The sequence below is a fragment of the Amycolatopsis sp. NPDC034160 genome (assembly GCF_055575355.1).
The window spans coordinates 56,292-221,554 of the sequence record NZ_JBVISU010000016.1 but is presented as its reverse complement, the minus strand read 5'-3'; the positions used below and the strand labels follow the sequence as shown (position 1 = coordinate 221,554).

Below are 165,263 nucleotides of genomic sequence, written 5' to 3'. Positions count from 1 at the left end.
CCGCGTCCGCACCAGCACCCACCGCGTCACCGCACTAGCCAAAGCCATCCTCACCCTCGAATACAGCCTCAGCTAACCAAGATGGAAAAGGCTCAATGAAAGGTCCTTTCCTTGCGAAATTTGCAAGGAAAGGACCTTTCATAGCGCTCGTCAGGAGGCGGGCAGCGTCGCCAACCGGGCGTTGATGCGCTCGATGTCGGCGACCGCGGTCTCCTTGCGGGCCCGGATCTTGCCGATCACCGGCTCCGGTGCCTTGTCGATGAAGGCCTGGTTGCCGAGCTTGGCTTCAGCCTGCGCCAGTTCCTTCTCCGCCGCGCCGAGGTCTTTCTGCAAACGCTTGCGTTCCGCGGCGACGTCGATCGTGCCGGACAGGTCCAGCTCGACGGTGACGACACCGGTCGACAGCCCGACCTCGATCGACGCGCTCGGCGCGAAGCCGTCCTCCGGCTGGGTGAGCCGGACCAGCGAGCGGATCGGCTCGTCGTGCCCGGTGATCTCGGCGAATCCGTCGCCGGACAGCCGCGCGGCCACCTTCTGGCTGGGCTTGAGGCCCTGGTCCGCGCGGAACCGGCGGACCTCGGTGACCAGCTTCTGCACGTCCGCGATCCGCTTGTCCGCCACGGCGTCGGCGTACGAGGGGTCCGCCACCGGCCACGGGGCGATCACCAGTGACTCGCGGCCGGTCAGCGCCGTCCACAGCTTCTCGGTGATGAACGGGATGAAGGGGTGCAGCAGCTTCAGCACCGTGTCGAACACGTGCCCCAGCACCGCGCGCGTCGCCGTCACGCGGGCCTCGTCACCCTGGAAGACCTGGACCTTCGACAGCTCCAGGTACCAGTCGCACAGCTCGGTCCAGGTGAACTGGTAGAGCGTGTCGGTGGCCTTGGCGAACTGGTAGTCCGCCAGGTAGCCGGTGACGTCCTCGACAACGGTCCCGAGCCTGCCGAGGATCCAGCGGTCGGCCTCGGTGAGTTCGGCCGGGGCGGGCAGCGGGGCGTTCGCGTCCGCGCCGTTCATCATCGCGAACTTGGTGGCGTTCCAGAGCTTCGTGGTGAAGTTCCGGGAGCCCGCGACCCATTCCTCGCCGATCGGCACGTCGGTGCCCGGGTTGGCGCCACGCGTGAGGGTGAACCGCAGCGCGTCGGTGCCGTAGCGGTCCATCCACTCGATGGGGTCGACACCGTTGCCCGCGGTCTTCGACATCTTCTTGCCGAACTGGTCACGGACCATGCCGTGCAGCGCGATGGTCTTGAACGGCGCCTCGCCGGTGGCGTAGAGGCCGAACATCATCATCCGCACGACCCAGAAGAACAGGATGTCGTAGCCGGTGACCAGCACCGACGTCGGATAGAACTTGTTCAGGTCCGGCGTCTTCTCCGGCCAGCCGAGGGTCGAGAAAGGCCACAGGCCCGAGGAGAACCAAGTGTCGAGGACGTCCGGGTCCTGGGTCCAGCCCTCGGCGGTGGGCGGCTCCTCGTCCGGTCCGACGCAGACGACTTCGCCGTCCGGGCCGTACCAGACCGGGATGCGGTGGCCCCACCACAGCTGGCGCGAGATGCACCAGTCGTGCAGGTTGTCGACCCAGTCGAAGTAGCGCTTCTCCAGCTCCGGCGGGTGGACGTTCACCCGGCCGTCGCGCACCGCGTCACCGGCGGCCTTCGCGAGCGGGCCGACCTTGACGAACCACTGCAGCGAAAGGCGCGGCTCGATCGGCTCCTTCGAGCGCTCGGAGTGCCCGACACTGTGCAGGTACGGCCGCTTCTCGGCGACGATGCGGCCCTGCTCGCGCAGCTTCTCCCGCACCGCGACACGGGCCTCGAAGCGGTCCATGCCGTCGAACTCGGTGCCGGTGCCCTCGATCCGGCCCTGCTCGTCCATGATGGTGATCATCGGCAGGTCGTGGCGCTGGCCGATCTCGAAGTCGTTCGGGTCGTGCGCGGGGGTCACCTTGACCGCGCCGGTGCCGAACTCCGGGTCGACGTGCTTGTCCGCGACGATCGGGATCCGGCGCCCGGTCAGCGGCAGTTCGACCTCGGTGCCGATGAGGTGCGTGTAGCGCTCGTCGTCCGGGTGGACCGCGACGGCGGTGTCGCCGAGCATCGTCTCCATCCGGGTGGTGGCCACGACGATCGCGTTCTCGCCGTCGCCGTAGCGCATGGAGACGAGTTCGCCCTCGACCTCCTCGTGCTTCACCTCGGCGTCGGAAAGCACCGACCGCAGCTCCGGTGACCAGTTGACCAGTCGCTCGGCGCGGTAGATGAGGCCGTCGTCGAAGAGCTTCTTGAAGATCGTGTTGACGGCCTTGGACAGGCCGTCGTCCATGGTGAACCGCTCGCGGGTCCAGTCGACTCCCTCGCCGAGTCGCTTCATCTGGGCGAGGATGCGGCCGCCGTGCTCCTGCTTCCACTGCCAGACGCGCTCGACGAAGGCCTCGCGGCCGAGTTCGCGGCGGCTGGTGCCTTCGGCGCGGAGCTGCTTCTCGACCAGGGCGTGGACCGCGATGCTCGCGTGGTCCATTCCCGGCAGGTACAGCGTCTCGTCGCCGAGCATGCGGTGGTAGCGGGTGATGGCGTCGATCAGGGTGTGCTCGAAGGCGTGCCCGATGTGCAGCGAACCGGTCACGTTCGGGGGCGGGATGACTACCGTGAACGGCGGCTTGTCCGACGTGGGGTCGGCCGTGAAGTACCCGGCGTCTACCCAGCGCTGGTAGAGCGAGGCTTCTTCGTCGGCCGGGTTCCAGGCACCCGGTAGGTCGGTCTGCTGCTGCTGGGCGTTCTCGGTCACAGTTGACAAGTCTACGAACCCCGTCCTCCGCGTTCCTCACCGGCCGTGACGGGCGGCGACCCGGGTAAGGTGGCCGGTGGAATTCGGCGACGAATCACGATCACCCGGGGGATCAGAGCCACATGGACGAAGAAGACCGGCGGATCGAGACCCATCCGGACTTGGTCGACCCGAACTGGCAGAAGCACGCGGAGCTGGACGCCTGGCTCGGCGCGAAGAAGGAACTCAAGAAGAAGCGCCGCAAGCAGCGGAAGGCGGGCGCGGCGACGGGCGGTTACCGCGAGCCGGGTTCGAGCCGGTGGCCGGGGATCGCCGCGATCATCGGCCTGATCGTGCTGGTCGTGGCCGCGGTGACGGTGAACGCGGTGCAGGAACGCGGTGTCAACGAGACGCCGTGGTTCCCCTACGACGAATCGCAGATCACCCGGATCGTCACTGACGCCTGACGTTTCAGCGCGTTTCGTCCTCTGAATGCGGTCCTTGCGTGTGCAAGTACCGCATTCAGAGGACGAAACGCGGCGTACCCGGGCCCCTCGGTCGCGCCAGGGAACGCCTAGGCGCACGATGGAGCCATGACCCGCGAAGCACCCGCGAACGACGTTGACGAGACACAGCTCGAAGTCGGGAAACCGAAGGGCTGGGCGGCCGGGATCCCCGGGGTGGCCGTCTCCCTGAAACGCGGCATGGAGCAGATGGGCGCCGCGCGCACGGTGAAGACGCTGCGGCTGCTCAACCAGCGCGAGGGCTTCGACTGTCCGGGCTGTGCCTGGCCGGAGCCGCGCGAGGTCGACGGCGAGCACCGCAAGCTCGCGGAGTTCTGCGAGAACGGTGCGAAGGCGGTCGCCGAGGAGGCGACCAAGCGCCGGGTGGGCCGCGAGTTCTTCGCCGAGCACTCCATCCACGAGCTGGCGGAGAAGACCGACTTCTGGCTCGGCCAGCAGGGCCGGATCACCGAACCGTTCGTGTTGCGCGAGGGCGCGTCGCATTACGAGCCCATCTCCTGGGACGACGCGTTCACCCTGGTCGCGGACGAACTGCGCGCGCTGCGGGACCCGAACGAGGCGATCTTCTACACCTCCGGCCGCACCAGCAACGAGGCCGCGTTCCTCTACCAGCTGCTCGTGCGCTCCTACGGCACCAACAACCTGCCGGACTGCTCCAACATGTGCCACGAGTCCTCCGGTGCGGCGCTGGCGGCCACCACCGGGATCGGCAAGGGCTCGGTGTCGCTCGCCGACATCCACAAGGCGGACCTGATCGTCGTGGTCGGCCAGAATCCGGGCACCAACCACCCGCGCATGCTGTCCGCGCTGGAGGAGGCCAAGGGCAACGGGGCCAAGATCATGGCGGTCAACCCGCTGCCCGAAGCCGGCCTGATGCGGTTCAAGAACCCGCAGAACGTCCGCGGCGTGATCGGCAAGGGCACCCCGCTCGCCGACGAGTTCGCGCAGATCCGGCTCGGGGGCGATCTCGCGCTGTTCCAGGCGATCGGGCACCTTTTACTGCGGTGGGAGCAGGAGACGCCGGGCACGATCGTCGACCGCGCGTTCGTCGAGTCGTCCACCGAGGGCTTCGAGGACTACGCGAAACACCTTCGGGAGATCGACTGGTCCGAGGTCGGCGCCGCGACCGGGTTGCCGCGTGAGCAGATCGAGCGGCTGGCGCGGATGATCGCGACCTCGGAGCGGACCATCTACTGCTGGGCGATGGGTCTGACCCAGCACAAGCACGCCGTGCAGACGATCTCCGAGATCGCCAACCTGGCGCTGGTCCGCGGCATGATCGGCCAACCGGGCGCGGGACTGTGCCCGGTGCGCGGGCACTCCAACGTCCAGGGCGACCGGACGATGGGCATCTGGGAGAAGATGCCGGAGTCGTTCATGGACCGCCTCGACGACGAGTTCGGCATCAAGGTCCCGCGCGAGCACGGCTACGACACCGTGGCCGCGATCCGCGCGATGCGGGACGGCAAGGGCAAGGTCTTCTTCGCCGTCGGCGGCAACTTCGCCTCCGCCACGCCGGACACCGAGCTGACCGAGAAGGCGCTCAAGTCGTGCTCGCTGACCGCGCACGTGTCGACGAAGCTCAACCGCTCGCACGTCGTCCCCGGCAAGACGGCGCTGATCCTGCCCACCCTCGGCCGTACCGAACGCGACACGCAGGCGGGCGGCGACCAGTTCGTCACGGTCGAGGATTCGATGTCGCAGGTGCACACCTCACGCGGTCGGCTGACCCCGGCCAGTGAGCAGCTGCTGTCCGAAGTCGCGATCATCTGCCACCTCGCGGAAGCACTGCTGGGGGCCGGGCACGCCGTGCCGTGGCGGGACTTCCACCGCGACTACGACCTCATCCGCGACCGGATCGCCCGCGTCGTTCCCGGCTGCCACGATTACAACGCCCGCGTTCGCGAGCCCGACGGGTTCGTCCTCCCGCACGCGCCGCGCGATTCCCGGCAGTTCAACGGGACGGCCAACGGCAAGGCGAACTTCACCGTCTCCGGACTCGAATATCCGCGAGTCCCCGAAGGCAGGCTGCTGCTGCAGACGATGCGCAGCCACGACCAGTACAACACCACGATCTACGGCCTTTCCGACCGCTATCGCGGGATCGAGGACGCCCGGCGCGTGGTGCTGGTCAACCCCGGCGACCTGGTCTCGCTCGGGCTGACCGACGGCGCGATGGTCGATCTGGTCTCGGAATGGCGCGACGGTGATCGCCGGGCCCCGCGGTTCCGGGTGGTCTCCTACCCGACCGCGCCCGGCTGCGCCGCGGCGTACTTCCCCGAGGCGAACGCCTTGGTGCCACTGGATTCGGTGGCGGACAAGTCGAACACCCCGGTGTCGAAGGCGATCGTGGTGCGGCTGGAGCCGCCGTCCTGAGCGTCAGTCGATACATCCCGCGGTGTCGGGGGTGATCGGCTGGTCGCCCTGACCGGCCGCTCCCCCGCCACCCGAGGACGAGCCCGGTCCTTTGTAGACCTGCCCGAGCACGACCTCGACATGGCCTGCCGCGACCGAATCGGCCTTTTGGACGTCCAGTCCGCCGAGCAGCTTCGCGATCTCCGCGGCCGGCCCGGACGCGTCGCTGAACCGGACGACGGAAGTCCGGCGCCCGGCCTCGGCCTTGGTGTCCCCCTTGGTGAAACCCTTCTCCCCCACCACGTCCGCGACGCGGGCGGCGAGGCCGTCCTTGCCGCTGGCGTTGACGACGTCGACCGTGGGCCCGGCGGGCGCCTGCGAGGTGGCGGCGGGCGGGGCGCCGATCAGCGAGGCGGCGAAGGCGCGCACCTGGGCGGGATCCACCTGCACGGCGGTCCATGTGGGGTGTTTCGGGTCGTAGCGGTAGTCGGGGTTGACCACCGGGATCGTCTCGAACGCGATGCCACCGCCGGAGACGCCACGCATCTGCCGGACGAAGTCGAGCAGATCCCACGAACCGTCGAGGATGACCGACCGCTTCACCGCGTCGATCAGTTCGGAGACCCGGGCCGGGTTCGCCAGCGTCCCGCCCGACAGCACCTGTTTCGCCAGCCCGGCGAGGAACACCTGCTGACGGCGCATGCGGTCGAGGTCGCTGCGGGGCAGGTTCTTGCGCTGGCGGACGAAGGCGAGCGCGTCGGCGCCCTGGATCGTCTGCCGTCCGGCGGGGAAGTCCGCGCCGGAATCGCGGTCCTTGGTGGCCTTGTTCAGGCACACCTCGACCCCGCCGACGGCCTTGCTGATCTCGTAGAAGCTCAGCAGGTTGACCTCGGCGAAGTGGTCGATCTTGAGCCCGGCGAGCTCCTCGACCGCCTTCAAGGTCGCCTTCCGCGCGGCGGTGATCGCCTGCTTGTCGATCTCGGCCTTGTCGGTTTTGCCCTGCTTGCGCAGTTCGCCGGCCACGGCGAACTTGGTCCGGCCGAAGATCTCGTTGATCTTGCTCTTGTCCTTGCCGCCCGGCTGGACGACCCAGGAGTCACGCGGGATGGAGAACGCCTTCACCGCCTGCTGACCGTTGGGGATGCGCAGCACGATCAGCGTGTCGGTCAGGTCGTCGCCGTTCGCGCCGGTCCGCAGCTCGCGCAGGATCTCCGGCGACAGCGGGTTGCCCTGGGCGTCGGTCCGCGAATCACGGCCGACCAGCAGGATGTCCAGCGAGCCGTCGGCGGGCCGCTCCCCCGGTTCCGGGGAATCGATGAGGTCCTCGCGGGTGACACCGTCCAGCGAGCTCATCGTCGTGTATCCGTACGCGGTCCCACCGAAAACGGCCACCGCGAGCGCGGCGACGAGGACCTTCCCCAGCTTGTGCACATCCCTAGGACGCACGAGGAGCCGCCGATGCTGCACAAGTGATCCACTTCACATCCGCAGATGCGAGGCCCCGTTCAGGTCGAGGATCGCCCCCGAGGCCCAGGTGGCCTCGGGGGAAGCGAGGTAGCGCACCGCGGCCGCGACCTCCTCCGGCGTGCCGACCCGGCCGAACGGGCTCTGCCCGCGCAGGGCCTCGCCGCTCTCGCCTTCGAGACGGCCGGCGACCCGGTCGGTGGCGGTGAACCCGGGCGCGACCGAGGTCACGGCGATCCCGTGCGGGGCGAGGGAGACCGCGAGCGACTGTCCGAGCGAGTGCAGCGCGGCCTTGCTCGCCCCGTACGCCGGGTGGTCGGGCTCACCCTTGAAGGCGCCCCGCGACCCGATGTTGACGACCCGGCCGGGAGCGCCGCGCGCGATCATGTGCCGCGCGACGCAATAGGTCACGTTCGCGGTGCCGAGCAGGTTGACGTCGACCGTTCGCCGCCAGATCCGCTGCCAGTCCGCATAGGACACTTCGGCGACCGGATGGGCCGTCGCGGGCGAGGTCGCGACGGCGGCGTTGTTCACCAGCACGTCGACTCCGTCCACAAGGGACTCAGCCTCGTCCGCGATCCGTTGCGCCACTTCGGGATCCGCGAGGTCGCCCCGCACGAGCCCGTGGCCGTCGCCGGCAAGCCCGCCGAACGTCCGCTCGGCGTCTTCCCGGTTGCCGGCATAGTGGACGACGACACGCTCGCCCTGTTCCGCGAAAGCACGGGCGATCGCCCGGCCGATGCCACGCGACGCCCCGGTCACCAGTACACCCACGGGCCGAACCCTACGCGGGTCAGCCACCGAAGAGCTGGACCACCTTCCGGAACAGTTCGTAGACGCCGTAAGCGAACGGGAGCGCCACCCACAGCCAAGCCAGCACCATCAGGCCGACGCGGCGGCGCTCGGGAGCCTGTTCGGTCATCGGGTCTCACTCCTCACGGCCGCGCCGGTCGAGCCGGGCTCGTGGTACTTCGGGTTCACCGGCCGCACCAGTTCGTTGGCCACGAAGCCGACGACCAGCAGGCCGATCATGATGAACAACGACGTCGTGTAGAGGTCGGGGCCGACCTTGCCCGCCGCCTTCTGACTGTCGGCGATGGCGTTGACGATGAGCGGCCCGAGCACCCCCGCCATCGACCACGCGGTCAGCAGCCTGCCGTGGATCGCCCCGACCTGGTCGGTGCCGAAGAGGTCCTTCAGATACGCCGGGACGGTCGCGAAGCCACCGCCGTAGAAAGACAGGATCAGCATGGCGCACAGGACGAACACGAGTTTCGAGGTGTTGGTGGTCAACGCGATCACGAGGTACAACAGGGCGCCGGCACCGAGGTAGAGCCGATAGATGTTCTTGCGCCCCACCAGGTCCGAAGTGGACGACCAGACGAACCGGCCGAGCATGTTGGTCAGCGAGAGCAGGGCGACGAACCCGGCCGCGGCCGCCGCGCCGACCGGTGTCGAGGTTTCGCGGAAGAAGTCCGCGATCATCGGCGACGCCTTCTCCAGGATGCCGATCCCCGCGGTCACGTTGAAGCACAGGACCACCCAAAGACACCAGAACTGCGGTGTCCTGACGGCGTTGCGCGCCGACACGTTCGCGGTGGTGATCATCGCCTTGCCGTGATCGGTCTTCGGCTCCCAGCCTCGGGGCTTCCAGTCGTCGGCCGGGACCCGGACCAGCAGGATCCCGAGACTCATGAAGACGGCGTAGACCAGGCCGTGCACAAGGAACGCGGTCGCGACCGTCCCGATCGACCACGGCGCCGTGCCCAGCATCTGCGCCGACCACGGGGAGGCGATCAGCGCGCCGCCACCGAAGCCCATGATCGCGATCCCGGTGGCCATTCCCGGGCGGTCCGGGAACCATTTGATCAGCGTCGACACCGGCGAGATGTAGCCGATCCCGAGGCCGATGCCGCCGATCCCGCCCCAGCCGAGGACGACGAGCCAGTACTGCGAAGTCGCCACACCGAGCGCGGAAAGCAGGAAACCCGAGCTGAAGCAGACCATCGAGACGAACATCGCCCAGCGTGGCCCGTTGCGCTCGACCAGCGTCCCGCCGAAGGCCGCCGAGAGCCCGAGCATCACGATGCCGAGCTGGAACGGCAGCGCGCTCTGGCTGCCGGTGAGGCCGAGGGTCTTCTCCAGCGGCGGTTTGAAGACACTCCACGCGTACGCCTGCCCGATGGACAGGTGGACCGCCAGCGCGGCGGGCGGCACCAGCCAGCGGCTCCAGCCGGGTGGCGCGACGATGCGGGAACGGTCCAGGAAGCCGACAGCCATCCAGCGCCTCCGTACTCTGGGGATGTGCAGAGGGAATGTATTACTTAATTCCCGACGTTGCAGTAGTCAGGTGTCAAATGAACCGGTCAGAAGGGTGGACAAGTGGGCAGGGTGACGGTGCGCCGTCCGGTGCGGAAGATCTCCGCGAACCGTGACGTGCGACGGCCCGACGCGCTGGCGGCCGAAGAACCGCTGGAGATCCGCGTCGGCGGCAAGGCACTCGCGGTCACCATGCGGACACCCGGCAACGACGTCGAACTGGCGCACGGGTTCCTGTTGTCCGAGGGCGTGCTCGCCTCCCGCGAGGACGTGGCGGTCGCCCGGTACTGCGACGGCGTCGACGATCAGGGCCGCAACACCTACAACGTGCTGGACGTAGCACTGGCCGAGGGGGTCGCCCCGCCGGAGACCGGGGTCGAGCGCAACTTCTACACGACGTCCTCATGCGGCGTCTGCGGCAAAGCCGCACTCGACGCGGTGAAGCTGCGAAGCCGGTTTTCCCCGGAAAAGTCCGAGTTCGCGGTGAGCACCGACGTCCTGTCGAAGCTCCCGGACACGCTGCGCACCCAGCAGAAGGTCTTCGCCAGCACCGGTGGACTGCACGCGGCCGCCCTGTTCGACGCCGAAGGGAACCTCGCCGTCGTCCGGGAAGACGTCGGCAGGCACAACGCCGTCGACAAGGTGCTCGGCTGGGCGTTGCAGGAGGGCCGGATCCCCGCGGCGGACACCGGTCTGCTGGTGTCCGGCCGTGCCTCGTTCGAGCTGGTGCAGAAGGCCGCCATGGCCGGGATCGGCCTGCTCGCGGCGGTTTCCGCGCCGTCGTCGCTGGCCGCGGAACTGGCCGAGGAGAACGGTATGACGCTCATCGGTTTCCTGCGGGGCGACAGCATGAATCTCTACACCGGTGAGCACCGCGTGCTCGGCCTCGACTGACTTTCAGGCGCCCACCCAGTTTCCATGGAAGCCGTTCGGCACCCGGTCCGGCAGGTGCACGGCGCCGACGGTCTCCAGCGTCCCGGCGTCCAGGATCGTGAGATCGCTCTTCCGCGTCGCGGCGTCGAAGACGAATCCCATCAGTACGCCGTCGTCCTCGGCGGCGTCCACAGAGGACGGTACGAAGACGAACTCCCCCACTTGGGCGCCGTCGCCGAATTCCCGGCGCTGGACCGATCGCTTCCCCAGATCGTGCTTGAGCAGCGCGCCGGAGGAGGCCGATCCGTCCCCTGTGGACACCGAGTAGCCGAACCGGTGCGGACGTCCGACCAGCCGCTCGTCCACGCGCGGGAACTCCTGCCCCTGATCGTCGAGGCGTTCCTCGATCACCTTGCCCACGTTCAGGTCGACGGTCCAGCGGTCCAGGGTCGGCGGCCCCTCGGCGGGCCCGCGCAGTTCGCTGTCGAACATCTTGGGATGCCGGACGACGTCGAGCACGACGCTGTCGCCGTCGTCGTAGGCGTTCATCGGGTGGAACACGTAGCAAGGCTCGACCTCGAACCAGCGGACGTCGCCGTTGCCGCCCTCCCTCGGCATGACCCCGATCCGCGCCGGGTACTTCGGGTTCCACCGGTACGGGAAGTCCGCGTTCCCCTGGATGCGCTGGCGCAGCCTCGCCGTGACGGGATCCGGCACCTTCACCCTGCCCAAGAGCGCGGAGATCACCAGCCGGGCCGGGGTCCGCAGGAACGACGGGACGGACGCGGCGACAGCCTCCTCGACCTCGAAGGTGACCGGCAGGTCGTAGAAGACGACGTACTTCTCGGTCAGGGAGAAGTCGTGCATCATCGGTGAGCCGGTGACCTCGATGTCGACCTTGCGCCGCGCGCGGCCCTCGGCGTCGATCACCGAGTACTGGACCTTGTTGCCCCAGCCGAAGAAGTAGGACACGGCGTGGAGTTCGCCGGTCTCCGGGTCGCGTTTGGGATGGGCGGTGTAGCCGCCGGGCAAGGTGCCGTCGAAGTCGCACGCGCCGACGGTGTCGAGCTCGTCGGTCAGCTCGAAATTCGTCGGCCCGCCTTCGATCAGCGCGAGGGTCTTGCCCGCGTGCCCGATCACGTTGGTGTTGGCGCCGAGGGCGGACATCCCGGCGGTCGACCCGCCCGCCCAGCGCTCGCCGAGCCTCGCGGACAGGCCGGGCGTGCGGACCCAGCGGTTGCGGTACCACTCGGCTCGCCCGTCGCGCAGCCGGACCCCGTGCACCATCCCGTCGCCCGTGAACCAGTGGTAGGTCGCCGGATCCACTTCGGACAGCGGATTCGGGCCGTTCCGCAGGTAGCGGCCGTCGAGGTACTCCGGGATGTGCCCGGTGACCTCCAGCTCGGTGCTCGTGCGCTCTTGCCTGACCGGGGCGAAATTGCCCTGGAGGAACTTGTTGCCCATCACTTGCCCCCTAGCGACGAATATAACGTGGTTATGGATTCATTTATAACAGGGTTATGGAATACTGGCAACCATGTCCCCGAAGCCCGCCGCCATGGAGGTCAAGACCAAGCTGATCGAGGCGGCGATCCGGCTGCTCTCGGACGGCGGCCCCGAGGCACTCCAGGCCCGCAAACTGGCCGCCGAGATCGGCGCGTCGACCATGGCCGTCTACACCCACTTCGGCGGCATGGGCGCCTTGGTGGACGCGGTCGCCCGTGAAGGTTTCCGCCGGCTGTCGGCGAACCTGGCCGAGGTCGCCGAAACCGCCGATCCGGTGGCGGACATCCTCACCCTGGCCCTGGTGTACCGGCGAACAGTGGTGGAAAACCCGCAGCTCTACGCGGTGACCTTCGGCCAGAGCCAGCCCAGCGGGCAGAAGGCGGCGCTCGGCGACCTGACCGACGAGGCGACCCGCCGCAACCTCAGCGACGAGGGCATCGAGGCCTTCGACCACCTCGTCCGCGCCGCGGCACGGACGATCAACGCGGGCCGCTTCCGCCCCGCCCCGGAATTCGCCGTCGCCGCCCAGCTCTGGAGCGCCCTGCACGGGTACATCACGCTGGAGGTCGCCGGTCATTTCGGCACCGACGACCATGGTGTGGACCACATCCTCGTACCACTGGCGGTCACGCTCGGGGTCGGTCTCGGCGACACCCTCGAAGCGGCGACCAGGTCCGCGCAGGTCTCGATCGAGTCATGGCGCGCGAAAGAAGGAAACGACGGCACCTGATCCGGCGATACCCCGGTCACAGGTCGGTGACATGTGCAACCTCCGAGCGGAAGCGCACGTCTGACCTGGTAGAAGATCAACGGGGGAACGGGGACGGGTGAACGACGACGACCAGGGGCAGACCACGCTGCCGGGGGTGCACGGCGCCCGACGGTGGCTGAGCCGTCGTTCCGTTCTGATCGCCGGTGCCTCCGGCCTCGGTGTCGCGGGTCTCGCCGCCGGAACGGCCAGCGGAGCCCTGCCGTTCAGCGAAGCGCTCCAGCGAGCACTCGGCGTCGCTTCGCCGACCCCGGCGACCCAACTGGGCAGCCCCCGTGTCGAACGCGTCTACTCCGAAGCACGCGGACGTGAAGTCGATCTCGTGCTGATGCTGCCGACCAAGGCCCCGCCCAAAGGCCTGCCGATGTCGCTGATGCTGCACGGTCTCCACGGCACCGCCCGGCACGCGGCCCCCACCGGACTGCTCAAGCAACTCGGCAGTGAAGTCGCCCGCAAGGCGGTGCCCCCGTTCGGGTTCGTCGCGGTCGACGGCGGCGACCACTACTGGCACGAGAACCAGCCCGGCGACAACCCGATGGCGATGCTGCTCGAAGAGGTCCCCCGCTGGCTGGCCGCCCGCGGCCTCGGTGGCCGGGACGGCCTGCCGTTCGCCGCCACCGGGCTGTCGATGGGCGGTTTCGGCGCGCTGCTCTACACCCGCCGCCGGCTGGAACGCCGCCGCCCGCCCGCCGCGGTCGCGGCACTCGCGCCGGCGCTGATCACGTCGTGGGCGGAGATGAGCAAACGACGCGCCTTCCGGGACGCCGCCGACTGGAACGCGCTGGACCCGTTGCGCCACATCGACATCACCAAGAAGGTGCCGACCGGGATCTGGTGCGGTACCGAGGACCCGTTCATCGGCGGGGTGCGGAAGTTCATCTCCGAAGCGCGACCCACGGTCGCGCACACCGCGCGGGGTAAGCACGGCGACGCGTTCAACCGCACGGTCGTGCCGAGCTTGATCGCGTTCCTCGGGAAACACGTTCCGAAGAACTCCTGAAACGTCTCGTGAGTGGTAATGACGGTTAGAACCGTCATTACCACTCACGAGACGTGACGGAAGAAGATCCTCGTGACGGTGGAGCCCGGTCTGCGGTACTGCCGGACCAGATCGGCGACCTGGTTCACCAGCACCAGGCCGCGGCCGCCGATCTGCCCCGGGGTGGCGGGCCGCCTGCCGGCCAGCGGGTCGCTCAGCGTGCCTTCGTCGATGACCTCGCAGAGCACGTACTCCCCGTCGTTCCAGATGCGGACGACGCCGTGGCCCGAACCGTGCAGCACGCTGTTGGCGGACAGTTCCGCGACGGCGAGCACGAGATCCTCCACCCGGCCCCGTCCGAGTCCGTTCTCCTCGGCACAGATCTGCGCGAAGTGGCGCACCGCGGAGAGCCTCGCGAGGTCGAAACGGAACGTGTCGGCCCGCCGCGGCTCGGGCAGCGGCAGGTTGTACTTGTCGACGACCGAGTCGGGGGCGTAGTGCTCGCTCGGGCGGTCCCCCTCGGTGCCGGAGAGGATCGGATGGGTCCGTTGGGCGTCGGCCAGGACGTCGTCGTCGAGCCGGTCGCGGTCGTACGGGCACAGGATGCTGAGGTCACGGTCGCCGAAAGCGAAGTTGATCAGCGCTTCGTGCTGGGCGCACGCCGGATACTCGACGGCCGACCGCCCCGCCCAGATCGGCTCGCCGATGATCCGGACCGGCCCCGGCCGGGTGTCGGCGAACGCCAGGAGCACGCCGGGAAGGATGCGGCCCGGATTGCGGCCGGCTTGGGTCATATCGATGAGTTCGACTTCGGCGGCCGCGTCACCCAAGGCCTCTTCGATGAGTGTCAGGTTCGGACCCGGTACGGCCACCGCGACGGGCTCGTCGAGCTTCAGCCCCTCCAGGATGTACGGAACCGTGCCGTCCAAGTACTCGGAGTCACCGGAGTAGAGCAGACCCACGTGCGAGAAGGGTCCCGCGGTGAGTGTCACGGTCTCGTCTTACCCCGCCGGAGCGATTCTGAAACCCTGCCAATGGAGGGAAATCCGAAAACGGGTCGGGCCGATCAGCCGAGCCAGCGTCCCGCCATCGAGATCAACCAGAATCCGGCGAGCGTCGCACCGGCGAACAAGCCCGTCCAGGCGACGAGCGCGCGGTTCGCCCCTGCGGAGCGCGCCGCCTTGACCCGGATGAGGGCGTAACCCGATACGGCGAACATCGGTAGCGGGATCAGCGGCAGCGGCGACAACCGGACGACGCCGGCCACCAGGCAGGTGGCCACCAGCACGCCCAGTGTGATCGTCAGCGCGCGCGGGATCCACGGGTGCCCGCGATAGGCCCCGATGACAATGCGTTCGGTGAGCTCGACGAGTCCCCTGACCTCGCGTGGACTCGCGGCTGCCAGCTCGGGAGCCTCGTTCTCGTCCTTCGTGGAAGTCAGCGGCACCATCGCATCCTATCTCGGTCGGGTCCCCGGCCGGACGCGACCGGAGAAACCGATGCCCCGGCCGGAAGATCCGGCCGGGGCATCGGTGACGACAGCGCGCTGTGCGGAGGCGCCGCCTCAGGCGGACTTCTCGCCGCGCTCGCTGCTGCGACGACGGGACGGCTGACGCGCCACGATCGTCGGGTTCACGTTCTCGCGGACGGTCTGCTCGGTGATGACGACCTTCGCGACGTCGTCGCGGCTGGGGATGTCGTACATGACCGGCTGCAGGACCTCTTCCATGATCGCGCGCAGACCGCGGGCGCCGGTGCCGCGGAGTACGGCCTGGTCGGCGATGGCCTCGAGGGCGTTCTTGGTGAACTCCAGCTCGACGTTGTCCATCTCGAAGAGCTTCTTGTACTGCTTCACGAGCGCGTTGCGCGGCGTGGTCAAGATGCTGACCAGCGACTCCTTGTCCAGGTGGGTCACCGTCGCCACGACCGGGAGCCGGCCGATGAACTCCGGGATCAACCCGAACTTGATCAGGTCCTCCGGCATCGTGTCGGAGAAGATGTCGCTCTCGTCGATCTCGGCCTTGGTGCGAATCTCCGCGCCGAAGCCGAGGCCGCGCTTGCCGACCCGCTCGTTGATGATCTTCTCCAGCCCGGCGAACGCACCGGCCACGATGAACAGCACGTTCGTCGTGTCGATCTGGATGAACTCCTGGTGCGGATGCTTGCGGCCGCCCTGCGGCGGTACCGAGGCAGTGGTGCCTTCGAGGATCTTCAGCAGCGCCTGCTGCACGCCCTCACCGGACACGTCGCGGGTGATCGACGGGTTCTCCGACTTCCGGGCGATCTTGTCGACCTCGTCGATGTAGATGATGCCCGTCTCGGCCCGCTTGACGTCGTAATCCGCCGCCTGGATCAGCTTGAGCAGGATGTTCTCGACGTCCTCGCCCACGTAACCGGCTTCGGTGAGCGCCGTGGCGTCCGCGATCGCGAACGGGACGTTCAGCATCTTCGCCAGTGTCTGGGCCAGGTAGGTCTTGCCGCAGCCTGTCGGCCCGAGCATCAGGATGTTGGACTTCGCCAGTTCGACGGTCTCGTCCTTGGAATCCTTCGGCCCGGCCTTGTCGTCGGACTGCACGCGCTTGTAGTGGTTGTACACCGCCACTGCCAGCGAACGCTTCGCGTCGTCCTGGCCGATGATGTACTGCTCGAGGAACTCGTGGATCTCGGCGGGTTTGGGCAGCTCGTCGAGCTTGACCTCACCGGCCTCCGCCAGTTCTTCCTCGATGATCTCGTTGCAGAGATCGATGCACTCATCGCAGATGTAGACCCCAGGGCCGGCAATGAGCTTTTTCACCTGCTTTTGGCTCTTGCCGCAGAAAGAACATTTCAGCAGGTCGCCGCCGTCACCGATCCGTGCCATGGCCGTTGACCTCGTCCCCTCCGGCGCACTCTATTACGCCTGCACTGCACGCCTGAACTGCAACGCCTGCGCTGGTGCGCCTGCACTGTTGCGCCTGACTCTCGTACCGCCCCGGTCACGGATGACCGCTCGGAGCCTCACTCATCGCCACTGACGGTACCCGCCCGATGCCGTCGGCGGGAGAACCAACGTCACATCTGAGCACGCCAGAAGCTGACCTTAGACCAGGGATCCGGTGCGTGTCGTCTCCCGACACGCACCGGTTCCGTCCGCGATCAGCTGCTCGAAGCCTTCCGGTACTCGAGCACCTCGTCGACGATCCCGTACGCCTTGGCCTCGTCGGCCGTCAGGATCTTGTCGCGCTCGATGTCCTTCTTGATGTCGTCGGCGTCCTTGTTCGTGTGCTTGGCCAGGATGACCTCCATCTGGCGGCGCACCCGCTGGATCTCGTTGGCCTGGATCTCCAGGTCCGACACCTGGCCGTAGGTGCCCTCGGTGGCGGGCTGGTGGATCAGCACGCGCGAGTTCGGCAGCGTGAACCGCTTGCCGGGGGTACCGGCCGCCAGCAGCACCGCGGCGGCCGAAGCGGCCTGTCCGATGCACATGGTGACGATGTCGGGACGGACGTACTGCATCGTGTCGTAGATCGCCATCAGCGCGGTGAACGAGCCACCGGGCGAGTTGATCAGGATCATGATGTCGCGGTCCGGGTCCTCGTGCTCGAGGTGCAGCAGCTGGACCATCACGTCGTTCGCCGACGCGTCGTCGATCTGCACGCCGAGCATGATCTGACGCTCTTCGTAGAGCTTGTTGTACGGGTTCGACTCCTTGATGCCGTAGCTGGTGCGCTCGACGTAGGAGGGCAGGACGTACCGCGACTGCGGCAGCTGGAGCCGCGACTGCGGCCCAGGTCCCTGCGACCCGATCGGAAGCTGGAAGTTGCTCATTGAAATTTCTCCTGTGTGCCAGCGCGGATCAGCGGTTGGGAAGCGGGTTCTCGCGCGTGAGGACCTGGTCGACGAAGCCGTAGTCCTTCGCCTCCTGCGCGGTGAACCAGCGGTCGCGGTCGCCGTCCTTGACGATCTGCTCGACCGTCTGACCGGTCTGCTCGGCCGTGATCTTGGCCAGCTCCTGCTTCCACTTGCCGAACACCTCGGCCTGGATCGCGATGTCGGAGGCGGTACCGCCGACGCCCGCCGAGGGCTGGTGCATGAGGATGCGCGCGTGCTGCAGCGCGTACCGCTTGCCGGGCGTGCCGGAGGACAGCAGGAACTGCCCCATCGACGCGGCCAGGCCCATCGCGTAGGTCGCGACGTCCGGGCGGATCAGCTGCATGGTGTCGTAGATCGCGAAACCCGCGGTGACCGAGCCACCGGGCGAGTTGATGTAGAAGCGGATGTCCGACTCGGAGTCGTCTGCGTCGAGCAGCAACAACTGGGCGGTGATCCGGTTCGCGACCTCGTCGTTGACCTCGGAGCCGAGGACGACGATGCGTTCCTGGAGCAACCGCTCGAAGACTGAGTCGGTGAGGTTGAGCCCTGCGGTACCGGTCCGCGCCTCGGGCGTGTGCTGCGTCACGTCTGCCTGCCTTTTCGCCGACGGCGGCGTGGCCGTGCCTCGCCGCCGCTGTTGTGTCCAGATGCTGCGTGTCGGAGATGCTGTTGCCGTCTCCAGATGCTGAAGATCTCGCAACCGACCCTAACGAACTTGGGCGGTGCAGAATGCCTGACACCGCCCAAGTTCGCTTACAGCTTTACGGTCCTTTTCGCGAGGACCGGGTATTCCCTACTCGGCCGCAGTCTTCGCGGTCTCTTCGGTGACCTGCGTCTCCTGTTCTGCGGGGCCGAAGAGCTCTTCGAGGTCGACCGCGGTGCCGGAGGCGTCGGTCACGGTGGTCTTGCGGACCACCGAGGCCAGCGCCTTGCCGCGGCGGACGTCGGCGTAGATCGCGGTCAGCTGACCGGACTGCTGCGCCCGCTGGACGTACTCGTCCGGGCTGACGCCGAAGCGCTGCGCCTGGTAGATGATGCGTTCGGTGAGCTCGCCGTCGTTGACCGACGTCTGCTCGGCGTCGGCGATGCTGTCCAGCAGGAGCTGGGTGCGGACCGCCTTCTCCGACTCTTCGCGAACCTCGGTGTCGAACTCTTCGAGGGTGCGGCCTTCGGCTTCGAGAGCCTTGGCGAACTGCGCCTCGTCGTGGTCGAACGGGTGGATCGCGTCGTGCTTGCGGTTCTCGATCTCGGCCTCGAGGACCTTCTCCGGGATCGCGACCTCGGTGCGCTCGAGCAGTTCCTCGAGGACCTTGTCCCGCGCCTGGACGCCCTGCTGCATCTTCTTGACGCGGCCGAGACGGTCGCGAAGGTCGGCCTTCAGCTCGTCGATCGTGTCGAACTCGCTCGCCATCTGGGCGAACTCGTCGTCCGCCTCCGGCAGCTCACGCTGCTTGATGGTCTGCACGGTGACGGTGACCTCGGCGTCCTTGCCCGCGTGCTCGCCGGCGACCAGCTTCGTGGTGAAGGTCTTGGTTTCGCCCGCGTTCGCGCCGATGATCGCCTCGTCGATGCCGTCGACGAGCTGGCCGGAGCCGATCTCGTAGGACAGTCCGGTGGTCGAGGCCTCCTCGACCTCCTGGCCGTCGACGGTGGCCGCGAGATCGATCGAGACGAAGTCGCCGTTCTCGGCCGCGCGCTCGACACCGGTCAGGGTGCCGAAGCGGGCGCGCAGCTCGTCGAGCTGCTCGTCGACCTCGGCGTCGGTCAGTTCGACGTCGTCGACGCTGACCGAGAAGCCTTCGAGGTCGGGCAGCGAGATCTCCGGGCGGACGTCGACTTCGGCGGTGAACTCGAGCACCTCACGGTCCTCGAGCTTGATCACCTCGAACTCGGGCTGGCCCAGCGTGCGGACCTCGCCCGCGCGCACGGCTTCCATGTACTTGGCCGGAATGACCTCGTTGACGACCTCGTCGAGCACCGGGGCTCGCCCGATCCGGCTTTCCAGCACGCGAGCCGGCGCCTTGCCCGGGCGGAAGCCGGGGATGCGCACCTGCTGGGCGATCTTGCGGTAGGCGCGGTCGAAGTTCGGCTTGAGCTCGTCGAACGGCACCTCGACATTGATCTTGACTCGCGTCGGGCTGAGCTGCTCGACGGTGCTCTTCAACGTATTCTCCTCGAGCGGTAAACGATGTGATTGAGCATCCGCATGTGGTGCACAGCGGATGTCCCCTGGTCGCCTTGCAGACCGGGCCGTCCGAGTCTAGGCCCCGCGGATCGTCGGCCCGGGTCCGGGGCCGCTCCAGCGCCGCCGGACCCCTCGCCCCGGCCGTTCACAGGTTTCGGCGGGTGTCCGCCGAACCGGCCGTGGACCACCCGATCGGATCAGTTTTCGGTTCTTCTCTGTCACGAACCGGCCCTTTCCTGGACACGGATGCGCGCCACGCTTCACCATCGGGCGCTTCGGCGGGGCGTTGCAGCAGGTCGATGAAGTTTACAAACCAGTACTAATTGTCTACGGTGTGGCAGCTTGTCCCGGTAGCCATCGACCGAGGGGACCGATCGATGACCGTCACCGCTACCCGGTCCGAGGACACCGGGGGACTCCCGGCGAGACCGGCGCGCCGCGGCGTACCCGCGCCGCGGATCCCGCTTCCGATGGTCTCGGTGCCGACCGTCCTGCTCTTCGCCGTCGGGGCCATGGTCTGGGCCGGCGCCACCTGGCTGGTGGTGAACGAGGCCGCGCCGCTGTGGGTGACCATCCCCCTCCACGCGCTGGTCACCTTCACGATGTTCACCGTGCTGCACGAGTCGACGCATCACGCGGCCGGGCAGCTCACCTGGGTCAACGAACTGCTCGGCAGGCTCGCGATGCCGTTCGTGGCGGGGTACGGCTCCTTTCCCCTGGTGCGCTACATCCATCTGGAACACCACCGCAACACCAACGAGGACGCGCACACCGATCCCGACGCGTGGACCGCGCACGGCCCCTGGTGGCAGTTGCCGCTGCGGTGGCTGACGATCGACTTCTGGTACGCCCGCTTCTCCGTGGCGCGGCAACGCACGCGGCCGCCGTCGGAACGCGTCGAAAACGCCGCCGCCGTCGTGCTGAGCCTCGCCGTGTTCGCCTGGCTGACCGCGACCGGTCTCGGCTGGGAACTGCTGGTGATCCACCTGATCCCGCAGCGCGTCGGGCTGGCCGTCCTGGCCTGGTGGTTCGACTGGCTCCCGCATCACGACCTCGGCGCGCGACGGCAGAACCGGTTCGGCGCCACCCGGGTCCGCGTCGGGCTCGAATGGCTGATGACGCCGATCATGCTCTGTCAGAACTACCACCTCGTGCACCATCTCCACCCGGCGATCCCGTTCTACCGGTATCTGCGGACGTGGAAGGACAACCGCGAGGCCTACCTCGCCAGGGACGTCCCGATCGCGACGGCGTGGGGCCGCGGCCTGACGTCGTCGGAGTACCGCGAATGGCGTCAGCTGACCGGCTCGTTCACCGAAGAGCCACCCGCTCCCCAGCCCCGGCAGCCGAGCCGGTTCCACTCGCTGCGGGTCGCCGAAGTGCGGCCGCTGTGCGAAGGCGCCGTCACCGTGACGTTCGACGTGCCCGAACAGCTGCGGGAGACCTTCCGGTTCACTCCCGGCCAGCATCTCGTCATCCGCGCGGAGGTCGACGGTGAAGAGGTCCGGCGCGCGTACTCGATCTGCTCGACGCCGGAATCCGGAGTACTGCGGATCGCGATCAAGCATCAGCTCGGCGGCGCGTTCTCGACGTTCGCCACCACCGAGCTGGAGGCGGGCGACGTTTTGGAAGTGCTGCCCCCGCACGGCACGTTCACGCTAACCCCGGAACAGGGCCGCACCGGCCGGTACGTCGCGCTCGCCGCCGGCAGCGGGATCACGCCCATCCTGTCGATCCTGACCTCGACCCTGTTGACCGAACCGAACAGCAGGGCGACCCTGCTCTACATCAACACCTCCGGCGCCAGCACGATGTTCGCCGCCGAACTCGGCGACCTCGCCGCGCGGTTGGGCGGACGACTGCACGTCGTGCACTACCGCACCGACGAACGGGACCCGGACCTTCGCACGCACCGGATCGAGAAACCGTTCGACGCCGTCGGCGAGGCATTGGCGATTTCGCACGAGCGCTACCAGCGCGGCCGTCTCGACGGCACCCGCCTCCGTGCGCTGCTCCAAGCGCGGCTGCACCCGGCGAAGGTGGACGACTGGTTTTTGTGCGGCCCGCGCGAGCTGGTCGACATGGCCCGCCGGACGCTGGCCGACAAGGACGTCCCCGAGGAAAACGTTCACTTCGAACTGTTCCAGGGCGCGCTTCCCGTCCGGCCCTCGCGGCGGCCGGGTCCGATGCTGACGGTGACCGCGGGCGGGAAGACCGTCGAAATTCCCGCGACCGTGGGCGAAACCGTGCTGAGCGCCGCCCTGCGTCACGGCGTCGACGCGCCGTACGCGTGCGTCGGCGGGGCTTGCGGGACCTGCCGGGCGTCGGTGGTGCACGGCAGCGCGCGGATGGACGTGCACTACGCGCTCGGGGACGACGAGGTCGCGGCGGGACGGATCCTGACCTGCCGCGCGGTGGCGACGTCGCCCGAACTGAGCGTGGACTACGACCGGCCGTGAGGGCCCTTACGCGACTCGACCTTCACACCTTCCCCGGTACATGATGGCCCCCTTCCTTTCGCCAGGCGCAAGGAAGGGGGCCATCATGTACTTCACGACTTAGCCCAGGCACACAGCGGGCTCACAGGTGGGTCACACCGCGCGCATACGACCGCGGCGCACGCTCGGGTCATGGCATCCGGCTCGGTCTCCTCCGCCGGCCCGCGCCGGTGGACCCGGCCCGGACGGCTTTCCCTGCGCACCAAGCTGACCGGCTCGATGGTGCTGCTGCTCACCTTCGTCTGCCTGGTGATCGGCGTCGTCAGCGAGATCGCGCTGCGGTCGTTCCTCATCGGCCAGATCGACGGCCAGCTCTCAGCCGCGTCGGCCCGCGCCCATGACTACGCGAATCAGCCGCCGGACGACCTGCCCGGCCCGGGGCCCGATCCGCTTGACGCGCCGGGTCAGGCGTCGGGGACGCTGAGCGTGCGCTTCACCGGCGACCGGGTCCTCTACGCCGGAGTGCTTTCGGTACAAGGACTTCCGCAGGGTCTCTCGGCCGAACAGGAGGCCGGGCTGCTCTCCGTCCCCGCCGACCGGCCCCCGGCGACCCTGGCGCTCGGCGGCCTCGGTGACTACCGGGTGCAGGCCGTCTCGATTCCCGGCGGGGTCGTCGTCACCGGCCTCCCGCTCGAACCGATGCAGGACACCTTGGCGACGGTCGGGTGGATCCTGTTCGGGGTGGCGGCGGCCGGCGTCGTCGGCGCGGGGTTTCTCGGCGCGGTCGCGGTCCGGCGCACCCTGCGGCCGCTCGACCGGGTCGCGGCGACCGCGGGCCGCGTGTCGGCGATGCGGCTCGACCGCGGTCAGGTCGCGCTTTCCGTGCGGGTGCCCGAAATCGACACCGATCCGCGCACCGAGGTCGGCCAGGTCGGCTCGGCGCTGAACCTCATGCTCGGGCACATCTCCCAGGCGCTGGAAGCCAGGCAGGCCACTGAAACCCGCGTCCGTCGGTTCGTCGCGGACGCGAGCCATGAACTCCGCACCCCGCTCTCGGCGATCCGCGGCTACGCGGAACTCGCCGGCCGCGGGAGTGCGCTGGTGCCGCCGGAGGTGGCGCGTTCGCTGTCCCGCATCCAGTCCGAGGCCGCCCGCATGACGACGCTGGTCGAGGATCTCCTGCTGCTGGCGAGACTCGACGCCGGACGGCCGCTCGAAGCGGGTGTCGCCGATCTCGCCCGGTTGACCGCGGACGCAGTCGGCGACGCGCACGTCGCGGGCCCGGACCACCGCTGGGAACTTCGGCTGCCGGATGGGCCGCTGACCGTCCGCGGCGACGTCCAGCGCCTGCACCAGGTGCTGGCGAACCTGTTGTCCAACGCGCGCACGCACACCCCGCCGGGAACCACGGTGCGCACCGCGCTGAGCCGTTCCCACAACGGGACCGCGGTGCTGACCGTGACCGACGACGGCCCCGGTATCGCGCCGGAACTTCTGTCGAGCGTCTTCGAACGCTTCGCGCGCGGGGACTCCAGCCGTTCGCGCACGGCGGGCAGCACCGGGCTCGGGTTGGCGATCGCGTCGGCGATCGTGGTGGCCCACCACGGCACCATCGAGGTGCACAGCCGTCCGGGGCACACCGAGTTCGCCGTGTCTCTGCCGGTGATCGAATCCCCACAGCGGGTACACAGCTTCGGCACAACCACGCCCCAGGTCGGCACCCGACGCTGAGGTCATGACCCTCCTCGCCTCTCGCGACGCCGCCGACGAAGACACCGAAGACGCCGCGACGGCGGACCAGCCGTCCGATCCACGCTGGGTCCGGCCCTCCGTCGCCGCGCTCCTGCTCGCCACGGCCGTCCTCTATCTCTGGAATCTCGGCGCATCCGGCTGGGCCAACGCCTTCTATTCGGCGGCGGCACAGGCCGGATCGCTGAGCTGGAAGGCGTTGTTCTTCGGCTCGAGCGACGCCGCGAACGCGATCACGGTCGACAAGACACCGGCCGCGCTGTGGGTGATGAGCCTTTCCGCGCGCCTGTTCGGCGTCAACGCCTGGAGCATCCTCGTACCGCAGGCGCTAATGGGTGTCGGTTCGGTGGCGCTGCTGTACGCCACGGTGCGGCGGACGTCCGGCCCCGCCGCGGGCCTGCTGGCGGGCGCCGTCCTCGCGCTCACCCCGGCCGCCGCGCTGATGTTCCGGTTCAACAACCCCGACGCGCTGCTCGTCCTGCTCCTGGTCGCGGGCGCCTACTGCGTCGTGCGCGCGTTGGAGAACGCGAGCCCGCGCTGGCTGGCGCTGGCCGGGGTCGCCGTCGGATTCGGTTTCCTCGCGAAGATGCTGCAGGCTTTCCTGGTACTGCCCGCGTTCGGGCTCGCCTACCTGATCGCCGCGCCGACGTCGGTCGCCCGCCGTCTGCTGCACCTGTCCGGGGCTTTGACCGCGACGGTCGTCGCGTCGGGCTGGTATCTCGCCGTCGTCGCGTGGTGGCCTGCCGCGGACCGGCCGTACGTCGGCGGCTCGCAGCGGAACAGTCTGTGGGAACTCGCCTTCGGCTACAACGGGTTCGGCCGCATCACCGGCGACGAGGTCGGCAGCGTCGGCGGCGGCGGGAACGGCGGCTGGGGCGGCACCGGCTGGGACCGGTTGTTCGGTACCGAGATGGCGGGCGGGATCGCCTGGCTGCTCCCGGCCGCCGTCGTCGCGCTGGCCGCCGGGTTGTGGTTCACCCGCCACGCTCCGCGCACCGACCGCGGGCGGGCGGCGCTGATCCTGTGGGGCGGCTGGTTCGTGGCGACCGCCGCGGTGTTCAGCTACATGAGCGGCATCATCCACGCCTACTACACGATCGCGCTCGCCCCGGCCATCGCGGCACTCGTCGGAATCGCGGGTGCGCAATTGTGGCGTGCGCGAAGCAATCCGACCGCGGCGGGCACCTTGAGCGCCGGGACCGGGTTGACCGCGCTGACCACGTATCTCCTGCTGTCACGGCATTCCACGTGGCTACCGGGACTGGCGATCGCGATCCTCGTGGCCGGGCTCCTGTTCGCGATCGGAGTCTTCGTCGCTTCCCGGTTGCCTGATGCCGTGAGGCGCCTGGTCGCCGTCGGCGCGCTGGTCACCGTTCTCGCGGGCACCGGCGCGTACACGGTCGCCACCGCGGCCACCCCGCATTCCGGCGCGCTGCCCTCGGCGGGCCCGGACACCGGACGCGACATGGGGCCGGGCGGCGGCGGGATCGCCATCGGCGGGCCAGGCGGGGCCGCCAAACGCGGCGGCGGTGGTCTGCTCGGGACGAGCCTGCCCGGCGAGAACCTCGCCGCACTCCTTCGGAAGGACAGCGAGAACTACACCTGGACGGCCGCGACGGTGGGCTCCAACAACGCGGCGGGCTACCAGCTCGGCAGCGGGGCACCCGTGATGGCCGTCGGCGGCTTCAACGGCACGGACCCCGCTCCCACCCTGGAACAGTTCCAAGAGTATGTCCGAAGTGGACAGATCCACTACTTCCTCGGCGACGGCATGATGATGCGCGGCGAGACCGGCAGCGACGCCGCCCAGCGCATCGCCGACTGGGTCGCGGAGACCTACACACCGGCCACTGTGGACGATGTCACCGTCTACGACCTGAGCCGGTGAACCCCGTGACGGAACACAGCGACGGCACAGGCGGGGCACAAGCCTGCCTCAGCGCCATCCCCGAGATTGAAGACATGACAGCCGCGATCCGTTCCGGCGCCGGCACCGGCCGCCGCCCCGCCATCACCTCGACCGGCTCCGCCGTCCTCGACGTCGTCATCCCGGTCTACAACGAGGAAACCGACCTCGAACCGTGCATCCGCCGCCTGCGCGCCCACCTCGTCGAGCAGTTCCCGTATCCGTTCCGGATCACCGTCGCGGACAACGCCAGCACGGACGGCACCCTCCACGTCGCGGAACGGCTGAGCCGGGAGTTCGACGACGTCGAAGTCCAGCACCTGGAGGAAAAAGGCCGAGGCCGCGCGCTTCGCTCCGTTTGGTCCACTTCGGACGCTCCGGTGCTCGCCTACATGGACGTCGACCTCTCGACCGATCTGGCCGCGCTCGGGCCGCTCATCGCACCCCTGCTGTCCGGGCATTCCGACCTCGCCATCGGCAGCAGGCTCGCCCGCGGCGCCCGGGTCGTGCGCGGACCGAAGCGGGAATTCATTTCCCGGTGCTACAACCTGATCCTGCGCGGCACGCTGGCGGCGAAGTTCAGCGACGCGCAATGCGGTTTCAAGGCGATCCGCGCCGACGTCGCCGAGCGGCTGCTCCCCCACGTCCAGGACACCGGCTGGTTCTTCGACACCGAACTGCTCGTGCTGGCACAGAAGGCGGGGCTGCGAATCCACGAGGTCCCGGTCGACTGGGTCGACGACCCGGACTCGTCGGTGCACATCGTCGCCACCGCCACCGCCGACCTCAAGGGCATCGCGCGGCTGACCAAGGCGACGCTGACCGGGCAGGTCCCGATCGGCGGCCTGCGCGAACAGCTCGGCCGCGCGCCGATCCAGGTCCAGGCGCCGGGAGTGGCGCCGAGCCTGGTGCGGCAACTGGTGCGGTTCGCCGCCGTCGGCGTCGCCAGCACCGTCGCGTACCTCGTGCTCTTCCTGCTGCTGCGGACGTTCACCGGCGCGCAGGCGGCGAACCTGGTCGCGCTGCTGGTGACGGCGATCGGCAACACCGCGCTCAACCGGCGGCTGACCTTCGGCATCCGCGGCAGGGAAAGCGCCGGACTGCACCAATTCCAGGGCCTCATCGTGTTCGGCCTCGGCCTCGGGCTCACCAGCGGCGCGCTGGCGCTGCTGCACACGATGACGGCACCGGGGCTGCCGCTCGAGATCACCGCCCTCGTCCTCGCGAACCTCGCGGCCACCGTGCTGCGTTTCCTTCTGCTGCGCGGCTGGGTGTTCCGCTCCCGCCGTCAGCCCGCCACCGAGATGGAGAGCTGAACCCATGACCACCGCACTCGCTTCCCGGGCGGAACCCGGATCCGTCGAGGAAAACGCCGCGAAGCCACCGGGCCGTTGGGTCCGCCCCGCCGTTCTCGGGCTGCTCGCCGCGACCGCGCTGCTGTACTTCTGGAACCTGACCGCCTCCGGCTACGGCAACACGTTCTATGCCGCCGCGGTCCAATCCGGCACCCAGGACTGGAAGGCGTGGCTGTTCGGCTCCCTCGACTCGGGCAACGTGCTGACCGTCGACAAGCCCCCGGCCGCGCTCTGGGTGACGACGGCGTTCGCACGGCTCTTCGGCTTCTCCAGTTTCACCGTGCTGGCCCCGCAGGCGCTGATGGGCGTCGCCTCGGTGGGTCTGCTGTACCTGACGGTGAAGCGGACCTCCGGACCGGTCGCCGGGCTGTTCGCCGGCGCGGCGCTCGCTGTCACCCCGGTCGCGGCGCTCATGTTCAAGTTCAACAACCCCGACGCGCTGCTGACCTTGCTGCTGATCGTCGGCGGGTACTGCACGGTCCGCGCGATCGAGAAGGCGAGCCCACGCTGGCTGGCCTTCGCCGGTGCCGCCGTCGGGTTCGGCTTCCTCACCAAGATGATGCAGGCGTTCCTGGTGCTGCCCGCGTTCGGACTCGCGTACCTGATCGCCGCGCCGGCCTCGCTGGGCAAGCGGGTGCTCCACCTTTTCGGGGCGCTCGTCTCGGTGGTCGTCTCCGCGGGCTGGTTCATCGCGCTGGTCGACCTGTGGCCGGCCGATTCACGGCCCTACATCGGTGGTTCGACCGACGACAGCCTGCTCGAACTCGCCTTGGGCTACAACGGTCTCGGCCGGATCTTCGGTATGGGCGGCGGCGTCATGGTCGGTGGTCCTGAAGGCGTCGTGAGCGGCACCACGGGCGGCGGAAACGTCGGCTTCGGCGGTGAGAGCGGCCTGACCCGGATGTTCGGCGCCAGCTTCGGCGGCGAGGTGTCGTGGCTGCTGCCCGCCGCTTTGATCGGCCTGGTCGCCGGACTGTGGTTCACCCGGCGGGCCGACAGGACCGACAAGACCCGCGCCGCGCTGATCGTGTGGGGCGGCTGGATGCTCGTCACCTCGCTGGTGTTCAGCTACATGAGCGGCATCGCGCACCCTTACTACGCCGTCGCGTTGGCGCCGTCGATCGCCGCCGTGGTGGCGGTCTCCGGAACCTCGCTGTGGCGCGGACGGGCGTATCTCGCGCCGCGGGTGTTCCTGTCGCTGATGATCGCGGCCAGCGCCGTTTGGGCCTGGATCCTGCTGGACCGCAACGCCGACTGGCTGCCCGCGCTGCGCTGGATCATCGCCGGGCTGGGCCTGGTGACCGCGACGATCGTGCTCGTGGGTGTCCCGCCGATGCGCAAACTCGTCGCCGTCGTCGCGACGGTCGCGGTGCTGGCGGTCGGCCTCGGCACCACCGCGTACGCCATCGAAACCGCCTCACAAGCGCATTCCGGTTCGATCCCGCTGTCCGGGCCGGCCACGAGCGATACCCCGGGGATGGGCCGTATGGACAGGGAAGAGGGCTCCTCGGCGGAGATCGGGACCATGCTCGCCGCGACCACGACGAAATGGGCGGCGGCGACGGCGAGTTCGCAGTCGGCGGCGAGCCTGGAACTCGCGAGCGGGAAGGCGGTGATCGGCATCGGCGGCTGGAGTGGCCAGGACCCGGCGCCGACGCTGGCGGAATTCCAGCAGTACGTGGCGAACGGCGAGATCAGTTACTACGTCGAGGGCGGCCGCGGCGGCGGTCCCGGCGGCGGGTCGAACGAGATCTCCGAATGGGTCGCCGCGAACTTCACCGCCACCACGATCGGCGAGCAGACGGTGTACAAGCTGATCTCCTGAAAAGGCGTCGACAGAGGATGGGACGCACGAGAACCTGGACGGCCGTACCGCTGGGATCTCGTGCGCCCCGGTGACGCGGAGCTGTGCTTCGTCGGCCGATCGGCGGACAGCGTGCACGACCTGCTGAGCGGAACGCCGTGGCGGGAACGGATCCACCAGCTGCCGTTGTCGTTCGCCGGAACCTGTCTCACGAAGTCCGATGTGGACAGTCTCCGCCCCTAACTCGCTTCGGCGGACCTCAGCCCGTACGATCTCGCGCGCGGCAGACCGAAGGTGTTCGTCGACCTCCAGGGGTCACCAAGCGCTACTTGAGTCCGGTGACTTCCGAGACGGCCGGGTCCGAGTCGCCGAGAAAGGTTCGGCAGCGGTCGTCTACACCGGACGCACCTTCACCGCTCTCTACCGACTGCTGCGCGACTGGATCGAGGACGAGCGCGAGGCTGGCTGCGGACGCTGATCACGCGGCTGCGATAGGTCACGCGAGCGAGCTTGGCACATCTCGCATTTAGAGGACTAAACGCGGAGTTCCGCACGGTAGTCGGCTCACTATCTCCGAAATTTGACCCTGCTGTGCGGTTTTCATCACCGGCTGATCCACCACGGCGATTGGGAAGTCCACATGGCGGCCGACGGCCTACCCGAGTTCACGCCACCCCAGTACCTGGACCCGTTACGAAGACCCCGGCGCAACACTCTCCACCGCGCCGCCTAACTCCGCATCACCCGAGGGGCCCGCCAGCCACACCGCCGACGGGCCCCTCGGCCTGCCCACGGACCAACACGGGAGGCGAGGCTGTGACGGCACCAACGACCGCCTCCGGTCACCTGACCTGCCGACTGGGAGGTGGTGAACGCGGCGATACGGGCCATACCGGCAGACTGCGCTCGCCCAAGCATGTAGGCCAACCTCTCGAAAGCACAATGCCCGGCAGAGGACCGCACGCCCCTCCTCAAGCCAGCGCCCCACTCCCCCACTCACCAGCCTTTCGACAGCGAACCCTCAGCCGGAACACAGGAAACGAGCGGATTCTGGAAGTGGGAAAGAATCACCCGGCGGTGAGGAGAAGACCATGAGGGAGCTTCCACACTGGCACACGGCGAGCGCGCAGGGGCCGCGCAGGCACAACGCGGACGCCGTCGGGGCGTTCGCGGCCGCGGACGGTACGGGGATCGTGTTCGCGCTGGCCGACGGTGTCGGGGATCACCCGAACGCGGCATACGCGGCGCGGACGGCGGTTTCGGCGGCGACCCGGACCCCGGCCGGGCAGGGCGCGGTCGCGGCTGTTCTGGCTGCTCAGCGCGCTGTGCTCGAGTCCGGCGGGATGGGTGACTGCGTCCTCGTCGTGGCCGTCCGGACCGGCGAGGGGTATGGCATCGCGTGGGTCGGGGACGCGCGGGCGTACGCTTGGGACGGTTACAGCGTGCGGCAGGTGACAAAGGACCATACGCTCGCGCAGTACTTCCGCGACCACGAACAGCCCGTGACACCGCGGATGGAACACGTCGTCACCAGCAGCGTCCGCACCGCCGGTGATCACGAGATCGGCACGGCAACCGTCACCACCGGTGGGCTTCTGCTCACCAGCGACGGCGTGCACAAGACGCTCAGCGGGCCGACCATGCTCGACATCCTCGCGATGCCGGACAGGGCGGCCACAGAGCTGGTGCGGACGGCGATCTCGCTCGGTGGCTCCGACAACGCCACCGCGATCGTGGTGGATCCGCCCGGTGCGGATCTGACCACGGAGAAGTTTCGCGTCGCGGCCTGAACCGGGCGGTCAGGCCGCGACGCGATCCCGTTTGAGCTGGCGGTACTCGCGCAGCACCAGCACGACGATCACGACGTCGAGCGCGGCGAAGAACGGCGGCGACGGGGTAGGCCGGACCAGGCCGAGCCGCAGGGCGCCGCCGAGTCCCTTCAGGGCGATGGCGATCCGGAACAGCTTCTCGGTGGTCATGGCGCTCCTTCCACGATCACCTCACCCTGCCGCACCCGGTCACCGCGCGCAGCCGCCGTCACCGGAACAAGGATCACGACACGAAAGTGATCCTGCCGTTCATCACGGTGGCGGTGACGGGGATGTCGCGGAGTCCGGCGGGTGAGAGCTTCACCGGGTCCACAGCGGTGATGACCAGATCCGCGACGTCCCCGACCGCCACCCCGGTCCGGCCACCGGACGCCGCCGCGAGCGCGGCCGCCAGCGGCATGGCCTGTTCGGGATGCCACGCCGGACGCTCGTCGTCGGTGCGGCTGACCGCGGACGCGATCGCGTCCCACGGATCCAGCGGCGCGACCGGCGCGTCCGAGCCGAACTCCAGGCGCACCCCGGCGCGGTGCAAGGCGCCGTACGGGAAAGCCCGGTCGGTCCAGCCGTGCCAGTGCCGGTCGGCGACGTCGCGGTCGTCCGGCTGATGGGCGGGTTGCACACTCGCGACGACGCCCAGTTCGGCGAAGCGCGCGACGTCCTCGGCGCGCAGCAGTTGCGCGTGCTCGATGCGGCCCGCGCAGCCGATAGTGGCGAAAGCGTCGAGCGCGATCTTGTTGGCGTGGTCGCCGATCGCGTGCACCGCCGGGGAGAGGCCGTGCCCGGACGCCTTGCGCATCAACGGTTCCAGCTCTTCAGGCGGCAGTTCGAGCAGTCCGTGGGACTCGGTTCCGGCGTACTGTCCCACGCAGTACGCGGTGCGCGTGTTCAGCGAACCGTCGACGAACAGCTTGAACGGGCCGACCGTCAGGAGCCCTCCGGTGTCTTCGAGGACGTCGCCGGTGCGGTGGCCGCGTTCGACGGCGGTGTCGAGCAGGTACTTCGCGATCACGCAGGAAACCCGGACCGGTAAGGGTTTCCGGGCCAGCCGTCGCCGCCAGACGGTGACAGTGTCGGTGTACTCGTAGTCGACGATCTTGGTGACGCCGCGCGCGGCCGCCGCGTCGAGCGCGTCGGCGACCCAGCCGTCGATGACGTCGTCGGGGGCGACCGGGAGTTCGGCCGTCGCGCTCATGCAGTCGTTCTCCAGCAGCACCCCGGTCGGATGCTCGCGGCCGAGGAGCTTCAGCGCCGCCGGGCTGAGCCACAGCGTGTGGAGGTCGGCGCTGAACAGGGCGACGGGATGCCCGGGCAGCGCCTTCTGCAGGAGGTCCTTGTGCGGCGCGTCGGGCCAGAGGCCGTCGCGGAAGCCGGCGCCCAGCACGAGATCACCGGGCGGTACGGGATTCGCCAGCAGATGGGCGAGCACGAGCTCGACCGCGTGCGCGGCGGAGGTCGCCTCCCCCAACGGGATCCGGCGGCGCGCGGCGGACCACTGCGCGGTGTGCACGTGCGCGTCGACGAGGCCGGGCAGCAGCGTGCCGCCATGGCCGTCCAGGATTTCCGACGCTTCACCCGCGTGCCCCGGGCCCTCGATGGCCGCGATCCGGCCGCCCTTGATCAGCACGTCCGACAGGGAACCCGCCAGGCCGACCCGGACCCGGCGCAACAGAAGATCGTCCACGCCTTCACCCTGCCAGGCCGCCTCGCGATTCGGCAGGGGTCAGGGGCGGGCGAAGGTGAGCTTTCCGAGCGCGGCGACCAAGGGGGCGAGTTCCGGGAGTTCCTCCGCGGCCGCGAGGGCTTCGGTGAGGACCACGTCGTGCGTCGGCCGTGCGGCCGCGAGCAGTTCCTTCCCCCTCGCCGTGACCTCGGTGTAGATCCCCCGCCGGTCGGTGGGGCACAGGTACCGCTGCAGCAGCCCCCGGTCCTCCAGCCGCGAGACCAGCCGCGTCGTCGCCGACTGGCTGAGCACGACGGCGTTCGACAGCTGGTTCATCCGCAGGTGGAAACCGTCCTGTCGGGCGAGCACGTCCAGCACGGTGTACTCGCTGACGGACAGTTCGTGCTTCTGCGCCAGCGCGCGTTCGAGCGCGTCCTCGATCCGCGCGTGCAGTGCGGCGAGGGTCCGCCAGCCCTGCGCGCGTGCCTCCACGGCGTCGTCGGCCAGTGACACGGTTCACCTCTTCCCCGGTTGCCCGAGCTTCGTTGCGTCATGCATTATCAAGCGTGTGCAATATACGGCGCGTGCAACTATTTCAAGCGCTCGTAGTTGCCCACGCCAGTTACCACTCTACGGGAAGAAGTGAGCCTCCTATGCCTGCCGCTCTGCTCGCCTTGGCGATCAGTGCCTTCGGTATCGGCACCACCGAGTTCGTGATCATGGGCTTGTTGCCCGAGGTCGCGGGCGACTTCGGCGTCTCGATCCCCTCCGCCGGGCTGTTGATCTCCGGCTACGCGCTCGGTGTCGTGGTCGGTGCGCCCGTGCTGACCGCGCTCGCGTCGCGGGTGCCGCGCAAGACGGTGCTGGTCGGCCTGATGGTCCTGTTCATCGCCGGCAACATCGTGTCGGCGCTGGCCCCGTCCTACGGCCTGCTGATGACCGGCCGCGTGGTCGCCGCGCTCGCGCACGGCGCGTTCTTCGGCGTCGGCTCGGTCGTCGCCGCTTCGCTGGTGGCGCCGAACAAACAGGCGGGCGCCATCGCGATGATGTTCACCGGGCTCACCGTCGCGAACGTCCTCGGCGTACCCGCCGGGACCGCGCTCGGGCAGGCGTTCGGCTGGCGGTCGACGTTCTGGGCGGTCAGCGTCCTCGGCGTGCTCGGCCTGATCGGGATCCTCGCCCTGGTCCCGGCGCGGGCGACGACGCGGTCCGCGGGCCTGCGCGGTGAACTCGCCGTGTTCCGGCGCCCGCAGGTGTGGCTCGCGCTGGCGATGACCGCGCTCGGTTTCGCCGGGGTGTTCGCCTCCTTCACCTACATCGCCCCGATGATGACCGAGGTCGCCGGCTTCTCCCCCGGCGCGGTGACCTGGCTGCTCGTGCTGTTCGGCGGCGGCCTGTTCGTCGGCAATCTGCTCGGTGGCAAGGCCGCGGACCGCTCGCTGATGCCCAGCCTGTACGTCATCCTCGCCGCGCTCGCGACCGTGCTGATCGTGTTCGTCTTCACCGCGCACGCGCAGCTTCCCGCCGCGATCACCATCGCGGTCTTCGGCGCCGCCGGTTTCGCGACCGTCGCGCCGCTGCAGGCCCGTGTGATGAACAAGGCCGAAGGCGCTCCCGCGCTGGCGTCGGCCGCCAACATCGCCGCGTTCAACCTCGGCAACGCCGGGGGTGCCTGGCTCGGCGGCAAGGCCATCGACGCCGGTCTCGGCTACACCGCGCCCAACTGGATCGGCGCCGCGCTCGCGCTCGCCGGACTGCTGGTCGCGGTCATCTCAGGCATGCTCGATCACGGGCGGCGGAAGGCTCGTCGCGCCGAACCGGCCCCCGTCGCCTGATCCGTGAAGTACCCATCGAAAGGAAAGCAAGTGACCGACATTCCCACCGTCGAGCTGAACAACGGGGTGGAGATGCCGCGGCTCGGGTTCGGCGTCTTCCAGATACCCGACGAGGAGACCACCGCCGCGGTCAAGACCGCGCTGGACGCCGGGTACCGCAGCATCGACACCGCCGCCGTCTACGGCAACGAAGCCGGGGTCGGCAAGGCTCTCACCGAGTCCGGGATCGCCCGCGACGACCTGTTCGTCACCACCAAGCTGTGGAACGGCGACCAGGGTTACGACTCCACACTGAGGGCGTTCGACGCCAGCATGGCCAAACTGGGCCTGGAGCGGCTCGACCTCTACCTCATCCACTGGCCGACGCCGGAGCGCGATCTCTTCCTCGACACGTGGAAGGCCTTCGAGAAGCTCTACGCCGACGGCCGGGTGCGCGCGATCGGCGTGTCCAACTTCCAGCCCGCCCACCTGGAGCGCGTCCTCGACAGCGGTTCGGTCGTCCCGGCGGTGAACCAGGTCGAGGTGCACCCGTACCTGCAGCAGGCCGAAGTGCGCGAGTTCGACGCGAAGCACGGCATCGCGACCGAGGCGTGGAGCCCGCTGGCCAAGGGCGGCGACCTGCTCGGTGAAGCCGCCGTGAAGGCGCTGGCGGACAAGCACGGCCGCACGCCCGCGCAGATCGTGCTGCGGTGGCACCTGCAGCTGGGCAACGTCGTGATCCCGAAATCCGTGACGCCGTCGCGGGTCAAGGAGAACCTCGATGTCTTCGGGTTCACCCTGTCGGATGAAGACGTCGCGTCGCTGTCCCCGCTGGACCGCGGTGAGCGGACGGGACCGGATCCCGACACCTTCAACGTCGCCTGAGCCCGGTAGCTCTTCGTTTTGGCACGAGCCCTCTGTGTAGCCGGTTACTATTCGGCCGCACAGAGGGCTCTTGTGCGAAAAGAGGTAACCGGACGATGCAGGCCCGAGGACGTGCCGTCCTCGCGACACTTGTGCTCGTGGCGTTCCCAGTGGCGGTCGTCGCGGTGGGTGTCGCCAGTGTGCTGGCCGGCCTGCGGATCCAGGGCAAGATCGGCACCTACGTCATGCTCGCCGGGCTCGCGATGATGATCGCGCTCGGCTTCGGGCTGGTGAGCGCGTTGCGGGCGCGGCGTCCCCCGATCGAGGGACCGCGGCTGGACCGCGACGCCCATCCCGCGTTGTGGCGGATGATCGACGACCTCGCCGCGCAGGTGAAGACGCGGCCCCCGGACGAGATCGTGCTGATCGGCGAGATCAACGCGGCGGTCACCGAGGACGCCCGGTTCCTCGGCCTGCGGCCGGGCCGTCGCACGATGCTGATCGGGCTGCCGTTGCTGGCCGCGATGAGCGTGAGCGAACTGCGGTCGGTGCTCGCGCACGAACTCGGCCACTACAGCGGCGGCCACACCCGGTTGCTCGCGCTCACCTATCGCGGCACCCAGACGCTGGCGTTCACCGTCGACAGGCTCGACGGCGGCCCCGCGAGAGCCTTGCTCTCGGCGTATTCGAAGCTGTACCTGCTCATCGCGCGGTCGGCGAACCGGCGGCAGGAACTGCAGGCCGACGAGGCGTCCGTCCTCGCGGCGGGAAGCCGGACGGCGGCCGCGGCACTGCGGAAGGTCGCGACGCTGGGCCCGCTCTGGGACGACTACTGCGAGCGCTACGTCTCGCTCGGCGCGCGCGCTCGGCGGACCCCCGCGGTACTGCTGGGCTTTCGTTCGTACCTCAACCACCCGGTCCAGCGGGACTGGGTGACCGAGTACGCCGACGACGTCCTCGACGGCGAAGAGCTGTCGAAGTTCGACAGCCACCCGCCCACGAAACGGCGGATCGCCGCCTTGGCCGGGGTGCCGGACAACCCGGTGAAACCGGACGCGCGACCGGGCTGGTCGCTGCTGGGCGCGCCGAAGGTCGACGTCCCCGAGGCGGAACTGGCCGTGCTGGTCCGCGACGTCGGGCCGCGGGCGGATTGGGACGAGGTCGTCAAACGCGCCGGCCGGGCGTCGGTGGCGGAGGGCGCGAAACTGCTGACCGCGGCCGGGATCGAGAGCAGGCTGGCGCCGCGCGGCACGGTCGGCGAGGTCGTGCGGGTGCTGCGCGACGGTGACGCCGACGCGCTCGCCAAACCCCTGCGGGCCCCGTCCCGCGAAGAGGGCCGCCGCCTGCTGACCGAGTTGTTCGCCGACACCGTCACCGCCGCGATGATCGACAACGGCGTGGCCGCGCACCGGCTGAACTGGGGCGGCGGCTGGGAACTGTGCCTCGGCGACGGCGAGCCGTTCGACGTCGCCGAACTGGTCGGCCCGGCCGTGGCGAGCCCGCGCGCGGTCGACGAACTGGTCCACAACCTGCAGCTGCTGAAGGTGCCGGCCGGCTACTTCTGCAAGCAGGAGCCCGAACGGGAACCGGATCCCGCCGAGGCCCGGATGCTCGGGATGTTCACCGCGCTCAAGGCCAAGCGGAAGCTCTACGACCTGATCGTCTGCGACACCGAAGTGATCCTGCTGCCGATGGCGCGTTCGGTGCTGCTCCGCCGCGGCGTCGCCGGACTGATCGGGGCGCGCGGCGTTTCCGACCGCAAGCGGATCCGGAAACTGCAGGAGCGCGGCCTCGACGATCTGCGTGCCGAACCGGGTGCGCGGCGGATCCCGTTCACCGACATCGTCGCGGGCGGCTTCCCCCGCCGGAAGCTCACCGCCTACCTGACGCTGGAGCTGTCCGACGGCGAGACACTGGAACTCGCGATCACCGGCAACACCGACGACTTCGGAACCGCGCACGACGCGCTGAAGGCGTACTTCCGGTCCTTGAAGGCCGACCGCTAGGCCTTGAAGCCGACGCCGCCGAGGCTGAGGTGGTTCAAGTCGCTCAGCGGTGCCAGGCGTGGCCCTTCCGGCCACCATTCGTGCAGGTGGACCACGCCGGGCTCGAGGATCTCCAGCCCGTCGAAGAGCGATTCGATCTCGTCGCGGCGGCGGTGCACCGTGCGGTACCCGGTTTCGGCCATCAGGTCGTCGATCTTCCACGCGAGCGCGGCACGGGGACCGTCGCCGGGGTTGAAGTCGTGGGTGATCAGCACATACGACCCCGGCGCGATGGCGTCGGCGTAGGCGCGGACGATCGCCTGCGCCTCGCCGAGGTCTTCGATGTGGTGCAGCACCGAGTTCAGGATCACCGCGACCGGCCGGTCGAATTCGAGGTGCTCGGCGACCACCGGATCGGTGAGGGTCTGCTCGGGGTCGGTCAGGTCAGCGCCGCTGACGTGGACGAGGTGGTCCTCCAGCAGGGCCAGCCCGTGTGCCTGGACGACCGGGTCGTGGTCGACGTAGACGACCAGCGCGTCGGGGTTGTACCGCTGCGCCGACTGGTGGGTGTTCTCCGCGGTGGGCAGACCCGCTCCCAGGTCGAGGAACTGGTCGATGCCGCGGGCGCCGGCGAGGAACCGGACCACGCGGTTCGCCCAGGACCGGAACTCCTTGGCCATGGCGGCGGAGTCGGGGGCGAGCGCGAGCAGATCCGCGACAGCCTGCCTGTCGACTTCGTAGTGGTCGTGTCCGCCGAGGAGGGCGTCCTTCATCCGGGCGAGATTGGGCTTGCTGTAGTCGAGCGGCAGCGGCCGCCTCGGCACAGACCGGACCTCGTCCGAAGTCATGGACACGTTCCACCCTTCAGCCGCGCATGGGGCGCGCGAGCGCGTCCCACGGCTCCCTCGTCATCGACGGACAGTACTCAGATTACGACATGGCGTGTGGGTTCGTGAACCTCCCTCAGGGCCTTGCCTACCTGCGGTGATCAGTCATGCGGGCAGGGTCGCGTCAAGCGAAGGCGAGTTCACTCCAGGTGACGCCGCCGTCGGTGGTGCGGTAGAGGGCCGATCCACCCTCGGCGTCAGGCAGGCCGTCGACCACCACCCCGACGCGCTCGTCGGGGAAGTCGAGGTCGTTGAGGCACACCCCGCGGCCGCTGAGCACCGCCGTCTTCCAGGTCGCGCCGCCGTCCGTGGTGCTGTGCAGGAAGCCGGTGCCGCCGCCCTCCGCCGCGACGGTCGCCGCCGAGGGTGACGCGGCGCTGAAACTCTGGTTGATCCCGAGCGTGGGCGCTTGCGCCGTCCCGGTGAACGTCCCGCCGAGCTTCGGCGCCCGCCACAACCGCCGGACGGTCGCCCCCGGCTGCGGCCTGCCCGGTCCCCCGCTGCACAACGCCAGCACCTGACCCCGCCGGATTCCGCTCAACGAAGCCGAACTGTCCGGCGGGCACGGCGGCGGCGCGCTCGCGAAGGTGAGGCCGTCGGCGGACGTCCAGTACTTCTGGACGCGGTAATCCGCCCCCATGGAGACCTGCACGCCACCGCTCACGGCGACGTCGCCGTAGGTCGCGGAACCGGTGACGGTGAACCCCGGGACCGGCAAAAGGACCCGGGTACCGGCGAGCCCGGCGTACAACGTCGTCGTCGACGGGCTGCCGAAACCGGTGACCATCGCGAACACGCGCGGCCCCGATTCGGTTATTTTCGAAATATAGAAGGGCTCCTGGACGCCGGCGAGCCGGACGCGGGACCACTTGACGCCGCCGTCGCGACTGGCGAGCAGCCGGGTGCCGTCGGAGAGGAAGAGGTCACGGTCGCCGATCACCGTGAGTTTGACCTGGTTGTGGTTGTCCGGCAACGAGATCGGCGGCGCGCCGACCTGTCGCCACCGCTCCCCGCCGTCGGTGGTCGACAGCAGCGACGCGCACCATCCCGGCTTCCCACAGGGCGAGAACCCGAGGACGAAGCCGAGTCTCGGTCCGGTCCAGCTCGTCGACGCGGGAGCGAAACCCTTGGGCACCAACGAATCGGCGGTGGCTGCCGGGGCGAGGACGGCCAGGGCGGTCAGGGCGGTGGCGGCGAGCGCGGCCCACCGGTTCGGCTTCATGACCACGAGACGTCCGGCCCTCGCCGGGGTTGCCCGCCATTCGAAGTGAACCCATTGTTCACCTCCGGTACGCTCGCAAGCCTTGTTTCGCCCGGCGCCGGACCGGGTATACGTCGTTCGGCCGGTGAGACGGAGGTAGCACCGATGGATGACGCGGGTGCGCGCGCTGGTGGTGAGGAAGACGAAGACCTCGACGCCGGTACCACGCAACGCCGCTTCACCCTGAACGTCCACGACCCGGACCATCTCCCGCACCGCCTCGCGGGCCGGTACGAGGTGGGGGATCTGCTCGGCCGTGGCGCGACAGCGCGGGTGTTCCGCGCCTACGACCTGCGCGAAGGGCGTGAGGTCGCGCTGAAGCTCTTCCACGCCGACACCATGACCCGCGACCAGCGGCGCCGTGAGCAGGAGATCCAGACCCTCAGCGCGGTTCGCCATCCCGGACTCGTCCCGCTGTACGACGCGGGCTCCGACGACGGCTACAGCTATCTCACGATGCGGCTGGTCGACGGGCCGAACCTGGCCCAGCGCCTGCGGTCCGGCCCGCTCTCCCAGGCCGCGGTCGTCGACCTGGCCGCCCGGCTGGCGGACGCGCTCGCGCACGTCCACGCCCACGGCATCACCCACCGCGATCTCAAGCCGGCGAACATCCTGATGGCCGACGACGGCCCGCTGATCGGCGACTTCGGTGTCGCGCACGCCTTCGACGCGACCAGGGTGACCGAGACCGGCGGTGTCGTCGGCACGGCGGCGTACATGGCCCCCGAACAGGTCCGCGGTGAGAAGGTCGGCCCGCCCGCCGACGTCTACGCGCTCGGGCTGGTCCTGCTGGAATGCCTGTCCGGCGAACGCGAGTACACCGGGACGCCGGTCGAGGCCGCGGTCGGACGGCTGCACCGTCAGCCGCGGATCCCCGACGGGCTGTCCACCACGATGACCACCCTGCTGCGCGGGATGACCACACGCAAGCCGGCGCAGCGGCCGACCGCGGCGGCGATCGCGCGGATCCTGCTGGAAGACTCCACCGGCACGGCGGTCGCCCTCCTCGCCCCGGTCGGGCGCAAGCGAGCGGCCGTGGTCGCCGCCATCAGCGCGCCCGCCGCCGCGATCACCATCGGCGTACTGCTGGCGGTCAACCAGAACGAGGCGAAACCCCTTTCGCCGCCCGAAGGGATGATCCCGCCCGCGACGAGCGCGACCTCCGGTCCGGTCGCGGGCGAGAACCCGCCGTCCACGGAGGTCGTCGAGGTGCCCGCACCCGGGACGAAAGCCTCCGGCGGCACCGTCGTGGTGACCGACCAGGTGCCGGTGACCACGAATCCGCCGGCCACCGGCGAAAACGGCGGTGTCACCTCGACGGCGGACCGCCCGTCCTCGGCCAAGCCGGGGCCCAGCTCCCCGGACAGACCGAGCAAGACGAGGACCAAGACGAAGACGACCACCCCGGACCCCGGCTGAGCGCCCGCCCGACCGGGATGTCCACTGTGGACGATGATGGGAGACGGCGATGACCTACCTCAACGACCCGCGTGAGCCGCAGGAGGAGATCGTCGAGCAGACACCTGCCCGAATCCGCGTCGTCCGCGTCGTCAACGCCATCGTCCACGCGGTGTGCTGGATCTTCGCGCTGGTACTGCTCGTGCACATCCTGCTCGTCTTCGGCGAGGCCAATCCCGGCAACGGGTTCGCGCAGCTGATCGACCAGTGGTCGCGCGGGGTCTCGCTCGGGCTGCGCAATCTGTTCACCCCGGACGGCCCCAAACTCCGCACTCTGCTCAACGACGGTCTCGCCGCCTTGCTGTGGCTGATCATCGGCGGCGTGGTGACCGATCTGGTCTCACGGATCGGCCTGCCGGGCCCGAAGCGCGTCTGGTACCGGCGGACCCTCAGCTGAGGGAGCCCGGTCTCCCCTGCGGGACGTCACCGGCCTGGGCCTGCTCGGCCTGGGCATCGGTGACGTTCGCGGCGGTGGAAGTCTCCATCGCCTGCTGGGCGGAGTTCTCCTGGCCGGACCCCGGTTCGGTGTCGAAATGCTCACGGCACCAACGGCCGTAGCGTCTGGCATGCACGGTCATCGCGGCACCTCCTTCTCTGCCACCAAGGGTCCTCCAGCGAAGTCACGGGCGCCAGTCGATTTCGCCGCGCCCGAAGGTCATTTCCCGAATTCCGACACGATCGCGGCGCAGAAGGCGGGCAGGTCGCCGGGGTTCCGGCTGGAGATCAGGCCGTTGTCGTTGACGACCTCCTGGTCGACGACGGTCCCGCCGGCGTTGCGGATGTCGGTGCGCACGCTGGGATAGGACGTGAGCGTGCGGCCGCGGACGACGTCGGCCTCGACCAGCGTCCACGGCCCGTGGCAGATGACCCCGACCGGTTTGCCACTGTTCACGAAATCGCGGACGAATCGGACCGCGTTCTCGTCGGCGCGCAGATTGTCGGGATTCATCGTGCCACCGGGGAGGACGAGCGCGTCGAAGTCGTCGACCGAGACGTCCTTGACGACCCGGTCCACCGTGAACTTGTCGGCCTTGTCGATGTCACCGTTCATGGCCTGGATCTCGCCGGGTTCCAGCGAGACGACTTCGGCCGTGGCCCCCGCGTCGGTGACCGCCTTCCGCGGTTCGACCAGTTCGACCTGTTCCACGCCGTCCGCCGCCAGGATGGCCACGCGGCGTCCGTTCAGCGATGTCGTCATGGGTTTCCCTCCTTGGGTCGTCTTCGCCCCCGGACTACCCCGCGCCGGCCGCGCCGAACCATGGGCATGGATCACGGTCACCCGGGTATTCCCCGCGCATGCGACTTCGGCGAGCGAACCTCGGGTCCCCCGGCATCCAGAGGCGGCGCAGGGGTCGCGGCTTCGGCTATCTGACCACCGACGGCGAGCCGCTGACGGACAAGGACACGATCGAGCGAATCACCGCGCTGGCGATTCCGCCCGCCTGGCGGCGCGTGTGGATCTCCCCGCACGAGAACGACCACATCCAGGCCGTCGGAGTGGACGACGCCGGACGGCGCCAGTACCTCTACCACCCCGAGTGGCGACGAGCCCGGGACGAAGAGAAGCACGAACGCGTCCTCGCCTTGGCGCGGAAACTCCCCCGGCTCCGCGAAGCCGTCCAGGAAGATCTCGACTCCCGGGGCCTCACTCGCGAACGCGTCCTCGCCGGGGCACTGCGGATGATCGACCTCGGCGTGTTCCGGACCGGCGGCGAGAGCTACGCCGACGAGCACGGCACGCACGGGGTGGCGACACTGCTGTGCGAACACGTCGAACTCCGCGGTGAATGCCTTGTCTGCGACTACCCGGCGAAGCACGGGATCCAGCGGAAGGTGCGGTTGCGCGACGACAGTCTCGTGCGGCTGGTCCGCTCGCTCCGGCGGGTCCGCGGCGGTGACATCCGCCTGCTCGCCTATCGCAACGGGGCGGGCTGGCACGAGGTGAAGGCCGACGACATCAACGAACGGCTCAAGGAACTCGCGGGCGAGGACTTCACCGCGAAGGATCTGCGGACCTGGAACGCCACCGTGCTCGCCGCTTCGGCCTTCGCGAACACGGAAAAGCCCGCCAGCGAACGAGGGTTGAAGCGCGTCGAGAAGGCGGTGATGACGGAAGTCGCCGAAGGACTCGGCAATACGCCCGCGGTCGCGAGACGGTCCTATGTGGACCCGAGGGTGATCGAGGCGTACGAAAAGGACCGGACCATCGAACGCGCGGTACGGCGGGCCGCGAAGGTGTCCGATCCGAACGAGGCGCGGACGATCGTCGAACGCGCGGTGGTGCGGCTACTCGGCGGCTCGTGAGACCGGCGCGGTGGCCTCGATGGCGAGGACGGCGATGTCGTCGTGCGTCCCGCTGCCGAGCCACTCCCGCACCGCGGAACGCACCCGGCGGACCACTTCGCGACCGGAGAGGCCCCGGCAGCCGATCAGCAGTTCACGCAGCCGTTCGTCCCCGAACAGGTCCGACGGCCGCTCGTGATGGCGTGCCTCGGTGATGCCGTCGGTGTAGAGCAGGCAGACGTCACCCTCGGCCAGCCGGATGGTCGTCTCGGCGAACCGGGCCTGCGGGGAGATCCCGACCAGGGTGCCGGGCAGGGTGATCTCGTCGACCCCGCCGTGGCGGCGCACCACCAGCGGCGCGGGATGCCCGCCCGAGGCCAGGGTGAGGGCGGGCCCGTCGTCCCCGGCCAGCACCGAACCGAGCACCAGTGTCGCGAACCGGCCACTGCCGCCGCTGATCAGCAGGGCGTTGAGCAGGCTCAGCAGCGTGGTGCCGTCCTGTTCGACGAGGTTGAGCGCGGCGATGGTCTGCCGGACCCGGCCGGTGAGCGCGGCCGCCTCGGCGCCCTTGCCGCAGACGTCGCCGAGCACGAAGGTCGCGCCGCCGTCCTCACGCGGCAGGACGTCGTAGAAGTCGCCGCCGACGTCGAGCAGCCCGCCCGAGGGCTCGTACCAGACGTCGAACTTGACGCCGGGGACCTCCGGCGGCGGCGTCGGGCGCAGCGTGGTCTCCAGGCCGCGGGTGGCCTCTTCCTGGCGGGCGTAGCGGTGCGCGTTCGCCAGGGCCGTCCCGGCCGCGCGAGCGAATTCGACCACCGCGCGCGGGTGGTCCTCGCCGAACGCGGGCGCGCCGCGCCTGCCGAACACGACCGCGCCGGTGACCCCGGCGCCGCCGTCGAGCCCCAGTGAGACCACGGTCACCGACGGATGGACGGAGAGCCGCTCCGCGACGACCGCGGGCAGCGTCGCGACCTCCTCCTCCGGGACGGTCTTGATCTGGGGTTCCTCGGTGGAGGCGAAGGTTCCGGCCAGGACCGGCGCCAGCTGGGCCGGGACACGGCGAATGCGGCCGTGCCCGTGGGTGGAGCGGCGGTCGCAGCTCCACCACTCCCACCGGCCGCGGGTGGTCGGCAGCAGGACGAACACGCAGTCGGCGAGTTCGGCGGCGGCGAGTTCGGCGATCACCTTCGCCGTCCCGTGCCGTCCCCGCGCGGAGGCGAGCCGGGGCGCCGAAGCGGCGAGGAAGCCGTCCACGCGCGGGCCGTCGGCGGCGACCTCGGAGGTCACTGTCCACGCGTGCCAGCCGCCGGGCAGCGTCCGGATCCGCGCCGGGAACCGGCGGCCGGTGTGCTCGACGTGGCCGACCTCGGGGCCTTCCGCGGTCAGCACCGGGCGGCCGCCACCGAACAGCTCACGGGCGGCGGGATTCGACCAGCGCAGCGCGCCGTCGACGTCCTGCACGAGCACGGCGTCACGCACGTCTTCGAGCAGCTCGCGCCAGAACCTCCCGGATTCGGGCAGCGCGCCCTCACTCGCCCCTGCCGACGGCTCCAAGGGGAGCGACGTCGAGGCCGGGGCCGGCCGTGACACCATTCCCGGACCTCCTCCTGCCTGGCGGGTAGCGCAGCGTGAGCGGGCGGACTGGCTCGAAGTGTAGGTCGAATCATGGCACGCTGATGCGACGACCATGGCTTGGCATGCGTGGTGGAGAGGGTCGACACAGATGACACAGCACTCCCAAAGGCACCGGACCCCCGTGGAAGGTGGTGGCGTTCAGGTGGATGAAGCGACCCTGGAACGCCTGCTCGCGGCGGCCCGTGACCTCGGGGACGGCAACTTCCGGCGGCGGTTCGTGGCGCACGGTGACGGGCTCGCGGCCCAGCTCGCGGGCGCTTTCAACGACATCGCCGAACGCAACCAGCGGCTGGTGGCCGAACTCCTGCGCGTCCGCGAGGCGGTCGGCAAGGAAGGCAGGCTGACCGAGCGCGTCGCGGCCGAGATCGGTCCCGGCGGCTGGGCGACCGCGGTCGACGTGGTGAACGGGCTGATCGAGGACGTGAGCAGGCCCACTGCCGAGCTCAACCGGGTCCTCGGCGCGGTGGCCGAGGGTGATCTGTCCGAGACGATGCCGCTGGAAGTCGGCGGGCGGCCGCTGCAAGGTCAGTTCTTCGAGGTCGCCAAAACGCTGAACGGCCTGATCAAGCAGCTGTCACGCTTCGCGACCGAAGTCACCAGAGTGGCCCGTGAGATCGCCACGGAAGGCCGTCTCGGCGGCCAGGCCGAGGTTCCCGGCGTGGCGGGCACCTGGCGTGATCTGACCGACAACGTCAACGTCATGGCCAGCAACCTGACCGACCAGGTCCGCAACATCGCCCAGGTCACCACCGCGGTGGCACGCGGCGACCTGACCCAGAAGATCAACGTCGACGCGCGCGGCGAGATCCTGGAGCTCAAGAACACCGTCAACATCATGGTCGACCAGCTCTCGGCCTTCGCCGACGAAGTCACCCGCGTCTCCCGAGAGGTCGGCAGTGAAGGCCGTCTCGGTGGTCAGGCGCAGGTTCCCGGCGCGGCCGGCACGTGGCGCGACCTCACCGATTCGGTGAACCTGATGGCGGACAACCTGACCGACCAGGTCCGCAACATCGCCCAGGTGGCCACGGCGGTGGCGAAGGGCGACCTGTCGCAGAAGATCAACGTCGACGCCAAGGGCGAGATCCTCGAACTCAAGAACACCCTGAACACCATGGTCGACCAGCTCTCGGCGTTCGCCGACGAGGTCACGCGCGTGGCGCGCGAGGTCGGCAGCGAAGGCCGCCTCGGCGGACAGGCCGAGGTCCCCGGCGTGGCGGGCACGTGGCGCGGGCTCACCGACTCGGTGAACCAGATGGCGGACAACCTCACCCACCAGGTCCGCAACATCGCCCAGGTCACCACCGCCGTCGCGAAGGGCGACCTGACGCAGAAGATCACGGTCGACGCCCGCGGCGAGATCCTCGAACTGAAGACGACCGTCAACACGATGGTCGACCAGCTTTCGGCCTTCGCCGACGAGGTCACGCGCGTGGCGCGCGAAGTCGGCACGGAAGGTCAGCTCGGCGGGCAGGCGCAGGTCCCCGGCGTCGCCGGGACGTGGCGCGACCTCACCGGGTCGGTCAACTTCATGGCGAACAACCTCACCGCGCAGGTCCGCAACATCGCCCAGGTGGCGACCGCGGTGGCGAAGGGCGACCTGTCGCAGAAGATCGCCGTCGACGCGCGCGGCGAGATCCTCGAACTCAAGAACACGCTGAACACCATGGTCGACCAGCTGTCGGCGTTCGCCGACGAGGTCACGCGCGTGGCGCGCGAGGTCGGCAGCGACGGGCGGCTCGGCGGTCAGGCACAGGTGCCCGGTGTCGCCGGTACCTGGAAGGACCTCACCGACAACGTCAACTTCATGGCGAAGAACCTGACCGACCAGGTCCGCAACATCGCCCAGGTCACCACGGCGGTGGCGAAGGGCGACCTGACGCAGAAGATCATCGTCGACGCGCGCGGCGAGATCCTGGAGCTCAAGAACACCGTCAACACGATGGTCGACCAGCTCTCGGCCTTCGCCGACGAAGTCACCCGTGTCTCCCGTGAGGTGGGCACGGAAGGCAAGCTCGGCGGCCAGGCGCAGGTGCGCGGCGTCGCGGGGACCTGGAAGGACCTCACCGACAACGTCAACGTCATGGCCGACAACCTCACCGATCAGGTGCGGAGCATCGCCACGGTGACGACGGCGGTGGCGAACGGCGACCTGTCGAAGAAGATCTCGATCGACGCGCAGGGCGAGGTCGCCGTGCTCGCCGAGACGATCAACAGCATGGTCGAGACGCTGCGCGCGTTCGCCGACGAAGTCACCCGGGTCGCCCGTGAGGTGGGCACCGAAGGCATCCTCGGCGGCCAGGCCCGCGTGCCGAACGTGGCGGGCACGTGGAAGGCGTTGACGGACAACGTGAACGTCATGGCCGACAACCTGACCGGCCAGGTCCGCAGCATCGCGACCGTGACCACCGCGGTGGCGCAGGGCGATCTTTCGAAGAAGATCGACATCGACGCCCGCGGCGAGATCCTCGAACTCAAGACGACCATCAACACGATGGTCGACCAGCTGTCGTCCTTCGCCTCCGAAGTCACCCGGGTCGCGCGCGAAGTCGGCACCGACGGCACGCTCGGCGGCCAGGCGGAGGTGCCCGGCGTCGCCGGCACGTGGTCGCGGCTGACCGAGAGCGTGAACCAGCTGGCCGGGAACCTGACCACACAGGTGCGGGCGATCGCCCAGGTGGCCACCGCGGTGACCGCGGGCGATCTGACCCGCCACATCACCGTCGACGCGTCCGGGGAGGTGGCCGAACTCAAGGACAACATCAACCAGATGATCGCGAACCTGAAGGAGACCACCCGCGCCAACCGCGAACAGGACTGGCTCAAGACCAACCTCGCCCGGCTGTCCGCGCTCATGCAGGGTCACCGCGATCTCGCGTCCGTGGCGTCGCTGATCCTCAGTGAGCTGACGCCGCTCGTGTCCGCGCAGCAGGGCGCGTTCTTCCTCACTCGCGAAGACGAGCAAGAGGAAACCGTCCTGGAGAGCATCGCCACCTACGGGCTGGCGAAGTCACAGGCGGGCCTGCGGTTCGCCCCCGGCGAGTCGCTCATCGGACAGGCCGCGGTCGACCGCCGCACGATCCTGGTCCACGAGGCCCCGCCGGAGTACGCGCTGATCTCTTCCGGCCTGGGTTCGGCCGCCCCGGTCAACGTGATCGTGCTGCCGCTGCTGTTCCAGGGCGAGGTGCTCGGCGTGCTGGAACTGGCGACGATCAACGCCTTCAGCACCGTCCACATCGACCTCCTGGAGCAGCTGAAGGAGACCATCGCGGTCAACGTCAGCACCATCCAGTCCAACTCCCGCACCGAGGCGCTGCTGACCGAATCCCAGCGCCTGGCACAGGAACTGCGCGCGCGGTCCGAGCAGTTGCAGGCGCAGCAACGGGAACTGCGCCGGTCCAACACCGATCTGGCGGAGAAGGCGGCACTGCTGGCCCAGCAGAACCGCGACATCGAGGTCAAGAACAGCGAGATCGAGCAGGCCCGGCAGGAACTCGAAGAGCGCGCCGGGCAGCTGACCATGGCGTCGCAGTACAAGTCCGAGTTCATGGCGAACATGTCGCACGAGCTGCGGACCCCGCTCAACAGCGCGCTGATCCTGGCGAAACTGCTCTCGGAGAACCCGGACGGGAACCTGACGGAGAAACAGGTCCAGTTCGCGCGCACGATCTACTCGGCCGGCAGCGACCTGCAGCAGCTGATCAACGACATCCTCGACATGGCCAAGGTCGAGGCCGGTCACCTGGACCTGCAGATGTCCGACGTGACGCTGCCCGAACTCGTCGAGTACGTCGAATCGATCTGCCGTCCGCTCACCTCGGACAAGGGCCTGGAGTTCGCCGTCCTGATCGACCCGCCGGTGCCGTCGTCGATCCACACCGACGAACACCGCCTGCAGCAGGTGCTGCGGAACCTGCTGTCCAACGCGGCGAAGTTCACCGACGAGGGCGGTGTCCGCCTGCACATCCGGATGGCCGACCCGAGCGAGGTCGAAGCCGACTCGCTCCGCCAAGCCCCCGGCGTCCTCGCGTTCGCCGTCGAAGACACCGGGATCGGCATCGCGCCGGACAAACTCGCGATCATCTTCGACGCGTTCCGCCAGGCCGACGGCACCACCAGCCGCAAGTACGGCGGCACCGGGCTGGGCCTGTCGATCAGCCAGCAGCTGACGGAACTGCTCGGCGGCGAACTCCGCGTCCGCAGCGAGCCGGGTAAGGGCAGCACGTTCACCCTGTACCTGCCGGTGAGCGCGTCGAACCTCGTCGTCCCGACCACGCAGGCGAGCGGGGTCCCGCTGATCATGGCCGTCCCGCCGGTGACCCCGGTGAAGCCGTCGCTGCGGTTCCACGGCGAGAAGATCCTGATCGTCGACGATGACCTGCGCAACGTCTTCGCGCTGGCCGCCGTGCTGGAACGCAACGGGCTGGAGGTCATCTACGCCGAGACCGGCGTCGCGGGCATCCGGGCACTGGAACGGCACGAGGACACCGCGCTCGTCCTGATGGACGTGATGATGCCCGAACTGGACGGCAACGCCACCATCACCGCCATCCGCGCCGAAGCCGCACACGAAGACCTTCCTGTGATCGCCGTCACAGCGAAGGCGACCGCGGAGGACAAGGCCCGGACGCTGGCTTCGGGAGCGGACGACTACGTGACCAAGCCTGTCGACACCGACAAGCTCTTGGACCTGATCGCGGCCCATCTGGAGGCGGACGCGGCCTCCAGCGGCCTCTCACAGGTCGCCGTGGCCGCCGCCGAGGACTCCGGGGACTCCACCGACGGCGACGGCAGCACTGGCACGAGCTGAGGCCGCGGCAGGGCGTCGGTCAGGTCTCGTGAGTGGTAATGACGGTTCTAACCGTCATTACCACTCACGAGCCCAACGCTGGTCCGGACACGAAAGAACCCGCAGGCCAGGGCCTGCGGGTTCGGCTGTGGAGCTGTGGAGCTGTGGAGCTGTGGAGCGGGTGACGGGAATCGAACCCGCGTAGCTAGTTTGGAAGACTAGGGCTCTACCATTGAGCTACACCCGCATGCTCCCGGAGTACCGGGTGCGAAATCAGTTTAGCGTCACCCGCTAGGCTGTGCGCACACCCCCCGGGAGATCCGGCCGCGGGGAGTGTGACCCGGGATGTGGCGCAGCTTGGTAGCGCATCCGCTTTGGGAGCGGAGGGTCGCAGGTTCAAATCCTGTCATCCCGACCAAAGGTCTTCGACCTGTGAGTTTCACCCCTGATCGGGCTCGGCTGGCCCGGTTCGGAAGCCGGCGCGGCGGCCAGCGACCCTCCGCTTTAATGAGGATCATGAAGATCCGCCACGCCCTCGACACCGACGCCCCCGCCGTGACCACGCTGCTGGCCGAGCTGGGTTATCCGGACAACGACGTGGAGGACGTGCGCCGCCGGATCGAGCGCTGGTCGCGTCATCCCGAAGGTGCCGCGTTCGTCGCCGAATCGGACGGCACGGTGGTCGGTGTCGTCGCGGTGGTCGCGATCCCGCTTTTCGAGCGGGAAGGCTCGGCGGGCCGCATCGTGGCCTTGGTGGTGGACGAGACCCAGCGCGGTACCGGGGTCGGACGTGAGCTGGTCGCCGCGGCGGAAGCGGAGGCGCTGCGCTGGGGCTGCGACGCCATAGAGGTCACCAGTTCCCGCCACCGGACCGGCGCGCACGCCTTCTACCGCGCGCGGGGCTACGAGGACCGCTGCGAACGAAGTGCCCGGTTCACGCGACAGCTGGACGCCTGACCTGCTCCCGGATACCGCATTTAGAGGACTAAATGCGGTAAGACTGGCGTCGTGAATGTGGAACGCCAGGTGGAAGCGCTGCTCAGGGAGCTGGCGCCGCAGGTCATCGGTCTGCTGGCGCGGCGGCACGGGCAGTTCGACGCCTGCGAGGACGCCGTCCAGGAGGCCCTGCTTTCGGCCGCGCAGCAATGGCCGGAGCAGGGCATCCCGGACAACCCGAAGTCCTGGCTCGCGACGGTGGCTTCACGGCGGCTGGTGGACGAGTGGCGCAGCGAGAGCGCGCGGCGGCGGCGCGAGGAGAACTCCGCGCTGATGGACCCGGCCGAGCCAGGCGAACCGTGCACTGTGTCCGATTCGGACGACACCCTCACCGTCCTTTTCCTGTGCTGCCACCCTTCCTTGTCCGCGCCGTCGCAACTCGCGCTCACGCTGCGCGCGGTCGGCGGCCTGACCACCGGCGAGATCGCGAGTGCGTTCCTGGTCGGAGAATCGACGCTGGCCCAGCGCGTCAGCCGCGCGAAACAGACCATCAAGAAGGCGGGCGCGGAGTTCGTCCTGCCGCCGCCCGCCGAGCTCGCCGAACGCCTCCGCGTCGTCCTCCACGTGCTGTATCTGATGTTCAACGAGGGCTACACGAGCAGCGGCGGCCCCGAGCTGCACCGCGCCGACCTGACCGCCGAGGCCGTGCGGCTGACCCGCCTCCTGCACCGGTTGATGCCCGACGAGGACGAGGTCACCGGCCTGCTCGCGCTCATGCTGCTGACCGACGCCCGCCGCGCCGCCCGGACCGGCGACGACGGCTCGCTCATCCCTCTCGCCGATCAGGACCGCTCACGGTGGGACGCCGGGATGATCACCGAAGGGGTCTCGCTGGTGAGCGGGGCGCTCGAAGCCGGGCCTGTCGGGCCCTATCAGGTACAGGCCGCGATCGCCGCCGTCCACGACGAAGCGGCCACCGCGGCCGACACCGACTGGTCCCAGATCCTTGCGCTCTATGACGTCCTCGAGAAGGTTTCGCCTGGACCGGTCGTCACGCTCAACCGCGCCGTCGCGGTCGCCGAGGTCCACGGCCCGGAAGCGGGCCTCGAACTGCTCTCCACCCTCGACGACGACAGCCGGATGAGCCAGACTCACCGGCTCGATTCCGTACGAGGACATCTACTGGAACTGGCGGGCGACACCGGCGCCGCGCGGGAGGCCTACCTGCGGGCCGCCGGGAAGACCGCGAGCGAACCCGAAAAGCGATACCTGACGCTTCGGGCGCAGCGGCTCTCCTGAAACTCACATGCGCAGATGCGGCAGCAGGCGGCCGATCACCGCGGTGTAGTCGGATCGGGCTTCGATGGCGCGGGGCACATCGTCGAACGTAGTCACCGAACTCGGACACACCCGGATCCCGGGCAGGACGAAGGTGTCGAGCAGGCGTTTGCTGTCGGCGTCGTAGGCCTTGTAGGTGTACTGGACACCGGTGACCGCGACGGAGAGGGGCGGCTTCCCTTGTCGCTCGTACCCGTCGCAGGTGGCTACTTGCTTGTTGGTCGGTTTCGGGTATTCGCAGACCACCACCTGCACGGCTCCCTGCTGGGACGTGCCCATCGGCAGATGCTGAGCGGCCGTGCTGGTGTGGTCGCTCATGCCCTTGTCGTCGACCTCGAAATAGGCCAGCCGATGCGGGCCGGACGGCGTGCGCGGCTCCGTTTTCCCGTCGAGGCCGGACGGGGAGCGCACGCGATCCGATTCCGCGGTCTCCGGACAGAAAGCCAGGGGTGGCTCCGCTGTCGTCGCCGGTGCCGAAGGCGGCGGGCTGGGTGCCGCCGGAAGCGGTTCTTCCCGGGACCTCACCACGACGGCGGCGACCACGCCCGCGGCCACGACGGCCAAGAGCATGATCACGAGCCGCCGTCGCATGGTCAGCTCTCTTGACGGGCCGTGGCCATCGCGCGTTCGGTCTCCCAGAACGCCCGCATCGACACGATCAGCCCGTCTTCGCGTACCCGGTAGACGAAAACGCCGTCGGTGTCGACGCGATAGCCACCGGGCAGGTACGTCGTGATCGTGCCGACGTTCGCGACCTCGTCACCGGCCGCGTGCGAATCGCGGATGGTGAACTGGAAGCGTTCGACGTTCGCGATCGTCTTGTCCCAGAAGGCACTGATGCCGTCGTGGCCGTGGTGCCCTTTGCCTTCTTCGTCGAACATGGACGGACCGATCGGGTCCTCGACGACGGCGTCCCCGGCGAAGAGTTCCAGCCACGCGGCCTTGTCCCCGGCGGTGACGGCGGTCATCGACCGGAACGCGGCCTGGCGTGCGGGCGGCTGCGTGGCGGCCGGATCCCAGCAGACGTCGACACCCATGGCTCAGTCTCCGATCTTCGCGATGATCTCGTCGCCGAACTTCTTGATGGAATCGAGCTTCGGGCCGACTTCGGCGTCGAAACCGAGGCCGTCGAACACCCACGGCATGGTGATGATGTCGGTGACGCCGATGTCGCCCTGCTCGCGGTAACCGTCGAGGCCGAACTTGTCGATGCAGACGGCCTGGTACTCGAACGGGTCTTCGGCGCGGCCCTGTTCGGCCAGCAATGCACGCAACCGGGCGATGGTGTCGCGGAGGTCGTCGAACTTCATCATCGCCGACGACCAGCCGTCGCCGACGCGCGCGGCCCGGCGCAACGCGACCTCGGTGTGGCCGCCGATGTAGAACGGCACCCGCGACGGTGGCGTCGGGCTCATCCGGAGCTTGTCGAAGTCGAAGAACTCGCCGTGAAACTCGACCATCCCGCCGTCGAGGATCAGGCGCAGCACGTCGATGGCCTCGTCCACGCGCTTGCCGCGCTTCTCATACGGCGCGCCGCACCAACGGAACTCCTCCGGCGACCAGCCGACGCCGAGCCCGAGACCGAAGCGGCCACCGGTCAGCGCCGCGACCGTGTTGACCTGGCGCGCCAGCAGCACCGGGTTGCGGGAACCGAGTTTGAGCACGGAGGTGTAGAAGGTGAGCCGTTCGGTGACCGCGCCCATCGACGCGGCCGCCACCAGCGGATCGGCCCAGGGCGTCTCCTCGGTCCAGAACCGGCTGCCGTCGGGCGTGTACGGATAGTCGGCCGAAACGGTTTCGGAGTAGAACAGGGAATCCGGGAGCGCGATCGAGGAGAATCCGGCCTCTTCGGCGGCGCGGGCGAGCTCGCCCAGCTGATCGAGCGGATTCATCGCGATCGACAGGGTGAACTTCATGAGGTCGAACTATAACGTGTTCTAGTTTCGCCCGCCAGTGGTCGCGGTGACCGGCAGCACTGGCGGGAACCCCCGACACAGGGTCCGCGTTGTCCGTAGCAAAAGGCCGAACGATTCCTGGAGTGAACCCATGGGCACCGCGATCTTCCTGATCGTGCTCCTCGCCGTCGTGGTCGGCGGCGGTATCTACTTCGCGAAATCCCAGGCGGCGGCCAAAAAGCGCCAGCTGGACGACGCGAAGGCGGACGCACGGCGCCTCGTCGAGCGACTCGGCGGTCAGGTCATGAACATCACCGGCACGGACACCGCTTCCCAGCAGGCGATGGCGGACGCGTCCGAACGCTTCACCGCGGCGGGTTCCCAGATGGAACAGGCGCAGACCGTCGAGCAGGCCCGGCTGGTGCGTGAGACCGCCATCGAGGGCCTCTATTACGTCCGCGCGGCCCGGCTCGCGATGGGCATGGATCCCGGTCCGGAACTGCCCGGCAGCGAAGAGCGCGACCGCGCCGGCAAGGTCACCGAGTACCGCTCGGTCGACGTCGAAGGCGAGCACTACGAGGCCTCGCCGGATCCGAGCCAGCGGACGCCGCACTACTACCCCGGCGGGCGAGTGGCAGGCCGTCCGGTGCCGCAGGGCTGGTACAGCGAGCCGTGGTGGAAGCCCGCGCTCGTCGCCGGTGCCTGGGGCCTCGGATCGATGCTGCTGTTCAGCGCGATGTTCTCCGGGATGGCCGGGGTCGCGAGTGCGTCGGCCTGGGAGTCGGGCTACGACGCGGGCCAGGAAGACGCGGCCGCGGACGCGGGTGGCGACGCCGGGGGCGACATGGGCGCGGACGCCGGTGGCTTCGATGGCGGCGGTTTTGACGGTGGCGGCTTCGACGGAGGCGGGTTCGACTTTTAGCCCGCTTAGGTCTTTTCAAGCGCTATGAAAGGTCCTTTCCTTGCAAATTTTGCAAGGAAAGGACCTTTCATAGCATTCGGGACCAGTGGCACGGACGAGACAGAAGCGCGTCAAGCGGGCTGGCAGGTCGGGCACCAGAAGAGGTTCCGCGCGGCCAGGTCGCTGCGCAGCACCGCCGTCCCGCAGACCAGGCACGGCAGCCCTTCGCGGCGATAGACGTAGACCTCGCCCCCGTGCCGGTCCTGCCGCGGCGCGCGGCCGGTGACCCCGGGCAGGTGTTCCGGCGCGACCGTGTCGATCCGTCCCACCCGGACACCGTGCCGCATGAGCGTCACGAGATCCGCCCAAATGTCGTCCCACAGCCCGCGGTCGAGCGCGCGGCCGGGCAGGAGCGGGGCGACACCGTGCCGGAACAACACTTCGGCGCGGTACACGTTGCCGACCCCGGACAGCACCGACTGGTCCATCAGCAACGCCGCGATTGAGGTCTTGGACCGCGAGATCCGCTCCCACGCCTTGTCCGGCTTCGCGTCACGGCGCAGCGGATCCGGGCCCAGCCGGGCCTTGATCGCGTCGACCTGGGGCGCGTCGAGCAGTTCGCACCGGGTCGGGCCGCGCAGGTCGGCGGAATGCGTCGGGCCGACCAGCCGCATCCGCACCTGTCCCACCGGATCCGAAACCGGCAAGGCGTCGTCGGAGAAGGTGCCGTAGAGGCCGAGGTGGACGTGCACCGTCCCGTGTGGACCGTAGTCGTGGAACAGGTGCTTCCCGTACGCCTCCGCCTTCACCAACACGCGGCCGTCCAAACGGGACGCTTCGGCGGCGAACCGTCCCTGCGGGCTGCTCACTTCGACCGGGTGACCGGCGAAACGGCGCTTGTGCAGACGGGCGAGGCGATGGAGCGTGTGCCCCTCGGGCATGTCAGTGCTCGGGCAGCGGCGGCGGCCAGCCGGTGTTCTCGTAGTCGACGATCTGCTGGACCCGGCGGCCGTGGCGCTCGTCCGGGCTCGGCGGGGTCGCGAGGAACGCCTCGACGATCTCGGTCGCCTCTTCGGCGGTGTGCATCCGCGCGCCGACGCCGATCAGCTGGGCGTGGTTGTGCTCGCGGGTGAGCTTCGCGGTCTCGACGCTCCACGCGAGGCCGGCGCGAGCGCCCTTCACCTTGTTGGCCGCGATCTGCTCGCCGTTGCCGGAACCGCCGACGACGATGCCGAGGCTGCCCTCGTCCGCGACGACCCGGCGGGCCGCCTCGATGCAGAAGGCCGGGTAGTCGTCCGCCGCGTCGTAGACGAAGGGACCGACGTCCTCGACGTCGTGACCCTGCTCTTTGAGGTGGGCCACGAGGTGGTTCTTCAGTTCGAAACCGGCATGGTCAGAGCCAAGGTAAACACGCACGGTGCGGAGTCTGCCATCACGTTCGCCGGCGAGCATGCTGTGGGGGTGGACATCAGACTCGAATGGGGAACGGAAGGAGTCGGCGCGCTGGGCGCGGACTGCGCCGTTCTCGTCATCGTCGACGTACTTTCCTTCTGCACCACAACGGATCTCGTCCTCGGCAACGGCGGAAGGGTGCTGCCCGTCCGCTGGCGCGATCGGCGTGGCGCGGACGCCGCGAAGGAGCGAGGCGCCGTCCTCGCGGGTGAACGCGAGTGGAGTCTGCGCCCTTCGTCTGTGACGGAAATCCCTTCCGGCACCCTCCTCGCGCTCCCCTCCCCCAACGGCGCCACGCTCTGCGACGCCGCCGCCACGACCGGTGCCGTCGTGCTGGCGGATTGCCTGCGCAACGCGAGAGCCGTCGCCGCGCATGCGGCGGAACTGGCGGACGGACGTCCGATCGGGGTCATCCCGGCCGGGGAACGCTGGGGCATCGACCTCCACACCGAAGCCAAGACGTTCGAGCCGCTGCGGCCGTGTGTCGAGGATCAGCTCGGCGCGGGAGCGATCGTCGCCGCGCTGGACGGCTACGGCCGCATGTCCGCCGAAGCCCGCCTCGCGGCCGTCGCCGCCGAAGCGACCGACATCCCCCGAGCACTGGCAGAGTGCTTTTCGGGGCGAGAACTCGCCGCGGCCGGGCACGGGAACGACGTGACCCTGGCCGCGCGACTCGATACGAGCAGCACGGCTCCGGTGCTGCGCAACGGAATTCTGGAGGACCTGTGACTTGGCTCGAACTCGCGGACGGCGTCTACGCCCGTCGCTACGAGGAGCTGGACCTGACCGTCGGGCTGGTCGTCGGAAGGGAACGCTGCCTGGTCGTCGACGTCCGAGGTGACGTCGACCAGGGCGCCGAACTCGCCGCGGCGGTGCGGGAGATCACTCCGCTGCCGTGGTCGGTCGTCTACACCCACGCGCATTTCGACCACGCCTTCGGCACGACGGCTTTCCTGCCGTGCGAGGTCTGGGCGCACGAAGCGTGCCTGACCGAGCTGACCACGTACGGCGAAAGCTCCCGCCAGAAGTGGATGGAGCACTACCTCGAGGAAAACCGGCCCGAAATGGCGAAGGCGCTGGAACGCACCGATCTCACCATGCCGGACAGGCTGGTCACCGACACCGCCGAGATCGACCTGGGCGGTCGCGAGGTCGTGCTGCGGTTCCTCGGCCACGCCCACACCGACCACGATTTGTTCGTGCACGTGCCCGACGCCGGCGTCCTCTACGCGGGCGACGCCGTCGAGAACGCCGAAGCAGGCTTCAGCGCGTTCTCCTTCAACGACGGCAGCTCACTGACCGGATGGCAGGACGTGATGGACGCGATCCTCGCGCTGGAACCGAGGATCGTCGTCGCCGGGCACGGAGACCCGGTCGACACCGCGTTCGTCGCGAAGCACCGCGATGGGCTGCGCGAACTCGTCGCGCTCAAAACGCGGCTCAAGGCAGGAGACCTCACGACGGACGAAGCCGTCGCGAAGTCCCCCTACCCCGACGATGTCACCAGGGCCGCGCTGGAGACCCCCTAGCTTTCGACGACTCAGTCGAAGTTCAGGTCCCCGCTCCGGGTGCGCTTAAGTTCGAAGAAGTCCGGGTAGCTCGCGAGCGCGCGGGCGCCGTCGAAGATCTTGACGGCGTCCTCGCCACGCGGGATCGAGCTGAGCACCGGGCCGAAGAAGGCGACGCCGTCGATGTGGATGGTCGGGGTGCCGACGTCCATTCCGACGGGATTCATACCTTCGTAGTGACTCTTTTTCAGCGCCTCGTCGTACTCGGTCGACTCCGCAGCCGCGGCCAGTTCGGCCGGGGCGCCGATGGCTTCGAGGGTCTCCTTGATGACCTTCGGGATGTCCTTGTCGCCCTGGTTGTGGTGGCGCGTGCCGAACTCGGTGTAGAAGTCGCGCAGGGCCTCCTCGCCGTTCTTCTGCGCCAGCGCGGTCGCGACGCGGACCGGGCCCCAGCCCTGGCTCAACAGGTCCTTGTACTGCTCAGGCAGGTCCTCGCGACCGCTGTTGAGCTCGGACAGGCTCATGATCCGGAAGCGCAGATCGAGCGAGCGGTGCTTTTCCACTTCGAGGATCCAGCGCGAGCTGATCCAGGCGAAGGGACAGATCGGGTCGAAGTAGAAGTCGACCTTGGTCATCTCGGACGGGGCGGTCATCAAGTTCTCCCAATGCCATCGTCTGGTGGAGCGGTGCCTACAGAGTGCTACACAGCGAGCCAACATCGCGGCCGTCGGTGTTGTTCCCGTCGTCAGCACCACCCTCGACATGATTGGATGCCTGTAGTTGGAAACCAAAACCGATACCGATGACCAGAGGTGCCAGTGCCCGCCCCCAATCTGACCCGAGACCAAGCCAAGCTGCGCGCGGATCTGCTCGACGTCGAGTCCTACGACATCGAGCTGGATCTGACCGACGGCCGCGGCGGTCCCGGTGAGAAGACCTTCACGTCGAAGACGACGATCAAGTTCGCGAGCGCCAGAAGCGGCGAAGCGTCGTGGGTCGACATCGTCGCCGAGGGGATCGAGTCGGCCGTCCTCAACGGGACGGAGCTCGACGTCAGCGGGTACGTCGAGGACAAGGGCGTCGACCTGCCGTCGCTCGCCGAGTCCAACGAACTCGTCGTGGACGCGGTCTGCCGGTACATGAACACCGGCGAGGGCCTGCACCGGTTCGTCGACCCGGTCGACGACGGCGTCTACCTCTACACGCAGTTCGAGACCGCCGACGCGAAGCGCATGTTCGCCTGCTTCGACCAGCCCGACCTCAAGTCGGTCTACCGGCTCACCGTGCTCGCGCCAAAGGACTGGAAGGTCATTTCGAACGCGCTGATCGAGTCGGCCGAGGAGACCCCGGAAGGGGCCGTCCGCACCGTGTTCAAGGTGTCCGAGCGGATCTCGACCTATCTGGTCGCGTTGATCGCCGGCCCGTACAGCGAGTGGCGCGACGAGTACTCCGACGCCCACCGCACGATCCCGCTCGGCATCTACTGCCGCGCTTCGCTCGCCGAGCACATGGACGCGGACAGGCTGTTCACCGAGACGAAGCAGGGTTTCGCCTTCTATCACGAGAAGTTCGCCACCCCGTATCCGTTCTCCAAGTACGACCAGCTGTTCGTGCCGGAGTTCAACGCGGGCGCGATGGAGAACGCGGGCGCCGTGACCTTCCTGGAGGACTACGTCTTCCGCAGCCGTGTCACGCGCTACGCCTACGAGCGCCGCGCCGAGACGCTGCTGCACGAGATGGCGCACATGTGGTTCGGCGACCTGGTCACCATGCGCTGGTGGGACGACCTGTGGCTGAACGAGTCGTTCGCGACCTTCGCGAGCGTGCTCGCGCAGGCCGAGGCGACCGAGTACAAGAACGCGTGGACCAGCTTCGCGAACATCGAGAAGTCGTGGGCGTACCGGCAGGACCAGCTGCCCTCGACGCATCCGATCGCCGCGGACATCGTCGACCTGCACGCGGTCGAGGTGAACTTCGACGGCATCACCTACGCCAAGGGCGCGAGCGTGCTCAAGCAGCTCGTCGCCTACGTCGGGCTCGACCACTTCCTCGAAGGCCTGAAGGTCTACTTCGGCAAGCACGCCTGGGGCAACGCGACCCTGGCGGATCTGCTGGGCGCGCTGGAAGAGGCCTCGGGCCGCGACCTGTCGTGGTGGAGCGCGCAGTGGCTGGAGACCACCGGTCTCAACTCGCTGAGCCCGCGCTACGAGGTCGGCGCGGACGGCGCGTACACCTCGTTCGCGGTCACGCAGACCGGCGCCAAGCCGGGTGCCGGTGAGCTGCGGACGCACCGCGTCGCGGTCGGCGTCTACGACGAGGACGAGAACGGCAAGATCGTCCGCAAGCACCGCGTCGAACTCGACGTCGACGGCGAACGCACCGACGTGCCGGAGCTGGTCGGTCTCCCAGCGGGCAAGCTCGTGCTGGTCAACGACGACGACCTGACTTACTGCACGATGCGGCTCGACCCGGCGTCGCTGACCACGCTGATCGACCGCATCGCCGACATCACCGACCCGCTGCCCCGCACCCTGTGCTGGTCGGCGGCCTGGGAGATGACGCGGGAGGCCGAGCTCAAGGCCCGCGACTTCGTCACGCTGGTCCAGCGCGGCGTGCACACCGAGACCGAGGTCGGCGTGGTGCAGCGGCTGCTGCTGCAGGCGCAGACGGCGCTGAACTCGTACGCGAACAAGGCGTGGGCGGCGGACAAGGGCTGGCCGGAGTTCTCCGGACGGCTGCTGGAGCTGGCGCAGGGCGCCGAGGCCGGTTCGGACCACCAGCTCGCGTTCGTGAACTCGCTCGCCGGATGCGTGCTCGACGAGAAGACGCTGGCGATCATCGCGGGCTGGCTCGACGGCACGGCCCCCCTGGAGGGCCTGACCGTCGACACCGACCTGCGCTGGCGGCTGCTGCAGGCGCTGGTCGCGCACGGCAAGGCGGAGAACGCCGAGATCGACGCGGAACTCGCCAAGGACGACACCGCCGCCGGACGGCGTCAGGCGGAGCGCTCGCGGGCGCTCCGGCCGACCAGCGAGGCGAAGGCCGACGCGTGGCAGCGGGCGGTGTACGACGACGAGCTGCCCAACGCGGTCAGCGACTCGCTGATCACCGGGTTCTCCCACCCCGGTCAGAAGCATCTGCTCGGCGACTACGTGACGCGCTACTTCGACGTCGTCGACGAGGTGTGGCAGCGGCGCTCCAGCGAGCGGGCGCAGCCGACCGTGGTCGGGCTGTACCCGTCGTGGGCGGTCGAGCCGTCGACCGTCGAGGCGTCGGACGCGTGGCTGGCCGGGGAGCACCCGGCGGCATTGCGCCGTCTCGTTTCGGAAGGCCGGGCCGGGATCGTGCGCGCGCTGGCGGCCCGTGAGTTCGACTCGCAGGCCGATGCTTAGTCCGGTGACGCTCTTGGTCCCGTAACGCAATGAAGGGGCCTTTCCTCGCAAATTTTGCGAGGAAAGGCCCCTTCATTGCACTTGGAAGCGCTTGAAGCGAGCGTCAGTGCCGAGGCGAGCCGGCCTGGTCACTGAGCATGCGCAGGGCGTTCACGAGGCCGCCGATGAGGTCGCCTTCCTTGAAGGAGGCCACCATGCTGGCCACGGCGAGCTTCGCGCCGCGGTCGGGCAGGCGGTAGCGGGCCTGCGAGCCCGTCACGATCTCGATGACGCGCTGACCGGGCGACACGGCGACGACCACGGCGTCGGCCGGGTTGTCGGTCGAGGCCAGCAGGCCTTCGGCGGCCACGCGGGTGTCGTCGCCGAGCTCACCGAGGTACACACTGAAGTCGAGGCCGGTCTCGCGGCTGGCCAGCGTGAGTGCCTCGTCCAGCCGGGCAAGCTGCTGGGTCGAGAATGGGCTGATCGGCCCAACCGGTTCGTACATCTTGGCGGCGGAAATCCGGCCGCTGGAGGTAACAGCGGCGCCGTAACCGGGCTCTTCGTCGACAGCTGCGGACGCGTGGGTCAGTTCACCAGTTGCCACGAGCGCCTCCCGTCACCGAAGTTCCGTCCGTCGCACCGACGGCGGTCGCACCGCCCACGTTCGCGTGCGAATGCCTGGCGCCGACACCCTCGGGGTTGGCGCTCCACCACATGGCCGGGTACTCCCACGGCTGCCCCGGCCGGTACCGGGCGTTGCCCGCGCCCTTCGACCGCAGCGTGGCCACTCCGCAAAGCGCGTAGATGACCAAGGGGATCACCGCGAAGACCAGGATCGTCTCGACAAGGTTCACGCGCGTGAGCGTATCCGACCCGGGGACGGAACGCCGTGCCGCATCCGGTCCTGTGACGTGGTCCGCGCCACCGACCGCTCGCCCGCCGGAGGTGGCCGTCCGCCGCTTGCCGCGAAAGCGCTCCCACGTTGAGCCGAAGCCCCCAAGGCCGAAAGGTTGCAACTCAACGTACGGGCGGCCGCACCCGGCGCTGTCGTCTTGTCGTGGCCTTGAAATCCTCGTAGCTTTTTCACCTGTACGGGCCTTGCGCCCAGCTCCCCCACCCCAGCAGGTAACGCACCGGTCGCAGGAGGATATGTCATGCAGAGCACCCAGACACCCGGCCAGGCGATCAACGACGACGTTTCGTCACTCTTCGAAATTGAATTCTTCACCGGCACGCGTGTGACGGCGGGCACACGGGTTACGCGCGGTACTCGTGTCACTCGCGGTACCCGGGTCACCGCCGGTACCCGTGGCACCCGTGGCACCCGGGTGACCCGGGGCACTCGCGTCACCGCCGGCACGCGCGTCACCCGTGGCACGCGCGTCACTCGCGGCACCCGCGTCACCTGCGGAACCCGGGTCACTCGCGGCACGCGCGTCACCCGTGGCACCCGCGTCACCTGCCAGAACGACTTCGCGCTGGCCGCCTGAGGCCGAGCACGACCGGCCGGACGGCGAGACGCGGCAGTAGGGGATTGCGTACTTGTAGCGGTACCGAGCAGCACAACGGCATCATCGGCCCGCCCCGGCAGCCGGAAGGCAGCCGGGGCGCCGACGTCTTTTCAGAACCAGCGTCAGAACTGAGATCAGGCCGCGGTGCCCAGGTACGGCCGCCACAACGGGTCGGCCTCCTTGGAATGGGCGAGCAGCCGCCAGTGCGGCCCGTGCGGGGCCCTCGGCACGACACGCAGCCGCCAGCCGATCTCGGACAGCAGCTTGTCCGCCTTCCGATGGTTGCACTTGGCGCAGCAGGCCACGCAGTTCGTCCAGCTGTGGGGGCCGCCACGACTGCGCGGGACGACGTGGTCGATCGTCTCGGCCCGCCCCCCGCAGTAGGCGCAGCGGTACCGGTCGCGGTGCATCAGCCCGGCCCGGGTCAGCGGCACCTGCGCGCGGTAGGGCACGCGCACGTAGGTGCTCAGCCGGATCACCGAAGGCACGGGCAGCGAGACCTTGGCGGCGTGCAGTTCGTGCCCTCCCGGGTCTCCGTGCACCACCTCGGCCTTGCCGCACATCACCAGGACCACCGCGCGCCGCAACGGCAGCGCCGTGAGCGGCTCGAACGTGGCATTCAACAGCAATACCCGTCTGCGGCCCCACGAAGTCGTCGTGGGTGCCGCCGTAGTCGACGGATCCCGCCCTCTACGCTGTCCGGGCGGGCGGGCAACACCCCCTGGCCGGGTTCCCGGCCCGCCCGGTGGGGCCCCGTGCGAGGGGGCACCTCCCGGATGAGCGCGCAACACGACCTCCGGCGCCTGTCCGGCCAAGGCTTGGCTCGGGACGCCGAGGGGGATGGGTTGTCGGTCTGGCACTCGACCACCTCCACCGGTGCAGGCATAGTCGACCACAGATCAGCCCCAAAGTGCACGTGTGTTACACGACGTGTCACATGCGCGCGACCCCGCGTCCACATGAAGTTGGGTGTTTCGAATACGCGGGGGTTCCTGCCGCGCCCAGCAGCGCGAACGGTCCCCGCCGAGCTGGAAAGGACATTTCTTCTCCGTGAACCTGCTGCCCACCGAACCTCCGGCCTGCGTCAAGGACGCCAGCACCTTCTGCGGCCAGGTGTTCCAGGTCACAAACAACGAATGGCTCTCCGCGTCGGCCGGCTGGCTGCTGACGAAGCCGATCAAGATCCTGCTGATCATGGCCGTGGCCTTCCTGCTGCGCTACCTGGTCCGGCGCCTGATCAACCGCGTCACGCGGATGCCGAGCGGCTCCAAAAAACTGCCGGCCCTGTTGAGACCGCTGCGGGAGAAGGCTCCCGAAGTGCTCGGGTCGGCGGTCATGGAACGACGCCGTCAGCGCGCCGCCACGATCGGCTCGGTGCTCAAGTCGATGGCGACGTTCTTCGTCTACGGTCTCGCGTTCATCCTCGTACTGGGTGAGCTGGGCATCGACCTGGCACCGATCATCGCCTCCGCGGGCATCGTCGGTGTGGCACTCGGTTTCGGCGCGCAGAACCTGGTCAAGGACTTCCTCTCCGGCATCTTCATGATGATCGAGGACCAGTACGGCGTCGGTGACGTCGTCGACGTCGGTGAGGCGTCCGGCACCGTCGAGGCCGTCGGCCTCCGGATCACCACCCTGCGTGACATCAACGGCACCGTCTGGTATGTCCGCAACGGCGAGGTGCTGCGCGTGGGCAACTCGAGCCAGGGCTTCGCCGTGGCCGTCGTCGACGTTCCGCTGAGCTACTCCGCCGACGTCGAGAAGGCCATCGAACTGATGGCCCAGAGGTCGACCGCGCTGCTGGAGAGCGAGGCGCTGGCGCCCAACGTGCTGGAGCCGCCCGAGATGCTCGGTGTGGAGACCGTCACGCCCGAAGGCATCAAGGTCCGCATGACGGTGAAGGTCCGCCCCGGCAAGCAGTGGGCCGTGCAGCGCGCGCTGCGGGCGCACCTGCTCGCCGCGCTCGACGAAGCGGGCTTCGAACCACCTCTGGGGCGCTTTATGTCGACCGGCCCCGCCGCCCAGTAGGACAAGGGCAGAATGGAAGTGTGTCCGTGAGCGAACCAGACCCCACGACCTTGTACGAGGCGATCGGCGGTGAACCGGTCTTCACCCGGATCGTCGCGCGGTTCTACGCCGAGGTGGCTGTCGACGAAGTCCTTCGCCCGCTGTACCCCGAGGAGGACCTCGGTCCGGCGGAGGAACGCTTCCGGCTGTTCCTCATGCAGTACTGGGGCGGCCCGCACACCTACTCGGATCAGCGCGGCCACCCTCGGCTGCGGATGCGGCACGCGCCGTTCAAGATCGGCCCGATCGAACGCGACGCCTGGCTTCGCTGCATCAAGATCGCCGTCGACGAGGAGCACATCGAGGAGCCGTACCGCAGTCAGCTGTGGGCGTACCTGGAGATGGCCGCCAACAGCATGATGAACAGTTTCGTGTGATGAAGCGCGACGTGGCTTGGTGGGACCAGGCGGTCTTCTACCAGGTCTACGTGCGCTCGTTCGCCGATTCCGACGGGGACGGCGTCGGTGACCTCGAAGGCATCCGCAGCAAGCTCGGATACCTGGAGCTGCTCGGGGTCGACGCGCTGTGGCTGACGCCGTTCTACCGCTCGCCCATGGCCGACCACGGGTACGACATCGCCGATCCGCGCGATGTCGACCCGATGTTCGGCACTCTCGGCGATTTCGACGTCCTGCTGACCGAGGCGCACAAACGCGGCATCAAGGTCACCATCGACGTCGTCCCCAATCACACCAGCAACACCCACGCCTGGTTCAAATCGGCGATGGCGGCGGCGCCGGGCAGCCCGGAACGCGACCGCTACATCTTCCGTGACGGGCTCGGCCCGCTCGGTGACCAGCCGCCGAACAACTGGGTCAGCTCGTTCGGCGGCCCGGCGTGGACCCGGGTCCCGGACGGCCAGTGGTACCTGCACCTGTTCTCGCCGCAGCAGCCGGATCTGAACTGGACCAACCACGAGGTCGCCGCCGATCTGGAGCGGACCCTGCGGTTCTGGCTGGACCACGGGGTGGACGGCTTCCGCGTCGACGTCGCGCACGGCATGGCGAAACCACCGGGCCTGCCGGACATGGACCCGCGGGTGAACCCGCTCGGGCCGAGCGAGTTCTACGACCCGCGCTTCGACAACGACCGGGTCCACGAGATCCACCAGATGATCCGCAAGGTCCTCGACGAGTACCCGGACGCGATGGCCGTCGGCGAGATCTGGGTGACCGACGAGGAACGCCTCGCGCGTTATCTGCGGCCGGACGAACTGCATCTGGCGTTCAACTTCCGGCTCGTGCTCACGCACTTCGACGCCGACGCCCTGCGGACGGCCATCGAGCGGTCCCTGGCGGTGCCGAAGTCCGCCGGGGCGTCGGCCACCTGGACGCTGAGCAACCACGACGTCTGGCGGCAGGTCAGCCGGTACGGCGGGGGTGAGCGGGGCGTGCGGCGGGCGCGGGCGATGGCGCTGGTCGAACTCGCGCTGCCCGGGACGATCTACCTGTACAACGGCGAAGAACTGGGCCTCGGCAACGTCGACCTGCCCCCCGAGGCACTCGCCGACCCGCGCGCCAAGACCTCCGGCGCCGAATTCGGCCGTGACGCGGCGCGAGTGCCGCTGCCGTGGGAAGGCGACCGTCCGCCGTTCGGTTTCTCGCGCAATCCGCGCACCTGGCTGCCGATGCCCGCTTCCTGGGCCTCGGTGACCGTGGAGGCGCAGCTGGAGGATCCCGCGTCGACGCTGTCGCTGTACCGGCGGGCGATCGAGCTCCGCAAGTCACACCGGGCTTTCCGCGGCGACGACCTCGAGTGGTACGGCGCCCCGGCCGGCTGTTTCGCGTTCCGGCGGCGAGGTGGCGGGCTGATCTGCGCGCTGAACACCTCCGCGAGCCCGATCGCGTTGCCGCCGGGCGAGGTGCTGCTCTCCAGCGTGGGGCTGGTGGACGGGAAACTGCCACCGGACGCGGCCGCCTGGCTCGTCTGAGCGCCCCCGGGAATGCAAGGAAAGGCCCCTTCATCGCAAATTTTGCGATGAAGGGGCCTTTCAGCTCACGCTAGGAGCTCAGTTCATGCCCGGGTGCAGCTTGTACTGCGTCTGGGCGTTGAACTGGTTCTGCCGGACGAACTTCGCCGGGAAGGTCCGCCAGTCGTTCAGCTCCAGGACGTCCAGGCCCTTCACGAGGTCGGACGAGAAGATGTAGCCGTTGTACCAGTACGCCGACCACGTGCCACCGCCGACGAGCTTCTCGTTCGACAGCGGGCCACGCTCCCAGTACGCGATCTCCTTCGGCTTCTTGGAGTCGGTGAAGTCCCACACCGAGACGCCGCCCTGGTACCAGGACTGGACCATGATGTCCTTGCCCGGCACCGGGATCAGCGAGCCGTTGTGCGCCACGCAGTTCTCGGTCTCGGACTGGAGCCGCGGGATCTTGTAGTAGCTGCGGAACTCCAGCTTGCGGTCGTCGCCGCGGCCAGTGATCTCGTAGATGCCGTTGGCACCGCGGCTGGGGCCGAACTTCTCCAGGCAGGTCGCCATGCCACCGCCGCCGAGCTCGTCGGTGAAGACGACCTTGTTGGCGTCGTTGTTGAAGGTGGCGCTGTGCCAGAACGCGAAGTTCACGTTGTCCTGGACCCGGTCGATGACCCGCGGCTTGAGCCGGTCGGCGATGTCGATCAGGACGCCGTCACCCATGCAGGCACCGGCCATCAGGTCCTTCTCCGGCAGCGCCGTCAAGTCGTGGCAACCGGTGGTCGGCGAGCGGCGGGTGCCGTCGGGGTTGTCGCCGCCGGCATTGCCGCCGTCCGGGAACAGCACCGGGGTCGCGACGAGCGCGGCCTTCGCCGGGTCCTTCACCGGAACCTTGATGATCGACAGCTTGTCGTGCGGCGGCTGGCAGTCGGGCAGGTTGGCCGACGGCGCGTACGACGAGACGTAGATGTAGACGTCCTTGCCGCGCTTGTCCGGCACCAGGGTGTTGGTGTGCGAACCGCAGTCGGTCTCGATCGCCGCGACGTACTTCGGCGCCGCGAGGTTCGAGATGTCGAAGATCTTGATGCCTTCCCACGCCGTCTTGTCCGACGCGGGCTTCGAGACGCTGTTGCACGAATTGTCGCTACGCGAGGAGTCCGTCGACAGGAAGAGCAGGTCACCGGAGACCGACACGTCGTTCTGCCCGCCAGGGCAGAGGACCTGGCTGACGATCTTCGGGCGGTGAGGGTTGCGGACGTCGAAGACGTTGAAGCCGTCGTACGTGCCGGTGATCGCGTGTCCCTTGGTGAACGCGATGTCCGTTCCGGTCGAGTCCTTGGTGAACGGTCCCTGTTGCGGGACGTTCGCGATGGACCGGAGGTTCGGGCTGTGGACGATCTCGTCCACTCCCGGGATCGTGGTCGCCGACGGTTCGGCGATGACGGCCGGCGCGACGAGCGCGCTCGACGCGCCCAGGGCGGCGACTGCGGCCGCCGACACGAAGATCCTGGTCAAGCGGCGTTTCAGCCCAGGCTGCAGCACGTTATGGCTCTCCTTCCACCCAGCTTTACGCGCACCTTATTCCTTATTTAGGCTCAGCAGATACCGACCAATGGAGGATCTCCCGGGATGAAAAAGAGTTTGACATCGGCGCTCTTCGTCGCCGCGTTTCTCGTCTCGGGCTGCACCGGCGACGACACCCCCGCCGCACCGGCGTCCAGCGCCCCGGTGATCGTCCCCGGAAAGCCGGGTGAGCAGGCGGGCACCGTCGCTCCCGGCCCGGTGAACCGCGAACAGCCCAACCAGGCCGACGTCGACTACATCACCATGATGATCCCCCACCACCAGCAGGCGAAGGTGATGACCGACCTGGTGCCGGGCAAGACGGCGAACGAGCGGATCCGGGCGATCGCGGGCCGGATCTCGGTCGCCCAGGACGGGGAGATCACGATGATGAAGACGTGGCTCGCCGACCGCGGCAAGCCGGTGCCCGGCGAGGGTCACGACGGACACGGCGGTCACCACGATCACGCGCTCATGCCCGGGATGGCGACGGAGGCGCAGCTGGCCGATCTGCGCGCGGCCTCCGGCACGGCCTTCGAGAAGCTGTTCCTCGACCTGATGATCGCGCATCACCAGGGCGCGCTGACCATGGCCGAAGCCCAGCTCGGCAAGGGAGTGGAGATCAAGGCGCAGGAGATGGCGCAGGAGGTCATCACCGGCCAGTCCGCCGAGATCGAACGCATGAAGGCGATGCGGGCGACGCTCTAGCCACCCACGCGTTTCGTCCTCTGAATGCGGTAGTTCGTGTCGCCGACTACCGCATTCAGAGGACGAAACGCGGGAGGTCAGGCGTCGCCGGAGGAGCCCATGTCGCCGGAGCCGGAGTCCGAGCCGGAGTCGTCGAGGGTGCCGGAGACGATCCAGGTCGCCAGCGCGGCGGCCTGGACATAAGGTGCGGCCTTAGCCGCGGCCCGGCCGGCCGATTTGGCTCGGCCCCATTTCTCCGGGCGTTCGGCGCGGTCCGGCGCCTCCTCACCCGGCGGCCGCTCGGTCCGCCACGGGGTCTCCTCCGGCCGGACCTCGGCGAGGAAGTCCGCGGTCGGATCCTCCCCGTCCTTACCGGCGTCACCAGGGTCCCTGTCACTCATGAGGACAGCCTGACACCGCGGGCGGCCGGAAGCCACCCGCGGCGCCAAGCGGTAAGAAGCCCGTCAGAAGAGCAGGGGCAGAAGCGCGTGGCGGCGCTTGAGGACGGCGCCGTAACGCGCGTCGATGCGCATCCACGAATCCGTCGCGGTCACGCGGACGACGTCGCCGTCGATCGACGAGTCCACGAAACCCATCCCGGACAACGCGAACAGGCACCGCATCTGGACCTTGATCTCCAGCTCACCGCCGGTGACGGTGAGCACCGCCTGGTCCATCAGCGACGCGGGCGGGTTGCCGTGCGGGCCGACGTTGTCGCGGGCGAGGGCCACCCCGCGATCGGCCAGCTCCGAGATCACCGTCGCCGGCAGTTCGTCCACCAGTTGCCAGCGCCCCGGAGCGGGCAGCTCCGAATGCCACATCAGGTCCCTGGCCGGGCCCGGATCCATCCGCTCGCCACCCGCCACGGTCAGCGCGGCGAGCAGCTCGTTGCCGGACACCGTGACGTCCGACGGTGTGATGTCGCCGGCGACGGCCCTGGTCGCGAGAACCTCGAACGGGGTCGCGCTCCACGCCTCGACGACGCCGTCGCCGCGCTGGCGCAAGCGCACCAGCGTGTTCTGGTCGAGCCGGACCGCCCTGGCCACGAACGCGCCGAGCGTTTCGCGGTCACCCGCGTCCGGGATGACGAGCTCAGGCATCCGCGAACCCCTTCTGCAGGAAGGCGCGTTCGTCCTCGGTCAGCCGCCGCGGCCGCTCCGTCACCGTGTCGTACGGCGCGAGCACCGTCTCCGCGGTGACCGCGACCTTGTCGACCTCGGCGGGCCCGGCGTGCACCCGATAGCCGAGAGTGAAGCTGGCGTGCTTCAAGTCCTTCAACGAGATCTCCACCCGGATGTCCTGATCGGACACCACGATCGGCGAACGGTAATGGACGGCCAGCTTCACCACCACGATGCCCTTGGGCAGTTCGGTGAGCCCGGCTCGGACGGCGTCCCCGAACAGCAGGGGGATCCGCGCCTCCTCGAGCAGGGTCACCAGATTCGCGTGGTTGACGTGCCCGTATACGTCCATATCCGACCAGCGCGGCCGGATCAGGGAAATGTAGCCCACTACCTCACCGTGCTCCGGATCTGCCTCGCGGCCACCGACAACGTCGCCAGGTCGAGCTTGCCGGACTTGCCGATCTCGTCCAGCGCCACCCTGGCGCGCTGCAGCCGCGACGCGTTGGTCTTCTCCCAGTGCGCGATCTTCTCATCCGGGTCGGTACCCGAATCGCTGTGCCGCAACGCGTCCAGCGTGATCGCCCGCAGCGAGCCGTACACGTCGTCCCGCAGCGCCAGCCGCGCGAGCGCGTGCCAGCGGTTGCCGCGTTCGAGACCGCTGATCGAGGTCAGCATCTTGTCGACGCTGAGGTGATCGGACAGCGCGTAGTACAGCGCGGCGGTCTCCGCCGGGCTGTGCACCGCGTCGATCCCGACCTGCTGCTCGGCCATCTCCGCCACGTCGGTGACGTCGAGCAGGCCGAAGGTGTGCAGCAGGAGCGCCACGCGCTGGGCCAGTTCGGCCGGGACACCCTGCTCGACCAGCCGCTCGGCGTTGTCGTCGACGGACGCGCATTCGACACCGCGGAGCAGTTCGTGCGCCCGCGGGGCCAGTTCGCCGACGACCCGGCCGAACCGGTTGATCTCGGCGAGCGGGGCCAGTGGCTGCGGCCGGTTGGTGAGGAACCAGCGGGCCGCCCGGTCGAGCAGCCTGCGGGTCTCCAGCATCATCTCGTCCGCGACCTCGGTCGGCACGACGTTGTCGAGCGCGTCGATCTGCGCCCACAGCGAGGGCAGGTCGTAGACGTGGGCGACCACGGCGTACGCGCGGACGGCGTCGGTCGCGGTCGCGTTCATCTCCTCCATCAGGCGGAAGACGTAGGAGATCCCGGCACCGTCGACGACCTCGTTGGCCACCATCGTGGTGATGATCTCGCGCTTCAGCGGGTGCTGGAAGATCGCGTCGCCGAACTGTTCGCGCAGCGGCTTCGGGAAGTACTCCGGCAGACGCCGCGAGAACACTTCCGAATCCGGGAGTTCGCTCGCCAGCAGCTCGTCCTTGAGGTCGAGCTTGACGTGCGCCATGAGCGTCGCCAGCTCCGGCGAGGTGAGGCCCTCGTTCGCCTTCTCCAGCGCGCGGAACTCCGCCGAACTCGGCAGCGCTTCGAGCTTGCGGTCGAAGGCGCCCTTCGCGACCAGCGCCGCGACGAGCCGCTGGTGCACCGAGACCATCGGCCCGGCGTGCGCCCGGCTGACCCCGAGCACGGCGTTCTGCCGGTAGTTGTCGGCCAGCACCAGCTCGCCGACCTCGTCGGTCATCCGCTCCAGCAGTTCGTTGCGCTGCTCGGCGCCCAGCGATCCGGTCGAGACCAGGTGATCCAGCAGGATCTTGATGTTGACCTCGTGGTCGGAACAGTCCACGCCGGCGGAGTTGTCGAGCGCGTCGGTGTTGATCTTGCCGCCCGCGCGGGCGAACTCGATCCGGCCGAGCTGGGTCAGGCCCAGGTTCCCGCCCTCGCCGACGACCTTGACGCGGAGCTGGTTCCCGTTGACGCGCACGGCGTCGTTGGCCTTGTCGCCCGCGTCGGCGTGGGTCTCGTTCTCGGCCTTGACGTAGGTGCCGATGCCGCCGTTCCACAGCAGCTCGACCGGGGCCAGCAGGATCGCCTGCATGAGGTCGTTCGGCGCCAGCTTCGTGACGTCCTCGCCGAGCCCGAGCGCCTCGCGGACCTGTGGAGTGATCGGAATCGTCTTCGCCGAACGCGAGTAGATGCCGCCGCCCTCGCTGATCAGCGAACGGTCGTAGTCCTCCCACGACGAACGCGGCAGGTCGAACAGCCGCCGCCGCTCGGCGAACGACGTCGCCGAGTCCGGGTTCGGGTCGAGGAAGATGTGCAGGTGGTTGAAGGCGGCCACGAGCCGGATGTGCTCCGAGAGCAGCATTCCGTTCCCGAAAACGTCACCCATCATGTCGCCGATGCCGACGACGGTGAAGTCCTCGGTCTGGGTGTCCTTGCCCAGCTCACGGAAGTGGCGCTTGACGCTCTCCCAGGCACCCTTCGCGGTGATGCCCATGGCCTTGTGGTCGTAGCCGACGGAACCACCGGAGGCGAAGGCGTCCCCGAGCCAGAACCCGTAGTCCGCCGAAACCTCGTTCGCGATGTCGGAGAACTTCGCGGTGCCCTTGTCGGCCGCGACCACGAGGTAGCTGTCGTCGCCGTCGTGGCGGACCACGTTCGGCGCCGGGACGGTCTTGCCCTCGACGCGGTTGTCGGTCACGTCCAGCAGTCCGGAGATGAACATCCGGTAGCAGGCGATGCCCTCGTTCAGCTGGGCGTCACGGTCCAGCCCCGGGTCACCGGTGGCCGTCGGCGGGCGCTTCACGACGAACCCGCCCTTCGCGCCGACAGGCACGATGACCGCGTTCTTGACCGCCTGCGCCTTGACCAGGCCGAGGATCTCCGTGCGGAAGTCCTCCCGGCGGTCGGACCACCGCAAGCCACCGCGCGCGACGTCACCGAAGCGCAGGTGCACACCCTCGATCCGGGGCGAGTACACGAAGATCTCGTACTTCGGCCGCGGCTCGGGCAGCTCGGGCACCGCGCTCGGGTCGAGTTTGAGCGCCAGGTACTGCCGGGGATTCCCGTCCGCGTCGGTGACGTGGTAATTCGTGCGCAGCGTGGCGAGGATGACCGCCATCAGACGCCGCAGGATCCGGTCCTCGTCGAGGCTGGTCACCTCGTCGACCAGCTTGCCGATCTCGGCGGTGAGCTGATCGGCCTGCGACGCGCGGGCCTCGGCGCTGATCGAGAGGTCGAAACGCGTCTCGAACAACCGCACCAGCGCGGTGGCGATGTCGGTGTGCGCGAGGACGGTGTTCTCGATGTACTCCTGCGAGAACGGGATCTTCGTCTGGCGCAGGTACCGCGAGTAGGCCCGCAGGATGGCCGCCTGACGCCAGGTGAGCCCGGCGCACAGAACGAGCCCGTTGAAGCCGTCGACCTCGCAGTCGCCGCGCCAGGCGGCGAGGAACGCGTCCTGGAAGCGGACTCGCAGATCGGTGTCCGCGTGGTCGAGCACCTGCGGATCGATCCGCAGGCCGAAGTCGTAGATCCACGACCTGCCACCGTCTTCGCGGCGCAGTTCGTAGGGCCGCTCGTCGACGACCTCCACGCCCATCCGCTGCAGGACCGGGAGAACCTGCGAGAGGGTGACCCCCTCGCCGCGCAAGTACAGCTTGAAGCGCCGCTCCCCCGCCTCGGCGTCGGCGGGCAGGTAGAACGACATCGACAGGTCGCCCTCGTCGGTCAACGACTCCAAGGCACGGAGGTCGGCGAGCGCCTCGAGCGCGCTGAAGTCCTCCTTGTAGCCCTCCGGGAACACCGCGGCGAACCGCTGCCCCTGTTCACCCGCGGACTCCTCGCCCAGCAGGCCGATCGCGACACCGCTGTCCCCCGCGCGCTCGCGACGTTCGGCGAGGATCGCCTCGACCATCCGGTCGTCCCAGCTGCGGACGGCTTCGTTGAGCCGCTCCTGGATGCGCAGGGTGTCCGGTTCCGACCGCTGCGAGGGGTCGGTGTGCACGATGAAGTGCACCTGCGCGAGCACGGTCTCCCCGATGCGCGCGCTGTACTCCAGTTGCGTGCCTTCGAGTTCTTCGAGCAGGACCTCCTGCATCGCGAGCCGCGAACGGGTCGTGTAGCGGTCGCGCGGGAGGTACACGAGGCAGGAGTAGAAGCGCCCGTACGGGTCGCGACGCAGGAACAGCCGCAACCGCCGTCGATCCGACAACGTGATCGCGCCGGTCGTCGTGGAGTACAGCGAATCGGTGTCGGCCGAGAACAGGTCGGCCCGCGGCCAGTTCTGCAGCACCTCGAGCATCCGCTGGCCGGAGAAGGACTCCATCGGGAAGCCCGCGCGGTGGATGACCTCGCGGACCCGGTTGCACACCACGGGGATGTCCAGCACGTTCTCGTGCAGGGCGGTGGTGGTGAACATGCCGAGGAAGCGGTGTTCGCCGGTGACCTTTCCCTTGTCGTCGAACGTTTTCACGCCGACGTAGTACGGGTAGACCGGGCGGTGCACGGTGGACGGCGCGCTCGCCTGGGTCAGCACCAGCAGCGTCGGCGCGAGCGCGGACACCGCCGTGTCGGGACCGGCGGTGAGGCTGCGCGCGGCCAGGCTGTCCTGGCGCAGCACGCCCAGCCCGGTCGCGAGCACCGCGCGCAAGACGGGCTCGTCGTTGTCGGGATGCGGGTTGTCGATCAGCTCGTAGCGGCGGTAGCCGAGGAAGGTGAAGTGCCCGTCGGCGAGCCAGCGCAACAGCCGGGCGCCTTCGGCGACCTCGCCGGTGGGCAGCGTCGGCGGGTTCTCGTCCAGTTCGTCGGCGAGACGGCGCGCCTGTTCCGCCATCTTGTCGGTGTCCTCGACGACCTCGCGCACGTCGCCCAGCACCGACGAGAGCCGGTTGTCCAGCTCACGGGCGCGGTGCGGGTCCGTCACCAGGTCGATCTCGATGTACATCCACGATTCGGCCGCCGAATTCGCCGGCGGCTCGGCCGGGTCGGCGTCCGGGTGGACCGCCAGCAGCTCACCGGTGAGATCCCGGCTGACCACGACGATCGGGTGCACGATGCGCTGCACCTGCACGCCGTCGCGGGCGAACTCGGCCGCGACGGAATCCACGAGATAGGGCATGTCGTCCGTGACGACCTGCACGACGGTGGCCTCACGCGTCCAGCCGTCTTCGGGGCCGGTCGGGTTCAGCAGGCGCACCGCGGGACGGCCGGGCATCCGGTCCTTGGCCAGCTGCAGATGCGAGCGGACGGCGCCGACGAGGTCGACCGGGTCGTCACCGAGAATCTCTTCGGCGGGGATGTGCCGGTAGTACAGGCGGATCAGGTCGCCGATCTCCGGGGCGTACGCCGCGGCGGCGTCGATCAGGTCGTCCCGGATCTGCTCCGGGTTCACCGACCGGCGCCGGGCGCCGTCTTCGGTGCCGACATCTGTTCCGGGCGGGGACGAGACTCCCGTCGAGCTCATTTGAGACAACTCTCCACTGTGCGAGATTGACACCGCGACCGGCACGACTCTGTACCGGCCCAGACCCCAACCTACAGCTCCGGACTGACGGCTCCACAAGGCCGGGTCCTTCGCGTCCGTCGAAGATTTCCCTGCTCAGATAGCGGAATCGCCGTGATCGGTTCAGCTACTGGCCGGTCACATAGGCGGTCTGTCCGGCCCTTCGCGCACCCCGCCGCACCGGGGGTGACCAGCACCCATTCCGGTTCACCGGACCGGCGCAAGGCCTCACCCGGTCGGCTGAATCGTTCCAGCTCGGCACTGCTCCGACCGAGGTGGAGCAAGGGACCTTTGCTATCGCCGGGGTCAGTCGCTCCCGTTGGCGCGGTGCCGGTCGCGACCGTTGACCGGACGCTTTCCCGAGTCCTGGGAACCGAGCTGTTTCACGAGCGCGGCGGCGCTCGCGGTGCCGGCCTGATGCTCGGCGAGCGCACGGGCGAGCAGATCGGCGAGACCGGCGTCCGGCGGCGGCTCGTCTTCCGCGATGGCGCGGGCGTAGCTCTCGGGGAACGGCGTGATCGGCCGCCAGGATCCGGTGTCGGTCAACGGGTCCAGCGCCGGTGGCATCCGCAGCCGCGGCAGCCACGGATCCACGACCTCTTCCTTGGCGCTTCGCGAGGCGCTTTCCCGGGTGCTCTCCTGGACATTTTCTGGAGTATCGCCGGGGAACGACGGCGCCGGGTCTTCCCGGGGCGGCGGCGCGAGCGGGACGGCGGGTTCGGCGTACTCCACCGGCGCCTGCTCCCGGCGGGCGTGTCCGGTTTCGGCGCGTTCCTCGCGGGCAGGGCCCGGCTGCGCGTCCGCGGTGTTGTCCGCACGACGGCGGCCACCACCCTGTCCGCCGGTGCTGGAGATCCCGAGGCGGTCCAGCACCGATTTCGCCGCCACGGAACCGTGTTCGGCGTCGTGCCTGGTCGTCCGCGGGACGGGCGCGGTGGACCGGCGGGCGCGTTCTTCGGCCGCCCATTCGTCGCTCTCCCACAACGGGGCGGCGGTCCCCGGGGGACGCGGTGGTTCGGCTTCCGCCGCGATCCGCGGCCGGGGTTCGGCGGCGGGTTCTGGCGCCAGGAGCAGTTCCGGCACCGGTTCCTCGTACCGGACGGGGGTCTCTTGCCGTCGCCGCGCGGCCGGGATCGGGGCCTCCGACCGGGTGGCTGTGGGGTCGGGTGTCGAAGAGGCGACCTGCTCACGAGCGGGAGGAGCTTCCGGACGACTGCGTCGCCCGGGCTCGGGCTCCGGCTCTGGTCGCGGTGTGGGTTTCGGCGGCGGCTTCAGTGTCGGTGCGACAGGTTCGGCCTTGGGCTCGAACCTGATCGAAGGCTTGGGTTCCTGGGGTTTCTTCGGTACCCGGCGGCGCCAGTCGCTGGCGGACGCCGCGGCTTCGCGAGCCGGCTCCGGACGGGACGGCGGCTTCAACACCGGCGCTTCGGTCTTTTCCGCGGCGGGTGGCTCCTCCGGCCGTGGAGGATCGACAGGACGCGGCGGGTCGACGGGACGCGAAGGCTCGACGGAACGCGGGGGCTCGACCGGCGCGTTCCGCGGGGGCTCGGGCGCCGCGTGGCTGTTCTGCCGCACGGGCCGCGGCGGTTCACGGCGAACCGGTGGCTCGGCGGCCGCCCGCTTCCGGGGCGCCACGTCGATCGGCGCCATCACCGAGGTCACCTCGGCCGGGGCGGGCTCGGGTGCCGCGCCGGCGGACGGGCGCGCGGCGACGGCCCGCAGGACCTCGTCGAGGTCGACCGCGGCGTTCTCGGCCGCGCCGAACTCGCCGACCAGGACATTGCACGCCTGCCTGCGCGCGCGGGCGTGCAGGTGTTCGGCGGCACGCGAACGGTGGAAGCAGCCGATGGCCTCCTCGGGACGGCCGAGCCGTTCCTCGATCTGCGCGAGTTCCAGCCACAACCGTGCCGTGACAGCGTGCAGGCCGTGACCCCCGGTCCCGGCGACCGCTTCACGCACGAGCATGCCCGCGGCTTCCCCGGATCCCGCGGGCAGCAGGACGCGGGTGGCCACCGCCAGCCGCAACCACGCGGCCGGTGAGATCCCGGCGGCCCGGACGGGCGCGTCGAGGACCGGCTGCGCGACCTCCAGCGCCATCGCCGTGTCGCCCCGGTCAAGTAACGTGCAGACGAGTTGCAGGATCAGCCTGATCCGGACGAGACCGCCGTCGTCGTCGGGGTTCACGAGCTTTTCGAGCATGCCCAGCCCGGTCCGCGCGGCGTCCGCCGCCGCCGTCAGATCGCCGTGGCGACGACGGTGCGCCGACACCCCGACCCGCAGCATCGCGCGGATCAGCAGCTGCGAATCCGCCGCCATCGAGCGGTCGCCGAGCACGAGCTTGTCCGCTTCGGCGAGCACCCGGTCCAGTTCCGTCTTACGGCCGAACTGAGCGAGGCAGCCGACGAGATGGCACAACGCCTCGGCCCGGTGCACCGGCGAAACCGCCGGATCCGCCAGCAGCGGACGCAGCGCGGCCAGCCCGGTCAGCGGGATGCCGACACTGCGCGCACAGACCGCGAGGTCGATCCGCAACCGGGCCGCGATGTCGCCGTAGCCCGCGTGTTCGGCGGCGCGCAGGGCGGCCACCGCCCGGCCGACCGTCCGGGGACGGCCACCGAGCCGCACCCGAGCGGTCACCACGAGGCTCTCCGCGCGGATCCACTGCTCGTCGGCACCGGCCGCCTCGGCGAGCGCGGCCGCGCGCTCCCCGAGGACCAGTGCGAGTTCGGGTGCCCTCAAATGCAGGGCGTCCGCTCGTTCGATCAGCCTGCCGACAGCGGACAAGGTTCCCCCGGTGGCAGCCGTCCGCCCACCCACCATGGTGGTGGGCGAGCCCGGCCGTTGGCGCTTGCTGGCTTCCACGGGGAACCCCCGGCCCTCAGTCGCGGGTCAGCTTGCGATGGGTGACGCGGTGCGGACGAGCGGCCTCGGCACCGAGACGCTCGACCTTGTTCTTCTCGTAGCCCTCGAAGTTACCTTCGAACCAGAACCATTGCGAGGGGTTCTCGTCGGTGCCTTCCCAGGCGAGGATGTGCGTCGCGACCCGGTCGAGGAACCACCGGTCGTGCGAGATGACCACGGCACAGCCGGGGAACTGTTCGAGAGCGTTCTCCAGCGAACCCAGGGTCTCGACGTCCAGGTCGTTCGTCGGCTCGTCGAGCAGGATCAGGTTCCCGCCCTGTTTGAGGGTCAGCGCCAGGTTCAGCCGGTTGCGCTCACCACCGGAGAGCACGCCCGCCGGCTTCTGCTGGTCCGGACCCTTGAAACCGAACGCGCTGACGTAGGCACGCGAGGGCATCTCGGTCTGCCCGACGTGGATGTAGTCCAGCTTGTCCGAAACCACCTCCCATACCGTCTTCTTCGGGTCGATCCCGCCGCGGTTCTGGTCCACATAGGACAGTTTGACCGTCTCGCCGATCTTGACCTGCCCGGCGTCCGGCTCTTCGAGCCCGACGATCGTCTTGAACAGGGTCGTCTTGCCGACACCGTTCGGCCCGATCACCCCGACGATGCCGTTGCGCGGCAGGTCGAACGACAACCCGTCGATCAGCACGCGGTCGTCGAAACCCTTGCGCAGCTTCTCGACCTCGACGACCACGCTGCCCAGCCGGGGCCCCGGCGGGATCTGGATCTCTTCGAAGTCGAGCTTGCGGTGCTTGTCCGCCTCCGCGGCCATCTCCTCGTAGCGGTCGAGCCGGGACCGCGACTTGGTCTGGCGTGCTTTGGCGTTGGACCGGACCCAGTCGAGTTCGGACTTCAGCCGCTTGGCGAGCTTGGCGTCCTTCTTGCCCTGGACCTCGAGCCGCTCGCGCTTCTTTTCCAGGTACGTCGAGTAGTTGCCCTCGTAGCCGACGACGCGGCCACGGTCGAGCTCCATGATCCACTCGGCCACGTTGTCCAGGAAGTACCGGTCGTGGGTGACGGCGAGAACGGCGCCGGCGTAGTTCGCGAGGAACTGTTCCAGCCACAGCACGCTTTCGGCGTCCAGGTGGTTGGTGGGCTCGTCGAGGAGCAGCAGGTCGGGCGCGGACAGGAGGAGCTTGCACAGCGCTACCCGGCGGCGCTCACCACCGGAGAGGTGGGTGACCGGCTCTTCCGGCGGCGGACAGCGCAAGGCGTCCATCGCCTGCTCCACCGCGGAGTCGATCTCCCACGCGTCGGCGTGGTCGAGGTCCTCCTGGAGCTTGCCCATCTCCTCCATCAGCTCGTCGCTGTAGTCGGTCGCCATGAGCTCGGCGACCTCGTTGAAGCGGTTGAGCTTGACCTTGATGTCGCCCAACCCCTCCTCGACGTTCTCGCGGACGGTCTTTTCCTCGTTGAGCTCCGGCTCCTGCATGAGGATGCCGACGCTGGCGCCAGGCTGGAGGAAGGCTTCGCCGTTGCTGGCCTGCTCGATCCCCGCCATGATCTTCAGAACGGTGGACTTACCCGCGCCGTTGGGCCCCACCACGCCGATCTTGGCGCCGGGGTAGAACGCGGTGCTGACGTCGTCGAGGATGACCTTGTCCCCGACGGTCTTGCGCACCTTCTTCATGGTGTAGATGAACTCGGCCATACAAGCGATCGTAGAGCGAGCCGATCGCGGCCTTGACGGCGGTCACCACCGAACTACCGACAGTCAGCCCGATATCACTGAATGAGCATCGGCCCCCTCATCCCACGGGTGCCTCCTCCAGCGCGGTGACCATGGGATTCCCCGGGGGCGGCGACGGCATCGGGATCGCCCTTGGCCGGTCACGCCCGATCCGCCGAATCTCGGCCGAACAGCGCGCGAGGTTGGGGCCGATGGAGAAGGCCTCAAGCTCAGGTAGACCGAGAGGTGCCGGGATCTCCTCCGCGGTCTCGGCACCGCGCAGCCGCCCGGCCACGATCACCGGATCACCCTTGCTGAGGCACGAGAAAGCCGCCATCGCCAGCTTTCGCCAGCAGGTGACCCTGACCGCCAGTTGCCGCCCGTCGCCCCACTCCCCTTTTTCCTTGTCATAGCGGCGTTCGACACTTCGTAAACCGAACGACACGACGTCGTGCCCGTGCACCCGCTCCGGATGGTGGACCGGTTCACTGGTCAGGTTGCCGATCATGGTCACCCAGGTCTCGCCCATCGCCATCACATCCGCCTTTCGCCTCGATCCGGGCCGCTCCCGGTGTTTCCCTTGAGCCCGGTGTTTCCCTGACCACAGCCTGCCTCGGATCGAGGGGCGAAAACGGGCGCGAACCGAGTCTGTGGACAACTCCGGGCGAGACGGGCTCCCTGTGGACAACTCGGGCCGAAAGACGAGGAGCCCGACGGAGATGTGGTAGTGGGTGTCCGCTTTATACCGCTGTGTACGTTTCTGCGCGGAGTCGTGAGTGATGAGTCGTGAGTGATAATGAGGGTTAGAACGACCCAAATCACTCACGACCCCCTCGCGAAACCGTGCGAGTCACCCAACCGGGCACGTCTGTCCAGAGATGTGTCCCTTATGGACAGTCAAGAGCCGGGTGAGGCCCCTTGTGTGAGCCCGCTCCCGCCGGGTCCACCACGACATGTTCGCCTTGTCCCGCTACAGCGGTGGAGCCGACCAGCGGTTGTGCGGCTTCGCAGGAACCCGAATCGCCACTCACGGCGAACCCGGCCCCCGGCCCTGATCCGCCAGTTTCTTCAGCATCGCGTTGTACGCGTTCAGATCCTCGTCACCCGAGGCGTCCTCGCGGCGATCTCGCCGCCGGGCCTCCCGCTCGTCCTGCCGCGCCCACTGCACCAGCAGCGCGATCAGCACCAGCAGCACCGGCAGTTCACCGGACGCCCACGCGATCCCGCCGCCGAGCCGCTGATCGGTCAGCAGGTCGGTGACCCACGGTAGCTTCAGCGACCGGTAGAAGTCCTGGCCGAGCACGGTCTGCATGCTCATCAGCGCGATCCCGAAGAACGCGTGGAACGGCATGGCGGCGAACATCATCCCCAGCCGTCCCAGATGCGGGATCCGGCGCGGTGCCGGGTCGACGCCGATCACGGGCCAGTAGAAGACGTATCCGGCGAGCAGGAAGTGCGCGTTCATCGCCAGATGCGCCCAGTGGTAGTTCAGCGCGGCATCGAACAGGCCCGAGAAGTACAGCCCGTAGAAGGAACCGACGAACAACAGCAGTGCCACGATCGGATGCGTCAGAAACCGCGAAATCGGCGAATGCACGAAGGCGAGCAGCCATTCACGCGGTCCGGGTGGGGCCTCCTTCCCCGCCGGGGGCAGGGCGCGCAGCGCGAGCGTCACGGGTCCGCCGAGGACGAACAACACCGGCGCCACCATGGACAGCAGCATGTGGTTGCCCATGTGCACGCTGAACATCGCGGGCGCGTACCGCCCGATGCCGGACGACGTCGCGATCAGCAGCACGAAGCAGCCCGCGAGCCACGCGACGATCCGGCCGGTGGCCCAGGTGTCGCCGCGGCGCCGCAGCCGACGGACGCCGGCGAGGTACAGTCCGGCGAGAACGATCGCGAGGGTGCCGTAGACGAGGTCGAACCGCCAGTCCGTGAGCAGCCGGAAGACGGTCGGCGGACCGGAAAGGTCGTAGCCGATCAGCAGTTCCGTCGTGGACGGCTGGGTGAACGATTCCTGCGGCGGCGGGGTCTTCGCGAGCCCGGTGGCGATGCCGATGGTGACGAACATGATCAGCACTTCCACCGCGGCGAGCCGCAGCAACTGTCCGCCGCCTGCGCCGTTCACCAGCCCGGCGACGCCCTTTTGCCGCTGCTGATGACCGAAGACGCCGAGCAGCAGCAACGCGACGATTTTCGCGAGCACGAGCAGGCCGTAGTCGGTGGTGAACAGGTCGGCGATCCTGATCCGCACCAGCGCGTTGACGAGGCCGGAGAGTGCCATCACGATCCAGCAGACCAGCGCCAGCTTGGAAAACCGCGTCGCCGCGAGGGTGAGGTTCTCGCCACGACGCCAGCCGAGCGCGAGCAACGCCACCAGGCCGCCGACCCACAGCGCGGCGGCGACCAGGTGGTAGAGCAGGCTGTTGGTCGCCAGGTCGTGCGAGCCGCCGCTCGCGGAATGGCCGGTGACCGCGACCGGGATCAGCCCGCCGACGGACAGGAAGAAGACCACCGCCGTCCAGCCCCAGGTCAGCGCGAGACGGCAGCCGAGCGCGACGAGCAGCGCGATCAACGCGGTGAACAGCCAGGCCTTGGGCTGCTCGATGGCGTCCACGAGGTCGATCAGGACCTGCGGCGAGAGCACCTCGGTGAACGGGCGGCCCGCGCCGTCCGCGGCGGAGAAGAAGATCGACGCGGCGGCGGCGAAGAACCAGACCCAAGCGGCGGCGCCCGCGACGCGGATGGCCGCGTAGCCGTCCGCCGCGAGCGTGCCGGACTTCTGCGGCGGGACGAGGAACGCGGCGAGCAGCAGCGAACCGACGCACAGCACCGAGGACGCCTCGGCCAGCACCCTGACGACGGTGATGCCGTAGCGCGTCACCAGGCCGGGATCCGGCAGGCCCGCGATGACGTAACCGGCGCCACCGGTCAGTGCGACCAGTCCGACGGCCACCACCGCGGCCAGAAGCACCCCGATCGACACCAGCGGCAGGACACCGGCCTTCCGCGCGGACGGGGCCGGTTTCGTCTCGGGATCTGAAGGCACGTCACGAGGGTATGCCGGGCGCACAAGGGGCAAGATGGCGGCGTGCGGATCATCCTGCTGAGGCACGCCGAGTCGCTCGGCAACGTCGACGAGCTCGCCTACACCCGGATTCCCGACCACGCCCTCCCGCTCACCGAGGCGGGCCGTGAGCAGGCACGGCTGGCCGGCCCGGAGATCAAGGCACTTCTCGGCGGGGAGCGCCCCGCGGTGTACGTCAGCCCGTACCTGAGGACGCGGGAAACCTTGCGGCTACTGGACATCCGCGACAGCTACGAGCGGATCGTGCCGGAGCCCAGGCTGCGGGAACAGGACTGGGGCAACCTCCAGGATCCGCTGGAGCAGGAGGTGCAGAAGCAACGCCGTCACGAGTTCGGGCACTTCTTCTACCGCCTCCCGTTCGGTGAATCCGGGGCGGACGTCGACGACCGGGTGGCGGCGTTCCTCAGCGAACTGGCGGCCTGCGGCGAAAATCACCCCGAGACCGTGCTGGTCGTCTCACACGGTCTGACCATCCGGTTGCTGTGCCGGCGGCTCTTCGGCTGGAGCATCGAGCTGTTCGAGTCGCTGTCCAATCCGGCGACCTGCGAATACCGTGTCCTCGAGCGCGACGGCGACAAGTGGACGCTGGACCGCCCGTTCCGTCAATGGCGGGACTCACCCGACGGGGAGACTCAAGACTGAAGGTGCGAGAAGCACCACCCGCGTCCCCAGACCTGGGCTGGACTCGATGCGGGCGAAGCCACCGATCTCCGCCATCCGCGCGATGATCGAGTTCTCGAGGCCGAATCCTCGCCGTCTGTCGCCGACGTCGAATCCGGCGCCGTGATCGCGCACGGTCAGGGAAACGCCACCGTCGATCTCTTCGACGCTGACGACGGCCCGCCTGGTCCCGGAGTGCTTGAGGGTGTTGCGCAAGGCCTCCCGCGCCGCGTCGTGCAGCGCGACGGCCGCCTCCTCCGGGAGGTCCGGACCACAGTCGTCCTGGATGACGACTTCGGCCCGCAGACCTTCCGCGGCCATCTCGGCGGCGAGCAGCCGGAGCCGCTGGTGCAGCCCGAGCGGCCCCGTCTGCTCGTGTTCGAGGCTGATCCGGATGCGCATCGCCTGCGCGCGGGCGGTGCGGCGGACCCGGTCGAGGCTGGCCGCCGGATCGAGTTCGTCGGCGGGGGCGGGGATCGCGAACGACTCCATCACCTGCAGGACGGTGTCGTGGACGTCGCGGCGGTGCCGTTCGCGTTCCGCCGCCCTGCCTTGCTGCTCCCCGAAGCCGAGCGCGAACCGCATCGAGGCGCCGACCAGTCCGACGATCGCGAGTGACACCACCAGCGCAGTTCCGAGAGTGAGGAAGAGACCGAGCGGGGAGCCCGGGTACACGGTGGAATGCAGCACCACCGCGCCCGCGACGACCAGCGCCCCCGCGAGTGCGCCGCGCAGCAGGGTCCAGACCATGACCGTGCCCATCAGCTGGGTCCAGACGATCGACATGATCGCGGTGTCCGAGCCGATCAGCGCGGCCCCCAGGGTGAGTACCAGGGCGGACGCGGCGTCGGCCGCGGGAACCAGCCGGGTGTCCGCAGGATCGCGGAACACCCAAGCGGCCACGGCGACGTTCGGCACCAGGTGCAGCGCCGCGACCGTCCACAGCATCGACGAGCCGCCGTCACCCGCCGCCCACAGCGCCTGCACCAGCATCGCCAGCCGGAACACCACCGGGAGCAGCACGAGCCGGGGCAAGGTGGTCCGTACCAGCCGCGGCGGGATTCCGCCTCCGAGCATCAGCACCCTCACGCCGCTCCTCCCCGGATCAGCCGTCCTGAAACAGCGAGCGAGTCGCATTCATTTCAGTTTACGAGCAATCAGCTTGCCCGCGACGCGGCGAGGATGTCAACGGGCGACCGGTTCCGTGACCTCCTCCCGTTTCCCCGCCCGTGCCGCGGCCAACGCGGACGGGACGATGAGGGCGGCGGTCAGGCCGACGAACAGGAACGACACCGAAAGTGACGTCACCTGCGCGATTCCGCCGATCAGGGGTGGTCCGGCGAGGAAGCCGGTGTAGGCGATCGCGGTGACGAAGGCCAGTTCCCGCTCCCCTCCGGTGCCGTCGGCGCGTTTACCCGATGCCCCCGCGAGGCTCAACGCGATCGGGAAGGCGGCGGCCAGCCCGGCGCCCGCCAGCGCGAAGCCGACGAACCCGAACACCGGCACGCTGGCCAGCGCGGCGAGCACAAGTCCGGCCGCGGCGATCCCGGCACCCACCGCCAGCGCGCGAGTCGCGCCGAAGCGGTTCTGGAGCCAGGCACCCGCGAGTCTGGCGAGCGCCATGGCCAGGGCGAACCCGGAGTAGGCGAACGCCGCGGCGCCGTCGCCGACGCCGTGCGCGGAGGTCATCAGCAGCGCGGACCAGTCCGAACTCGCGCCTTCCGCGATCGCCGAGAACAGCGCGATGGCGGCGAGCAACCAGAGCACGGGACGCTTGATCGGCGCCACCCGCGGCTTTTCGACGGGTTCGGTGCGCACGGGCCGGGCGCCGGGCACGGCGCCGATGACGAGGGCGAGCACGACCAAGGCCGCCACCGCGGCGAAGGTGAGATGCCTGCCCGGCGACCACTGATGGGACGCGGCGAAACCGGCGGCGACCGAACCCGCCAGCGCGCCGAAACTGAATCCGGCGTGCAGGACCGGCATGATGGCTCGCCCGGTCCGCCGCTCGACCTCCACGCCGGCGACGTTCATCGCGACATCCAGCGCTCCGACGCTCGCACCGAGGACGAACAACGCCCCGGCGAGCAGGGGCACCGACGTCGAGAAGCCGATCATCGGCAGTGCCGCGCAGGCGATGACCGTGCTGCCCGCGACGACCGCGCGGCCACCGTGCCGCTCGATCAGCCGCCCGGACACCGACGCGGCGATCAGCATGCCGACGCTGGCCCCCAGCAGCGCGAGGCCGAAAACACCCGGCGAGGCGTGCACTCTTTCCGACAGCGCCGGCGTCCGCGGCGCCCAGGAGCCGAGCGCGGCCCCGTTGAGCGCGAACACCACGAAAACGGCCGTACGGTCACGCATAGACCCCAGTCTCCTTCCGATTACCGTTACCCCAGAATGACTTAAGCGCTTCAGAAAGTCCACCTCCCCCGCCCGGGACTAGACTGCGGCCGTGACCAGCACGCGACGGCGAAGGCCGACGTTGGACGATGTCGCCGACGCCGTCGGGGTGTCGCGGGCGACCGTTTCCAACGCGTACAACCGGCCCGATCAGCTGTCCGCCCAGCTGCGGGACGAGGTGCTGCGCGCGGCCAAGAAGATCGGGTACGCGGGGCCGAACCCGACCGCGCGCAGCCTCGCCACCAGCCGTACCGGCGCGATCGCGGTCATGCTGGACACGAACCTCTCGCTCGCGTTCTCGGACCCCGCCCTTTCCGTGACCCTCGACGCGCTCGCTTCCGTCGTCGACCCCGGAGGGCACGCCCTCCTGCTGTTGCCGGGCGACGGCGAGAGCGGTGGCCCGCGCGCGGAACGCGTCTTGACCGCGCAGGCCGACATCGCGGTGGCGTGCTCCCTGGCGGACGGCGCGCCGGCGCTGGACGCGGTCCGCGACCGGAGAATGCCGCTGGTGGTGATCGACCAGCCGCACGTGCGCGGGTCGGCGAGGATCGGCGTGGAGGACAGAGCGGGAGCGGCCGCGGCGGCCCGGCATCTGCTCGAACTCGGGCACCGGCGGATCGGGATCTTCTCGGCGCAATGCCTGTCCTCGCCGCGCGGTGGCGAGATGACCCCGGAACACGCCGCGGACACCCGTTTCCACGACACGCGCGAACGGCTGGCCGGGTATCTGGACACGCTGGCCGAGGCCGGTATCCCGGCGGCGGACGTGCCGATCTGGGAGGCGTCCGGGATTTCCGTGGAGGGTGCCGTCCCGAGCGCCTTCGGCCTGCTCGACCGGGATCCGCGGCCGACGGCGCTGCTGTGCATGTCGGACCAGCTCGCACTGGCCGCGATCTCGGCGGCGGGGCATCTGGGCCTGTCCGTACCCGCGGATCTCTCGGTCGTCGGCTTCGACGACGTCCCACCGGCCCGATGGTCCGAACCTCCGCTGACGACGGTGCGGCAAGACCTCTCGGCCAAGGGGCGGATCGCCGGAGAGCTGGTGCTCGGCCTGCTTCGCGGCGACAAGACGCCCGCCCCCGCCCAGCTCCCGGTCGAACTGGTCGTGCGCGGCTCTACCGCGCGCGCTTAACACTTGCTTCCGGACCGCACAACGCGGTCGGGCGATCTGTGGACAACTCTCCCCGATCGAGCGGCGCACGACTACTTATCCACAGAAGTAGAAATGCGGACTGACAAAGCTTTTCCGGCGGATCATCGTGGAAGCACACATCCACGACGGCGATCGAGCCGCCGATTCACGGGGGAGAACCCAGCCATGACACGACGTTTGACGAACCTGCGCGCCCGCCTCCCGCACGTGCTCCTGCTGGCCGCCTTCGGCCTGCTGACCAGCACCGGAGTCGCGAGCGCCACCACCGCGCCGCCCGAACCCGCCTGCCAGAAGGGCGAGTTCTGCGTATGGGGCGAAGAATCGTTCGGCGGCACCGTGCACAAATTCGACCTGCGTACCTCGAATCCCGAGGAATGCATTCCGCTGCCCGAAGACTTCGCCGGGCATTCGTTCGTCAACCGACTGAGCCGGGATGTGACGATTTACCAGAGCGAAGAGTGCACGACCGAAGGAGATTTCATCACCTATCCGGGTGGCGGCACCTACGTACCCCAAGGACCGTTCGTGATCCGTGCCCTCAAGATCTGGGACTGACCACCCCGGCGGTTCGCGCGCGTCGCTTGCAGAGGAGTCGACTCGCGACCTGTGCGAACCCTGGGGCCGCTCCCCCGAAGCGGCCCCGGCCCGTGAGCGCGTCACCCCGCGTCGCGACGCGCTCACGGGCGTTCCAAAAAACGGTGGGCTCGACCTGAAACGATCTGGCGGTGTCGAACGATCGACAGGTTGGCGACGGCTAAGCTGCCGATGCTGGGCGACACCCAACGTCGCCGACGTTGGCCCTCGTAGCTCAGCTGGATAGAGCAAGAGCCTTCTAATCTCTAGGTCGCAGGTTCAAGTCCTGCCGGGGGCACGTCGCAACAGGGAAACCCCTGGTCACGCAAGTGACCAGGGGTTTCCGAGGATCTGACATTGGGACCACGGGAGGCCAGATGGTCCACAAATGGTCCACATTCACGCCGTGGGCCGACTGGCTACACTGGGGTCCCCTCTTCGCGGAGGAACGCCCCCGGGTAGCTCCCGGGGGCTCTGCGAAGAGTTCCTCCGCGAACTGAGGTAGCACGATGGCCGAGACCTTCGGCGACGCGCTCCGCCGCCTACGCAAGGCGGCCCAGCTGTCGCAGCATGCTCTGGCACCTCGCGTGCCCGTTCACCAGTCAGCACTGTCCCGGTACGAAGCGGGCCTCATGCACCCCGACGAGGCCATCGCTGCCCGCCTCGACGACGAACTCGACGCCGGCGGCGAACTCCTCGAACTCTGGACGTCGGGTCCGACCGCCCTGCATCCTGCCGAACGGGACCAGCTATCCGCTGTCGCTGGCCGTCCGCGATCTGTCGATGGCGCGGCTCTCGACTCTCTCGCTGGTGTCCTCGCTGCCGTTCGTCGGCTGGAAGACGAGACCAGCGCGGCGCACGTCATCCCCATGGTCGACGCACAACGGCAGATGGCCGAGACCTTCGCGGCCGAGGCACGTTCTGCTGTGCGTCCTGCCGCCGTCGGACTCCTGTCTGAACTGGAGCAGTATCGTGGGTGGCTCGCCATCCCCGGTCAGCGTTGGGAGCAGGCGCGGCGACACCTCGACCGTGCCGCAGTGCTCGCGATGGAGGCCGACGACCCGCTGAGGCTGTCGACCGCGCTGTCCTTCGCGGCCTACAACGCAATCCGCCAGGGAAACCTCCGGAAGGCTGATGCGCTATCTGAGGCTGCTCGGCGTGACACGCGCGTGCATATCGGTCTCCGTACCTATGAGACGTTTCAGCGAGCCGAGGTTCTTGCGCGCAACGACGAGCGTCACGACGCGCTCAGGCTGCTTACCGAGGCGGACGGCATGGTCGAACAGCTGCCGTCGGCTGACGAGTTCCCGCCGTCTGGCTACTGGTACACCCCGTCGTTCTTCCTGGGTCAGCGGGCGTTCGTGCTTCGCGCACTCGGCGACAAGACCGCCGCGCGCCAGGCGGCACGCGACTGCCTGGCGGAGATGCCGCCCGAGTGGGCCGAGTCGGAGTGGGCCGCACGCCGCCGGGAGCTCGCGGACGCAAGCTGATGCGGTGATGCGCATCATCACGCGCATCACTCATCCCCTTCACGTACCGTAGTTACAGGCCGATCCTCGGAGCATGGCTGAGGACATGCGAGGAGTGTGGGCGATCCCGACGGTCACCACAGACGGAGACCCGGTTCATGTCTACGTCGGACAGGTCGAGCACAAGAGCAGACTTGAGACCGCCGTTCGGATCGACAACGGCCCTACCGCACTGATCCCCCTCGACAAGGTCGTCGGCAGGCTTCTGGAGGCACTCCGGACGACGTCACTGGAGACGTACGAGAAGAACGTGCGCGGTGAGCAGCCGTGACCGCCGTCGTGCAGAACCGGAAACCACGTGTCGTCCGATCCACGATCCCTCCTGGCCTCGCCAAACGGAAGGCAACCGACGACGAGCAGGCAACGTGGACCGAAGAACAGCGCGAGGTGTACTCCTGCATGCACTGCCACACGCCCTACCGAGCTGGGAGCGGCGGCGCCTGGGTGTGCGAACACTGGCACGAGGGCCTGTGATGTTCCGCAACAGCGGCCCCGACGACGACCCCCTCTACATTCCTGGTGCGCGACGGCCCCCGCAACGGCGCCACCAGGAACCAGACCCGCGCGCGGCGGGTGAAGAGGCAGCGGACCAGGGGCCCCTCGACCGGTCCGCTGCCTCCACCGCCGACCTTGAGAATGCGCGATGAGCAAGACCCTACGGCGCATCGGTCGAATCACATGGCTCACTTTCTGCGTTCTCGTGCTCATCGCGGTCATCTTCGGCGTCCCGCTCCTCCTCGGCGGACACTGGTGACATAACAGTCCGGTCACGTAGGCAACGGATGTCTTGATCCACACGACCAGGTAGGTAACCACCGCCGCGGAGGGACCGTCGTGAAGTACGTCATCCAAGCTCACCCTGACTACCAACCCAAACCGAAGCGGTGGCCATACATCGCGGTGGCAATCGTCGGCGGCTTCGTACTCCTCACCATCACTCTGGTGTTCGCGTTGTCTGCCATCCCCGAACGCACCCCGGCCGCACCGGCTCCCACGTTGAACGCCGGCACCTACGAGGTCGGCGCCGCCGTGCCGGCCGGGACGTACAAGGTAACCTGTGGACCGGGCAACGAGTGGGGCCACTACTTCCTGCGGGGTTCAAGCAACCCCAGCGATGTCGTCGAGACAGCCATGGTGTTCCGGGAGACTCTGTTCGCCGCGAAGGTGGGTCAGTACGTCCAGGTCACTGGCGAGCAGTGCACGTTCACCCGCGTGCGTGACTGACCCCAGGCACGACGAAAGCGGCCCCCCACGTGAAGTGGGGGGCCGCTTTCATGTTCAGGCTGGGCGTCCGAGAGAAACAGGTTGGGTGTCGCGGGGCCATCCGAAGGTGACGACTCCGCCGCCGTGAGGCCGCCCGAACCGTAGACGGTGCCCTGTCGTTGGTTCTGGGGTACTGGAACTTCCTGTGCCGGTCAAGGTTGCCGCGGGGGCGGCGGCTGCACCGGTCCCTTCGATCACTGCCAGCAGCCCGCCTGTGCCAGACGTGACCGCGGGGGGTGCGACGAGTGCGGCGGTGGCCACGACGGGGACGCTGCCAGCCCCGGTCGTGACCGGTGAGGATGAGACGACAGCACCCGCGCTTGCGGCAGGGACGGTTCCTGTCGCGACTGAGGTTGCGCTAGGAGCGGTGAGGCCGCCGGAGCCGTAGCTCAAAGGGGTGAGGTCGCCGGTTCCCGTCGCGGTTGCGGTTGGCGTGGTTGCTGCACCGCTGCCGGCGGCGTAGGCCGTGGTCGTGCCGCTGGCGATACTTGTCGGCGTCGTGGCTGCGCCTGCTCCTGTGACCGTGGTCGTGGCGGTTCCTGCGGTGGATGCAGAGGGGGCTATTGCGGTTCCCGTGCCAGCGGCGAGGACAGTACCGGCGCCGGACGAGGTGGCGGCAGGTGCGGTGAGTGCGCCGGAGCCGGTGACAGCAGTCGAAAGTGTGGGATCGGTGTCGGAGCTGAGTGCGGTCGACCCGGCGGTGAGGTTTCGGCTGTTGCCGGATCCGTCCGTGAGCGCGGCGGCGGCGAATGACCAACTGCCCCACAGCCCGGACGTGCGGACGGCGGCGATGGACTGGCTTTCGGCGATGATTTCGGCGTCGGACAGTACCGCGGTCCACATTCGCAGGCCCGCGAGTGAGCCGTCCAGCCATTCGGATCCGTCGGCGGCGGACCGGCCGAACACGCCGAACTGGGTTGGGGTGTTCGCGGCGGCGACAGTGCCGGTGACTTTGGTCAGGCTGCCGGGTGTAGTGCCGGTGTGGATCGCGGCAGCGGTGCCACTGAGGGTTGCGGCGACGAATACCCAGGTGCCGAGCGCGACTTCAGCGCCAGAGATCCCGGTGGCGTTCCCGGGGCTGTAGATGGCGGGGGTACGGCCGTTGGTTCCTTTGAAACCGACGATCCATGCACTGCTGTCCCCAGCGTCGGAGAACCGGGTGATCGGATGAAACAGGGGGGACGCCGAGTTGACGACCTTCGCCCACACGCAGACGGTGAAGGTCGCCAGCGAGGGGGCCGTGTTCCTGCTGACGCGGTCGGTGGCCGCGTCCGACCGCGCCGCCATCTCTACGTCCCGGGCTGGGTGTAGGTCAGGCTGGTGATGTTCACCGTTTGCCCGACCGCGATCGAGGTGTTGTCGAGGGTGATGTCACCGCCGCCGCCGGTCGCGGTGACCGACCCGCCGAAGACTTTCGCCCCGCCGCCGGATTCGACGACGAAACACCCTGCGGTGCCCGCAGCCGCGCCGGTGCCACTGCGTGGGGTGGAGGCGAGCGCGGCTTGGCCGGACGCGTTAGCCGACCCGAACGCGGTCGCGGCGAGCGCGATGGTGACGAGGAGCGTGCCCGCCGGTGTGGTGTCGGCGTCGGCCGGTTGACTACCGCTGTAGATCTTGAGGTTTCCGGCGCCGCCAGCGTCGATGCGGTCGACAACCGCATCGGCTGCGGCCTGCTGTGAGGCGTCTGCGAGTCGAGTGGCCATGGTCAGCTCTCTTCCTGGCGTGTGACAGCAGGGATGACCTTGACGCTGTCGATGGGGTAGCGGGCGACGTTGCCGTCGGGGTCGGTCATCTCGATGTCGAACACTCCGTCGACCCACTGCCATGGGAGGGAGTCGGCTGGGTGGGTGAGGAGGGTGACGCCTTCAGCGTCGAGGATGAGGGTTCCGGCGGTGGTGGACCATTCGTGGAGTACCTCTTCGGAGGTGGGGGTGGCGCGGATTTGCGCCACCCCCGTCCATCCGTCCCACGCCGTGACGGGTGTTCCTGTGGCGGGGTTGGTGGCTGGCCAGGTCCGGCGGTGGGTGGCGCCCTGGGGGATGCGAAGCGTCATAGGTACCTCCGGACCTTGTAGGTCAGTCGTCGTTCTTTCGGCGGGTTCGGGAGGACTACTCCTGAGCGGGGAGGCTGGTGATCTGATACGTGCCGTCCGGGCCCGGGACGACCGGGGTGACGCGACGGCGGGCGAGGATCGTGGTCACGATGGATCCCAGGAGCCCGGCACCGGATACCAGCAGTGCGATCGTCGAGTCGGGGATGACGATCCATCCGGCGGCGACCACGGCGACGAGGACACCACGAATCGCCTCTGCGACCGCGAGCGGCTCAGCCTGAGTGAAGGAGAGCTCGCCGATCGGGTCCCCGTGCTGGCCGGTCACTGGCCCGCCGCCTGTGCCTTGAGCAGCGCCAGGACCTCGTCCAGCTTCGCCGCCTGCGCGGCGTTCGCCTTCTCCAGGGCTTCAACCTTCCGGCCCTGGTTGATGACGTTCTCGTCGATGCCGAGGACGAAGTCCATGAGTTCGCCCTGAACATGCTTGTACACCTTGGACGTGTACTTTCCGCCGACGCGCGCGAGGGTGCCCGCGAGTACGTTGTTGACGCTGGTCTTGCTCTTGTCGAACAAGGTGACATTGTCGTCCAGTTGCATATCGTCCTCCGGTTGTTCTCCGTTGGCGCCGAGGTTCCACGCCCTGCCCTGGTCTCCGAGAGCGCCTGCGTGCACGCTCAGGTGCAGGTGCTTGTCGTGCGGGTTCGACCCGGTGTAGGCCTTCCAGCCGACGCCGGGTGTCCAGATGCGGTAGTTCCAGATGATGTACTTGATCCGGTTGTCCCCGGACGCGGTGAGCATGCGAGCGAGCCAGTGGCAGTCCAGGCCGCCCGCCGCGTCGTGTGTGAAGTCGCGGGCACACACCTGCCCAGTGCTGGTGGGGTTGTGATCGGAGGTGCGCGCGCTGTGCGCGGCATCGCCGATACTGCCGTCGCTGACCTTGGAGCGGCGGGGAGCGAGCGAGTTCAGTTGCCCCCGCAACGTTTCGAGGGAATTCGCGACGTACCAGGCCATGTGGCCTCCTCAGGTTGTGGGGATCGGGGGCGGTGGGTCTTCGTCAGCGACACACACCCACCACGTTTCGGTGCCCTGCCGACGGTCCTGCGCCGTGTAGCCATCCGGGCACGTCGGGCCCGGCGGACCGGCTTCACCCTGCGGACCGGTCACGCCCGGTTCACCCTGCGGACCTGGCTCACCCTGTGGCCCGGGAGGACCAGCCGGCCCCGCAGGACCAGGTTCACCGGCCTCCCCCGCGGTTCCAGCTGGCCCCGGGTCGCCGGGCTGCCCGTTCGCTCCTCGGCACTGGTTCGGCTCCGAATAGCAAGCGGGGGTGAAACCCGCTGGTCCCGCAGGCCCAGGCGGACCAGGCACACCAGGGGCCCCTGGCTGCCCCGCAGCTCCTGGTTGCGCGGGTTCGACCACGGGAGTTCCGCCGAGTCGCACTACCTGATCCCGCAGAGCCTGTCCGTCGGCGGCGTTCTTGTCCGCCTGCGCGACAAGCTCCCCGATGCGCGCATCCTGAGCTTGTGACCGATCGTCCACTGCGGCCAACCGTGGACCGAACCAGAGCGCGGCGACGACGATCGATGCGAGCAACACCACGAACGCGATCCACGTTGTACGTCGCGCCCGCACATCCCTCACGGCATGAGTCGTAGCCTTGTCGACGATGTCGCGCGCCTGCTCATTCGTCATGGCTCCTCCCGGCGGAGCGACTTCTTGATCTCGTCGATTTCGTCAGGTGTGATCTCGCCGTCGGCCACCGCTTCGAGGAGTTGCTCAGCGGTTTCGGTTGCCGCTTTTCGGGCGACCTTCTCGTTGTTGCCCTTGCGTGGACCCACAACGGTGTTCCAAATGAGAACGAACGCGGCGGACAACGAACCCACGAGTGTCGCGAGTCCGACAAGCAGGTCTTTAACGTCACTCACCGACACCGCCTCTCTGAGTGTCCACAGTGGTCAAGCTCCGGTCCCCCAGGTGCAGAACAGACTCAGTTCTCTTCTGAAATTGTGGCGTGCGTGTCAGAGATCCCCCCGCCATTGTGCTCCGACATCAAAAAGTACGTGTGAAACCCAGGGTCATATGTCCACGCGTCTGGCTGCCGATTCGACTGCCATACCTGCTGGCCCGGCACCACGTCATCCCTTTCCTCCCACTGGCCCGCGTCACTGGTGAGCGGACTTAAGGGGTTGAACTTGAGCAGCGCCTGAACCTTCTCCAAGATCCCGGGGATGTCCTCTTCGTCGAATTCGGCGAACGTCCCCACAATCGTTACGATCCGCGCACGCTCCGGATCAACGATTCCCTGGTAGTCGAGTTCGGCGGCGGCGTGGTCTCCGAGGGCGGTCATGGTTCTCCTAACCGGAATGGCGCACGAACGCCACGTGAGTAAGCCGAGGAATCGGAGAACCAGCCCCTTGAATATCAAGGCTCGTGCCACCGTTGAAGAAGTTCACCGACACGAAGGCGGTCCCGTCGCTCTCGACCACTGAGGCAACCGAGAAGTTCTGCGAGTTCGACCCGCCAGCAGTGAGCGTGTCACCAAGTGTCCATGTACCGCTGCTGTTCGCGGCGATCGCGAGCCTGCTTCCACTCGCCGGAACCACGCTGCATCGAACACCAGCGACGACGGTCCACGCACCTGCGGCCAGCTTGAAGGCCGTGAAGCCACCGTTCGGCACGACCAGGGCGTGGGTTCGCGTGGCGACAGGAAAGGAGATCTGTACGTCCGCATTGCCTGGCGCGGTTTGCACCGCGGCAGTCGTGTTTTTCTCGTAACGGGCGGTGACTCTCTCCGGGCCGGACTGCCGCATCATCGTCTCGAACTTGTCGCTGAGGATCTTGACTGCCTGTTCGATAGACTGCGCGTCCCGGATGTCTGGCACAAGATCCTCCTAGGACAACGGCGTGGGGGTGATCTTCAGATTTACCGTCCCCGATGTCTGCCCGCTCGACATTCCGACAATTCGCCTACGGTAGCTCCCGTCAGGGATCACGGGGTGCTTCGTCACACGGAAAAGGGGCGCATCTCCCTCGGTCCATGAACCCAGCGCGGGAGAAACCTGTTTGCCGTCCTTGTTCTTCCCGTCGATACGGACCTCAGCACTCCAGGTCTCCACCGCCACAGACCGGTCAGCGAGTACAGCCACAGCGTAAGAATCCAACTTCGCCTTGTCGCTGATGTCCGTGTGGGACGTGTCGACGTAGTCCGAGTACACCACATTCGCGACCTGCAGAGGAGCCGTGTTGTCCGCATACCCCATCGGGGTCACCGTTCCATCGCCTGAGCCCTTGACCCACGCCCGATGCGGAATCGGCACCGCCATGTTGTAGTCGACGTCGATATTTCCGTAGGCAGCACCGAGTTCCCAAGCCGCGGCCAACGTCTGGTTACCCAAGAGAGGGGTCCCGATCGCGTACTTCCAGTTCACGTACGGAACTCCGGACTGTATCGCCAGGAACGGACGCATGATGAACTCTGGTCCGCCATTGTCGGTGGTCTCGTCGTTCATGGCCTTGAGAACCGAGGAGAGTTCCGCGGCGACGTAGGTCCGGTTCTCCGACCCGGTCTCCGTTTCACCATCGGTGAGGTCGAACGGCAGTCCCGCGCCGCTGGCAGTATCGCTCACGGAGCGGGCCACCAACTCGCGGAGGATGCGGCGACGGGACACCCCGGCGAGGGTGTAGTTGTTGTTCGACGACGCGATCGTCGCCGGTGTCCCACCCACTGCCCGAACGACACGGTTATCGAACACCGCCAAAATCCCCGGGCCGGACACGGAAAGCTTTTGGGATCCCTGATCGAACCCGCCGTCAGCGGGCATGCCTCCCTGGATGGGGGACTCGTTGTAGCAGACCACCCACGAATATCGGCCGGTGGTCATGTAGGACATGACGTTGTCCTTCGGGTTTTCTTTCCCGAGGACCAACTCCACCCCCCACGACCCCTTCTGGCCGATCTCCGTCTCCCATGAAGGGTCAGCGGACAACTTCAGCTCGTCGACGACAAGCCCTGTACGGGCTTCCGTGATCAGGCACCGCCAGGTCACAGCCACACCCTGATCGGGTCGATGTTCGCGGGCCTCACCATCACCTGAAGCGTGTGCCAGCCGACCTGCGCGGTGTCCCACTGCACCGTCGCGGTCGGGCTCCCACCAGCGATGTTCAACCAGAAACTCACAGTCTGCGCAGTCGTGAACGGACCCAACGTGAAGTCGGGCACCGCGGTCGCGTTGTTCAGCGAACCGGACTGCCCCCACGTGTTGAGCGTGGTCATGTTGCAGATGGTGCCGCCGATACGGGTCTGAGACTCCAAGATCATGTTCGGATCAAGGATCGGCCTCCACCGCGCGCGAGGCGTCAGCGTCACCGGAATCCCGTAGGCGGGGACCACGAGATTCTGGATCTCGACCACCGACCCACCACCGAACTGGGTACGCACCCCAATGTTAGGAGCGGTGGCGGTGAACACCAGCTCCCCGCCGTCACCCCGCCAACCGGCAGTACCGGCGTCGGAAGAGACGTAGTACGTCTGGGACGGGAACGGGTGCCCCACCACATACCGGCGGTCTCCTGCGTAGGCACCAGCTTCGGCGAACGCCGTGGACGTGATCTTGGCGTCGTTGCCGAACAGGATCTTCGGGCCACCACGTGCGGTCAAACCGGGGCCGCGCATGTCGGTGATGGTCATGGTGGCGCCATTGGCTTCAATTTGAACTGCCGCCAACGCGATCCACCCGTTCGCCGGCAAGGTCGTGGTGGGAACTACGGGAGTGCCGGACGTGTTGTCACCGGTAACGGCTTGGACCACGAAGCGCCGGTCATTCGCGGTGGAGTTAATCGCGGAGTTGCGGTCGTCATAGACCCTCGCGACGATCAGGTCAATACGGCGTTGCGTTGAACTGGGGGCAGCGAGTCCCACCGTCTTCTGTGAATCCAGAGCGCACAGGTAGGGACCCTGCCCGGGGGTGTCGATGAGACAGTTCCCCACGTTCACCAGCACCGTCGGTGAGGAACCGGTAGCGCCTTGAGTGACACGCATCCCGCCGTGGTTCGCGTCTCCCAGGGTGGTGCCGGAGACTGCACCGGCCGCGAACACCCCCGACTTGTAGGACATGACGGTGCCGGGGACGGGGTTGGCGTAGCCAGCGAGGGCGTAGCGGGCGTCGGCTTCGTTGATGCGCTGGTGCAGCCACGCCGGGTCGATGGTGGATTGGATGGTGGTTCCGATGGCCGCCATTGGGGGCTCCCCTACCAGTAGGCGGCCCGGAATCGAGCCGTGACCGTTCCTAGGTCTGTGGACGGCCCCGAATGGGAGAGGCCGATGGACAACGAACCCCCGGGGGGAACGACGAACGCGTCCCAGTTGGCGGGGTTCGCCAGATAGTTCCGGGACGCCGTCCCGTTGAGAAGAACGGAGGGGTCTTCGGGGGTGATGACGACGTATTCACCGACTGCGAGAGTGGCGTTGTACTTGATGCTGCCGTTCGCGACCGTCAGCACCGGGGTGGTGAGGGGGCCGGTGAGGGTGAGGATCGGCGCGGTAGGTGCGGTGCCGTTGTTCGTCAACGCGATCGTGCCTGCGGTCGCCGCCGGACCGAAATCCAACCCGGTACCCGAACCGACGAAATCAAGGCCGGTACCGGAAAAGTCGAGGCCGGTGATGGAGTTTTGCGGCACCCCGGTGGTTTGCTCGGTCCAGTTCTCGTCGTACCACCGCGGATCGGGCGCAGCGAACTGGACGCTGAACTCGAACGCGGGGTCCTGCGAGTCGACGGGTTTGATCAGCAGGTCGCCCTCGCGGGTGACGTACTGGACGTGGTTCCCGATCTCCGATTTGAACACCAGCGGGTACAGCTGGGTGGGGTCCTGGCATATCGCCTTCGCCTTCAACCGGGCCCGCGCCAGCGCCTGCCAGTCCCCATGCTGGGCGTAGGCACGGACCGCGAACGACACGGTGCCCCGCTCCACATATCCCGGGTTCCAGTAAGACCCGTGACGCTGATATTTCGGGGTGAAGGTGGAAGTCGGGGCCGGCGCGGAGAGAGGGTCGCTGTCTTCGGTCGCGATCCATTGGATGCCGTCGCTGTCCCTCGGCCCGTTGAGAGTGAGCCCGTCGAGGGTCCAGATCGGCGGTGGGTGTGCGGCCACTCGGACCCCCTTCAGGTGAGAGGGCCGGGCCTCACGAGGCCCGGCCCTACTGGCTGCGGAGCTTGAACACGGTGCGCCGCGACACATCCACAGCGACCGCCCGCTCGTCCATCCCCGGCGAGGGGTAGACGTTGTTCGTCACCTGCAACGGCTGCGGCTCCGGACTGGAATACGCCGACGCGTACCCGTCCCGGCCCAACCGGGACAGAGCCGCCTCGAACGCCCTCGTCTGCGCCGGCGAGAGAACCCGTTCCGGCTCGAGGGTTTTCTTCGCCATGAACCCAACACCGGTAGCGATACCGCCCGCGTCGAACAGGCCGGATCCGTTGACGATCTGGATGGCCTGCGGAACCCACTTCGCGTAGGCGTCCGGGAACCCGGAACGCTGCACCTTCTGCGCGGCGACCGTATGTGGAAGCGACTCCCACCCAGACACCCCGCGGAGGGCCTCGAAGAACTTCGTCGCCGCATACACCGGGTTCAGGATCTGCGCCGCTGTGCCCCATCCCTGACTCGGCCTCTGCTGAAACACACCCAGCGAATCACGGTCACCGTAGGTCAGGTTCCGGAGACCGGATTCCTGAAGACCGGTGGCCAACGCGACCTCAGCGCCGCGGCGGGAGAAGCCGAGTGCCTTCGCGACCTCCATCACGGTTTTCGCGACGTTTCCGTCGTACTGGACGTTCGGCATCCCGGCGGACATCATCGCCATCAACCGGTCGACGGCGTGTGTTTTAGTGCCTTCGATGGCTTTCCCTGCGATCGCCCCAGCCTGTACGGCCAGAAGGTTCCCCGGCCACCTGCTGGAGGTTTCACCGGCCATCGCGGAAGCCGCTTTGAACGCCTCAGTGACCGCGCCGACAGGGTCGAACATCGCCCCGCCGGCGTCGGAGAACGCCTTGCCTGCTTGCCCTGCGCGGAGAAACGAGGTGTGGACGTGGTCGAAGTGGTTCGCCGTGACACTGCCACGGTCCTCCATGCCGTCCCAACCGGATCCCTCGTTGATCCGCTGTTTCCAGATCAAATACTTCACAAGGAGACGGGGGGCGTTCTGCTGCAGGTACCCGGCGATCCGGTCACCCAAGGCAGTGTTCTGGAGGGTCATGAAGTCCAACGCGTGCCCCGACGGGTGGTCGGACGCGTTAGGACGTCCACCCACACCACCGATACCGCCCGGTAGGCGACCGAAAAGCCGTTCGATCTCCTCCCCGGCGAACGCGACATGAGGTTGGACACCGCCATAGGCGAAACCCAGACCATCCAACGGGACCGCGCGCATGAGGTCCATGCGCCGCTTGCCGTCACCGTGTTGCCGGCCCAGGTTGGCGTCCGGGCCGATGATCCCGGCGCGGGCCATCTTGTGGAGACGGTCCACAGACGCGAGCCCACCGAGGTTCGCGATCGCCGGCTTGCTCAGCACATACTCGCCAGGGGTGAGACGTGCCTTGACGGTGTCGCTGTTGCCGATACCCGGAACCCGGCCGCCGGTCGCGAACGCCAACGGAATGGGGTCGACGTGCTTCCCCAGCGCGAACTGGGTATCCAACGTGTTCCACGCTGTGATCAACCCGGCGTTGATCGGGTTCTGAATCACCCAGCGGATCGGGTCCGCCGCCGCGGCGCGGATCCGCCCGTACTGGTTGATTGCCCAGTCGGCGGTGAACTGCATCGCGTTGCGGGAATTCTCCAACCCCGCGTTCAAGGCAGCGAACGCCTGGTTCTGGCCGTTCACCGAACCCCACACCGTGGCTGTCATGGTCGCCCACGACGTCACATAAAACTGGGTGAGGAGGTTCTGCCGATTGGTGATCTGGTCTGCCGTGGAAACCGTGGACGCGAGAATCTGAGCCCAGTACGTCACCGTGTCCGCCACCAACAGCAGGAGCTCCGCGTTCAACGCGGCCACCGCGGCCGTGACAGCCTCAGCGACGTCACCCAGGTTGGCGACCGCGGCCACATCGATCGTGACCATGCTCGCCGCGCCCGCGGCCACACCAGCGGCAGGGGCAGACCCGACCACGCCGCCGGCAGCGAACCGGCCGGCGTTCATCCATTCCAGCACTCCACGGTTCCGGCGGGTGGCGTCCGCGTTGACCACGAACTCGCCGTTCGACAACCACGCTGGGATGGAGTCCGACCGGCTTGTTCCCGGCCCGACGACAGGTCCGCCGTCAGCGAACCCGAAGTCGAAGCCGGTGAACCCACCGGACTGCGACCCCAGGAGATCGTTCATCTCCTTGCCCCAGCCCGTACCGCCGCTCACCATCTTGAACAGGGTTCCCAGCACGGGAAGCTCTTCGATCTTCTCCTTGACCTTTCGGCCAAGCGCGGCCAGGCCGTTCAGGAAGGCACCGATGATCCGGTCCCAGTCCAACTCGAAAAGAGCATGCAGGAAATCGCGGATCGGTGAGGGAACAACGACGTCGATGACCCGCTGGAGAATCTCACCAGCCTTCGTGAAGAACGTGTTCGCGACCTCTCCCCAGTCGATGGAGAACAGTGCACGGACAGCGTCCTGAATGGGCTGAGGCACCAGGGCGTCCAAGATCTTCTGAAGAAGAACCTTGGAACCGTCCCAGAACTTTTGCCACAGGTCGCCCCAGTCGATGGAGAACAGTGCACGGAGTGCTTCCGACAGACCGAGGGTCTGCATTGCCAGGAAGATCCGCCCTAGCACCTCAAAGAACCCCGTCGCGCCATCAGTGGCATTCCGGGTTCCTTCATCGATCGTGTTCCAGAAGTCCATGACGACGCCGATGAATTCAAGGATTTCGAGAACGAACTTCCCGATGTCCCCGATCGTCTGCCCGAGATTTTCGAAAAACTCTGCACCCGCATCCGAGTTGGCGAAGGTGATGAAGTCCTGCACCATTTGCCCGAGCTTGTCGAAGAAGCCGGACTTCTCAACCCCGGCGTTCAACGAGGTGATGATGTTGACCAATGCCTGGCCGGCGGTGATCGCGAACACGACGATGTCCTTGAGGAGATCCACCGCGCCCTGCATCCACTCCCGCAGCTGCCCGGACTCCTTCATGTCCCGGATCCAGTCCCGGAACGCGGTCGCGGCGTTACCTGCCTCCCCGGACACGCCCGCGAGCACATCGGTGCCGACCTCGGCGATGTCGAGGAACGCCTCAATCAGCGGCCCCAGTGCCTCGCCCAGTTCCCGGACGATGACACTCGTGTTCTCCAGGATCTTGTCAACGGATCCTGCGTTCTTCGGGTCCGTCAGCATGTTCACGATCTCGCCGGCGGCCTTGTTTGCCTCGGTGGCGATGTCCGTGAGCCGGTTCTTCACGATCGGCAGATAGGTGTCAGCGAGCTGCTGCAGCTTGGTGTCGAGGCCGCTGAAGAGAGCGTCCTGGATGGAGTTTTTCACCGCGTCCCACGCCGGTTTCAACGCCATTACTTCCCGGACAAACGCCTGCGCGTTCGGGGACAACCCGGCCATAGCGTCCGACACGGCCCGCTGCGACGCAGACATCTGGTTCAGCGAATCCGCGGCGCTCGATCGGGCCGCTGCCAGGGCGCGCTCAGCGTCCGCGATGGACCGTTGCGCTTGGATAGCGGCCTGGCTCCGCTGATGCTCCGCGTCCGCCACCGATTTCGCGGCGTCCGCGACCTGTTGGGCCGACTGGATCCGCTGCAGGGCAGCGTTATCCCGCGTCTCCGCCAGGGACTCCTCAGCGCGTTGGACGGCTTCGGTGGCGGAGATGACCTGTTCGTTTGCTTGGACTCCGGACTTCGCGTATTCCTTCTGCTGCTCGGTCAGATCACCGTTGGATACGGTGGTTTCATCGATGCGAAGCTGGGCGCGCTTCAACGCGAGCTCGTAGCGCTTCAGCGCGTCCCCGTCGAGACCTGACTGCTGTGCGCTGAGCAGTTCCCGCTGCGCATCGCCGAGGTCGAGGACAGCTTCCTCGGCGTCCAGTGCCCCGCCGCGGACTTGAAGGTTCAGGTCCCGTTGAGCCTTTTCCGCGTCTCGAATGGACTGCGCCAGGTCGTCTAGTGCCTGGTCGCGGTCACGTTCGGCGGCGATGATCTGCCGCTGGGCTTGGATCACCGCACGTGCGGCGTCAACCTCGGTACGGCGCTGCTGCTCCACCGCATCCGCTACACGGTCAGCGGCCTGCTGCCGTGCGGCGGTGGCATCTTCGACGGCCCTGGACAGGGAGATCTGCGCGGACTCGATCGCCTCGGCGGCGTTGCTCTGCCGTTTCGCGTAGTCCTGCGCTTCCTTCCCGCCCGACGCCTGCGCGGAGCTGAGAGCGTCGATCGCGTCGGTCACACCCATGGTGCCGATCGCGAACGTTCCCAACACTGCCCCACCCACAGCCAGTCCACCCGGGATCAACCCGATCGCACCAGAGGCGGTGAGGGCGGCGTTCGCCAGCCCGATCAGACCGGCGGCGGCGACACTCGCGCCGCCGCCGATGATCGCGATCCCCGCCCCCGCGGCCACCAACGCCCCAATCGGTCCTGCAGCCGACGAAGCAGTCCCGGCGATCTGACCGAGCCCGGCCGCGCCCTTAAGCCCCATCCCGCCGAACATGGCACCCACCGAGGCCGCGGTGTCGCCGAGCGAGGTGACCTGCTGGATAGCACCCTGAACGTTGCTGGCGATGTTGCCGGCGTCGAACAGGTCCCGGTCCTTCTGGGACTTGACGTTGCGGGCCCCGATAAGTTTCGCCTCCGCATTGCGGATGTCGTTCACCGCTGCAGCCGCAGCCTGCCGGGCCTGGGAGACCTTCAGCTCGCTTTGCGCGATCTGTGATGCCTTGACGTTCGTTTTGGAGCGGGTTTCGTCGAGTTGTTTCTCCGCGATGTCCACCTTGCGGGCGGCGTCCTCGGACTGTGCCCGGGTGGCGTTGAGGCCCTGCTCGGCGGATTGGATGTCCTTGACCGCTTTCGCGACCGCGGACTGTGCGTTCCGGACCCGGACGTCCACATCGATGGTGGGTGCCTTGCGGGACAGTTGGGTGATGTCCCGGACCGCGCGAGAAGTGTCAGCCCCGACCAGGACCTGAGGGTTGTAGCCCTTCAGGTCCTTCTCCACCTTCCGGTGGAAGTCCTTCATGGACGGAACGAGGTCGAGGGTTCCGGTTCCCGCGGTGTAGGTCGCCATCGAGTTTCACCGCCTGTCCCTCGTGTTCGCGCAGAGTGCGCTCGAACTGGTCCTGTTCCACGAACGTGATCGCGGCTTCGAGCGCCTGGAACGACTTCCGTGTATTCCGGGCGATAGCCTCGTCCCGGGCGCTACGTGGCCTGGGAAGTTCCTTCACCTTCGGTCGGCCCTTTTGGTGGGCCTGGTAGTGGAGGGAGGCCTGCATCTGCTCGATGAGGGTCCTCAGGAGACCGACCTCGGGGGTTTCCTCGATGTGCGGCGGTGCCATAGCGGGCCGCTCGTCGTCCTCGGATTCCTCGTAGAGGTCAACGTCGGTGACCAATGCCTCGTACAGGAACGTCGTCCTCAGCCGCGCGAGCTTCTCGACACAGTTGAGGAGCGTTTCCCACGTCTCCGCACCGGACTGGAACATCGACATCCGGTAGGTGGTGCGGGTGGCGAGGTCGAACTCGATCTCCTCGCCGTACCGGTCGAGATACCAGGCGAGCCTACTTCTTCCCGAGTTCGTGGCTGCGAAAGTAGTTCGTGATCTCGTCCAAGAGCTCAGTCAGTTCCCGAGTCTTCAGTGTCCCCAGGACCTTCCAGCCGCGTGGGAAGTCGTCGCGGAGCATGTGCTGCACCGTCAACCTGACGCTGTAGCTGTTTCGAACCTCCTCGGCGTCGTTGACGGTGATGTCGCGGGGGTCGTGGAACAGAAGCGGGCCACCCTCTTCGTCGCCGATGTCCAACGCGAACGGTTCGACGGTGCTGGCTTCCTTGAGGAAGTCTCCGATTCTGCGCATGATGCTTCTCCTGCCTGTGTTCCGGGTTGAGTGGGTGGGCCCCGTGAGAGGGGCCCACCACGGTTACTTCTCGGGTTTGACCTCGGTGCCCGGTGCGGGCTTCGACGCATCGGTTCCGGCGGGCTTCCCGCTGGTGGTCTTCGAAGCCGACTTCTTAGGGGCCTCCGGTTCCGTCCAGCCCTCCGCCCGCAGGCGCGCCGCCTCGGATGGGGTGCCCACCACGATCGTGTTGCCCGACTCCGGAGAGACGAGTTCCTGCCTGAAGTTGTTGTCCGACATCGAACGTCCCTTCCGTTCCGGGTGAACAGGTCAACCGGGGGGACGCACCCGGAACAGAAACGTCCCCACCGGCTGACGATCAGGACTCGACGTTGTAGCCCATGTCTTCGGCGTAGGCGAGGGCGCCGGTGCCGAAGATGAAGTTCGTTCCGAGGGTTCCGGTGACATCGTCCGGGACCGCGGACAGTGTGACCTGCCGGGTGGTGGGGTCGTCGCCGTTGGCCTGCACCAGGTCGCCGGTCTCCCCCACGGAGGTCTTGTGGTAGGCGGTGGCAAGGTAGATCAGGTTGTCGCCCGCACCGTCGGCGACGATCTCCACCGCGCGCCAGTACTGGACGTTCGGCCGGTCCGGGATGTCGTACTTCAACTCACCCGCGGCGGTCATCTCCACGGCGGACAGGTCGACGCCCTCGTACAGTTCCCGCGAGACCCGACGATCCTCGATCATGGTGAACTGCAGCGACTTCTCGTCGCCGGTGATGTCCTCACGCAGGACGCTCGTCGAACCCCAGCCGCGGATCTGGGACAAGGTCCGGTTCTGGGCCTTCGTGGAGCCGTCCTCCGACATCCACCCGACCGACTCGTAGGTGGTGGGGAGCTCGATCTGCCCGGACGTCGCCACCAGGGTCGTGATGAGCGGCGCGGTGCCGTACTTGCCGACGACCACGAGTCCCTTCACGCCCTTGCGGATCAGATTCTGCTTCCGGTCCGCGATGCTTTCGAAAGTTGCGGGGGCCATGCTGTTACTCCCTTACCTGTTCCTGGACACCATGGCCCAGTTGCTGATGTCCCTGCGTGCATCGTCTTGCTCGTAGGGCACTTCGTTTGGCAGCAGACTCGGTTCGATCCGGTCGAAAAACCCGACCGGGGTGTCTGCGCCATGGGGGCAAGCGAGCACGGCCCGCACTGCTTGGTTGAGCTGTTTCGCTGCCGCGCGGGTCGCGGCGAACGTCTGCACTTCAACGACTTCTGTCTGCTGCCAGCCTTGGCTGTTGCCCGCCCCGTCGATGCTGCGGATCACCGCGAAAGGGACGTGCGCGTCATAGTCGTCGTCGTTGTTGATGTCGAACTCGGGGGTACGGAAGAAGATCCGCTCCGTGCCAGGTGTGTCCAAGGCGGGAACCATGCCGAGCAGATACGCGACACCCTCTTCACCGTCGGGGAAACTCATCGGTCGACCATCGCTCTCGTCATGAACCGGGTGGCCTTGACACGCTTGTTCCCGAACTGGAACGGCACGGCCTGCCCGTCGAAAGCGATCCGGACACCCATACGGTCACGTCGACCGCCGGCACGGGTCTGGTGCACCAACCGACCGGACGCTGCCGTCCGACCCGAGTCTTTCGGGGCGAGGGAACGCATCTTGGAGAGCTTCCTGGCGGCGGCGATCGTGAGGGTCTTCCGCAGCGCCGGATTGGACTGAAGGAACTTCGCTGTCTCACGACTGTTGCGGCGGTACTTCACCTACCCCACCACCCTTCGGAGACGCTGCTCATAACCTTGGATCTCGCCTCCGAGGTCACGCCAGATGGCAGGCTCACCGTCGCACTCCCACACCAACCCGCGGACTTCGATGTAGTCCGTGGGCTTCGGCACCGGAGCACCAGGCGGGGCGTACAGCGACGCCGATGTGACGGTCTGACTTTCCTGGCCCTCCGTGGAGGAACGGGTGCTTGCCGCACCCGCCGGCGAAAACACGCAGTTCGCGATTGATGCCACCGTGGACATCTGGATGTCCTGATCCCGACCGACTCGTCTCGCACGCTGGATCTTCGCGGTTTCCGCGCCGTCCTCGATCATTCCGGCCACAGCTCTGCTTCTTCAGCGTTCGCGAACGGGATCCGCATGACACTGCCCGGATAGTTGTCGGTGAAGTACAGCGTGTCGGTGCCGATCAGGTCCGGCCGGACGATCGGTACCGACTGCAACCCGCCACGGCCTGCCTTGCAATACGGGGCGAGGCTGGCTTTCTCCTCATCGGACAACGCCAACCCCACCGCAGCCGCAGGTGACATCGACTCCGCGAGCGGGCCGACGTTCCGCGACAGCAGCCCTTTCGGGTTGTTGAACTTCCGCGCCGCGACCTCGTAGATCACTGTTTGCGCCACCCGAGGTAACGCTTCGGTGGTGATCCAGTCGGTGTCGCGGTTCGCGAACGACACGACCAGAGACTCCGCCGATTCCAGCGCGTAGGTCGCGCGCCGAATGTCGGCGGTGTCGTCCTCGAAGATGCGACCGAGACTGTCGCCGAACACGTCGATGTCAACCAGCATCGGTCGCACCTCCTATCAGGACTCGTCGAGGGTGCCCTTGATCGCGCGCTTCATCGTCTTGCCGCCCGACCGGGCGAGGTCGGTGATCGCGTAGTCCGTGATGCTCGTGGACCCGGTGTAGACGTTGACGATGGAGCGGTCGCGGGAGAAGTCCGCGTCGTAGTCCATGATCCAGCGCATCGCCAGACCCTGGTACGACTGCGAAGAGCCGAACGACGCACCCTTCGGGACCTTCGGCGCGTACATCGCGAACGCGAACGCAGTGCGGTGGAACCAGAACGCGTTGTCCGCCGGGATGGCGTACGACTCGGTGATGTTCCACCCCGCCAGCCGACCCAGCTGTGCCTCACGGAACGCGGTCTCCGCGTTCGCACCGGACTGGTCGTACCGCTTGAAGTGGTCCGACTTGAGGATCCACGTCGCCACGTTCGACCCGACCACACAGAACCGGTCGGTGCCGGGGATGTGGTTGTCATTCATGATCTGCTTGGCGTCGACGAACACGTCGTACGGGTCGTCCGCCGCAGTGAACGTCAGCTGCTGCCCTGCGGGATAGGTCGTCGCCACCATGTTCGCGGCGATGGCGTTCTCCAGGCCCTCCGCGATCGCGCGGGTCTGCGGGTCCACGATCTGCCCAGCGAAGTCGATGACGTCGAGCTCCATCACTTCGTCGTCGATGCTGGTGCCGTGGTAGACGTTCGTGGTGAGCTGCAGCGGAACGCTGCCCTCGGCCAGGTCGTCCATCACGAGCTGCCGGCCTGCGCCCTGGACCCGGAGGGCCTGGGTGCGGGCCGTTGCCACGGCCGGGACGACGATGTTCACGGTGTCGTTGACGGATCCGGCGAACGAGTCGACGGCGTTGCGCCATACGAGGTTCGGCAGGATGATGTCCCGCTGCAGCAGGCCGAGACCGGCCCGTGTCACCTTGGTTGCCTTGACGGCAGTGAAGCCCATGGGGGCTCTCCCTTCACTTAACGGGTGTGCTGTACCGGGCGCGGCACGGCCTGCCCGTTTTTACTTGCCAGTGTTGAGAGACCCGCCCCTGGCAGCGGGAGATCAGCGACCGAATCCGGTCTTCGCGCGCACCGCGGACGCGAGTTTGGCGGGATCGTCACCGAGACCGTCGTCCTCGTCCGGCTCACCACCGCCGCGGAGGTCCTTCGTCGGCTTCGTTTTGACCCGCGCCGCCGGACCACCGAACGTCTCCCGAAGGTCGTCCGCGTCCGCTTCGAGTTCTTCCTTGGTGGCGCCGACGAGCCGCATGGCCTGCTTGACGGTGAGCCCCTTATCGAGGGCCACCTCGAGTTTCAGGGACTTCAGCTCGAGCTCGCTGGCCTTCGCCGCCGCGGCGGCGTGGTCCTTGGTGAGCTTGTCCTCCTTGGACAGCTGCGAGTCCTCGATCTCCTGAAGCTTCGCCTTGACCTCGTCACGCTCGCGCGCGGCCTTGGCTTTCTCTTCCTTCAGCGCGAGGAACGCCTCCTTGGAGGGGGTGAAGTCCTTCTCCTCGGGCTTCTCCTCGTCCTTCGGCTTGTCGTCGGCCTCGGTTTTCCCGCCACCGCCGGCGGCGGGCTCTTCCGGGTCGGCGTCGCGGGCGATACGAGCCCACCGGTTGTACATGCGCATGCTCCAGCTCCCTACGAGGGGTTGGGTGGCCGCCACAGACGACCGTTCCGGGTTAGTGGGTACCGAGATGGGCACGGAAAGCCGCTAGAGCTTCCTTAGGAGGAAGGCCACTGGCGACATCACCCCACACCTGCTCCATCTCCTTGTTCAGATCGGGGAGGCCCTGATCGTCGCTGAAAACCGGCACGGCGAAGCACCGGCAGTCGTCGTGATAGGTCTCCCCCATGCCCTGGTTGCCGCGTGTCCGGCCGCGTTGCCCCACGACTTTCGTCGCGGACTTCTCCGACAGGTACACCGCGCCGCGGGACGCCATCATCAGGCAGAACGCACACGCTTTCGGGCGGGTCACTCGCGCCCATCCGACTGCCTCTTCGTCGTCCTGGACGGCGAACTCGACAGCTTCTCGTGCGGCGTCGAGGGTCTGTTTCGTCACCACCCCCGACAGGAGCGGGAGAGCGTCCTGGTGGGCTTTTTCGGGCGCGTAGCCCTGCTTGATCAGTTGCCGCATCCTGCCCGGGCCCGTCGCCATCAACGACCCGAGCATCTTCACCGTCAACCCCAACTCCACCTCGGGAAGCTGGTAGGTGGCGAGCTGATCGGTCTGCTGCCAGCGTAGCTCGTTGTACCCGACCGCCGCAGCCTCCACCGCCGAACGCCGGTACCGCTCGAGCAACTGCGCCATCAGCCGCAGCCACCCCAGATACTGGTCGAACGGGGCCAGAGGATTCACCAGCGGCCACAGGTCGTCGATGACTTCCTTGACTGCCTGGTTCGCGATGGCGACCTGCCGGGCCCGCATCTGCTGCGCCGCCTGTGCGCCTCTAGGCGACATTCGGCAGGCCCTGCGGGTTGTTCACCATCCCGTTGGCCGTCTCGTCCAGACGGTTCATCATCTGCGTCATCGGGTCCTGCTCCTTGAGGAGCTTGATGGCGTTGTCCGTGTCCTGCTTCGTCCAACCCGGGATTCGAGACCACAACGCCTGTGGCGGGATACCGAGCTGCTGGGACAACTTCCCCAGCGCGTCCGCAGCCTGCGACAGCGACCTCGAGCCGATGTCCGACCACTGCACCGCAGCTTCGCTGTCCCCACCCACCGGGGCCTTGCCGGCGATCGCCGCGGACAACTCGAGATGCTGCTCCGCGGACTCCCCGAAGGCGTGCTGGTAGGCGATGCGTTTGTTGAACTCGCTCGTCTCCGCCGCGGCGATCGCGTCCGCCGCCAGGTTCACCATCTTCGCCAACAGGTGATGTGGTGCGGTCCTCGAGGTCATCGCGAAGTGGTAGATCGACGCCTCGAGGCTGTTCAGGTACGGATCCAAGGGGGTGGGGTCGAACTGCCAGCCCTTCATCTCCGGGTTCCCGGAGGTGAGGAGCCGGTTGATCGCGAGCTCAACCTCGACCGGTTTCCCGGTGGCGGGATCGATCGGCTGCTCCATGCCAGAAATGCCGCGGACCAGGAACGACCCGTAGGTTTGCGCGATCAACAGGTCGAACGCTGTCTGATTCACCCGGTCCTGGATCGGATACATCGGCTGAACATCGCCGATGCAGTTCCCCTCGAGGTCCATGTGGGGTGCGTACCGGACCACCGGGCACACCCCAATGCCGTGTTCCTCGTCCCGTACGGACCATGTGGTTTCGCCGGGCCGGTGGAACAGCGTGTATTCGTGGGTGGCGTCGATCAGGCCGGTGACTTCCCAGCGGCGGTTGATCCGCAGCGCATACTCGGGCCACTCGTCCTCAACCGGGTCGTCGTACACCGCGAACATGCGCCGCGCCGACACCCCCCGCATCTCAGGCGTACCGCCCTTGCCGGGAAAACTGGTACCGAACGCGTAGCCGTCGCGGATCGCGGAGTAGAAAAGCTGTCCTTGACGGGAATCGAACTTGTTCGCCTGCCAGTGGCCCCACGCCTCCGCCGAGCCCTTCGCGTCCTTCTTGCGGTAGTCCTCGATGAACAACTGGTCCGCGATGGAACGCAGCATCAACCGCATCAAGTTCGTTTCGGAGCGCTCAACCAACGTCGTGTACTCGCGGTTGGCCTTCTTCGGCCGGTACGGGCCCGGCTGCGGACCGCGCTCATACTGGCGGATCTTCTCGAGACGTTCCCGTTCCGCGGCGCGGGCGTCGTCGGTGTTCTGGATGATCTTCCGGATGTCATTCAGAGACTTCGTGGCAGCCATCAGACCCTCCTCACTGGACGTACGTCCGCCCGCGCGGGCGTGGGATCTTCCCCGAACGAATCGCGTCCGTCCGAGCCAACCGAGCCATCACCATCGTCACGCCGGCATCCACCAGTTCCTTCGAGTCACGGGTCCGCTTGCCCAGCGAGTAGCCGAACTCGTTCGACCTCCGATGTGCCGCGGTGACGTGCTTTTTCAGCACCGCGTCCCCGTCATGGGTGAGGGTTTGGTCCTCGTCGATCGCGGTGACCGTGGCCATCGCCTCTTCGGTGAACCGCCGCACCCGATCCTGCCCACCTGGGGTGGAGAACCGCATGTCGAACTCGCATGCGTTCCGCTGCGACGCTTTCACCGCGTAGCCGTGGGAGAAGTCCCGGTGCCACGCATCGAAATACGCCTTCCAGTACGACTTTTCTGTCTCGTCTTCACGAGCCGGGGACGGGTCGCCGTAGAACGCCACCACCTGGTACATCGAGTGCACCCAGCGGACTTTCGCGTCCACTTCGGAGCGGTTCACGAGCCACTTCTTCACCTTCGACGGCCAGCCGTGGGGTTTCGCCCACACCCCAAACGTCACCACATGCCCGTCCGAGATCCTGGTTGCGATCAACGCGGTCGCGTCTTCGGATTTCGAGCAGTCCAGCGCAAGGGCGATCTGTTCACCGTCGGCGAGGATGTCCTCCGGCCGGGAGCAGGTGTCCCACGCGCGCGGGTCGATCCACTTCGACTCGTTGGCTGCGGTCGCGTTGAAGTAGTAGCGGATCATGTCCGCAGGCGTGTTCGACGTGTCGTGGATCTCCGCGAAGATCCGTTCCAGGTCGATCCATGGTGCGTCTGCGTACGCTGCTTCGATGCCGCGCCACACGTCCTCAGGTTCGTGCAGCGACAGATAGGCTGGGGCTTCGCACGAGTCGTAGAGGATGTCTTTCCACGGCATGTGGCCAGCCATCTGTTGCTGCCACGTGTTGAACGTGTCCTCCGCGACCGAATCCCCACCATCCTCGTGGGCGTTGGTGAATTCGCAGATCCGCGCCTGACCATTTGGGGACTTCGCTACGTTGCGTCGAGTAACGTCCGCCATCGCCTTACCTCCACTGGAGGTAGTGGCGTGGTGCGGTTCGTCGAACACGATCGCCGTGGCCGGGTCACCCTCAGCGGACTTCACCGACTGGGTGAGGATCTGCAACCGCGACCCGGACTTCGACCCGGATCCGAGCTTTCCCGCCTCGTACCCGACAGCCTGCTTGAGCGCCTTGGACACCATCGCATTCGCGACGAACAGCACGTCCTGCGCCTGGCCCTCGGAGTTCGCGGCGATCTGCACCAGCGCAACCCGATGGGCCTTTCCCACCGGTTCGCCATTGTCCCATCGGTCGAACAGGACGGGCCCGAACATCTCAATCAGGCACACCGCCGCCGCCAGGGGCGACTTGCCGTTGCCCTTGGAACGCCGTTTCACACCGCGGCGGTACAGGAACTTCCCGTTGGGCCGCAACGCGTACCACAGGATGATGAACCGCTTCTGCGCCTTCGTGAACCGCCACGGTTCTCCCGTGAGGTGGTGAACGAGCCACTGCTCGGCCCACGAGATGATGTCCCACCCGAGCGACGGGGGAAGGTCTTTCGGGTCGTCCGGCCACGGGAGTGACCGCCACGCACCGGAGAGGAAGTCCCGCCAGTACCCGACAGGTGGTGGGGTGTTCAGGAACCGGGGATCGAGCCCTCGGCGTTTCGTCGGGTTCGCGAGCACAGCTCACCCCCGTCTATGTGGACCCGGCACAGCCGGACGAATGGGGGGTGCGGCACAGGCACCGGACGTGTGCCTACTTAGACCCGGCGATCATTCCCGGGTAACCGCATGAGCACGGTCTGAGTTATCGGCCGCAGATCACGCAGAGGTCCGACCCGTCTTCCTCTGCGCGCAGCTGCTCGATGACGTTCTCCTTGCACTTGGCGTGGCCTGTTTCTCCCCAGTCGGAACCGTCGGCGCCGTGGTGCCAGCCTGTGTGCCCCGCACGAAGGCGGCACACTTCCCGGTCCGAGCCGTCCTTGAGAATCTTCGGCCGCTGCGACCCGCAGATGCCGACGCTGGACAACACGCCGCCGGACTCCTCCACGAGGAACTCGGCGAGGTTGCGCGCGTCTTCGGGAGTCAGCGACAACGCTTCCCGGTATTCCTTGAGTTCCCCGTCTTCGTTGCAGTCGCCGACGAGTACGACGAGGTGACCGTGCTGCATCGAAGTCGCGCCGATAAAACGGCGGCCTCCTCCCGCATGCGGGAAGTTGATCTGCTCTCCCGAGATGATGTCGAGACGAGTGCGAAACGAAATTCGGGCAGTCACGGACTGCTCCTCTCGATATCCCGGCACGGCCGGGGCATGACAGAAAAACCAACTCCAAGGTTTGGAGTTGGTTGGAACAGCTAGGAATTAGAGGACGGTCACGCGACCCCGTACAGCTTCGCCCGATCCACCGGAGCACCCGGCGCCTGCGGCTCAGGAGTGTCCTTATGCCGCTGCACCTCGATCTTCAACCGACGCCGCGCCGACTCCGTCACCAACAACTCCTGAAAAATCGCACGCATCTCCGCCGACTTATTCGCCGGAAGACCACCCTTCGCGATCATCTCCGACACCATCTGCTGCAAGCTGTAGACCGCGATCGACGCAGCCTCCCAATCAGCCTGCGTGTAGAACTCGTGAAACCCCGAGATCGCCATCGCATCCCACAACCGCTGCACCATCGCATGCGGCACCTCGCCGTTCGGGAACACCAACTTCGGCTGAACCACAGGCTCAGCCTTCGGCTTGTCCACATTCGACGAGTGATCCGGGTGGTCCTTCGCGTGAGTCGCGTTCCCCAACTTCTGATCACTGCGCTTACGGTTTGCACCACCGCTACGTCCAGGAGTACCAGGCACAGCCCGACCCCCAATCCCCCGACAGCACAGCCGCCGGAATCGCTGATTCGCTAAGCACATTCCGAGGCCCTATGCACACCGACACGCCGTGTGTTTCGAGGGGGTTACCCCCCACCCCACCCTGGGCAGGTGGTGGATGTCAAGGACCAGTTCGATCGCAGTTCTTCTTGCCCGCTGACCTTCGCCGGTCGGACTCGGATGATCCTCCATGCGCGGAGCTGTGCCCATATGCCGTCGATGCGGGACGAGGGGCATCGGTATTCGGCGTGGTTGTTGTCGAACCATCGTGGTGTGGGGATACCGAAGGGCCAGAGGTAGTACTCCCACAACTGAGGCTCACCGTTGCCCTTGTAGATGTGGGCTGCCAAGGTCAGGCCTGCTCGTCTGCTTCGTTGATGCGGGTCTTGAGGTCGTCCTTGGTGCCATAGGTAGCGAGGCCCTTGGACTCAGCCAGTGAGCGCAGCTCCTTGAGGCTGAGGCCGTCGATGCCCTGCCCTTCCACCTGTTCGGTGGGCTCGCTGTCTACGTGGGTGGTGCGTACCTGCTCCTCCACGTGCACGGGTTCCACGTCCTTGGGCAGTGGGGTGCTGGACTTGCCGGAGTGGCGGTTGGCTCGCTCCTCCACATCCCCGTGGTCTTCGGGTTCGGGGGTGTAGTCGGCGAGGGTGATGTCGTCCTGCTGGGTGGTGTCACCGGTGTACTCGACGATGTAGCCCTGGTTGAGGAGGAACTGGGCGTCCTTGTTGGACAGCTGGTCGGTGACTTCGTCGCGGGCGTGGTTGCCGATGGCGGACAGGAAGCGGTAGCTGGTCATGAGGGGTAGTCCTTTCGGAGGCCCGGGTGTGGTTGGGTGGGGCGCTTCGCTGACTGCCGGCGCAAGGTCCAGCCTTCTGCTGCTTCGGCTTGGGTCTTGGCCTTGTGGTGTTGGGTGCAGATGGCTGCCAAGTTGGAGAGGTGGTCTGTGCCGCCGCGGGCTTGGGGTGTGATGTGGTCGCAGGCGGTGGCGGGTTGGGTGCAGCGTGGGCCTGTGCGTTGATGCCAGGGTGCGCGGGGTTGGTTGTCTTGTACCTCGCAGATGCCGCCTGAGCGTCGACGTACGAGCGCTTTGTTGCGGTGGTATTCGCGGGAGTAGGTGCGCCTACCAGCCCACTGGCCGCTCATCGCGACTCGCTGGACCGTGCCTCGATGTACGCCGTCCGCTCGCGCAGGTCATGTGGTCGTTGCGGCTCATGCACGAGGAAGGTGTCACCGTTGCCGGGGCGTGCTTCGGTCGCGCGCATTGCAGTGCGCCACGATGCGTGCGACTGCATCGTGGCAGCATCGGGCCGGGCGAAGCCGTATGACCGCTCGTATCGAGTCCACTTGCCATCTACCTTGCGGATGGTGTGACGCTTCACGGTCTTCATCGTGGCCTCACTGGTCTGCTTCGAAGTGGCAGGGGTTCGGGAACCGGTCGCGTAGCCACCTGCCGATCGGGCCACGCAGAAACGACAGGTCCGAGGTGGACACGAACCGCGACGTCTCAACCCAAGCGGGTAGTCGGCCGCGGGGGTCGTACACCTTCACGTCATCCACCAGCGTTTCCCCGCCCAAGCGGTGGAGATTTCCGTAGATGGTGGCGTGCTGCACCCAGCAATCCGGCCGGTTGTGCCGCATCGCCGACAGCATCGGCGCCTTGTACGTGACGAGGGGGACGTGAGCCGCGTACGACAGCGGCTTTGCCACGCCCAGCCCGTGGAGGATGTTCCGCGTGGCGAGCATCGACCGGTAGTAGCTGGTGCCCAACTTCGAGGGCCCGTAGCCGTCGATGACGTCGTCCATGTGGCCCCAGTTCAGCACCGGGATGGCGGTGAGGGGTTGGAGGACGAAGAAGTCGTCGTTGAAGAACGCGAATGGATCGCTGATCTCCAGGTTGGTGAGCGCGGCCCGTTGGTTGCGGAGACTGTTCGGGTGCTTCTGGCGCGGGTTCTGCACCACGGGCAGGTACTCGACATGCTGTACCCACGACGGCTTGTAGCCGACGATCCACACCTTCGCGTGCGGGAGGTTCTCGGCAACCGATCGGAGGGAGTGCCTGAGTTCGTCGTTGGCCTCGGAGGGTTTGAGGACGTAGACGATGTCCATCGCACCTCCGGAGTGCCAACTGTCCGCAGCATGTACTCGATTCAGAAGGGCTACCGGGTAGCCACATACGCGATAACCAGGCCCGCGATGCCGACGAACACGGATGCTACGGCGGCGATGAGTAGCCACTTGGCGTTGATGCCCTCTGTGGTGGACGTGGCGCCTTCAGCGCGGCCCTCGTTGCGTTGCAGCTTGGACACCTCGACGTTGAAGCGTTCCTTCAGGTCGTCGAACTTCTCGACCATGGCGCCGAGGCGCTGCTCGGTCTCAGCACGCGGCATGGTCATGGAGAGGATCTCGGTCTGCTGAGCGCGGAACTCGTTGACTGAGTCGAAGCGCTTCTCGGAGGCCGTGTTGGCGACTGTGACGGCTTCCTTGGCGGCGGCGAGGGCGGCGTCGACGGCTGTGTCTCTGTCGCCGAAGCGTTGGTACATGAGTTCGCGAAGGCCTGCGAGGCTCTGATCGAAATACTCTTTGAGGGTGTCTACGGTCCAGTCTGACATTTAGGGTGCCCTCCGCGTCCGTGCCTGTGAACGGGCCGTGGACCGAGGGCGCTACCCGGCTCCGTCGGGCAGTCCCGGGATTGGGGAAGTAGTGAACCCCCGAGGACGCGTTCCTCGGGGGTTCGGTGGCCTGACTGGTCGGGACTCGAACCCGCTTGCCAAGACGCTCTCAATCAGGCCTGGGATCCCGCGCCAGGTCGGGAGGGAAGGGCAGGCATGTCAGCCGTTGGTCGGATGCAGGTTTGGCGGGCATTCGTCCGACGCGAGGTGGTAGCCGCTCCTGCATGCGCACGGAATCTCACCGCTGCGCTGAACCCTTCCGAGCTGGTCGGCCTTATCTGACACTGCACCAGCGTGATCAAACATACGTTGGGTGCAGGTCAACGTCAACGCAGGGTGAATTTACGGCGTGTCTATTTGTTTGAGTACTCGGGGTCGGTGGATATCACGGTGCTGGACCTCAACCGGATACCCGTCGCACCGTAGACGCTGTGCGAGCAGGTTGACGAGGCTGGGGGCCCGATGTCGTCCGCCTGCGCAGCCGATGGCCACATGAGTGGGGTAGCAGGTGAGGATGTAGTCGGCGAGGTTGTCGAGGAGATCGAGGGCACCGGAGGTGTTCTGGACGATTTGCTGAACCTGTGGGTGGTGGCCGTCGAGGTCGAGGATGTCCCGGGCGGCGGCGGGGTCGCGGAGACGCTGCCGGACGTCTTCGACTCGGTCAGCTTGGGGGGCGGGGGCGTGCAGGTAGCCGAAGCTGATCAACGTGAGGGCCATGTATTCAGCTTCGCGCTTCAGCTAACACGGAGAAAGGCGTTTCCCGTTTCCTAAAACGTCATCCATCAGCTCACCTCTCCGAGCAGCGGCCCGCGCCGCCTCGTGTACGAATCCAACGCGTCCAACCGGGACACCAGCACCCGCTTCAACCCCTCTCGAGTCTGCCTCACCCACGCATCCTCCGACGCCCAATACCGCAGCGTCCCCACCGCGACCCCCAGATCGTGCGACAAGGTCGCGTAATCAGCCCACTCATCCCCCAGCTCCTGCCACCTTGACCGCGGCCACACCGTCCGACAGTTCCGGCACCGGATCGCCCTCGCATCCGGATAAAACGTCAACGTCTCACCGCACCCGATCGGCAACACCGTGCCATCCGTCAACGGGATCGCCGCCACCAAAATCGGACACTTCCCCGCCCGCATCAACTTCGGGCCCGACCCGTGAACGTTCTGCAAACCCCGCAACACCCACTGGGCCTGCCTCGTCAAATCAACGATCGATTCGTGGGCCATCAGCCACGCCCACGACGCCCGAACTGTTTCCAACTCGCGCGCCATCGTCAACCGCGTCCCCGGAGCCGGCAATCCCAGGACTTCGCGGGCCTCCACGGCGAGGTCATGCGCCCACGGCAACGCCGCCGGCGCCTCATGCTCCTCTGTCGACGACCTGACGTCGGTGTGGACGAGGATGGTGTCCACTGTCGGGGACTTCGACCCTGCCGACCGGGCGACGACAGGGGCGGACGGATCCCCTCTTGGGATCATCTGGTCGATGTGAGTGGCGGCGTTGTAGGTGTGCTCAAGGTCGTTGAAGATGTTCGCGATCCGGTTCGAGCAGGCCCCGCATACGAGCCAACTGTTCACCGCGGGTTCCGGGGTCCTGTCGGGGGTGCGGCACCCGAACACGCAGTCGGTCACGATGCCTCCTTGAGTCCGATGTGGATGTGGGCGCCGATGGCGTCGCAGTAGCGGCGGACGGTGGAGATGCGGGGGTCGGTGATGTCCCGTTCGAAGTGGGACACCGCGGACGGGTCCGTGCCCATGCGGGCGGCTACCTCTTGGGCGGTGAGGCCGGTTTGGTGCCGGAGTTTCGCGAGGTACCGGCCGATGCCGGTGGGACCGTTCACTGATCACTCCGGGGTCCGATGCCGTGGATGTCGCAGTCGTTGTCGTAGACGCAGTTGTCAGGGTCGGGACAGTTGCAGTCGTTCACGCGTACCTCCTGAGGGCGCGGTCGAGCCATCGGATCAGCGGTGAAGGTGCTGCGGGGTGGAGGGCGGGATTCTGTTCTCCCAGCGAACTCCCAGCTTCTCCCAGACTGGGAGTTGGGTTTTCGGTCACCGCGTCGTGGGCTTCGGCGAAGGCGACGGCGTCGAGTGCTGCCCCCAGCCGTTCCAGGGAGCTTCTCGACGGAGGGCACGAACAGGTCGGGCCATGTGACTTCCGTGCCAGTCGTTCAGTCTCGTCGAGCTTGATCTCGCGGACCACATCGGACCAGCAGGCGCCGCGGCCCATGCGGGGCAGCATGAAGGGCATGGTTGAAGCGGGGATCGGGTCGGAGGCGGGGTTGGCGGTCATCGGGGTCTCCAATCGTCTTGGGCGGTGAGGATCCCTACGGCGATGAGGTAGGCGAGGGTGTCCGAGCCGTGGAGGAAGTTCATGCAGGCGATGAGGCCCACGACGATGGCGGCGACGACAGCGAGTTCGGGGAGATGCTGTAGGTCCGTGGTCCACGGCGGCTGTCATGACGAGCCTGCCTCGGTGGGCTGGTCGCCTTGCAGCACGCCGATCGCGGCTCGGCGGACGTCTCCCGCGTCCTGGCCGCCGCGCAACAGCTCGGCGAGTGCCTTGTCGATGCGGGCCTGCAGTTGTTCCCGCCCCGCTGTTGCCCGGAGTGCCTGCTGCCGGTCGCGTTCCCTGAACCGCTCGGCGTCGGCAAGGTCCTGCTTCAGCTGGTCCCGCTCGGTGCGCATCGCGGCGAGTTCGTCCATGAACGCGTTGCGTTCCTCGGCGCGGAGGTCCCGCTCGGCGCGGACCTTCGCGGCAGCGTCCACGAGGCCGCTCCACGGCGCGGTGATGTCGAGCCCGAGCGCGACGAACACGCGGCCATAGAGGTTCGCAGCGGCGACCTGGTGCTCACGAACTTCGCGATCCAAGCGCTCGCTCTCCGCCTTCTCGACGTCCCGCTGGGCACCAACGTTTCGGACGTGCTGCCGAAGGTCCTCCAGTTCGGCCCGTAGCTTGTGAACGGTGGGGACGTCCCCGTCAGCCCACCGACGGTAGGAGACCAGCTTCCGGGCCATAGCCCGCAGCAGCAGGGACAGGCGCAGATTCTCGGCGGCGAGCCGGGCGTACTCGCGGTTCCGGTGGCTGATGTCCTCGTGCCACTTCTCCAGCGAGATCGTCTGTTCGGGGTCGGCGAGTAGACCAGCAGCGTCCAACGCGCGAGCGAGCTTCCGGTACGGCTCACGCTTCGCCGTCCCGGTCGGGGAGCCAGCGGCCCGCCACATCGCCCACGTGGCCTGCTCGACCACAGTCAGAGGATCGGGGGGAACAGTCACGACGCCTCCTGGAGGTTCGGTGGCCCATCGGTGAAACATCCGCAACCGCCCCAGTCGTCGAGGTCGAGCAGTGATGGCTGGGATTCGACGCGCCGGCGGATGACTGTCAGCGGTAGTGGCCGGGTGACGCCGCCATGGCGGTCCCGAACGATCGCGATGGGATCTTTTCCGTCGCGGGTGAGGTTGTTCATCTCGACTTCGTGCTGTTCCCAGGAGGCGAATAGCGCAGGGTTTTCGCGGGCGAGGTGCGCCCACTGCGCCTGACCGGCACGGACACAGGCGCCGGCGCAGTTGGCGTGGACGTAGCCGCGGGCATACATGGATGGAGGTTCGACGCCGTCACGCCGGACTTCCGCCAGCCAGTGATCCTTGGAGTGCAGCGGCGGTTCCGTGAGCGGGAATTCGGTTCGCCAAGGTAGCCATTTGGCTCGGTTGGTGGGGATGCGTTCGGGTTCGGTCCAGTCGAGCCCGAGGTACAGGATCGTGTCGGCGGGGTCGCAGTGTTCAGTGAGCCAGGTGCGGCAGGGAATGATCTTCAGAAGTTCGCTGCACTTCGCGACCTGGCTGTTCGACAGCCATCGTGTGTCGCGGTTGACTTGCTGTGGGTCGCGGCCGTCGGCAACCACTGTGAGGTCGACGCCGAGCCGAGCACTGGCCTCGCGGTTGAACCGGTAGTTGTCTTGGTCCTCAGCGTGGGTGTCGGCGAACAACAGCACGGCGTCGGCCGTACCGTGTTGCTGGATGACGTGGCGTGCGACAGCCCAGCTGGTGATCCCGGAGGACCACATCACGACGTGCCGGGTCACGCGGCACCTCCGTCCGGCGGGTTGGGTGTGGCTGGTGTCCACGGACCCACCAGACGAGACACCGGGGTGGAGCCGTCAGGACAGAGAGTCGCGGCGGTGGCTTCACTGCACCCGAACGTGACCCCGTCCGAAGCCTGAAGACCCCAGTGGGTGTTGAGAGCAGCGCCAGGTAGCGCCTTCCAGCGAACGAGCAGTTCGTCCGCCTTCTTCGCGCAGGTGTCGACGTCCCACCCCTGCTGGGAAGAACCGACGAAGCAGGCCACAAGCCAGGTTCTCGCGTCTGCCGGGATGGCGAAGGGCAAGAATCCGAACGGGTCGGTCACGGGTTCACTCCTTCCGTGTGCGACCACATGGCGTTGCCGTCGGCGTCGAGGTAGGTGACGCGCCACGTCGGATGGGCGGAGCCGTCGTGGGTGTCGCCGTCGAACCGGACACGCAGATGTGCGTCGTTCGCTCCGTTGATCACGCCGGGTTTGCCGTCGACGACAACGCGGCCGCGTTGCCTTGCAGGGACGCCGTAGTAGTCGCGGATGTACTGCAAGCTCACGACCCATCTCCTTCCGTGTGCAGGATGGAACGAGCGAAAGCGAGAGCGGCCTCGTGCTCGCTGGACATGGCGTCGGAACGCCCTGAGGTGCCAGCCCAGAAGTGCTGCTGTCTGGCGCACACGTCGAGGAACGCCGCGAGCAGGCCAGCTTTGTCCGGCCCCATGAGAGCGATCCACTCGGCGTCCGGGCGGTTGATGTGCATCGGGAACGAACAGCAGTCGCCCGAGTCCGGCCCGTCGATGACGTCGATCTGCCACGCCCACGGCTTGGGTTCTGTGCAGGATGGGCAGTGGCAGCCGTCCGTGATCCTGAAGATCGGCAAGGCGGCCCACGGGCCTTTCGTGGATTCTGCTGCCATCTCGCGGAGTCGGGTGGCTGCTGCTCGGAGTTCTTCGGCGGGTGTCACGAGCTGGCTCCTTCCGTGTGCGGGGAGGGCGGGTAGTCGGCGGTGAACATGACCCCGGCGCGACCCTTCTGGGGGTCGCGAAGCCACGTCAGGTCGCCGCCCTGGTAGCCCAGTCGGAACCAGCTGACTTCGGGTTTGGTCGCGATCAGGTCACCGTCGAACCAGTTCTTGATGGCGCGGTCGGCGAGCGCTCGTGCCCGCTCGACGTCGTGGGTTCCGATCACAACCGCGCCGCAACCGTCGTTCACGGGGGACGCGTTGTCGTTCTCCCACCGCCAGGCCACGATCTTGCGCGGGCGGTAGGTCTTCCCGTTCGGGCGTGTGATCACCTGCAGGTCGGTCACTGCTTGTCCTCCCGTTCAGCACGGGCAACCCAGACCGTCCACAGGCCACAACCAGGGCACTGACGCTGATCGTGGGTTTGCAGCATCTCTTCGGCCCATTCAGCGGCATCGACGTAGCCAAGGTTGGTCTGGTCGTACTCGCCGCACTTCGGGTCGCATCCGGGCCTGGTGTCGAAGCGGATGCAGCGGCGGTGCGGGCTGCCTGGAGGATCGGTGACGCCTTCGCAGATGATGATCGTCACGACTGGCTCCCCTCCCGTTCAGCACGGGCACGAGCAACGACGGCCTGCCACTCCGACTCGGTCGGTAGCGGAGTGACCTCCATGCCGGGACCGCCGCCGAGATAGGTGGCGTACCTCCACGGTTCGGCGGCTGGTCCAGAAACCATCCGATGCCCGTCCATGACCGAGACCCCTGCGGGCACCGTGTCGCCCTGGAAGAACACGCGCCGATGCGCTTGGTGTTCGGCGATCAGTTTCAGGATGTGTTCTGCTGCCTCGTCCCCAGTGGACGCCCACGCCTCATGGTTGAGGACGTTGTCCACGAATGTGGCGATCTTGGTACGCAGGGGTTCAGTCATGACTGTTTCACCTCAACCCACGGGCCAGCCGGGCAACGCCGCGCGAGCACCCGAGCACCCGGGAGGGATCCGTCGACCCATCGGCGGGCCTCAGCCTCGTTACGGCACGGACGCCCCTTCGACTCGCCGGGAACCAGCCATCCCCATTCCCATTCGGTCTCGTCAGCGGGTAGCGGGGATGACGCGAGGTTCCGCAACGCCTCAAGGTCGCGGGCGAACAGCGGCGGCATCTCGTCCTCGGTACCGGGCAACACGCACGGGTATAGGCGGCCGTCGCCGTACCAGGACAGGAACTCCCCCACTCGCTCGGCGGCGCGGGCCGGGTCCGGCAGGTCGTAGGAGTCACCATCGATACCGTCCGGCTGGTCCACGTCGGCAGTCTTCTGTTCGGTCACGACTGGCCTCCCTGCTTCTTGTCGTCGGGAAGCGGGGAAGGCGTGTAGTTGCCGCAAACGCCGTAGCAGCCGCTGTTCTCGTGGTGTGCCGCACCGTGCTGGCAGTTCGAGCACTCGCCCCACAGCGGGGACGATGGCCGTTCGCGGCCGTGGCCGAGAAGTTCGATGCCGATCATGCGGCCATCGGCCGTCCAGTCGATCACCGTCGAGGCTTCCTCGGTGCTGCGGTGCACCGGCTCTTCGAGGACCTGGACGTACCACGGGTCGTTGTCGCTTCCGACCACGATCGTCCCGGCCAACTCCTTCTCGCCCTCGGGTAGCGGGGGACGCCAGCCCGCAGCGACCAAGGCGTCCCTGAAGTCCATCGCCTGGTGGGTCATGACCTTCCCGCTGTCGAACCCGACCTCGCGGACGATGAAGTCCCGGATCGGTTCGAGTTCGGGGCTGAGCTCGACACCGCCTTGATCTTCTGACGAAACCTGTGACGAAACGACTCCCCCATCCCGGCACTCCGGGGACCCCGTGTTCGTGGCACCACGACCCGACGAGGCAGGCGGAACGGGCAACACCTCAACGACGTCCTTGATGTAGATCCGGACACCGTCGTCGCGTCGAACCGTGGCGGGCTCGTCGACCGGGTTCTCCGGTGCCTCAAGGACGCCTTCGACGGTTTCGTGAACACGACCGAACTGGGTCGCGATCACCCGGTCGCCGGGCTTCGCCTCCGGGGTGGGGTCGGGAAGCACCTCCGTCAGCGGTCCGGCGAGCTTGGCCAGCAGATCCCACGGAGCTGTCTCGTTCCACGCCGTCATCCACGTACCGACGTCGGCGTTCCACGTCCACGTCGTCGCGCGGCGGTCCTTCAACGCAGGCTTGTCGGCGGGTTCCGGGTCGCCCTTGGTCCACTGTCGGGGTTCACGTGGCTCGGTCACGACACACCACCAGCGGGCTCGTAAGTCGCTTCGAAGATGTCCGGCTTGCACGGGTAAAAGCCCTTGCTGTCCTTGATCACCCATTCGCCGGTCTCGATCTTGGACCAGTTCTCGTTCGCCGCGACCCAGATCATCGCGGTGTAGCGCTTGCCCGTGAACTGGCCTCGGATCGGCTGCTCGGCACGCTGGAAGTCGCCTTCCATCCACGCATGGAGGGCGACGCCGTTGTCTCCTGTCCACTGCATCGCCTGGATCTCGACGGGCTTCTTGCGGAACGTTTTCGCGTCACTCACTTTGTGTCTCCTTCAGACAGTCACAGAGGGGGTTCAATCGGTCGGCTCGTACGGCACGTATGGCCCGTGCGCTTTCTCCCACAACCGCGCCGGCGCCAGGTGCGGCTTGCAATCCAGACATGGCACCGCGGGGTCTGCGTCCCGATCCACCCAGCCACTGCGGCACCGCGGGTCGTGTACCGGCTCGACGGTCTCCTCTGGGTTTTCCTCGATCGGCTCCCCGAACCGGTCCAGCGCGTTCACCGCAACCGCCGAGGATCAGTCACGAACGTGATCTCGTGGCAACTCCCGCAGTAGGCCGTCGTCTTCGGTGCGTCAACGAACCGGCGGCTATGAAACGAGGGCCCGTAGTTCAGCTCCCATGTCGCGACGCACACGTCGCAGGAGTGCGTGACCGGCACGACGAACTGGTCGAACTCGGTGCGGTAGTTGCTGCGCCCCGTGTTGCACGGGTTACACAGGCTTCGGAGGTTCTCAGAGGTGTCCTTGCCGCCGGCGGACCACGGGACGATGTGGTCGAGCTCGAGCAGGCCGCCGTGGTGTCCGCAGAAGCGGCACCGGTTGTCGTCGCGTTCGCGAATGAGGCGGCGGGTGAGGCGGCTGATCTGTTCGCGCTTCCCCGTCCGGATGACCGGCCACCGTTCCCCGACGGCCACTGGTGCGTTGACGTCGGGCTGGTCGCTCCTGCCGGTGAGGGCATGAAGAACGCTGAAGAAGCCAAGGATCTGGTTGTTCATGCCGTCTCCCGGTTGGGGTTGCACGCGGGGCATCGCTTCGGGGTGCCGTCGTCGAGTTCGATCTGGCGGGTGCGTTCGTCGCAGTCGCCACACCACTCGGGGACGGTGCGGAGGTTTGAATTTCTACCCACTCCCCTTCCCCCTTTAGGGGGGGTCGGGTCGGGTCGGGTCGGGGAAGGCGTACGCACGCCGTTACTAACGCCGTTACCAACGTTGTTACGTGTGCCTGTTTTCCTGGACTCTCGCCACTTTTGGACACGTTTCTTGGTCGCTTCCCGCTCCGCCAAAACCTTCTCCGCAGACGGGTTGTAGTCGTGAAAGTCGTGGAAGAGGTAGCCCGGTTCGTCGTCCTGAACCACAGTTATCCACAGGCCCACGTCGACGAGGCGGCGCGCGAACTTCTCCTTCGGGTCGTATCGGCGCACCTCCTCGGCGGGCACGAAACCGTCTGTGGTGTGGTCGGACGACCACGATCCACACAACGTCCACAAGCCCATCGCGGGCAACCGGTCGGCGCCGAGCTTCCGGACCTTACGGTTCCCCGGAAGCTTGTCGTCCACCTTGAACCAGGTCACGCGGCAGTCCTGTTCTTCCAGCCGGACAACTCGCCGGCGATCGTCGGGTCGACCCCATTGCCCAGCAGGCGCTCGTACTCCGCGGTCACCCGGTACCAACCGAGCAGTTCAGACGGCGTCGCCTCATCGGGCACCAGGGCGGCGCACACCACCGCCAACGCTTCGCCGGGATCGCACCGCCCGCCCGTGGCGAGAATGGCCGCAGCGAACGCTTCGGCCACCTCATTCGAGTCGCCAGCGCGGACCGCACCGATGAGTTGCAATGCGACCGGTACGAGAGTGTCTGTGAGGGGATCCCCGGTGAGGCTCATGCCACCGCACCCCGATTCGCACGGGTGAGGCTCTTGACAGTTCCCATAGAGACCCCGACCGCTTCCGCGATCTTGGTGCAGCTCAGTCCCGTCGCGGCGAGTTCGTAGACCTGAGCGACCTGCTCAGGGGTCGGCGGTATGTAGGGGGCTTTCGGCCGGACGTGCGTGAGTTTGCGACGTTCCCGTTCGGAGAGTCCTCCCCATATGCCGAACCGTTCCTCGCGTTCAAGGGCATAGGCGAGGCACGCTTCCTTGACCTCGCAACCGAGGCAGATCCGCTTGGCTTCGCGGGTGGAGCCGCCCTTCTCCGGGAAGAACGCGTCCGGATCGGTCTCGGCGCACAGGGCGTCGTCTTGCCATAGTGGACGGTCCCGCAGGTCCTCGAAGATCTGGTTGGGGTTCATGGCTCACCTCCTCGGGGTGGTTGGGGTGGTGCTGCCCGGGCATCGGCAAGGAATGCCCGGACAGCACCGGCTCAGGCGGGCTGTGCTGTCGCGAACTTGTTGTGGCAGACCACCCAATCGATGGAGCCTCGGACGGTCGCGAGATCGGAGTAGTTGTCGTCGTCGTTCTCGGGACATGGAGCGATTTCGACCAACCCGGCTCCAGCCACAAGCTCGATCCGCCAGCAGGTTCGAAAGTGGATGCGGAGAACGACCCCGTTTGAAGTGGCGAGTAACACGCCATCGCCAGTGTCCGTGACTGGGACTTCCTCACGGACATCCCCGTCGATCTCGATCAGGTCGTCGCTGTATCCAGATACCTCGATCACTGTTTCTGTCCTTTCGGGATGGTGATGACGGGATACGACACCGACTCGATATCCAGCAGCCACCGGTGGAACATGTCGTTGAGTTGGCGTTCAGCCTCAGTCGGAGACATCGCTCGCCCCGATCGGACGGCACACCTGGTGCTCGACCACGCCATCCCGGATGCGGCGACCGAACATGTGATCTCCGCAGTAGTGCCACCACTGCGAGTACTTCGGGATACGGCTCCGGTTGAGGCGGGCCACAGACTTGTTGAGGCACCGGTGGCGGCCGACCGTGTAGCGGCACGTCTTCGCCTCCTCCGGTGCGACGACCTCCCACTCGCCTGCGCCGAATCCGGCCTCCGGCAACCACACCCACTCGAAACCGCCCGGCGGCTCCTGGATCTCCGAAGGGGTCTTCGCTACGTCCATCTCGTCCACTTCCTTCGCAATCGGGCTTCCGTGGTCCACGGGTCATCAGGCGGGTTGCGGCGACGGAACCGGAACCGGACACGCACCCACCAACGGGCACTCATGCCGCACGCGCCAGAGCATCCTTGAGCGACCCGATCTTCACGCCGAACCTGGCAGCGACCCGCTCCGGTGACTCGGTCTCGAGCAGGAACCGGAGATCGTCCATCTCGGGCAGCTTCTTCCGCCCGCTTACCGCGGTAGCACCGACGCCCTCAGGTGTCGCGGCAGGGTCGTCGATCGTGTCGTCGTCCCACGCCATCGGCGGCGGCCAGCCGTTGGCGCGCGCGAAGTTCCGCGCCCGGGCGGCGGACATCCTGTCCCACTGGCTGACTTCGGGCGGGCGCGTGTTCCACAGCCCGTCGTAGAGCCGGTGCACGGCCCGTACCGTCCCCGCAGCTAAGCGCTCACTGTGCATCGCCGCGGCCATGTTCGACCCCGAGATACCGAGCCGGGCGCCGAGTTTCCGCTGCGACCACCCGACCGCCACCAGCGCTTGCAGCCGCCTGTGCGCACCCAAGGCGGGCACAGGGGTCCTGTCGGCGACGTTGTCCAGCACAGCCTTGACGGTGAAGATCTTCCGTTCCGTGGAGGTGCGAATTCGTTTCGTCGGCCCGCTTCTGCGATCACCGTAGATAAGCCGCCACACTGTGCGGGGTTCCATTCCGGCGAGTACCGCCACCCTGCGCCAGCCGATACCGAACTCGCGGAGCTGGGCGATGTGCTGCCTTGCTGGTTCCGCGTCCACAAGACCAACGCGGCCGTAGGCATGTCTCCGTCGCAAATCACGTTCGTAGGCGCGGGCGTCGAGGCGGCACACTTCGCACTTGCAGTGTTCGACCTTGTACTTCGTTCGCCCGTGCGGCCTGCCGGTGGAAAGTTCGACGGTGTCTCCGTGGACAGGGCAGTAGGCCTTGCCGTCCCGCTCGCACGTCTCGCAGCCACTCACGACGGCACCCGTGTTCCGCGGAAGTGGTCGTCGTGCCACGCAGCCAGCATCTGCAACGCTGCCCGCGGATCCGGGTCGAACAGCATCGGCAGGAAATCCACGAACGCGGACTGGGACACCCCCGTCCAGCACACCCCACCCAGCACCGTGCAGTCCCGGATGACGTCGTCAGCCCACCCCGTGCGGGCGTTAGGCGCGTGCACCACCACCGTCTCGTCGGTGAAGTTCAACTCCACCGCCCCGTTGGTGTTCTGGCACACGATCCCCGTACGACCGTTCGATGCCTGACCCCAGAAATGCAGGCCCGGAACGTAGTAGGTGGACGGGATCTTGAACCCGAAGTCGGTGTTCACAGCGCACTCCCGATCAGGTCGAGAAGGTAGAGGAAGGTGAAGCTGCCGAGGACGGCACCGACGACAGCGGCAAGAAGCACGAACACTGCGGTGACGGCCCAGTCGGTGAGGTGGGTGACGACGTCACCGGCGTGGGTCCACTGCTCATGGGTGACCATCACGCCACCGCCCCGTTCAGGTAGTGGAAGTCGCCGTCGTCGTCCGGGGTGACCCAGCCGTGCAGCCAGTGCCGGAACGACGTCTCCGACGGGTTGTCGGTGGACGGCACCATCCACCCGTTGTCGCGGGACAGCTTCGGGTGCGAGTGAATCCACCCGTGGCAACCGGTCGTGCCCGACCCGCACACGTCCAGCCCGTTCGACGGCAGCCACAGCCCACCCTGCGACCGGTTCTTCCGGTGCTGGAAGTTCGTGGCCCTACCGAGACACACGCCGTCGACACGGACTTCGCAGTCGCCTTCGCTTCGGAGCCGGACGATTCGGCGGCACGCCTGCTCGTTCATGCCGACTCCCGTAGAAGCGGCTCGACACCGAGCCCAGACTGGAGCATCGCGAGGTAGTCACGGAGCTCTGCCTCCGAAGCGGCCTTACTGTCTTTCCCCATGCGAGCCTTGAAGTCCGGGCCGACCTTGTGCGGGTCGATGCCCTTCTCGTCGCACAGCCGCATCAACTCCTGACGAACCAACTCCTCTGGAGTCTGTTGCGCAGGGTCCCGCTCGGCCTGCCTATTCCGGACCTCTTCCTGCGAAGCGATCCCCTTGTGCGTATCCCCGGCCAGCGCGGCGACGATCGCCCTACCCCACGCGGAGGTCTCCGCGTTCTGAAGTTCGCTGCCCCGCGTGTACGGAGTCCGACCGGGGAACACCTCGTACGCCTGGCCGATACCGGGACGCGGGTCGTCCGGGGCGCGGTAGGCCGCAGCCACAACGACGATGTACGTCTGGTCGCCGATGGACTCGATCCGGTACGGCGTCATGGGATCCGCCGGCTGCAACGACCCCTCGGGGTGTTTGGTGCGGAAGTCGACGATTCGGGAGGCGACGTCGATGTATCCCTCAGCGAACGCCATCGGTGGCCCCCTCGATCAACGCGAACGAGTCGAGCGACAACCGGCCGATCCGGAACAAGTGGATCACCTCGGAGAGAGCGTCCTTCTCGACGACGCATCGGACTTGCGGTGCCGGAACTTCCACCACCACGCCGGGAATGTCGGTCTCCCCGTTCGGCGCGATCGGTGCCCCGAGGGATGCGGACTCGGACCTCACCGCGACCTCGAAGGCCGGGTTCACCTTGGACTCTGACTTGACCAGGTGCGGGGCATGCTTGGACAGGACCGTGATCACCTCGGCGTCAGAGCCGACGATCCTCTCCGTCGTGTCCACAACGTCCGGGTAGTTGGCCTTCACCCACGCGGTGAACGCCTCACGGTTGGTGATCCGCGCGACCGGTTTCGGGTCCGTCAGGGAAAGGGCGGCGATCTTCCGCTTCGCACCCAGCGGGCTGCGGGCGGTCAACCGGTCGCCGCGTTTCATCTGGACGACCTGCTCATCTTTGGCGGCGTTGTAGAGTTCGCGGGTGTAGTCGGCCAGCACCCGCAGGGCAGCGACGTGGAGGATGGGATCGTGGTCGGTCACGACGTCACCGCCGAGTCCACCGTCTTACCCGTCGCCACCTCGTAGTCCTTGGTGTGGCACTGAAGAACGAACCGACGCCCGTCCATCCTCATCTCAGCCTTGCTGTAGCGCCTGCCGTCCGAGGTCGTGTTCCCGTGCTCGACTTTCACACCGAACCGTTCCGCGAACACATCCAGCCGACCAGCCTGCGACGCGACGAGGTGCTCGCAGAAGTAGGCGTCCATCTCGGCGAACAGCTCGGGGAACTCGTCGAACTCTGGGTGCTCGTCGAAGAACAGTGCGAGTTTCATCAGCTTGCGGGAGATCTCGCTCATCGCTTGCCGCCCTTCGGGTCCTGCTTCTTCGGCGGGACGGCCTTGTCGACCACGTCCGCGATCTTCTTGTCCGCGACCTTGTCGACCTTCTCCACAATCTTGCGGATGATGCCCATCAGAACCTCGCCTCAAATTTCTTCCACCGGCCGTTGACCAGGTGCTCGATAGGGACGTCGCGGCCGTCGTAGGACTCGCGCTGCAACCGGGCAACGAACCCTTCGGTGCCGCAGGACCAGGCGCAGCAGGTGCAGCACGAGATCTCTTCGGTGATGACCCCGTCCGCCACAACAGGTCCGGGGTCGGGCACGGGGTGGATGCGCCACGTCACCGGGTGGTCTGCGGGTTCGCCGTCACAGTTGTGGTGGCACACCTCGGGTTCGGGGTGTGCGATGGCGTTGTGTTCGGCGCGAGCCTCAGGGGACGTGACGAACACTGAGTGTTCGGCGCGTTCCTCAGGGGGCATCTGGATCTGCTGGCGCACCGTCATGACGCACCACCGAACTCAGCCGAGCGAACCGATTCCGCGACAACGCACCAGATCTCGCCGGTGCCCTCTTCGCGGACCCGCTCGCCTTGGTTGTCTTCGTAGGGCATCAGCTCACCGATGACGACAGAGCCCATGCGGTCGAGACGGTGGGCAGTAACGCGCATCCCCGTTCGCAGCTCGCTCATCGGATCACCGTCCACAGGGCACCCGAAGCCACGAACACCGCCGCCGACGCCGCACCGAACGTCACCCGCGTCCCCGACCACCGCACCAACGCCAGCCGAAGAACCAACCGACGCCACACCGACCGCTTCACCGCCGCGAACTCCACCGTCGGCGGATCCACCACCGTGTCATCCCCAGGCCACACCGGAGACGTATCCAACGCCCGCGCCTCGACGAGCTCGTCGTAGATCGGAGTCTCCCTGCGGGACAGCGGAGGACACTCACCCGACAACCAGTCCATCGCCGCGGTCATTCGGCACCGTCCTGGAAGTCTTCCCCGAACTCGCCACCGGTGTTGCACCACAACACGTGCAGCGCCAGGTTGTACGCCCGCACCTGTGCGTGATGCTCGGTCCAGAACTGGGAGTGCTTTGGGTGCACATCCCGCGACTCGATCGAACCCTGGCGAAGAACCTGCATTCGCTCGGTCGCGTGCTTCAGTCCGTTCCGCAGCTCGGCAGCTGTCTTTCGTTTCGCCGTGCTCATCGGGCACCTGCCGGGAGCTGCTCCACCGACACCTGGTCCAGGTGATCCGCGAAATGCGCCCGCGAACCCGCGTCACACGTGTTCAAGTTCTTGAACACCGACTTGAGCCAGCCATGCCGTTCCGACCAGCACCACGCATCCCCGGCCGCAGTGACCATGTACGCCAGGTCCACACCGGACTCTTCACGGTGCACGTAGAAGACAGTCGCCTGGCGCTGCCGAACCACGAACCGCCACAGGCGGGTCAGCCCGGCCCACTCGGCGTACTCCTCCGGATCCACGCCGCTGAAACCATGCTCGGCGAACTGCTCCATCGTGAACAACCCGTGGAATCCCAGCAGGTTGCTTTCCCAGAAGGACTCATCCGTGATCTGAGCGACGACACACGTCGCGCAGTCCTCGATCCACAACTGGTCGACGTCGATCCGCGTGTGCCATCCCGGTACCTTCTCGTCCAACAGAGCCACACCACGACGCACACGCGCCGCCAACGACTCCTGTCGGATACCATCTGTCTCGTTCATGAGAGTTGATCCCTTCAAGGTTGTCTCTCGTGATCAGCCCGTCTCGTGCCTCGCCCGGCGCGAGACGGGCGCCTTCATGTTTGGGAGCCGGTGGACCGAGACCGAGGGGGAGGAGCCCGGCCCACCGACGATCAGGCGGCCCGTGACCCTCGACCAGCGAGCCAGCGGTCGACCTCGGAATCCGGGACCGTGTACACCTGACCCACCGGCACCGCCCGCAACGTGCCGGCGTGGATCAGTTCGAGGACCGTGTCGTAACTGAGCCCCGTCATCTCAGCCACCTCGCGTGGCTTCCACGCCTTGCGGGGAGGGGCCTTCACGGCCTTCTCCAGTCGGGAGATGCGTTCGGCGAGCTTCTCGATCGCGGCGAGTACGGGGGTCATGCCGCGTCCTCAGCGATCCGCGTCGGCGACCTCGTCGGCCGCGGCGGCGGAGTGGGGCCCGGAGGCTCCGGCCGACGTGTGGGGTACGGCTCCCGCTTGGGCTGGTTGGGGTTTGTGTCCTCGTCCTCGACCAGCGTCGAGACCGGGACTTGGAGCACCTGAGCGATCCGCGTGAGGGTCTCCCAGGTTGTGCGGGACTGGTGTCCGCTTTCCAGGTTGTAGACGGTGACCCACGCAAGCCCAGCCTCGTCTGCGAGAGCCCGGCGCTTCAGCCCTTTTCTCACTCGTGTGGCCTGAATCTCGGATCCCCGAGGCTTGGGCCCTGGAACTTTGGTCATGCGAGTCACTTTAGGACTCTTTAGGACTCTTGACAAGACTTGTTGGGTCACGGTCTCATAGAGGACGTCCTAAAGAGTCCTAAAGAGGTTCACGGGGGGTTGTCGTGTCACGTCACTACGTAAGGGTTCGCAGGCCAAGACCTCGCTGCCGCATAGACAGCGGGCACCCTTTACGCCATCCTGTGCGCGTGACTGAAAGAGACCTAAAGAGGCTTGGGTCTGCTGTCGTAGCCATCCGCGAACGCCTGGGACTCACCCAAGACGAGTTCGCCAAGCAGGCTGGCATGGGCATCAAGACCGTGCAGCGCATCGAAGGCGCCCGCGCCACCCCCCGGGCAGTCACACTGAACCTCATCGACCGCATCGCGCCCCAGGCCTATCCCCAGTGGCAACCCGGCGACGCCCGGAAAATCATGGACGGACAACTGCCGTCACCCACTGCGCCCGCACCGGCAGATACCACCGTCTCCTCCGCCGCCCGGCAACGCATCATCGAGATGACCGACGAAGAGATCGCGGTCCGGATCGCCGACGTGTTGGAGCTGCAGGGCGCAGAGGAAGCAGGGAAGCTGCTACGGCGGATTCGGGACATCCAGGCCGGGATTCAGCAGCATTCGTAGTTACGGCACCCTAAGCAAGCGATGTGACAGATCTGTGACTGGCGTTGCAACTGGCGTGGCGACTCACCTATTTGGCGGTAACGATATTTGCACGTGACGCGAAACGTCGGTGCATACGGCCTAACCGTATAGGGGCTGAGGTAAGGGAGTCGCATCGTGATTCAACCGATCAGACCAGACAAGATCCACAGCTATCTCTTCGGGCTCGCATGTTTGCTGGCCCTCTGCGCGGTACCTCACGCGGTCTCCGTGTATCTGCGTGACCTGCCCGCCGCACTGCTCAACCTTCACCTCACAGCCTTCGTTGCCGTGTGGATGCAAGCCGAACTTCGACGCCAGTGGTGGCGCCGTTGCCAGGCCCAGCAGGACCTGACCGACCTGGTCTCCGCCGCCGACGGAGACCAGCGATAACCCATCGGGAGTGACCCCAGCCCCTGGTCACCTCCGCCCAACCTGGAGGAATGACCATGGCCAGACCCCGCACCGACATCGGAACCTTCGGGAACGTCAACATCCGAGAAGTCCGGCCCGGGGTGTTCGAGGCCCGCGCGCGGTTTCGTCTGCGGAACGGCCGGCTGAAGCCGGTGAAGCGGCGCGGATCAAGCAGGACCAGCGCTGAGCGGGCGTTGAAGAAGGCGATGTCGAAGCTCGCCAACGAGACAGCCAGCAAGACCCTGACTGTGGAGTCCCGGTTCGGGCTTGCGATCGATCTGTGGCTGGCCGAGTTCAAGGCCAAGGTGGAGCGCGGCGAACGCGCCCACAAGTCGTTGTACGACTACGAGGACAGTGCCGGGCAGCTCCGTACGCACATGGGGGAACTGACGTGCGGCGAGGCGGAGAACGCCGGGCTGTGTGACGAGACGTTGAAGGCGATCCGGGACGACGCGGCGAAGAGTAAGCGCTCGAAGCGGGGCGCCGGGTACGCCGCAGCGAAGCGGGCGAAGACCGTCCTGACGGGGGTGTGCGGGTTGGCGGTGCGGCATGGGGCGATGGCGACGAACCCGGCGAAGTCGGCCGAGGCGATCGAGCAGTCCGGTGACAAGGAGGATGTGCGGGCTCTGGAGCCGGACGAGCGCATGGATTTCCTGACGAAGCTCAGGGCGTGGTGCACGGCGAAGGCCGACTCGAGCAAGCGTGGCGGGGTGCGGGTGCAGGCGTGGCGGGATCTGCCGGACACGGTGGAGGGGATGCTCGCGACCGGTTGCCGACCGGGCGAGATTTTGGCGGCCGTGGGTGGGGGTGTGGATCCGGTGGGGCGCACGGTTCTTCTGGATCACCATCTGGTGCGGATCGAGGGTGAGGGGTTGGTGCGGAAGTTCCGGCGGAAGGGCGGCGGTGAGGTGATCGAGCCGATGTATCCGTCGTGGGCGGCGTCGATGTTCGCTCGCCGGAAGCTCGCCGCGGGGGATGGTCCGTTGTTCCCGACGTGGAACGGCGAGTGGACGGATCCGAGCAACTTCCAGAAGCGGTTCCGGCAGGCGTGCGATGCGATCGGGTATGAGTGGGTGGCGGCGCGGATGCTGCGGCACACGGTGGGTACGCACATCGTGGATCTGGGTGGGACGAACGAGGACGCGGCGGATCAGTTGGGGAACACTCCGGAGATCGTGCAGCGGAACTATCGGCGGAAGCGACGGACGTCGCCGGAGAACGCGGCGAAGCTGGAGTCACTGCTCGGCGGGTAAGTCAAGGAGCGGGCACGGCGGCTTCATGGGTCGGCCGCAGGTGCACCACTCGTGCCGCTGCCCGCAAGGCTCCGGGCACTGCTCGTCCTCATCGAACACCCACGCGCCGTAATGCTCGCACGGCGGCGCGAGGAGCGAGTCAGCGAACCTTGCCGGGTCCGGGTTGCCGAGCAGCGCTCCGACCTCGAACAGCGTCTTCCATCGGGGGTCAGTCACTGGACGTCCTCCAAGAGACCGTCGAGCCAGTGCCACGCGTGGTCGTCGGAGAAACGGCCCGTCGTCTGGTCCCGCAGCAGTCGCAGCACAGCCACCAACCCAACCCTCGGGTCGGGTGCATTCTCCACCGCTGCGATCAACGCCAGCGCCTCCGGGTTGGAGGCGTACTCGTGAAATGTCTCGGCCATTTCAACTCCTCAGATCTGTCCCACCTCAGTCTGACGTCACACCTCGCGAATCGTCCGAGACCACTGCCCGAATCGGAACCGTGGTCCATAAATGGTCCAGAAACTATCTGTCCCCACCGGTCCATAGCCGACGGTTTCGGACTGTTCCCGCTGGTCAGACGACTGTACCGGTCTGTACCCTACGGTTTGCTGCGACTCTCTAGGTCGCAGGTTCAAGTCCTGCCGGGGGCACGTCGCAACAGGGAAACCCCTGGTCACGCAAGTGGCCAGGGGTTTCCTCATCGGCACGACCCACCACAAACCCACCTGATTCAGGCTGCCAGTGCCGGACGGGTAGCAAGGGCGGCGCTGGCAGCCTCGCCCACGACGCCGCGACTCATGTACACGTCTTGCGTGGTGCTGGGGTCGTCATGACCGACGTAGTCGGCTATCTGACGTGCGGACAGCCCTGCGGAGTCGAGCACGTCGATGACGTAGTGCCGCCAGTCGTGCGGGTGTAGCCCCTCGAAGGCGGTTCCAGCGACGACGCGGCGGATGTACTTCCGGGTGTTGTCCGGGTCCCTCAGCGTGCCGATGGAGGACGGGAAGCACCACTCTGACGTCGATGACTCAGACCGCCGCTTGAGGATGTCCATCACCCAGGCAGGCGGCCGGATGCGGCGCATACCGGCAGGGCTCTTGGTGTAGTCCTGAACGATCAGCCCGACGCCTGTGACCCGGATCACGGTGCCGTGAATCCAGATGGTCTCCTGGTCAAAGTCCACCGAAGTGTTCCAGTCCAATGCCAGCAATTCACCAATCCGGCAGCCGAGACCGGACAGGACGTCTTGGATGTCGACGAGATCCCATCGCGCGGCATCCTCCGAGTCGTGGAAGAGCTGGAGGGCGCCCGAGGCGGTAGCCGGAGTGATGAGCCGCGCCTTCTTGCCGCTCTTGTCCCGCTTCGCGCTCAGAGACTCAATCTCGCGGACGGGGTTGTCGTCGAGCGCGTCGTGACGGACCATGAGCGCGCACATCGCCGTCAGAACAGCGCGAGCCAGCTTCGCGGCGCCACTCCCGTTACGGTCCCGAGTGGACGTCAAGACCTTGTTCACAATGGACACTCGACGCATGTCCCGGACCTGGAGATTGCCGAGAGGCTTTTGCAGGTACCGTTTCCACGTGCCCTTGTAGTCCTGTTTGGTCCGGGTGGCCTTGTCCGAACGCTCCAGCTCGGCGAAGTAGATATCGGCGACTGCGGAGACCTTGGTGTCCGGGGTGATCTCGCCGTCGAGGAACGCGCGGGAGCGGTCGCGTAAGGCTTCAGTCAGGTTGTTCTCCGCCTTGGTCTTAGTGGCTCCGTTGCGTTCCACTCGGCGAAGGACGCCGTCGTAGTCCTTGTAGTTCGTCTTCGCGACCCAGCCGCCGTGCGGCACCCTGTTTGTCCAGATCTTGCCCCACGTGCCCAGGGGCATCGGCGGCCGTGCCATCAGATGCCCGCTTGCTCATCGAGCCAGGCAGAGACTGCCTCAGGCCGGTACCGGACGTACTTGCCGACACGGATACCGGCAGGTCCCTTGCCGGTCTTGCGCCACTGATAAATCGTGTTCTTCGGAACCCTGAGAGCGTGCGCGACCTCATCGATAGTGAGAAGTGGGTCCATCGTAGTTCTCCTTGTCGTACTTGCGTTTGCGGTCGTCTCGGATGCGTTCGGCGATGCCTGCGGCGAGTTCGCGTTCTGCGTCGTCGATGTATCCGGCGCCGTCGAAGGTCCAGTCGTTGACGACGAGAACGGTGTCCGCGCGGTCGTCGAGGCCGAGGCGTTCGAGGGTTTCGGCGAGCCGGAACGCGCGCCGGTCCTCGCGGATGGTCTTGAAGGTTGTGGAGTAGGCCAGCGACTTCGTGAGGAAGTGCCCACGGAACGCGAGCATGTGCGCCCAGCGCCGGAGTTTCAGGTCCTCATAGGACGGTAGGTCGCCGAGGTCCCACGCGGTTTGGATGATGCGGCGGTGGTGTGGCGACACCTTGAGATAGTCGATGTCCTGTTGCGACCGGATAGGACGGTCGGCGGCCTCCGTCTTGCCGGTGCCCTTGGTGGCGTACTTGGCGATATAGGCCGCGAGTCGGCCTTCGCTGATCTGGCCGTTCTCGTCTTCGATCTCCGCCGAGGCTGCGCGTTCGATGCGCCGGACGTCGACCTGCACGCCCCAGGCCAGGACGAGGACTTCGCCCTCGGGGCGGTGGGTAGTGACTTTCACGTGACGCGCGGCGGCCGTGATGGCGTCGTCGAGCAGGTCGGGGGTGGCCCAAGCCGGGGAGTCGTCGAGGGCGCCGCCCGGGCCGTCGAGGCGGACGACGGCGTGGAAGTGGACAAGGCCGCGTCGCTGGTATTCGGCGACCTTGCCGTAGGACAGGCGGGCGTGGTCGCGGAACTCGCGGGCGGTGAGCCCGGCGCGTTTGGCGATCTCGCGGCGGACGCGGGTGGTGAAGCGCTGCCACAGGACGCCCGCGTGTGCCTGCCAGAGGACCGAGGCGACGTAGTCGTAGGTGTCGGGGTCGAGCGGGGTTCCGATGCGGGTGTCGGCTTCGTGGTGGATCTCGCCGCAGCCGCAGGGGATGCGCTTGCCGCGTGCGGTGGTGCGGGCGTGGTGGACGGGGCCGAAGCTCGGGGCGGTGAGGGTGACGAACGAGCGCGGCCGGTCCGTGACCGTCGTGGGGACGCCCTTGTGCCCACCGACGAGTCCGGCGCGCATGAGGTGGAAGGCGTCGGCGGCGTAGCGGTCGGAGCAGGAGGGGCAGACTGCGGAGCGCCGGTTGCCGCAGGGGGCGAAGATGTCGCCGCCGTGGTGGTGCAGCACCTGCCCGGTGTTGGCGTCCTGGAGCTGGTGTGCTCCGGCGAGTCGGATGGGCCGGGCGCAGCCGTTGACGGCGTGGACCTTGGCGCGCCATTCCTGGTAGTCGGCGGCCCGGACACGGGCGGTGAGGCGGTGTTCCAACGTCAGCATGTCGGAGCCCTTCGATTGGTGGAGACGAGAAACGGGGCACGGCCGTGGTGCTTGGTGGCCGTGCCCCGTCGGGGTCGTGCGTGGTGTGTCAGGCGTCGAGCTTGTGCCCGTTGTGCGTGGTGAGTTGCGCGATGACTTGCGCGGCCATCTGCTCGGGGATGCGCGCGACGCGGCGGATGTCCTCGGTGGTGACCTCCCGTCCTTCGCTCCGGGCGGCGGTCACGGCGGCGTCGACGCGGCTGGAGATCTCAGCCGGGAGGCGAAGCCGCGGTGAAGGTGCAATCGCCGCAGGTGGTTCAACCGGTGCCAGGCTGGAGGCCGGTTCGGCCGGCACTTCCGCCGGGGCTTCCCTGGTCACCGGTGCCCGTCGCATCAGCAGTTTGACTACGACGAGGAACCCGAGCGCGGGTAGCGCGGCGACGAGCCATCCGGCCGGGGTGGGTTCGGCGAGCGCGACTTGCGCCATCATCTGCACCCCGAATCCGGCGAAAAGCACCGCCATCGGGAAGGTGAAGAACGTGGTGTTGCCGCGTTGATGGTCTCGTCGAACTTCGGCACCAGCGACCACGACGATGCCTTCGATGACGATGGCATCGGCCCAGGCGAGCCAGCCGGTTTGGCCGTGGTGTGTTGCCCAGTCATGGGTGTGCATGAACCCTGCAGCGCCCCCGATCGCGCCCAGAGCCATCGTGACGGTGGTGAGGATGATGCCCACCAGGTCGGGACCGGCCGCTCGCGTAGTGTCCTTGGTGGACATCACAGCCTCCTTCCGGCCTTATTCAGGCGCCATCGCGCCAACGGGTGGCCCGTCGGTGATAGAACTCGCCTTGTTCAATCAGGGTGTCGCCGAGTTTCTGCGCGATTTCCGCGAGGCGCGGGTGACGGAACGACGGGTTATCCATCTGTCCCGAGTGGGCGACTTCGCGAAGCAGCTCGTCGTATTCCTCGTACAGCTTGGTCACGTCGCGGTCGTCGAGTTCGTCGTTTCCAGTCATTTCTTTTCTCCCAAGGGATGAAGGTTGGACCAGCGTTGCAACATGGCTTTTCCGCGCCCAGTGAGTTGGAGCGGCAGGACTGGGCGAGATTTGATCCCATAGACGCACGTCATGGTGTGCCCAGGCGCGCAACGGGTGATGTAGCCGTTGGTGACGAGGTGGTGCACGATGTCCTCGTCGAGTGCCGGGCGGGCGCGTTCGCCGTCCTCGATAACGACGACCTTGTCGGAGTCGTCGAGCAGCCCGTAACGTCCGTCGCGGACTTCCGCGAGAACGTCCTTTGCCACCAACGGGTTTGCCGTTCCACCCGCCGTCTTCTTGCGCTCGCGGACCGGCGGGCACTGGCGAGCGGGCGTCGGCGGCGGAGCGGGGTCGACCGTGCCGAACAACCCGAGCTGATCGCGGTTCGCGCGTCTGGTCATCGGATGCGCTCCCTCGGTTTGCCGAACTCCTGGTTGCGGAACTCGATCATCCCGAGGGCCATCCCGAGGCCCATGCAGCCGAACACGCCGAGGGTGACCCAGAACAGCGGTGACGCACCCTGCGCCCAGAAGATCAGCGCCAGCAGGCTTGCAGCAGGTGCGCCGTACTTGGCGACCAGCCACACGCGCCACACGTAGAAACCGATGCGCCACATGGTCATTCCTCCGTCAGGAGTCGGTGATCGGGGCAGAAGATCAGCACTTCGGAGGTAGTCACCCAGCCGGGATAGTTGGCGATGTAGGCGACGAGGTCGTACCAGTCCGGGAACAGGTAGACCTCGTCGTAGTCCGGCGGGTCTCCGCAGATCACGCAGTGACAGCGGTACGCGTGCGAGTATTCGACAATGCCGTAGGTGTCCGAGTCCTGCGACGTCAGCCACTCCATGATGGGGCGGCAGTCCGCACGCGACCTGTACAGCCGCTCGTTGGTGAGATCCCAGGTGCGATTCCGCCGATTCCAGGACTTCACCTCAAAGAACGGTCCGACGGTGATCACTGCGTAGTTCGTCGGCGTGAGCATCATTCCTCCTTGTCCGGTCGATGGTTCGGGCAGAACACCTGCTGTTCACTGGTGGCACTCCAGCCGGGCGAGAGCCAGTCGACCATCTCGTGCCAGTCGCCGAACAGTTCTTTCTGTCCGCACACGCCGCTGTACTCCCCGCAGATCGAACAGCGGCCGACGAACACGACGTCGTGTCGAACAATCGTGGCAGTACTCCCGCAACAATCCTGTCGCTCGCGTTCCGCCTGTGCAGCGGCGTGGCTCGTTGTTTGAAGGCAGACAGTCGAGAAGGTCAAGCCAAGGGAGTCGTTTCCGTCGACCACGACAAACCAGTACGTTTCGTTGATCACGCACGGATAAGTGCCCGCAGCCATTTACGCCACCACCGTGAGGTGGGATTCGCTCGTCCAGCCGGACCGGATGAAGGCGACGAGGTCGTCGATGTCACTGTCGTCGGTGTAGGCCGCGCGGACCCGGATCGGTGTGCGGGTCTTCTGCCGGATCACGTAGCCGATACCGGCCGTCTCCGGGATGTTGGGGATCTCGTCGGCGAGGGCACCGCGTAGCCGGGAGCCGTCGCCGAGGACCATGTCCACATGCGACTGTGCGGTGACGCGCATGCAGATCCGGACCGGGAACAGCTCGCGAATCGGAACGGTGTCCTTGGTCGGTTCCTGCACTGCCGCGATCATCGAGTGACCGGTGGCGCGGCCCTGCGACCCGACGATTGCGAGGTTCTTTCGCAGTGCCCGCCCGATGGTGCCGTCGCCGTAGGCCAGAAGCGCGCCGATCTCATCGAGGATCAGGATGTTCAGCGGGGTTTCCCGCGACATCGTGATCTTCCGCTTTCCGGTTGCGGCGAACATGCGCTGGACCGCGCGCAGATCCTCCAGGTACTCGCCTACCAGCTCCGCGCACCGGCCCTCGTCGTCGGCATACCGGTAGGCGACGCCCGCGAGCTTGGCGAACTCCAGTTGCTTCGGGTCGCAGATCCACAGCCGCACAAGACCGTCCCGGATCAGCGGCGCCAGTCCGCGCAGGATCGCGAGGACGACCGAGTTCTTGCCCGCTCCGGTCGCACCGGCGATGAAGATATGCTGACTGCCCACTCCCTGCCGCCACTCCGAGCCGTACTCGGTCTCGCCGATGTAGATGTCGCCAGGATCGACCGCGTCGGACTCTTCGGGCATCTCCGGGGCCGGAATGGTCTCGGTGAACGGCTCCGAGCGTTCCACGATCAGCGCGACATAGCCCGGCTTCGGCCGTTCGATCGCGATGCGCTCCACCCTCAGTGTGTCCGCGAGGATTTCGAGCTTGTCGTCGAACGAGCGGCGCCCCTGCCCGGGTGCCAGGGCCAGTGTGATCGTGTCCACCGAGGGCGAGTACGAGCGCACCCGGACCACCCTCGGGAACCGTTCCTGCCCGGTCTTGCGGTCCGTGGTGTACAGGTCGCACGCCCGGAGCGCCTTGTTGAACTTTGGTCCGAAGTAGACAGACCAACGTCGCCGCCAGGCCCGCATCCGGGGAGCGGCGTAGTGGTCGAAGGTGTCCGGGTGCGCCCGGTACCAGGTGCACAGTCCGGCCGCAGTGCCGCCGACGATACCGCCCGTGGTGGCCCAGCCGAGTTCGATCCCGGAGGCGGTGAGCGCGCCAGGAGCGAGAACGAAACCGGGGTGCCGGGCGGTCCACTTCAGAGCGCGGAACTCACCACCCATGCGACGCGAGGACTTCGGAGCTTCATTCATCTTCTTGGTCCACATAGGAGTGTTTCTCCTTGAGGTAGAACGAGACCGGCCCCGCGTCCTCGGTCAAGAGGTGCGGGGCCGGTCTCGTGCGGAAGGTTGGTCAGGTCATGGCCGGTCGGGCATCGAGCAGCTCGGTGGTGAGCGTGCCCATCGCGCGGGCGGCCTTGTCATGTGCGGCGCGGAAACCGTTCTGGTTTAGCGGCATTCCCCGCATCGCGTCCTTGAGCTGGAGCAGGGCGGACGACAGGTCGTCGACTACGCGGTCTACCTGATGGCTCATGTCAGAACCTCCACTCACGCGAGATCAGTTCGGCTTCGTGCTTCTTGCCCAGCGTCCGCAGGTGATCCAGCGCGGCGAAGGCGTTCGTCCGGTACTGCTTCAGTTCGTCCTGGGTGGCGATACTCCAGGAGTCGGCACCGGCCGCGCCGTCGTCGACCTTCGCGATGAGCTTGTCGATGTCGGTCAGGATCTCGCCCAGGAGATCCAGGACCGATGTGAACGTGGCGTAGCGTTCCTGCGCTCGCCGATTGAGTACTCCGATTTGCATGTCAGGACCACCGTTCCGGGCAGTTCTCCAGCGACCAGGCAAGGCCGCTCAGGTCCGCGATCAGGAGTCGCATGGCCCGTCCAGCGGTGACCTTGACTTCGTTCGGCAGGTCACTGTGCCGCAGCCTCTGGTAGGACTTGGTCGCCCCGTCGATGATTTCTCGGATCTCGTCCATCCGGTTCAGCCCTTCGATGTCGAGGCCGTCAGTTCGGCGGCCGTTTTCAGGTCAGCGGCAAGGAATCTGACTGCGTTTCCTACCGCCTGCCGGATCTCCCGGTCCGGGTGCGTGGCTTCGAACTTGCGGTACGCCTCGGTAGCCGCGGTGATGATGTCCAGGATTTCCGGCATCGTGATCAGCCTCCGTTCCGAATCACGTGCTGGGCGTGCTTCAGGCCCTCGCAGAACCCCGCCTGCCAGCCGAGATCCGTGGTCGGTTCCTCCAGCGCTTCCCTGCGTTCCTGCTCCAGGCGAGCCGCGAGACGGCGGATCACCGAGCCGACGCGCACCGGGCGGCCCATCACCGACCGACCTTCGCGGCCAGGCCCAGCGAGAGCACCAGGGCCGGAATGCCGATCATCGGAGCCGCTACGATCAGGCAGCCCGAGAGGACCAGCCAGAACACGTAGGGCAGTACGTTCGCGATCATGTCGTTTCCCTCCTCAGGGATAGTTCCATTGCGCGCCACACACTTCGCATGTCGCGATCCCGTGCACCACGTAAAACTTGGCGGTGCAAACGTGCTTGGTCTCAGGACCCTCGTTTCGGGCCGGACGGGTCGTACGAGGACAGCCCGCACCTGCCCGTCAAAGCTCCCACCATTGTCCTTCTCCTTTCGTACGCTGGGTTTACTCGTCGTCGTCTTCCGCCGTGAACTCGATTCCGCAGCGTCCACAGAGGATCGGTGCTTCTACGAGCGTGGCCTTGGCGACGCGGATCTTGCGTTCGCATCCGCAGGTCGCGACGGCCAGGTTGTTGCTGCGTGCTTTCGTCGGCTTCGCGACCTCGTCGTGTCGATGTGCGACGAGCGCGGCCTTGATCAGGGCGACTTCGCGCCGGTACTGGTTGGACGTTTTCGTCGGGACCGTGGTGCGGCTCCAGCCGATGGCCGGGTCCTCTTCCAGGATCAGTCCCAGTTCCTCGCCCAGCGCCTTGAAACGCTTGTTGTGGTACCGGCCTTGACGCGACGTGTCCTTGACGTCCCGCACGTGCGCCAGTCCGTGAGCGGCCTCGTGAAGCAGCGTCCCGAGGACTTCCTCAGCCGTCCGGCGAAGCCCTTCCCCTGACACGAAAAGTTCCGGGATCGGGTCGTTCTCCCCTACCTGCCAGCGACCTGCCGCGAAGTGTCCCAGCCGCGTCTGGCCCGGCTTGCTCCCCAGTGTTCCCGACCCGATGGTCAGGACCACTTCCGGAACCTCCGGGTGGCGCTCACGAATCGCGGCCCATGTCGCGTCGAACGCCGTCACTAGCCGAGCAGTGATGCACTCTGCCGTGTCCACCATTCTCGCCCGCCTCCCTTTTGACACTTAAGTGTCAAAGTCCCGAATTCTGGTAAAGCCCAAAGATCCCCGGAGAAATGAGCCCGGGAATCAATGCGCGCCACCACAAACGGCGCGGATTTAGGCATGGATCGGCCCACTGTGTATTTGTCAATGAACGGAAAGCGCACGGGCCCGACTCGAAACGGGCGACCTGCCTACAGGGCAGCGCTCCAGGATGTTGTGCCGCGAACACTGGGGAGGTTCCGCGAACCGGTCACCCACCGGTCATGAGGCCGGACTCAGGCAGCGTCGCGAACAGCGCCCAGCCCGGCAGGCTTCAGCCCCTCAGCTTTGAACCACAGACCCGAACCCGTGATCCGTCCCTCATCGTTGGTCGTCTGCCAGGTGTTCAGCACCGGCGCGATCAGCTCCACGTAGGCGCCTTCCTCGAACCCATCCCCCGGGTCCGTCGCCAAGGTCACCTTGATCTCTTCACCCTTACCCGGGCGCTTGCCCTCCACCGGACGCGGCTTCGCGAACAGCATCACCACAAACGGGATCTCGCCCGTGCGCTTGTCCGCCACCGGGGTCAGCTCCCCGTTTTTGTCTTCCTTCACCTTCATGGTCGGCGCTTCGGTGACCATGAACTTGTAACCCTCGCTGATGAACGGGATGTCCTGCATGTCCGCCTCCGGTGACTGGTCAACATGTCCTTACCAGTCAACAATGACCGATGACACGTTAGCTTGTCAATACCAGTTGGCCAGTTAGGCCGATAGCGTGACGGCTGCCTGCGTGGAATACTGGTAGTGACGTCTAGACACATTGACCAGTTAGAGGTGTCGCTCATGATCGATCGGGCGAGCGGGCTGCCGGCCTATCGTCAGGTAGCGCTTGATCTTCGCAGCAAGATCGATACAGGCGAGTTCGCCGCAGGAGACAAGCTGCCGTCCGAGCGCGAGCTTGTCGACACGTACGGCGTCTCACGCCCCACCATCCGCGACGCCGTTAGTCTTCTCCGTTCGGAGGGCCTGGTGACCGCAGAGCATGGCAAGGGCGTTTTCGTCAAACCGCCAAGCACAGTTGAGCGGCTCAGCCGTAGCAGGCTTACCCGGGCGGCTCGCGCCGAAAACAAGGGAGCCTTCCTCGGCGATGCGAGTGCCAATAACTTCACCCCAAGCGTGAGCGTGAAGATTCATTTCGAATCTGCGTCCGCAGAATTTGCAGCCGAACTTGGCGTGCCTGAAGGTGCGGAACTCACGGTTCGAGAGCGCATTATGCGCGCGAACGGTCTCCCAATTCAACTCGCAACGTCACGTCTACCCAGGAGCGTGACGCGCGATACCTCTATCGAAGAGGTCGACACAGGGCCTGGCGGAAGCTATGCACGCCTTGAAGAGGCTGGCTTCAAGCTTTCTCACTTCGTTGAAACCGTGGCAACACGCATGCCCACACCCGAAGAGGCCTCCATGCTTCAGTTGACGCCCGGTAGTCCGATCCTATGCGTCAGGCGGACCGCCTACGACACCACGGGCGCTGCCGTCGAAGTCAATGACATGCGCCTATCCGGCGATCGCTATGAGCTCTCATACGAGTTCCCTGCCGACTAAACAGTTGGGTTGTGATCAGTTGAACGCTAGTAGCACGCCTCCCGCTTACGCGACTATCGCATATGACATCAGGGAAAAAATCAGAAGCGGCGATTTCCGGCCTGGCCAGAAGCTGCCAAGCACAAGGTCACTATGCCAGCAGTACAGCGTCAGTGCCATCACCATAAAGAGTGCTGTGAAGCTACTTCGGCATGAAGGTGCAATCTACAGCATTCAAGGAAAAGGCATCTTCGTGTCCACCGAAACCCCAGAGCCCGAGGACGACGAAGCAGAGTTCGAACTTGCACGCAATGACCCACGTCCCATCCAGCGAGCAGAGCGGGCCACTAAGTTAATCGCCCTGTACCAGCAGCGAATCTCAGAACTAAGTGTGATCCGAGCAACAGCAATCACTCAAGCAGAAGCAGACGACATGCTCACAAGCTCCGCCATGCGTTCGATCCTTCAAGCACTTCAGTCCTAGACGGTCCTGTCACTCTGTGTTCAGAGTTTCTTTTCTTGTTCAAGGCGGCCCCTGCGGGGCCGCACGGCCTCATGCCCTTTGCCACGGCCGAGCCCCGCGCGGGGCGTGCGGCTGACGCCGGTCCCCGCGCGGTCGGCCGTGGCGAGGCAGGCCGTGGGGTCCTCGGACCGTTGAAGAAGAAGAGATGTCCTCGCCGGACGGGCAGGTCTCCGAGATGTCGGGGAGAGAGCGCACGTCGCGTTCGTGTGTGGCCATTCGGCATCCCGACGACCTCCCAGAGGGCATCACACCGCGTCAAGGGGGCAGACCGCAGGTACGCGCCGGACAGGCCCGAAGTGCCCCCTTGACACGGCGCGATTGGGCTTGCGCCAGGTCGACGAGATGCCGAAGAGGCCACCCACTTGTAGGTGAAGATTTACAAGATCAAATCCCCCGGTTACCCACCTCATTCATTACCCAGCAACAACCAAGATCAGCCCCTGATCATCGTATGCAGTTGCAAAGTGCGCAGACAACGACCAATAATGATCATCCATAGTGGACACTGGAAATGATCACGCTCTAATCTCTAGGTCGCAGGTTCAAGTCCTGCCGGGGGCACTACCAGGGGAAACCCTGGTGAGGTCAGCGTGTACGTCGCTTGTGCAGCAAGAGATTGCTTGCCGACGATCCGGCCATGTCGAGCGCATTGACATGGCCGGATCGGAACTATTCGGGCGAGCTGTCGTCGGTCCGGGCCGTTCCCTCTAGTCCGAACGGTCTCACAGTGCCCGATCAAACCCTGTTCGAGACAGCTTCGTTACCTCGGGAAATGACCGGTCTCGCGGCAGGCTGCGATCCATGGAACCGATCCGGCTTATGTGACATCCTACCCCCAAGTGCCACATCGACCCGGCCGGCGAACGTCCGGGGCAGCAAAAGGGGTGGATCGATGGTGCCAGCCGGAGCGGGATTCTTCGTACGGCCGGAAGCGGTGGACGGGCTCGCCGGCCTTGTCCGTAAGCAGGGAGATGGGGCAGGTGACTTCCAGCAGGCATTCCGCAACACCATCGTGCGCGGCGACGACGGTGAGGGGCTGCTCGCGCTGATCTGGCCGAAGTTGGACGACTGGCGGGACACCACGAGAAATCACCTCGGTATCGCGTTCAACTGGGGCATCTCCGGCGGTGACGCACTTCATTGCGCGGCCGTCTGGTACCGCGACACCGACCGGGCCAAGGCGGGAGAACTGGACCGGCAGCTCCGGGAGCTGGGGGTCGAACGCGTCGGCCGGGACGAGGTCCGCGATCCGGCCACCGCGGGAACGTTCCGGGAGGTGGCGCCCGTGGACTATCCGGGTCCGGACCCGGCGAAGATCACCGATCCGGCCTGGTGGCCGGTCAGAGCTGAGAAAGCGGCCGAAGAGGTCATCGATCTCGGCGGCGCCTTGGGCGACGTGGCCGAGTTCGTCGAAGACATCACCGGCGTGGACATCTTCCATCTGGCCTCCCGCGCCGTGATCGGCGATTGGAAAGCGTTGCAGGAGCGGGCGGTCCTGTTTCGCGACGCCGAATCCGGGTTCGCCGACATCGCCGCCAACATCCATCAGGGCCATTACGGCATCCAGGACCAATGGACCGGCCGGGCGGCCGACGCCGCCATGGATTGGCTCGACAAGTACCGCACGGCGTGCCTGGACCTGTCCGGATACTGCGGTGCGGCAGGCGATGCCATCGAGGGCCTGGCCAAAGCGGCCTACCACCTGATGCAGGACCTCAAGCACGGCCTGGGCGCCCTGATCGACATCCTGCTGCTGATCTACACCAGGGGGTCGGCGGCGGCCGCGAAGTCCGGCAAGAAAACCGTCGAGTTCATTCTCGAAATCATCGACGCCATCGCCGAGGGCAAAAACCTGTGGGCGGTCTTCGTCAAAGGCGACGCCAAGCAGCTTGTCGCCCTCGTCATGGCCGCCATAGACAAGACCGGCGCCCTTCGCGCCACCATCAGCGCCATCCTGGCGCTGGCACACCAATTGGAACTCGCCCGGGCCATCGGCGAGGCGACCGGCGCCACCGCGCGCAACGTCGAACTTCCCAGCTGGCCCTTCACCTACGACCATCCACACGCGGATTGCGGACAGGAGGTCCGGGTATGACCCTCATCGATCCCGCGGACAGCCCCGGCTGGCCGACCGCCCGGCACAACATGCTGCGACTGCTGGCCGCGTCCGGAACGGGGGCCGGTGCCGATTTCGCCAAGGACGTCCTGGCAGGCACCCGGCAACCACGCGAACTGCTGTCGCACCGGCCCGTCGCCGACGAACTCGCCGAGCAGGGTGCGGCCTTCCGGCGGCTGCTCGACAAGATCCCACCGGCCGAGCTCCGGGAATTGCACGCGTATGCCCAGGACGCGGTAAGTCGCGAGGTCGACGAGCTGGCAAGTCTGGACATCGAAGCCGCCGAGGCGGAACTGCGTGCCGCGTCCGAGCCGCCGAGGGACTCCCGGCCTGCCGAACGGCGCGACGAGGACGACGACTGGTTCGACCGGGGAGTCATGGAGGAACTTTGACGCAAGAACGCCGAAAGCTCGTCACGTCTTCCCGCGAAGTGGTCGATCCGTCTCACCGGGCGCTATAGGTTGTGCGCATGGACGCGTCGACGCAGCATGATCCGCGCTCGCCCGCCGGGCCTCCCTGGTGGCTGATCATCGGTCCCGGATTCGCCGCGCTCATCGGCCTGTTCCTGCTCACCGTGATCTACCGCTTCGACGGCCACTCGGCCCTGCAGGTCGAGTTGGGCATGTCCAGCCAGTCCCTGCTGTTGAGCGGTCTCGTCGCGTACTTGGTCGCGGCCGCGATCGCCTTCCCGGCGGGTTTGCTGCTCGGTGGGCGTTTCCCGACGTCGGTGTCCGTGGCCGCGCTCAGTTCGATGCTCCTCGGTGTGTTGCTGGTCGCCTTCGTCCCCAGCAGCGGCCTGCTTCTGGTCGGACGGGTGCTCAACGGACTCGGCGCGGGCGCGGCCATCGGCGTGACCGTCGCGCTGATCCGACTGCTCCGCACCGGTCGCGGCGCCGCAGCGGGCACGGCGGCGGGCCTCGGTGTCCTTGCCTTGCTGATCGCGCCGGTCCTCGGCGCGCTGCTGTCGGACGCTTTCAGTTTTCGCCTGGTGTACCTGGTGGCCGCACTGTTCGTGTTCGTCGCGCTCGTCGTCGCCGGCGTTATCGGCATCGTCGCGCTGACGAAGGCGAAACCTTCGGTCCGGCCGATGTCGTACCCGCCGCAGGGGCCACCGGGATTCTGACGTCTCGCTGCCGCTCGGCTCGGCGTTGTTACGTTCCCATCATGTCTTCATAGACGGACGACCATGTCCTGCTCGCATGCTCGTCCGCATGAGCAGCGAAACCCGTTCCCGCGTATTCCTTTCCCGGTGGCCTACCGCGTTGATCGCGCTCCCGTTGCTGCTTTCGGCGGCTTGTGGTGGTGAGCCGAAGGAAGCCGGCATCGCCTCGGCGGGCACCTCGTCCGTGTCCGCCACCACACCGGGCTCCCAGGGCAAAAGCGCCTTCTACGACGCGCAACTCGCCTACACGCAGTGCATGCGCAAGGAGGGCTTGAAGGACTGGCCGGATCCCAAGCTCTCCGGCTACCCCGACCTGACCAAGGTCGAACAGATCCAGGAAGAGGAGGAACGAAAGGACAGGCAGACGAAACTCAGTGCCGCGCTGGAGGCGTGCAAGGAGCCGATGCAGAAGGCGATGGCGCTGGAGCCGGAGAAGGACCAGCAGAAGGTGTACGAGTCGCTGCTGGCCCACGCCCAGTGCATGCGGGCCAACGGCGTCGGCAAGTTCACCAACCCGACCATGCAGAACGGGATGGCGCAGCCGGGTGGCGACCCGACTCCAGGTTCACCGCAGATCGATCCGGGGTCACCGGCGTACAAGCAGGCGGAGACCACGTGCCGGGACAAGCTCATCGAACAAGCGCAAGGCATGCAGTGAACCGGCGGACGGGCCTGGTGCTGGGCGCGGTCGGCGTGGTGGCGGTGGTCGGCGTGGGAGTCTTCCTCGTGGTCGGCCGCGGCGACTCCGGTGGCACCGCCGACACCGCGGCCATGCCGCCTGCGATCGCGGAGATCACCCGCGCTGATCTGATTCGGAGCAAGACGGTCGACGGCCACTTCGACTACGCGAACCGCCGCGCCGTGAAGTCACCGGTCGAAGGAACGGTGACGCAGGCCGCCGAGCCGGGGAAGACCGTCGAGCGTGGTCAGGTGCTCTACAAACGGGACGCCCGGCCGGTCGTCCTGCTCTACGGGGCGACGCCGATGTTCCGGGAGATGACGGTCGGCACGCTGGGACCGGACGTCCAGCAGCTGAAACGCAATCTCCGCGACCTCGGGCGGGGTAGAGGGCTGCCTGCCGACAACAAGTACGACGAAGCCACCCAGGCCGCGGTGAAATCCTGGCAGAAGGCGCTCGGCGTGCTGGAGCCGACCGGCGACCTCGGCAAGGGCGACCTGGTGTTCCAACCCGGGGCCGTGCGGGTGGTGGCCGCCGACGCGGCCTTGGCCGACCAGATCGGCGCGGACAAACCCGTGCTGACGATCGCCTCCCCCAAGCCGGTCGTGCGAGCCCAGCTCGACCGGGACGATCAGGCGCTGGCCAAGCCGGGCACCAGGGTCGAGGTCTCACTGCCCGACGGCGCCACGGCGGGCGGTCAGGTGACCGGGGCGGTCAAGGCGGAGGCCGGGAACGGCGCCCAGGCCACACCCGGCACGACCGGCGTCGAAGTGGAGATCGCCTTGGACGACGGGACCGCCGGATCGGGAGACGGCACCGGCACGTCCAGCGTCAAGTTCATCCAAGAGAGCAGGAAGGGGGTGCTGACCGTCCCGGTCGAAGCCATCGTCGCGCTGCGCGAAGGTGGCTACGGCCTGCAGATAGTCCGAGACACCACGACCACGACCGTGCGGGTCGAGACCGGGATGAGCGCCGACGGGCGGATCGAGATCACCGGTGACGGGCTGGCCGAGGGCATGAAGGTGGGTGCTGCCAAACCATGACGGCGGTGATCGAACTGGCCGCGGCCACCAAGTCCTATCCCGGTGGCGTGTCCGCGCTGCGCGGGGTCGACGTCCGGATCGACCAGGGTGAACTGGTGGCCATCGTCGGGCCGTCGGGGTCGGGAAAGTCCACGCTGCTCAACCTCATCGGCACGCTCGACCGCGCCACCTCGGGCACGGTGCGGGTGGCGGGCCATGACGTGGGCGGGCTGTCGGACGCGCGGCTGTCGGCGTTGCGTGCCCGGCACATCGGGTTCGTGTTCCAGCAGTTCCACTTGGCACCTGGCCGGGATGCCGTGGCCAACGTCGCCGACGGCCTGCTGTACGCGGGCGTGCCGGCGAAACAGCGCCGCGACCGGGCCCGGGAAGCGCTGGGGAGGGTCGGGCTCGGCCACCGGCTGGACCACACCCCCGAGGAGTTGTCCGGTGGGGAGAAGCAGCGCGTCGCCATCGCGCGGGCACTGGCCGGCGAGCCCGGTCTGCTCCTGGCCGACGAGCCGACGGGGGCACTGGACACCGCGTCCGGTGAGGTGGTGATGAACCTGATCCACGCCTTGAACGCGAGTGGGACGACGATCTGCGTCATTACCCACGACACCGAGATCGCCGGGCGTCTCCCCCGTCGCGTCGGGCTTCGGGACGGCGAGATCGTGTACGACACCCGGGCGGCGGTGACGACGTCGTGACCGCGACGCTGAAGCCCGCCCGGCTCTCACCTTTCGACATCCTCCGCCTGGGTGTGACCGGACTGCGGACCCGCCGGACCCGGGTGGCGCTGTCCGCGCTCGGGATCGCCATCGGGATCGCGACGATGGTCGCGGTGGTCGGGCTGTCCACGTCCAGCCGGGCCGACCTGTTGGCGCAGCTGGACCGGCTCGGCACGAACCTGCTGACCGTCGAGGCCGGTAAGGACGCCGACGGCAAACCGGTGAAGCTCCCCAAGGCCGCGGTCGCGATGGTCGAACGGATCGGCCCGGTCGAGAAGGTCACCGCGACCGCCGAAGTCGACGCACGGGTGCGGCGGAGCGACGCGGTGCCCGAGGAACTCGCTCCGGGTGTCACCACGCAGGCCACCCGCACCGACCTGCTCGAGGCGCTGGGTGCGCGGGTCGAGCAGGGACGCTGGCTGGATCCGGCGAGCGAACGCGTGCCCACGGTCGTGCTCGGGGCGATCGCGGCCGGACGGCTGGGGGTGACCGGGCCAGGCGCCAAGATCCTGATGAACGACGAGTGGTTCGTGGTCATCGGGATACTGGCACCGGTCGAGCTCGTGCCGACCCTCGACCGTGTCGCGTTGGTCGGTTTCCCCGTCGCTGAGCGGTTCTTCGGCTTCGACGGGCATCCGACCACGATCTTCGAGCGGTCTTCCGACGCGTCGGTGGAAGCCGTCCGGGGCGTACTGGCCCGCACGGTCAATCCGGGTGACGAGCACTCCGTGAAGGTGTCCCGGCCGTCCGACGCGCTGGTGGCCAAGGCCGCCACGGACAAGGGGCTGACCACCCTCATGCTGGGCCTGGGTGCGGTCGCCCTGCTGGTCGGCGGGGTCGGGGTCGCCAACACGATGGTCGTCTCGGTGCTGGAACGACGCCGGGAGATCGGGCTCCGGCGGGCCCTCGGCGCCACCAAGAACACCATCCTGCTGCAGTTCCTCACCGAATCGCTGCTGCTTTCGGCGCTCGGCGGGGTGGCAGGGGCGATACTCGGCGCCATCGCGACCCTCGGATTCGCCCAGGCACAGGGCTGGAGCGCGGTCATCCCATCCTGGGCACTGAGTGCGGGGCTGGGCGCGACTCTGGTGATCGGCGTCGTCGCGGGGCTGTATCCCGCTGTCCGGGCTTCGCGGCTTCATCCCACCGTCGCGCTCAATGCCACTTAGCCGGTCAAGAACTGGGAGCATTGGTATGGCCCGACAGAACCGCCTTGGGCCACGATCGTCACTCGCACGGCGTCGGGCCGGGTTCCGTGCAGCAGGGACTCGGCACGGGACAGGGTGCAGACCAGCTGGCCGGCGGCCATCCCGGCGACGCCGCCGACCAGGGTCCGCGGGATGTGCAACGTCACCTGGCCGCCGGTGGCGGTGGCGGACAACTCGCCGGTGATGGCGGTGAGATTACCGAGGCCGGCGGCGAGTTCCGCCTCGTTGGGCCCGGCCATGACGAGTTTGACGACGGCGGCGAGTTCCGTGATTTCGGTGCCGGGGCGGGAAACACCGCGCAGTCCCCGGTCGGAGGCGAAGTAGATCCGCACTCCTTCAGGGATTCCCGCGGCGGGCGCGCCACCGTCGAGCACCTCGGTCGGTCGCACGCCACAGCCGCCGAGCAGGGCGACCGCGGTCAGCACGACGATCGTGCGTCTCATCTGCCGGGCTCCTTTTCGTCGCGAGGCAAGCGAAGACCGAAGACGGCGCCACCGCCGTCGCGGCCGTCGACGGTGATGACGCCGCCGTGCAGCCGCGCGTTCTCCTGGGCGATGGCCATCCCGAGACCGCTGCCTTCGGACCGGGTGCGGGCGGTGTCCGCCTTGTAGAACCGTTCGAACACCCGCTCCGTGGCCTCGGGGGTGAGGCCGGGTCCGCGGTCGGCCACCTCGACGAGCACGTCGGCCGCCGTCGATCGCAGCACCACCGTCACCGGCGGCGCGCCGTGCCGCAGGGCGTTCCCGACGAGGTTGGCGACGATGAGGTCCAGTCGCCGCCGGTCGAGCCGGGCCCGCACTCCGGTGGGGAACCGGGTCTCGACCCGGTCCGTCCAGCCTCGGGTGGACAGCGTCGCGCGGAGCACCTCGGCGACGTCGACGTCCTGCCGGGTGAGCGTCGCGGCCTGGGCGTCGAAGCGGGAGATCTCGATGAGGTCGTCGACGAGCCTGGCGAGTTCGGCGGTCTCGGCGCTCACCGTGCGCGCGGCGTGGGCCGTGTCCGGCGGCAGCTCGTCGGCGTCCTCGTCGAGCACGGACGACACCATCGTCATCGCGGCGAGCGGCGTCCGCAGTTCGTGTGAGACGTCGGCGACGAACCGCCGCGCGCGGGCTTCCTGCTCCCGCAGTTCGGCGACCGAAGCCTGGAGCGCGTCGGCCGTTTCGTTGAAGTCTTTGGCGAGATCGGCGAGTTCGTCGCGGCCTTTGACCGGGACACGGGTCTCCAGGCGGCCACCGGCCAGCCGCCGCGTGGCCCGCGCGAGCCGGCGTACGGGCCGCAGTACCGTTCCGGCGGCGAGCAGGGCGAGCACGGCGGTGAAGGCCACGACCGGGACGACGCCGTCGCGAACGGACGTCAGCAGGGCGGCGATGTCGTCCTGCTCGTCCTGGAGCGAACTCACCTGGAACACCTCCACTCCGGACGGCCGCCCGGAACCGGCGAAAGTGACCGGTGTGCCCACCACCAACCACGGCGCGCCGTTCCATTCGACGCGCTGAAAGCTCGACCGGCTCTCCGCCCGGACCCGGTCCCGCAGCCCGGTCGTGATCGCGCTCCGGCCGTCCGCTCCCCCGGCGGTCGCCACGAGATCCTGGTACCGGGCGACGATCCTCACGTCGCGGGCACCGGAGGCGATGGCCTCGGCGAGCCGGTTCAGCGCGAGCTGATCGGGCGGCACGTCGAATTCCCCGACGGCCACGCTCACCCGGTCGTGGAAATTCCGCACGGCCGAGGTACTCGCGCGTTCGAGAATCGCCTCCCGGGCTTGGTCGTAGGCCAGCACCGTGGCCGTGGCCGCACTGAGCAGGGACACCAGCACAAAAGTCACGACGAGACGGCTGCGGAGCTTCACAGCGGTCCGAAGCGATAGCCGAAACCGCGCACGGTCTGCACATAGCGCGGCCGGGAAGCGACGTCTTCGATCTTGGCGCGCAACCGCCCCACCGCGGCGTCGACCAACCGCACGTCGGCGAAATAGTCGTGTTCCCAGACCAGTTCCAGCAGCCGCTCCCGCGTGAAGACGCGCCCTGGCGAAGCGGAAAGCTCCAGCAGCAAACGAAGTTCGGTCGGCGGGATGGCGAGCGGGGCACCGTTCTTGGTGACGGTCAGGCCCGCCCGGTCGAGGACGAGTGCGCCGAAGGTGTCGGGCGCCCGCGTCACCGGGGTGACCCGGCGGACGGCCGCCCGGATCCTCGCCTCGAGCACCCGCGCGGTCACCGGCTTCACCACGTAGTCGTCGGCACCGGCTTCCAGACCGCCGACGATGTCGAAATCGTCGCCGCGCGAGGTGACCATGATGATCGGCATCGTGCTGAGCGCGCGGATCCGGCGGCACACCTCGAAACCGTCCATCCCCGGCAGCATCAGGTCCAGCACGACCACCTCGATGCCGCCCGCGCCGGGACGTCGCAGCAGGTCGAGTCCGTCTTCGCCGCTACCGGCGGCATCGACGGCGTGGCCGTGGCGCCGCAGGACGAGTTCCATCGCGTCGCGAATGGACACATCGTCTTCGATCAGCAGGACATGCGGCATGATCGTGATTATGGCGACCTGCTTCAGGCGCCGAGACTCCGGAGCGCCACGAGCACATCGTCGGGCACGCCGAGACCGGTTTCGACCTCGCTCACCTTCACCGCCAAGCGCCGATGTGTCGCCCGGCCGCGCGCGCTGAGGTGGACGAGCACGCGGCGCCGGTCGGCGGCGTCGACCTCGCGGTAGGCCTGCGCGGTCGTCACCAGTTTGTCGACCACCCTGGTCAAGGTCGGTCCGGTGGTCAGCGTCCGGCCGGCGAGATCGGCCATGGCGAGGCCGCCCTTCCCGCTCAGCGCATCCAGCACCAGCCACTGGTCCAGGGTGAGACCTTCCTTGGCGAGCACCTGCTCCACCCTCGCGGCGATGGCGCGCGCGGCACGGGTGAGCGAGCCGGTGAGCGACAGTCCTGTGGTCGCGGCGCCGCGTGGCCCCATATCCCGTCCCCTTGCCAAAACCGGACACCCTCGCAATACTTCCAGGTGAAAGCAATTTGACCTTACCGGGCCACCGCACGGAGCGCCATGCCCCCACGCCTCGCCACGCGGACCCGCGACGACACCTGGCGCGTGGCCATGGTGGTCCCGTTGCGGGGGCCTGCCGGGCTGTTCGGCCCATCCTGCGAGGCGATCACCGAGCTGGCCGTCCACGAACTCAACGAATCCGGTGGGATCCTCGGCAAGCAGGTCGAGGCCGAGGTGGTCGACGGCGGCGGCAGTCCGAGGCAGGTGGCCGACGACCTGCGACGGCTCGTCGACAGCGGCGAGGTCGACGCGGTCAGCGGCTGGCACATCTCGTCGATCCGGCACGCGCTCGCGCCGGTCGTGGCCGACAGGGTGCCGTACGTGTACACCTCGCTGTACGAAGGCGGCGAGCGCCGGTCGGGCATCTTCTGCACCGGCGAGACGCCGCGCTGCCAGATCGAACCGGCACTGCGCTGGCTGCGCGATCACCTCGGCGTCCGGCGCTGGTTCGTCGTCGGCGACGACTACGTCTGGCCACGGCGGTCGACGCGGGCGATCCGGCAGTACGCCAAGGAGCTCGACCTTCGTATCACGGGCGAGGCGTTCGTCGGGCTCGGCACGGATGATATGTCCACAGTGGTCCGTTCGGTGGAACAGTCCACAAGCGACGGTGTGCTGATGTTGCTGGTCGGGCAGGACGCGGTGCGGTTCAACCGGGCCTTCGCCGCGCGCGGGCTCAGCGACCGGCTGGTCCGCTTCAGCCCACTGATGGAGGAGAACATGCTCCTGGCGAGCGGCGCGAACGCCACCGGCAACCTCTACGTCTCCGCGGCCTACTTCCGCTCCATGGTCACCGCCGACGCGATGGACCTGCTCGGCCGCTACGTCGGCCGCAACGGCCCCGGCGCCCCCGCCCTCAACAACGCCGCCGAATCCTGTTACGAGGGACTGCACACGCTGGCGGAACTCGTCCACCGGGCGGGTACCTCCGACCTGCCCGCGCTCGACGCGGCGATCGACGGCGTCGCCTATCACGGCCCGCGCGGCACGATCGAGTTTCGTGGCCGGCAGGCCGACCAGCACGTCCATCTCGCGATCGCCGACGGCTACGACTTCGAAGTCCTCACCCGGCTCTGAAAACCCGCCCCCTTGACTCGCCCCGGCACACCACATACTTTCATATGGAATTATTCCAGGTGACTACGTCAGCCCCGCCTTCGTTCGAAGAGAAGGAATCTTCATGCGACACGGTGACATTTCCGCCAGCCCCGACACGGTCGGCGTCGCGGTGGTCAACTACAAGATGCCGCGCCTGCACACCAAGGCCGAGGTCCTCGCCAACGCCCGGAAGATCGCCGAAATGGTGGTGGGCATGAAGACCGGGCTTCCCGGGATGGACCTCGTGGTGTTCCCCGAGTACTCGACGCAGGGCATCATGTACGACCCGAAGGAGATGTACGAGACCGCCGCGACGATCCCCGGCGAGGAGACCGAAATCTTCGCCGCCGCGTGCCGGGAGGCGCGGACCTGGGGCGTCTTCTCCATCACCGGCGAGCGGCACGAGGAACACCCGCACAAGCCGCCGTACAACACTCTCGTGCTCATCAACGACCGAGGCGAGATCGTCCAGAAGTACCGCAAGATCCTGCCGTGGTGCCCGATCGAAGGCTGGTACCCCGGCGACGAGACCTACGTCAGCGACGGCCCCAAGGGGTTGAAGATCTCGCTGATCATCTGCGACGACGGGAACTATCCGGAGATCTGGCGGGACTGCGCGATGAAGGGCGCCGAACTGATCGTGCGCTGCCAGGGGTACATGTACCCGGCCAAGGAGCAGCAGGTGCTCATGGCCAAGGCGATGGCGTGGGCCAACAACTGTTACGTGGCCGTGGCGAACGCCGCCGGTTTCGACGGCGTGTACTCGTACTTCGGCCATTCCGCGATCATCGGCTTCGACGGCCGCACCCTCGGCGAGACCGGCGAGGAGGAATACGGCATCCAGTACGCGCAATTGTCCGTCTCGGCGATCCGGGACGCGCGCACTTACGACCAGTCGCAAAACCACATCTTCAAACTGCTGCATCGCGGCTACACCGGCGTCCAGGACGCGGATGAGGGCGACAAGGGCGTGGCGGACTGCCCGTTCGACTTCTACCGGCTCTGGGTCACCGACGCCAAGAAGGCGCAGGAGAAGGTCGAGTCGATCACCCGCGACACGATCACTCCTCGTCACCCAGGATGAGGACGGTGAGGCGGATGTCTCGCGGGGTGTGCCTCCGCCCGTAGACTCGGGCCATGGACAGGACCGACCGTGGCGGCCGGTTGATCGGGGCTCCGCCCGCGACCGTCTACAACGCACTCCTCGACCGCGATGCCCTCGAGGCTTGGCTGCCGCCCGCGGGGATGCGTGGCCGGATCGAACGCTGGGATCCGTGGCCCGGTGGTGGATTCCGGATGATCCTCACCTATCTCGACGCCGCCACCGCCCCCGGCAAGTCGTCGGACGCGACGGACGTCGTGGAGGTGGGGTTCGCCGACCTGGTGCCCGCGGAACGCGTGGTACAGCTGGCCGTCTTCGAGTCCGAAGACCCGGCGTTCGCGGGCACCATGACGATGACCTGGGAGCTGGCCGCCGCGGGTGACGGCACCGAAGTGACCGTCACCGCGACGGACGTCCCGTCCGGCATCGGCCAGGTGGATCACGAGGCCGGGATCGCCTCGTCATTGGCCAACCTGGCGGCCTTCGTCGAAACGCGCTGACGCCCGGTCGCGGTGATGATCGCGGCGAGGACGGCCATCACCAGTGGCACCACCAACGCCGCGCGGAACCCGCCGAGCGCGGCTTCTCGCGACCCGTCGCCGAGGGCGGCGACGTTGACGGCGGTCACCGCGGACAGCCCGAGCGCCGCACCGAACTGGAAGGCCGTGTACAGCAGGCCGCCCGCCAAGCCTTGCTCGTCTTCGGCGATCCCCTCGGTGGCGACGATGGTGAGCGGTCCGTAGGCGAGCGCGAACCCGAGACCCAGGATGATCATCGACGGGAACATCGCCGCGTATGTCCAGTCCAGGCCCACCGGCAGGAAGAGCGCGTACGCCCCGGCGGCGAGCACGAGGCCGCCGAAGATCACCCTCGTGTTGCCGAACTTCGCCACCAGCCGCGGCGTCAAGGTCGGCGCGAGGACGGCGTCGATACCGGCGGCCAGCAGAGCCAAGCTCGTTTCGAGCGTCGACCAGCCTCGGAGTTCCTGCAGGTACAGCGTGACGAGGAACTGGAACCCGAAGAACGAACCCGCGAAGAGCAGCGCACTGGCGTTGGCCCGTACCAGCGGCCCCGATTTCAGGATGCCCAGCCGCACCAGTGGCGCGGGTGAGCGGCGTTCGATGGCCACGAAGGCCACCAGCGCGGCCACTCCCCCGGCGAAGGACGCGACGGTCCAGCCCCAGCCTCGGCCGGGATGTTCCAGCCGGACCACCGCGTAGGCGATCAGCAGCATCGCCGCGGTCACGGTGATCGCTCCGCCGAAGTCCAGGCGCCGCGGAACGCGTTCCCGCGCAACGGGTTCCTTGATCAGCCAGAACGCGGCGAGCAGGATGACCGCGGACAGGAGAACCGGCGTGAAGAACACCCAGCGCCAGTCGATCCTGGTCAGCAGCCCGCCGATGACCAGGCCGAGCGAGAACCCGCCTGCCCCCGTGCCGGCGTAGAACAACAGGGCTTTGTTGCGTTCGGGCCCCTCGTCGAAGCTCGTGGTGATGATCGACAGGCCGGCCGGGGTCATGAAGGCCGCGGCGACGCCGGTGACGAAGCGGGCGAGCAGCAGCGTCCAGCCCTCGGTGGCGAACCCGCCGAGTCCGGAGAAGACGAGGAACACCACCAGCCAGGTGAGGAACATGCGGCGGCGGCCGTACAGGTCGGCAGCGCGCCCGCCCAGCAGCATGAATCCGCCGTACCCGAGCACGTAGGCGCTCACCACGCCGCTCAGCGTGGCTGTCGACAGGCCGAGTTCGGCCCGGATGGACGGCAACGCCACGTTCAGCATGGCGACGTCGATGCCCTCCAGGAAGATGGCGCCGCACAGCACCAGAAGCACGCCCCAGGCTCGGCCGCTCATCTTTTCGGGGACGCGCGGCGGCGTCGTTGTCGTGGTCAAGATCGGTTCTCCCTCAGTGCACGAGGTCCGACGGTTACTCATCAGCCGGTCGGTTCCCTCTTGTAACCAAGGGGATCTTCCGTCACTATCGATGACCATGGAAGAAGGCACTTTGAACTCACCCAGTCGTTGTGAACTCACCGAGGCGGACTACGAAGCCTTCCAGTGGGACACGCGCGAGGACTGCGAGGTGCGGCAGATCCTGGACCGGGTGGCGGACAAATGGTCACTCCTGGTCATCGCCCTGCTCGACCGGAACACCCTCCGGTTCACCGAGCTGAAGTACAAGATCGACGGCATCAGCCAGCGCATGCTCACCACCACGCTGCGTCACCTCGAACGCGACGGTCTGGTGCACCGGACCGTCTATCCGGTCGTGCCGCCCCGCGTGGACTACGCGCTGACACCGCTGGGCATGACGCTGCTCCAGACCATCCAGTCACTGGTCACCTGGACCGAGGACCACCAGAGCGAGATCGCCGCCGCGCGCGCCCGGTACGACGAGCGTGTCAATGCCTAGGGAGCCGCATGGCCAGACTGTCGGGCGGGGATCCTTCACTGCTGCGGCGGCTCAACGCCATAGCGGTACTGCGGGCGCTGTACGCGGCCGAAGAACTCACTCTCGCCGAACTGGTCAAGGCGAGCGAGGTCTCCCGGCCGACGGTCGAGGAGATCGCCGCCGACCTCGGTGAGCAGGGGCTGGTCGAGGAGGTCCCCCTCTCCCCCGACGCGCCGAGACCGGTCGGCAGACCGGCCAAGCGGTATCGCTTCCGTCCCGAGGCCGGGCACGTCGCCGGCCTCGAAATCGGCCCACACCAGGCGTTGTGCCTGGTCGCCGACCTTCGTGGCGACGTCGTCGGCCGGGCGAGGACCGGCCTCATCCCGGAGATGGCCGCGGCTGACCGCCTCGGCATCGCTCATCGGGTACTCGGTTCAGCCGTCGAGGGGCGGTCGAACCTGCGCGTGCTCGGCGTCGGCACCACCGGGGTGGTGTCCGGCGGCAACGTCGTCCGCGGCGAACTCCTGCCCGGCTGGACCGGCCTCGACCTGCCCGCGGAGTTCGGCGGTGCCTGCCCGGTGCTGGCGGCCAACGACACCCAGCTCGCGACCCTGGCCGAGCACTGGCGCGGGGTCGCGCACGGTGTCGACGACGTCGTCTACGTGCGGACAGGCCGGACTGTGTCACTGGGCCTGCTGCTCGGCGGGAAGCTGCACGCTGGGCACCACGGCGCGGCAGGCGAGATCGGCACCGTGCGGCAAAACGGCCGGTACGTGTCCTCGGACAGGTTCGTCGAGCTCGTCGCCGCCACCGTGCTCATCGTCGACCCGCAACTGGTGGTGATCGGTGGGGCGGACGACCTGCTGACGGCGCCGCTGCGGACCGAACTGGCCAGGCTGTGCCTGTTCCCGGTGCGCGTCGAGACGTCGACGCTCGGCGACGACTCGGTGGCGCTCGGCGCGGTGCGGCTGGCGCTCAGCCGCGTGGAGCGCGAGTTGTTCAGCGTCGCGGACGCCGCCTGAGCAGGCTGATCACCACGATGAGCACGGCGACCGCGCCACTGGTGAACAGCTGCGTACGCGCGTCGGCGTCGGTCCACATGAGGATCAGGACGCCGGCCATCGCGAGCAGCGCGACCCAGCTGAGCCACGGGAAACCCCACATCCGCACCGGCAGGTCCGCGGCCGTGCCGTCGCGTTCCGCCGCTTTCCGCAGCCGCAGCTGGGAGACGGCGACGAAGATCCACACCAGCAGGATGTTCGCGCCGATGGCGTTGAGCAGGAACGGAAGGACGCGGTCCGGGGCGAGGAAGTTCAGCAGGACGGCCACGAAACCGAAGGTGACCGACGCCAGCACCCGCCGTCCGCGGCACCCCGGCGTCGGAGAGCCGCAGCATCGCGCGCGGCGCCTCACCTCGCGAAGCCAGCGAGAACACCATCCGCGAAGCGCCGTAAAGGTTCGCGTTGAGCGCCGAGAGCAGCGAGGTCAGCACGACGAAGCTCATCAGGAGCGCCGCCGACGGAACCCCGACCTGCTCCAGAACCGTCACGAACGGGCTGGTGTTGGCCGAAGCGGACTCCCACGGCAGCAACAGCACCATCAGCGCGACCGAACCGATGTAGAACAGCAGCAGCCGGACGATCACCGTCCGGGTGGTGCGGCGGATCGAATCCGCCGGGTCGTCGGATTCCGCCGCGGCGATGGTGACCAGTTCCATGCCACCGAAGGAGAACGCGACCGCGAGCAGCCCGGTCAGCACTCCTTGCAGGCCGTTGGGCAGGAAACCGCCGTGCCCGGTGAGGTTGCTCAGGCCGACCGGCGACGTCCCCGGCAGGATCCCGAACACCGCCAGCGTGCCGAGTACGAGGAAGGCGACCACCGCGGTCACCTTGATCGCGCCGAACCAGAACTCGAACTCCCCGAACGAGCGCACGGCGAACAGGTTCACCACGGTGAGCACGGCCATGAACGCCAGCACCCAGGTCCACTGTGGAATCACCGGAAGGAGCCCGTTCGCGATCCCGGCCGCCGCGGTGGCTTCGGCGGCCACCACGACCACCAGCAGCGACCAGTACAGCCAGCCGACGGTGAACCCCGCCCAGCGCCCGAGCGCCTTCTCCGCGTACACCGAGAACGAACCGCTGCTCGGCTCGGCGGCCGCCATCTCACCCAGCATGCGCATGACCAGCACCATCAGCAGCCCGGCGACCACATAGGACAGCAGGATGCCGGGGCCCGCGGTCTTGATCCCCGCGCCGGTGCCGACGAACAGGCCGGCGCCGATCGCCCCGCTGATGGCCAGCATGGTGACGTGCCGCCGCCGGAAGCCGGTGCCGAGCGACCGGGTTTCCGGTGCGGTCACGGATTCGGCGGGACCTGGTGCGGGCATGGTGGATCCATTCGTCTGCGGTGGTACGCGGCGCTCAACCGCGGGACAACTCTTCCAGCCGCTCGTGGAGCCGGTCGACGTGGTCCTCGCTTTCGGGCTTCATCAGCACGCTACGCAGGATCCTCGTGACGTCGGCGTCCGCCTCGGCTCCGGTGTGACGCAAGCCGAACTGCCGGTCGCTCACCCGCAGGGTGCTGAGGTACACCGGCTCCTTCGCCGCGGCCATGCCGTTGCGCAGGATCCGCGCGCTCTCCGCGTCGATCTTCGACAGGGAAAGCGGTTCCGTACGCGGGAAGTACGCGACGATGTCGAGCTCCGGCGGCTGGTACAGGTCGAACCGCTCGGAGTCCTCCAGCAGTTTCGCCCACCGCAACGCCGCGCGGCGCCCGGCCGCGAGCACCCGGCCCAGCCCGTCGGGGGTGGGCGGCAGCACCCGGAAGGTGAGCCACAACGCGGCGGCGGCCGCACCCGCCCGGGAGCATTCCAGACTGATCTCGCCGAGGTGCAGGTCGTCCGAGGTGAAGTAGGTGTACGGCGAATCGTGCAGGTAGAACCGACCCACTCGGGGATCCTTGAACAGCACAGCGCCGCAGCCGTAGGGCTGGAGACCGTGCTTGTGCGGATCGATGACGATCGAATCGGCCTCGGCGATGGCGAGCCACGGCGCCGCGGGCAGCCCTTCCGGACCGTCCAAACCGGACAGAAGACGGAAGAACCCACCGTAGGCGGCGTCGACGTGCACGCGGACGCCGTACCGCTCGCGCAGCACCAGCGCCTCGTGGACCGGTTCCACCGCGCCGAGCGCCGTCGTGCCCGCGGTGAGCACCACGGTGCCGATCTTCCCGGTGCGCAGCAGCTCTTCGAGCGCGTCGAGATCCATCGCGCCGCGCGCGTCGACGGGGACCGTGTGGCCCTCGACGCCGAGCACGCCGCACATCCGGCCGTGCGTGTAGTGCGCCTCGGCGCTGTAGGCGATCCCCTTGCCCGGATGTGCTTCACGGGCCACGAACAACGCTTCGAGGTTCGCCACCGTGCCACTGGTGGTGAGATGCCCCAGATGCTCTGTATAGCCGAACATCGTGGCCAGCTGACGGACCACCTCGCGTTCCATCTCGGCTGTCGCCGGGCCGCCGTCGAGCGCGTGGTTGTTGGGGTTGACCAGCATCGCGGTCAGGTAGCCGATCACCGCGGCCGGATGCGGCGGTTTGATCATCTGGCCCGCGTAGGACGGGTGGAAGAACGGGTAGTTGTCCTTCAGCCGCTCGGTGAGCTCCTCGAACGCGGTCTCGAACCGCCCGTCGGGGATCTCCAGCGAGGGATGCGGACGCACGGGAGTGAACGTCTCCGCCCACGCCTCGTTCGACGTCAACGCCTGACCGAGCCAGTACCGGAAGTCCATCTGGGGCGCCCTTCGATCGTTCGGCTCCAAAAAACGTAGAAGCCGGGCGAGGGCCCGCGCAACCGCCTTCGGTAGGGCTCAGCTCCCCCGGGTCACCGCGGCCCGGCGACGCTCCTCGCCCTTCTCCTCCAGTTGCTTGACGATCTCCCGGAGCGAGCCGGCCAGCTCGGTGCACTCCTCGGGGCTGAGGCGTTCGGTGACGAACGCCTCCTCCTGGTTGAACTCCGGGAAAAGCTCGCGCATGAGCCGCTCACCCTCCGGCGTCAGCGCGAGCAGCACCAACCGGCCGTCTTCCGGGTGTTTGCGCCGGGTGACCAGGCCATGCGCCTCCAGGGTCTTCATGACCCCGGTCAGCGTTCCTTTGGTGATGCCGGATTCGGCGGCGACGTGCCGAGTCTCCTTCTCGCCGAAGATCCACACGACCCAGAGCACCACGAACGCGGTCCAAGTGAGGCCCGCTGTCCGCAGAACCGAGTTCTCGAAGTGCAGCCGGACCGCCGTGGCGGCGCGGTGGAGATTGGCCACCGCCTCCATCCGCTCCCACAGCAGGGGGATTCCGCCCAGCTTCGCCCGCACGGCGTTCTCGGTCTCGGCCAGCGTGTGATACCCGGTCAACAGCCACATCCTCACCGGCCCCGGAGGTACCCGTACGGTGGCGCGCACCCCCGCGCGCCCGTTCCGCCGATCGTATGCGGAACGGACCGGAGTCCACAGTGGTCTTTTCCGGGCGAGTTCCTCCTCAGGCTGCCGGCACCAAGGGCGCCATGAGATCTTGCCCTGTTTCGGATAGCTTCGCGGGTACCCGGCCGCCCGGCGTACCGTCACGGGCCGGCTGCACCAGCCCGGCGTGGGCGAGCCGGTGGGCGGTGGCCTGGTCACTGCACGGCAAGCCGTCGACGAACAGATCCGGTTCCTGACTGACGGTGATTTCGGCTCTGCCCTGTGCCACCGCGCGC

The 165,263-nt window shown here is 67.5% G+C and carries 186 protein-coding genes, 3 tRNA genes and 3 pseudogenes (1 of these 192 only partly in view); 56 read left to right on the top strand and 136 right to left on the bottom strand.

The window, feature by feature from the left end; all coding sequences use genetic code 11:
• Nucleotides 1-150: 150 nt before the first annotated feature.
• Entirely contained in the window at nt 151-2,784 is a 2,634-nt protein-coding gene (locus ACZ54P_RS28695) for a valine--tRNA ligase (RefSeq protein ID WP_465464685.1), read from the bottom strand.
• A 122-nt stretch (nt 2,785-2,906) separates the two neighbouring features.
• Between ACZ54P_RS28695 and ACZ54P_RS28690 the strand changes: the two genes are divergently transcribed.
• Nucleotides 2,907-3,230, top strand: coding sequence for a hypothetical protein (locus tag ACZ54P_RS28690; RefSeq protein WP_465464684.1), 324 nt, complete (start codon nt 2,907-2,909; stop codon nt 3,228-3,230).
• 126 nt (nt 3,231-3,356) lie between these two features.
• On the top strand, nt 3,357-5,663 hold the full coding sequence (locus tag ACZ54P_RS28685; protein WP_465464683.1) for an FdhF/YdeP family oxidoreductase: 2,307 nt from the start codon (nt 3,357-3,359) through the stop codon (nt 5,661-5,663).
• A gap of 3 nt (nt 5,664-5,666) precedes the next feature.
• On the opposite strand, the gene ACZ54P_RS28680 is transcribed toward ACZ54P_RS28685, so the two are convergent.
• From ACZ54P_RS28680 to ACZ54P_RS28665, 4 genes are read right to left on the bottom strand one after another with little or no spacing between them, the layout of a single operon-like run.
• Entirely contained in the window at nt 5,667-7,073 is a 1,407-nt protein-coding gene (locus ACZ54P_RS28680) for an LCP family protein (protein ID WP_465464682.1), read from the bottom strand.
• A 48-nt stretch (nt 7,074-7,121) separates the two neighbouring features.
• Nucleotides 7,122-7,880, bottom strand: coding sequence for an SDR family NAD(P)-dependent oxidoreductase (locus ACZ54P_RS28675; protein WP_465464681.1), 759 nt, complete (start codon nt 7,878-7,880; stop codon nt 7,122-7,124).
• A gap of 19 nt (nt 7,881-7,899) precedes the next feature.
• Nucleotides 7,900-8,028, bottom strand: a complete 129-nt coding sequence (locus ACZ54P_RS28670) for an MFS transporter small subunit (RefSeq protein WP_465464680.1) — start codon at nt 8,026-8,028, stop codon at nt 7,900-7,902.
• Nucleotides 8,025-9,386: an L-lactate MFS transporter gene (locus ACZ54P_RS28665; protein WP_465464679.1), complete on the bottom strand. Its 1,362-nt coding sequence runs from the start codon at nt 9,384-9,386 to the stop codon at nt 8,025-8,027. Before ACZ54P_RS28665 ends, ACZ54P_RS28670 begins: the two co-directional genes overlap by 4 nt.
• Before the next feature lie 102 nt (nt 9,387-9,488).
• On the opposite strand from ACZ54P_RS28665, the gene fdhD reads away from it, so the two are divergent.
• Complete coding sequence (fdhD, locus tag ACZ54P_RS28660) at nt 9,489-10,319, top strand: formate dehydrogenase accessory sulfurtransferase FdhD (protein WP_465464678.1); 831 nt, start codon at nt 9,489-9,491, stop codon at nt 10,317-10,319.
• Nucleotides 10,320-10,322: 3 nt separating this feature from the next.
• Here fdhD and ACZ54P_RS28655 read toward each other — a convergent pair whose 3' ends face one another.
• The gene (locus tag ACZ54P_RS28655; protein WP_465464677.1) at nt 10,323-11,762 is read right to left on the bottom strand and encodes a carotenoid oxygenase family protein; all 1,440 of its coding nucleotides are present in this window, start codon (nt 11,760-11,762) and stop codon (nt 10,323-10,325) included.
• Nucleotides 11,763-11,835: 73 nt separating this feature from the next.
• Here ACZ54P_RS28655 and ACZ54P_RS28650 point away from each other — a divergent pair, with 73 nt between their 5' ends.
• Together ACZ54P_RS28650 and ACZ54P_RS28645 are read left to right on the top strand one after the other, a co-directional pair.
• Entirely contained in the window at nt 11,836-12,534 is a 699-nt protein-coding gene (locus ACZ54P_RS28650; protein ID WP_465464676.1) for a TetR/AcrR family transcriptional regulator, read from the top strand.
• 97 nt (nt 12,535-12,631) lie between these two features.
• Nucleotides 12,632-13,573 (top strand): alpha/beta hydrolase, encoded by a 942-nt coding sequence (locus ACZ54P_RS28645; RefSeq protein WP_465464675.1) that lies wholly within the window; start codon nt 12,632-12,634, stop codon nt 13,571-13,573.
• Between the two features lie 44 nt (nt 13,574-13,617).
• Here the strand turns inward: ACZ54P_RS28645 and ACZ54P_RS28640 are convergent, their stop codons facing one another.
• From ACZ54P_RS28640 to tig, 6 genes are all read right to left on the bottom strand, one after another.
• Nucleotides 13,618-14,544: an anti-sigma factor RsbA family regulatory protein gene (locus tag ACZ54P_RS28640; RefSeq protein WP_465464674.1), complete on the bottom strand. Its 927-nt coding sequence runs from the start codon at nt 14,542-14,544 to the stop codon at nt 13,618-13,620.
• 74 nt (nt 14,545-14,618) lie between these two features.
• Nucleotides 14,619-15,002: a hypothetical protein gene (locus ACZ54P_RS28635; RefSeq protein WP_465464673.1), complete on the bottom strand. Its 384-nt coding sequence runs from the start codon at nt 15,000-15,002 to the stop codon at nt 14,619-14,621.
• Between the two features lie 114 nt (nt 15,003-15,116).
• On the bottom strand, nt 15,117-16,412 hold the full coding sequence (gene clpX, locus ACZ54P_RS28630) for an ATP-dependent Clp protease ATP-binding subunit ClpX (protein ID WP_061988908.1): 1,296 nt from the start codon (nt 16,410-16,412) through the stop codon (nt 15,117-15,119).
• A gap of 275 nt (nt 16,413-16,687) precedes the next feature.
• Nucleotides 16,688-17,359, bottom strand: coding sequence for an ATP-dependent Clp protease proteolytic subunit (locus ACZ54P_RS28625; protein ID WP_465464672.1), 672 nt, complete (start codon nt 17,357-17,359; stop codon nt 16,688-16,690).
• A gap of 28 nt (nt 17,360-17,387) precedes the next feature.
• Nucleotides 17,388-17,990, bottom strand: a complete 603-nt coding sequence (locus tag ACZ54P_RS28620; protein WP_037310765.1) for a ClpP family protease — start codon at nt 17,988-17,990, stop codon at nt 17,388-17,390.
• 207 nt (nt 17,991-18,197) lie between these two features.
• The gene (tig, locus tag ACZ54P_RS28615; protein ID WP_465464671.1) at nt 18,198-19,568 is read right to left on the bottom strand and encodes a trigger factor; all 1,371 of its coding nucleotides are present in this window, start codon (nt 19,566-19,568) and stop codon (nt 18,198-18,200) included.
• A 398-nt stretch (nt 19,569-19,966) separates the two neighbouring features.
• On the opposite strand from tig, the gene ACZ54P_RS28610 reads away from it, so the two are divergent.
• The 8 genes and pseudogenes from ACZ54P_RS28610 (at nt 19,967) to ACZ54P_RS28575 (ending at nt 30,631) form a co-directional block, all read left to right on the top strand.
• A complete protein-coding gene (locus ACZ54P_RS28610) occupies nt 19,967-22,048 on the top strand; it encodes a fatty acid desaturase (protein ID WP_465464670.1) in 2,082 nt (693 codons plus the stop codon).
• Between the two features lie 171 nt (nt 22,049-22,219).
• Nucleotides 22,220-23,758: a sensor histidine kinase gene (locus ACZ54P_RS28605; RefSeq protein WP_465464669.1), complete on the top strand. Its 1,539-nt coding sequence runs from the start codon at nt 22,220-22,222 to the stop codon at nt 23,756-23,758.
• A 4-nt stretch (nt 23,759-23,762) separates the two neighbouring features.
• Entirely contained in the window at nt 23,763-25,664 is a 1,902-nt protein-coding gene (locus tag ACZ54P_RS28600; protein WP_465464668.1) for an ArnT family glycosyltransferase, read from the top strand.
• 74 nt (nt 25,665-25,738) lie between these two features.
• A complete protein-coding gene (locus ACZ54P_RS28595; RefSeq protein ID WP_465464667.1) occupies nt 25,739-26,998 on the top strand; it encodes a bifunctional glycosyltransferase family 2/GtrA family protein in 1,260 nt (419 codons plus the stop codon).
• Nucleotides 26,999-27,002: 4 nt separating this feature from the next.
• Nucleotides 27,003-28,862 carry a glycosyltransferase family 39 protein gene (locus tag ACZ54P_RS28590; RefSeq protein ID WP_465464666.1) on the top strand — a complete coding sequence of 620 codons (1,860 nt, stop codon included), beginning with the start codon at nt 27,003-27,005 and terminating at the stop codon, nt 28,860-28,862.
• A gap of 60 nt (nt 28,863-28,922) precedes the next feature.
• On the top strand, nt 28,923-29,084 hold the full coding sequence (locus tag ACZ54P_RS28585) for a hypothetical protein (RefSeq protein ID WP_465464665.1): 162 nt from the start codon (nt 28,923-28,925) through the stop codon (nt 29,082-29,084).
• Nucleotides 29,085-29,412: 328 nt separating this feature from the next.
• Nucleotides 29,413-29,574 (top strand): annotated as a pseudogene (locus ACZ54P_RS28580) (HNH endonuclease); the annotation flags it as partial.
• A gap of 358 nt (nt 29,575-29,932) precedes the next feature.
• Nucleotides 29,933-30,631 (top strand): PP2C family protein-serine/threonine phosphatase, encoded by a 699-nt coding sequence (locus ACZ54P_RS28575; RefSeq protein ID WP_465464664.1) that lies wholly within the window; start codon nt 29,933-29,935, stop codon nt 30,629-30,631.
• Between the two features lie 9 nt (nt 30,632-30,640).
• Here ACZ54P_RS28575 and ACZ54P_RS28570 read toward each other — a convergent pair whose 3' ends face one another.
• The 3 genes from ACZ54P_RS28570 to ACZ54P_RS28560 all read right to left on the bottom strand — a co-directional run bounded on the left by ACZ54P_RS28570 (nt 30,641) and on the right by ACZ54P_RS28560 (nt 32,843).
• Nucleotides 30,641-30,820 (bottom strand): hypothetical protein, encoded by a 180-nt coding sequence (locus ACZ54P_RS28570; RefSeq protein ID WP_465464663.1) that lies wholly within the window; start codon nt 30,818-30,820, stop codon nt 30,641-30,643.
• A gap of 73 nt (nt 30,821-30,893) precedes the next feature.
• Nucleotides 30,894-32,351, bottom strand: coding sequence for an amidohydrolase (locus ACZ54P_RS28565; RefSeq protein WP_465464662.1), 1,458 nt, complete (start codon nt 32,349-32,351; stop codon nt 30,894-30,896).
• A gap of 39 nt (nt 32,352-32,390) precedes the next feature.
• Nucleotides 32,391-32,843 carry a MarR family winged helix-turn-helix transcriptional regulator gene (locus ACZ54P_RS28560; protein ID WP_465464661.1) on the bottom strand — a complete coding sequence of 151 codons (453 nt, stop codon included), beginning with the start codon at nt 32,841-32,843 and terminating at the stop codon, nt 32,391-32,393.
• A gap of 140 nt (nt 32,844-32,983) precedes the next feature.
• Between ACZ54P_RS28560 and ACZ54P_RS28555 the strand changes: the two genes are divergently transcribed.
• The 3 genes from ACZ54P_RS28555 (at nt 32,984) to ACZ54P_RS28545 (ending at nt 37,014) form a co-directional block, all read left to right on the top strand.
• Complete coding sequence (locus ACZ54P_RS28555; RefSeq protein ID WP_465464660.1) at nt 32,984-34,165, top strand: MFS transporter; 1,182 nt, start codon at nt 32,984-32,986, stop codon at nt 34,163-34,165.
• A gap of 30 nt (nt 34,166-34,195) precedes the next feature.
• Nucleotides 34,196-35,029 carry an aldo/keto reductase gene (locus ACZ54P_RS28550; protein WP_465464659.1) on the top strand — a complete coding sequence of 278 codons (834 nt, stop codon included), beginning with the start codon at nt 34,196-34,198 and terminating at the stop codon, nt 35,027-35,029.
• Between the two features lie 137 nt (nt 35,030-35,166).
• On the top strand, nt 35,167-37,014 hold the full coding sequence (locus ACZ54P_RS28545; protein WP_465464658.1) for a M48 family metalloprotease: 1,848 nt from the start codon (nt 35,167-35,169) through the stop codon (nt 37,012-37,014).
• Here the strand turns inward: ACZ54P_RS28545 and ACZ54P_RS28540 are convergent.
• Nucleotides 37,011-37,841, bottom strand: a complete 831-nt coding sequence (locus ACZ54P_RS28540; protein ID WP_465464657.1) for an SAM-dependent methyltransferase — start codon at nt 37,839-37,841, stop codon at nt 37,011-37,013. The two genes, ACZ54P_RS28545 and ACZ54P_RS28540, sit on opposite strands and share 4 nt — an antisense overlap.
• A 163-nt stretch (nt 37,842-38,004) precedes the next feature.
• Complete coding sequence (locus ACZ54P_RS28535; RefSeq protein WP_465464656.1) at nt 38,005-39,102, bottom strand: sialidase family protein; 1,098 nt, start codon at nt 39,100-39,102, stop codon at nt 38,005-38,007.
• A gap of 144 nt (nt 39,103-39,246) precedes the next feature.
• Between ACZ54P_RS28535 and ACZ54P_RS28530 the strand changes: the two genes are divergently transcribed.
• On the top strand, nt 39,247-40,560 hold the full coding sequence (locus tag ACZ54P_RS28530; RefSeq protein ID WP_465464655.1) for a serine/threonine-protein kinase: 1,314 nt from the start codon (nt 39,247-39,249) through the stop codon (nt 40,558-40,560).
• Between the two features lie 49 nt (nt 40,561-40,609).
• A complete protein-coding gene (locus ACZ54P_RS28525) occupies nt 40,610-40,996 on the top strand; it encodes a hypothetical protein (protein ID WP_465464654.1) in 387 nt (128 codons plus the stop codon).
• Here ACZ54P_RS28525 and ACZ54P_RS28520 read toward each other — a convergent pair.
• Both ACZ54P_RS28520 and ACZ54P_RS28515 read right to left on the bottom strand, forming a co-directional pair.
• Nucleotides 40,989-41,177, bottom strand: coding sequence for a hypothetical protein (locus ACZ54P_RS28520; protein ID WP_465464653.1), 189 nt, complete (start codon nt 41,175-41,177; stop codon nt 40,989-40,991). The two genes, ACZ54P_RS28525 and ACZ54P_RS28520, sit on opposite strands and share 8 nt — an antisense overlap.
• A gap of 77 nt (nt 41,178-41,254) precedes the next feature.
• Complete coding sequence (locus ACZ54P_RS28515) at nt 41,255-41,797, bottom strand: type 1 glutamine amidotransferase domain-containing protein (RefSeq protein WP_465464652.1); 543 nt, start codon at nt 41,795-41,797, stop codon at nt 41,255-41,257.
• 98 nt (nt 41,798-41,895) lie between these two features.
• Between ACZ54P_RS28515 and ACZ54P_RS28510 the strand changes: the two genes are divergently transcribed.
• Nucleotides 41,896-42,903: a DNA topoisomerase IB gene (locus tag ACZ54P_RS28510; RefSeq protein WP_465464651.1), complete on the top strand. Its 1,008-nt coding sequence runs from the start codon at nt 41,896-41,898 to the stop codon at nt 42,901-42,903.
• Here the strand turns inward: ACZ54P_RS28510 and ACZ54P_RS28505 are convergent.
• Nucleotides 42,886-44,475 carry a SpoIIE family protein phosphatase gene (locus ACZ54P_RS28505; RefSeq protein WP_465464650.1) on the bottom strand — a complete coding sequence of 530 codons (1,590 nt, stop codon included), beginning with the start codon at nt 44,473-44,475 and terminating at the stop codon, nt 42,886-42,888. The genes ACZ54P_RS28510 and ACZ54P_RS28505 overlap by 18 nt on opposite strands.
• A 130-nt stretch (nt 44,476-44,605) precedes the next feature.
• Between ACZ54P_RS28505 and ACZ54P_RS28500 the strand changes: the two genes are divergently transcribed.
• Complete coding sequence (locus ACZ54P_RS28500) at nt 44,606-49,324, top strand: HAMP domain-containing protein (protein ID WP_465464649.1); 4,719 nt, start codon at nt 44,606-44,608, stop codon at nt 49,322-49,324.
• Nucleotides 49,325-49,476: 152 nt separating this feature from the next.
• Here the strand turns inward: ACZ54P_RS28500 and ACZ54P_RS28495 are convergent.
• Nucleotides 49,477-49,550: transfer RNA gene (locus tag ACZ54P_RS28495), tRNA-Gly, on the bottom strand.
• A 94-nt stretch (nt 49,551-49,644) separates the two neighbouring features.
• Here ACZ54P_RS28495 and ACZ54P_RS28490 point away from each other — a divergent pair.
• The 3 genes from ACZ54P_RS28490 (at nt 49,645) to ACZ54P_RS28480 (ending at nt 51,538) form a co-directional block, all read left to right on the top strand.
• Nucleotides 49,645-49,721, top strand: a tRNA-Pro gene (locus tag ACZ54P_RS28490).
• Nucleotides 49,722-49,819: 98 nt separating this feature from the next.
• On the top strand, nt 49,820-50,260 hold the full coding sequence (locus ACZ54P_RS28485) for a GNAT family N-acetyltransferase (RefSeq protein WP_465464648.1): 441 nt from the start codon (nt 49,820-49,822) through the stop codon (nt 50,258-50,260).
• A gap of 51 nt (nt 50,261-50,311) precedes the next feature.
• Nucleotides 50,312-51,538 (top strand): RNA polymerase sigma factor, encoded by a 1,227-nt coding sequence (locus ACZ54P_RS28480; RefSeq protein WP_465464647.1) that lies wholly within the window; start codon nt 50,312-50,314, stop codon nt 51,536-51,538.
• A gap of 3 nt (nt 51,539-51,541) precedes the next feature.
• Here ACZ54P_RS28480 and ACZ54P_RS28475 read toward each other — a convergent pair whose 3' ends face one another.
• Genes ACZ54P_RS28475 through ACZ54P_RS28465 form a run of 3 tightly spaced genes read right to left on the bottom strand, consistent with a single transcriptional unit; the run spans nt 51,542 to nt 53,493 of the window.
• Nucleotides 51,542-52,168: a hypothetical protein gene (locus tag ACZ54P_RS28475; RefSeq protein ID WP_465464646.1), complete on the bottom strand. Its 627-nt coding sequence runs from the start codon at nt 52,166-52,168 to the stop codon at nt 51,542-51,544.
• Between the two features lie 2 nt (nt 52,169-52,170).
• On the bottom strand, nt 52,171-52,614 hold the full coding sequence (locus tag ACZ54P_RS28470) for a nuclear transport factor 2 family protein (RefSeq protein ID WP_465464645.1): 444 nt from the start codon (nt 52,612-52,614) through the stop codon (nt 52,171-52,173).
• 3 nt (nt 52,615-52,617) lie between these two features.
• A complete protein-coding gene (locus ACZ54P_RS28465; RefSeq protein ID WP_465464644.1) occupies nt 52,618-53,493 on the bottom strand; it encodes an LLM class F420-dependent oxidoreductase in 876 nt (291 codons plus the stop codon).
• A 130-nt stretch (nt 53,494-53,623) separates the two neighbouring features.
• Between ACZ54P_RS28465 and ACZ54P_RS28460 the strand changes: the two genes are divergently transcribed.
• Complete coding sequence (locus ACZ54P_RS28460) at nt 53,624-54,394, top strand: hypothetical protein (RefSeq protein WP_465464643.1); 771 nt, start codon at nt 53,624-53,626, stop codon at nt 54,392-54,394.
• Nucleotides 54,395-54,504: 110 nt separating this feature from the next.
• Here ACZ54P_RS28460 and ACZ54P_RS28455 read toward each other — a convergent pair whose 3' ends face one another.
• On the bottom strand, nt 54,505-55,314 hold the full coding sequence (locus tag ACZ54P_RS28455; protein ID WP_465464642.1) for an Fpg/Nei family DNA glycosylase: 810 nt from the start codon (nt 55,312-55,314) through the stop codon (nt 54,505-54,507).
• A 1-nt stretch (nt 55,315) separates the two neighbouring features.
• A complete protein-coding gene (locus tag ACZ54P_RS28450; protein ID WP_465464641.1) occupies nt 55,316-55,789 on the bottom strand; it encodes a ribose-5-phosphate isomerase in 474 nt (157 codons plus the stop codon).
• 45 nt (nt 55,790-55,834) lie between these two features.
• Between ACZ54P_RS28450 and ACZ54P_RS28445 the strand changes: the two genes are divergently transcribed.
• Together ACZ54P_RS28445 and ACZ54P_RS28440 are read left to right on the top strand one after the other, a co-directional pair.
• Nucleotides 55,835-56,554, top strand: a complete 720-nt coding sequence (locus ACZ54P_RS28445) for a 2-phosphosulfolactate phosphatase (protein WP_465464640.1) — start codon at nt 55,835-55,837, stop codon at nt 56,552-56,554.
• The gene (locus ACZ54P_RS28440; protein WP_465464639.1) at nt 56,551-57,354 is read left to right on the top strand and encodes an MBL fold metallo-hydrolase; all 804 of its coding nucleotides are present in this window, start codon (nt 56,551-56,553) and stop codon (nt 57,352-57,354) included. The genes ACZ54P_RS28445 and ACZ54P_RS28440 overlap by 4 nt, the downstream gene beginning before the upstream one ends.
• An 11-nt stretch (nt 57,355-57,365) precedes the next feature.
• Here the strand turns inward: ACZ54P_RS28440 and ACZ54P_RS28435 are convergent, their stop codons facing one another.
• Entirely contained in the window at nt 57,366-57,986 is a 621-nt protein-coding gene (locus ACZ54P_RS28435) for a mycothiol-dependent nitroreductase Rv2466c family protein (protein ID WP_465464638.1), read from the bottom strand.
• A gap of 165 nt (nt 57,987-58,151) precedes the next feature.
• Here ACZ54P_RS28435 and pepN point away from each other — a divergent pair, with 165 nt between their 5' ends.
• Nucleotides 58,152-60,725, top strand: coding sequence for an aminopeptidase N (pepN, locus tag ACZ54P_RS28430; protein WP_465464637.1), 2,574 nt, complete (start codon nt 58,152-58,154; stop codon nt 60,723-60,725).
• A gap of 103 nt (nt 60,726-60,828) precedes the next feature.
• Here pepN and ACZ54P_RS28425 read toward each other — a convergent pair whose 3' ends face one another.
• Nucleotides 60,829-61,311, bottom strand: coding sequence for a DUF5130 family protein (locus ACZ54P_RS28425; RefSeq protein WP_465464636.1), 483 nt, complete (start codon nt 61,309-61,311; stop codon nt 60,829-60,831).
• Entirely contained in the window at nt 61,298-61,561 is a 264-nt protein-coding gene (gene ctaJ, locus ACZ54P_RS28420; RefSeq protein ID WP_465464635.1) for an aa3-type cytochrome oxidase subunit CtaJ, read from the bottom strand. Before ctaJ ends, ACZ54P_RS28425 begins: the two co-directional genes overlap by 14 nt.
• Nucleotides 61,562-61,861: 300 nt before the next feature.
• Between ctaJ and ACZ54P_RS28415 the strand changes: the two genes are divergently transcribed.
• Nucleotides 61,862-62,197: a hypothetical protein gene (locus tag ACZ54P_RS28415; protein WP_465464634.1), complete on the top strand. Its 336-nt coding sequence runs from the start codon at nt 61,862-61,864 to the stop codon at nt 62,195-62,197.
• A gap of 155 nt (nt 62,198-62,352) precedes the next feature.
• On the opposite strand, the gene ACZ54P_RS28410 is transcribed toward ACZ54P_RS28415, so the two are convergent.
• Nucleotides 62,353-62,847: an HNH endonuclease gene (locus ACZ54P_RS28410; protein WP_465464633.1), complete on the bottom strand. Its 495-nt coding sequence runs from the start codon at nt 62,845-62,847 to the stop codon at nt 62,353-62,355.
• Nucleotides 62,848-63,268: 421 nt separating this feature from the next.
• On the opposite strand from ACZ54P_RS28410, the gene ACZ54P_RS28405 reads away from it, so the two are divergent.
• Genes ACZ54P_RS28405 through ACZ54P_RS28395 form a run of 3 tightly spaced genes read left to right on the top strand, consistent with a single transcriptional unit; the run spans nt 63,269 to nt 66,215 of the window.
• Entirely contained in the window at nt 63,269-64,246 is a 978-nt protein-coding gene (locus ACZ54P_RS28405; protein WP_465464632.1) for a mechanosensitive ion channel family protein, read from the top strand.
• Nucleotides 64,247-64,266: 20 nt separating this feature from the next.
• A complete protein-coding gene (locus ACZ54P_RS28400) occupies nt 64,267-64,662 on the top strand; it encodes a globin (RefSeq protein ID WP_465464631.1) in 396 nt (131 codons plus the stop codon).
• Nucleotides 64,662-66,215 (top strand): glycoside hydrolase family 13 protein, encoded by a 1,554-nt coding sequence (locus ACZ54P_RS28395; protein ID WP_465464630.1) that lies wholly within the window; start codon nt 64,662-64,664, stop codon nt 66,213-66,215. The genes ACZ54P_RS28400 and ACZ54P_RS28395 overlap by 1 nt, the downstream gene beginning before the upstream one ends.
• Before the next feature lie 78 nt (nt 66,216-66,293).
• Here ACZ54P_RS28395 and ACZ54P_RS28390 read toward each other — a convergent pair whose 3' ends face one another.
• Complete coding sequence (locus tag ACZ54P_RS28390; protein WP_465464629.1) at nt 66,294-67,742, bottom strand: LVIVD repeat-containing protein; 1,449 nt, start codon at nt 67,740-67,742, stop codon at nt 66,294-66,296.
• 87 nt (nt 67,743-67,829) lie between these two features.
• Between ACZ54P_RS28390 and ACZ54P_RS28385 the strand changes: the two genes are divergently transcribed.
• The gene (locus ACZ54P_RS28385; RefSeq protein ID WP_465464628.1) at nt 67,830-68,471 is read left to right on the top strand and encodes a DUF305 domain-containing protein; all 642 of its coding nucleotides are present in this window, start codon (nt 67,830-67,832) and stop codon (nt 68,469-68,471) included.
• Between the two features lie 77 nt (nt 68,472-68,548).
• On the opposite strand, the gene ACZ54P_RS28380 is transcribed toward ACZ54P_RS28385, so the two are convergent.
• The 8 genes from ACZ54P_RS28380 to ACZ54P_RS28345 form a co-directional block, all read right to left on the bottom strand.
• The gene (locus tag ACZ54P_RS28380; protein ID WP_465464627.1) at nt 68,549-68,851 is read right to left on the bottom strand and encodes a hypothetical protein; all 303 of its coding nucleotides are present in this window, start codon (nt 68,849-68,851) and stop codon (nt 68,549-68,551) included.
• 63 nt (nt 68,852-68,914) lie between these two features.
• A complete protein-coding gene (locus ACZ54P_RS28375) occupies nt 68,915-69,550 on the bottom strand; it encodes a DUF8010 domain-containing protein (protein ID WP_465464626.1) in 636 nt (211 codons plus the stop codon).
• Nucleotides 69,543-69,962: an acyl-CoA thioesterase gene (locus ACZ54P_RS28370; protein WP_465464625.1), complete on the bottom strand. Its 420-nt coding sequence runs from the start codon at nt 69,960-69,962 to the stop codon at nt 69,543-69,545. The genes ACZ54P_RS28375 and ACZ54P_RS28370 overlap by 8 nt, the downstream gene beginning before the upstream one ends.
• Nucleotides 69,962-74,935 (bottom strand): NAD-glutamate dehydrogenase, encoded by a 4,974-nt coding sequence (locus ACZ54P_RS28365; RefSeq protein ID WP_465464624.1) that lies wholly within the window; start codon nt 74,933-74,935, stop codon nt 69,962-69,964. The genes ACZ54P_RS28370 and ACZ54P_RS28365 overlap by 1 nt, the downstream gene beginning before the upstream one ends.
• A gap of 345 nt (nt 74,936-75,280) precedes the next feature.
• Complete coding sequence (locus tag ACZ54P_RS28360; RefSeq protein ID WP_465464623.1) at nt 75,281-77,836, bottom strand: tetratricopeptide repeat protein; 2,556 nt, start codon at nt 77,834-77,836, stop codon at nt 75,281-75,283.
• 16 nt (nt 77,837-77,852) lie between these two features.
• On the bottom strand, nt 77,853-79,529 hold the full coding sequence (gene ettA, locus ACZ54P_RS28355; RefSeq protein WP_465464622.1) for an energy-dependent translational throttle protein EttA: 1,677 nt from the start codon (nt 79,527-79,529) through the stop codon (nt 77,853-77,855).
• A 97-nt stretch (nt 79,530-79,626) separates the two neighbouring features.
• Nucleotides 79,627-80,082, bottom strand: a complete 456-nt coding sequence (locus ACZ54P_RS28350; RefSeq protein ID WP_465464621.1) for a single-stranded DNA-binding protein — start codon at nt 80,080-80,082, stop codon at nt 79,627-79,629.
• 492 nt (nt 80,083-80,574) lie between these two features.
• On the bottom strand, nt 80,575-82,599 hold the full coding sequence (locus ACZ54P_RS28345; RefSeq protein ID WP_465464620.1) for a bifunctional copper resistance protein CopD/cytochrome c oxidase assembly protein: 2,025 nt from the start codon (nt 82,597-82,599) through the stop codon (nt 80,575-80,577).
• Nucleotides 82,600-82,641: 42 nt separating this feature from the next.
• Here ACZ54P_RS28345 and ACZ54P_RS28340 point away from each other — a divergent pair, with 42 nt between their 5' ends.
• Complete coding sequence (locus ACZ54P_RS28340) at nt 82,642-83,280, top strand: histidine phosphatase family protein (protein WP_465464619.1); 639 nt, start codon at nt 82,642-82,644, stop codon at nt 83,278-83,280.
• Here the strand turns inward: ACZ54P_RS28340 and ACZ54P_RS28335 are convergent.
• Together ACZ54P_RS28335 and ACZ54P_RS28330 are read right to left on the bottom strand one after the other, a co-directional pair.
• Complete coding sequence (locus ACZ54P_RS28335; protein ID WP_465464618.1) at nt 83,254-84,381, bottom strand: sensor histidine kinase; 1,128 nt, start codon at nt 84,379-84,381, stop codon at nt 83,254-83,256. The genes ACZ54P_RS28340 and ACZ54P_RS28335 overlap by 27 nt on opposite strands.
• A 102-nt stretch (nt 84,382-84,483) precedes the next feature.
• Nucleotides 84,484-85,662 (bottom strand): MFS transporter, encoded by a 1,179-nt coding sequence (locus ACZ54P_RS28330; RefSeq protein WP_465464617.1) that lies wholly within the window; start codon nt 85,660-85,662, stop codon nt 84,484-84,486.
• 121 nt (nt 85,663-85,783) lie between these two features.
• Here ACZ54P_RS28330 and ACZ54P_RS28325 point away from each other — a divergent pair, with 121 nt between their 5' ends.
• From ACZ54P_RS28325 to ACZ54P_RS28300, 6 genes are all read left to right on the top strand, one after another.
• A complete protein-coding gene (locus ACZ54P_RS28325; protein ID WP_465464691.1) occupies nt 85,784-86,833 on the top strand; it encodes a LacI family DNA-binding transcriptional regulator in 1,050 nt (349 codons plus the stop codon).
• 186 nt (nt 86,834-87,019) lie between these two features.
• The gene (locus ACZ54P_RS28320) at nt 87,020-87,409 is read left to right on the top strand and encodes a peptidase inhibitor family I36 protein (RefSeq protein WP_465464616.1); all 390 of its coding nucleotides are present in this window, start codon (nt 87,020-87,022) and stop codon (nt 87,407-87,409) included.
• 242 nt (nt 87,410-87,651) lie between these two features.
• Nucleotides 87,652-87,725: transfer RNA gene (locus tag ACZ54P_RS28315), tRNA-Arg, on the top strand.
• A gap of 211 nt (nt 87,726-87,936) precedes the next feature.
• On the top strand, nt 87,937-88,917 hold the full coding sequence (locus tag ACZ54P_RS28310; protein ID WP_465464615.1) for a helix-turn-helix domain-containing protein: 981 nt from the start codon (nt 87,937-87,939) through the stop codon (nt 88,915-88,917).
• A 73-nt stretch (nt 88,918-88,990) separates the two neighbouring features.
• On the top strand, nt 88,991-89,227 hold the full coding sequence (locus tag ACZ54P_RS28305) for a hypothetical protein (RefSeq protein WP_465464614.1): 237 nt from the start codon (nt 88,991-88,993) through the stop codon (nt 89,225-89,227).
• Between the two features lie 563 nt (nt 89,228-89,790).
• Nucleotides 89,791-90,180, top strand: a complete 390-nt coding sequence (locus ACZ54P_RS28300; protein ID WP_465464613.1) for a hypothetical protein — start codon at nt 89,791-89,793, stop codon at nt 90,178-90,180.
• Between the two features lie 54 nt (nt 90,181-90,234).
• Here the strand turns inward: ACZ54P_RS28300 and ACZ54P_RS28295 are convergent, their stop codons facing one another.
• From ACZ54P_RS28295 to ACZ54P_RS27975, 65 genes and pseudogenes are all read right to left on the bottom strand, one after another.
• On the bottom strand, nt 90,235-91,506 hold the full coding sequence (locus ACZ54P_RS28295; RefSeq protein ID WP_465464612.1) for a LamG-like jellyroll fold domain-containing protein: 1,272 nt from the start codon (nt 91,504-91,506) through the stop codon (nt 90,235-90,237).
• 2 nt (nt 91,507-91,508) lie between these two features.
• Nucleotides 91,509-91,922: a hypothetical protein gene (locus ACZ54P_RS28290; protein ID WP_465464611.1), complete on the bottom strand. Its 414-nt coding sequence runs from the start codon at nt 91,920-91,922 to the stop codon at nt 91,509-91,511.
• A 2-nt stretch (nt 91,923-91,924) separates the two neighbouring features.
• Nucleotides 91,925-92,272, bottom strand: a complete 348-nt coding sequence (locus ACZ54P_RS28285) for a hypothetical protein (protein WP_465464610.1) — start codon at nt 92,270-92,272, stop codon at nt 91,925-91,927.
• A gap of 55 nt (nt 92,273-92,327) precedes the next feature.
• Nucleotides 92,328-92,597 (bottom strand): hypothetical protein, encoded by a 270-nt coding sequence (locus ACZ54P_RS28280; protein WP_465464609.1) that lies wholly within the window; start codon nt 92,595-92,597, stop codon nt 92,328-92,330.
• Nucleotides 92,594-93,280, bottom strand: a complete 687-nt coding sequence (locus ACZ54P_RS28275; protein ID WP_465464608.1) for a hypothetical protein — start codon at nt 93,278-93,280, stop codon at nt 92,594-92,596. Before ACZ54P_RS28275 ends, ACZ54P_RS28280 begins: the two co-directional genes overlap by 4 nt.
• A 677-nt stretch (nt 93,281-93,957) precedes the next feature.
• Complete coding sequence (locus ACZ54P_RS28270; RefSeq protein WP_465464607.1) at nt 93,958-94,200, bottom strand: hypothetical protein; 243 nt, start codon at nt 94,198-94,200, stop codon at nt 93,958-93,960.
• Nucleotides 94,201-94,256: 56 nt separating this feature from the next.
• Nucleotides 94,257-94,616 (bottom strand): hypothetical protein, encoded by a 360-nt coding sequence (locus tag ACZ54P_RS28265; protein ID WP_465464606.1) that lies wholly within the window; start codon nt 94,614-94,616, stop codon nt 94,257-94,259.
• 7 nt (nt 94,617-94,623) lie between these two features.
• Complete coding sequence (locus ACZ54P_RS28260) at nt 94,624-95,151, bottom strand: hypothetical protein (RefSeq protein ID WP_465464605.1); 528 nt, start codon at nt 95,149-95,151, stop codon at nt 94,624-94,626.
• Nucleotides 95,152-95,160: 9 nt separating this feature from the next.
• Nucleotides 95,161-96,315 (bottom strand): hypothetical protein, encoded by a 1,155-nt coding sequence (locus ACZ54P_RS28255; protein ID WP_465464604.1) that lies wholly within the window; start codon nt 96,313-96,315, stop codon nt 95,161-95,163.
• Nucleotides 96,312-97,505: a hypothetical protein gene (locus ACZ54P_RS28250; protein ID WP_465464603.1), complete on the bottom strand. Its 1,194-nt coding sequence runs from the start codon at nt 97,503-97,505 to the stop codon at nt 96,312-96,314. The genes ACZ54P_RS28255 and ACZ54P_RS28250 overlap by 4 nt, the downstream gene beginning before the upstream one ends.
• 11 nt (nt 97,506-97,516) lie before the next feature.
• Nucleotides 97,517-98,416 carry a phage distal tail protein gene (locus tag ACZ54P_RS28245; protein ID WP_465464602.1) on the bottom strand — a complete coding sequence of 300 codons (900 nt, stop codon included), beginning with the start codon at nt 98,414-98,416 and terminating at the stop codon, nt 97,517-97,519.
• 46 nt (nt 98,417-98,462) lie between these two features.
• Nucleotides 98,463-103,472, bottom strand: coding sequence for a VldE C-terminal domain-containing protein (locus ACZ54P_RS28240; RefSeq protein ID WP_465464601.1), 5,010 nt, complete (start codon nt 103,470-103,472; stop codon nt 98,463-98,465).
• Nucleotides 103,423-103,959 (bottom strand): hypothetical protein, encoded by a 537-nt coding sequence (locus ACZ54P_RS28235; RefSeq protein WP_465464600.1) that lies wholly within the window; start codon nt 103,957-103,959, stop codon nt 103,423-103,425. The genes ACZ54P_RS28240 and ACZ54P_RS28235 overlap by 50 nt, the downstream gene beginning before the upstream one ends.
• 70 nt (nt 103,960-104,029) lie before the next feature.
• A complete protein-coding gene (locus ACZ54P_RS28230; protein ID WP_465464599.1) occupies nt 104,030-104,323 on the bottom strand; it encodes a hypothetical protein in 294 nt (97 codons plus the stop codon).
• Nucleotides 104,324-104,386: 63 nt separating this feature from the next.
• The gene (locus tag ACZ54P_RS28225) at nt 104,387-104,602 is read right to left on the bottom strand and encodes a hypothetical protein (protein WP_465464598.1); all 216 of its coding nucleotides are present in this window, start codon (nt 104,600-104,602) and stop codon (nt 104,387-104,389) included.
• A 79-nt stretch (nt 104,603-104,681) separates the two neighbouring features.
• On the bottom strand, nt 104,682-105,341 hold the full coding sequence (locus tag ACZ54P_RS28220; protein ID WP_465464597.1) for a hypothetical protein: 660 nt from the start codon (nt 105,339-105,341) through the stop codon (nt 104,682-104,684).
• Between the two features lie 12 nt (nt 105,342-105,353).
• The gene (locus ACZ54P_RS28215; RefSeq protein WP_465464596.1) at nt 105,354-105,773 is read right to left on the bottom strand and encodes a hypothetical protein; all 420 of its coding nucleotides are present in this window, start codon (nt 105,771-105,773) and stop codon (nt 105,354-105,356) included.
• 293 nt (nt 105,774-106,066) lie between these two features.
• Nucleotides 106,067-106,411 (bottom strand): hypothetical protein, encoded by a 345-nt coding sequence (locus ACZ54P_RS28210; protein ID WP_465464595.1) that lies wholly within the window; start codon nt 106,409-106,411, stop codon nt 106,067-106,069.
• Entirely contained in the window at nt 106,399-106,875 is a 477-nt protein-coding gene (locus tag ACZ54P_RS28205; RefSeq protein WP_465464594.1) for a hypothetical protein, read from the bottom strand. Before ACZ54P_RS28205 ends, ACZ54P_RS28210 begins: the two co-directional genes overlap by 13 nt.
• Nucleotides 106,876-106,890: 15 nt before the next feature.
• Complete coding sequence (locus ACZ54P_RS28200; RefSeq protein ID WP_465464593.1) at nt 106,891-107,829, bottom strand: major capsid protein; 939 nt, start codon at nt 107,827-107,829, stop codon at nt 106,891-106,893.
• A 102-nt stretch (nt 107,830-107,931) separates the two neighbouring features.
• Entirely contained in the window at nt 107,932-108,498 is a 567-nt protein-coding gene (locus ACZ54P_RS28195; protein ID WP_465464592.1) for a hypothetical protein, read from the bottom strand.
• A 52-nt stretch (nt 108,499-108,550) separates the two neighbouring features.
• Nucleotides 108,551-109,330 carry a VG15 protein gene (locus ACZ54P_RS28190; RefSeq protein ID WP_465464591.1) on the bottom strand — a complete coding sequence of 260 codons (780 nt, stop codon included), beginning with the start codon at nt 109,328-109,330 and terminating at the stop codon, nt 108,551-108,553.
• The gene (locus ACZ54P_RS28185; protein WP_465464590.1) at nt 109,320-110,681 is read right to left on the bottom strand and encodes a phage portal protein; all 1,362 of its coding nucleotides are present in this window, start codon (nt 110,679-110,681) and stop codon (nt 109,320-109,322) included. Before ACZ54P_RS28185 ends, ACZ54P_RS28190 begins: the two co-directional genes overlap by 11 nt.
• 10 nt (nt 110,682-110,691) lie before the next feature.
• Nucleotides 110,692-112,431 carry a hypothetical protein gene (locus ACZ54P_RS28180; RefSeq protein ID WP_465464589.1) on the bottom strand — a complete coding sequence of 580 codons (1,740 nt, stop codon included), beginning with the start codon at nt 112,429-112,431 and terminating at the stop codon, nt 110,692-110,694.
• Nucleotides 112,432-112,555: 124 nt separating this feature from the next.
• The gene (locus tag ACZ54P_RS28175) at nt 112,556-113,023 is read right to left on the bottom strand and encodes a hypothetical protein (RefSeq protein ID WP_465464588.1); all 468 of its coding nucleotides are present in this window, start codon (nt 113,021-113,023) and stop codon (nt 112,556-112,558) included.
• A 98-nt stretch (nt 113,024-113,121) separates the two neighbouring features.
• Nucleotides 113,122-113,661, bottom strand: coding sequence for a phage terminase small subunit (locus ACZ54P_RS28170; protein WP_465464587.1), 540 nt, complete (start codon nt 113,659-113,661; stop codon nt 113,122-113,124).
• 310 nt (nt 113,662-113,971) lie between these two features.
• Nucleotides 113,972-114,415, bottom strand: coding sequence for an SAP domain-containing protein (locus tag ACZ54P_RS28165; protein WP_465464586.1), 444 nt, complete (start codon nt 114,413-114,415; stop codon nt 113,972-113,974).
• Nucleotides 114,412-114,762: an HNH endonuclease gene (locus ACZ54P_RS28160; RefSeq protein ID WP_465464585.1), complete on the bottom strand. Its 351-nt coding sequence runs from the start codon at nt 114,760-114,762 to the stop codon at nt 114,412-114,414. The genes ACZ54P_RS28165 and ACZ54P_RS28160 overlap by 4 nt, the downstream gene beginning before the upstream one ends.
• The gene (locus ACZ54P_RS28155) at nt 114,759-115,007 is read right to left on the bottom strand and encodes a hypothetical protein (protein ID WP_465464584.1); all 249 of its coding nucleotides are present in this window, start codon (nt 115,005-115,007) and stop codon (nt 114,759-114,761) included. Before ACZ54P_RS28155 ends, ACZ54P_RS28160 begins: the two co-directional genes overlap by 4 nt.
• Before the next feature lie 7 nt (nt 115,008-115,014).
• On the bottom strand, nt 115,015-115,725 hold the full coding sequence (locus ACZ54P_RS28150; RefSeq protein WP_465464583.1) for a hypothetical protein: 711 nt from the start codon (nt 115,723-115,725) through the stop codon (nt 115,015-115,017).
• A gap of 50 nt (nt 115,726-115,775) precedes the next feature.
• The gene (locus ACZ54P_RS28145) at nt 115,776-116,228 is read right to left on the bottom strand and encodes a hypothetical protein (RefSeq protein WP_465464582.1); all 453 of its coding nucleotides are present in this window, start codon (nt 116,226-116,228) and stop codon (nt 115,776-115,778) included.
• A 402-nt stretch (nt 116,229-116,630) separates the two neighbouring features.
• Nucleotides 116,631-117,005 (bottom strand): RapZ C-terminal domain-containing protein, encoded by a 375-nt coding sequence (locus ACZ54P_RS28140; RefSeq protein ID WP_465464581.1) that lies wholly within the window; start codon nt 117,003-117,005, stop codon nt 116,631-116,633.
• A 65-nt stretch (nt 117,006-117,070) separates the two neighbouring features.
• The gene (locus ACZ54P_RS28135) at nt 117,071-117,925 is read right to left on the bottom strand and encodes a hypothetical protein (protein ID WP_465464580.1); all 855 of its coding nucleotides are present in this window, start codon (nt 117,923-117,925) and stop codon (nt 117,071-117,073) included.
• On the bottom strand, nt 117,922-118,134 hold the full coding sequence (locus tag ACZ54P_RS28130; RefSeq protein WP_465464579.1) for a helix-turn-helix domain-containing protein: 213 nt from the start codon (nt 118,132-118,134) through the stop codon (nt 117,922-117,924). Before ACZ54P_RS28130 ends, ACZ54P_RS28135 begins: the two co-directional genes overlap by 4 nt.
• Before the next feature lie 82 nt (nt 118,135-118,216).
• On the bottom strand, nt 118,217-118,585 hold the full coding sequence (locus ACZ54P_RS28125; RefSeq protein WP_465464578.1) for a hypothetical protein: 369 nt from the start codon (nt 118,583-118,585) through the stop codon (nt 118,217-118,219).
• A 164-nt stretch (nt 118,586-118,749) separates the two neighbouring features.
• On the bottom strand, nt 118,750-119,568 hold the full coding sequence (locus ACZ54P_RS28120; RefSeq protein WP_465464577.1) for a hypothetical protein: 819 nt from the start codon (nt 119,566-119,568) through the stop codon (nt 118,750-118,752).
• Nucleotides 119,565-120,374 carry a phosphoadenosine phosphosulfate reductase domain-containing protein gene (locus tag ACZ54P_RS28115; RefSeq protein WP_465464576.1) on the bottom strand — a complete coding sequence of 270 codons (810 nt, stop codon included), beginning with the start codon at nt 120,372-120,374 and terminating at the stop codon, nt 119,565-119,567. Before ACZ54P_RS28115 ends, ACZ54P_RS28120 begins: the two co-directional genes overlap by 4 nt.
• 319 nt (nt 120,375-120,693) lie before the next feature.
• Nucleotides 120,694-120,921 (bottom strand): hypothetical protein, encoded by a 228-nt coding sequence (locus tag ACZ54P_RS28110; protein WP_465464575.1) that lies wholly within the window; start codon nt 120,919-120,921, stop codon nt 120,694-120,696.
• Complete coding sequence (locus ACZ54P_RS28105; RefSeq protein WP_465464574.1) at nt 120,918-121,328, bottom strand: hypothetical protein; 411 nt, start codon at nt 121,326-121,328, stop codon at nt 120,918-120,920. The genes ACZ54P_RS28110 and ACZ54P_RS28105 overlap by 4 nt, the downstream gene beginning before the upstream one ends.
• Entirely contained in the window at nt 121,325-121,672 is a 348-nt protein-coding gene (locus tag ACZ54P_RS28100; RefSeq protein WP_465464573.1) for a hypothetical protein, read from the bottom strand. Before ACZ54P_RS28100 ends, ACZ54P_RS28105 begins: the two co-directional genes overlap by 4 nt.
• Entirely contained in the window at nt 121,669-121,914 is a 246-nt protein-coding gene (locus ACZ54P_RS28095; protein ID WP_465464572.1) for a hypothetical protein, read from the bottom strand. The genes ACZ54P_RS28100 and ACZ54P_RS28095 overlap by 4 nt, the downstream gene beginning before the upstream one ends.
• Complete coding sequence (locus tag ACZ54P_RS28090; RefSeq protein ID WP_465464571.1) at nt 121,911-122,252, bottom strand: hypothetical protein; 342 nt, start codon at nt 122,250-122,252, stop codon at nt 121,911-121,913. The genes ACZ54P_RS28095 and ACZ54P_RS28090 overlap by 4 nt, the downstream gene beginning before the upstream one ends.
• A complete protein-coding gene (locus ACZ54P_RS28085; RefSeq protein ID WP_465464570.1) occupies nt 122,249-122,647 on the bottom strand; it encodes a hypothetical protein in 399 nt (132 codons plus the stop codon). The genes ACZ54P_RS28090 and ACZ54P_RS28085 overlap by 4 nt, the downstream gene beginning before the upstream one ends.
• Nucleotides 122,644-123,579, bottom strand: coding sequence for a hypothetical protein (locus ACZ54P_RS28080; RefSeq protein ID WP_465464569.1), 936 nt, complete (start codon nt 123,577-123,579; stop codon nt 122,644-122,646). Before ACZ54P_RS28080 ends, ACZ54P_RS28085 begins: the two co-directional genes overlap by 4 nt.
• Nucleotides 123,576-123,872, bottom strand: a complete 297-nt coding sequence (locus ACZ54P_RS28075; RefSeq protein WP_465464568.1) for a hypothetical protein — start codon at nt 123,870-123,872, stop codon at nt 123,576-123,578. Before ACZ54P_RS28075 ends, ACZ54P_RS28080 begins: the two co-directional genes overlap by 4 nt.
• A 239-nt stretch (nt 123,873-124,111) precedes the next feature.
• The gene (locus tag ACZ54P_RS28070) at nt 124,112-124,609 is read right to left on the bottom strand and encodes an HNH endonuclease (protein WP_465464567.1); all 498 of its coding nucleotides are present in this window, start codon (nt 124,607-124,609) and stop codon (nt 124,112-124,114) included.
• The gene (locus ACZ54P_RS28065) at nt 124,606-125,184 is read right to left on the bottom strand and encodes a hypothetical protein (protein WP_465464566.1); all 579 of its coding nucleotides are present in this window, start codon (nt 125,182-125,184) and stop codon (nt 124,606-124,608) included. The genes ACZ54P_RS28070 and ACZ54P_RS28065 overlap by 4 nt, the downstream gene beginning before the upstream one ends.
• Nucleotides 125,181-125,495: a hypothetical protein gene (locus ACZ54P_RS28060; RefSeq protein ID WP_465464565.1), complete on the bottom strand. Its 315-nt coding sequence runs from the start codon at nt 125,493-125,495 to the stop codon at nt 125,181-125,183. Before ACZ54P_RS28060 ends, ACZ54P_RS28065 begins: the two co-directional genes overlap by 4 nt.
• A gap of 167 nt (nt 125,496-125,662) precedes the next feature.
• Nucleotides 125,663-125,899 (bottom strand): annotated as a pseudogene (locus ACZ54P_RS28055) (WhiB family transcriptional regulator); the annotation flags it as partial.
• 71 nt (nt 125,900-125,970) lie between these two features.
• The gene (locus ACZ54P_RS28050) at nt 125,971-126,267 is read right to left on the bottom strand and encodes a hypothetical protein (protein WP_465464564.1); all 297 of its coding nucleotides are present in this window, start codon (nt 126,265-126,267) and stop codon (nt 125,971-125,973) included.
• Nucleotides 126,268-126,363: 96 nt separating this feature from the next.
• Nucleotides 126,364-126,678: a hypothetical protein gene (locus ACZ54P_RS28045; RefSeq protein WP_465464563.1), complete on the bottom strand. Its 315-nt coding sequence runs from the start codon at nt 126,676-126,678 to the stop codon at nt 126,364-126,366.
• A gap of 100 nt (nt 126,679-126,778) precedes the next feature.
• Complete coding sequence (locus ACZ54P_RS28040) at nt 126,779-127,666, bottom strand: hypothetical protein (protein ID WP_465464562.1); 888 nt, start codon at nt 127,664-127,666, stop codon at nt 126,779-126,781.
• The gene (locus ACZ54P_RS28035; RefSeq protein ID WP_465464561.1) at nt 127,663-128,019 is read right to left on the bottom strand and encodes a hypothetical protein; all 357 of its coding nucleotides are present in this window, start codon (nt 128,017-128,019) and stop codon (nt 127,663-127,665) included. The genes ACZ54P_RS28040 and ACZ54P_RS28035 overlap by 4 nt, the downstream gene beginning before the upstream one ends.
• Nucleotides 128,016-128,177 carry a hypothetical protein gene (locus ACZ54P_RS28030; protein ID WP_465464560.1) on the bottom strand — a complete coding sequence of 54 codons (162 nt, stop codon included), beginning with the start codon at nt 128,175-128,177 and terminating at the stop codon, nt 128,016-128,018. Before ACZ54P_RS28030 ends, ACZ54P_RS28035 begins: the two co-directional genes overlap by 4 nt.
• Nucleotides 128,177-128,521, bottom strand: coding sequence for a hypothetical protein (locus ACZ54P_RS28025; protein WP_465464559.1), 345 nt, complete (start codon nt 128,519-128,521; stop codon nt 128,177-128,179). Before ACZ54P_RS28025 ends, ACZ54P_RS28030 begins: the two co-directional genes overlap by 1 nt.
• Nucleotides 128,518-129,087 (bottom strand): hypothetical protein, encoded by a 570-nt coding sequence (locus tag ACZ54P_RS28020; protein ID WP_465464558.1) that lies wholly within the window; start codon nt 129,085-129,087, stop codon nt 128,518-128,520. Before ACZ54P_RS28020 ends, ACZ54P_RS28025 begins: the two co-directional genes overlap by 4 nt.
• Complete coding sequence (locus ACZ54P_RS28015; protein WP_465464557.1) at nt 129,074-129,652, bottom strand: hypothetical protein; 579 nt, start codon at nt 129,650-129,652, stop codon at nt 129,074-129,076. The genes ACZ54P_RS28020 and ACZ54P_RS28015 overlap by 14 nt, the downstream gene beginning before the upstream one ends.
• Entirely contained in the window at nt 129,649-129,966 is a 318-nt protein-coding gene (locus tag ACZ54P_RS28010) for a hypothetical protein (protein WP_465464556.1), read from the bottom strand. The genes ACZ54P_RS28015 and ACZ54P_RS28010 overlap by 4 nt, the downstream gene beginning before the upstream one ends.
• Before the next feature lie 115 nt (nt 129,967-130,081).
• Nucleotides 130,082-130,453 carry a hypothetical protein gene (locus ACZ54P_RS28005; protein WP_465464555.1) on the bottom strand — a complete coding sequence of 124 codons (372 nt, stop codon included), beginning with the start codon at nt 130,451-130,453 and terminating at the stop codon, nt 130,082-130,084.
• On the bottom strand, nt 130,450-130,638 hold the full coding sequence (locus tag ACZ54P_RS28000; RefSeq protein WP_465464554.1) for a hypothetical protein: 189 nt from the start codon (nt 130,636-130,638) through the stop codon (nt 130,450-130,452). The genes ACZ54P_RS28005 and ACZ54P_RS28000 overlap by 4 nt, the downstream gene beginning before the upstream one ends.
• Nucleotides 130,635-130,931 carry a hypothetical protein gene (locus ACZ54P_RS27995; protein WP_465464553.1) on the bottom strand — a complete coding sequence of 99 codons (297 nt, stop codon included), beginning with the start codon at nt 130,929-130,931 and terminating at the stop codon, nt 130,635-130,637. Before ACZ54P_RS27995 ends, ACZ54P_RS28000 begins: the two co-directional genes overlap by 4 nt.
• A complete protein-coding gene (locus tag ACZ54P_RS27990) occupies nt 130,928-131,164 on the bottom strand; it encodes a hypothetical protein (protein ID WP_465464552.1) in 237 nt (78 codons plus the stop codon). The genes ACZ54P_RS27995 and ACZ54P_RS27990 overlap by 4 nt, the downstream gene beginning before the upstream one ends.
• A complete protein-coding gene (locus ACZ54P_RS27985; RefSeq protein ID WP_465464551.1) occupies nt 131,161-131,622 on the bottom strand; it encodes a hypothetical protein in 462 nt (153 codons plus the stop codon). Before ACZ54P_RS27985 ends, ACZ54P_RS27990 begins: the two co-directional genes overlap by 4 nt.
• 197 nt (nt 131,623-131,819) lie before the next feature.
• Nucleotides 131,820-132,071 (bottom strand): excisionase family DNA-binding protein, encoded by a 252-nt coding sequence (locus ACZ54P_RS27980; RefSeq protein ID WP_465464550.1) that lies wholly within the window; start codon nt 132,069-132,071, stop codon nt 131,820-131,822.
• Complete coding sequence (locus tag ACZ54P_RS27975) at nt 132,068-132,409, bottom strand: helix-turn-helix domain-containing protein (RefSeq protein WP_465464549.1); 342 nt, start codon at nt 132,407-132,409, stop codon at nt 132,068-132,070. Before ACZ54P_RS27975 ends, ACZ54P_RS27980 begins: the two co-directional genes overlap by 4 nt.
• Before the next feature lie 188 nt (nt 132,410-132,597).
• Between ACZ54P_RS27975 and ACZ54P_RS27970 the strand changes: the two genes are divergently transcribed.
• The 3 genes from ACZ54P_RS27970 (at nt 132,598) to ACZ54P_RS27960 (ending at nt 134,714) form a co-directional block, all read left to right on the top strand.
• On the top strand, nt 132,598-133,029 hold the full coding sequence (locus ACZ54P_RS27970) for a helix-turn-helix domain-containing protein (protein ID WP_465464548.1): 432 nt from the start codon (nt 132,598-132,600) through the stop codon (nt 133,027-133,029).
• A 156-nt stretch (nt 133,030-133,185) separates the two neighbouring features.
• Nucleotides 133,186-133,440 carry a hypothetical protein gene (locus ACZ54P_RS27965; RefSeq protein ID WP_465464547.1) on the top strand — a complete coding sequence of 85 codons (255 nt, stop codon included), beginning with the start codon at nt 133,186-133,188 and terminating at the stop codon, nt 133,438-133,440.
• Nucleotides 133,441-133,496: 56 nt separating this feature from the next.
• Nucleotides 133,497-134,714, top strand: coding sequence for a site-specific integrase (locus tag ACZ54P_RS27960; protein ID WP_465464546.1), 1,218 nt, complete (start codon nt 133,497-133,499; stop codon nt 134,712-134,714).
• Here ACZ54P_RS27960 and ACZ54P_RS27955 read toward each other — a convergent pair.
• The 20 genes from ACZ54P_RS27955 to ACZ54P_RS27860 form a co-directional block, all read right to left on the bottom strand.
• A complete protein-coding gene (locus ACZ54P_RS27955) occupies nt 134,697-134,930 on the bottom strand; it encodes a hypothetical protein (RefSeq protein WP_465464545.1) in 234 nt (77 codons plus the stop codon). The two genes, ACZ54P_RS27960 and ACZ54P_RS27955, sit on opposite strands and share 18 nt — an antisense overlap.
• Entirely contained in the window at nt 134,927-135,118 is a 192-nt protein-coding gene (locus tag ACZ54P_RS27950; RefSeq protein WP_465464544.1) for a hypothetical protein, read from the bottom strand. Before ACZ54P_RS27950 ends, ACZ54P_RS27955 begins: the two co-directional genes overlap by 4 nt.
• Before the next feature lie 311 nt (nt 135,119-135,429).
• Nucleotides 135,430-136,587: a site-specific integrase gene (locus ACZ54P_RS27945; RefSeq protein ID WP_465464543.1), complete on the bottom strand. Its 1,158-nt coding sequence runs from the start codon at nt 136,585-136,587 to the stop codon at nt 135,430-135,432.
• Nucleotides 136,587-136,760 (bottom strand): helix-turn-helix transcriptional regulator, encoded by a 174-nt coding sequence (locus ACZ54P_RS27940; RefSeq protein ID WP_465464542.1) that lies wholly within the window; start codon nt 136,758-136,760, stop codon nt 136,587-136,589. The genes ACZ54P_RS27945 and ACZ54P_RS27940 overlap by 1 nt, the downstream gene beginning before the upstream one ends.
• A complete protein-coding gene (locus ACZ54P_RS27935; protein WP_465464541.1) occupies nt 136,735-138,102 on the bottom strand; it encodes a replication initiator in 1,368 nt (455 codons plus the stop codon). Before ACZ54P_RS27935 ends, ACZ54P_RS27940 begins: the two co-directional genes overlap by 26 nt.
• A gap of 88 nt (nt 138,103-138,190) precedes the next feature.
• Nucleotides 138,191-138,859, bottom strand: a complete 669-nt coding sequence (locus ACZ54P_RS27930; RefSeq protein ID WP_465464540.1) for a DUF2637 domain-containing protein — start codon at nt 138,857-138,859, stop codon at nt 138,191-138,193.
• Between the two features lie 22 nt (nt 138,860-138,881).
• Nucleotides 138,882-139,097, bottom strand: coding sequence for a hypothetical protein (locus ACZ54P_RS27925; RefSeq protein WP_465464539.1), 216 nt, complete (start codon nt 139,095-139,097; stop codon nt 138,882-138,884).
• The gene (locus tag ACZ54P_RS27920; protein WP_465464538.1) at nt 139,094-139,519 is read right to left on the bottom strand and encodes a hypothetical protein; all 426 of its coding nucleotides are present in this window, start codon (nt 139,517-139,519) and stop codon (nt 139,094-139,096) included. The genes ACZ54P_RS27925 and ACZ54P_RS27920 overlap by 4 nt, the downstream gene beginning before the upstream one ends.
• Nucleotides 139,516-139,740 carry a hypothetical protein gene (locus tag ACZ54P_RS27915; RefSeq protein ID WP_465464537.1) on the bottom strand — a complete coding sequence of 75 codons (225 nt, stop codon included), beginning with the start codon at nt 139,738-139,740 and terminating at the stop codon, nt 139,516-139,518. The genes ACZ54P_RS27920 and ACZ54P_RS27915 overlap by 4 nt, the downstream gene beginning before the upstream one ends.
• Nucleotides 139,737-140,099 carry a hypothetical protein gene (locus ACZ54P_RS27910; RefSeq protein WP_465464536.1) on the bottom strand — a complete coding sequence of 121 codons (363 nt, stop codon included), beginning with the start codon at nt 140,097-140,099 and terminating at the stop codon, nt 139,737-139,739. Before ACZ54P_RS27910 ends, ACZ54P_RS27915 begins: the two co-directional genes overlap by 4 nt.
• Nucleotides 140,099-140,455, bottom strand: a complete 357-nt coding sequence (locus tag ACZ54P_RS27905) for a hypothetical protein (RefSeq protein ID WP_465464535.1) — start codon at nt 140,453-140,455, stop codon at nt 140,099-140,101. Before ACZ54P_RS27905 ends, ACZ54P_RS27910 begins: the two co-directional genes overlap by 1 nt.
• Nucleotides 140,456-141,826, bottom strand: a complete 1,371-nt coding sequence (locus ACZ54P_RS27900) for an FtsK/SpoIIIE domain-containing protein (protein WP_465464534.1) — start codon at nt 141,824-141,826, stop codon at nt 140,456-140,458.
• A 100-nt stretch (nt 141,827-141,926) separates the two neighbouring features.
• Nucleotides 141,927-142,106, bottom strand: a complete 180-nt coding sequence (locus ACZ54P_RS27895; protein ID WP_465464533.1) for a hypothetical protein — start codon at nt 142,104-142,106, stop codon at nt 141,927-141,929.
• A 1-nt stretch (nt 142,107) separates the two neighbouring features.
• On the bottom strand, nt 142,108-142,374 hold the full coding sequence (locus ACZ54P_RS27890) for a hypothetical protein (RefSeq protein ID WP_465464532.1): 267 nt from the start codon (nt 142,372-142,374) through the stop codon (nt 142,108-142,110).
• A 1-nt stretch (nt 142,375) separates the two neighbouring features.
• Nucleotides 142,376-142,549: a hypothetical protein gene (locus ACZ54P_RS27885; RefSeq protein ID WP_465464531.1), complete on the bottom strand. Its 174-nt coding sequence runs from the start codon at nt 142,547-142,549 to the stop codon at nt 142,376-142,378.
• A gap of 5 nt (nt 142,550-142,554) precedes the next feature.
• The gene (locus ACZ54P_RS27880) at nt 142,555-142,722 is read right to left on the bottom strand and encodes a hypothetical protein (protein WP_465464530.1); all 168 of its coding nucleotides are present in this window, start codon (nt 142,720-142,722) and stop codon (nt 142,555-142,557) included.
• 5 nt (nt 142,723-142,727) lie between these two features.
• Nucleotides 142,728-142,892, bottom strand: a complete 165-nt coding sequence (locus ACZ54P_RS27875; RefSeq protein ID WP_465464529.1) for a hypothetical protein — start codon at nt 142,890-142,892, stop codon at nt 142,728-142,730.
• On the bottom strand, nt 142,892-143,020 hold the full coding sequence (locus ACZ54P_RS27870; protein WP_465464528.1) for a hypothetical protein: 129 nt from the start codon (nt 143,018-143,020) through the stop codon (nt 142,892-142,894). The genes ACZ54P_RS27875 and ACZ54P_RS27870 overlap by 1 nt, the downstream gene beginning before the upstream one ends.
• A gap of 199 nt (nt 143,021-143,219) precedes the next feature.
• Complete coding sequence (locus tag ACZ54P_RS27865) at nt 143,220-143,777, bottom strand: hypothetical protein (RefSeq protein WP_465464527.1); 558 nt, start codon at nt 143,775-143,777, stop codon at nt 143,220-143,222.
• Between the two features lie 374 nt (nt 143,778-144,151).
• Nucleotides 144,152-144,535 (bottom strand): hypothetical protein, encoded by a 384-nt coding sequence (locus ACZ54P_RS27860; protein WP_465464526.1) that lies wholly within the window; start codon nt 144,533-144,535, stop codon nt 144,152-144,154.
• Between the two features lie 165 nt (nt 144,536-144,700).
• On the opposite strand from ACZ54P_RS27860, the gene ACZ54P_RS27855 reads away from it, so the two are divergent.
• The 9 genes from ACZ54P_RS27855 (at nt 144,701) to ACZ54P_RS27815 (ending at nt 152,840) form a co-directional block, all read left to right on the top strand.
• On the top strand, nt 144,701-145,462 hold the full coding sequence (locus ACZ54P_RS27855) for a GntR family transcriptional regulator (RefSeq protein ID WP_465464525.1): 762 nt from the start codon (nt 144,701-144,703) through the stop codon (nt 145,460-145,462).
• Nucleotides 145,404-145,925, top strand: coding sequence for a winged helix-turn-helix domain-containing protein (locus ACZ54P_RS27850; RefSeq protein ID WP_465464524.1), 522 nt, complete (start codon nt 145,404-145,406; stop codon nt 145,923-145,925). Before ACZ54P_RS27855 ends, ACZ54P_RS27850 begins: the two co-directional genes overlap by 59 nt.
• 931 nt (nt 145,926-146,856) lie before the next feature.
• On the top strand, nt 146,857-148,059 hold the full coding sequence (locus ACZ54P_RS27845; RefSeq protein WP_465464523.1) for a hypothetical protein: 1,203 nt from the start codon (nt 146,857-146,859) through the stop codon (nt 148,057-148,059).
• Nucleotides 148,056-148,472 carry a hypothetical protein gene (locus tag ACZ54P_RS27840; RefSeq protein WP_465464522.1) on the top strand — a complete coding sequence of 139 codons (417 nt, stop codon included), beginning with the start codon at nt 148,056-148,058 and terminating at the stop codon, nt 148,470-148,472. The genes ACZ54P_RS27845 and ACZ54P_RS27840 overlap by 4 nt, the downstream gene beginning before the upstream one ends.
• A gap of 77 nt (nt 148,473-148,549) precedes the next feature.
• Nucleotides 148,550-149,203, top strand: a complete 654-nt coding sequence (locus ACZ54P_RS27835; protein WP_465464521.1) for an MFS transporter — start codon at nt 148,550-148,552, stop codon at nt 149,201-149,203.
• 88 nt (nt 149,204-149,291) lie between these two features.
• Entirely contained in the window at nt 149,292-149,900 is a 609-nt protein-coding gene (locus tag ACZ54P_RS27830) for a hypothetical protein (protein WP_465464520.1), read from the top strand.
• On the top strand, nt 149,897-150,964 hold the full coding sequence (locus tag ACZ54P_RS27825; RefSeq protein WP_465464519.1) for a peptidoglycan-binding protein: 1,068 nt from the start codon (nt 149,897-149,899) through the stop codon (nt 150,962-150,964). Before ACZ54P_RS27830 ends, ACZ54P_RS27825 begins: the two co-directional genes overlap by 4 nt.
• Nucleotides 150,961-151,650, top strand: a complete 690-nt coding sequence (locus tag ACZ54P_RS27820; RefSeq protein ID WP_465464518.1) for an ABC transporter ATP-binding protein — start codon at nt 150,961-150,963, stop codon at nt 151,648-151,650. The genes ACZ54P_RS27825 and ACZ54P_RS27820 overlap by 4 nt, the downstream gene beginning before the upstream one ends.
• Entirely contained in the window at nt 151,647-152,840 is a 1,194-nt protein-coding gene (locus ACZ54P_RS27815) for an ABC transporter permease (protein ID WP_465464517.1), read from the top strand. Before ACZ54P_RS27820 ends, ACZ54P_RS27815 begins: the two co-directional genes overlap by 4 nt.
• On the opposite strand, the gene ACZ54P_RS27810 is transcribed toward ACZ54P_RS27815, so the two are convergent.
• From ACZ54P_RS27810 to ACZ54P_RS27795, 4 genes are read right to left on the bottom strand one after another with little or no spacing between them, the layout of a single operon-like run.
• Complete coding sequence (locus ACZ54P_RS27810; RefSeq protein ID WP_465464516.1) at nt 152,837-153,322, bottom strand: hypothetical protein; 486 nt, start codon at nt 153,320-153,322, stop codon at nt 152,837-152,839. The two genes, ACZ54P_RS27815 and ACZ54P_RS27810, sit on opposite strands and share 4 nt — an antisense overlap.
• The gene (locus ACZ54P_RS27805; RefSeq protein ID WP_465464515.1) at nt 153,319-154,689 is read right to left on the bottom strand and encodes an ATP-binding protein; all 1,371 of its coding nucleotides are present in this window, start codon (nt 154,687-154,689) and stop codon (nt 153,319-153,321) included. Before ACZ54P_RS27805 ends, ACZ54P_RS27810 begins: the two co-directional genes overlap by 4 nt.
• Before the next feature lie 35 nt (nt 154,690-154,724).
• Nucleotides 154,725-155,408 (bottom strand): response regulator, encoded by a 684-nt coding sequence (locus tag ACZ54P_RS27800; protein WP_465464514.1) that lies wholly within the window; start codon nt 155,406-155,408, stop codon nt 154,725-154,727.
• 23 nt (nt 155,409-155,431) lie between these two features.
• Nucleotides 155,432-155,842 (bottom strand): MarR family transcriptional regulator, encoded by a 411-nt coding sequence (locus ACZ54P_RS27795; protein ID WP_465464513.1) that lies wholly within the window; start codon nt 155,840-155,842, stop codon nt 155,432-155,434.
• An 87-nt stretch (nt 155,843-155,929) separates the two neighbouring features.
• Between ACZ54P_RS27795 and ACZ54P_RS27790 the strand changes: the two genes are divergently transcribed.
• The 3 genes from ACZ54P_RS27790 to ACZ54P_RS27780 all read left to right on the top strand — a co-directional run bounded on the left by ACZ54P_RS27790 (nt 155,930) and on the right by ACZ54P_RS27780 (nt 158,629).
• Nucleotides 155,930-157,006, top strand: coding sequence for a substrate-binding domain-containing protein (locus tag ACZ54P_RS27790; protein WP_465464512.1), 1,077 nt, complete (start codon nt 155,930-155,932; stop codon nt 157,004-157,006).
• A gap of 103 nt (nt 157,007-157,109) precedes the next feature.
• Nucleotides 157,110-158,111, top strand: coding sequence for an aliphatic amidase (locus tag ACZ54P_RS27785; protein ID WP_465464511.1), 1,002 nt, complete (start codon nt 157,110-157,112; stop codon nt 158,109-158,111).
• Nucleotides 158,112-158,164: 53 nt separating this feature from the next.
• Nucleotides 158,165-158,629 carry an SRPBCC family protein gene (locus ACZ54P_RS27780; protein ID WP_465464510.1) on the top strand — a complete coding sequence of 155 codons (465 nt, stop codon included), beginning with the start codon at nt 158,165-158,167 and terminating at the stop codon, nt 158,627-158,629.
• Here ACZ54P_RS27780 and ACZ54P_RS27775 read toward each other — a convergent pair.
• Nucleotides 158,569-160,020: an MFS transporter gene (locus tag ACZ54P_RS27775; protein WP_465464509.1), complete on the bottom strand. Its 1,452-nt coding sequence runs from the start codon at nt 160,018-160,020 to the stop codon at nt 158,569-158,571. The genes ACZ54P_RS27780 and ACZ54P_RS27775 overlap by 61 nt on opposite strands.
• Nucleotides 160,021-160,111: 91 nt before the next feature.
• On the opposite strand from ACZ54P_RS27775, the gene ACZ54P_RS27770 reads away from it, so the two are divergent.
• The gene (locus tag ACZ54P_RS27770; RefSeq protein WP_465464508.1) at nt 160,112-160,540 is read left to right on the top strand and encodes a winged helix-turn-helix transcriptional regulator; all 429 of its coding nucleotides are present in this window, start codon (nt 160,112-160,114) and stop codon (nt 160,538-160,540) included.
• 8 nt (nt 160,541-160,548) lie between these two features.
• Nucleotides 160,549-161,541 carry an ROK family transcriptional regulator gene (locus ACZ54P_RS27765; RefSeq protein WP_465464507.1) on the top strand — a complete coding sequence of 331 codons (993 nt, stop codon included), beginning with the start codon at nt 160,549-160,551 and terminating at the stop codon, nt 161,539-161,541.
• Here ACZ54P_RS27765 and ACZ54P_RS27760 read toward each other — a convergent pair.
• From ACZ54P_RS27760 to ACZ54P_RS27740, 5 genes and pseudogenes are all read right to left on the bottom strand, one after another.
• Nucleotides 161,519-161,875 (bottom strand): hypothetical protein, encoded by a 357-nt coding sequence (locus tag ACZ54P_RS27760; protein ID WP_465464506.1) that lies wholly within the window; start codon nt 161,873-161,875, stop codon nt 161,519-161,521. The two genes, ACZ54P_RS27765 and ACZ54P_RS27760, sit on opposite strands and share 23 nt — an antisense overlap.
• 61 nt (nt 161,876-161,936) lie before the next feature.
• A pseudogene (locus ACZ54P_RS27755) lies at nt 161,937-162,824 on the bottom strand (amino acid permease); the annotation flags it as partial.
• 118 nt (nt 162,825-162,942) lie between these two features.
• Nucleotides 162,943-164,307, bottom strand: a complete 1,365-nt coding sequence (locus ACZ54P_RS27750) for a pyridoxal phosphate-dependent decarboxylase family protein (RefSeq protein WP_465464505.1) — start codon at nt 164,305-164,307, stop codon at nt 162,943-162,945.
• Between the two features lie 78 nt (nt 164,308-164,385).
• Nucleotides 164,386-164,931: a MarR family winged helix-turn-helix transcriptional regulator gene (locus tag ACZ54P_RS27745; RefSeq protein WP_465464690.1), complete on the bottom strand. Its 546-nt coding sequence runs from the start codon at nt 164,929-164,931 to the stop codon at nt 164,386-164,388.
• 115 nt (nt 164,932-165,046) lie between these two features.
• Nucleotides 165,047-165,263, bottom strand: partial view of a hypothetical protein gene (locus ACZ54P_RS27740; protein WP_465464504.1) — the 3' portion only. 56 nt of this gene lie beyond the right edge of the window; the window shows 217 of its 273 coding nt (coding positions 57-273); its start codon lies off the right edge, out of view — the gene reads right to left on this strand; the stop codon is at nt 165,047-165,049.

Excerpts from the sequence above, each read along its gene's own strand:
- ACZ54P_RS28690 (WP_465464684.1), top strand. The coding sequence starts at position 2,907 with ATGGACGAAGAAGACCGGCGGATCGAGACCCATCCGGACTTGGTCGAC.
- ACZ54P_RS28685 (WP_465464683.1), top strand. The coding sequence starts at position 3,357 with ATGACCCGCGAAGCACCCGCGAACGACGTTGACGAGACACAGCTCGAA.
- ACZ54P_RS28670 (WP_465464680.1), bottom strand. The coding sequence starts at position 8,028 with ATGACCGAACAGGCTCCCGAGCGCCGCCGCGTCGGCCTGATGGTGCTG.
- ACZ54P_RS28665 (WP_465464679.1), bottom strand. The coding sequence starts at position 9,386 with ATGGCTGTCGGCTTCCTGGACCGTTCCCGCATCGTCGCGCCACCCGGC.
- ACZ54P_RS28655 (WP_465464677.1), bottom strand. The coding sequence starts at position 11,762 with ATGGGCAACAAGTTCCTCCAGGGCAATTTCGCCCCGGTCAGGCAAGAG.
- ACZ54P_RS28650 (WP_465464676.1), top strand. The coding sequence starts at position 11,836 with ATGTCCCCGAAGCCCGCCGCCATGGAGGTCAAGACCAAGCTGATCGAG.
- ACZ54P_RS28635 (WP_465464673.1), bottom strand. The coding sequence starts at position 15,002 with ATGGTGCCGCTGACTTCCACGAAGGACGAGAACGAGGCTCCCGAGCTG.
- clpX (WP_061988908.1), bottom strand. The coding sequence starts at position 16,412 with ATGGCACGGATCGGTGACGGCGGCGACCTGCTGAAATGTTCTTTCTGC.
- ACZ54P_RS28625 (WP_465464672.1), bottom strand. The coding sequence starts at position 17,359 with ATGAGCAACTTCCAGCTTCCGATCGGGTCGCAGGGACCTGGGCCGCAG.
- ACZ54P_RS28610 (WP_465464670.1), top strand. The coding sequence starts at position 19,967 with ATGACCGTCACCGCTACCCGGTCCGAGGACACCGGGGGACTCCCGGCG.
- ACZ54P_RS28605 (WP_465464669.1), top strand. The coding sequence starts at position 22,220 with ATGGCATCCGGCTCGGTCTCCTCCGCCGGCCCGCGCCGGTGGACCCGG.
- ACZ54P_RS28600 (WP_465464668.1), top strand. The coding sequence starts at position 23,763 with ATGACCCTCCTCGCCTCTCGCGACGCCGCCGACGAAGACACCGAAGAC.
- ACZ54P_RS28595 (WP_465464667.1), top strand. The coding sequence starts at position 25,739 with ATGACAGCCGCGATCCGTTCCGGCGCCGGCACCGGCCGCCGCCCCGCC.
- ACZ54P_RS28590 (WP_465464666.1), top strand. The coding sequence starts at position 27,003 with ATGACCACCGCACTCGCTTCCCGGGCGGAACCCGGATCCGTCGAGGAA.
- ACZ54P_RS28575 (WP_465464664.1), top strand. The coding sequence starts at position 29,933 with ATGAGGGAGCTTCCACACTGGCACACGGCGAGCGCGCAGGGGCCGCGC.
- ACZ54P_RS28570 (WP_465464663.1), bottom strand. The coding sequence starts at position 30,820 with ATGACCACCGAGAAGCTGTTCCGGATCGCCATCGCCCTGAAGGGACTC.
- ACZ54P_RS28555 (WP_465464660.1), top strand. The coding sequence starts at position 32,984 with ATGCCTGCCGCTCTGCTCGCCTTGGCGATCAGTGCCTTCGGTATCGGC.
- ACZ54P_RS28540 (WP_465464657.1), bottom strand. The coding sequence starts at position 37,841 with ATGACTTCGGACGAGGTCCGGTCTGTGCCGAGGCGGCCGCTGCCGCTC.
- ACZ54P_RS28535 (WP_465464656.1), bottom strand. The coding sequence starts at position 39,102 with ATGAAGCCGAACCGGTGGGCCGCGCTCGCCGCCACCGCCCTGACCGCC.
- ACZ54P_RS28530 (WP_465464655.1), top strand. The coding sequence starts at position 39,247 with ATGGATGACGCGGGTGCGCGCGCTGGTGGTGAGGAAGACGAAGACCTC.
- ACZ54P_RS28525 (WP_465464654.1), top strand. The coding sequence starts at position 40,610 with ATGACCTACCTCAACGACCCGCGTGAGCCGCAGGAGGAGATCGTCGAG.
- ACZ54P_RS28520 (WP_465464653.1), bottom strand. The coding sequence starts at position 41,177 with ATGACCGTGCATGCCAGACGCTACGGCCGTTGGTGCCGTGAGCATTTC.
- ACZ54P_RS28515 (WP_465464652.1), bottom strand. The coding sequence starts at position 41,797 with ATGACGACATCGCTGAACGGACGCCGCGTGGCCATCCTGGCGGCGGAC.
- ACZ54P_RS28510 (WP_465464651.1), top strand. The coding sequence starts at position 41,896 with ATGCGACTTCGGCGAGCGAACCTCGGGTCCCCCGGCATCCAGAGGCGG.
- ACZ54P_RS28505 (WP_465464650.1), bottom strand. The coding sequence starts at position 44,475 with ATGGTGTCACGGCCGGCCCCGGCCTCGACGTCGCTCCCCTTGGAGCCG.
- ACZ54P_RS28500 (WP_465464649.1), top strand. The coding sequence starts at position 44,606 with ATGACACAGCACTCCCAAAGGCACCGGACCCCCGTGGAAGGTGGTGGC.
- ACZ54P_RS28485 (WP_465464648.1), top strand. The coding sequence starts at position 49,820 with ATGAAGATCCGCCACGCCCTCGACACCGACGCCCCCGCCGTGACCACG.
- ACZ54P_RS28475 (WP_465464646.1), bottom strand. The coding sequence starts at position 52,168 with ATGCGACGGCGGCTCGTGATCATGCTCTTGGCCGTCGTGGCCGCGGGC.
- ACZ54P_RS28470 (WP_465464645.1), bottom strand. The coding sequence starts at position 52,614 with ATGGGTGTCGACGTCTGCTGGGATCCGGCCGCCACGCAGCCGCCCGCA.
- ACZ54P_RS28465 (WP_465464644.1), bottom strand. The coding sequence starts at position 53,493 with ATGAAGTTCACCCTGTCGATCGCGATGAATCCGCTCGATCAGCTGGGC.
- ACZ54P_RS28460 (WP_465464643.1), top strand. The coding sequence starts at position 53,624 with ATGGGCACCGCGATCTTCCTGATCGTGCTCCTCGCCGTCGTGGTCGGC.
- ACZ54P_RS28455 (WP_465464642.1), bottom strand. The coding sequence starts at position 55,314 with ATGCCCGAGGGGCACACGCTCCATCGCCTCGCCCGTCTGCACAAGCGC.
- ACZ54P_RS28435 (WP_465464638.1), bottom strand. The coding sequence starts at position 57,986 with ATGACCGCCCCGTCCGAGATGACCAAGGTCGACTTCTACTTCGACCCG.
- ACZ54P_RS28415 (WP_465464634.1), top strand. The coding sequence starts at position 61,862 with ATGCAGAGCACCCAGACACCCGGCCAGGCGATCAACGACGACGTTTCG.
- ACZ54P_RS28395 (WP_465464630.1), top strand. The coding sequence starts at position 64,662 with ATGAAGCGCGACGTGGCTTGGTGGGACCAGGCGGTCTTCTACCAGGTC.
- ACZ54P_RS28385 (WP_465464628.1), top strand. The coding sequence starts at position 67,830 with ATGAAAAAGAGTTTGACATCGGCGCTCTTCGTCGCCGCGTTTCTCGTC.
- ACZ54P_RS28380 (WP_465464627.1), bottom strand. The coding sequence starts at position 68,851 with ATGAGTGACAGGGACCCTGGTGACGCCGGTAAGGACGGGGAGGATCCG.
- ACZ54P_RS28375 (WP_465464626.1), bottom strand. The coding sequence starts at position 69,550 with ATGCCTGAGCTCGTCATCCCGGACGCGGGTGACCGCGAAACGCTCGGC.
- ACZ54P_RS28365 (WP_465464624.1), bottom strand. The coding sequence starts at position 74,935 with ATGAGCTCGACGGGAGTCTCGTCCCCGCCCGGAACAGATGTCGGCACC.
- ettA (WP_465464622.1), bottom strand. The coding sequence starts at position 79,529 with ATGGCCGAGTTCATCTACACCATGAAGAAGGTGCGCAAGACCGTCGGG.
- ACZ54P_RS28350 (WP_465464621.1), bottom strand. The coding sequence starts at position 80,082 with ATGGCGATGGGCGAGACCTGGGTGACCATGATCGGCAACCTGACCAGT.
- ACZ54P_RS28330 (WP_465464617.1), bottom strand. The coding sequence starts at position 85,662 with ATGCGTGACCGTACGGCCGTTTTCGTGGTGTTCGCGCTCAACGGGGCC.
- ACZ54P_RS28320 (WP_465464616.1), top strand. The coding sequence starts at position 87,020 with ATGACACGACGTTTGACGAACCTGCGCGCCCGCCTCCCGCACGTGCTC.
- ACZ54P_RS28310 (WP_465464615.1), top strand. The coding sequence starts at position 87,937 with ATGGCCGAGACCTTCGGCGACGCGCTCCGCCGCCTACGCAAGGCGGCC.
- ACZ54P_RS28305 (WP_465464614.1), top strand. The coding sequence starts at position 88,991 with ATGGCTGAGGACATGCGAGGAGTGTGGGCGATCCCGACGGTCACCACA.
- ACZ54P_RS28295 (WP_465464612.1), bottom strand. The coding sequence starts at position 91,506 with ATGGCGGCGCGGTCGGACGCGGCCACCGACCGCGTCAGCAGGAACACG.
- ACZ54P_RS28290 (WP_465464611.1), bottom strand. The coding sequence starts at position 91,922 with ATGGCCACTCGACTCGCAGACGCCTCACAGCAGGCCGCAGCCGATGCG.
- ACZ54P_RS28285 (WP_465464610.1), bottom strand. The coding sequence starts at position 92,272 with ATGACGCTTCGCATCCCCCAGGGCGCCACCCACCGCCGGACCTGGCCA.
- ACZ54P_RS28275 (WP_465464608.1), bottom strand. The coding sequence starts at position 93,280 with ATGGCCTGGTACGTCGCGAATTCCCTCGAAACGTTGCGGGGGCAACTG.
- ACZ54P_RS28265 (WP_465464606.1), bottom strand. The coding sequence starts at position 94,616 with ATGACCGCCCTCGGAGACCACGCCGCCGCCGAACTCGACTACCAGGGA.
- ACZ54P_RS28250 (WP_465464603.1), bottom strand. The coding sequence starts at position 97,505 with ATGGCGGCCATCGGAACCACCATCCAATCCACCATCGACCCGGCGTGG.
- ACZ54P_RS28235 (WP_465464600.1), bottom strand. The coding sequence starts at position 103,959 with ATGTCGATGTTCCAGTCCGGTGCGGAGACGTGGGAAACGCTCCTCAAC.
- ACZ54P_RS28230 (WP_465464599.1), bottom strand. The coding sequence starts at position 104,323 with ATGCGCAGAATCGGAGACTTCCTCAAGGAAGCCAGCACCGTCGAACCG.
- ACZ54P_RS28225 (WP_465464598.1), bottom strand. The coding sequence starts at position 104,602 with ATGTCGGACAACAACTTCAGGCAGGAACTCGTCTCTCCGGAGTCGGGC.
- ACZ54P_RS28220 (WP_465464597.1), bottom strand. The coding sequence starts at position 105,341 with ATGGCCCCCGCAACTTTCGAAAGCATCGCGGACCGGAAGCAGAATCTG.
- ACZ54P_RS28215 (WP_465464596.1), bottom strand. The coding sequence starts at position 105,773 with ATGAGTTTCCCCGACGGTGAAGAGGGTGTCGCGTATCTGCTCGGCATG.
- ACZ54P_RS28205 (WP_465464594.1), bottom strand. The coding sequence starts at position 106,875 with ATGCTGGTTGACATCGACGTGTTCGGCGACAGTCTCGGTCGCATCTTC.
- ACZ54P_RS28200 (WP_465464593.1), bottom strand. The coding sequence starts at position 107,829 with ATGGGCTTCACTGCCGTCAAGGCAACCAAGGTGACACGGGCCGGTCTC.
- ACZ54P_RS28195 (WP_465464592.1), bottom strand. The coding sequence starts at position 108,498 with ATGCGCATGTACAACCGGTGGGCTCGTATCGCCCGCGACGCCGACCCG.
- ACZ54P_RS28190 (WP_465464591.1), bottom strand. The coding sequence starts at position 109,330 with ATGTCGCCTAGAGGCGCACAGGCGGCGCAGCAGATGCGGGCCCGGCAG.
- ACZ54P_RS28185 (WP_465464590.1), bottom strand. The coding sequence starts at position 110,681 with ATGGCTGCCACGAAGTCTCTGAATGACATCCGGAAGATCATCCAGAAC.
- ACZ54P_RS28170 (WP_465464587.1), bottom strand. The coding sequence starts at position 113,661 with ATGTGCTTAGCGAATCAGCGATTCCGGCGGCTGTGCTGTCGGGGGATT.
- ACZ54P_RS28165 (WP_465464586.1), bottom strand. The coding sequence starts at position 114,415 with ATGACCAGCTACCGCTTCCTGTCCGCCATCGGCAACCACGCCCGCGAC.
- ACZ54P_RS28160 (WP_465464585.1), bottom strand. The coding sequence starts at position 114,762 with ATGAGCGGCCAGTGGGCTGGTAGGCGCACCTACTCCCGCGAATACCAC.
- ACZ54P_RS28155 (WP_465464584.1), bottom strand. The coding sequence starts at position 115,007 with ATGAAGACCGTGAAGCGTCACACCATCCGCAAGGTAGATGGCAAGTGG.
- ACZ54P_RS28150 (WP_465464583.1), bottom strand. The coding sequence starts at position 115,725 with ATGGACATCGTCTACGTCCTCAAACCCTCCGAGGCCAACGACGAACTC.
- ACZ54P_RS28145 (WP_465464582.1), bottom strand. The coding sequence starts at position 116,228 with ATGTCAGACTGGACCGTAGACACCCTCAAAGAGTATTTCGATCAGAGC.
- ACZ54P_RS28140 (WP_465464581.1), bottom strand. The coding sequence starts at position 117,005 with ATGGCCCTCACGTTGATCAGCTTCGGCTACCTGCACGCCCCCGCCCCC.
- ACZ54P_RS28125 (WP_465464578.1), bottom strand. The coding sequence starts at position 118,585 with ATGACCGCCAACCCCGCCTCCGACCCGATCCCCGCTTCAACCATGCCC.
- ACZ54P_RS28090 (WP_465464571.1), bottom strand. The coding sequence starts at position 122,252 with ATGACTGAACCCCTGCGTACCAAGATCGCCACATTCGTGGACAACGTC.
- ACZ54P_RS28070 (WP_465464567.1), bottom strand. The coding sequence starts at position 124,609 with ATGAACAACCAGATCCTTGGCTTCTTCAGCGTTCTTCATGCCCTCACC.
- ACZ54P_RS28060 (WP_465464565.1), bottom strand. The coding sequence starts at position 125,495 with ATGAGCCTCACCGGGGATCCCCTCACAGACACTCTCGTACCGGTCGCA.
- ACZ54P_RS28045 (WP_465464563.1), bottom strand. The coding sequence starts at position 126,678 with ATGGACGTAGCGAAGACCCCTTCGGAGATCCAGGAGCCGCCGGGCGGT.
- ACZ54P_RS28030 (WP_465464560.1), bottom strand. The coding sequence starts at position 128,177 with ATGGTCACCCATGAGCAGTGGACCCACGCCGGTGACGTCGTCACCCAC.
- ACZ54P_RS28025 (WP_465464559.1), bottom strand. The coding sequence starts at position 128,521 with ATGAACGAGCAGGCGTGCCGCCGAATCGTCCGGCTCCGAAGCGAAGGC.
- ACZ54P_RS28020 (WP_465464558.1), bottom strand. The coding sequence starts at position 129,087 with ATGGCGTTCGCTGAGGGATACATCGACGTCGCCTCCCGAATCGTCGAC.
- ACZ54P_RS28010 (WP_465464556.1), bottom strand. The coding sequence starts at position 129,966 with ATGAGCGAGATCTCCCGCAAGCTGATGAAACTCGCACTGTTCTTCGAC.
- ACZ54P_RS28005 (WP_465464555.1), bottom strand. The coding sequence starts at position 130,453 with ATGACGGTGCGCCAGCAGATCCAGATGCCCCCTGAGGAACGCGCCGAA.
- ACZ54P_RS28000 (WP_465464554.1), bottom strand. The coding sequence starts at position 130,638 with ATGAGCGAGCTGCGAACGGGGATGCGCGTTACTGCCCACCGTCTCGAC.
- ACZ54P_RS27995 (WP_465464553.1), bottom strand. The coding sequence starts at position 130,931 with ATGACCGCGGCGATGGACTGGTTGTCGGGTGAGTGTCCTCCGCTGTCC.
- ACZ54P_RS27990 (WP_465464552.1), bottom strand. The coding sequence starts at position 131,164 with ATGAGCACGGCGAAACGAAAGACAGCTGCCGAGCTGCGGAACGGACTG.
- ACZ54P_RS27980 (WP_465464550.1), bottom strand. The coding sequence starts at position 132,071 with ATGACCCCCGTACTCGCCGCGATCGAGAAGCTCGCCGAACGCATCTCC.
- ACZ54P_RS27975 (WP_465464549.1), bottom strand. The coding sequence starts at position 132,409 with ATGACCAAAGTTCCAGGGCCCAAGCCTCGGGGATCCGAGATTCAGGCC.
- ACZ54P_RS27960 (WP_465464546.1), top strand. The coding sequence starts at position 133,497 with ATGGCCAGACCCCGCACCGACATCGGAACCTTCGGGAACGTCAACATC.
- ACZ54P_RS27950 (WP_465464544.1), bottom strand. The coding sequence starts at position 135,118 with ATGGCCGAGACATTTCACGAGTACGCCTCCAACCCGGAGGCGCTGGCG.
- ACZ54P_RS27945 (WP_465464543.1), bottom strand. The coding sequence starts at position 136,587 with ATGGCACGGCCGCCGATGCCCCTGGGCACGTGGGGCAAGATCTGGACA.
- ACZ54P_RS27940 (WP_465464542.1), bottom strand. The coding sequence starts at position 136,760 with ATGGACCCACTTCTCACTATCGATGAGGTCGCGCACGCTCTCAGGGTT.
- ACZ54P_RS27935 (WP_465464541.1), bottom strand. The coding sequence starts at position 138,102 with ATGCTGACGTTGGAACACCGCCTCACCGCCCGTGTCCGGGCCGCCGAC.
- ACZ54P_RS27930 (WP_465464540.1), bottom strand. The coding sequence starts at position 138,859 with ATGTCCACCAAGGACACTACGCGAGCGGCCGGTCCCGACCTGGTGGGC.
- ACZ54P_RS27925 (WP_465464539.1), bottom strand. The coding sequence starts at position 139,097 with ATGACTGGAAACGACGAACTCGACGACCGCGACGTGACCAAGCTGTAC.
- ACZ54P_RS27920 (WP_465464538.1), bottom strand. The coding sequence starts at position 139,519 with ATGACCAGACGCGCGAACCGCGATCAGCTCGGGTTGTTCGGCACGGTC.
- ACZ54P_RS27915 (WP_465464537.1), bottom strand. The coding sequence starts at position 139,740 with ATGACCATGTGGCGCATCGGTTTCTACGTGTGGCGCGTGTGGCTGGTC.
- ACZ54P_RS27910 (WP_465464536.1), bottom strand. The coding sequence starts at position 140,099 with ATGCTCACGCCGACGAACTACGCAGTGATCACCGTCGGACCGTTCTTT.
- ACZ54P_RS27905 (WP_465464535.1), bottom strand. The coding sequence starts at position 140,455 with ATGGCTGCGGGCACTTATCCGTGCGTGATCAACGAAACGTACTGGTTT.
- ACZ54P_RS27900 (WP_465464534.1), bottom strand. The coding sequence starts at position 141,826 with ATGAATGAAGCTCCGAAGTCCTCGCGTCGCATGGGTGGTGAGTTCCGC.
- ACZ54P_RS27895 (WP_465464533.1), bottom strand. The coding sequence starts at position 142,106 with ATGAGCCATCAGGTAGACCGCGTAGTCGACGACCTGTCGTCCGCCCTG.
- ACZ54P_RS27890 (WP_465464532.1), bottom strand. The coding sequence starts at position 142,374 with ATGCAAATCGGAGTACTCAATCGGCGAGCGCAGGAACGCTACGCCACG.
- ACZ54P_RS27885 (WP_465464531.1), bottom strand. The coding sequence starts at position 142,549 with ATGGACGAGATCCGAGAAATCATCGACGGGGCGACCAAGTCCTACCAG.
- ACZ54P_RS27880 (WP_465464530.1), bottom strand. The coding sequence starts at position 142,722 with ATGCCGGAAATCCTGGACATCATCACCGCGGCTACCGAGGCGTACCGC.
- ACZ54P_RS27875 (WP_465464529.1), bottom strand. The coding sequence starts at position 142,892 with ATGGGCCGCCCGGTGCGCGTCGGCTCGGTGATCCGCCGTCTCGCGGCT.
- ACZ54P_RS27870 (WP_465464528.1), bottom strand. The coding sequence starts at position 143,020 with ATGATCGCGAACGTACTGCCCTACGTGTTCTGGCTGGTCCTCTCGGGC.
- ACZ54P_RS27860 (WP_465464526.1), bottom strand. The coding sequence starts at position 144,535 with ATGCAGGACATCCCGTTCATCAGCGAGGGTTACAAGTTCATGGTCACC.
- ACZ54P_RS27855 (WP_465464525.1), top strand. The coding sequence starts at position 144,701 with ATGATCGATCGGGCGAGCGGGCTGCCGGCCTATCGTCAGGTAGCGCTT.
- ACZ54P_RS27850 (WP_465464524.1), top strand. The coding sequence starts at position 145,404 with ATGACATGCGCCTATCCGGCGATCGCTATGAGCTCTCATACGAGTTCC.
- ACZ54P_RS27845 (WP_465464523.1), top strand. The coding sequence starts at position 146,857 with ATGGTGCCAGCCGGAGCGGGATTCTTCGTACGGCCGGAAGCGGTGGAC.
- ACZ54P_RS27840 (WP_465464522.1), top strand. The coding sequence starts at position 148,056 with ATGACCCTCATCGATCCCGCGGACAGCCCCGGCTGGCCGACCGCCCGG.
- ACZ54P_RS27835 (WP_465464521.1), top strand. The coding sequence starts at position 148,550 with ATGGACGCGTCGACGCAGCATGATCCGCGCTCGCCCGCCGGGCCTCCC.
- ACZ54P_RS27830 (WP_465464520.1), top strand. The coding sequence starts at position 149,292 with ATGAGCAGCGAAACCCGTTCCCGCGTATTCCTTTCCCGGTGGCCTACC.
- ACZ54P_RS27820 (WP_465464518.1), top strand. The coding sequence starts at position 150,961 with ATGACGGCGGTGATCGAACTGGCCGCGGCCACCAAGTCCTATCCCGGT.
- ACZ54P_RS27810 (WP_465464516.1), bottom strand. The coding sequence starts at position 153,322 with ATGAGACGCACGATCGTCGTGCTGACCGCGGTCGCCCTGCTCGGCGGC.
- ACZ54P_RS27800 (WP_465464514.1), bottom strand. The coding sequence starts at position 155,408 with ATGCCGCATGTCCTGCTGATCGAAGACGATGTGTCCATTCGCGACGCG.
- ACZ54P_RS27795 (WP_465464513.1), bottom strand. The coding sequence starts at position 155,842 with ATGGGGCCACGCGGCGCCGCGACCACAGGACTGTCGCTCACCGGCTCG.
- ACZ54P_RS27790 (WP_465464512.1), top strand. The coding sequence starts at position 155,930 with ATGCCCCCACGCCTCGCCACGCGGACCCGCGACGACACCTGGCGCGTG.
- ACZ54P_RS27785 (WP_465464511.1), top strand. The coding sequence starts at position 157,110 with ATGCGACACGGTGACATTTCCGCCAGCCCCGACACGGTCGGCGTCGCG.
- ACZ54P_RS27780 (WP_465464510.1), top strand. The coding sequence starts at position 158,165 with ATGGACAGGACCGACCGTGGCGGCCGGTTGATCGGGGCTCCGCCCGCG.
- ACZ54P_RS27770 (WP_465464508.1), top strand. The coding sequence starts at position 160,112 with ATGACCATGGAAGAAGGCACTTTGAACTCACCCAGTCGTTGTGAACTC.
- ACZ54P_RS27765 (WP_465464507.1), top strand. The coding sequence starts at position 160,549 with ATGGCCAGACTGTCGGGCGGGGATCCTTCACTGCTGCGGCGGCTCAAC.
- ACZ54P_RS27750 (WP_465464505.1), bottom strand. The coding sequence starts at position 164,307 with ATGGACTTCCGGTACTGGCTCGGTCAGGCGTTGACGTCGAACGAGGCG.
- ACZ54P_RS27745 (WP_465464690.1), bottom strand. The coding sequence starts at position 164,931 with ATGTGGCTGTTGACCGGGTATCACACGCTGGCCGAGACCGAGAACGCC.